The organism is Pseudidiomarina sp. CB1, assembly GCF_024752025.1.
Classification (GTDB): domain Bacteria; phylum Pseudomonadota; class Gammaproteobacteria; order Enterobacterales; family Alteromonadaceae; genus Pseudidiomarina.
In genome coordinates this window covers 344,432-575,117 of the sequence record NZ_JANTPU010000001.1, presented here as the reverse complement: position 1 = coordinate 575,117, position 230,686 = coordinate 344,432, and the positions used below count along the sequence as shown (strand labels likewise).

At 48.9% G+C, this 230,686-nt stretch carries 218 protein-coding genes and 7 tRNA genes (2 of these 225 cut by a window edge); 85 read left to right on the top strand and 140 right to left on the bottom strand.

The window, feature by feature from the left end; translation table 11 throughout:
• The 3 genes in view from NV375_RS02710 to rlmKL are tightly spaced (each overlapping or abutting the next) and all read right to left on the bottom strand, a layout consistent with a single transcriptional unit that may run on beyond the window.
• Window positions 1-748, bottom strand: partial view of an ABC transporter ATP-binding protein gene (locus NV375_RS02710; protein ID WP_258806858.1) — the start only. Its footprint begins 1,184 nt before the window's first position; the window shows 748 of its 1,932 coding nt (coding positions 1-748); the start codon lies at window positions 746-748; its stop codon lies beyond the left edge, outside the window.
• Window positions 745-981, bottom strand: a complete 237-nt coding sequence (locus NV375_RS02705; RefSeq protein ID WP_258806857.1) for a glutaredoxin family protein — start codon at window positions 979-981, stop codon at window positions 745-747. The genes NV375_RS02710 and NV375_RS02705 overlap by 4 nt, the downstream gene beginning before the upstream one ends.
• Window positions 974-3,106, bottom strand: coding sequence for a bifunctional 23S rRNA (guanine(2069)-N(7))-methyltransferase RlmK/23S rRNA (guanine(2445)-N(2))-methyltransferase RlmL (rlmKL, locus tag NV375_RS02700; protein ID WP_258806856.1), 2,133 nt, complete (start codon window positions 3,104-3,106; stop codon window positions 974-976). The genes NV375_RS02705 and rlmKL overlap by 8 nt, the downstream gene beginning before the upstream one ends.
• Window positions 3,107-3,281: 175 nt before the next feature.
• Between rlmKL and NV375_RS02695 the strand changes: the two genes are divergently transcribed.
• Window positions 3,282-3,358 (top strand) — tRNA-Met (locus tag NV375_RS02695).
• Here the strand turns inward: NV375_RS02695 and NV375_RS02690 are convergent.
• The 16 genes from NV375_RS02690 to NV375_RS02615 all read right to left on the bottom strand — a co-directional run bounded on the left by NV375_RS02690 (window position 3,337) and on the right by NV375_RS02615 (window position 26,130).
• Window positions 3,337-5,067 (bottom strand): 5'-nucleotidase C-terminal domain-containing protein, encoded by a 1,731-nt coding sequence (locus tag NV375_RS02690; RefSeq protein ID WP_258806855.1) that lies wholly within the window; start codon window positions 5,065-5,067, stop codon window positions 3,337-3,339. The two genes, NV375_RS02695 and NV375_RS02690, sit on opposite strands and share 22 nt — an antisense overlap.
• Before the next feature lie 90 nt (window positions 5,068-5,157).
• Window positions 5,158-5,709, bottom strand: coding sequence for a cell division protein ZapC domain-containing protein (locus tag NV375_RS02685; protein ID WP_126770328.1), 552 nt, complete (start codon window positions 5,707-5,709; stop codon window positions 5,158-5,160).
• Window positions 5,710-5,788: 79 nt separating this feature from the next.
• Window positions 5,789-6,802 carry a quinone-dependent dihydroorotate dehydrogenase gene (gene pyrD / locus NV375_RS02680; RefSeq protein WP_258806854.1) on the bottom strand — a complete coding sequence of 338 codons (1,014 nt, stop codon included), beginning with the start codon at window positions 6,800-6,802 and terminating at the stop codon, window positions 5,789-5,791.
• Window positions 6,799-11,640, bottom strand: a complete 4,842-nt coding sequence (locus NV375_RS02675) for an NAD-glutamate dehydrogenase (protein ID WP_258806853.1) — start codon at window positions 11,638-11,640, stop codon at window positions 6,799-6,801. The genes pyrD and NV375_RS02675 overlap by 4 nt, the downstream gene beginning before the upstream one ends.
• A gap of 199 nt (window positions 11,641-11,839) precedes the next feature.
• A complete protein-coding gene (gene pepN / locus NV375_RS02670) occupies window positions 11,840-14,452 on the bottom strand; it encodes an aminopeptidase N (RefSeq protein ID WP_258807940.1) in 2,613 nt (870 codons plus the stop codon).
• Between the two features lie 32 nt (window positions 14,453-14,484).
• A complete protein-coding gene (gene nhaC, locus NV375_RS02665) occupies window positions 14,485-15,963 on the bottom strand; it encodes a Na+/H+ antiporter NhaC (RefSeq protein ID WP_258806852.1) in 1,479 nt (492 codons plus the stop codon).
• Window positions 15,964-16,010: 47 nt separating this feature from the next.
• Window positions 16,011-17,387: a sodium-dependent transporter gene (locus NV375_RS02660; protein ID WP_258806851.1), complete on the bottom strand. Its 1,377-nt coding sequence runs from the start codon at window positions 17,385-17,387 to the stop codon at window positions 16,011-16,013.
• 108 nt (window positions 17,388-17,495) lie between these two features.
• Complete coding sequence (gene prc, locus NV375_RS02655) at window positions 17,496-19,559, bottom strand: carboxy terminal-processing peptidase (protein WP_258806850.1); 2,064 nt, start codon at window positions 19,557-19,559, stop codon at window positions 17,496-17,498.
• A gap of 4 nt (window positions 19,560-19,563) precedes the next feature.
• Window positions 19,564-20,208, bottom strand: coding sequence for an RNA chaperone ProQ (gene proQ, locus NV375_RS02650; RefSeq protein WP_258807939.1), 645 nt, complete (start codon window positions 20,206-20,208; stop codon window positions 19,564-19,566).
• The gene (locus NV375_RS02645; protein ID WP_258806849.1) at window positions 20,201-20,491 is read right to left on the bottom strand and encodes a hypothetical protein; all 291 of its coding nucleotides are present in this window, start codon (window positions 20,489-20,491) and stop codon (window positions 20,201-20,203) included. The genes proQ and NV375_RS02645 overlap by 8 nt, the downstream gene beginning before the upstream one ends.
• Window positions 20,484-20,960, bottom strand: a complete 477-nt coding sequence (locus tag NV375_RS02640; RefSeq protein ID WP_258806848.1) for a GAF domain-containing protein — start codon at window positions 20,958-20,960, stop codon at window positions 20,484-20,486. Before NV375_RS02640 ends, NV375_RS02645 begins: the two co-directional genes overlap by 8 nt.
• A gap of 3 nt (window positions 20,961-20,963) precedes the next feature.
• Complete coding sequence (locus tag NV375_RS02635; RefSeq protein ID WP_258806847.1) at window positions 20,964-21,254, bottom strand: YeaC family protein; 291 nt, start codon at window positions 21,252-21,254, stop codon at window positions 20,964-20,966.
• The gene (locus NV375_RS02630; RefSeq protein WP_126770309.1) at window positions 21,254-21,580 is read right to left on the bottom strand and encodes a hypothetical protein; all 327 of its coding nucleotides are present in this window, start codon (window positions 21,578-21,580) and stop codon (window positions 21,254-21,256) included. Before NV375_RS02630 ends, NV375_RS02635 begins: the two co-directional genes overlap by 1 nt.
• Before the next feature lie 143 nt (window positions 21,581-21,723).
• Entirely contained in the window at window positions 21,724-23,409 is a 1,686-nt protein-coding gene (locus NV375_RS02625; protein WP_258806846.1) for a sodium:alanine symporter family protein, read from the bottom strand.
• Between the two features lie 69 nt (window positions 23,410-23,478).
• The gene (locus tag NV375_RS02620) at window positions 23,479-24,609 is read right to left on the bottom strand and encodes a M14-type cytosolic carboxypeptidase (RefSeq protein ID WP_258806845.1); all 1,131 of its coding nucleotides are present in this window, start codon (window positions 24,607-24,609) and stop codon (window positions 23,479-23,481) included.
• A gap of 75 nt (window positions 24,610-24,684) precedes the next feature.
• A complete protein-coding gene (locus NV375_RS02615) occupies window positions 24,685-26,130 on the bottom strand; it encodes a glyceraldehyde-3-phosphate dehydrogenase (protein WP_126770303.1) in 1,446 nt (481 codons plus the stop codon).
• Between the two features lie 184 nt (window positions 26,131-26,314).
• Here NV375_RS02615 and pyk point away from each other — a divergent pair, with 184 nt between their 5' ends.
• Window positions 26,315-27,751: a pyruvate kinase gene (pyk, locus tag NV375_RS02610; protein WP_258806844.1), complete on the top strand. Its 1,437-nt coding sequence runs from the start codon at window positions 26,315-26,317 to the stop codon at window positions 27,749-27,751.
• A 1-nt stretch (window position 27,752) separates the two neighbouring features.
• Here the strand turns inward: pyk and NV375_RS02605 are convergent, their stop codons facing one another.
• From NV375_RS02605 to NV375_RS02595, 3 genes are read right to left on the bottom strand one after another with little or no spacing between them, the layout of a single operon-like run.
• On the bottom strand, window positions 27,753-28,619 hold the full coding sequence (locus NV375_RS02605) for a DUF6279 family lipoprotein (protein ID WP_258806843.1): 867 nt from the start codon (window positions 28,617-28,619) through the stop codon (window positions 27,753-27,755).
• Between the two features lie 34 nt (window positions 28,620-28,653).
• Window positions 28,654-29,481, bottom strand: coding sequence for a LytTR family DNA-binding domain-containing protein (locus tag NV375_RS02600; protein WP_258806842.1), 828 nt, complete (start codon window positions 29,479-29,481; stop codon window positions 28,654-28,656).
• Entirely contained in the window at window positions 29,478-30,563 is a 1,086-nt protein-coding gene (locus tag NV375_RS02595; RefSeq protein ID WP_258806841.1) for a sensor histidine kinase, read from the bottom strand. The genes NV375_RS02600 and NV375_RS02595 overlap by 4 nt, the downstream gene beginning before the upstream one ends.
• Window positions 30,564-30,721: 158 nt before the next feature.
• On the opposite strand from NV375_RS02595, the gene NV375_RS02590 reads away from it, so the two are divergent.
• A complete protein-coding gene (locus NV375_RS02590) occupies window positions 30,722-32,494 on the top strand; it encodes a M61 family metallopeptidase (RefSeq protein ID WP_258806840.1) in 1,773 nt (590 codons plus the stop codon).
• Here the strand turns inward: NV375_RS02590 and NV375_RS02585 are convergent.
• Genes NV375_RS02585 through NV375_RS02575 form a run of 3 tightly spaced genes read right to left on the bottom strand, consistent with a single transcriptional unit; the run spans window position 32,491 to window position 34,888 of the window.
• Window positions 32,491-33,312 (bottom strand): M23 family metallopeptidase, encoded by an 822-nt coding sequence (locus NV375_RS02585; RefSeq protein ID WP_258806839.1) that lies wholly within the window; start codon window positions 33,310-33,312, stop codon window positions 32,491-32,493. The genes NV375_RS02590 and NV375_RS02585 overlap by 4 nt on opposite strands.
• Window positions 33,305-34,189: a 6-carboxytetrahydropterin synthase gene (locus tag NV375_RS02580; RefSeq protein WP_258806838.1), complete on the bottom strand. Its 885-nt coding sequence runs from the start codon at window positions 34,187-34,189 to the stop codon at window positions 33,305-33,307. The genes NV375_RS02585 and NV375_RS02580 overlap by 8 nt, the downstream gene beginning before the upstream one ends.
• 45 nt (window positions 34,190-34,234) lie before the next feature.
• Window positions 34,235-34,888, bottom strand: coding sequence for a LysE family translocator (locus NV375_RS02575; protein WP_258806837.1), 654 nt, complete (start codon window positions 34,886-34,888; stop codon window positions 34,235-34,237).
• Window positions 34,889-35,002: 114 nt separating this feature from the next.
• On the opposite strand from NV375_RS02575, the gene NV375_RS02570 reads away from it, so the two are divergent.
• Window positions 35,003-35,890, top strand: a complete 888-nt coding sequence (locus tag NV375_RS02570; protein ID WP_258806836.1) for a LysR family transcriptional regulator — start codon at window positions 35,003-35,005, stop codon at window positions 35,888-35,890.
• Here the strand turns inward: NV375_RS02570 and NV375_RS02565 are convergent.
• From NV375_RS02565 to NV375_RS02555, 3 genes are all read right to left on the bottom strand, one after another.
• Entirely contained in the window at window positions 35,885-37,381 is a 1,497-nt protein-coding gene (locus tag NV375_RS02565) for an FMN-binding glutamate synthase family protein (protein ID WP_258807938.1), read from the bottom strand. The two genes, NV375_RS02570 and NV375_RS02565, sit on opposite strands and share 6 nt — an antisense overlap.
• Window positions 37,382-37,461: 80 nt before the next feature.
• Window positions 37,462-38,052, bottom strand: coding sequence for a hypothetical protein (locus NV375_RS02560; protein WP_258240354.1), 591 nt, complete (start codon window positions 38,050-38,052; stop codon window positions 37,462-37,464).
• Window positions 38,053-38,097: 45 nt separating this feature from the next.
• The gene (locus NV375_RS02555) at window positions 38,098-38,394 is read right to left on the bottom strand and encodes a hypothetical protein (RefSeq protein ID WP_258240355.1); all 297 of its coding nucleotides are present in this window, start codon (window positions 38,392-38,394) and stop codon (window positions 38,098-38,100) included.
• A gap of 174 nt (window positions 38,395-38,568) precedes the next feature.
• On the opposite strand from NV375_RS02555, the gene NV375_RS02550 reads away from it, so the two are divergent.
• Window positions 38,569-39,963 carry an amidohydrolase family protein gene (locus NV375_RS02550; RefSeq protein ID WP_258806835.1) on the top strand — a complete coding sequence of 465 codons (1,395 nt, stop codon included), beginning with the start codon at window positions 38,569-38,571 and terminating at the stop codon, window positions 39,961-39,963.
• Window positions 39,964-39,988: 25 nt separating this feature from the next.
• Here the strand turns inward: NV375_RS02550 and NV375_RS02545 are convergent, their stop codons facing one another.
• The 9 genes from NV375_RS02545 to NV375_RS02505 form a co-directional block, all read right to left on the bottom strand.
• Complete coding sequence (locus tag NV375_RS02545; RefSeq protein WP_258806834.1) at window positions 39,989-40,705, bottom strand: YiiX/YebB-like N1pC/P60 family cysteine hydrolase; 717 nt, start codon at window positions 40,703-40,705, stop codon at window positions 39,989-39,991.
• An 82-nt stretch (window positions 40,706-40,787) separates the two neighbouring features.
• Window positions 40,788-40,874: transfer RNA gene (locus tag NV375_RS02540), tRNA-Leu, on the bottom strand.
• A 30-nt stretch (window positions 40,875-40,904) separates the two neighbouring features.
• Window positions 40,905-40,978: transfer RNA gene (locus NV375_RS02535), tRNA-Cys, on the bottom strand.
• A 9-nt stretch (window positions 40,979-40,987) separates the two neighbouring features.
• Window positions 40,988-41,063 (bottom strand) — tRNA-Gly (locus NV375_RS02530).
• Window positions 41,064-41,142: 79 nt separating this feature from the next.
• Window positions 41,143-41,691: a CDP-diacylglycerol--glycerol-3-phosphate 3-phosphatidyltransferase gene (gene pgsA, locus NV375_RS02525; protein WP_258806833.1), complete on the bottom strand. Its 549-nt coding sequence runs from the start codon at window positions 41,689-41,691 to the stop codon at window positions 41,143-41,145.
• 17 nt (window positions 41,692-41,708) lie between these two features.
• Entirely contained in the window at window positions 41,709-43,583 is a 1,875-nt protein-coding gene (uvrC, locus tag NV375_RS02520; protein WP_258806832.1) for an excinuclease ABC subunit UvrC, read from the bottom strand.
• The gene (locus NV375_RS02515) at window positions 43,549-44,241 is read right to left on the bottom strand and encodes a response regulator transcription factor (RefSeq protein WP_258806831.1); all 693 of its coding nucleotides are present in this window, start codon (window positions 44,239-44,241) and stop codon (window positions 43,549-43,551) included. The genes uvrC and NV375_RS02515 overlap by 35 nt, the downstream gene beginning before the upstream one ends.
• A gap of 202 nt (window positions 44,242-44,443) precedes the next feature.
• Window positions 44,444-45,235, bottom strand: a complete 792-nt coding sequence (locus NV375_RS02510) for a thioesterase family protein (protein WP_258806830.1) — start codon at window positions 45,233-45,235, stop codon at window positions 44,444-44,446.
• A gap of 131 nt (window positions 45,236-45,366) precedes the next feature.
• Window positions 45,367-45,458 (bottom strand) — tRNA-Ser (locus NV375_RS02505).
• Window positions 45,459-45,655: 197 nt separating this feature from the next.
• Here NV375_RS02505 and NV375_RS02500 point away from each other — a divergent pair.
• Genes NV375_RS02500 through NV375_RS02480 form a run of 5 tightly spaced genes read left to right on the top strand, consistent with a single transcriptional unit; the run spans window position 45,656 to window position 47,756 of the window.
• Window positions 45,656-46,330 carry a Bax inhibitor-1/YccA family protein gene (locus tag NV375_RS02500; RefSeq protein ID WP_258806829.1) on the top strand — a complete coding sequence of 225 codons (675 nt, stop codon included), beginning with the start codon at window positions 45,656-45,658 and terminating at the stop codon, window positions 46,328-46,330.
• 4 nt (window positions 46,331-46,334) lie between these two features.
• Window positions 46,335-46,682 (top strand): DsrE/DsrF/TusD sulfur relay family protein, encoded by a 348-nt coding sequence (locus NV375_RS02495; RefSeq protein WP_258806828.1) that lies wholly within the window; start codon window positions 46,335-46,337, stop codon window positions 46,680-46,682.
• Window positions 46,682-47,020: a hypothetical protein gene (locus tag NV375_RS02490; protein ID WP_258806827.1), complete on the top strand. Its 339-nt coding sequence runs from the start codon at window positions 46,682-46,684 to the stop codon at window positions 47,018-47,020. The genes NV375_RS02495 and NV375_RS02490 overlap by 1 nt, the downstream gene beginning before the upstream one ends.
• Window positions 47,021-47,065: 45 nt before the next feature.
• On the top strand, window positions 47,066-47,434 hold the full coding sequence (locus tag NV375_RS02485) for a hypothetical protein (protein WP_258806826.1): 369 nt from the start codon (window positions 47,066-47,068) through the stop codon (window positions 47,432-47,434).
• Complete coding sequence (locus NV375_RS02480; protein ID WP_258806825.1) at window positions 47,427-47,756, top strand: TusE/DsrC/DsvC family sulfur relay protein; 330 nt, start codon at window positions 47,427-47,429, stop codon at window positions 47,754-47,756. Before NV375_RS02485 ends, NV375_RS02480 begins: the two co-directional genes overlap by 8 nt.
• Before the next feature lie 3 nt (window positions 47,757-47,759).
• On the opposite strand, the gene serS is transcribed toward NV375_RS02480, so the two are convergent.
• From serS to NV375_RS02450, 6 genes are all read right to left on the bottom strand, one after another.
• A complete protein-coding gene (serS, locus tag NV375_RS02475) occupies window positions 47,760-49,055 on the bottom strand; it encodes a serine--tRNA ligase (RefSeq protein ID WP_258806824.1) in 1,296 nt (431 codons plus the stop codon).
• Window position 49,056: 1 nt separating this feature from the next.
• Entirely contained in the window at window positions 49,057-49,446 is a 390-nt protein-coding gene (crcB, locus tag NV375_RS02470) for a fluoride efflux transporter CrcB (RefSeq protein ID WP_405035612.1), read from the bottom strand.
• The gene (locus NV375_RS02465; protein ID WP_258806822.1) at window positions 49,436-50,773 is read right to left on the bottom strand and encodes a replication-associated recombination protein A; all 1,338 of its coding nucleotides are present in this window, start codon (window positions 50,771-50,773) and stop codon (window positions 49,436-49,438) included. The genes crcB and NV375_RS02465 overlap by 11 nt, the downstream gene beginning before the upstream one ends.
• A 9-nt stretch (window positions 50,774-50,782) precedes the next feature.
• Complete coding sequence (lolA, locus tag NV375_RS02460) at window positions 50,783-51,421, bottom strand: outer membrane lipoprotein chaperone LolA (protein ID WP_258806821.1); 639 nt, start codon at window positions 51,419-51,421, stop codon at window positions 50,783-50,785.
• Between the two features lie 22 nt (window positions 51,422-51,443).
• Complete coding sequence (locus NV375_RS02455; protein WP_258806820.1) at window positions 51,444-53,849, bottom strand: DNA translocase FtsK; 2,406 nt, start codon at window positions 53,847-53,849, stop codon at window positions 51,444-51,446.
• A 147-nt stretch (window positions 53,850-53,996) separates the two neighbouring features.
• Window positions 53,997-54,488, bottom strand: a complete 492-nt coding sequence (locus tag NV375_RS02450) for an Lrp/AsnC ligand binding domain-containing protein (RefSeq protein ID WP_126770244.1) — start codon at window positions 54,486-54,488, stop codon at window positions 53,997-53,999.
• A 144-nt stretch (window positions 54,489-54,632) separates the two neighbouring features.
• Here NV375_RS02450 and ald point away from each other — a divergent pair, with 144 nt between their 5' ends.
• The 4 genes from ald to infA all read left to right on the top strand — a co-directional run bounded on the left by ald (window position 54,633) and on the right by infA (window position 57,860).
• On the top strand, window positions 54,633-55,760 hold the full coding sequence (gene ald, locus NV375_RS02445) for an alanine dehydrogenase (protein ID WP_126770242.1): 1,128 nt from the start codon (window positions 54,633-54,635) through the stop codon (window positions 55,758-55,760).
• A 140-nt stretch (window positions 55,761-55,900) separates the two neighbouring features.
• Window positions 55,901-56,860 (top strand): thioredoxin-disulfide reductase, encoded by a 960-nt coding sequence (trxB, locus tag NV375_RS02440; RefSeq protein WP_126770240.1) that lies wholly within the window; start codon window positions 55,901-55,903, stop codon window positions 56,858-56,860.
• A complete protein-coding gene (aat, locus tag NV375_RS02435; RefSeq protein ID WP_258806819.1) occupies window positions 56,860-57,582 on the top strand; it encodes a leucyl/phenylalanyl-tRNA--protein transferase in 723 nt (240 codons plus the stop codon). Before trxB ends, aat begins: the two co-directional genes overlap by 1 nt.
• Window positions 57,583-57,641: 59 nt before the next feature.
• The gene (gene infA, locus NV375_RS02430; protein ID WP_054487875.1) at window positions 57,642-57,860 is read left to right on the top strand and encodes a translation initiation factor IF-1; all 219 of its coding nucleotides are present in this window, start codon (window positions 57,642-57,644) and stop codon (window positions 57,858-57,860) included.
• A 13-nt stretch (window positions 57,861-57,873) separates the two neighbouring features.
• On the opposite strand, the gene clpA is transcribed toward infA, so the two are convergent.
• Both clpA and clpS read right to left on the bottom strand, forming a co-directional pair.
• Window positions 57,874-60,147, bottom strand: a complete 2,274-nt coding sequence (clpA, locus tag NV375_RS02425) for an ATP-dependent Clp protease ATP-binding subunit ClpA (protein ID WP_258806818.1) — start codon at window positions 60,145-60,147, stop codon at window positions 57,874-57,876.
• Window positions 60,148-60,207: 60 nt separating this feature from the next.
• Entirely contained in the window at window positions 60,208-60,528 is a 321-nt protein-coding gene (clpS, locus tag NV375_RS02420) for an ATP-dependent Clp protease adapter ClpS (RefSeq protein ID WP_126832430.1), read from the bottom strand.
• Between the two features lie 237 nt (window positions 60,529-60,765).
• Here clpS and cspD point away from each other — a divergent pair, with 237 nt between their 5' ends.
• Window positions 60,766-60,975, top strand: a complete 210-nt coding sequence (gene cspD / locus NV375_RS02415; RefSeq protein ID WP_126770233.1) for a cold shock domain-containing protein CspD — start codon at window positions 60,766-60,768, stop codon at window positions 60,973-60,975.
• Window positions 60,976-61,059: 84 nt separating this feature from the next.
• On the opposite strand, the gene yejK is transcribed toward cspD, so the two are convergent.
• Entirely contained in the window at window positions 61,060-62,103 is a 1,044-nt protein-coding gene (gene yejK, locus NV375_RS02410) for a nucleoid-associated protein YejK (RefSeq protein WP_258806817.1), read from the bottom strand.
• Window positions 62,104-62,184: 81 nt separating this feature from the next.
• Between yejK and NV375_RS02405 the strand changes: the two genes are divergently transcribed.
• The 3 genes from NV375_RS02405 (at window position 62,185) to NV375_RS02395 (ending at window position 64,173) form a co-directional block, all read left to right on the top strand.
• Complete coding sequence (locus NV375_RS02405) at window positions 62,185-62,400, top strand: DUF1414 domain-containing protein (RefSeq protein ID WP_258806816.1); 216 nt, start codon at window positions 62,185-62,187, stop codon at window positions 62,398-62,400.
• A 17-nt stretch (window positions 62,401-62,417) separates the two neighbouring features.
• A complete protein-coding gene (locus tag NV375_RS02400) occupies window positions 62,418-64,022 on the top strand; it encodes a DUF3413 domain-containing protein (RefSeq protein WP_258806815.1) in 1,605 nt (534 codons plus the stop codon).
• Window positions 64,023-64,096: 74 nt separating this feature from the next.
• A tRNA-Pro gene (locus NV375_RS02395) sits at window positions 64,097-64,173 on the top strand.
• On the opposite strand, the gene NV375_RS02390 is transcribed toward NV375_RS02395, so the two are convergent.
• From NV375_RS02390 to NV375_RS02360, 7 genes are all read right to left on the bottom strand, one after another.
• Window positions 64,162-65,514, bottom strand: a complete 1,353-nt coding sequence (locus tag NV375_RS02390) for a GTPase/DUF3482 domain-containing protein (RefSeq protein WP_258806814.1) — start codon at window positions 65,512-65,514, stop codon at window positions 64,162-64,164. The genes NV375_RS02395 and NV375_RS02390 overlap by 12 nt on opposite strands.
• Entirely contained in the window at window positions 65,501-66,787 is a 1,287-nt protein-coding gene (locus NV375_RS02385; protein WP_258806813.1) for a DUF2868 domain-containing protein, read from the bottom strand. The genes NV375_RS02390 and NV375_RS02385 overlap by 14 nt, the downstream gene beginning before the upstream one ends.
• Window positions 66,788-66,876: 89 nt before the next feature.
• On the bottom strand, window positions 66,877-67,116 hold the full coding sequence (locus NV375_RS02380) for a hypothetical protein (RefSeq protein ID WP_126770221.1): 240 nt from the start codon (window positions 67,114-67,116) through the stop codon (window positions 66,877-66,879).
• Between the two features lie 138 nt (window positions 67,117-67,254).
• Window positions 67,255-67,596 (bottom strand): YbjQ family protein, encoded by a 342-nt coding sequence (locus NV375_RS02375; RefSeq protein ID WP_258806812.1) that lies wholly within the window; start codon window positions 67,594-67,596, stop codon window positions 67,255-67,257.
• Entirely contained in the window at window positions 67,593-68,024 is a 432-nt protein-coding gene (locus tag NV375_RS02370) for a zf-HC2 domain-containing protein (RefSeq protein ID WP_258806811.1), read from the bottom strand. Before NV375_RS02370 ends, NV375_RS02375 begins: the two co-directional genes overlap by 4 nt.
• A complete protein-coding gene (locus tag NV375_RS02365; protein WP_258806810.1) occupies window positions 68,024-68,542 on the bottom strand; it encodes an RNA polymerase sigma factor in 519 nt (172 codons plus the stop codon). The genes NV375_RS02370 and NV375_RS02365 overlap by 1 nt, the downstream gene beginning before the upstream one ends.
• A gap of 73 nt (window positions 68,543-68,615) precedes the next feature.
• Complete coding sequence (locus NV375_RS02360) at window positions 68,616-70,442, bottom strand: ABC transporter ATP-binding protein (protein ID WP_258806809.1); 1,827 nt, start codon at window positions 70,440-70,442, stop codon at window positions 68,616-68,618.
• Window positions 70,443-70,562: 120 nt separating this feature from the next.
• Here NV375_RS02360 and NV375_RS02355 point away from each other — a divergent pair, with 120 nt between their 5' ends.
• From NV375_RS02355 to NV375_RS02345, 3 genes are read left to right on the top strand one after another with little or no spacing between them, the layout of a single operon-like run.
• The gene (locus NV375_RS02355; RefSeq protein WP_258806808.1) at window positions 70,563-72,239 is read left to right on the top strand and encodes a carbon starvation protein A; all 1,677 of its coding nucleotides are present in this window, start codon (window positions 70,563-70,565) and stop codon (window positions 72,237-72,239) included.
• Window positions 72,220-72,492 carry a cory-CC-star protein gene (locus NV375_RS02350; RefSeq protein ID WP_258806807.1) on the top strand — a complete coding sequence of 91 codons (273 nt, stop codon included), beginning with the start codon at window positions 72,220-72,222 and terminating at the stop codon, window positions 72,490-72,492. The genes NV375_RS02355 and NV375_RS02350 overlap by 20 nt, the downstream gene beginning before the upstream one ends.
• On the top strand, window positions 72,492-73,520 hold the full coding sequence (locus tag NV375_RS02345) for an ArsA family ATPase (RefSeq protein ID WP_258806806.1): 1,029 nt from the start codon (window positions 72,492-72,494) through the stop codon (window positions 73,518-73,520). Before NV375_RS02350 ends, NV375_RS02345 begins: the two co-directional genes overlap by 1 nt.
• 9 nt (window positions 73,521-73,529) lie before the next feature.
• Here the strand turns inward: NV375_RS02345 and NV375_RS02340 are convergent, their stop codons facing one another.
• From NV375_RS02340 to NV375_RS02330, 3 genes are read right to left on the bottom strand one after another with little or no spacing between them, the layout of a single operon-like run.
• Window positions 73,530-74,132 (bottom strand): YqaA family protein, encoded by a 603-nt coding sequence (locus NV375_RS02340; RefSeq protein WP_258806805.1) that lies wholly within the window; start codon window positions 74,130-74,132, stop codon window positions 73,530-73,532.
• On the bottom strand, window positions 74,129-75,481 hold the full coding sequence (locus NV375_RS02335) for a M28 family metallopeptidase (RefSeq protein ID WP_258807937.1): 1,353 nt from the start codon (window positions 75,479-75,481) through the stop codon (window positions 74,129-74,131). Before NV375_RS02335 ends, NV375_RS02340 begins: the two co-directional genes overlap by 4 nt.
• A 23-nt stretch (window positions 75,482-75,504) precedes the next feature.
• Window positions 75,505-75,957 carry a hypothetical protein gene (locus NV375_RS02330; RefSeq protein WP_258806804.1) on the bottom strand — a complete coding sequence of 151 codons (453 nt, stop codon included), beginning with the start codon at window positions 75,955-75,957 and terminating at the stop codon, window positions 75,505-75,507.
• Window positions 75,958-76,080: 123 nt separating this feature from the next.
• Here NV375_RS02330 and NV375_RS02325 point away from each other — a divergent pair, with 123 nt between their 5' ends.
• From NV375_RS02325 to NV375_RS02315, 3 genes are read left to right on the top strand one after another with little or no spacing between them, the layout of a single operon-like run.
• Window positions 76,081-77,229, top strand: a complete 1,149-nt coding sequence (locus NV375_RS02325; RefSeq protein WP_258806803.1) for an efflux RND transporter periplasmic adaptor subunit — start codon at window positions 76,081-76,083, stop codon at window positions 77,227-77,229.
• A gap of 3 nt (window positions 77,230-77,232) precedes the next feature.
• Window positions 77,233-80,340: an efflux RND transporter permease subunit gene (locus NV375_RS02320; RefSeq protein ID WP_258806802.1), complete on the top strand. Its 3,108-nt coding sequence runs from the start codon at window positions 77,233-77,235 to the stop codon at window positions 80,338-80,340.
• A 17-nt stretch (window positions 80,341-80,357) separates the two neighbouring features.
• A complete protein-coding gene (locus NV375_RS02315; RefSeq protein WP_258806801.1) occupies window positions 80,358-80,921 on the top strand; it encodes a DUF2937 family protein in 564 nt (187 codons plus the stop codon).
• On the opposite strand, the gene NV375_RS02310 is transcribed toward NV375_RS02315, so the two are convergent.
• The 5 genes from NV375_RS02310 to NV375_RS02290 all read right to left on the bottom strand — a co-directional run bounded on the left by NV375_RS02310 (window position 80,896) and on the right by NV375_RS02290 (window position 85,254).
• On the bottom strand, window positions 80,896-81,246 hold the full coding sequence (locus NV375_RS02310) for a hypothetical protein (RefSeq protein ID WP_258806800.1): 351 nt from the start codon (window positions 81,244-81,246) through the stop codon (window positions 80,896-80,898). The two genes, NV375_RS02315 and NV375_RS02310, sit on opposite strands and share 26 nt — an antisense overlap.
• 49 nt (window positions 81,247-81,295) lie before the next feature.
• Window positions 81,296-81,853, bottom strand: a complete 558-nt coding sequence (locus NV375_RS02305; RefSeq protein ID WP_258806799.1) for a YgjV family protein — start codon at window positions 81,851-81,853, stop codon at window positions 81,296-81,298.
• Between the two features lie 91 nt (window positions 81,854-81,944).
• A complete protein-coding gene (locus tag NV375_RS02300) occupies window positions 81,945-83,609 on the bottom strand; it encodes a M28 family metallopeptidase (RefSeq protein ID WP_258806798.1) in 1,665 nt (554 codons plus the stop codon).
• Window positions 83,606-84,124, bottom strand: coding sequence for a DUF192 domain-containing protein (locus NV375_RS02295; RefSeq protein WP_258806797.1), 519 nt, complete (start codon window positions 84,122-84,124; stop codon window positions 83,606-83,608). The genes NV375_RS02300 and NV375_RS02295 overlap by 4 nt, the downstream gene beginning before the upstream one ends.
• Window positions 84,125-84,279: 155 nt before the next feature.
• On the bottom strand, window positions 84,280-85,254 hold the full coding sequence (locus NV375_RS02290; RefSeq protein ID WP_258806796.1) for a DUF4382 domain-containing protein: 975 nt from the start codon (window positions 85,252-85,254) through the stop codon (window positions 84,280-84,282).
• A 288-nt stretch (window positions 85,255-85,542) separates the two neighbouring features.
• On the opposite strand from NV375_RS02290, the gene yvcK reads away from it, so the two are divergent.
• Complete coding sequence (yvcK, locus tag NV375_RS02285; protein WP_126770185.1) at window positions 85,543-86,463, top strand: uridine diphosphate-N-acetylglucosamine-binding protein YvcK; 921 nt, start codon at window positions 85,543-85,545, stop codon at window positions 86,461-86,463.
• Window positions 86,464-86,477: 14 nt separating this feature from the next.
• Entirely contained in the window at window positions 86,478-89,162 is a 2,685-nt protein-coding gene (locus tag NV375_RS02280; protein ID WP_258806795.1) for a M14 family metallopeptidase, read from the top strand.
• Here NV375_RS02280 and dcd read toward each other — a convergent pair.
• Together dcd and apbC are read right to left on the bottom strand one after the other, a co-directional pair.
• Window positions 89,159-89,749 carry a dCTP deaminase gene (gene dcd, locus NV375_RS02275; protein WP_126770182.1) on the bottom strand — a complete coding sequence of 197 codons (591 nt, stop codon included), beginning with the start codon at window positions 89,747-89,749 and terminating at the stop codon, window positions 89,159-89,161. The genes NV375_RS02280 and dcd overlap by 4 nt on opposite strands.
• Window positions 89,740-90,948, bottom strand: coding sequence for an iron-sulfur cluster carrier protein ApbC (gene apbC, locus NV375_RS02270; RefSeq protein ID WP_258806794.1), 1,209 nt, complete (start codon window positions 90,946-90,948; stop codon window positions 89,740-89,742). Before apbC ends, dcd begins: the two co-directional genes overlap by 10 nt.
• Here apbC and metG point away from each other — a divergent pair.
• Genes metG through NV375_RS02250 form a run of 4 tightly spaced genes read left to right on the top strand, consistent with a single transcriptional unit; the run spans window position 90,917 to window position 95,428 of the window.
• Window positions 90,917-92,959 (top strand): methionine--tRNA ligase, encoded by a 2,043-nt coding sequence (metG, locus tag NV375_RS02265; RefSeq protein WP_258806793.1) that lies wholly within the window; start codon window positions 90,917-90,919, stop codon window positions 92,957-92,959. The genes apbC and metG overlap by 32 nt on opposite strands.
• Window positions 92,960-92,962: 3 nt before the next feature.
• Window positions 92,963-94,153 carry a class I SAM-dependent rRNA methyltransferase gene (locus NV375_RS02260; RefSeq protein ID WP_258806792.1) on the top strand — a complete coding sequence of 397 codons (1,191 nt, stop codon included), beginning with the start codon at window positions 92,963-92,965 and terminating at the stop codon, window positions 94,151-94,153.
• A 46-nt stretch (window positions 94,154-94,199) separates the two neighbouring features.
• Entirely contained in the window at window positions 94,200-94,574 is a 375-nt protein-coding gene (locus NV375_RS02255; protein ID WP_258806791.1) for a histidine triad nucleotide-binding protein, read from the top strand.
• Window positions 94,575-94,582: 8 nt separating this feature from the next.
• Window positions 94,583-95,428, top strand: coding sequence for a sterol desaturase family protein (locus NV375_RS02250; RefSeq protein ID WP_258806790.1), 846 nt, complete (start codon window positions 94,583-94,585; stop codon window positions 95,426-95,428).
• Here the strand turns inward: NV375_RS02250 and NV375_RS02245 are convergent.
• From NV375_RS02245 to NV375_RS02230, 4 genes are read right to left on the bottom strand one after another with little or no spacing between them, the layout of a single operon-like run.
• Window positions 95,370-95,987, bottom strand: coding sequence for a CDP-alcohol phosphatidyltransferase family protein (locus tag NV375_RS02245; RefSeq protein WP_258806789.1), 618 nt, complete (start codon window positions 95,985-95,987; stop codon window positions 95,370-95,372). The genes NV375_RS02250 and NV375_RS02245 overlap by 59 nt on opposite strands.
• Window positions 95,984-96,664: an ATP-binding cassette domain-containing protein gene (locus NV375_RS02240; RefSeq protein WP_258806788.1), complete on the bottom strand. Its 681-nt coding sequence runs from the start codon at window positions 96,662-96,664 to the stop codon at window positions 95,984-95,986. The genes NV375_RS02245 and NV375_RS02240 overlap by 4 nt, the downstream gene beginning before the upstream one ends.
• Window positions 96,665-96,666: 2 nt before the next feature.
• A complete protein-coding gene (locus NV375_RS02235) occupies window positions 96,667-98,304 on the bottom strand; it encodes an ABC transporter permease subunit (protein WP_258806787.1) in 1,638 nt (545 codons plus the stop codon).
• Entirely contained in the window at window positions 98,280-99,416 is a 1,137-nt protein-coding gene (locus NV375_RS02230) for an ABC transporter substrate-binding protein (protein WP_258806786.1), read from the bottom strand. The genes NV375_RS02235 and NV375_RS02230 overlap by 25 nt, the downstream gene beginning before the upstream one ends.
• A gap of 100 nt (window positions 99,417-99,516) precedes the next feature.
• On the opposite strand from NV375_RS02230, the gene NV375_RS02225 reads away from it, so the two are divergent.
• Both NV375_RS02225 and msrB read left to right on the top strand, forming a co-directional pair.
• Entirely contained in the window at window positions 99,517-100,248 is a 732-nt protein-coding gene (locus tag NV375_RS02225; RefSeq protein ID WP_258806785.1) for a DUF1499 domain-containing protein, read from the top strand.
• A 23-nt stretch (window positions 100,249-100,271) separates the two neighbouring features.
• Window positions 100,272-101,393, top strand: coding sequence for a peptide-methionine (R)-S-oxide reductase MsrB (gene msrB / locus NV375_RS02220; RefSeq protein ID WP_258806784.1), 1,122 nt, complete (start codon window positions 100,272-100,274; stop codon window positions 101,391-101,393).
• Here the strand turns inward: msrB and ggt are convergent.
• Window positions 101,390-103,159, bottom strand: a complete 1,770-nt coding sequence (gene ggt, locus NV375_RS02215) for a gamma-glutamyltransferase (RefSeq protein ID WP_258806783.1) — start codon at window positions 103,157-103,159, stop codon at window positions 101,390-101,392. The genes msrB and ggt overlap by 4 nt on opposite strands.
• 103 nt (window positions 103,160-103,262) lie before the next feature.
• Between ggt and NV375_RS02210 the strand changes: the two genes are divergently transcribed.
• Window positions 103,263-103,871 (top strand): rhomboid family intramembrane serine protease, encoded by a 609-nt coding sequence (locus tag NV375_RS02210; protein ID WP_258806782.1) that lies wholly within the window; start codon window positions 103,263-103,265, stop codon window positions 103,869-103,871.
• Here NV375_RS02210 and NV375_RS02205 read toward each other — a convergent pair.
• From NV375_RS02205 to gyrA, 11 genes are all read right to left on the bottom strand, one after another.
• Window positions 103,868-104,200, bottom strand: coding sequence for a helix-hairpin-helix domain-containing protein (locus NV375_RS02205; protein ID WP_258806781.1), 333 nt, complete (start codon window positions 104,198-104,200; stop codon window positions 103,868-103,870). The genes NV375_RS02210 and NV375_RS02205 overlap by 4 nt on opposite strands.
• Window positions 104,201-104,286: 86 nt before the next feature.
• Entirely contained in the window at window positions 104,287-104,997 is a 711-nt protein-coding gene (gene pyrF, locus NV375_RS02200) for an orotidine-5'-phosphate decarboxylase (protein WP_258806780.1), read from the bottom strand.
• Window positions 104,998-106,155 carry a lipopolysaccharide assembly protein LapB gene (lapB, locus tag NV375_RS02195; protein ID WP_258806779.1) on the bottom strand — a complete coding sequence of 386 codons (1,158 nt, stop codon included), beginning with the start codon at window positions 106,153-106,155 and terminating at the stop codon, window positions 104,998-105,000.
• Window positions 106,148-106,411 carry a LapA family protein gene (locus tag NV375_RS02190; protein ID WP_258806778.1) on the bottom strand — a complete coding sequence of 88 codons (264 nt, stop codon included), beginning with the start codon at window positions 106,409-106,411 and terminating at the stop codon, window positions 106,148-106,150. The genes lapB and NV375_RS02190 overlap by 8 nt, the downstream gene beginning before the upstream one ends.
• 100 nt (window positions 106,412-106,511) lie before the next feature.
• The gene (ihfB, locus tag NV375_RS02185; RefSeq protein WP_258806777.1) at window positions 106,512-106,796 is read right to left on the bottom strand and encodes an integration host factor subunit beta; all 285 of its coding nucleotides are present in this window, start codon (window positions 106,794-106,796) and stop codon (window positions 106,512-106,514) included.
• Window positions 106,797-106,841: 45 nt separating this feature from the next.
• Window positions 106,842-108,518, bottom strand: a complete 1,677-nt coding sequence (gene rpsA / locus NV375_RS02180; RefSeq protein WP_126770150.1) for a 30S ribosomal protein S1 — start codon at window positions 108,516-108,518, stop codon at window positions 106,842-106,844.
• 108 nt (window positions 108,519-108,626) lie between these two features.
• The gene (gene cmk, locus NV375_RS02175; RefSeq protein ID WP_258806776.1) at window positions 108,627-109,331 is read right to left on the bottom strand and encodes a (d)CMP kinase; all 705 of its coding nucleotides are present in this window, start codon (window positions 109,329-109,331) and stop codon (window positions 108,627-108,629) included.
• Between the two features lie 114 nt (window positions 109,332-109,445).
• Window positions 109,446-110,765, bottom strand: coding sequence for a 3-phosphoshikimate 1-carboxyvinyltransferase (gene aroA, locus NV375_RS02170; RefSeq protein WP_258806775.1), 1,320 nt, complete (start codon window positions 110,763-110,765; stop codon window positions 109,446-109,448).
• On the bottom strand, window positions 110,728-111,828 hold the full coding sequence (gene hisC, locus NV375_RS02165) for a histidinol-phosphate transaminase (protein WP_258806774.1): 1,101 nt from the start codon (window positions 111,826-111,828) through the stop codon (window positions 110,728-110,730). The genes aroA and hisC overlap by 38 nt, the downstream gene beginning before the upstream one ends.
• Window positions 111,829-111,874: 46 nt before the next feature.
• Window positions 111,875-112,960 carry a 3-phosphoserine/phosphohydroxythreonine transaminase gene (gene serC / locus NV375_RS02160; protein WP_258806773.1) on the bottom strand — a complete coding sequence of 362 codons (1,086 nt, stop codon included), beginning with the start codon at window positions 112,958-112,960 and terminating at the stop codon, window positions 111,875-111,877.
• Window positions 112,961-112,970: 10 nt separating this feature from the next.
• Window positions 112,971-115,604 (bottom strand): DNA topoisomerase (ATP-hydrolyzing) subunit A, encoded by a 2,634-nt coding sequence (gene gyrA, locus NV375_RS02155; protein ID WP_258806772.1) that lies wholly within the window; start codon window positions 115,602-115,604, stop codon window positions 112,971-112,973.
• Between the two features lie 168 nt (window positions 115,605-115,772).
• On the opposite strand from gyrA, the gene ubiG reads away from it, so the two are divergent.
• The 5 genes from ubiG (at window position 115,773) to NV375_RS02130 (ending at window position 121,012) form a co-directional block, all read left to right on the top strand.
• The gene (ubiG, locus tag NV375_RS02150; RefSeq protein WP_258806771.1) at window positions 115,773-116,489 is read left to right on the top strand and encodes a bifunctional 2-polyprenyl-6-hydroxyphenol methylase/3-demethylubiquinol 3-O-methyltransferase UbiG; all 717 of its coding nucleotides are present in this window, start codon (window positions 115,773-115,775) and stop codon (window positions 116,487-116,489) included.
• Window positions 116,490-116,879: 390 nt separating this feature from the next.
• Window positions 116,880-119,219, top strand: coding sequence for a class 1a ribonucleoside-diphosphate reductase subunit alpha (gene nrdA, locus NV375_RS02145; protein ID WP_258806770.1), 2,340 nt, complete (start codon window positions 116,880-116,882; stop codon window positions 119,217-119,219).
• 18 nt (window positions 119,220-119,237) lie between these two features.
• A complete protein-coding gene (nrdB, locus tag NV375_RS02140) occupies window positions 119,238-120,368 on the top strand; it encodes a class Ia ribonucleoside-diphosphate reductase subunit beta (protein ID WP_126770135.1) in 1,131 nt (376 codons plus the stop codon).
• Between the two features lie 5 nt (window positions 120,369-120,373).
• Window positions 120,374-120,634, top strand: coding sequence for a class I ribonucleotide reductase maintenance protein YfaE (yfaE, locus tag NV375_RS02135; RefSeq protein ID WP_126770133.1), 261 nt, complete (start codon window positions 120,374-120,376; stop codon window positions 120,632-120,634).
• A gap of 111 nt (window positions 120,635-120,745) precedes the next feature.
• Window positions 120,746-121,012: a GrxA family glutaredoxin gene (locus NV375_RS02130; RefSeq protein ID WP_258240406.1), complete on the top strand. Its 267-nt coding sequence runs from the start codon at window positions 120,746-120,748 to the stop codon at window positions 121,010-121,012.
• On the opposite strand, the gene hrpA is transcribed toward NV375_RS02130, so the two are convergent.
• The 3 genes from hrpA to NV375_RS02115 all read right to left on the bottom strand — a co-directional run bounded on the left by hrpA (window position 120,992) and on the right by NV375_RS02115 (window position 126,269).
• On the bottom strand, window positions 120,992-124,717 hold the full coding sequence (gene hrpA, locus NV375_RS02125) for an ATP-dependent RNA helicase HrpA (RefSeq protein ID WP_258806769.1): 3,726 nt from the start codon (window positions 124,715-124,717) through the stop codon (window positions 120,992-120,994). The two genes, NV375_RS02130 and hrpA, sit on opposite strands and share 21 nt — an antisense overlap.
• A 69-nt stretch (window positions 124,718-124,786) precedes the next feature.
• Window positions 124,787-125,209: a CBS domain-containing protein gene (locus NV375_RS02120; RefSeq protein WP_258806768.1), complete on the bottom strand. Its 423-nt coding sequence runs from the start codon at window positions 125,207-125,209 to the stop codon at window positions 124,787-124,789.
• A gap of 43 nt (window positions 125,210-125,252) precedes the next feature.
• Window positions 125,253-126,269 carry an isoaspartyl peptidase/L-asparaginase family protein gene (locus tag NV375_RS02115; RefSeq protein ID WP_258806767.1) on the bottom strand — a complete coding sequence of 339 codons (1,017 nt, stop codon included), beginning with the start codon at window positions 126,267-126,269 and terminating at the stop codon, window positions 125,253-125,255.
• A gap of 158 nt (window positions 126,270-126,427) precedes the next feature.
• Between NV375_RS02115 and sbcB the strand changes: the two genes are divergently transcribed.
• Both sbcB and NV375_RS02105 read left to right on the top strand, forming a co-directional pair.
• On the top strand, window positions 126,428-127,873 hold the full coding sequence (gene sbcB / locus NV375_RS02110; RefSeq protein ID WP_258806766.1) for an exodeoxyribonuclease I: 1,446 nt from the start codon (window positions 126,428-126,430) through the stop codon (window positions 127,871-127,873).
• Between the two features lie 2 nt (window positions 127,874-127,875).
• The gene (locus tag NV375_RS02105) at window positions 127,876-129,492 is read left to right on the top strand and encodes a GMC family oxidoreductase (protein WP_258806765.1); all 1,617 of its coding nucleotides are present in this window, start codon (window positions 127,876-127,878) and stop codon (window positions 129,490-129,492) included.
• A gap of 19 nt (window positions 129,493-129,511) precedes the next feature.
• Here NV375_RS02105 and NV375_RS02100 read toward each other — a convergent pair whose 3' ends face one another.
• Complete coding sequence (locus NV375_RS02100; RefSeq protein WP_258806764.1) at window positions 129,512-131,851, bottom strand: RND family transporter; 2,340 nt, start codon at window positions 131,849-131,851, stop codon at window positions 129,512-129,514.
• 7 nt (window positions 131,852-131,858) lie between these two features.
• Window positions 131,859-133,058 (bottom strand): YCF48-related protein, encoded by a 1,200-nt coding sequence (locus NV375_RS02095; protein WP_258806763.1) that lies wholly within the window; start codon window positions 133,056-133,058, stop codon window positions 131,859-131,861.
• A gap of 214 nt (window positions 133,059-133,272) precedes the next feature.
• Between NV375_RS02095 and NV375_RS02090 the strand changes: the two genes are divergently transcribed.
• Window positions 133,273-134,628 (top strand): DUF1329 domain-containing protein, encoded by a 1,356-nt coding sequence (locus NV375_RS02090; protein ID WP_258806762.1) that lies wholly within the window; start codon window positions 133,273-133,275, stop codon window positions 134,626-134,628.
• A 124-nt stretch (window positions 134,629-134,752) separates the two neighbouring features.
• Here NV375_RS02090 and NV375_RS02085 read toward each other — a convergent pair whose 3' ends face one another.
• Genes NV375_RS02085 through NV375_RS02070 form a run of 4 tightly spaced genes read right to left on the bottom strand, consistent with a single transcriptional unit; the run spans window position 134,753 to window position 138,093 of the window.
• Window positions 134,753-135,622 (bottom strand): NAD(P)-dependent oxidoreductase, encoded by an 870-nt coding sequence (locus tag NV375_RS02085; protein ID WP_258806761.1) that lies wholly within the window; start codon window positions 135,620-135,622, stop codon window positions 134,753-134,755.
• Window positions 135,619-136,509 carry a diacylglycerol kinase family protein gene (locus tag NV375_RS02080; RefSeq protein ID WP_258806760.1) on the bottom strand — a complete coding sequence of 297 codons (891 nt, stop codon included), beginning with the start codon at window positions 136,507-136,509 and terminating at the stop codon, window positions 135,619-135,621. The genes NV375_RS02085 and NV375_RS02080 overlap by 4 nt, the downstream gene beginning before the upstream one ends.
• A complete protein-coding gene (locus NV375_RS02075) occupies window positions 136,496-137,278 on the bottom strand; it encodes a methyltransferase domain-containing protein (RefSeq protein ID WP_258806759.1) in 783 nt (260 codons plus the stop codon). The genes NV375_RS02080 and NV375_RS02075 overlap by 14 nt, the downstream gene beginning before the upstream one ends.
• A 32-nt stretch (window positions 137,279-137,310) precedes the next feature.
• The gene (locus tag NV375_RS02070) at window positions 137,311-138,093 is read right to left on the bottom strand and encodes a Nif3-like dinuclear metal center hexameric protein (protein ID WP_258806758.1); all 783 of its coding nucleotides are present in this window, start codon (window positions 138,091-138,093) and stop codon (window positions 137,311-137,313) included.
• 90 nt (window positions 138,094-138,183) lie between these two features.
• On the opposite strand from NV375_RS02070, the gene NV375_RS02065 reads away from it, so the two are divergent.
• A complete protein-coding gene (locus NV375_RS02065) occupies window positions 138,184-138,576 on the top strand; it encodes a hypothetical protein (protein WP_126770106.1) in 393 nt (130 codons plus the stop codon).
• A 49-nt stretch (window positions 138,577-138,625) separates the two neighbouring features.
• On the opposite strand, the gene NV375_RS02060 is transcribed toward NV375_RS02065, so the two are convergent.
• From NV375_RS02060 to NV375_RS02015, 10 genes are read right to left on the bottom strand one after another with little or no spacing between them, the layout of a single operon-like run.
• Entirely contained in the window at window positions 138,626-139,153 is a 528-nt protein-coding gene (locus NV375_RS02060) for a DUF3833 domain-containing protein (RefSeq protein WP_258806757.1), read from the bottom strand.
• Window positions 139,150-139,692 (bottom strand): chalcone isomerase family protein, encoded by a 543-nt coding sequence (locus NV375_RS02055; RefSeq protein WP_258806756.1) that lies wholly within the window; start codon window positions 139,690-139,692, stop codon window positions 139,150-139,152. The genes NV375_RS02060 and NV375_RS02055 overlap by 4 nt, the downstream gene beginning before the upstream one ends.
• Entirely contained in the window at window positions 139,673-140,215 is a 543-nt protein-coding gene (locus NV375_RS02050; RefSeq protein WP_258806755.1) for a DUF2878 domain-containing protein, read from the bottom strand. Before NV375_RS02050 ends, NV375_RS02055 begins: the two co-directional genes overlap by 20 nt.
• Window positions 140,206-141,441 carry a cyclopropane-fatty-acyl-phospholipid synthase family protein gene (locus NV375_RS02045; RefSeq protein WP_258806754.1) on the bottom strand — a complete coding sequence of 412 codons (1,236 nt, stop codon included), beginning with the start codon at window positions 141,439-141,441 and terminating at the stop codon, window positions 140,206-140,208. Before NV375_RS02045 ends, NV375_RS02050 begins: the two co-directional genes overlap by 10 nt.
• Window positions 141,442-141,489: 48 nt before the next feature.
• A complete protein-coding gene (locus NV375_RS02040; protein WP_309491678.1) occupies window positions 141,490-142,242 on the bottom strand; it encodes a DUF1365 domain-containing protein in 753 nt (250 codons plus the stop codon).
• Entirely contained in the window at window positions 142,235-143,527 is a 1,293-nt protein-coding gene (locus NV375_RS02035; RefSeq protein ID WP_258806753.1) for an NAD(P)/FAD-dependent oxidoreductase, read from the bottom strand. The genes NV375_RS02040 and NV375_RS02035 overlap by 8 nt, the downstream gene beginning before the upstream one ends.
• Window positions 143,528-143,561: 34 nt before the next feature.
• On the bottom strand, window positions 143,562-144,278 hold the full coding sequence (locus NV375_RS02030) for an SDR family NAD(P)-dependent oxidoreductase (RefSeq protein ID WP_258806752.1): 717 nt from the start codon (window positions 144,276-144,278) through the stop codon (window positions 143,562-143,564).
• The gene (locus tag NV375_RS02025) at window positions 144,275-144,778 is read right to left on the bottom strand and encodes a nuclear transport factor 2 family protein (RefSeq protein WP_258806751.1); all 504 of its coding nucleotides are present in this window, start codon (window positions 144,776-144,778) and stop codon (window positions 144,275-144,277) included. The genes NV375_RS02030 and NV375_RS02025 overlap by 4 nt, the downstream gene beginning before the upstream one ends.
• Before the next feature lie 60 nt (window positions 144,779-144,838).
• Window positions 144,839-146,242 carry a deoxyribodipyrimidine photo-lyase gene (gene phrB / locus NV375_RS02020; RefSeq protein WP_258806750.1) on the bottom strand — a complete coding sequence of 468 codons (1,404 nt, stop codon included), beginning with the start codon at window positions 146,240-146,242 and terminating at the stop codon, window positions 144,839-144,841.
• Entirely contained in the window at window positions 146,243-147,181 is a 939-nt protein-coding gene (locus NV375_RS02015; RefSeq protein ID WP_258806749.1) for a DUF523 and DUF1722 domain-containing protein, read from the bottom strand.
• Between the two features lie 147 nt (window positions 147,182-147,328).
• On the opposite strand from NV375_RS02015, the gene NV375_RS02010 reads away from it, so the two are divergent.
• The 3 genes from NV375_RS02010 (at window position 147,329) to NV375_RS02000 (ending at window position 149,301) form a co-directional block, all read left to right on the top strand.
• The gene (locus NV375_RS02010) at window positions 147,329-147,940 is read left to right on the top strand and encodes an LON peptidase substrate-binding domain-containing protein (RefSeq protein ID WP_258806748.1); all 612 of its coding nucleotides are present in this window, start codon (window positions 147,329-147,331) and stop codon (window positions 147,938-147,940) included.
• Window positions 147,941-148,034: 94 nt separating this feature from the next.
• Window positions 148,035-148,616 (top strand): sigma-70 family RNA polymerase sigma factor, encoded by a 582-nt coding sequence (locus NV375_RS02005; RefSeq protein ID WP_405035611.1) that lies wholly within the window; start codon window positions 148,035-148,037, stop codon window positions 148,614-148,616.
• Window positions 148,609-149,301 (top strand): ChrR family anti-sigma-E factor, encoded by a 693-nt coding sequence (locus NV375_RS02000; RefSeq protein ID WP_258806746.1) that lies wholly within the window; start codon window positions 148,609-148,611, stop codon window positions 149,299-149,301. The genes NV375_RS02005 and NV375_RS02000 overlap by 8 nt, the downstream gene beginning before the upstream one ends.
• A 55-nt stretch (window positions 149,302-149,356) precedes the next feature.
• Here the strand turns inward: NV375_RS02000 and NV375_RS01995 are convergent, their stop codons facing one another.
• From NV375_RS01995 to thrS, 7 genes are all read right to left on the bottom strand, one after another.
• The gene (locus NV375_RS01995) at window positions 149,357-149,650 is read right to left on the bottom strand and encodes an integration host factor subunit alpha (protein ID WP_258806745.1); all 294 of its coding nucleotides are present in this window, start codon (window positions 149,648-149,650) and stop codon (window positions 149,357-149,359) included.
• Window positions 149,651-149,653: 3 nt separating this feature from the next.
• Window positions 149,654-152,041 (bottom strand): phenylalanine--tRNA ligase subunit beta, encoded by a 2,388-nt coding sequence (gene pheT, locus NV375_RS01990; RefSeq protein ID WP_258806744.1) that lies wholly within the window; start codon window positions 152,039-152,041, stop codon window positions 149,654-149,656.
• A 13-nt stretch (window positions 152,042-152,054) separates the two neighbouring features.
• Entirely contained in the window at window positions 152,055-153,035 is a 981-nt protein-coding gene (gene pheS / locus NV375_RS01985) for a phenylalanine--tRNA ligase subunit alpha (RefSeq protein WP_258806743.1), read from the bottom strand.
• Window positions 153,036-153,135: 100 nt separating this feature from the next.
• On the bottom strand, window positions 153,136-153,489 hold the full coding sequence (rplT, locus tag NV375_RS01980; protein WP_126770078.1) for a 50S ribosomal protein L20: 354 nt from the start codon (window positions 153,487-153,489) through the stop codon (window positions 153,136-153,138).
• A gap of 16 nt (window positions 153,490-153,505) precedes the next feature.
• Window positions 153,506-153,703, bottom strand: a complete 198-nt coding sequence (gene rpmI, locus NV375_RS01975) for a 50S ribosomal protein L35 (protein ID WP_026862320.1) — start codon at window positions 153,701-153,703, stop codon at window positions 153,506-153,508.
• Between the two features lie 76 nt (window positions 153,704-153,779).
• On the bottom strand, window positions 153,780-154,322 hold the full coding sequence (infC, locus tag NV375_RS01970) for a translation initiation factor IF-3 (protein ID WP_126770076.1): 543 nt from the start codon (window positions 154,320-154,322) through the stop codon (window positions 153,780-153,782).
• A gap of 19 nt (window positions 154,323-154,341) precedes the next feature.
• Entirely contained in the window at window positions 154,342-156,258 is a 1,917-nt protein-coding gene (gene thrS / locus NV375_RS01965; protein ID WP_258240424.1) for a threonine--tRNA ligase, read from the bottom strand.
• 139 nt (window positions 156,259-156,397) lie between these two features.
• Between thrS and NV375_RS01960 the strand changes: the two genes are divergently transcribed.
• Together NV375_RS01960 and NV375_RS01955 are read left to right on the top strand one after the other, a co-directional pair.
• Window positions 156,398-157,288, top strand: a complete 891-nt coding sequence (locus NV375_RS01960) for a DMT family transporter (RefSeq protein WP_258806742.1) — start codon at window positions 156,398-156,400, stop codon at window positions 157,286-157,288.
• A 94-nt stretch (window positions 157,289-157,382) separates the two neighbouring features.
• Window positions 157,383-157,577 carry a CPXCG motif-containing cysteine-rich protein gene (locus tag NV375_RS01955; RefSeq protein ID WP_126770070.1) on the top strand — a complete coding sequence of 65 codons (195 nt, stop codon included), beginning with the start codon at window positions 157,383-157,385 and terminating at the stop codon, window positions 157,575-157,577.
• Window positions 157,578-157,655: 78 nt separating this feature from the next.
• Here NV375_RS01955 and NV375_RS01950 read toward each other — a convergent pair whose 3' ends face one another.
• Complete coding sequence (locus tag NV375_RS01950; RefSeq protein WP_258807935.1) at window positions 157,656-158,267, bottom strand: riboflavin synthase subunit alpha; 612 nt, start codon at window positions 158,265-158,267, stop codon at window positions 157,656-157,658.
• Window positions 158,268-158,295: 28 nt separating this feature from the next.
• On the opposite strand from NV375_RS01950, the gene NV375_RS01945 reads away from it, so the two are divergent.
• The 4 genes from NV375_RS01945 (at window position 158,296) to NV375_RS01930 (ending at window position 161,847) form a co-directional block, all read left to right on the top strand.
• Window positions 158,296-159,330, top strand: a complete 1,035-nt coding sequence (locus NV375_RS01945) for a DUF3080 domain-containing protein (protein WP_258806741.1) — start codon at window positions 158,296-158,298, stop codon at window positions 159,328-159,330.
• Window positions 159,331-159,416: 86 nt separating this feature from the next.
• On the top strand, window positions 159,417-159,803 hold the full coding sequence (locus NV375_RS01940; RefSeq protein WP_258806740.1) for a DUF6746 family protein: 387 nt from the start codon (window positions 159,417-159,419) through the stop codon (window positions 159,801-159,803).
• Window positions 159,804-159,811: 8 nt separating this feature from the next.
• The gene (locus NV375_RS01935; RefSeq protein WP_126770063.1) at window positions 159,812-160,648 is read left to right on the top strand and encodes a MoxR family ATPase; all 837 of its coding nucleotides are present in this window, start codon (window positions 159,812-159,814) and stop codon (window positions 160,646-160,648) included.
• On the top strand, window positions 160,648-161,847 hold the full coding sequence (locus tag NV375_RS01930) for a VWA domain-containing protein (RefSeq protein WP_258806739.1): 1,200 nt from the start codon (window positions 160,648-160,650) through the stop codon (window positions 161,845-161,847). The genes NV375_RS01935 and NV375_RS01930 overlap by 1 nt, the downstream gene beginning before the upstream one ends.
• Here the strand turns inward: NV375_RS01930 and NV375_RS01925 are convergent.
• Together NV375_RS01925 and NV375_RS01920 are read right to left on the bottom strand one after the other, a co-directional pair.
• Window positions 161,801-162,244, bottom strand: a complete 444-nt coding sequence (locus tag NV375_RS01925) for an Rrf2 family transcriptional regulator (RefSeq protein WP_258806738.1) — start codon at window positions 162,242-162,244, stop codon at window positions 161,801-161,803. The two genes, NV375_RS01930 and NV375_RS01925, sit on opposite strands and share 47 nt — an antisense overlap.
• 262 nt (window positions 162,245-162,506) lie before the next feature.
• Window positions 162,507-163,088, bottom strand: coding sequence for a hypothetical protein (locus tag NV375_RS01920; RefSeq protein ID WP_258806737.1), 582 nt, complete (start codon window positions 163,086-163,088; stop codon window positions 162,507-162,509).
• A 170-nt stretch (window positions 163,089-163,258) separates the two neighbouring features.
• Here NV375_RS01920 and NV375_RS01915 point away from each other — a divergent pair.
• Both NV375_RS01915 and NV375_RS01910 read left to right on the top strand, forming a co-directional pair.
• Window positions 163,259-163,335, top strand: a tRNA-Val gene (locus tag NV375_RS01915).
• A 209-nt stretch (window positions 163,336-163,544) separates the two neighbouring features.
• Window positions 163,545-165,482: an acyl-CoA thioester hydrolase/BAAT C-terminal domain-containing protein gene (locus NV375_RS01910; protein WP_258806736.1), complete on the top strand. Its 1,938-nt coding sequence runs from the start codon at window positions 163,545-163,547 to the stop codon at window positions 165,480-165,482.
• Here NV375_RS01910 and NV375_RS01905 read toward each other — a convergent pair.
• Window positions 165,479-166,225 (bottom strand): hypothetical protein, encoded by a 747-nt coding sequence (locus tag NV375_RS01905; RefSeq protein WP_258806735.1) that lies wholly within the window; start codon window positions 166,223-166,225, stop codon window positions 165,479-165,481. The genes NV375_RS01910 and NV375_RS01905 overlap by 4 nt on opposite strands.
• Window positions 166,226-166,516: 291 nt before the next feature.
• On the opposite strand from NV375_RS01905, the gene NV375_RS01900 reads away from it, so the two are divergent.
• Window positions 166,517-166,726 (top strand): cold-shock protein, encoded by a 210-nt coding sequence (locus tag NV375_RS01900; protein ID WP_126770045.1) that lies wholly within the window; start codon window positions 166,517-166,519, stop codon window positions 166,724-166,726.
• A 61-nt stretch (window positions 166,727-166,787) separates the two neighbouring features.
• Here NV375_RS01900 and NV375_RS01895 read toward each other — a convergent pair whose 3' ends face one another.
• From NV375_RS01895 to zwf, 5 genes are read right to left on the bottom strand one after another with little or no spacing between them, the layout of a single operon-like run.
• The gene (locus NV375_RS01895; protein WP_258806734.1) at window positions 166,788-167,435 is read right to left on the bottom strand and encodes a bifunctional 4-hydroxy-2-oxoglutarate aldolase/2-dehydro-3-deoxy-phosphogluconate aldolase; all 648 of its coding nucleotides are present in this window, start codon (window positions 167,433-167,435) and stop codon (window positions 166,788-166,790) included.
• 8 nt (window positions 167,436-167,443) lie between these two features.
• Complete coding sequence (gene glk, locus NV375_RS01890; protein WP_126770041.1) at window positions 167,444-168,439, bottom strand: glucokinase; 996 nt, start codon at window positions 168,437-168,439, stop codon at window positions 167,444-167,446.
• Window positions 168,440-168,456: 17 nt separating this feature from the next.
• A complete protein-coding gene (gene edd / locus NV375_RS01885; RefSeq protein WP_258806733.1) occupies window positions 168,457-170,274 on the bottom strand; it encodes a phosphogluconate dehydratase in 1,818 nt (605 codons plus the stop codon).
• Window positions 170,275-170,277: 3 nt separating this feature from the next.
• Window positions 170,278-170,970 (bottom strand): 6-phosphogluconolactonase, encoded by a 693-nt coding sequence (gene pgl, locus NV375_RS01880; protein WP_258806732.1) that lies wholly within the window; start codon window positions 170,968-170,970, stop codon window positions 170,278-170,280.
• A gap of 53 nt (window positions 170,971-171,023) precedes the next feature.
• Window positions 171,024-172,499, bottom strand: a complete 1,476-nt coding sequence (zwf, locus tag NV375_RS01875) for a glucose-6-phosphate dehydrogenase (RefSeq protein ID WP_258806731.1) — start codon at window positions 172,497-172,499, stop codon at window positions 171,024-171,026.
• Window positions 172,500-172,624: 125 nt separating this feature from the next.
• Here zwf and hexR point away from each other — a divergent pair, with 125 nt between their 5' ends.
• The 4 genes from hexR to NV375_RS01855 all read left to right on the top strand — a co-directional run bounded on the left by hexR (window position 172,625) and on the right by NV375_RS01855 (window position 180,341).
• Window positions 172,625-173,485: a transcriptional regulator HexR gene (gene hexR, locus NV375_RS01870; RefSeq protein ID WP_258806730.1), complete on the top strand. Its 861-nt coding sequence runs from the start codon at window positions 172,625-172,627 to the stop codon at window positions 173,483-173,485.
• 2 nt (window positions 173,486-173,487) lie between these two features.
• A complete protein-coding gene (gene gap, locus NV375_RS01865) occupies window positions 173,488-174,549 on the top strand; it encodes a type I glyceraldehyde-3-phosphate dehydrogenase (protein WP_258806729.1) in 1,062 nt (353 codons plus the stop codon).
• Window positions 174,550-174,696: 147 nt separating this feature from the next.
• Window positions 174,697-177,333: a glycoside hydrolase family 16 protein gene (locus NV375_RS01860; RefSeq protein ID WP_258806728.1), complete on the top strand. Its 2,637-nt coding sequence runs from the start codon at window positions 174,697-174,699 to the stop codon at window positions 177,331-177,333.
• Window positions 177,334-177,365: 32 nt separating this feature from the next.
• The gene (locus NV375_RS01855) at window positions 177,366-180,341 is read left to right on the top strand and encodes a TonB-dependent receptor (protein ID WP_405035453.1); all 2,976 of its coding nucleotides are present in this window, start codon (window positions 177,366-177,368) and stop codon (window positions 180,339-180,341) included.
• Window positions 180,342-180,439: 98 nt separating this feature from the next.
• Here NV375_RS01855 and NV375_RS01850 read toward each other — a convergent pair whose 3' ends face one another.
• Entirely contained in the window at window positions 180,440-182,941 is a 2,502-nt protein-coding gene (locus NV375_RS01850) for an exo 1,3/1,4-beta-D-glucan glucohydrolase (protein WP_258806726.1), read from the bottom strand.
• Window positions 182,941-184,173: a sugar MFS transporter gene (locus NV375_RS01845; protein ID WP_258806725.1), complete on the bottom strand. Its 1,233-nt coding sequence runs from the start codon at window positions 184,171-184,173 to the stop codon at window positions 182,941-182,943. Before NV375_RS01845 ends, NV375_RS01850 begins: the two co-directional genes overlap by 1 nt.
• Window positions 184,174-184,273: 100 nt before the next feature.
• Here NV375_RS01845 and NV375_RS01840 point away from each other — a divergent pair, with 100 nt between their 5' ends.
• The 3 genes from NV375_RS01840 to NV375_RS01830 are packed head-to-tail and all read left to right on the top strand — an operon-like array spanning window position 184,274 to window position 187,962.
• Complete coding sequence (locus NV375_RS01840; RefSeq protein WP_258806724.1) at window positions 184,274-185,635, top strand: GH1 family beta-glucosidase; 1,362 nt, start codon at window positions 184,274-184,276, stop codon at window positions 185,633-185,635.
• A complete protein-coding gene (locus tag NV375_RS01835; protein WP_258806723.1) occupies window positions 185,632-186,957 on the top strand; it encodes a glycoside-pentoside-hexuronide (GPH):cation symporter in 1,326 nt (441 codons plus the stop codon). Before NV375_RS01840 ends, NV375_RS01835 begins: the two co-directional genes overlap by 4 nt.
• A gap of 15 nt (window positions 186,958-186,972) precedes the next feature.
• Entirely contained in the window at window positions 186,973-187,962 is a 990-nt protein-coding gene (locus NV375_RS01830; protein WP_258806722.1) for a LacI family DNA-binding transcriptional regulator, read from the top strand.
• An 89-nt stretch (window positions 187,963-188,051) separates the two neighbouring features.
• Here NV375_RS01830 and NV375_RS01825 read toward each other — a convergent pair whose 3' ends face one another.
• The 3 genes from NV375_RS01825 to NV375_RS01815 all read right to left on the bottom strand — a co-directional run bounded on the left by NV375_RS01825 (window position 188,052) and on the right by NV375_RS01815 (window position 191,036).
• On the bottom strand, window positions 188,052-188,417 hold the full coding sequence (locus NV375_RS01825) for a BON domain-containing protein (RefSeq protein ID WP_258806721.1): 366 nt from the start codon (window positions 188,415-188,417) through the stop codon (window positions 188,052-188,054).
• A 124-nt stretch (window positions 188,418-188,541) separates the two neighbouring features.
• On the bottom strand, window positions 188,542-189,903 hold the full coding sequence (locus NV375_RS01820; protein WP_258806720.1) for a serine hydrolase: 1,362 nt from the start codon (window positions 189,901-189,903) through the stop codon (window positions 188,542-188,544).
• Between the two features lie 131 nt (window positions 189,904-190,034).
• Window positions 190,035-191,036, bottom strand: coding sequence for an AraC family transcriptional regulator (locus NV375_RS01815; protein WP_258806719.1), 1,002 nt, complete (start codon window positions 191,034-191,036; stop codon window positions 190,035-190,037).
• A 119-nt stretch (window positions 191,037-191,155) separates the two neighbouring features.
• On the opposite strand from NV375_RS01815, the gene NV375_RS01810 reads away from it, so the two are divergent.
• The 4 genes from NV375_RS01810 to NV375_RS01795 are packed head-to-tail and all read left to right on the top strand — an operon-like array spanning window position 191,156 to window position 195,083.
• Window positions 191,156-192,451 (top strand): NAD(P)/FAD-dependent oxidoreductase, encoded by a 1,296-nt coding sequence (locus NV375_RS01810; RefSeq protein ID WP_258806718.1) that lies wholly within the window; start codon window positions 191,156-191,158, stop codon window positions 192,449-192,451.
• Window positions 192,452-193,345, top strand: a complete 894-nt coding sequence (locus tag NV375_RS01805; RefSeq protein ID WP_258806717.1) for a bile acid:sodium symporter family protein — start codon at window positions 192,452-192,454, stop codon at window positions 193,343-193,345.
• A complete protein-coding gene (locus NV375_RS01800) occupies window positions 193,342-194,298 on the top strand; it encodes an SDR family oxidoreductase (protein ID WP_258806716.1) in 957 nt (318 codons plus the stop codon). The genes NV375_RS01805 and NV375_RS01800 overlap by 4 nt, the downstream gene beginning before the upstream one ends.
• Complete coding sequence (locus tag NV375_RS01795) at window positions 194,295-195,083, top strand: SDR family oxidoreductase (RefSeq protein WP_258806715.1); 789 nt, start codon at window positions 194,295-194,297, stop codon at window positions 195,081-195,083. The genes NV375_RS01800 and NV375_RS01795 overlap by 4 nt, the downstream gene beginning before the upstream one ends.
• Here the strand turns inward: NV375_RS01795 and NV375_RS01790 are convergent.
• Both NV375_RS01790 and NV375_RS01785 read right to left on the bottom strand, forming a co-directional pair.
• A complete protein-coding gene (locus NV375_RS01790; RefSeq protein WP_258806714.1) occupies window positions 195,074-195,337 on the bottom strand; it encodes a Txe/YoeB family addiction module toxin in 264 nt (87 codons plus the stop codon). The two genes, NV375_RS01795 and NV375_RS01790, sit on opposite strands and share 10 nt — an antisense overlap.
• Window positions 195,334-195,576: a type II toxin-antitoxin system Phd/YefM family antitoxin gene (locus NV375_RS01785; protein ID WP_258806713.1), complete on the bottom strand. Its 243-nt coding sequence runs from the start codon at window positions 195,574-195,576 to the stop codon at window positions 195,334-195,336. Before NV375_RS01785 ends, NV375_RS01790 begins: the two co-directional genes overlap by 4 nt.
• A 182-nt stretch (window positions 195,577-195,758) precedes the next feature.
• Here NV375_RS01785 and NV375_RS01780 point away from each other — a divergent pair, with 182 nt between their 5' ends.
• Both NV375_RS01780 and NV375_RS01775 read left to right on the top strand, forming a co-directional pair.
• On the top strand, window positions 195,759-196,640 hold the full coding sequence (locus NV375_RS01780) for a lipopolysaccharide assembly protein LapB (RefSeq protein ID WP_258806712.1): 882 nt from the start codon (window positions 195,759-195,761) through the stop codon (window positions 196,638-196,640).
• A gap of 162 nt (window positions 196,641-196,802) precedes the next feature.
• Window positions 196,803-197,999, top strand: coding sequence for an alginate export family protein (locus NV375_RS01775; RefSeq protein ID WP_258806711.1), 1,197 nt, complete (start codon window positions 196,803-196,805; stop codon window positions 197,997-197,999).
• Window positions 198,000-198,008: 9 nt separating this feature from the next.
• Here the strand turns inward: NV375_RS01775 and NV375_RS01770 are convergent, their stop codons facing one another.
• From NV375_RS01770 to NV375_RS01755, 4 genes are all read right to left on the bottom strand, one after another.
• Complete coding sequence (locus tag NV375_RS01770) at window positions 198,009-198,314, bottom strand: Rho termination factor N-terminal domain-containing protein (RefSeq protein ID WP_258806710.1); 306 nt, start codon at window positions 198,312-198,314, stop codon at window positions 198,009-198,011.
• 34 nt (window positions 198,315-198,348) lie between these two features.
• Window positions 198,349-198,576, bottom strand: a complete 228-nt coding sequence (locus NV375_RS01765) for a hypothetical protein (RefSeq protein ID WP_258806709.1) — start codon at window positions 198,574-198,576, stop codon at window positions 198,349-198,351.
• A gap of 103 nt (window positions 198,577-198,679) precedes the next feature.
• Entirely contained in the window at window positions 198,680-198,979 is a 300-nt protein-coding gene (locus NV375_RS01760; protein ID WP_258806708.1) for an addiction module antidote protein, read from the bottom strand.
• On the bottom strand, window positions 198,976-199,275 hold the full coding sequence (locus tag NV375_RS01755) for a type II toxin-antitoxin system RelE/ParE family toxin (RefSeq protein WP_258806707.1): 300 nt from the start codon (window positions 199,273-199,275) through the stop codon (window positions 198,976-198,978). The genes NV375_RS01760 and NV375_RS01755 overlap by 4 nt, the downstream gene beginning before the upstream one ends.
• A 197-nt stretch (window positions 199,276-199,472) precedes the next feature.
• Between NV375_RS01755 and NV375_RS01750 the strand changes: the two genes are divergently transcribed.
• The 5 genes from NV375_RS01750 to NV375_RS01730 all read left to right on the top strand — a co-directional run bounded on the left by NV375_RS01750 (window position 199,473) and on the right by NV375_RS01730 (window position 205,182).
• Window positions 199,473-200,342 (top strand): WYL domain-containing protein, encoded by an 870-nt coding sequence (locus NV375_RS01750; protein ID WP_258806706.1) that lies wholly within the window; start codon window positions 199,473-199,475, stop codon window positions 200,340-200,342.
• A gap of 135 nt (window positions 200,343-200,477) precedes the next feature.
• Window positions 200,478-201,503: a hypothetical protein gene (locus NV375_RS01745; RefSeq protein WP_258806705.1), complete on the top strand. Its 1,026-nt coding sequence runs from the start codon at window positions 200,478-200,480 to the stop codon at window positions 201,501-201,503.
• Between the two features lie 3 nt (window positions 201,504-201,506).
• Window positions 201,507-202,115: a hypothetical protein gene (locus NV375_RS01740; protein ID WP_258806704.1), complete on the top strand. Its 609-nt coding sequence runs from the start codon at window positions 201,507-201,509 to the stop codon at window positions 202,113-202,115.
• Window positions 202,116-202,225: 110 nt separating this feature from the next.
• A complete protein-coding gene (locus NV375_RS01735) occupies window positions 202,226-203,545 on the top strand; it encodes a hypothetical protein (RefSeq protein ID WP_258806703.1) in 1,320 nt (439 codons plus the stop codon).
• Window positions 203,546-203,853: 308 nt separating this feature from the next.
• Window positions 203,854-205,182, top strand: a complete 1,329-nt coding sequence (locus NV375_RS01730; RefSeq protein ID WP_258806702.1) for a DEAD/DEAH box helicase — start codon at window positions 203,854-203,856, stop codon at window positions 205,180-205,182.
• Between the two features lie 7 nt (window positions 205,183-205,189).
• On the opposite strand, the gene NV375_RS01725 is transcribed toward NV375_RS01730, so the two are convergent.
• Entirely contained in the window at window positions 205,190-205,900 is a 711-nt protein-coding gene (locus NV375_RS01725; RefSeq protein WP_258806701.1) for a GPP34 family phosphoprotein, read from the bottom strand.
• A 262-nt stretch (window positions 205,901-206,162) separates the two neighbouring features.
• On the opposite strand from NV375_RS01725, the gene NV375_RS01720 reads away from it, so the two are divergent.
• Both NV375_RS01720 and NV375_RS01715 read left to right on the top strand, forming a co-directional pair.
• Window positions 206,163-206,411, top strand: a complete 249-nt coding sequence (locus NV375_RS01720) for a type II toxin-antitoxin system Phd/YefM family antitoxin (protein ID WP_258806700.1) — start codon at window positions 206,163-206,165, stop codon at window positions 206,409-206,411.
• Window positions 206,401-206,691, top strand: a complete 291-nt coding sequence (locus tag NV375_RS01715) for a type II toxin-antitoxin system RelE/ParE family toxin (protein WP_258806699.1) — start codon at window positions 206,401-206,403, stop codon at window positions 206,689-206,691. The genes NV375_RS01720 and NV375_RS01715 overlap by 11 nt, the downstream gene beginning before the upstream one ends.
• Here NV375_RS01715 and NV375_RS01710 read toward each other — a convergent pair.
• Window positions 206,681-207,244, bottom strand: a complete 564-nt coding sequence (locus tag NV375_RS01710; protein ID WP_258806698.1) for a DUF924 family protein — start codon at window positions 207,242-207,244, stop codon at window positions 206,681-206,683. The two genes, NV375_RS01715 and NV375_RS01710, sit on opposite strands and share 11 nt — an antisense overlap.
• 114 nt (window positions 207,245-207,358) lie before the next feature.
• Window positions 207,359-207,703, bottom strand: a complete 345-nt coding sequence (locus tag NV375_RS01705) for a BON domain-containing protein (protein WP_258806697.1) — start codon at window positions 207,701-207,703, stop codon at window positions 207,359-207,361.
• A 160-nt stretch (window positions 207,704-207,863) separates the two neighbouring features.
• Here NV375_RS01705 and NV375_RS01700 point away from each other — a divergent pair, with 160 nt between their 5' ends.
• From NV375_RS01700 to NV375_RS01690, 3 genes are all read left to right on the top strand, one after another.
• The gene (locus NV375_RS01700) at window positions 207,864-208,301 is read left to right on the top strand and encodes a phage tail protein (protein WP_258806696.1); all 438 of its coding nucleotides are present in this window, start codon (window positions 207,864-207,866) and stop codon (window positions 208,299-208,301) included.
• A gap of 69 nt (window positions 208,302-208,370) precedes the next feature.
• Window positions 208,371-208,661 carry a type II toxin-antitoxin system RelB/DinJ family antitoxin gene (locus NV375_RS01695; RefSeq protein ID WP_258806695.1) on the top strand — a complete coding sequence of 97 codons (291 nt, stop codon included), beginning with the start codon at window positions 208,371-208,373 and terminating at the stop codon, window positions 208,659-208,661.
• Window position 208,662: 1 nt separating this feature from the next.
• A complete protein-coding gene (locus NV375_RS01690) occupies window positions 208,663-208,947 on the top strand; it encodes a type II toxin-antitoxin system RelE/ParE family toxin (RefSeq protein ID WP_258806694.1) in 285 nt (94 codons plus the stop codon).
• A 34-nt stretch (window positions 208,948-208,981) separates the two neighbouring features.
• On the opposite strand, the gene NV375_RS01685 is transcribed toward NV375_RS01690, so the two are convergent.
• Window positions 208,982-210,379, bottom strand: coding sequence for a M14 family zinc carboxypeptidase (locus NV375_RS01685; RefSeq protein ID WP_258806693.1), 1,398 nt, complete (start codon window positions 210,377-210,379; stop codon window positions 208,982-208,984).
• A gap of 133 nt (window positions 210,380-210,512) precedes the next feature.
• Here NV375_RS01685 and NV375_RS01680 point away from each other — a divergent pair, with 133 nt between their 5' ends.
• Window positions 210,513-211,574 carry an LD-carboxypeptidase gene (locus tag NV375_RS01680; RefSeq protein ID WP_258806692.1) on the top strand — a complete coding sequence of 354 codons (1,062 nt, stop codon included), beginning with the start codon at window positions 210,513-210,515 and terminating at the stop codon, window positions 211,572-211,574.
• Here the strand turns inward: NV375_RS01680 and NV375_RS01675 are convergent.
• The 3 genes from NV375_RS01675 to NV375_RS01665 are packed head-to-tail and all read right to left on the bottom strand — an operon-like array spanning window position 211,571 to window position 216,049.
• Window positions 211,571-212,197, bottom strand: coding sequence for an L-threonylcarbamoyladenylate synthase (locus NV375_RS01675; protein ID WP_258806691.1), 627 nt, complete (start codon window positions 212,195-212,197; stop codon window positions 211,571-211,573). The two genes, NV375_RS01680 and NV375_RS01675, sit on opposite strands and share 4 nt — an antisense overlap.
• Window positions 212,181-214,607 (bottom strand): DUF2309 domain-containing protein, encoded by a 2,427-nt coding sequence (locus NV375_RS01670; RefSeq protein ID WP_258806690.1) that lies wholly within the window; start codon window positions 214,605-214,607, stop codon window positions 212,181-212,183. The genes NV375_RS01675 and NV375_RS01670 overlap by 17 nt, the downstream gene beginning before the upstream one ends.
• Window positions 214,604-216,049 carry an NADH-quinone oxidoreductase subunit L gene (locus tag NV375_RS01665; RefSeq protein ID WP_258806689.1) on the bottom strand — a complete coding sequence of 482 codons (1,446 nt, stop codon included), beginning with the start codon at window positions 216,047-216,049 and terminating at the stop codon, window positions 214,604-214,606. The genes NV375_RS01670 and NV375_RS01665 overlap by 4 nt, the downstream gene beginning before the upstream one ends.
• A 111-nt stretch (window positions 216,050-216,160) precedes the next feature.
• On the opposite strand from NV375_RS01665, the gene NV375_RS01660 reads away from it, so the two are divergent.
• Complete coding sequence (locus NV375_RS01660; protein ID WP_258240469.1) at window positions 216,161-217,087, top strand: LysR family transcriptional regulator; 927 nt, start codon at window positions 216,161-216,163, stop codon at window positions 217,085-217,087.
• Window positions 217,077-218,537, top strand: coding sequence for a YdiU family protein (locus tag NV375_RS01655; protein WP_258806688.1), 1,461 nt, complete (start codon window positions 217,077-217,079; stop codon window positions 218,535-218,537). Before NV375_RS01660 ends, NV375_RS01655 begins: the two co-directional genes overlap by 11 nt.
• A gap of 6 nt (window positions 218,538-218,543) precedes the next feature.
• Here NV375_RS01655 and NV375_RS01650 read toward each other — a convergent pair whose 3' ends face one another.
• A complete protein-coding gene (locus NV375_RS01650) occupies window positions 218,544-219,032 on the bottom strand; it encodes a TspO/MBR family protein (RefSeq protein ID WP_258806687.1) in 489 nt (162 codons plus the stop codon).
• Window positions 219,033-219,186: 154 nt separating this feature from the next.
• Between NV375_RS01650 and NV375_RS01645 the strand changes: the two genes are divergently transcribed.
• Window positions 219,187-220,443, top strand: coding sequence for a DUF418 domain-containing protein (locus NV375_RS01645; protein WP_258806686.1), 1,257 nt, complete (start codon window positions 219,187-219,189; stop codon window positions 220,441-220,443).
• Window positions 220,444-220,511: 68 nt separating this feature from the next.
• The gene (locus NV375_RS01640) at window positions 220,512-220,751 is read left to right on the top strand and encodes a CopG family transcriptional regulator (protein ID WP_258806685.1); all 240 of its coding nucleotides are present in this window, start codon (window positions 220,512-220,514) and stop codon (window positions 220,749-220,751) included.
• Window positions 220,752-220,857: 106 nt separating this feature from the next.
• On the opposite strand, the gene NV375_RS01635 is transcribed toward NV375_RS01640, so the two are convergent.
• From NV375_RS01635 to NV375_RS01605, 7 genes are all read right to left on the bottom strand, one after another.
• Window positions 220,858-221,259 carry a YchJ family protein gene (locus NV375_RS01635; RefSeq protein WP_258806684.1) on the bottom strand — a complete coding sequence of 134 codons (402 nt, stop codon included), beginning with the start codon at window positions 221,257-221,259 and terminating at the stop codon, window positions 220,858-220,860.
• Window positions 221,259-222,449 carry a 2-methylaconitate cis-trans isomerase PrpF gene (prpF, locus tag NV375_RS01630; RefSeq protein ID WP_258806683.1) on the bottom strand — a complete coding sequence of 397 codons (1,191 nt, stop codon included), beginning with the start codon at window positions 222,447-222,449 and terminating at the stop codon, window positions 221,259-221,261. The genes NV375_RS01635 and prpF overlap by 1 nt, the downstream gene beginning before the upstream one ends.
• 4 nt (window positions 222,450-222,453) lie before the next feature.
• On the bottom strand, window positions 222,454-225,054 hold the full coding sequence (gene acnD, locus NV375_RS01625; protein WP_258806682.1) for a Fe/S-dependent 2-methylisocitrate dehydratase AcnD: 2,601 nt from the start codon (window positions 225,052-225,054) through the stop codon (window positions 222,454-222,456).
• 11 nt (window positions 225,055-225,065) lie between these two features.
• The gene (gene prpC, locus NV375_RS01620) at window positions 225,066-226,190 is read right to left on the bottom strand and encodes a 2-methylcitrate synthase (protein WP_258240476.1); all 1,125 of its coding nucleotides are present in this window, start codon (window positions 226,188-226,190) and stop codon (window positions 225,066-225,068) included.
• A gap of 154 nt (window positions 226,191-226,344) precedes the next feature.
• Window positions 226,345-227,223: a methylisocitrate lyase gene (prpB, locus tag NV375_RS01615; RefSeq protein WP_258240477.1), complete on the bottom strand. Its 879-nt coding sequence runs from the start codon at window positions 227,221-227,223 to the stop codon at window positions 226,345-226,347.
• Window positions 227,220-227,921, bottom strand: coding sequence for a GntR family transcriptional regulator (locus tag NV375_RS01610; protein ID WP_258240478.1), 702 nt, complete (start codon window positions 227,919-227,921; stop codon window positions 227,220-227,222). The genes prpB and NV375_RS01610 overlap by 4 nt, the downstream gene beginning before the upstream one ends.
• Before the next feature lie 150 nt (window positions 227,922-228,071).
• Window positions 228,072-228,584, bottom strand: a complete 513-nt coding sequence (locus NV375_RS01605; RefSeq protein ID WP_258806681.1) for a fasciclin domain-containing protein — start codon at window positions 228,582-228,584, stop codon at window positions 228,072-228,074.
• 231 nt (window positions 228,585-228,815) lie between these two features.
• Here NV375_RS01605 and NV375_RS01600 point away from each other — a divergent pair, with 231 nt between their 5' ends.
• The 3 genes from NV375_RS01600 to NV375_RS01590 all read left to right on the top strand — a co-directional run.
• The gene (locus NV375_RS01600; RefSeq protein WP_258806680.1) at window positions 228,816-229,400 is read left to right on the top strand and encodes a YceI family protein; all 585 of its coding nucleotides are present in this window, start codon (window positions 228,816-228,818) and stop codon (window positions 229,398-229,400) included.
• Complete coding sequence (locus NV375_RS01595) at window positions 229,390-229,878, top strand: N-acetyltransferase (protein WP_258806679.1); 489 nt, start codon at window positions 229,390-229,392, stop codon at window positions 229,876-229,878. The genes NV375_RS01600 and NV375_RS01595 overlap by 11 nt, the downstream gene beginning before the upstream one ends.
• 70 nt (window positions 229,879-229,948) lie before the next feature.
• On the top strand, window positions 229,949-230,686 hold the 5' portion of the coding sequence (locus NV375_RS01590; RefSeq protein WP_258806678.1) for an EAL domain-containing protein. It continues 2,766 nt past the right edge of the window; the window shows 738 of its 3,504 coding nt (coding positions 1-738); it begins with the start codon at window positions 229,949-229,951; the stop codon falls past the right edge of the window.

Sequence of the window (230,686 nt, the reverse complement as noted above, 5' to 3'; positions counted from 1 at the left end):
GTAGCTCTTGTTTCTTCGCTAAATAAGCATCGTAATTACCCGGGAATGAACTTAGTTGTCCTCGATCAAGATCGATAATGCGTGTGGCGAGCCGACGAATAAACATACGGTCGTGGCTGATAAAGAGCACTGCCCCGCGAAAGTCGAGCAATACCGATTCTAACCATTGCACCATGTCAATATCTAAATGGTTGGTCGGTTCGTCGAGCAACAATAAGTCCGGCGCTACAACTAAAGCTCGCGCGAGCGCTACTCGCCGCAACCAACCACCAGAAAGCGCAGTCATCGACATGTTTTCGTCAAGTCCTAGCCGGGTCAACGTTTGTTCGATGCGTGTTTGTAATTGCCAGCCATTCGCTGCTTCAAGCTGAGTTTGCAATTGCGCGAGGGTGCGCATAAGTGATGCATCATCGGGATCTTGCGTGAGCTGTTGCGATACTTCGTGGTAACGCTTGAGCACCGCACCAACATCGGCCAGGGCTTCAGCAACATAGTCATAGACACTTTGTTCAGAATTCGCTGGCGGATCTTGTGGCAACCGCGCGACGACGGTATCACCTACTTTTTGAATCACCCCATCGTCAAGCTGTATGTCGCCAGCGATCGCCTTTAATAAGGTTGATTTACCCGCGCCGTTACGGCCGACAAGACATAAACGTTCGCCCTCCTCAATAACCAAATCAACGTGATCAAGAATAGGCTCGCGGCCGAATGCAAGTTGAGCTTGTTGGATACGTAATACGGTCATGCAGTAACAAATTCCATGAGTTGATCATTAAAAGGCCAGCGTAATTCTGCATCATCTTTTGCTCGGACTAACACCGGCACCAGCAGAGCGTATTCATCTTGCAGTTCTGGCTGTTGCGTAATATCAACCCAATGCAAGCGAATCGGCTGTTCGAGCGTTAACCCATGCAATTCTGCGATCGCCTTGTCACATAGTGGGCACTGGGGTTTCGTTAACAGGTAAAAATCACTCATGGTGGTGCGTCACCTTAAACAAGTGATGAATACCCTTATGGCGCGCAAAGTCCTGACTAATCGAACGTGAAGTCCAGTCTTCTGCTCGCAGAAAGGCATCTTGGAGCCCTTCCTGGTCGAGCTTGAACTTACGTTTGTTGTTCGAAAATAGAATCACCCCATCGTCTTTAAGCAGCCGAGCGGCAAGTTTCAATAACATGACATGGTCACGCTGGATATCGAGGACGTCCTGCATACGTTTCGAGTTCGAAAACGTTGGTGGATCAAGAAAAATCACATCGAAACGCTGCTGCGGTGGCTGGCGCTGTAACCACTGCAAGCAGTCCGCTTGAATAAACTGGTGTTGGCGCGCGGGTAATCCATTTAAACGAAAATTATCCTCGCCCCAGCTAAGGTAGGTTTTTGATAAGTCGACTGAAGTGACTTGTTGGGCTCCACCCAAAGCGGCTTGAACCGACGCCGTGCATGTATAGGCAAACAAGTTAAGGACATTCTTGCCGTCACTCAAACGGCCTAGCTCACGCCTTGCCCAGCGGTGATCTAAAAACAGCCCAGTATCGAGATAATCACTTAAATTGACCTCAAACTGTGCATTGTATTCATGCACCGTGGTAATGATATGGCGTAATTGCTGGCGTTGGTATTGTTGCTTGCCACTTTGTTTTTGTCGAACTTTAAGATGCATATTCGCCGCCGAAAACGGTAAAACTTCGGCTAAAGTGTCGAGTAAATACCAAAGACGCTCCTTGGCAACAGCTGGTGGGATATCTTTTGGTGCTGCGTACTCTTGTATTACCAAGTGTTCGTTATAGACATCAACCGCGGCATTATACTCAGGTAAGTCTGCGTCGTAGACACGCCAAGCGCTAAGTCCCTCTTTTGCCGCCCATTTCTCTAATTTTTGGTAGTTCTTTTTTAATCGGTTAGCAAGATCGCTAGATTGCTCTTGAGTAAACTCAAGTTGCTCTTTTTGCATATCATAGAGTGCCAAGATGACCTCTAAAGCGCCGTTATAGAGCTTATATTTTTTATGGCTCCGCAATTTTAGACGTTTAAGTAAGCTTTCATCGCCAGCGAGGATAGCGATTTGCCAACCGGCAAAATGTTGTCTTAACTGTTGTCCTAAACGACGGTAAAGTAGCAAGGTTTCAACTTCCTCACCAAGCCGCTCACCGTACGGCGGGTTACACAACATCACGCAATGACCAGCGGTTGAGCTAGGCGCTTGGGTTTTGGTCGCATCGCTGGCTTGCCAATGACAACGATCCGTAATTCCGAGTCGAGCGGCATTCTGATCGGCAACACCCAGCATGCGTGGGTCATTGTCCGAGCCATAAACTGTCAATTGTGACCGTTCACTCGCTTGCGCGAAACGCTGCTCGGCTTCATTCATTAATTGCTGCCAGAGTTGCGGTTGGAATTGTCGCCAACGCTGCAAGCCCCAACTCTGACGACGCAGTCCCGGCGCATGATCGAGCACAATCATTGCGGCTTCCAATAGTAACGTACCGGAACCACAGAACGGGTCCATAAGAACTTGCGTATCACTTGTCACCCCTGCCCGGAGCGCAATGGCTGCTGCAAGGGTTTCGCGTAACGGCGCGGCGCCCTGCTCCAACCGATAGCCACGACGATGTAAAGGCTCGCCGACTAAATCGAGGTACCAGGTGAGTCGATCTTTATGCAAATGGGCATGCACACGGAGGTCTGGGCTTTCACGATCGACACTTGGACGATCTAAACCTTGTTGGCGAAAGTGGTCGACAATACCGTCTTTGACTAACTGTGCGCCAAATTGGGTATGGCGTATTTGCTGGTTTTGTCCGGTAAAGCTAACGACAAAGCTTTGCTCAGCAGTAAAATGCTCGAGCCATAGTGTTTCACTAATGGCTTGTGTTACCGACTCCAATTGACCACCAACGTCACATTGTCCCAGCATCAACAGCACGCGACTGGCAAGACGACTCCATAAACAGACACGGTAGGCCCCTTCGCAATCGCTTTCGAAACGGCAGCCCGCGACCGTTTGTTGAACCTGTTCGAGGCCTAGCTGTTGCAGCTCATCAAAAAGGAGCGGTTCTAGCCCTTTGGCACAGGTGGCGAAATAGTGTGAAGTTGCAGTCATGTGTTCGACATATCCTTAGCTAAATGTGCCGCTATTATACGGCATGCAGAATCCAGTGTATTGCTGGAATTGTAGGAAAAAGCAGCAGTTAAACGGGATTTGCTGAAATAAGCAGCAGTTAACGCAATGCGTGCTTGCGTTCTACGAAAAGCTTGGTAACATGCGCAGCATCGGACGCGGGGTGGAGCAGTCTGGTAGCTCGTCGGGCTCATAACCCGAAGGTCGTAGGTTCAAATCCTGCCCCCGCAACCAATTACTTGCCAATGTAATTGCAGCTCTTCTGAATAAACGCCTTGCGGCAAACTTCCCAAATAGTTCAACAGTACATCTGAAAGCATATCTGCACCGCGAAGAATTGTGGCCTCACCGTCTAAGTGAGGGAAATCACCGCCACCATTTGCGCGATAATTGTTGGTAGCGACGTAAAACATATCGGTGCTGGATACTACTTTACCAGCATACCGAACATCTTTAATGCGCTGCCCCGGCTCGGCGGTGATATCAATATGGTAATCAAGACCTAACAAGGTATCGAAATTATAATGGGCAACCTCACTATTGAGGTAACGCCAGCAATCCGCTATCGGACTTGCCTCGCTCGCCGTCACGAAAGCCGTGGCGCTCTGCTCGAGCCAATCTTTAATTTGTGCACCATTTAACTTAACGATATCTAGCGTATTTGGATAGCGGTATAGATCACCTATGGCACCGCGAGTTAGTGGCCCAGCAGAAAGTTCTGTAGCGCGATCACTAGAACTAAAAGCAGCATCAAAGGGGGCTGCCGCACTTAATAGCGGAAGGTCTTCAACCGCACTTGCGGTGAGAAGTTGGCGGGCTTGCCAAAGCTGTGCACGTTGCACGAATTGAACCGCAGAACTTGGTTGCCAGCGAGCAGTTTTGTAGCTTAGTGGTTGTGTCGTGCTTCCGATGGGTTGTTTCATAAAGGTTAAGGTCGCTTCATGCGCGCTTTGTAGTCGCGCGGCAAGCCTCGAATCGACTTCGGTGGAGGGTTCGACCGCTCTTGCTTCGCTACGCGCAGTTGTAACTTGCCAGCCGGTCTCCTGCCCATAATTTAACTCAAGATCGATAATACCCAAGTGGCTGCCGTAGATACCGGGTTGTACAGTTGGCACCCCGCGTACTCGGCCATTCTCACTATCGACGCCAGATAACCGGTCATACACGGAAGTTCCCGGAAAAACTTCATGTTGATGGCCGAGTAATAGCGCATCGATTCCTTGCACCCCAGCAAGTAACCAGCCTGTCTGCTCGCTGTCATCAGGATTGTCGGTCGATTTTGGCATGCCAGTGTGTGCCGCAAGTATGACAACGTCGGCACCTTCTGCACGGGCCCGCTGAACGCGTTGTTCGGTCGCTGTAAGCATCGCCGCAACATTTACTTTCCCTTTTAAATGATGCTGGTCCCATTGCATGATTTGCGGTGGCATGACACCAATAACCGCAATAGTTAAAGGAATAGTCGGTCCTTCGCCCGGCTGAGGTATCGACCGCTGTATCCAAGCAGTCTTGACAAGTTTCTCACGCAAAGCCGCTGGCGCTGAGGGTAAAAGCTCTAGGTTACTAGCGACAATTGGAAAACGGCTATCACGATAGGTAGCGGCTAAGTAGTCGAGACCAAAATTAAACTCATGGTTGCCAAGATTTGCCACATCATACTGTAAATAATTTAAAACTTGGATGATCGGATGCGTCGCCTTAGTGACCGGAAATTCGGCAACAGCATAATCCGCAAATGCGGAACCCTGGATTAAATCGCCGTTCTCTATCAACAGGTTAAAAGGTTGTTCTTGGCGTGCCTGCGAAATCAGTGTCGCGGTTTTAACTAGGCCCTGTTCAGTGACCTCACTACTACGGTAGTAATCATAATTAAGCATCTGACCGTGAACATCACTGGTCGTCATGATACGTAGGGTTATTTGGTGGTGATTGGCTGTCGGCATGGTATGAACTACATTAGAAAAAGAAGCGTTAAGCACAAGAACACTAGCAAGCAAACGGTAGGAAAATGTCCGCAACATAAGAGCCTCGAATCAGGCGTGGCGTAAATGCTCGTCATCAAGGTTGAGTTGAAGATAATGACTAGGTTGCAGTCGATTGCGTAATACTTTAACTGAATCAAACTGTTGCATCTCTTTAACTTCAGACAGTGTCATCGAGCTACTTAGCAACATACATTCGGCAAACTCATCATCGATTGCTGTGATGGCAAATACCGCCGTTTCAATTCCTGAATTCAATTCGACCAATGCGCCCACCTCAAGTTCGTAATTGGGGGCCTTGGTGCAGCTTTGAAAGTACCAACTTTGGGGCATTTGAGGACGACCAAAGCGTTCAAGAATGGTGCGATTAAGCGCTGCTTGGGTCAGCATCATCGGGTCCCATAATTCGTAGGCGCTGAGTACGTCGTAGAATTCTTGAAAGCAGGTCGCATCTTCCATGGTAAAAGCTGCGTGTAGCGGATTCATTGGAATGAGGCGTGATTTTTTATAAGGACACTTGTGCACTAACCCGTGATCGAGTTCTACCGATAGCTGTTGCGTCTCAGGATCATAGATCCAGCGCCAATGCTGCGATGCGTGCACGAAAAGCCCCTTCTGTTAACGCTTATTGTGATTTTTATAATGCTTAACTGCGCCTTAACATAGCTAAGAACGCAGTTAATTACAAGTTATTCACGATATCAGCGATAAGTTTTGGCCCATGATAGATAAAGCCAGTGTACACCTGAACTAAACTTGCGCCGGCAGCTAGTTTCGCTCGTGCTGCAGCATACGAATCAATGCCGCCAACTGCGATAATTGGAACTTTATTCTGTAAAAATCCTGATAGCTCTCGGACAATTCGCGTGCTGTCCTCGAAGAGTACAGCGCCACTCAAGCCCCCTACCTCATCGGCATAAGGTAAGCCTTGCACCGCATTTCGGCTCAAAGTGGTATTCGTTGCGATGACGGCATCGATGTTATGTTTAACAAATGCTAGTGCCATTGCTTGGAGTTCTTCCGAACTTACATCTGGTGCGATTTTGACGGCTAAAGGCACATAACGTTCGTGCTTGGTGGTCAAAGCAGCTTGTTCTTTTTTCAGTGCTGAAAGTAAAGCATTTAACGCTTCGCCGTGCTGGAATGCGCGTAGCCCTGGGGTATTGGGTGACGAAATATTCACGGTTATGTAGCTCGCGTACGGATAGACTTTACGCATGCAGGTAATATAGTCGTTTGCGGCTTGGTCCTCAGGGGTATCCTTATTTTTACCAATATTGATGCCGAGTACACCTTTAAAGCGAGACTGTTTAACTTGCTCGGCGAGGTAGTCAACACCATGGTTATTGAAGCCCATACGATTAATAATGGCTTCTTTTTGCGGAATCCGAAATAACCGCGGCTTTGGGTTGCCAGGTTGCGGTCGTGGCGTGACCGTACCAACTTCAATGAAGCCAAAACCCATTTGCGCAAAGGCGTCAATACACTCTGCGTTCTTATCTAGACCTGCAGCCAGACCGACTGGATTTGGAAACTTGATCCCCATAACAGTGACGGGCTTTGCTGCAACTTTTTGCCGCCAAAATGCTGCTAAAGGCGTATGCGCATACTTATGCAGTATGCGCATCGAGTAATCGTGTGCTTGCTCCGCATCTAAGCGGAACAAGCACCAACGTGTTGCGCCGTAGAGACTCACACATTCACCGCTGTGCAGTTGTGGTTCAACAACATCAGTTCACGTAAGGCAACTGAGAACTTGGCAAACTCGTGGGTTTTGGTTGTGCGGAAATCAGACAACATATGCAACCAACGATCCACATAGGCACGATTTTCATCCAACCATGCTTGCAGCACATCGATACCATCAGTTTTCGGATCACCACCTTTGAGCATGCTCAATGTTAGCGACCGCTGTTGCCAATCAAGCTCTTCACGGAAGGCCGCGCGGGCTAAGGCTTGCCAATGATTATCGACAGGCTGTGAGTTGATTTGGTCAAGGAACCAATGCAACGATACCGCAGCGCCTAAGTGGAAATAGGCGTTGGCAACACTACCCACCTTACGCTTGGTTTCATGAACAATATCGGCAATATCCAATGCAGAGAACAGCGTCGACAGAATAGCAATTTGCTCAGCTAATTTGGCGGGGACGCCAGTGTTGGTCAACCGCTCAATTTCTTTTTCAATGCCGGTGCGCTCGTCTGCAACCAAGTAACTTAGAACATTCTTACGTAAGTCGTTAAACGCTCCCTGATAGAAGTCCAACTGCTCTTGAATGGTCGTGAGCTCTGGACGACGGTGACGCAGGAACCATCGTGTAGCACGACGCACAACGCGACGTAACTGGAACAGCATTTGATTTTGAATATCTGCTGGGATTTTGTTGTTGCCTGCCTCGATTTGTTCCATCAAACCACGTAAGTTAAAACATTCACGCGCAACAACATAAGCTGCAGCTACTTCTGCGGCAGTCGCACCGGTCGCGTCCATTTTACGGAAGACAAAGTTAGGCCCCATATCGTTAACGATATTGTTCGCCAAACGTGTCGCGATAATTTGAGCGCGCAGTGGGTGTGCCTGCATTGCTTCGGCGTACGGCTCTTGCAATGGTTTCGGGAAAGCATTGATCAACGAGCGCGCATGGAATGGGTCAGCCATGACCGCATCGTCTAGCAACTCTTCTTTCAATACCATCTTGCCGTAAGCGGTAATTACCGCTAACTCTGGGCGTGTGAAGCCCTTGCCATTGGCTTGGCGTTCCGCCAACTCGTCATCATCTGGCAGGAACTCAAGGGCGCGGTTAAGTTGCCCTTCACGTTCAAGGTGATGAATAAAACGCTGCAGTTCTTTCACTTGGTCCGCACCGCGTAATGCGGTAACGGAAATTGATTGCGATTGACGATGACAGTCCTTCAAGACAATTTGTGATACTTCATCGGTCATGTCGTATAACAATTGGTCGCGCTGCTTACGAGTTAACTCGCCTTGCGCAACCAAACCGTTGAGCAAGATTTTGATGTTAACTTCGTTATCCGAGCAGTCGACACCGCCAACGTTATCGATAGCATCGGTATTTATACGACCGCCGTTCCGAGCATATTCAATTCGACCAAGTTGGGTTAGGCCTAAGTTACCGCCCTCGCCCACAATCTTGGCACGTAACTCTTTACCATTCACGCGAAGCGCATCATTGGCACGGTCACCAACGTCACTATCGCTCTCTTTGGATGATTTCACATAGGTGCCGATACCACCGTTCCAGAGCAAATCAACCGGCAGCATCAAGATGGCGCGAATCATATCGGTTGGCGTCATCGATTTTTTCTGTGTGCCGAATAGCTTCTTCATTTCTGGCGTCAGTTCAATGGCCTTCGCACTCCGTGAGAAGATGCCGCCACCGCTAGAAATAAGCGAACTATCATAGTCTTCCCACGATGAACGTGGCAACTTAAATAAACGCTCGCGCTCGGCGTAGCTCTTCTTCGCATCAGGCTCAGGATCAAGGAATATGTGCATGTGGTTGAAGGCAGCGATCAAACGCGTGTGTTTCGATAACAACATACCGTTACCGAACACGTCACCAGCCATATCACCGATGCCCACAGCAGTAAATTCAGTATTTTGGCAGTCGATACCAATTTCACGGAAGTGGCGCTTTACCGACTCCCAAGCACCGCGTGCGGTAATCCCCATTTTCTTATGGTCATAACCAACTGAACCACCTGACGCAAAGGCATCGCCCAACCAGAAGTTATAATCTTGCGAAATACCATTGGCGATATCCGAGAATGTTGCAGTGCCCTTGTCCGCTGCTACCACCAGATAGGTGTCATCTTCGTCGTGACGAACGACGTCTACTGGCGGTACGACTTCACCGTCGACAATGTTGTCGGTAATATCCAGTAACGCGCGAATGAAGGTGCGGTAACACTCTTTGCCTTCTTCAAAGAAGGCTTCACGATCTTCCGGAAGCTGCTTGCAGAAAAAGCCCCCTTTCGCGCCGACAGGAACAATCACGGTGTTCTTCACTTGCTGCGCTTTAACCAAGCCTAACACTTCGGTACGGAAGTCTTCACGGCGGTCTGACCAACGCAAGCCACCACGAGCAACTTTACCACCGCGCAAATGCACACCTTCAACACGTGGCGAGTAAACGAAAATTTCGTACTTCGGCAGCGGTAGTGGCATTTCCGGAACTTTCTCAGGCATAAACTTCACTGAGATATATGGCTTTTCGTTACCTTGGGCGTCGTTTTGGAAGAAGTTGGTGCGTAAGGCTGCCAAAATCAGCTCGACATAACGACGAATAATGCGGTCGTCATCGAGATTTGCGACGTTATCAAGTTCACTGGTAATGCGTGTTTCCAGTGCTTCAATTTTTTTGCTACGACTTTTCGTGCCAGGCTCAAACTTGCTGTAGAAGAGTTTAACGATCAAAGTTGCAATGACTGGGTACTTGCTAAAGGTACTCTCAATATAACTTTGACTAAAGGTTGTACCAATCTGCCGCATGTACTTGGCAAACATGCGCAGAATAATGACTTGGCGGCCAGTCAATCCGGCGCTCAAGACGAGGCGGTTAAAGCCGTCATCTTCATAATGCCCAGACCACACTTTGGCAAACGCATCTTGGAATAAATCACGGCTGGCTTCGAGGTCTAAAGTCGCGTTGTTATGCAACATCTGGAAGTCGAGCACCCAGAATACTTCGCCATTTGTGGCCTTGATCTGGTACGGGCTCTCACCGATGATGCGTAAGCCAAAGTTTTCCAGCATCGGCAGTACGTCAGACAAATGAATCGGCTCATCTTTATGGAAGAGCTTGAGACGAATGCGCTTACTCTGCTCGTTCTCTTCACGTGAACGATAGAACAACATGCCAAGCTTGTGATCTTTATCGAGTGCTTCTAATTGCTGAATATCAGCTATGGCCACGGATGGCAGCACTTCTTCTTTATAGGCGCGAGGAAACGCATTCGCATACTTCTTGTTCAGCGCATTCGCCTTCGCTTCACCAAACGTGCTGCGTAAAATGCGCTCAAAATTGTCTTCCCAGGTGCGCGCGGCTTCAACTAAATTTTGTTCGAGTTCTTTCACGTCGATGTCCTGTACGTTCTCACCAATACGCACGGTATAGTGCGTGCGGGCAAGTGAGGATTCGGAAAAGTAAGTGGTAAATTCAACGTCGTACTTACTATTAAGGGTAGTAGCGAGGATGCTCTGGGTTTTTTGCCGTAATAACGTGTTATACCGCTCTTTCGGTACATACACCATGCACGATGCAAAGCGCCCAAAAATATCACGACGTACGAAAACCCGTGTCATATCGCGTTCTTGCATTTGCAGTACGCCAACCCCAACATCAAGCAAATCATCTTCGCTTGCTTGGACCACTTCATCACGTGGGTAGGTTTCAAGGATATTTAGCAAGGCCTTCGCGGCATGCGAGTTAGGTGCAAAGCCTGAGGCGTCCATGACACGCTTAACTTTTTCACCCACCAACGGAACATCTCGGGCACTATTGTTGTAAAAGCTACTTGAGTACAAGCCTATAAAGCGATCTTCACCAATAACTTTACCGTTCTTATCGAAACGCTTCACGCCAATGTAGTCACTGTAGGCTGGACGGTGCACACGCGACTTCGAATTCGTTTTGGTAACCAACAGCAAGGTATTGTCAAAGGTAAGATCACGAGCTACTTCGGGTAGCGATGAAACTAGCCTTTCTTTGTTGGTTGCCGATTTGCGCATAAGGCCAAGACTTGAGTCTGCTTGTTGGCGAATAACGTAGTCACCCTCTACTGCCTTCAGGTCGTAACGGCGGTAACCCATGAGTGTAAAGTTATCTTTTGCGAGCCATTTGAGGAAACGTTGTGCTTCTTTCAACTCTTTTGCGTCGCCTGGATAATTGATGTTACTCAACTCCTCGGCAACGTGCTCCATACGCTCACGCATGGCTTGCCAGTCGGAAACTGAATAGGTGACATCATCCATGACCGACGCTAATTCGCGTTTTAATTGTGCGATCGCATCTTTACTGGTTTGACGGTCAATTTCGATAAGGAATACGGTATCAACCTCGTTGTCACCACGCGTGCCTGGCTTTAATAGTTTAGCAATCCGCTGCTCGCTATCTCGCTCATGGCTCAGTGGCAGGTGAAGCAACAAATGCGAGTTAATCCCCATACGTGATAATGCCATCCGAATGGAATCGACCATAAATGGCATGTCACTTTGGATAATCTCGATAATGGTATGCGCTGACTCCCAACCATGACGCGCGACTTCAGGGTTATAAACCTTAATCAACGCTTTTTCGCCTGGGCGATAATCGTTGAAGCTGTGCCATAACCCCATTATGGCACCATACAAATCACTATCATTACGCTGCGCAAGTTCATCTGGCGCTACATTGCGGAACATACGGAGGGCAAAGTCTTGGATGATATCAGCGCGGTCGGTCGCTCGTTGCTGAATGAGCGCGGCCACTTTCTGCAGAATAACGGGGGTCTGGCTGTCGCCAACGGAGTTCATGCTAAGTATCCTTGTAACCTATTGAGGTAGAACAATACTGTGAACTGTCACAGATTTTTCCAATAGCCTTTATTGTCGGACATTTAGCCGCGCTATTCAATGATAATAAACAGGAAAAATCAGTGTTCAGACCACGGCTGACGTGGCCTGAACATGAATATGATAGCTTTATGCATGATTATTGGAACTTGTGACCTTGTTAGGCTAAAGCGTTGTTCACTTTTTCAGCAAGGTCACTTGCTAAATTATCCATTTGCTGTAGCTCTAACAAGCAGTTTTTAAGCATCTCTTGGCGCTTTTCATCATAACGTCGCCATTGTAAAAACGGCGTAATGAGTCGAGCTGCTACCTGCGGATTGAGCGTGTTCAATTGCTTAATTATGCGCAACACTAGTTGGTAGCCTTGCCCGTCGGCTCGGTGAAAACAAAGACTATTACGGCAAAAGGTTGCCACTAATGCGTATACCCGATTCGGGTTGCGTAAGCTAAACTTGTCGTGCTCGAGTAGCATAGCGACACGTTCAACGGTTTCCGGGTGCGGGGCACTTGCTTGCGCGGCAAACCACTTATCCATCACCAACGGGGTTGCTTGCCACTGTTGTTCAAATTGCCCAAGTGCTTGCTGATGATTCGGTAAGTCCAAATGAACTGCAAACTCTAAGGCTGCTTGTTGCAAGGTCATACTCTGCCCTTGCGTGGCTTGCTGCAATACTTTAGGAGCATAATCTTGCGGCTTGGCAACCGCTAAATAGTAAAGACTGCGATTCTGCATGGCTCGCACTGCCATCGCTTGCGCACTAAGATCCTTCTCATCAGCGGTAAGGTCATGATAAACCTCAGCAAAATCATCTGCCAGATGTTCTGCAAGGGCATCACGAAGTTGCTGTACCGCCTTGCCAATAGCTTCAAGAGGAGCATCTTCTTGAAAGTATTCAACCAGCTCTTCCGCACTTGGAGGGGTGAAAATAAGGGCTTTTAATGCGTTATCTAAAGCAGCGTGCAGTGCGTGCCGTAATGCTTCGATTAACGCCTGCGGAAGGTCTATCTGCCCTTGTTGACGAACGCCAGCTAATAACACGTGCAAATACATTTGTTGCGCCGCTTCCCAACGGGTCACTTCTTGTTCCGCGTGGGCGAGTAACGTGGTGTAAACGCTCAAATCGACATTTCTCTCGATTTTCACAGGCGCGCTAAAGTTTTCTAACCAGGCAATCACAGGTCGTTCATTGACGTCAGTCAATGTGAGCGTTTCAGATGCTTGGTGAATTACCCAGAGTTCACTCCCCGACTCATGTCGCTGTACCTTGTCATGTGCAACTGATAGACGTTTCCCATCGGCGTTGTAGAGACTAAATAGCAACGGGATAACAACCGGCTGTTTGTCGTTCTGCCCTGGCGTGCTGGGCGTGTGTTGTTGCACCGTTATGGTTAGGCTTTTTTGCGCAGCGTCGTAGTCTTCTGCAATCGTGAGTGTCGGTGTACCCGCTTGACTGTACCAACGGCGAAATTGCGCGAGGTCGGTGTCATTCGCAGTTTCAATCGCAGCAACAAAATCTTCGCAAGTAACGGCTTGGCCATCGTGACGCTCGCGATAGCACCGCATGCCCGCTTGAAAACCTTGTTCGCCGAGTATAGTGTGCAGCATACGAATAACTTCAGCACCTTTGTTGTATACCGTAACGGTGTAAAAGTTATTCATCTCGACAACTTTATCCGGCCGAATGGGATGCGCCATCGGGCTGGCGTCTTCATTAAATTGATGGCTTCGTATCACGCGAATGGCATCGATTCGATGCACGGCACGGGAACCAAGATCGGAACTAAACTCTTGGTCACGGAACACTGTAAGCCCCTCTTTTAGGCTTAGCTGAAACCAGTCACGGCAGGTGATGCGATTACCGGTCCAATTGTGAAAATACTCGTGACCGATAACTGACTCGACGTGAATAAAGTCCCAGTCAGTGGCCGTTGCTGTGTCTGCCAGAACATATTTGGAGTTAAATATGTTGAGTCCTTTATTTTCCATGGCGCCCATGTTGAAAAAATCAACTGCGACGATCATGTAGCGATCGAGGTCATAAGCGAGACCAAAGCGCTCTTCGTCCCATTGCATCGCTTTCTTTAAGGATTGCATGGCGTAGCCGGCGCGCGCCAAATTACCTTTATCAACGAAAAGCTCTAGTAATACTTCGCGGCCTTCCATAGTGGTGTAATGATCGTGTAAGCGATCAAAGTCTCCAGCTACCAGAGCGAACAAATACGCTGGTTTAGGATGCGGGTCATGCCAAGTGGCAAAATGTTCGCCATTGTCGAGTTTCCCTTCATGCTGCAGGTTCCCATTGCTTAATAAGTACGGATACTTTCCTGCTTCGGCACGCACGGTCGTGGTAAAAATAGCTAATACGTCGGGGCGATCAAGGTAGTAAGTAATGCGACGAAAGCCTTCAGCTTCACATTGGGTGCAAAAAGCGCCACCAGATTTGTACAGTCCTTCTAAGGCACTATTAGCACTTGGGTTGATTTCGGTTTCTATGGTGAGTTCAAAGTTATCTGGAGCGTCAGCAATGCGCAACTGTGTCGCTGTTAGCTCATAATCGGCGGTTGCAAGCTCGCGTTCGTCGATCGCTAGTCGACGTAACTGCAGTTGTTCGCCATCGAGCTCAAGCGGGCCTGCGCGTAATCGTCGTACGCGCATTACTGCGACGACACGAGTGGCGCTGTCATGCAGGTGAAAATCAAGATCTACGGTGTCAATAGTGAATGCCGGAGTGCGATAATCACTCCGGAGTTTTGCAGTTTTTTGGGTTGTCATATCGGCCATAAAGCCCCTACTTCTGTCTTACTTTAGTTCGTGTGCGCAGGCGCTGCTGCGGCGTGCTGATTGTCACGGCGGAGAATACGGATGCCGGTATAGCCGTAGAACATGGCAACAAGCGGTGTGAGCCAATTAAAGAAGGCAAAAGGCGCATACTCAAGTGGGCTTATAGCTAACGTTCCCATCATAAATGCCCCACAGGTATTCCACGGGATCAGCGCCGATGTCAGCGTACCGCTGTCTTCGAGAGTACGAGATAGGACTCGAGCATCGAGGTCGCGACGCTCGTACTCCTCGCGGAACATTCTTCCCGGAATAACAATGGCCATGTACTGATCAGCCGTTAACAAGTTGGCGCCGAAACAGGTAAACAAAGTCGCAGCTATCAAATTGCCGGTAGACTTAGCGAAGCCAAGTACCCCGGAAATGAGGCGTTGCAGTAAGCCAATCTTCTCAACCACAGCACCAAATGCCATCGCACTTAAAATGAGCCATACGGTATTGAGCATGCTGGACATTCCACCACCACTTAATAGTGAATCGAGTTCACTATTTCCGGTTTCAACAGTGATGCCATCTGTTAGTGCCAACCATACCATTTTCAGCGACGCGACTGCGGAGTCATCGCCGGCCAAACGTGAAATGACATCACCTTGGAAAAGAACGGCCCACAGACCGCCAAGCAAAGCACCAAAGAATACCGTTGGCAACGCTGGTTTACGCGTCGCTGCTAGAGCGAGTAAGACCACGAGAGGAACTAACATTTCCCAGCCAATGTTATAGGCGTTGGAGATCTCAAGTTGCATCCGCTCTAATTGCACGACACTGGCATTGATATCTGTATTCAAACCAAGAATAGCGAATAGCACGAGTGCGATAAGGTAGGCAGGTCCTGCAGTGTAGAACATATAGCGAATATGCGCGAAGAGCTCAGTTCCTGCGACTGCGGGTGCTAAGTTAGTGGTATCTGAAAGCGGTGACATTTTGTCACCAAAGTAAGCACCGGACACCACTGCACCAGCGGTAATGGCGGGTGACAAACCCATACCAGCAGCGACGCCCATTAAGGCGACACCAATGGTCGCTGCGGTGGTCCATGAACTGCCAATCGCCAAGGCGATAATGCCACAGATCAAAGCACTAGCAGCGTAAAACCAACTCGGATTAAGTAACTCTAAGCCATAGTAAATCATCGTAGGTACGGTACCTGAGAGTAGCCACGTACCGATTAATGAGCCTACTGCTAAAATGATCAGCAAAGCACCTAGGGCTACCGAAATACCCTCTTTTATGCCCTCTTCGAGGTCTTCCCAGCGGTAGTTATTAACAAAGCCGATAATAACGGCAACGCCACCAGCGACCCATAATGCTATTTGATTCGGTCCGTAAGACGAGTCTTCGCCAAATAAATAGACAGAACTGGCGAGTGCAATAATAAGCACTACTAAGGGCAACGCAGCCTGAAGAAGACTTGGCTCTTTAAAGGCTGAATAAGATTGGTTTCGCATAATTAGTTTCTCAAATTAGTTCAGCAGAAAATCAGTCGTCGCGTGGCTTAAAATACACCGATGAGCTGTAAGAAGATGATCACGATAACAACCGGCGCGAACCAACGCACCATCCAAAGCCATAGGCGAAAGATCATCGGATGTGTGTCGAGCTCATCTTGGCTGGCTGACCGCGTCATGACCCAGCCACTAAAAATCGCGAGCAATAATCCGCCCAACGGCAACAGTATCGAACCTGTTGCATAATCAATCACATCAAACCAGCTAGCTAAGGTTTTGCCGGGGACTCTCCAATCGAGTTGGGTCCACGCGGCTCCAGCAAAAGAGTAAATCGTGAGTTGCCCCAGTAACCAAAGGGTCAAGACGGCGGTGATGGTAGCACGCCACCTGCCCCAATCGAACTTTTCTTGTAAAAATGCCACGGCAGATTCGATCATCGCGATTGCGGAAGTAAACGCAGCTATGACGAGCATAACGAAGAACAAGGTACCTACAAAAACACCGCCCGGCATACCGCTAAAGGCAATTGGAAGTGTTTGGAAAATGAGTCCTGGACCTGCTTCGGGTGTCAGTTGGCTGCCAAATACAATTGGAAATATTGCGAAACCAGCTAATAGTGCGACCACTGTATCCGCCATGGCAACCCATAGCGTCGTTTGCACGACAGATGTTTCACGCGGTAAATAAGCACCGTACATAATGACAACACCCGAGGCTAAGCCTAAAGAGAAAAAGGCGTGTCCCAATGCGAGTAACACGCCATTGAGAGTGAGGTCAGCAAAGTTTGGGGCGAACATAAAACTGAGCGCAGCACCAAAATCTCCGATCATTGCCGCATAAATTGCGATAGCGACCAATAACGCGACCATAATGGGTAACATCCAACGAACCGTGCGTTCGAGCCCATCCTTTAAGCCCTTACCGACGACTAAGGTTACTCCGATCAAAATCACAGCGTGCCAAAACGTTAGTCTTGCAGGTGAACTTACTAACGAGCCAAACATGGACTTGATAGTGGCAACGTCTTGCCCAACGAAATGCCCACTTGCGGCCTCGTAAACATAGGCTGCAGCCCACCCTGCGATAACTGCATAAAAGCTCAAGACTAAAAAGCCGGTCGCCATGCCGACCCAACCGGTCAGCTGCCAAGTCGAGCTACGGCCAGATTCAAGTGCAACTTTTCGTGCGGCAATCCCCGGACTGTGTCTGCCACGGCGGCCGATGATAATCTCAGCCATCATGATTGGAATGCCAATTGCGGCAATGCACAGTAGGTAAACTAAAACGAAGGCTCCGCCACCGTTTTCGCCGGTTATATAAGGGAATTTCCAAATATTTCCGAGACCGACTGCGGCAGCTGTGGAGGCAAGAATGAAGGCCATCCGGCTTGACCAACGGCTGGCAATTGCTTTTTGAACTGTCATAACCAAGTGTTCCGTAGTGTTATTATTATTATTGCTTGGGCTTTTACTTCTTTATAGGATGCCACAAAAAAGCCGCCTCGGGCGGCTTTTTGGGCTAAGCAATGCATTTTATTGCATGGCTATCTTCATCGTATCAATGAGTTCGAAACTTAGTACCAAAGTTTCATTTAAGTACGGGTCTGGCTGTTCATAGGCCTCAGGTACATCTTCAAGTTTTTCAACCGGTTCGAAGCCAGCGCGTTGAAGACGCTCATTCATTCGTGCGAGGCGCTTTTCTTCATCGGCCTCTTGCTCAGCTTCGCGCTCTGCCAAAACTAAGCTGACCCAGGTCTTCTCTTTCTCACGCCGGTATTCAGCTGCATCTTCCATGACGTAATTAAACTCTGGATTAGCAGCAATATTCTGCTGGCTCAGTTGACGTAGCTCCTGCAGTTTCTCTTCAGCGAGCAAGTTTACCGCCTGATAGTCCGCAGTCTCGAGTTTGTCCCACGGGAGGGCGTTTTCAAGACTACTCTCACCGAACTCGTCAACATCTGTCACGGTCGGGAAAGTGATGTCTGGGGCCACGCCTTTAAGCTGCGTACTGCCGCCGTTAATGCGGTAGAATTTGGCGATGGTGTACTGCACGCTTCCTAATGGTTCATCGAAGAAGTCAAAGCGTCGCTGTAACCCTCGGTGCTGTTGCACGGTTCCTTTACCATAGGTGTTTTCACCAACAATCAACGCACGCTCGTAATCTTGCATTGCTGCCGCGAAAATCTCTGACGCCGAGGCGCTGTAACGATCGATCATCACTACCAACGGACCATTGTAATAGGTTGTGTCATCACGATCGCCATTGACTTCACGACGACCACTACCATCAGCGACTTGCACAACTGGACCAGAATCAATAAATAATCCCGTCAAACGAATCGCTTCTTGGAGACTACCACCACCGTTGGTGCGTAAGTCCATAATGATACCCTCAGCACCGGCCTCTTCGGACTCGGCAATGAGTTGTTTAACGTCTTCACTCACATTGTGATAGAAGCTTGGTACGGTAATAACGCCGAGCGAGCGCCCTTTATAAGGACCCTCCTCCATTGTTTTGATTTCGACTTTAGCTGCGCGATCTTCGAGTTTAACTTCGTCACGCACGATCTTGACCACTTTTGGGGTCGAGCTCGCTGATTGATCGGCCTTTAAAACCTGCAACTGTACCGTTGAACCTTTAGGGCCCTTGATGAGCTCGACGACTTCGTCAAGACGCCAACCGATAATATCGGTAAATTCGGCATCCTCATCAGCACCTTGAGCGACGCCAACAACACGGTCGTCAGGAGCGATATTGCCATTTTTATCGGCTGGTCCACCAGGGACTAAGCTTCTGATAACGGTATAATCGTAATCGGATTGCAGAACAGCGCCAATGCCCTCGAGTGAGAGATTCATATTCTGTTCGAAACGCTCAGAATTTGCCGGTGATAAATAGCTAGTATGCGCTTCAACACTACGTGCAAATGCATTCATCACAGTTTGAAAAACATCTTCACTATTGGTTTGCGTTAAGCGTTTTAAGGCGTTGTTGTAGCGCTTTTCAAGCGTGTCTACGACATCAGGCCATTCTTTGCCCGTCATGGTTAAATTAAGAGCGTCATACTTTACTCGTTGCCGCCATAACTCATTAAGCTCGTCTTTTGACGCAACCCACTCAGCGTCTTCGCGATCATAGTGGTAACGATCGCCGGCTACGCTAAAATCAAAAGGTTTTTCCGGATCAAGCAGGCTCAGGGCATACTCATAACGTTCATAATTGCGTTTGAGCGCCTTATCGAATAGCGCGTAGGCTGGGCTCAGTTTACCGGCGTGAATCATGTCGTCGAACAAGTGCTTATATTCGGCCGCTTGCTCAATATCCTCACGCAGAAAAATCATCTTATTGTAGTCGAGCATTTCCAAGTAGCGGTCAAGAATGCGCTCAGACAGTTCGTTGTCGAGTTCCATATTTTTGAAATGGTAGCGCGTAAAATAGGTGGTTACGCGTTGACTGACGACACTGTGTTGTTCTTCTTGCTTAAGTTCTGGCAGTTCATCGACATCGTGTGCAGGTGGAACTGCAACAGCGGCACCAGCTAAACCTAAGCTAAGGGTTACCGAAAGAGCTAATTTCTTGAGCGCTAATTGAGCCATAGGACTACTCCTGCTTTGCGACAAAGATGGCGTCTGTTGCAACTTTGACCGTTAAACCATTGTGAAGTTGCACCACTACATCATTCCGATCGCGTTCAATGATTTCACCTGCAACAGGCTGCTTACCGGCCTTCACTTGAACCTTTTGCCCAACTTTTAGATCGTCACCTTGCGCTGCCTGTAATTTTGGTTGTGGTGCCTGTTTGGGTTTACGTTTGGGAGCGTTTTTTGGTTTAGAGGTTAACTTTGGCTTCGACGTCTTGTCGCGTTTCGGTGCTGCGGCGCGTTGTTCGGCTTGCGCTTTTTTCTTACGTTCTGCGGCTGCAGCTTGAGATTCTGCAAGTGCCTCGGCGGCGTGGCTTTGGTGCTCTTCTTCAACCGCACCAACTTCGTTACCGTCTAAGTCTACACGTTGACCGCCCGCCTTCATCGCACGCAAATAACGCCATGAATTGGTGTAATGACGCAACGCCGTACGTAAACGCGTTTTGCTGACACTTTCGTCATCTTCTAAACGTTGCGCGAGCTCCTCGAAAATACCAATCTTAAGCGGCTTGGCGTCGCCGTCGAGTGAGAAACAGGCGGGAAATTTTGCCGCTAGGTAAGCTAAAACTTCTTTATTATTCGTTAACTTCTTTACTTCACTCATCATCATCGCTTTCCTGCTGACGTACGTCAGCTAATTGCTCCATTATGTACGCTTGCATTTCATCACTGTCGAGTCCCAAAAGATCGGGGTTCTCAATCCAATCAAACAAGGTGCGGCGTACTACTTCTTCTAAACTATCGAGGGTATCACTTTCTTCACTATAAGCGTGAATATAATGCAACATCTCGTTCATTTGATCGACGGCTTCGTCGGCATCATCTTCAAAAAAAGCCATGTCACTATGACTGACTAAATAAGCGTAAATGTCGAATTCACTATACATGGGTGAGCGACGACCAATTGAGTGTTTCAATAAAACGTCCAAGTTTGCTTAACCCGGCAGCGTCATCTTCACTGAATCGCCCTACACTGGGGCTATCGAGGTCGAAAACACCAACCACTTTTCCGTCTACGATTAGCGGTACGACAACTTCAGAATTCGATGCACTGTCACATGCAATGTGACCCGGGAATTCGTGTACATCTTCTACCCGCTGAGTTGTTTGCGTGCTCGCAGCAGCTCCACAAACACCTTTACCAAAGTCTATACGCAAACAAGCAACTTTGCCTTGAAACGGACCAAGTACAAGCTTATTCGGTTCACGAGTTAGGTAGAACCCAACCCAGTTTACATCTTCCAGTGCTTCATAAACGAGTGCGGACAAGTTGCTTAAATTGGCGATCAAGTCTTCTTCGCCGGCGGTAATAGCCTGCGCTTGCGCAAGCAACAATGAATAATCGGTACGACCCATAATCTAGGACTCATCACTATGCAGAGGAAAGGAAGCAATTGTTTGCTCGTTTGATGCTATCGATGCTTTCATTTCACGTTTGCTACGGGTGACTAATAAGCCGTCGGCACCAATACGAAAAGGTTCATCAGATGGGCAGAACTTTGCTTGATAAGCCATGACCAACTGAATCGTATTTTCTTTTTGTGCCGCAGTAAGTGCGACACCGTCTGGCCAACGGCCGGTTTCTACGGCTGCAACTAAACGTTCAAATGTCTCTGGGGTAATACTGGCAAGCAGATCTTCAAACTGCATCAACGTTCTCGCTTGTTCATTAGCAGACGGACACGATTAACTAAAAACCATAACAGACCTAAAAACAGTAAACTGTAGCTGATTTTTGCGTACCAAGATTCCTCAGGCGGTTGTTCTATAAAGATATAAGCAAAAGCCGCAATAGCGACCAATAATGCCAACATCGACTGGCTCAGAAGCTTCTCTTTGCGACGTTGTTGCGCGCGTTCCTTTTCACGATCAAGGTCTTCTTTACTACGTCCAGCAAGCACATAGTCACAATGTGAACACTGTTTAGCTTTGTCAGAAGTGCGTTTGTTACAGGAGGGGCAACGAATGAGTGCCATCAGATCCTCTCTTTTTTTACATCAGACTAAGCAATATAAGGGTTTCAGCGCTAAATTCAAGCGTTCGCCGTTAGCTACCGGTAAAAAAAAGAGCCCGCACATGGCGGGCTCCCTTACAAGGGTTAACAAGGCTGATGCTTGCGTTACTCTTGCTCTTTCTTTTTCGCTTGTTCAGCATCAAAATCTTGCCAGTACGCCTTTACGGTGTCTTTCATTTCGCGGCGTAACAAGAAGATGCCCAGCAAGTTGGGGAGTGTCATCAGCACGATGGCCACATAGGACAACGTCCAAACTAATGTGGTATCAGCAAACGAAGCGACGAAGAAGCCTGCAACATAGATGATGCGATATGGCATGACACCTTTTTGCCCGAATAGGTAAACCACTGCTCGGTCACCATAGTACGACCACGCAATTGCGGTTGAAAAGGCAAACAGCATCAAGCTAATTGGGACAATGTACTCCCCTGCACTTCCAAGGAAGCCATTACTAAATGCAATCGATGTTAAGGCTGCTGAATGCACCAAGCTCTCACCGACGATGACAATATCTTCTTTCATCAAACGGCCATCGTCGATTCGCAAGGTGCCCGTGTAAGGGTCTTCACCAGCAACGATAAAGCGAACATTCTCGGCCACTGAGCGCGCATGCAACATGGTATAACCATTAGATACGGCCTCACCATCTTGCACTTGGATAGTGCCGGTGAACTTCTCTATAGTGTTTTCATCGGTGTCGTTCAAATAGTGATACAACGCAGTGCGGTCAGCATCAAGCGTATCGTTGTAGTTACCAGCGACAATCTCTAAATCGGTACGCGAGAAAGTGTTCTCGTGTTTCTGATTCCAAACACCAGACGACAAGATGACAAGACCCGTCAGGGTACAGACAATAATCGTATCGATGAAGGGTTCTAAAATTGAAACGAGTCCCTCAGAAACGGGCTCATCTGCCCGTGCAGAAGCATGAGCGATTGGCGCCGAACCTTGACCTGCCTCGTTTGAAAACAAACCACGGTTAACACCACGGTTAAAGGCGTAAGCAAACGTCGCACCTAAGAAACCGCCCGTCGCGGCAGAACCCGTAAATGCATCAGTAAAGATTGCAGCGAACGATGGGCCAATTTGATCGAGATTATAAAAAATTACGCTCAGCGCACCAATCACATACAACACACCCATGATCGGCACAATTTTTGAAGTCACAGCCGCGATCCGCTTAATGCCACCGATAATGACCATCGCTAACAAAATGGCTAACACACCACCAGTGAGCATTGGGTCAAAACCAAAGCTCATTTCCATACTTTGAGCGATGTTATTGATTTGCGGCATATTACCGGTACCGAAAGAACTAATGATAGTGGCAATAGCAAAAATGACCGCCAACCATTTCATGTTCAGACGGCGGTCCATATAGTACATAGGGCCACCTGCCATGGTGCCGTCTTCAGTTTTGACGCGATATTTATGCGATAGTGTTACTTCTACAAACTTCGTTGTCATACCAAGGAATGCAGTCACCCACATCCAAAATAAGGCTGCTGGACCACCAAGGAAAATTGCTAAAGCAACACCACCGATGTTACCGGTTCCGACGGTACCCGATAACGCTGTCGAAAGTGCCTGGAAGTGACTGGTGTCACCTTGCGCACCTTTTTTATCGAATTTGCCAGTAACAACCTTCCACGCATGACCGAAAAAACGGATCTGTGGGAAGCCAAGGTATAAGGTAAAGAAAATACCTACACCAAGCAGAATATATGGAAAGTAGGCTGCTGAGCCAAGGTAGCTGTCGAGCAGCAATAGAAAATTATTAATCGCTTCCAAGGTGTCCCCCTTGCGAATTGTTATCGTTATTTATTGTGATTATGGTTATTTAAAACTAACTTGCGCGCATTAATCGCGCAAGTTATTTGCTACAGCGTAGACAGCGCTAAGGACGTCAGCACCTAATTGCGCACTACGGTTCGCCGACCAACCAAAATCTTCATCTGGTAGGTTCGCATTATCTTTAAACGGCATTTCTAAGGTAAATGCCAAACAATTGAAGCGCTCTGCCACTGCATTACTAGCTACTGTCAGGTTTGCGTCGCCGGGCTTATCGACGTCGTAACCGAATTCAGTTTGGAATTCAGGCGTGATCGCCAACAATGTCTGCTTAAACAGTTGCGCTAGCTTGTCGTGACGTTCGTTATAACATGGTACGCCTTCGCAGCCCGCTAAGAAATTATACGGCAGATTTTCGTCGCCATGGATATCAAGGTAAAGATCGACACCGCTTTCTTGCATGGCTTCCAGCACGTAATAAACTTCTGGGCTCTTTTCTAGGCTCGGTTCGGCCCATTCACGGTTAAGGTTGGTACCCACCGCATTGGTACGCAAATGGCCGCGAACGCTGCCGTCAGGATTCATATTAGGAACAACGTAGAAGACGTTGTGTTGTAAGAGTTTGCGTACAGCACCGTCTTCATCGTCAAGCAAGCGAGCGAGCATGCCTTCGATAAACCATTCAGCCATACTCTCGCCCGGATGTTGACGAGCGGTTACCCAGATTTTTTGTTTAGTATCATCAGGCTCGCCAATAACTAATAGGTTCATGTCTCGGCCATCCAAGGTTGGACCTAAAAAGACATGTTCAACCAAGCTTGATTGTTGCGCCCACTGAATGAGATCTTGATGACGTTCATACGAATACGGCACAAAGTATGCGAAGTAGATGCTTTCTTGCTCGAGCGTGTGCTCAATGGTTAAAGTTTTACCATCGAAACGGGTGGGCACCCGGAACCACGTCTCACGATCGTACGATGCTAATGCTGAGTACTCTTTCCAGCCGTCTGGATAAGCCGATTGGCCGGCATTAGTGATGTGCATGACGTGGTCTACCCCGACCTCGCCATAGAGCTTGAAGTGAAACCACTGATAGAAGTCCGATTGGTTGTCACGGCGAATTTGCAATTCAATGTTGCTTGCCTCTTCAGCTTTAATGACGTCAATGTTGCCGCTATCAAAATGAGCTGTAATGAACATTGTGTTTCCCTTTTGGATTAACTTTCAAATTGGCAAAACAAAAGCGCCGATTGGCGCTTTTGTTTTTGGATCATTTTATTTTGGCAGATTCATTAGCTGTTGACCTGCCATCTGTTCGGCAACACGAATCACCTGGCAGCTATAACCAAATTCGTTGTCGTACCAAACATAAAGTACTGCGCGGTCACCATCGACGATGGTAGCTTGTGAGTCCACTACGCCGGCGTAGCGTGAGCCGACGAGGTCGGTCGATACAATCTCGGTTGATGCAGTGAAATCGATTTGTGCCTGGAGATCTGAATGTAGGGCTTGATCACGCAAGAATGCATTAAGATCATCTTTGCTGGTCTCTTTGCCCAAGTTCAAGTTCATGATAGCCATCGAAACGTTAGGCGTTGGCACACGGATCGCATTTCCAGTCAACTTACCCGCGAGATCAGGTAACGCCTTCGCAACCGCTTTCGCAGCACCCGTTGAGGTAAGCACCATATTTAACGGTGCTGAACGACCACGACGCTCTGCTTTATGGTAATTATCAATGAGGTTTTGGTCATTGGTATACGAATGCACGGTTTCAACGTGGCCATTACGGATTGTGTAATGATCATGAATCGCCTTAAGCACTGGAGTGATAGCGTTAGTGGTGCAGCTCGCAGCACTGACGATTAAGTCTTCAGGTTGAATCATGTCATGATTCACACCGTAAACGATGTTCTTGATGTCACCTTTTGATGGCGCTGTCAGCAGTACTTTCTTGACGCCTTTTGACTTCAAATGCAAGCCAAGTCCTGCTTCATCTTTCCAAATCCCGGTATTGTCGATAACAATGGCATTGTCGATGCCGTATTGAGTGTAGTCGACTTGGTCTGGACCATCAGAGTAAATAACCTTGATGCTGGTGCCGTTGGCGCGAATTGCACAATTTTCGTGATCAACAGTAATTGAGCCATTAAATGGACCATGCACTGAATCACGGCGTAACAGGCTCGCACGTTTTTCAAGATCACCGTCGCGACCGCCACGTACCACGATAGCGCGTAAACGCATCTTATTGTTGCTGCCGTTACGTTCGATTAATAGCCGAGCAAGCAAACGTCCGATACGGCCGAAACCATACAGAACAACATCTTGTGCTGGGATTTCATCGGCTTTATCGACGATGTCAGCGAGTTCACTGTGCAAGTAGTCTTCGACTGAGGCGCCTTTGCCAGCGTCCTTATGCAGATAGTTAAAGGCAAGCTTACCGAGGTCAACTCGTGCCGGCGCCAAACGCATTTTGCTTAGCGCTTCAATGAATGGGAAGCTTTCGCGAAGACGAAGCTTGATACCTTCGTGACGACGAATCAAGCGATGCGCTTTGATGATGTTGATGGTGTCAACATTTAACAGAGAACGGCCATAGACCAAAATTTCAACGCCGTAGTTACGGTACAAACGTCCAATTAACGGTTGCATCATTTCGGCGTATTCCTGGCGCTCCTGCCAGCTTTGTAAGGTCAAATCCTGCTGTTGGTCACTCATGCGATTACCCTTGCGTTACGGTGAAAAGAAACGAAACAGAAAAAAGTGCGCGCTATTGTACTTAAAAGCGTCGGTAAGTGCCAGAAGCTCTGTATCCCTTTGCCGCTCATGCTATAATCCCGCGACAAGCTAAGCTAAGAACTTTAGCACTATCTACCCGACCGTCCGCAGCAAGGAGTATTACATGTTACGCCGTACTAAAATTGTTACCACACTTGGGCCCGCGACCGATGATCGCACCACCCTTGAGGCACTCATCAAAGCTGGTGCTAATGTGGTTCGTCTTAATTTTTCTCACGGCAGTGCAGCGGATCACAAGCAACGCGCGCAAACGGTGCGCGAAATTTGTCGCGAATTAGGCAATCATGTCGCCATTCTTGGTGACCTACAAGGCCCCAAAATTCGCATAGCAAAATTTACGCACGACGCGGTTACCCTTGATGAAGGTGATACGTTTGTCCTTGATGGCGACTTGCCTCGCGATGCTGGCACTGGGCAAGCGGTCGGAATTGACTATAAAGAACTGCCGCAAGACGTTGAACCGGGTGATATTTTGCTGCTGGACGATGGCCGTTTGCGGTTACAGGTCGACAAGGTCGAAGGTGCAAAAGTCATTACCACTGTTTTAGTTGGCGGTAAGCTTTCTAATAATAAAGGTATTAACCGTCTAGGTGGCGGATTGTCTGCTTCGGCACTAACGGAAAAAGATTTAGAAGACATTAAGCTAGCTGCGGAAATTGGCGTTGATTATTTAGCTGTTTCATTTCCTCGCTCGGGCGCTGACATGAACGAAGCGCGTCGTTTATTACGCGAAGCTAATGGGACTGGAATGCTGTGTGCGAAAATTGAGCGAGCCGAAGCCGTAGCGAATGACGCCGCATTAGATGACATTATACGAGCTTCTGAGGCAGTAATGGTCGCTCGTGGCGACTTAGGTGTTGAAATTGGTGATGCACAGCTCGTCGGTAAGCAAAAACGTATTATTGAACGTGCCCGACAATTAAATAAAGTGGTGATCACGGCAACTCAAATGATGGAGTCGATGATTGAAAACTCGATGCCGACGCGTGCTGAGGTGATGGATGTTGCCAATGCAGTACTTGATGGCACCGATGCGGTGATGTTGTCAGCAGAAACCGCCGCCGGTAAGCACCCGATCGCCACAGTAAAAGCGATGGCAGAAATTTGCCTTGGTGCCGAAGAACATCCGTCAGCGCGCTTAGATCGCAAAGATCTTGAAGAAACCTTTACTAATACTCAAGAAGCAACCGCCATCACCGCTATGTATGCGGCGACGCACCTCGCTGGTGTCAAAGCCATTATCGCTTTAACTGAGTCGGGTTCTACGGCCAAGTTAATGTCGCGCATCCATACTATATTGCCGATTTTCTCACTGTCTCGGCACACTGAAAGTCGCAACCGTTGCGCACTATATCGTGGTGTTTATCCGATCGCTTTTGATTCGACCCAAAGCAAGCCGGAAAATTTAGTGCAGGATGCCATCGCCGAGGTCAAAGCTCGCGGGCACATTGTGGCCGGCGATATTGTGGTGCTAACGCATGGCGACGTCATGGAGACCGTTGGTTCAACCAATACCTGCAAAATAATTGAAGTCAAATAATCTAATCGTCTACGGTTACCGCGTACTCGTTGATCAAGTCGGTTAACGTGTCGCGGTAATCTTGGAGCTGTGCCTGTAAATATTTTTCCTGCCGTTTATTTAAGCTTTGGTAGATGACTAAGACAACTGCCACTGCTAACTCTCTATTTTCTGCGATTTGCATTCGCAACTCGTCAGAACGCAGTTGCTCCGGCTGAGTAAAAAGTTCATACAACGCAACTGTAAAACTATTAGACTGCGGTTTCGCTAAAACTTGTTCAAAACGCTTCAACCACTGTTCTTGATAGTCTAACCACAGCGCATCACTATTGTCGCGCTCATGCAACCAACGACGCAACAGTCGGCGCTGTAGCGGTTTTACGCTCCCTAACCAATCATTCGCTCGATCTAACGCACGCGCATAACTGCGTTCAAAACGCTCACCAGGGGTCAACTCTTGCGCCTCCTCACGTTCTTTTTGTAAACGTTCACGCAAATTTTCAATGAGTTGGTTTCGCTGAGCGGCGTTAAGGCGCGGTAAAAACTCTTGCGCGTAAGGCGTGACTTGGTTACGCATACGTTGCCAAAGCTGAAATATTGTTTCGCTGTAATCGAATAAATGCTGAGTATCAATGCGACCACGATCGAGGTCGTCGAGTATGGTGTCGAGAAAATCGCGATAGCGCGGTAATTCAGAGCGCGCATGCCACATATGCAGTTCATCGATGGCAGTTTCTACATCGGTTTGCAGTTCGCCGGAAATGTCTACATAGTTGGCGAGTTGCCATTCAAGATAGGTATCGGCAAAGCGATAGCCAAACTGAGTTGAGCAACCCGTCAAGAATGCACCTATCGTGAGCACAATGATGATAATTTTCCATTTCGTCATGATCGTTTGTGCTCCTTCTCGGCAAGCGTTGCTCTCAGGTACTTAAAATAAGCTTTTTAATCCGTTCCTTGTAGCTGCGACTAACTTTTAGCTCTTTACCATTTTTTAAAACGATATGATATTCACCATTTTGGCGACTACAGAGTTTTTCAATTTGATCTAAATTAACAATCGCTGAACGATGAATCCGTTGAAAACGATTCGGATTAAGCTCTTCTTCAAGCTCTTTCATCGTCCGACGCAAAATATGTGTCTCATTGGCAGCGTGAATACACATGTAATCGCCCGCAGCATCCACCCATTCGATGGAATTGATCGCAACGCGGGTGATTTCACCACTTTCCTTAATTGCAATGTGCTCTGGGTAGCGTGATGCGCCGACATTTTCATTGTCAGCTAATTTTCGCAAGATCGCTTCGCAGTCTTCCCCAGTTGCGTCTGCTAATAAGTTCAACATACGCTCTTGTTGTGCATTTCGTTCACGTTGCGCAAGATTTTTTGTGACGCGTTCCAAAGCAAGGCTTAAACGTTCGTGATCGACGGGCTTGAGCAGATAGTCGATAGCGCGAACTTCGAAGGCCTTGATCGCATATTGGTCGTATGCAGTAACAAACACAACAATAGGTAATTCAATGCCTTTGGCTTTGACTTCGCGTAAAAGTTCAAAACCATTCATACCAGGCATTTGAATATCTAAAAAAATCAGATCGGGTCGGAGCGCAATGATCTTTTCGAGTGCTTGCCGTGCGCTTTGGCACTCGTCCAATAACTCGACCTGGGGAAAGTCCTGCAAGCGCACGATTAAACCGCGGCGTGCGAGTGACTCATCATCGACCACTAAAGTGCGGATTTTGCTTGTCATGAAACCTCAACCTGTTCGAAGGGGATGCGAATTTCGACACGCATGCCTGAAGGACCGTTAGAGGATAATGTAAATGAGTAGCTCTTTCCATACAAGGCTTGTAACCGATCGCGTGTGTTTGCTAAGCCTACGCCACCACTACGAATCAAGTCTTGTGTTGGTTTTGTTGTTCCAGGACCATTATCAGCGACAATGACAACTAACTCTTCGCCCTGACGCTCGGCGTATATGCTAATTTCTCCGCCTTCTTCCAATTTCGCGATGGCATATTTTATTGAGTTCTCGATGAGCGGTTGCAGAAATAAGCTTGGAACCAACGCCTGTTGGGCTTCATCACTTATCTCGATAGTGACGTTCAGACGTTCATCAAAACGTACCTTTTCGATATCGAGGTATAACATTAGGGCTTCAATCTCTCGCGCTAACGGGATCTTTTTAATGGGTTCGTTATCAAGCGAAAAGCGCAAGAATGAACTTAGTTTGCTCATCATTTTGTTCGCAAGATCGTTTTCTTTAATCAGAATAAGCGTGGAGATCGCATTTAAAGTGTTAAAAAGAAAGTGCGGATTAAGCTGATAACGAAGCATCTTCAACTGTGCTTGGTGCGCCATGGAAGTTGCCATTAACGCCTTCTGTTTCTCATCTTGCAGCATCTGATAATATTTGATGCCGAAATAGAGACCGCTCCAACTTAGCATAATGTAGAATTTTGCGAGGGTGTTCTTGAAATAAAACCAATTGTTTTCAGGACGAAAACCGAATTTATAGATTTCCCAGTAGGTGGCGTTGTCAATCACAGCCCAAATGCTGGCAGAAAAATAAGCCGATGCCAGTACAATTAAGATTAGTAGCCATGGCGGACTATCCCAAATTCGACGATAGAAATAACGCAACGGAACAGTCAATAGAAATCCGGCATAAGCGCCGAGAAGGATAATTAACACATAGATATCACGCATCTCGTGCATGAGTGAACCAATGTATTGCACCAATGCATAGCCAAACCAGCCGGCTGCCTGCAGCACCCAGAAAAAGCGGTTGCGATCATCCAATAAAGCTTTCCAACGTCCAACGACAGGCATTTATCACCCTATTTCATTTGCTTATTAGACCTGATTATACCCGTTCAACTTTTACCTGTCGGTTCATTTATCGCATGCAAAACGCTACATAGCGAAATCTGCCCATGCTACCATTCAAAGCCTGAGTAGTTGTCACTTTAATCCTTAAGGTCAAAACTATGCATTATCATATTTCTCCGCTTGATCCTCATGGTCACCAATTTTCGGTGCGTTTACGTATTGATGTCCACAACGATGACAGTATCGAACTGAAGCTTCCAGCGTGGATTCCAGGTAGTTATATGATTCGCGACTTTGCGCGCAATATTCTTGATTTGCATGCTGAGACCAATGGCAAAGCCCTCACTCTCCACGCGGTAGACAAACAAACGTGGCGAATTGACTGTGCCGAAGCAGAAGAACTTACCGTTCATTATCAGGTATATGCCTTCGATTTGTCGGTCCGTAGTGCCTATCTTGATCAGTTCTGGGGCTTTTTTAACAATAGCAGTTTATGCCTTGCTGTAGCTGGACGAACCGATGAAGCCGTCGAGTTGACTTTAGAATTGAGCGAGTCATGCAAGCATTGGCGCGTCGCCACCGGAATGCCGCGATTAAGCGGCGAGTATTACAGCGCTGGACGCTTTCGCGCTGAGACTTATGAAGAACTTATCGATTATCCATTTTTACTTGGTGACTTGGGGATCCATGAGTTTATCGCGGGTGGAATTAAACATGCATTCGTTACCGCCGGACGTAATTTCGCCGATGTAGAACGCATTTGTGGTGACTTAGCGCGAATTTGCGAACAGCAAATTTTACTATTCGAAAAGCAAGTCCCGTTTAAAGAATACTTGTTTTTAACGATGGTGGTTGGCAAAGGTTTTGGTGGTCTAGAGCATCGTAATTCAACGGCACTTATGTGCTCTCGTCGGGATCTGGTCAGCCCCGGTACAAGGCCAAACATAGACACTGACTACCGCACGTTTTTGAGTCTATGCAGTCACGAGTACTTTCACAGTTGGAACATAAAAACGCTTAAACCCAGAGACTTTATTCCGTATTCACTAGCTGCTGAGCAATACACGCGGCAGTTATGGTTTTATGAGGGAATTACCTCTTACTTTGATGATTTTGTGTTGCACGAGGCAGGCTTAATTGATGCACCGACGTATTTAGGTTTGGTTGGCGATACCCTAGCCCGAGTGCATCGCGGGGTTGGCGTAGATCGGCACACCGTAGGCGACTCAAGTTTGCAGGCGTGGAATCGTTTTTACAAACAGGATGAGAATGCCCCTAACGCAATCGTGAGTTACTACGCCAAAGGTGCATTAATTGCGCTTTGTCTAGACTTGCTTATCCGTTCTGATAGCCGCGATACATTGTCGCTCAGCCAGTGCATGGCGAGTTTTTGGCGGTGTTATGGTGCCACGTTGCAAGGGACCACCGACACGACGTTTGCGGAGTTTATGCAGGACGAATACGGTATTCACCTACACGCTTTTATTGACCGAGCGGTAAATAGCACCGAGCCGCTTCCCGTTGCCGAGCTGCTTGAGCAATTTGGCATTGCCATTGAACGCAAGCCTGCACAGGATGACAACGGCTTTGGTGGTCGTTCAGCCCCCACTCCTTTGCCTGTTGCCTTAGGCGCCAAGTTCAAAGCCTCAATGCACGGCCTCGAGCTACAAGTCGTCTTTGCTGATGAAGCTGCTCAAGAAGCTGGTTTGAGTGCGCAAGACCGGGTTATCGCCATCGATAATTTGCAGGTTACCGATAGTAATATGCGAGAAATTTTTGAACGTTATCAACCCGGTGATGTTGTGATCGTGCATGCGTTTCGCCGCGATGAGTTAATTTCGGTAGAGCTTATTTGGCAAGCTCCTAAGCTTAACAACTATGTCTTGAAGGTTGTCGAGCCAACGCAGGCGAAACGCTGGCTGAAACTTTAAAACAGCGGCTTATCGAAATGCTTTAGCACGAGTGCTGGGTCAAGGCGCACATCGCCCCAGTTCACGCGCCAATCGAGGTGCGGCCCGGTGGCTCGGCCTGTCGCACCAATCGCACCAATTACGTCACCTTGTTGTACGCGTTGCCCGACGGCAACGTTAACGGCACTTAGATGAATATAGGTGGTGCTTACGCCAAAACCATGATTAACAATAATGGTGCCGCCGGAATAAAATAAATCAGGATCAGCAAACACGACTTCGCCGGGCCAAACCACTTTGACAGGTGTTCCCGTTGGGGCAGCGACATCGAGCCCAAAATGCGGGTTGCGAGGCTCGCCATTGAAGATACGTTGACTACCATACACCCCACTAATTCGCCCTTCTGCTGGGCTAATGACCGGCTCTAAAAAGTACAGGTCATCGGTTCGCGTCTGCCGTGCGCGCCACACAGCAGCGGCTTCCTTACGTGCACGTGCAACCTGTTCTGGATCTGGCGTGACCGTACGTTGAGGTACACCTTCAACCCGATCAATCTTGTACTCGCGCGGTTCTAATGCAATGACTTCTTTATGTACGCTGCCATCAGCAAGCTTAATCGTTAACGTTTGCGGGCCTTTGGCATCACGCTCAAAGCCAAAAACCACAACACCTTCGCTTGATACTTCGAGGCTTTTATCGTTTAGTTTGACCTCACTACCCGCTGCGGTTTTACCAACCAGCAAAGCTCCGGCGGTTTTGGCACCATGTAATTCGATAACTGACATCCCGTTAGCAGCACCAGATAACAACAATAGCGCCACACCAAGCAGTTTACGCATAGCCAATCGCTCCTTTACCAACGCCCTCATACGCCATTACTTTTACTCGGCCCTGAGCGTTTTCTTCGAGCGCTATGGTTTGAGCTAAGTAATCGGCAATACACTCAACGGTTGAATCGCTGGCGATGAGATCATTTTCGCCTTGCGGCACAGCTAATTCAAAGAGTCCCTGATCCGCTGTGTAGCGATAGGCTTGATGACTGCTATCGTTGACCTGCTTGCCAGCAGAAGACAGTTTAAGTTCTGCAACCGAGCACGTATCTTCTTGTGAGCCTAAATAAATATCTTGCCACCGCCGCGCCCAGCGTTCTTCAACCTGCGGCGCACGCGCGTTATCAATAAAAACTTGGAGTTGTGAGCGATGACCATGGGCAATGCGCTGGCAGTTACCATCATGCTTTTTTAGGCCATGCGTGTAGTGATAATAGGCACCAGCGATGTGTTCTTCGCGTAGGATAACCTCAAGACCCGCTACATTACCGGGCAATTCGCGTTTGATCACCGCCCGTAAATAAGCATTAACACTGGCCATGGAAACTTCTTCTGCGTCGATAAAGGCAAACGCATCCGCTGGGCAAAATAGATGAATGGAGCGTTCTTGCGGACGCAAGAAATCAACCCAATAGCTACTATCGTCGTCAGTATGAGTAACGCGTGTAAATGAGTGGTCCGCGGGCACAGCAAGCTTGTGGTCAACGGCATCATCGATAATGCGTTTGATCTGCTTTTTGACTTTACCGAAGTCCAGCACCATCGATTGTTCGTTGAGGCTGCCGTCTAGAATGATATCGACGATCCAACTTTCACCAACAATGCCCCGCTCGGCGCATAAATACGAAAAATCGATGACTGTAAGATCGTTTACAAATAACTGCATAGGTGTCTCTTTACCCACTTCTATTTAACGTTGCGGATCATAGCATTAATCCCCGCTCACGAGAACTTGAATTACCTGCCACCAGTCGTTGATAAGCTTTACGCAGAGCAACAATAAGATGGCGCCCATGAGGCGATCAAGCCAATGACCAAAACGCCAAATTCGCTCGTATATCGGACCTATGGTCAAGGCTGTGGCTAATAAGGTAAACCAAGCGGCGGTCGCAACAGCCATGTAGAGACCATAACTGGTTTTGATCCACGTTGGCGTAGTTGGGTCGATAATCGCGGTAAAGAGCGCCATAAAAAATAGGGTCGCTTTAACGTTGAGCCCGTTGGTAATGAAACCAACCCGAAACGCTTTAGCGCGGCTGAGGTCACCTGCCGCGGCGGCTGCCTCGGGTGCCTGACTTGCGGGTTTGGCTTGAATGGCTTGCCAACCTATCCAACCAAGGTACAACGCTCCCAGTAAAAGTAGCGAGGCATAAACCCATTGGTAGCGGTGAATAATCAAGGTGACGCCGAGTAATGAATACGCCACATGAATAAGTATCCCCGCACCAATGCCGAGGGCTACGTAGCGGCCGATGCGACGTCCATAAGCTAAGCTATAACGTGCGGTCACGGCAAAGTCAGGTCCCGGTGAGGCAACGGCTAGAAAGTGCAAAACCGCGATTTCGATAAATTCACGTAAATACATTGCTATTGGTTCTCGTTCGTCGTTAATCTATTCTTGTTTTCGCAAGCGAAGTTTCGCTTTCGGCAACCATGGTTGTGCTATTATTCAGCTGCGATTTAACAGTGAGGACTCATTGTGCTACTTAAAAACTATTCTTTAAACGCCCTGCGCGTCTTTGCGGTTGCGGCGAATGCAAGTTCCTTCAAGCATGCCGCCCAGCAGCTGGGATTATCCCAATCGGCTGTAACAAGGCACATTCAAACCCTTGAGGAACAGTTAGGCACACAGCTGTTTCATCGTGATAATCGCATCCATGCCCTCACCCCAACCGGAGAGCTGTTAGGCGAACAACTGCTTACGCTGTTTCAACAACTGGAGCAAAGTGTTGAGCGTGCGCGGGTTAGTGGCGATGAAGCCTTAACCACCTTGCGTATTTATGTTCCGAGTAATGTCCTGCGCTGGTGGCTAGCAAGCCGCCTTGCCGATTTTACCGCAATTTATCCGCATATTCGCCTGCAACTCGACACTTATGATGACACCGTTGCTGATCACCACCATGCAGCTATCGCGCTTGGTGTGCAACAGGGGGCGTTTGACTTGGCACTGGTGCATGGTCGCATCAAAGACCGCAATCTAAAGCAGCAAAACCTCTACAGCCCGCGTTATGCGCCTGTAAGTGCTGCTAGTGATATCACGACAAGCGGCAATTGGTGGGTTCAACCACAAAGCGAAGCGTGGCAAGCTTATCGCCGCGACTTTCCCGTTCAAGCACAGGCATTACCCGTACAGGCGGTGGCAAAACCTAGTATCGGCCTCGAGCTCGTTAGCAATGGCACAGGGTCGACACTGGTCGATACCCTTTACCTACAGCACCCCGCATTCCGCTCATTGCAGTGTAGCCAAGAACAAGCCGTCGACGGCAAGCATGATGTTTTCGTGGTGACGCGGCAAGCTGCACGTCACCCGGTCGCCGTGGTTGCCTTCAGTAAATGGTTGCAAAGCCGCGTACAACAATCGTTATGATTGGCGGGGAGCTTGCGGCGGATAACGCTCCGCCAGGCTCACACTGTCGCCGGTATGGGTCACTACTCGCGCATGCCGGCGGTTAAGTTGCCGCGGATCCGAAACACCACAGGAATGGGCAATAATATTCACACCGTATTCTAAATATTTATGGTAATTGGCGACGCGAACCGATTTATCTGCAGGGTCTAACCCTTTCTGTAAGTCCTTATTATGAGTGGTGACGCCTGTTGGACAGGTATTTTTGTTGCATTGCATGGCTTGAATACACCCCAGTGAAAACATAAAACCACGCGCAGAAACAATAAAGTCAGCGCCCATAGCAAGCGCCCAAGCAACATCAGCAGGCGATATCATCTTACCTGAAGCAATCACGCGAATTCGGTCTTTCAGCCCAGCAGCAATCAACTTATCGATTAAAATAGGCAAGCTTTCAGAGAGTTTTAAGCCAACGTAATCCATTAAGGGTTGCGGAGCTGAGCCGGTGCCACCATCGGCGCTGTCTAAAGTAATGAAATCCGGAGCAGCTTCTGGGCCACGGCGCAAGATGGTGTCAATCAGTTGATCAATCCAGCCTGGATCGCCCATGACGAACTTGATGCCGACGGGTTTATTGGTAATCGAACGAATTCGGTCAATAAAATCCAATAATTCATCATCGTTTTTGATTTCTGGGTGACGATTCGGGCTAATTGAATCTTGGCCTTCAGGGATACCGCGGATTTCAGCGATTTCTTTATTCACCTTAATTCCAGGCAATATGCCACCCTTACCAGGTTTTGCCCCTTGGCTAAGCTTTAGTTCAAACATTTTAATGAGCTTGTGTTCGCCTAACTCTTTTAAGCGCAATTCGTTCAAGCTGCCGTCTTTATTGCGTACACCATACTTTGCGGTACCAATCTGAAAGACCACATCGCATTCACCCTCAAGGTGGTAAGGACTCAAACCTCCCTCGCCGGTATTTAACCAGCAGCCAGCGAGCTTAGCGCCTTTCGACAGCGCTTTGACCGCAACCGGCGATAGCGCTCCGTAGCTCATTCCCGAGATATGGAAATACGAAACCGGCTTATACGGGTTCTCACAGTAGGGTCCAATTTCGACTTCTTCTGGTTGCGTTTTCTCTTCTGTTTGTCGAGGGTATGGTGCATTGGCAAAGATGATGGTGCCGTTCTTCGTTAAATCACGGGTCGAACCAAAGGCCAAGGTGCGGTCGGCATTTTTAGCTGCACGGTACACCCAACTGCGTTGGGCACGATTAAATGGCATTTCTTCGCGGTCCATCGCAAAAAAGTACTGTCGAAAAAACTCGCCGAGGTTCTCAAAAACATACCGAAATCTTCCAATGACAGGAAAGTTACGGCGAATGGTATGTTTCGTTTGGGTTTTATCGACGATGTACATCACGATAATGCTAACTAAACCCACGATCAGCAACAGCACAAATAAGCCAAGTAGCCATTGTGCGACTATTAGCAAGGTATCCCTGTTCATCCAAGCATTATCGACCATAGCACGCCCCTTAGAAATTTCAGCTGATTCTAATGTAGCGTGCCATGGTCATGGTCACAAGCCTAACTCTCCGTGATTTCCGGATGTTTCAGAGCGGTAAAGACCTCTGCAAAGGTCGTCGCGCGTGGATAGAGGCGTACGGATTCTCCGGTGCGTTCAAGAATACGTAAACTCGCAATAAAACCTATGAGCTGACCGTTGTCTTCCACTAACACGAATTCTTTACCTGCGGCCTGCATTGTTGCGGCTATATCTCCGATGCGCGCATGCTCTACCTGTTGCCTCTCGATAACTGGTAATTGGGTGATTGGCATCATCACGTGGCGTACCTCGATCTGGCTCCATGGTAGCTGCAAGGCACTACTTAACGCGCCAGTGTGGCGACTATGCAGTTCGCGCGCGAGGAGTAAACCCGTTAAGTTTCGTTGTGCATCCAAGATACAAACATAACGATTGCCAGTTTGATCAATACGTGCTTCCGCGTCGGGTAACCGCGTCGATTCGCTTAAAACCAAAGTTTGTTGTTGAAAGTGCTCCATGACAGCAGTTGCCGTATCATGCCAGCTGAGGCGCTGGAGCGGTTTTAAAGGGTTTTCGGGCAAACGCGCACCAGCTTGCGCACGATGCCAATCTAAAGCATGAAAAGTAGCCATTTGAAATTCTCACTTGTTTGGAAAATACCGGTAATTGATGATTTTCTAAGCGAGAAAAGGTGGTGCTCGAGCCTGCGGGGCAACATGGCGATCAAACGTTGATTGCTTGAGCTGCGCCAGAACCGGCGAGTCCGACACTGCTGGGGGGCGTAATCTTTGGGTTGGCAAGACATCGTGATCCGAGTCCTGTTGCTCTGTACTCTCAGTGCCGGATGCCTCGACCGGCAACATTTGACTAATTATCGTATCGGTCTGCTTAACCCACGCTGGTGCGCTGCTAGATTGGCATTCAGTACCACTCAAGCCGAACACTAACAATGTTACTAACAGACGAAATGACACGTTAGTTGTACCCTATCTTTGATAACTATCAACTACTATGGTGCGCAAGATGGAGCTTCTCAAGGTGATTAGCCGTGATTTTTTGCAGGTTGGGCGGAAATCGTGCTTCTTGCCTTGCATGCAAAAATCGACAGGCGTAGCTTGAAAGTTGCACAAAACAAGAAGGAAACGCCAATGAAAACGATAACAAAATTGTTCGTAACAAGTGCCCTCGCCTTAGGCGTTAGCCAAGCCGTTTACGCCGAGTCCATCGCCTTAGTGGGCGGCCGCTTAATTGATGGCACCGCCGAGCAGCCCATCGCTAATAGCGTGATCTTAATTAAAGATGGCGTTATTGAAAAAGTCGGCAGCGTAGGCGAACTTGCTGTCCCTAACGGCTACCGTGTTATTTCGACCGAGGGCCATGACGTACTGCCTGGACTCTGGGAGAACCATGCGCATATTCAATTAACCGGACACGCCAATTATCCGCATTGGCAGGCCGAATACGCCGATCGTTTTGTTGACGAGGTCATGCCTGCAGCGCTAGTACAATTACTCCTTTCTGGCGTCACTTCGGTCCGCGATCTAGGCGCCCCGCTCGGCGATACTGTTGCCATCAAAGAGGCCGTAGCTGCGGGCGAGATTCCAGGCCCGAACCTTTACACTTCAGGGCCGTTCTTACAGTGGGAAACCGACGAGTGGCAAAGCCATTACCGCTGGCCGATAAAGACGCCAGAACAAGCCGTCGAAAAAGTTAATGAGTTGGCGGATGCCGGCATGGAAATCGTTAAACTTATCGATCAAGACGACATGCCCCGTGAAGTTATGGAAACGATTGTATCGCAAGCCCACGAACGCGGACTAAAAGTCGTAGCCCATGCGCATAAGCCAGACGAAATTCGTTTAGGTGTTGAAGTCGGCGTCGATAACTTTGAACACACCGGCCTCACCACTGCTCCAGGCTATCCGGACGACGTGCTTGAGGCACTAAAAGAGCGTACAGCTACCGGTATTTTTGATGGTTTAGTATTCTGGACGCCAACCGTTGAGGGTTTGTACAACTATGAAACTACCGTACAAAACCACGAGCATTTCGATAATAGCTGCTGGCATCGCGGTCTCAAGGAAGACACCATCGCTGACATCAAGCAGTCTATCGAGAAGCCGGGACATTTGAGCTATTCACAACTGGTACCGTTGCGTAAACCAACGTTGAAAAACAAAATTGCGCAGCTAAAAGAAACGGGTGTGGTAATGCTGGTGGGCACCGATGTTGGTATTCCGATGAAGTTCCATTGCCAAACCACGTGGCGAGAAATGGCCACATGGGTCTATGAAATGGACTTTTCACCAATGGAAACCATCCGTGCTGCGACCTACTGGCCAGCGGTCATGATGGGCGTACAAGACCAATACGGCTCCGTTACTCCAGGCAAAGTCGCTGACATCATCGCGGTGAACGGTGACGTACTGAAGTACATCAATCTGCTACAAGACGTCGATTTTGTGATGCGTAAAGGTGTGGTGTACAAGCAAGATGGTCAAGTGAATGAGGAATTATTGCCTGAAAGTTTACGTATGGAATAGCCTTTAAATGAACCGGCGCGGACACCTACCCTGGATCCGCGCTTGGTTCGTGCCATTCCAATTGGTAAGGATCAAACGACGCTTTTAAATTAGGTTTGATGATTGCGAAATAAGGCGATATGTCAAAGTCGCCGGGTACATATTGGCTGTGATGGCGTTTGATCAATTTTTGCCGTAACCGTTCCGGCAATATCGGGTAGTGAATCGATTGAAAAGCTTGCGCAATTAACGACGAACAAATGGCTTTGGTAGGATCGCCGCTGCCAAAGGTTAGCAAGCTTCGCCGCCACTCGACGGGTACCGGCGGGGTTCGGATGAGATAGCGGGCCAAATCTAAAATATGCCCCGTATCATACTGATGACCGAGCTTGCTTTTTGCGTAGTCTATTGCCTTTGCCATATCTTCGGGGCGAATACCTATCGGTCGACAAATGCGAGTATGTGCGGTGCGATAAAAAGACAGTGGTACTAGTCTTACCCCCTCAATGACATCCGCTTCCAACAATAGTACTCCCTGGGCATCATTTTTTTCGACACATAAAGCAGCATGGGACCAAGTGGACTGCGTAAGGTATTTAATCGCGGTAGCAATACGACTGTTACCATCGATCAGCAATACATCACCGACTTGAACAGTTTCTTCAAGTACAGAAAATTCAGATGTAGGAGGATTGGGGGGCGCACTTCCAGGCTTTTGCAGATAACCAGCGACTTTTTTGCCTAACCAGGCTAGTAAACCCATCGTTTGATACCTTATTGCAAACCTACAGGTTTATAATAGCGACATCAGGGGTGTAAGTATATGGCTTGAAGTTAAGAAGGAATGGTGCCCGGGGCCGGACTTGAACCGGCACGCTGTTACCAGCGAGGGATTTTAAATCCCTTGTGTCTACCAATTTCACCACCCGGGCACATCATAGATGTAGTACCTGAGACTCCGATGGAGGCGGGACCCGGAGTCGAACCGAGATCCACGGATTTGCAATCCGCTGCATAGCCATTCTGCCATCCCGCCATCGGGATTTGGAGCGGGAAACGAGATTCGAACTCGCGACCCCAACCTTGGCAAGGTTGTGCTCTACCAGCTGAGCTATTCCCGCATCCAGTGCCGACGCATTCTACTGTCTATTTCGGCAAGGTCAACGATTTTTTGCCGCTAACCTGTTTGTTTGCTTATTTTTAATCCACTTGGCTTAAATCTGACCAAGCCGCGCGCAAATATTCCCACATCGACCACAACGTCAGCACAAATGCGACGTACAACAAAATGGTCGCGGTAACGATAACAAAGGTATTGGCTTCCCAAATGAGGCCACCAATCGCGACCATTTGCGCCGTGGTTTTTATTTTTCCCAAATTCGAAACTTGAACTTTTGCTTGCGAGCCGATTTGCGCCATCCATTCGCGTAAGGCTGAAACCACCAGCTCGCGGCTAACAATGGCCAAGGCTGGGACGCTAATCCACCAAGTTGCATAGGTTTCAACGACAACGATCAGTGAGGCTGCAACCATGACTTTATCGGCCACTGGGTCTAAAAACGCCCCGAACTTGGTGAATTGATTAAATCGTCGAGCAATGTAACCGTCTAAACCGTCGGTTATTGCCGCCAAGGCAAATACAAATGCGGCCCAAAAATGTGCGTCAGTGCCCGGTAAATAGTAAATGCCCAAAAACACCGGGATCAGTAAGATGCGAAAGCTGGTCAGCAGGTTGGGAATATTCCACATGCGACTGAGAGTTCCTTTTATTCGTCACGAAACGCGTGATAGATGGTTTCAGCTAATTCGTGGCTGACGCCAGGTACCGCTGCGAGTTGCTCAATACTAGCCTGTTTTACCTGTTGTAATCCACCTAGATTTTGCAATAAACGTTGTCGGCGCTTGGCACCAATACCCGGGATATCCTCTAGGCGTGAAGTGCGACGGACTTTCGCACGGCGCTGCCGGTGACCGGTAATAGCAAATCGGTGCGATTCATCACGAATGTGCTGCACCAAATGCAGTGCAGGCGCATCTGCCGCCAACGGAATAGTCGCATGGCTGCCAGCTAAGATAAGCGTCTCTAGGCCTGGTTTACGCGACTCCCCTTTCGCTACACCGACGAGTAAAGGCGCAGCTTTTGCAGATTCAGTCGGCCAGTCGGCAAAATAACTTTCCGCCTGACTTAACTGCCCTTTGCCGCCGTCAATAAACAAAATATCCGGCATCGGTGCCGCATCAACTTTACCGTGTTTGAGTGGATCAAAACGACGCTGTAGTGCTTGTGCCATCGCGGCATAATCATCACCCGGCGTAATACCTTTAATATTGTAACGTCGGTAGTCACTTTTTTTCGGACCTTGCTGGTCAAAGACCACGCACGAGGCCACAGTTTCCTGTCCCATCGTGTGGCTAATATCAAAGCATTCCATACGCGTGATAGGACGCCCAAAGTCGAGCTCTTGCTCCAAGGCGCGTACCCGCATCATCATGGTACTAGCTTGATTCGCCTTGCTGTCGAGCGCATTCATGGCATTCTTTTGTGCCAGTATCTGATACTGTTTACGTTCACCTCGGACGTTATGTGTCATGCGAATTTTCTGCGCCAAGGCCTGTTCAAGAGCTTTCAACTCCTGTTCCGGGTCAAGCACGTTGGCGGCATTTTGCTCGGGTAAGATAATCTCGCGTGGCAAGCGTCGTTCCACTTGATCATTCAAGTAAAACTGCAACAAGAATGCCAGCAGTACTTCAGCATCTTCCGTGTTCGCCGGAACCTTCGGAAAGTAACTACGACTGCCCTGCACTGCGCCATCGCGAACAAATAGTAAATGCACAGCAGCGATTCCACCTTGGCGTGCATAACCGATGACATCAAGTTCCTGTTGATTGCCGGTAACTGCATTGCGCTCTTGGACTTGGCGTAAGGCGCCGATTTGATCACGAAAACGCGCTGCTCGTTCAAAGTCTAACGCCGTACTCGCTTGTTCCATTCTGCCGACCAGTTGATCGATGACCTCTTGGTTTTTGCCCTCTAAAAAGCGTTTGGCAAGATCCACTTGCTCGTTATATTCATCATCGCTGCAATAGCCTTTTACGCAAGGTGCCAAGCAACGCTTGAGTTGGTATTGCAAGCAAGGTCGACTGCGCGCGCGGTAGTAAGAGTCTTCGCATTGGCGCACGGGAAAAAGCTTTTGTAATAGACGTAGACTATTGCGTACCGCTACACCATTTGGGAATGGCCCAAAATAACGCCCTTTTTCGCGGCGCGTACCACGGTGAAATGCTAAACGTGGATGTTGATGTTCGCTAACGAGAATATAAGGATAAGATTTATCATCACGCAGCAGAACGTTGTAGCGCGGTCGGTATTTCTTAATGAAATTATTCTCGAGGATCAGTGCTTCAGCTTCGGTATTAGTTACCGTGACTTCGATAGTGCAGATTTGTTTGACGAGCGTTTGCGTCTTCGGGCTGTCCACTTGGCTACGGAAATAGCTGCCCACACGTTTACGCAGATCCTTCGCTTTACCCACGTATATAATGTCGCCCGACGCATCATACATCCGGTACACACCGGGTTGATGCGTCAGACTTTGTAGAAATCGCTTAGCGTCGAACGCCTCCTTCACTTGCTTCGTCATCGTCTTGTACTGCTACCTCGTCATCAAGATCAACCAGTTTCATTTGCAACGCTAAATGCGTCAGCTCAACATCGCCACTTATCCCGAGTTTATCAAAAATTCGGTAACGAAAGGTATTCACTGTTTTACTACTTATATTAAGCAGCTGCCCAATTGCTGTGGAACGACGTCCTTGCGCTATCATTTGGGCGACTTGGATTTCGCGTTTACTTAATTTAGCGAGCAGCTCGCCCTGCCTTTGTCGCGCTGGGTTTTTCGCTAAATACTCGGCAACACTTGCGGCCACATACATACGCCCTTTACTCAGCATATGACAAGCATTCAAAAACTCTTCTTTTTGCGCACTTGCGAGTAAATACCCCTCAACACGTTCGAGATTACACTGAAAATCAAGTACATCTTGAAATCGTGCAGCCCAGAGTAGCATATGAACATCTGGATAGCGGCGCTGAATACGGCGCCAGACTTCAATGGTGCCGTCGCTACATAATTGGCTGCCAAGGATAACTGTGGCGAACGGAGCACGAGCGATTGCGTCGCGCAGTTGTTGTTGGTTGTTTACGGTTGCAACGACTGAAAATTTAGGCTCTTGGTTGATTAATGTTTCCATGCCTAACCCCACCAACTGTGAGGGTACAGCTACGATGAACTCTGTCATCTTCGCTTCCTTATGAAGACACCGAACAATTTCGGTTAGCGCACCAACCCCATGTCGGTGCGAGTCAAGATATGCCCGAGATACGTTTGGAGTGCAAGCAAAAATACAACAAAATTATCACGTTTATTTATTCTCTTACACGCTAAGCATCAAATAATAGCCACTCTCATCTTTTGAATTGATTTTTACTATCAAATGATAACTAAGCAAAAACAGTCACGGTTTGTCGGCTAATCGCTACGAGTTGTCCTTGCTTGTCCCAAACGTGCGCATGCGTATGTCCGTAGCCGTCAGCAGCATAATCAATTGTGGCGACGTAATGCCACCATTCATTTGTCAGTTGTTGCGGAAGCTGTGACGGAAACTCAATTGTCCAAGTGAGTGAGCTTGCAGGTGCTAACTCAGTGAGGTGCTGCAAGAGCGCTGGTGGCCACGCATCGACCAAGCCCAAAAAGGTGCCAATGGTCACTGGCTGGCTAAGTTCACTAAAACGCATGAACCCACCAAATTCACGACTTGTATTACCACTAAATGGTAGTCCTCCAACGGTAACGCTGTAATCAAATGCGCGGGCAAATTCGGGGAGTACTTTCGCCGGCGGAAATGGCGTACCAGCATCGGGCTCAACGCTCTTCGGCTCCGGCGTATCAGTGACTCGGATTTGTGAAACACGGGCTGCACCGTAGGTTAAAAGAGCAGCTAAAACAACTTCGTCATGCTGTACGATCTCAACTGCGATTTGCGTTACGTTTTTGCCCTTTCGTAATACACGCCGCGATAAGCTCGCTTGCCCCGCAAGTACCGGTGCAACAAATGAAACCGTCATTGCCCTGAGCTGTTGGTCGGGATCAGCCCCAGCATGACCATGTTGCCAAGCTATCGCTGCAGTAAGGCCGCCAAACAGCGCCCGACCTTGCCCCCACCCTGCTGGGAGCTCAATTGCTTGTTCCGCCGCCGATGTAATCCGTTGCAGCACCTGATCGAAAGCTTCCATAACATCCTCGGTAATTAAACTTGTTGTATTGTTTTTTCGTAAAAGAAGAGAAAGCAGTATAAACAGGTACGACCAGATGATAAAGCGCGAACAAAAAAGCCCGCTAGCGAACTAGCGGGCTTTCGGGAAATTGGCGGAGAGAGAGGGATTCGAACCCCCGGTGGGTGTGAACCCACGCCTGATTTCAAGTCAGGTGCATTCAACCGAACTCTGCCATCTCTCCGGTGTCTGTGGCTGTGTGCCTCAAGACGAAGCGAATGATAAAGAGCCTGAATCGGCTTGTAAAGCAAAAATTTGAATCATTTGGTTCGTTTGCTGTCATTTTATACAATTAGCAACAAAATTAGCTTGAAAGCATTGCTTGTTACCCCCACTTTTGGGATACACTGCGTGCAGTTAGTTAAATCAACGGAGAAGTCCATGAACAATCAAGTTCACGTATCGTCTACCCAGCGTAGCGAATCGGTTCTACAGACCAACAAAGTATTACGCAACACTTATATGTTGCTCGGATTAACGTTGGCCTTTAGTGCGTTTACCGCATTTTTGACAGCGAGCATGAATCTTCCACATCCAGGCATGATTATCACGCTTGTCGGTTTTTATGGACTATTGTTCTTGGTACATAAAACTGCAAATAGCGCTATGGGCTTACTTTCAGTGTTCGCCTTGACAGGTTTTATGGGCTACACCTTAGGCCCCCTACTCGGTATGATTAATGCAATCGGTCCACAAGGTGCTGAAATTATCATGACTGCACTGGGCGGAACCGCATTGATTTTCTTCGCCTTGTCAGCTTATGTACTGACTACAAAGAAAGATATGTCGTTCTTGGGCGGTATGATGGTTGCGGGATTCTTTGTCCTGATTGCTTTATTTATCGCTAATCTATTCTTAAATATGCCTGCTATCGGTTTGGCTTTGTCGGGCTTGTTTATTTTGTTCTCAGCAGGTGCAATTTTGATGCAGACCAGCGCCATTATTCATGGCGGTGAGCGTAACTACGTGCTCGCAACAGTTACGCTATACGTCTCAATCTACAATATTTTCGTCAGCTTGTTGAACCTGTTGACGGCCTTCGGCGGTGACGAATAAGCTTGTGACGGACATTGTTCTTTCGGTGCATAGTGCACCCGACGACTCTCGCAGCCTGTTAGCGTATCACTACGCGCAGGCTGCGCTTGCGTTAGGACATCGGATTCAGCAAGTGTTTTTCTACGAAGCTGGCGTATTGCATGGCCAGCACATCGATTCACAAGTCACGCCGGTGGCTGCCGAATGGTTAAAGCTCGCCAACCAGCATGATATTCCTTTGGTGCTCTGTGCTACCGTGGTTGAACAGGATTATCAATTGTCTGAGTCTGACTTGCACGATGGCTTTGCGCTAGGTGGCTTAACCGAATTCAGTATGGCTGCCGCAAAAGCTGAACGGGTGATGCAGTTCTAATGACGATCTACGTAATTCAAACGCAAGCGTCCGATGCGCCTGCTAGTTGGCATGGTCAAGCCATATACTTAGCGCTGGCCACACTTGAACTCAACCCACAGTTGGTACTGCTAGGTGACGGCTTGCAGCACCTTCAGCACGGCCACGATGCGCAGCATTCTGAACGCTCATTGCAAAAACGCTATGCCCTACTCGACTTGTACGAATGCCCTGCACCGCTCGTAGTAACTGAGAATGGCTCAGCAGCCAATACAGATTGGGTAATGGACGTTCAATCTGTCGATCACCAACAGCTTGCTCGTCGCCTCGCTTGCGCCGGTAAAGTTTTGCGTTTCTAATGCTTATCCGGCAAACGCACTACGGCAAAATAATGAAGGTAGCTCATGAACAGTAACGATACTTTGCTTAATGAAGACCTGCCAGCAGCACGAGCTCTTTATTACATACGTTCCTGGCCGCTCTCAGACGCCGACCAAGCTTGTTTGGTCAGTACCGCACAAGACCAAGATCTGACCGCTATTTTTACCGAGCAGGCGCTTAGGCAGCTGTTGCTAACACCTGACCTACTTGATGCATTTCCCTATCCGGCTTATGTGTTGCAGACTGAACTTGAGCTGCATGGCGATAGCGCTGCGGCGCTGCCCCCCTTTGTAATGCAGTTAAATGATGCAAGTTGGGTCACGATGACCCTAGACGCGCAGCCAGTGAGCTACGTCGGTTTAACAAACGCGAGTAAACCCAAGCATGTTTGAGTTTAATGGCCGTAGCTATGCTACTGACAAGCACGAATACCTTGCGAACTTCTCGGATTGGAGTCCAGAGCTTGCTGAGTATATTGCCAGCTTGGAAGGAATCACGTTAACGGAAGCTCACTGGGAAGTGGTGAACTTTGTAAGAGACTTTCATCAAGAGTTCGATACGAGTCCAGCTATGCGGGTTTTAGTCAAGGCCATTGGCCAACGACTTGGTCCGGATAAAGCCAATAGCCGTTATTTGTATCGGTTATTTCCGAAAGGCCCGGCGAAGCAAGCCACGCGCATTGCGGGCTTGCCAAAACCAGCGAAATGCATTTGAGCCTTAAGGCTGAATGACAGTTTTACCGCCCATGTAGGGCTGCAACACAGTTGGGATTTTTACTGAACCGTCAGCTTGTTGGTAGTTTTCGAGAATCGCAACCAACGCGCGCCCCACTGCTAAACCGGAACCATTCAAGGTATGCATCAATTCAGGCTTCTTCGCGCCTTTACGGCGGAAGCGCGCTTGCATACGGCGTGCTTGAAAATCGCCCATATTGGAACATGAACTGATCTCTCGATAGGTTTCTTGGGTCGGCAACCACACTTCAAGGTCATAGGTTTTGCATGCGCCAAAGCCCATGTCACCAGTACATAACAAAACTTTTCGGTACGGTAACTCAAGCAACTGCAGTACCCGTTCAGCATGTTCTGTTAAGCGCTCGAGAGTTGCCATTGACTCTTCAGGTTTGACCAACCAAACCAGCTCAACTTTGTCGAATTGATGTTGACGGATCAAGCCGCGGGTATCACGACCGTGTGAACCAGCTTCGCTGCGAAAGCATGGCGTATGTGCCGCATATTGCAGTGGTAATTGCTCTTCATCGGCAATTTCATCACGCCATAAATTGGTGAGTGGCACTTCGGCTGTTGGGATCAACGACAAAGGCACTTGCTTCTCAGTGGCTCCTTGTACGTGAAACAAATCTTCACCGAATTTAGGTAGCTGACCAGTGCCATAGAGTGTGTCATGATTCACCAAATAAGGCACATAGGCTTCGGTGTAACCATGTTCATTAACATGCAGGTTCAACATAAACTGCGCAAGCGCACGGTGCAGTTGGGCTATCGCCCCTTGCAGCACGACAAAACGAGCACCAGCTAACTTTGCACCTTTTTCGAAATCCATGCCGTGGGCAAGCTGTGCGGCAACGTCGACATGATCTTTCGCGGCAAAATCGAACGCATGTGGCGTACCCCAGCGACTTATTTCTTGGTTGTCTTCTTCATCAGCACCAAGCGGTACTTCTTCGGCTGGCAAGTTAGGTACACCCGAAATGATCTCATGCAGTTCATTTTGAATGTCGTTCAACTCATGTTTCGCTTGATCGAGCTCTTGTCCAAGACTATCCACCGCAGCCAATAACGGCTGAATGTCTTCGCCCTGCGCTTTGGCTTTACCTATCGCTTTCGCACTGGAATTTCGCTCGGCCTGCAACGATTCGGTACGGACCTGTAATGCTTTGCGACGTTGCTCAAGCTGTTCAAGCTTAGCTACATCAAGTTGATAACCGCGTGTTTCGGCAAGGCGAGCGGCTGTTTCAGCGAGTTCACTACGAAATAACTTAGCGTCTAACATGTTAATTCCACATCGATAAAAAATAAGTTTTGAGCCCCAGAGCGATAGCTACTGCAGCGACACAACAGATAAAGTTTAAGCTGGCATAGGAAAGAGCTTTAAGAAACTCACCATTCTGAAATAACAACACCGTCTCTAACGAAAACGTCGAAAACGTGGTGAAAGCACCAAGCACCCCAACCCCAAGGAATAACCAAGTGTTTTCATGCACTGCACCGTGTTGTTGGCCGAGAAACAGTAAAGCCAGCAAAAATGAGCCCACTATGTTAACGATTAGTGTGCCGAAAGGGAATGATTTACCGAAGATTCCTAAGGCTAAAACTGCCGTGCCATAGCGTGCCAGCGAGCCCAACGCACCACCCAAAGCCACCCAAAGTAAATTAGTCAATATCGTTACCTCGTTGCCAATTACTTTGTTGGTCTTGTTGTTTTAACCAATCAAGCTTCGCCTTCAACTGTTGTTCCAATCCGCGCTCGCTCGGTTCGTACAGAACAGTTGAGCCTAATTCCGACGGCAGGTAGCGCTCGCCTGCTACCACCGCATTGGGGTAATCGTGGGCGTAACGATAATCCTCACCAAAACCTTCTTGCTTGTGAACGTTGGTGGGTGCGTTGCGCAGATGATGTGGGACTTGAGCATCAGGATGCTCTGCCGCAAGCTTTTTCGCTGCCCCGAAAGCGCGATAAAGCGCATTGCTTTTCGGCGCTAAGGCACAATACACCAATGCTTGCGCAATGGCGCGCTCACCCTCGGCTGGACCGACGCGGTGAAAGGTATCCCACGCGTTGAGCGCGAGTTGCAATGCACGTGGGTCGGCATTGCCTATGTCTTCTGACGCGATCGCTAACAGACGGCGCGCCGCGATCAGTGGGTCGCCGCCACCGTGCAAGATTCGCGCATACCAGTACAAAGCGCCATCGGGCGAAGAACCCCGCACCGATTTATGCAGAGCGGATAGTAAGTCATAGTAAACGTCACCTTGCTTATCGAAACCGGCTTGTCGGCCACCTATGGCCTCGACCACCATTTCACGTCCAAGGGTCTCGCCATTGCCAACGGTGTCAGCGCTGATTTCGAGATAATTTAACGCTCTTCGGGCGTCACCACCAGCGGCGTGGACCAAGTAATCAAGCGCTGGCTGGGTGAGCGTTATCTGGCGGTCACCCAGCCCTCGTTCGTTGTCGGTTAGGGCCAACTGTAGCAGTTTCCTGATGGCGTTCTCATCAAGCGCTTTGAGCCGGTAAACGCGAGCTCGAGAAAGTAATGCACCATTGAGCTCAAACGCTGGGTTCTCAGTCGTTGCACCAATAAAAACCACAGTACCGTCTTCAATATGCGGCAAAAATGCATCTTGTTGGCTTTTATTAAAACGGTGAACTTCATCAACAAACAATAAGGTTCGTTGGCCTTGTTGCTGATTTTCTTTGGCTTTCGCAATTGCCGCGCGGATATCTTTAACGCCAGAGGTGACGGCGCTAACACGTTCGATGGCCGCGGCGCCTGATTGCGCAATGATCTCGGCCAACGTGGTTTTGCCAGTGCCTGGTGGGCCCCAAAGGATCATCGAGTGCAGTTGGCCACGTTCGATAGCATCACGCAGCGGTTTCCCTGCGCCGAGAAGTTGTTCCTGACCGACGTAATCGTTCAGCGTTAGCGGCCGCATGCGGGCCGCTAGAGGACGGAAATCGGGAGCAAAATCGAAACTTTGGTTAGCCACGCGCCGCTCTTACTGGGTTGATCGTTGGTCGTCAACCACGGCGTTTTCAGGGATCTGAAAACTAAAGGTGGTGTAAGGTAAGGCTACGTTGGTCTTTACATCGCGTAATCGAATTCGCGTGATTTGCCCTTGCCCATCATCAAGAATTAACTCATTGAGTTGCGCAGGTTGCTCTTCCTTGGCGACGAAGTTCACTTGGAGGCTTTGCTGTTCGGCGCTTTCGCTCGGCTGCAATTGAAAACTTAAGCCCTCATTACTCACTTCATAGTCAGCCCAAGCACTTGCTTCCGCATCCAACAGCAATAAAAAGGGGCTTTGGTTAGCTGCCTCACTCTGCGCACTAATCGTGACTTGTTCAACAAATGGGTCGTAGTAATACACCGCTTGTCCGTCGGCGACCAAAATAAGCTCATCCGGTGCATCACTATGCCAATAAAATTTATTCGGTCGTGCCAACGCCAGTGCACCCTTAAGCTCTTGCACTAATTCTCCGTTGGCATCCAACACATGTTGCTGAAACTCGGCTTGCAACGTACTAATCGGCGCCAACAATTCTTGCAATTCGCTTTTGGCATCAAGTGCCATCGCATTTGAACTGAAAGCAAAAACTGCAATGGTTGTAGCAATGAGGCTGCGTTGTAACGTCATACTTGACCCTTTTTTATCAATGTTAATCGCGGGGCGGTCGCGGAGCCAACACATCACGTTGGCCGTTGCTTGCCGCACTACTAACGACACCACTGTGTTCCATTTGTTCAACGATACGCGCAGCCCGATTGTAACCAATTCTGAATTTGCGTTGCACACTTGAAACTGAAACCCGCTGTGTTTCAGTCACAAAGGCGACGGCCTCGTCGTAAAGAGGGTCACTTTCAGCATCGTCATCTTCCAGACTTTCGCCCGGAAGTAGCGCATCCTCTGACGGGTCGCCGTTAAGTATTTCATCAAGATAGTTTGGCTTGCCGCGCTTCTTCCAATCCGCCACCACCGCATGTACTTCATGATCATCAACAAAAGCGCCATGCACCCGCGTCGGAACACCACTGCCTGGCGGTAAGTAGAGCATGTCACCCTGCCCCAACAACTGGTCTGCGCCCGGTTGATCAAGAATGGTGCGCGAATCGATCTTCGACTGTACTTGAAACGCAATACGGGTTGGAATATTGGCCTTGATCAAGCCGGTAATAACGTCAACTGACGGCCGTTGCGTTGCGAGTACAAGGTGAATACCAGCGGCGCGTGCTTTTTGCGCGATACGCGCAATGAGCTCTTCAACTTTCTTACCGACGATCATCATCATGTCGGCGAACTCATCAATAACCACTACGATGCTAGGTAAGGTTTCCAAATACGGCGGTAACTCATCCATTGAGTCGCCCGGTTTCCATAATGGGTCACGTAACGGTTCACCGCTATTGCGGGCGTCAGCAACTTTGGCGTTATAACCTTTCAAATTACGCACACCAAGGGCTGACATTAGTTTGTAACGACGCTCCATTTCGCCAACGCACCAACGTAGTGCATTAGCCGCATCTTTCATGTCGGTTACCACCTCGGTTAATAAGTGCGGGATCCCTTCATAGACCGAGAGCTCAAGCATTTTCGGGTCGATCATGATTAAACGCACTTCTTCCGGCGTGCTCTTATAGAGTAAGCTCAAAATCATGACGTTGACGCCAACGGATTTACCCGAGCCAGTCGTACCAGCAACCAGCAAGTGCGGCATCTTCGCCAAGTCGACAATCACCGGTTGGCCCGAGATGCCCTTACCTAAGACCATGGTGAGCGGTGACTGGCTTTGTTGAAAGGCGTCACAGGCAATTACATCGCTAAAGAAAACGGTTTCTCGGCTCTTATTCGGTAATTCGAGTCCGACATACGATTTGCCAGGAATCACCTCAACTACGCGCACGGATATCGCCGACAGCGAGCGCGCAATATCTTTATCGAGATTAGAAATTTTTGAGACTTTTACCCCAGGGGCTAAATCGAGCTCAAACCTGGTGATCACCGGGCCGGGTTGCACGTTTGCAACTTTCACTTCGACGCCAAAGTCTTGCAACACCGCTTCAACCGTTTGACTTATTTGGTCGAGCTCTGCGGGCGTGAGCGGGTTCCCTGTTTGTGCCGGCTTATCAAGTAACGCGATCGACGGTAGTGGATCTAACATTGGCTGGCGTGTTTCGGTTTCGTCATCATCATCCGCTAACGTCTTCATTGAACTGCCAGGGGTCTGTTTTGGCGCAGCATTAACCTCAACATCATCGTCTTTAATAGTGCTAGGTTCACCAAATAACCCTAAGTCGGGCTCTGGTTCGTCAGTGCTAATGCTCAAATCTAAATCGATATCAGGCTCTTGCCGGTCATGCCGTTCCGTTGCTGGTAACGATTTGAGTGTATTTGCCTTGCGCTGTCGCGGCGTTTTACCATCTTCTAAAGCGGTCGTGGTAACATCAGCTGACACCTTAGCTTCTTTATCACCTTGCCACTGGCTCATTTGTGTTCTGAGCTTGTTGAACAGCCATAAGGTGCCACGAATACTCCATTCGCCAAGCTTATCCGCCAGCCAAACCCATGAAATACCGGTGACAAGAGTAAGTCCAGTGCATAAAAATGTAAGCAACAATAAAGTCGTGCCGATCAGGTTGAAATACGGCAGCAACGAACTACTGATAACATCGCCAACAACACCACCAGCAGAAAAGGAATACAATGCAGCAAAATTAAGCGACGCGAGTGCTGACGCTCCGACCAACGTCAGTATGAGTCCGATCAGGCGCAAGCCAAGCGCAAGGTAATCAAGTTCCAATAACCGATGCGGTTGGCGGAACATGACGTAGCCTAAGCCCGCCAAGCCAAATGGAATGGCGTAGGCAACAAAACCAAAAGCGAATAACAGAGCGTCAGCAAACCACGCTCCAATTGCGCCGGCGGCATTTTCAATAGTGCCTTGGTACCCTGTTTGCGACCAGCTTGGGTCGGCTGGATTGAAGCTGACTAATGCCAAAAACAAGAAAATGGCAAACGCTCCGCAGAGGATGAGGCCTACTTCTAAAACGCGTTGAGCACCACTCATAGGCCACCCAGCGTTTGCATCATGTAAACACGTATCTTATGCATGTCGTTTCCCTGTTAGCGTCGTTCTTATTCTTATCGTGTTATTTGCATTGTTCCTAGTGTAGCGTGTCAGCGCGTTATGTTCAGCTGTTTTACGAGCCTTTTGCTAACCTTTTATAAGAACTTTATTATCGTTTTTGACTTCTTCCATGACGACATAGGTTCTTGATTCGTTCACCCCTGGCATCGTTAGCAAGGTTTCCCCTAGAAGCTTGCGGTACGAAGGCATGTCTGGCACGCGGGCCTTGATCAGAAAATCAAAATCGCCAGCAACCAAATGACACTCCAGAATCTCTGGTGTTTTACGCACCGCGTCACTAAATTCCGCAAAAGAGTCTGAAGAGGTTCGTGTTAGGGTAATTTCGACAAAAACCATAAGGTTAGCCCCAAGCTTACTCGGGTTGATCCGCGCATGGTAGCTCTCAATTACCCCTTCTTGTTCAAGCTTGCGTACGCGCTCGTTGCACGCTGACGCGCTAAGCCCTACGCGCTGGGCTAAAGCGACGTTAGATAAACGCCCGTCGTCTTGCAGCAGCTTTAATATTTTCCGGTCAATTCTGTCAATAGTGATTCGTACGGGTTCTTCGGCATTAAACATATTTTTTCACGCTTTATGTTTGTTTACACCGAATTATATACGGTATATAGCATTAAAAAAAGTACGAAACACGGAAGCGGTTTCGCCTATAATGCTCGCCGTAAATCCTTATGTGAAACCGCCAACCTTAACGGGAATGAAGTCATGCTAATTGGTGTACCTAAAGAAATTAAAAACCACGAGTATCGTATCGGTCTAACCCCTGCTGCAGTGCGTGAATATGTTGCACATGGCCACGACGTACTCGTTGAAAACAACGGTGGTGCAGCCATCGGTTTTACCAACGAAGATTACGAGCTTGCCGGTGCAACCATCGTTGATGATCCAGCTGAGATTTTTGCTAAAGCTGAAATGATCATCAAAGTGAAAGAGCCGCAGCCGAATGAATGCGTACAATTGCGTGAAGGCCAGATTCTCTACACCTATTTGCACCTTGCGCCAGATCCAACCCAAACCGATTTGTTGGGCAAAGCTGGCGTTACTGCTATTGCGTATGAAACAGTCACCGACCGTAATGGTGGACTACCACTGTTGGCGCCGATGAGCGAAGTTGCTGGCCGCATGTCAATTCAAGCAGGTGCGCACAATTTGGAAAAAGCCAATGGCGGTAGCGGCGTTCTATTGGGCGGCGTACCAGGTGTAGAACCAGGTAAAGTTTTGGTCATCGGCGGTGGTGTTGTTGGTACCCAAGCTGCCAAAATGGCTGTCGGCATGGGTGCGGACGTAACTATTTTGGATCGCTCACTGCCGCGTTTACGCCAACTAGATGACATTTTTGCGGGTCGTGTTAAAACCATTTACTCAACTGTAGATGCTGTTGATAAATTCTCGCGCGAAGCCGACCTTGTTGTCGGGGCAGTATTAATCCCGGGCGCAGCTGCGCCAAAGCTGTTAACGCGTGAACACTTGAAAAATATGAAACCAGGTTCAGTTGTGGTTGACGTTGCCATCGACCAAGGCGGTTGTTTCGAGACGTCAAAAGCAACGACGCACCAAGAACCGACTTATGTTGTTGACGACATCGTTCACTACTGTGTCGCCAACATGCCAGGTGGTGTTGCTCGCACCTCAACCATTGCCTTGAACAACGCCACCCTACCGTTCGGGTTAGCCTTGGCAAACCATGGTTTGAAAGCGATGGAAAACAACGAACACTTGCGCAACGGTTTGAACATGCACAAAGGTAAAATTACCTACAAAGCAGTGCATGACGACTTGGGCGAAAAGCTGGGCTTGGACTATCAAGATCCGCTTGAAGCTATTCGCAGCTAAGTTTACAGTTCACCCCGCTTTTGAGACCCGCACATTTGTTGCGGGTCTCTTGTTTGTGGTCGTTGTAATCCATACAATCAATCCCAATGTATTGATGCACACATCACAAATTTAATTGTTAAGAATGGAGTACAGGAACAATGGCTGAAGCCAAACATTGCCGTCTGTTGATTTTAGGTTCTGGTCCAGCAGGCTATACCGCAGCGGTCTACGCGGCGCGCGCTAATTTGAACCCAGTTCTAGTGACCGGCATGCAACAAGGCGGTCAGCTGACCACCACAACCGATGTTGAGAACTGGCCGGGTGACGCAGAAGGCCTTACCGGGCCTGACCTAATGGTGCGTATGCAGCAACATGCAGAGAAGTTTGATACTGAAATCGTATTCGACCACATTAACAAAGTGGACTTCAGTCAGCGCCCTTTCCGTTTGTTCGGCGACAGCCAAGAATTTACTGCTGATGCTGTGATTATCTCGACGGGCGCGTCGGCGAAGTACCTTGGTCTTGATTCCGAAGAAGCCTTTATGGGTAAAGGTGTATCAGCATGTGCGACCTGTGATGGCTTTTTCTATCGCAACCAAAAAGTTTGTGTGGTTGGTGGCGGTAACACAGCCGTTGAAGAAGCCTTGTACTTAGCTAATATCGCCAGCGAAGTTCATGTCATCCATCGCCGCGAGCAGTTCCGTGCGGAAAAAATCCTAGTTGATCGTTTAATGGATAAAGCTGAGAACGGCAACGTTACCTTACACCTGAATAAAACCCTTGATGAAGTTTTAGGTGATGACAGTGGTGTCACCGGCGTTCGCGTGAAAGACACTCAAGATGGCAGCTTGTCAGAGCTTGAGGTCATGGGGTGCTTTATCGCTATCGGCCACCAACCGAATACAGGCATTTTTGACGGTGAGCTCGAAATGCAAGACGGTTACATCATTGTCCAGTCGGGCTTGCAAGGCAATGCAACGGCAACCAGCGTACCTGGAGTGTTCGCTGCTGGCGATGTTATGGATCATACCTACCGTCAAGCGATCACCTCTGCAGGTACCGGTTGTATGGCTGCTCTTGACGCTGAACGTTACCTTGATGCTTTAACGAAGGCTTAATGGTTTACCGTCTCGCCGCGCAAGACACTAGCTTTCCACCGGCAGAACTTGCGCTGCGAGAACCTAATGGCTTGCTTGCCGTCGGCGGCGACCTGAGCGTCGCGCGCCTACTCAATGCCTATCGTAATGGTATTTTCCCGTGGTTTACCGATGATGACCCGCCGTTATGGTGGAGTCCTGACCCAAGAGCCCTCTTTACCCCCGCAAGTCTTCATGAAAGCCGATCGATGCGTCGTTTCCGTCGCCGTACGCCGCTGCGAGTTACCTTGAATCATGATTTCGCAGGCGTGATTCGGCGCTGCGCAGAAGTCCATGCGAGTCAAGAAGGCACCTGGATCACGGCGGCAATGCAAGATGCTTATTTGCAACTCCACGCGCTGGGATATGCGCACTCTGTCGAAGTATGGGACCAAACAACGCTTGTTGGTGGTATGTACGGGGTGGCTATCGATGGGATCTTTTGTGGCGAAAGCATGTTTCATTGCAGTGCTAACGCTTCAAAGTTAGCTTTTCTAAGCTTCGCAGAAAACTTTTTTACCGCTGGAGGTAAGTTACTCGATGCCCAAGTACCCAATGCACATTTAGTATCGCTTGGCCAGATTGAGATGCCACGCGCACAATTCTTATACTTGGTACGTCACTTTAGAGAAAACCAGCGAAGCGTTTCGCCAGATTTCTGGAAGCCTCGCGTGCTAAACCACAAATCGAGTGGTAATTTGTAGTAAAAACAGCTAGAATTCTGACCACTTTTTCCGAGCTTAGCAAAAAATCGAGGATATGAATGGCAAAAGAAGACAGTATTGAAATGCAGGGTACGGTTTTAGAAACCCTACCTAACACGATGTTCCGCGTTGAATTAGAAAACGGCCACGTGGTCACTGCGCACATCTCAGGAAAAATGCGTAAGCACTACATCCGTATTCTGACCGGTGACACTGTGACCGTGCAACTAACGCCTTACGATCTAACCAAAGGCCGCATTGTCTTCCGCGCGCGCTAAATCGCGCCTGCCCTTAGCCCGTAGTTGAACTACGGGCTTCGCGCTCTGCAATTTTTAGTGTCAGTGCATCAGCCTCGACGCTAACACTAACATCTCCACCATGCGTCAATTTGCCAAACAAAATCTCATTGGCGAGTGGTTTCTTCAAATGCTCCTGAATCACACGCGCCATGGGGCGTGCGCCCATCGCTTTGTCGTAGCCTTTCTCGGCCAACCAAGTACGTGCTGCAGCGTCGAGTTCTAAGGTCACCTGCTTACGATCCAGTTGCGCTTGCAGTTCGGTCACAAATTTATCAACCACCTGCGCAATAACTTCGGGACTCAAGTGATTAAACCAAACAGTGCCATCCAGACGATTACGGAACTCTGGACTGAAGGTTCGATTGATTTCTAACATTGCATCGGGAGCATGATCCTGTTGTTTAAAGCCAATCGACTGCCGCACCGTCTCTTGCACACCAGCATTGGTGGTCATCACCAGAATCACGTTACGGAAATCCGCTTTACGGCCATTATTGTCCGTTAAGGTACCGTGATCCATGACCTGTAATAAAATGTTGTAGATATCGCTATGCGCTTTTTCGATTTCATCCAGCAGCACCACGGCGTGGGGATGTTTGATCACACCTTCGGTTAACAGTCCACCTTGATCAAAGCCTACATAGCCTGGTGGTGCGCCAATTAAGCGGCTAACCGCATGGCGCTCCATGTATTCCGACATATCGAAGCGCAAGAACTCGATACCAAGAGCTTTGGCAAGTTGTTGGGTGATCTCGGTTTTACCAACACCCGTTGGACCGGCAAACAAAAACGAGCCAATAGGTTTATGCTCTGCACCAAGGCCTGATCGTGACAGGCGAATCGCTGCACTAAGTTGATCGATGGCTTGGTCTTGACCAAAAACCACAAGTTTCAAATTACGATCAAGCTGCTTAAGCAATTGCTGGTCCGAACGCGAAACACTTTGCTCAGGAATGCGGGCGATTTTCGCGATAATTTGCTCGATATCACCTACGTTAATCGTCTTTTTGCGCTTCGATGGTGCCACCAAACGTTGACTTGCACCTGCTTCATCGATGACGTCGATTGCCTTATCAGGTAAATGACGTTCATTGATATAGCGCGCAGAGAGTTCCGCCGCAGCACGAATAGCAGGTTGTGTATAGCGAATGCCGTGATGGGCTTCATAACGTTCTTTCAAACCCATAAGAATCTTCGTGGTGTCGTCCACCGAAGGTTCGCTAATATCAATCTTTTGAAAGCGACGTACCAAGGCACGATCTTTCTCGAAAATATTTTTAAATTCGCTGTAGGTTGTTGAGCCAATACATTTAAGCTCGCCACTACTTAGCAACGGTTTGAGTAAATTGGATGCGTCGAGAACGCCGCCACTCGCTGCACCGGCGCCGACAATCGTATGGATTTCGTCAATAAACAGTATCGCGTGGGTTTTCGCTTTGACCTCTTTCAGCAGCGCTTTGAAACGTTTTTCAAAGTCCCCCCGATATTTCGTGCCGGCGAGCAACCCACCCATATCGAGCGAGTAAATCGTCGCATCCGCCATAACTTCAGGCACGTCATTGTTGACGATGCGATAAGCGAGGCCTTCTGCAATCGCAGTTTTACCCACGCCGGCTTCACCAACCAATAGTGGGTTGTTTTTACGTCGGCGACAAAGCACCTGCACACAACGCTCCAACTCAAGGTCTCGACCAATCAACGGGTCGATTTTTCCTTCTTTTGCGCGGGCATTAAGATTAGTGCAGAAACGCTTCAGATAACTCTCTTGCTCTTCTGTTACGCCTTCTTGTTGCTCGGCCTCATCTTCGTCTTGACGAATGATGGGGTCATCCACCTTCGACAGTCCATGAGACAAGAAATGCACCACATCTAAACGAGTGATGTCGTGTTTATTCAATAAATAAACAGCATGTGACTCCTGTTCGCTAAAAATAGCGACTAAGACATTCGCTCCCGTCACTTCACTATTGCCTGACGACTGCACATGAAATACCGCACGTTGCAAAACGCGCTGGAAACCAAGTGTCGGTTGGGTTTCACTTTCTGCTGTTTCAACGTCAAAACTCGGCGTACTGCGATCAATGTACGCCAACAACTCTTGTTTGAGTCTGGTAAATTCGAGACCGCACGCACGCAAAGCTTTCGATGCTTCGGGATTGTCTAGGAGTGCTAGCAAAAGGTGCTCTACGGTCATTAGCTCATGACGACGATCACGCGCTATCCGAAAGGCATCGTTTAAGGTTATTTCTAGAGCTTTATTTAACATACGCACTCCTCATTTGGACCAGACCACGACAGCGCATTGGGTGGGCAACTCGACAACGAGTTAAGCCTTTTCCATTGAACATAACAGCGGGTGTTCATGTTCTCGCGCATACTGGTTCACTTGTACTACTTTAGTTTCGGCAATCTCTGCCGAATAGACCCCGCATACAGCGCGGCCTTTATAATGAATGGTCAACATGGTGTCGGTGGCGCGTTCTTGGTCCATCCGAAAGAACTTAATGAGTACCTCCACGACAAAATCCATGGGGGTATAATCATCATTATTCAAAATCACCTTATACATGGGCGGTGGCGCGAGCTTTTCCTTTTCGCTCTGCCGATCATGCACCGCTCCATGTTGCTGTTGGTCCATACTACTCATAACTATGCTTAACCTATTTATAGCTAGAAAACGAGAATTTCGCTCACTTTCCGATGAATTTTACGCATTAGGTGTAGGTAAAACCGTCGCACCGTTCATAAAATAAACAAATTTGGCTTGACACTGAACAGAACTCACCTAGAGTAAAACATGGCGTTAACAAATGGCTTTTTAAAGGCCCCGACGTCATTCTAACAATAATTAAATAGTAACTGCAGAATTAAAGGAAGTAGAAGTATGGCAACCGGTAAAGTGAAATGGTTCAACAACTCAAAAGGTTTTGGATTCATTGAAGCAGAAGACCGTGAAGGTGATATCTTCGCACATTATTCAACGATCGAAATGGAAGGTTACCGCACCCTTAAAGCAGGACAAGACGTCGAGTTTGAACTCGAAGAAGGTCCTAAAGGTCTTCACGCCACGAACATAATTCCTGTGCAGAAATAACCCGTGCAGAAATAAGCCTCTTTAAAACTAAAACGCCAGTTCAGTTATCTGAGCTGGCGTTTTTTATTTTCTGGATACCGCGTCTTAACTGTCAATACCGAAGTAACGACGCAATTGGTCCCTTAAGTTCGGCGGAGTTCCGTGCACGGTCAGCTTGTCACTGTGTGGATCGTACTCAACACGCGCGCCCAGTAAATCTTGGTCAAAGCCGATACTTAGACCGCCGCCCTGCCCTTGGAATTTCACCAGCTTCTTCAATGTCGAGCGATCGGTCGGAAACTCGTCAACTAAGGCTCGCTCAGCCTGACTTTGGTTAAAATCAGCAAAGCTGCGCTCTACCGGGACAGCTTCACGTAATTGTTCTGATAAATCTTTGACGCGTACAGGCTCGCCTTGTTGCCATTGATTGTCACAGATGTCGTACACTGACTTGCGCAGTTGTCGCGCTTGCTCGTTTTCGAGTTGTTCCTCTTGGGCATAACGGCTTACGCTCTCAATCAATTGTTGTGACTGCTTTTTCGCATTTAAGCCCTCGGCACACCCCAAAAAATCCAAAAAGAAGTCAGATACCTTGCGTCCAGCGCGGCCTTTAATAAATGAGATATAAGTGGTTGAATCAGGCTCATCGGCCCATTCGCTTAAATTAATCGTCGCGGCCAGCTGAACTTTGCTAATCGCTAACTGTGAGGATTTATCAACACTCAAATCGGGAGCGATGGTGACCCCTTCTTGACTGGGTAAAAAGGCAACTACTAAAAAGTCTTGGCCGCGTTCGCGGTAGCTCGCAACAAGCAAAAAACCAGCTTCCAGAATGCCGTAATGCTGTAGTTGTTGGTGTAAAAGCTTGGCACTTTCTTGCGAGAAATTAACGAACTCCTCTTGCCCCTTCTGCCAATGTTCGAGTAGCTCGGGGAAATTGCTCTCCACACTACGTTCATGTTCATCCTCAGGCCGCAAAAAACGCGCATAACCTTTACTTGGTTTGGCTTGGTAGACTTCTGTCAGTTCATCGAGCAAAAGCCCGACCTCATCATTGATCGCGAGTGTTGCCGGTGCGACACGCAACCCGATTTGTCCGTCATTGGTGTAAAATTGATGAATGATACTGTGCTGTACATCTGCTTGCATGGTGCTGCATTCCTTTCTTACTGCAAATGGTTGCGCCTGTGATAAGATTGCCGGCATTCTAACATGTAAGGAAAAAAATCGATGCCAATCGTGTCAAAATATGACGCCGCCCAGCAAGAAAAACTTCTCAATGATGTGCTGGAGACGCTGCACAAAGAAAACGTGCCAGTGGACCTTGCACTGATGACGCTTGGCAATGCCGTTACGCATATCTTGTCGCAACACTATGATCCACAGCGCGCTCAGCAAGTAGCTGAACAATTTGGTAAAGTCCTGCTACAATCGTTGCATAAATAAGATTTTTTAGGGCACGCATGAGACAACGCAAACAGCGCCGTGACAAAATTGCTCGACTGATCAGTTGGGGACACTGGTTCACCTTCTTCAATATCATTTTAGCGCTCGCCATTGGCACGCTCTATATTGAAGCCGCTGATACCCCGTCCACCTTGCTCGGTGGTTTTTACATGCTCATTAGTTGGCTCGGCCACTTTGCGTTCTTGCCGTTTATTACTTTCATTATTTTAATCTTTCCGTTTTGTTTGATCGTGCCCTTTTCGCGATTCCTCAAGGGCGTGGCTACCCTTGTCGCAGCATTTGGACTCATAGCATTGGTTGCGGATGCCTTGTTTTTCCGTCAATACGGCTACCACTTAAATACCTATTCCTTATCACAGTTGGCGTTAGATGCTGAAACCGCCTTTGCTGGCGCTAGCTTTGTCCTACTGCTAGGTATGTTACTTGTCTTTGTGGTCTTGCTGGTCTTCGAGTTAGCTTTAGCAAACATAGCTTGGAAGCGTTTGGAACGTTTACGCGAGAAGCATTGGGGAGCTGCGTTTAGCGCAGTGTTCGTGCTGTGCTTTTTGGCCAGCCACAGCATCCATATATGGGCTGATGCGGTGTTTTATACGCCGATCACCAAGCAAGACGATTTGTTTCCGCTGTCTTATCCAACCACAGCACAGACGCTAATGAGTAAGCATGGTTGGCTCGCCGAAGAGCGTTCGCAAGCAACCGATCGGTTACTTAAGGGAACAGCTCGAATTGACTTAAATTATCCACCACAGGAACTCATGTGTGCTCGCCAGGGTGTAACTCGAGATACCCTTGTCATGGTTTTTGACTCGCTAACGGTTAGTGAACAACAGCGCATACTGGAAGTTTTGCCACAGTTAGAGCGCTTCACATCACCTTTAGTCGGACAAACCAGTGTGTCTGGCGGGGTTTTCGAATTGTTCTACGGATTAGCTGATATTTACAGCGAGCCTATGGCAGCTAAGCAACAGGTTCCTGCTTTCTGGAACCAGTTCAAAGATTATCAAATTCGCATTGAGTTAAGCGGAGACCTGCAACAATTTGGGATAGATAGCTACTTGCGTCAACCAACCATTGAAAGCTATCGCGATACCCTAACCTATTCGCTACAGCCTGAATTAAATAACACGACCCTTGAACAGCTAGCAAAGGCGATAGTGGCTGGCCAGCAAGTGATTGTTACCGCTTTGACGAATAACACGAGCACGCAAACTCCGCGTGAAGTGTATAGCTTACAGAACGTCCGAGTACCGTTGTTTCACACAACAAACCTTCCCTTTGCGGCGCAAGATATCGCACTACTTACGGATATTACACCGACACTAACTCAGCGCTATATGGATTGTGCTGGTGGTGTCGAAGCATTCGCAACCGGTAAAAATTTATTCCGCCCACAGGAGCGTGAGTTCCCAGTGATGACGAGCTTTGCTCGTGATCTTGTGGTGTATGATGTTGACGCGACAACCGTTATAAGTACTGATGGCCGCGTGCGTAGCTTTGCCAACAAAACACTCGAGGAAATGCCGAACGTCGCCCCTGCTACGCCAGTGTTGGTCGACGGTATCAAGCATTTGCAACGCTTTAGCCAACAAAATGACGAATAAATAACCACTTGACGCCGTTCGTACCGACGATGGCTTGTTAAATCAAAAAAAAGCAGTAATATAACGGGCTCGGTCGGCGTGTAGCGCAGCTTGGTAGCGCACTGTCATGGGGTGTCAGGGGTCGCTGGTTCAAATCCAGTCACGCCGACCAATTCTCTTCTAGCTTTTCCGCAAGTTCTGTTACCACGCGCTGACGATCAATGTCCGGAGTATGGGCCAACATGGGGCCAAGGGACCGTTCTATAGTCTTGAACTGTTCTCGTGATACACGATGAGATTTCGCTATGGTAAGGGTCTCCGTAGCGGCATGACCACGCCGTACTAACTGTTGCAATAAATACAACTGACGACCGGTAAGCGTTGCGAGCGTGGCGTTATCAACGTGCAGTTCACGTTGCCCCCGCCAACGTTGTTTCAACTTCTCGCCTAAGTGACGCCAACTCTGATAAAGCCCACCAGCAGCCGCACCTAATGCTGTTGCGGCACCTAAACTCATGCCACCTACCATCAGGTCAATACCGGCACCCGTAGCGGCTCCAGCACCAATCCCAAAACCGGCATCTTTACCCCATGCTTTCAGTACTTCGGGCGCAAACAGGTCGTCTTGCCATGCACCAGATGCACTATCAAGCTGCTCAGCTATCGCATCTTCTGGTAAAAATGCGAAGCGATTCAAAATACTACGTACGGTATCCTGCTCACGCATACGAATGCGCCGTTGCAAACGTGCAATTGCCGTTTGCAACTCGTGCTCTGGGGCACTTTGCGGCACAACTTCTTGATAACTTGCAACATCTACCAATAATTCTGCAACCGCATGCAATGCGCCATGCAGGCGTTGTTCACGTTCCTTGCTGCGCCAGGCGATGAGTTTTTTCAATGCTCCCGCTGCTGAGGGCACGACGGTCGCCAAACTTTCCAGTAAATAGGCCTCACCACCCTCGGGCGGTGTCACTGTATCGAAAGCAACAACTGCATGGAGGCTTAGCTTTGCCAAAGCCTGCCGCCATGCTTCTTCCTGTTGCCCCGCCGCTGCAGTGTAATTAAGCACTGGAATCAGGGGCTTTCCGCAACGCGCCAATAAATGCAATTCATCTTGATATTTTGGCAATACAGGATCACGACAATCAATAACATAAAAAGCGGCATCAGACTGTAATAATTGGCGCAAAACTTTGGCTTCTTGTGCGAAGCGGTCGCCCGCCAAAGTGCTAGCGAGGAAGGCGCGAATCTGTGCTGGCCCGTCGTGGCGAAACTGTTCGACAAAGGCTTCAACTTCACTAAAAAGTTCCGATCCGGACTCTAGCCCAGGTGTATCATAGAAGGCCAAAAGCTGTTGCCCTTCTAACCATACACCTTGCTCGAGTACACTTCGCGTAGTGCTTGGTCGTTGATCGACCTCGCCGAATTGACGCGAATGCAATAGCGTACGTAATAGCGAGGTTTTGCCAGCATTCGTGTGTCCAACCACCGCAATCTTAAGCGACGACATAAGCAACTCCATAACGGTTTAGTTGTTGTTGCCACTGCGCTAAGTAAGTTGCTTGTGAACCACAGACAAGCACCACAGTCAGCTGTTGAGTCGTTTTGGCGAGCGCCGCTAAGTATTGGATACTACTTCGATCCGGCGTTAATTGAGCTGCAACTCTTACCTGTAGGTGCGCACTTGGGTTCGCGCTTAAACGTTGCAGCATCCGCTGTTTCTCTGCATAGGTTGCAACCAGCCCTAGCTGTTCGGCGTTTGTCGTGTACTCGGGTTCAGCCTCATAGTCTAACGTTAGCAAATAGCTACCACGGCCTTGGTCCGCATAACGAAACTGTATTGCAGTATCACTGTCGGTATCAGCATCGACAGTGTTCGTTTGTTGTCGCGATTGGCCCAATGCATTCACCACAGCGTTGTAACCCTCGGCTTGCAGATCAAGTTTCATTGCAATGGTGCGTCGGTAAAACAAGCCAACAGCGAGCAACGCAGCAAGCGCTCTTGGTAAAACACCGTAGGTCAGCAAGCAAAACGTTAGCCAACGCCCTGCTTGTGCAGCAATTGTGGTATTTGTCGCACTGTCAGTTATGGCTGGCACTTGTACAGAGAATAAAAACTGCGGCAAAATGTTAATGGCATGCGCAATCGACGCGACCTGCTCAGCATTCAGGATTGTCGTCGCCCATTGAAAGCTATAGTCGTTAAAACTTAGGTAGAGCAACAATGTTAGCCACGAAGATATTGCGATTAGCAGCCAAAAGCCATGTGTCGCGACCGCCATCAATGGTTGTAAAAGTCGCTGCTGCTGCACGTGCTCTAACCAACTCTGTTCAAGCGCACTTTCTCCACGTTTGCGTTGTAACAAAGTCAACAGTGAATAAGCCACACCAGTTATCCCGCTTGGTCTTGGTTTGCGCAGTGTAAAAGCTAACCAAAACAACAACATTAATAGGTTTGGTAAAAGTAAGATATTGATCGCGAAGAGTAATGATAGCGGCTGTGGTTGGCTCAGAATAGTTTGACTGACACCAATACCAATAACGACGGCAAGCACACCTAGCAGCAACGTCAACAGACGTCGCAAGTGCTGCCAATGCCTTAACTGATTCAGCAAGCCTTGACGTTCACTTAAGCCCACCGCACGTTCAATAAGTTGGTTTTGGGGCTCGTGTGCCCGGATTTCACTAAGCTTGAGTTGCTGTTGCTGTAACAACGGATCACGCACATCACGCAAACGCTGATGCTCAGCAAGCCAGAACTGTTCAAAACGACTTAAATCCAAGGGTAGCCTTCCCCGCCTGAAACAAAGTGATGCTGGAAGGCTTAAGATACTGGAGCGCTGAGTGAAGGTAAAGCGTCGTTAACGGCTACTTACAAACGAGAACGCGGTTGGCAGTTTGCAGTTTGCAGTGTTTCATCCACCGCTACATAAGTTCCTGCAGGACATTCCAAGGTAAGTAAGGTCGGGTCGCGCTTTTCGACAGCCTTGCGTTTAAGATCGCCAGCGACTTCACCTAGATCGATGTCTGGCATCAAATGTGCGCCAAAGCCATAGTAATACTGATAAAAGGCTGCAGCGAAAATAGCTAAAATCAGCAATTTACGCATCATGAGTACACTCCACGTTCTTTGCAGATGTAGCCGCACCACGCCCTTCGCGGTGCGATTACATCTGTTCAAGTATTAGCAGAGTAAGTAAAAATCGCAAACCTGTCCGTAAAGTTCACGTAAAGATACAGTGACTAATTGCTAGTTGCTTGAGTTATCAGCAGTTAATTTTACTGCAGTCCCATAAACTAAGAGCTCTGCGGCGCCATGAGCGAGCATAGATGTGGTGAAACGTACACTTACCACTGCATCTGCACCTAGCTCAAGAGCTTCTGTTTGCATGCGATCTAAGGCTTGCTCGCGACTCTCAGCCATAAGTTTGGTGTAATCACTAATTTCGCCGCCAACCAGATTCCGCAAGGCAGCAAGTATATCCCGCCCTACATGGCGTGCCCGTATAGTGTTACCGCGGACAATACCTAACTGCTCAGTAATTGCTTTCCCAGCAATCGTTTCGGTCGTAACAATTGGTATATGTTTCATAAGTTTACCTTCTTGTAAGGGTCAGACTTGGCCGCTTGCATGCGTTGCCGTAACACATTAATAAAGAGTAGAATAAGCCCCAGCGTTGTAGTTCCGATGGTTAACTTAACCCACCATGGAATACTGGTGTCTTGGCTAAACTCATAGATAGCGTAAATGACCAGTGGAATGAGGCCAAGCACTAATAATGACCAACCTATTGCATTCCAAAAACGCGTACTCGGTGATTCGTTCAACACGTCGTTTGTCTGTACACCAAGTTTCACGGCACCGCGTTGTTCGGCCAGTTCACGATACAAATTTGCGCAAGCTTCACACGAAGCTAAATGCAGATGCAGTTGCTGCCGCTGTTGCTGCGTGAGCTCATTATCAAGTGCGCCACTAATTAACGGCTCTATGATTTGACAAGGTTGTTCTTGCTGTGTCATCAACGCTCTCCAAGTTGTTGCAATGCCTGCCGCATTGCCATACGTGCCCGATGCAGGCGTGACATCACGGTGCCCTCTGGGATACCAACGATCGTAGCAATATCAGCATAGCTACAATCGTTGAACTCACGGAGAACAAGCAAATCACGCTGTTCTGGTGATAATCTCGCCAATGCTTCTTGCACTAAATTCTGCGCAACGAACGGCAGTGAGTCGTGCGTTTGCGTCGCAAGCTCGGTTAATACTGAATCGTCGGTGTGACGTTGCAATAGCCGTAACTCGTCGAGGCAACGATGGCGTACCACCTGCAAAAACCATGGTTTAGCTTTACTTTTGAGCGGAAAGTGTTGCGTTCGCAGCGCTTTTTCGAGCGCATCTTGAACCATATCCTTTCCTCGTTGCGGACACCGCATGAATTGCGTCGCTAATACCTGTGCACCGGCAACATAAGGCGCAATCATACGATAGCGTTGCTGCATCTTCGTGCGTGGTAGAGCATTCGATTCGGGTTGTGTCATAGGTTTCGCTCAGTAGCTGTGACCAGGTTTTCATGATCAAGACGGCGTAGCGTGTAGTTTTATTCCAACTTTTTTAATCCGCGATAAAACCGCCTGATTGACGCGCCCATAAACTGGCGTATAGTCCATTCTGCGCAAGTAACTCGGCATGAGTGCCTTGCTCGATAATTCGTCCTTCGTCCATCACGATTAAACGATCCATTGCGGCGATGGTCGACAAACGGTGGGCAATTGCAATAACGGTCTTACCCTCCATAAGCCGGTAGAGGTTTTCCTGAATCGCGGCTTCGACTTCGGAATCAAGGGCTGATGTCGCTTCGTCTAAAATTAACAAAGGGGCATCTTTCAACATCACCCGCGCTATCGCGATACGTTGCCGTTGGCCACCTGATAGTTTCACCCCGCGTTCGCCAACGTGAGCGTCGTAACCGCGGCGCCCGTGCGAATCCTCAAGGTCGGCAATAAAATCAGTTGCCTCCGCGCGCGCCGCTGCTTGCACAACTTCAGCGTCCGTAGCATCGGGACGGCCATAGGCAATATTTCCGCGCACGGAGCGGTGTAGCAGCGAAGTATCCTGAGTCACCATGCCAATGTGCTCGCGTAAACTGTCTTGCGTAACCTGCGCAATATTTTGTCCGTCGATCAAAATTTGCCCATCATTCACTTCGTAAAAGCGCAGCAATAAGTTGACCAAAGTTGACTTTCCAGCGCCCGAGCGTCCCACTAAGCCAATTTTTTCACCGGCTTTGATATGTAGGTTCAAATCCCGTAAAACGGGCTTGTCATCAGTGTAGTCAAAATTTACATGCACAAATTCAACTTCACCGCGAGGCACCTCAAGCGCTTTTGCCGAAGGTGCATCGGTAATGCGTTGTGGCACTGCTATTGTTTTGATGCCATCTTGCACCGTACCGAGGTTCTCAAACAAGGCCGATACTTCCCACATAATCCATTGGCTCATGCCCCACAATCGCAACACCAAGCTCAACGCTACGGCGATAGCACCGACACTTATCAATGCCCCGAGCCATAGCCATATCGCTAATGCCGCTACTGAAAACAGTAACAGTGAGTTAAGTAAATAGAGACAGGTATAGAGCTTGGTAACCAAGCGCATTTGTTGATGCACTGTACCAAGAAATTGTTCCATTCCTTCACGCGCAAAAGCACTTTCTCGTTGCGCATGAGAGAAGAGTTTCACCGTTTGAATATTGGTGTAGCTATCGACTACACGTCCAGTCATGACCGACCGCGCATCAGCTTGACGCGTCGCAACTTGCCCTAAACGTGGCACAAAGTAGCGCAATAACACGAGGTAACAACCCAGCCACACCAACAAAGGCATGGCCAAACGCCAGTCTGCGCTCGCGACAATCACCACCGTACCAATAAAATAAACACTGACGTAGTTCAGCACATCAAAGAGTTTGATGACGCTCTCACGTACAGCCAACGCAGTTTGCATAACTTTAGTAGCAATTCTTCCAGCAAACTCATCTTGATAGAACGTCAGCGACTGGCGCAGTAGGTAGTTATGCACCAACCAGCGTATCCGCATCGGATAGTTACCCAACAATGACTGGTACGTCACTAACGAATGCAAAACAACCAGCAGAGGCAAGCCCAACAACACGACAGCGGCCATACCAATCAACCACCACTTCTGCTCCGTAAAAAACGTTTCGCGTGACTGGACACTCAGCCAATCAACAATATTGCCAATAAAGCTGAACAACCATACCTCGGTGAGCGCGATCAACGTCATCAACACACCAGTGGCAAAGATATACGGCCACGCACCACGCGTGAAATAACGGCAAAAAGCAATCAGCGAATTGGGCGGTTGCTCACCGGTAATCGGCGGGAATGGATCTAAACGGTTTTCAAACCAACGAAACATAACTATCCTTGAGCTGATGAAACTAGACCTTTGTCGAATGTTGTACCGGCGCCGTTGAGCTTATGATCTGGCGCAATAAAAAGGACGTTTGTACCTCATCATAAACCAAAAAGGTGTCACATGAACGCTATTTTACTGATGTTACTCGGTTTAGGCGGTATGTTTCTCGGTTATGTCTTTTACTCCAAATTCGTAGCCGAAAAGATCTATAAGCTCGATCCGAATTTTCGCACTCCAGCCCATGAGTTTGAAGACGGCGTCGATTTTGTTCCCACCAATAAATACGTTCTTTGGGGACACCACTTTACGTCTGTTGCGGGCGCGGCACCCATTATTGGCCCAGCTATTGCGGTGATTTGGGGTTGGGTTCCGGCATTTTTGTGGGTGATTTTCGGTACTATCTTTTTCGCCGGAGTACATGACGCTGGAGCTATTTGGGCATCCAATCGTAACCGCGCACGCTCGATCGGTGCGTTAACTGGCGATGTGGTGGGTAAACGTTCGCAATCCTTATTTATGATCGTCATCTTCTTGGTCTTACTGATGGTCAATGCGGTCTTCGCTACGGCGATTTCTGGATTACTGATTAATTTTCCAAGCTCGGTTATTCCGGTTTGGGGCGCTATTTTTGTCGCACTCATTATTGGTCAATTTATTTTCCGCAAATGGCTCAACTTGGGTACGGTCTCTATTCTTGGTGTCATTGCCCTTTATGCTTTAATTGTCGCTGGCCCTGAAGCACCACTCGCACTGCCAGAGACGATAATGGGGTTATCAGATAATGCTACGTGGATTCTTATCCTCTTCTTGTACGCAGCGATTGCTTCATTGTTGCCGGTGTGGATGTTGTTGCAACCACGCGATTACATTAACGGCCTACAATTATTCATTGGCCTGATTCTTATTTACGGCGCCGTCCTGATTAGTGGACCTGAGTTGGTAGCGCCCGCGTTCAACTCAGACACTCCTGAAGGCACTCCGTCATTGATCCCGTTGTTGTTCGTTACCATTGCTTGTGGAGCCATTTCTGGCTTTCATGGTTTGGTCGCTTCGGGAACAACTTCGAAGCAACTCGATAAAGAAACAGATGCGCGTTTTGTTGGCTACTTCGGTGCAATTGGTGAGGGCTCGTTATCGTTGGCCACCATCATTGCGGTCACAGCAGGCTTTGCAACACTTGCCGATTGGCAAGCGGTCTATCATAGCTTTGGGCAAGGTGGGGTTACCGCGTTTGTCTCTGGCGGCGCACGTATTCTGCAAGAGGGCCTTGGCTTTAATGTCGGTATCGCGGAGACGTTGCTAACGGTAATGGCAGTTCTCTTCGCGGGAACCACCATGGATACCGGTTTACGCTTACAGCGTTATATCTTCCAAGAATGGGGGGCAATTTATAATATTCAGTGGATGGAAAAGGCCGCGCCGGCTACCCTACTCGCTGTCGGTTCATGCTTACTGCTTGCCTTTGGTGCAGGTGGTGCTGATGGTTCTGGTGGTCTAGCGATCTGGCCGCTATTTGGTACCACTAATCAACTATTGGCGGGCCTAACGCTGTTGGTTATCACAACGATGTTGGTGAAACTCAAACGGCCAATGTATGTAACCTTGTTGCCGTTAATATTCTTATTGGTCATGACTATCTTTGCCCTGATCATTCAGCTTAAAGGCTTCTATGAAGCGTCCGACTGGTTCTTATTCAGTCTTGATTTGTTGGTGCTGATCGCCGCAATCTGGATTGCTCTGGAGGCTGGTTCTACCTTAAATCGGTTACGTAAAGAAAATGCGAATTCAAGCCATTAAAGGTTGGCTGGCTCAGGCCAGCCAATTTGTCAACGAGTACTATAATGCGCCCTACCGCGCTGCGGTGGCGCGTGCAAAGCGTGAGCAAGAGGATTTGTTCATGCTCTACGTGTACTCAGAAATGATGGGAATTCCAAATCCAGCAAGTTATTACACGCTTGAGCTGCAGCCACTCTTATTGGAACAATTCCATGAGTGGCACTTGCGCATGGGAATGGAGCACTCGCCTTTTGACGAGTTTCGGTGCTGTTAATGACCAGTGACCTTTTGCACGCGCCACCAGCAGTCATTTTTGTCGGTGGCAAAGGTGGCGTCGGCAAAACCTCTATTGCTGCCTCTTTGGCACTCTACCACGCCAACCATGGTCGCAAGACGCTCGTGGTATCGACTGATCCTGCACACAGCTTAAGTGATGCGTTTGCGCAACCTGTGGGCGCAGAAATAGCCTCGATAACCGCCAATTTAGATGCTTTAGAAATTGATCCCGATCGTCAGGTAGAACAGCACATTGCTGATGTATTAGCAGGCATGAAAAGCCTTGTGAAACCAACGCTCTACCCACAAATTGAAAAGCAATTAAAGCTCACCGCACAGTCGCCCGGTACACAAGAAGCAGCGATCCTCGAGAGCATTGCGCAACTCATCGATGAGCGCGAGCAACGCGGCTATGACTTAATTATTTTTGACACTGCACCCACCGGCCACACGCTACGATTACTTACGTTACCTGAGGCAATGTCAGCATGGACCCAAGGAATGCTGCAAACTTCAGATAAAGCGCGACAGTTGCAAGGAGTGGTAGATCACTTATCATCATCTCGTCAACGCGCGCCGCAACATCCATTAGCAGAGCCTAAACAGCACGATGTATCTGAGCTTTCCGAACGTAATCAAGCTATTGCTGCACGCCTACGCCGCCGTCAGCAGCTTTTTCAACGCACCCGCGATAGCATTAAAGATCCGCAACAAACTGCCATTGCCCTCGTTTTGACCCCGGAAAAGCTGCCGATTCTGGAAACAGAACGCGCGGTGCGTCAATTAACAGAGCAAGGTTTACCGCTCGCAGGACTATGGATTAATCGCAACCTTCCCGAACACGTCGAAGGTGAATTTATGGCATTACGGCGGCAACAAGAAGAGCTCTATCGCGAGCAAATTAAAACAGTATTCGCAAAGATACCAGGCGCCTTTCTACCGTTGTTTGCGCGTGATTTGGATGGTATTTCAGGCTTGCAGCAACTAATTGAGGCCATCGCTGACAACCCGTTACAATCTTTGTGATGGCTAACATCACACAAAAATAACGATTAAATAAACTGCGATGCCCGCTACTAAAACGCTCCACCCGAGGCGTTTCTGCTGCTTTTGCCACCAAGCGAGAATTCGCTCGCCAAGCCAATTTACTAATACCGCCAAGCCATAGTAGCGAATGCCGCGGGCGATAAGTGCTGCAAACATAAACAATAAAAATGGATAGCCAGTGCTACCAGCGGTTAGCATCCCGACCTGGAATGGAATCGGCGTGATCCCAACCAGCAGTAACGTTACAAAGCCATCTGCATTAAATTCGGCTTTGAATTCATTAAAGGCATCTTGATAATTCATTGTTTCGAGCAACCATTGGCCTGCAGTATCGAATAAAAACAGCCCAATACCATAACCGATACTGGCGCCGACCAAACAGCCAGCAAGGGTCGCCGACGCAATCGCAAACCAGCGCTCTCGTTCGTGCAGTAGTAAAGGGATGAGCACTAATTCAAGGGGAATGGGAATGATCGTCGCTTCCAACATCGAAAGCACAAATATCATCCACAATACATGCTTCGATTCTAAAGTACGCTCAAGCCACTTGTTGGCTTGAGCGTTGTTACTTTTAGGTGGTTCCTGAATCATTCACCGAAGGCCCCAGCAGGTCCGGGGAACACGACGGGACTCTCAAAGCCGTCTTGGCTTACGCTAGCGACGCCAAAGAAATAATTATCGATAACGATGTTCTCGAGGGTGTACTCCGTCACCTTGCCAACATCACGACTGAACTCCCAATTAGGAGCATCCGTGTGACGCCAATAGATGCGATAACCAGCCACTAAATCAGCTTCGGCATTACTCGGTGCTTGCCATGACAATGTGGTGTTCGGGCTAACAGCACCTTTGATTTGCACGTCTGCCGGTGGACTTGGAGCCCACGCCATACTTGCCAACGAAACAGCGTTAAGTGCGGTAAGCTTAGCTGCATAATCGAAGTCAACCCCATCCAAGGTATCACCGTACTGGATACCGTTTTCCACGCGTAAGTCTTGGTGTTGGCGATGATAATTCTCGTTGGTTTCCATAATACGCACGCCTGGATAGCCTAAGTCATTGAATGGCCGGTGGTGTCCGCCACGACCGAAACGGTCAAGGCGATAAATGACCATGGTATCGAGGTTCGGGATATAACGATCGGCCATCCAATCGATATAACGCGCCACGTTACGGCTTGGCGAGTCGACTTCACCACCGGTAAAACGTCGACGGCGGGCATCGGACTCCGTTTCATTCATGCGGGTACCTTCGGCAAAAATACGTGCCGTGGTATTGTTCACGACACCATTGATACCTTCGATGTTGCCGATCATGTCGTTGTTCAACACGGCTTTGATACGCCAGCCATCCTTTTGTGCTTGCTCGGCCATAATTTTGCCGCCGAATAAGCCCTGCTCTTCGCCAGCCAATGCTGCGTAAACAATGCTGCCGGCAAATTCATATTGGCTAAGTACACGGGCAGCCTCGAGCGTGCCAGCCACACCCGAAGCATTGTCATTGGCGCCCGGAGCGTCGGAGGTTGCGTCCATCACATCAGAAACACGTGAATCGATATCGCCGGACATAATCACGTAGCGACTCGGGTCAACTGTGCCGCGCTGCACCGCAATAACGCTGACCACTTCAGTAGGTTTAGGAATACGCGTTTCCCCACTGATGACCTCGCTCTGGTAATAAACCTCCAAGCAACCACCACAAGCTTCTGAAATTCGATCAAACTCAGCTTTGATCCAACGTCTTGCTGCGCCAATGCCACGAGTATCAGACGCTGTTTCTGATAACGTGTGCCGCGTTCCAAAACTGACAAGTTTGGTGATGTCCTGTTCGATACGTTCAGGCGATACCGCCGCAGCGATCTCGTGAAGTTTTTCCTGCTCTTGGTAGCTAGGGTTTGCGGCAAAAACAGCACTACAAGCAACGGTGCTAAGTAATGCCATAGAGATACTTAACTTCATACTATCTACCCCTTTGTAGCCCTACAGTCGTCAGGGCTAAAGCGAAAATGAAAAATCTTTAATTCGTTTTGATCTAAATACTGGAATTCGATGAAGTCAGCGCGTTCTCGGTAGAAGGCTAAATTTTCATCATTGCAGTATGCATTGCGCAACTGTGGCTCGACTTGTTGTGCAATCTCAGCTTCATCGTGATTAAAGCGATCAACACTGACGAGGCTGTAGTAGAAACGCATACCATAATTTACCACTTCAGCGCGCTCAAAACGCGTTTGACGATCTAAAAGACGAGGTAAATCACGGTTTAGCTGACCCGATAGTTCAAGAAGCTCGGTATATTGCGCATTGCGCTCGCGAGATCCCTTCTCAGTCGAAGAGCCCTGCCACCACCAAATAGCGAGTAAACCGAGACAGAAAACGGCAATTCCAGCAATTAAACTCTTACGAAAGGTCGATGACATAAACTTTTACCAATATGTGAACGTAAACCCAATAAAAATGTGATCCGTACTTACAAACATTCATGTATGTATGTATAATTGAGCACCTAAACTACGCACCCTAAATGTATGAGGTAGATTTTAATGCGTCAACGTACCCTATCACCGATTGCGGCAACTGTCTTGGCTAGCGCCCTATTTGTCAGTGGCTGCAGCGATAGTAACGAAGGTGCTGCACAGCAACAGCAAGCACAACAACAGCAAACAGTGGGTGTCGTTACGATACAACCCGAAAATGTCGAGTTACAGGTGACTTTGCCTGGTCGTGCTACGGCGTTTCGTACTGCTGAGGTGCGACCGCAAGTTGGCGGTATTTTAGAACAGAAGTTTTTTACTGAAGGAAGTACCGTTGAAGCCGGACAATCACTCTACCAGATTGATGCATCGACTTATCAAGCGGACTTAAGCGCTGCCGATGCTGCTGTTGCTCAAGCTGAAGCGACGCTGGCTGCAAGTCGTGCCCGATTCAATCGTTTGCAGGATCTTTTGCAACAAAAAGCGGTTAGCCAACAAGAATATGATGAAGCAGAAGCATCCTATCTACAGGCGAAAGCTGCGCTTAAAGTAGCACTCGCTGAGCAAGAGCGTGCCCAGCTGAATCTTGAATATACTAAGGTAAAGGCGCCAATTAGTGGAAGAATCGGTCGCTCGCTCCTGACCGAGGGAGCGCTTGTAAGTGTTGGTCAAACGCAAGCTTTGACAACAATTCATCAACTCGATCCAATTTATGTCGATATTCAACAAGGCAGCGAAGCCTACTTACAATTACAGCAGTCGATTGCCTCGGGCCGCATCACTATGGCGGCGGACAATCAACCGCGTGTGCGTTTATTTGCTAACGGTAGCGACGAAGTCTTGGCTGAAGGTAAATTGTTGTTTAACGAGGTGACTGTCGATCCAACCACGAGCGCAATTACCTTGCGTGCACAATTTGCCAATCCAGAACGCCGTATTTTACCTGGCATGTACGTGACGGCCGAAGTTGCCTCAGGTTCCTTGCAGGATGCCCTTTTAGTACCGCAAACCGGAGTTTCACGCGATCCTCGGGGCCGTGCCATCGCTATGGTCGTCAATCAAGAGAGTAAAGTTGAACAGCGTTACCTAGAGCTAGACGGCACCAGTGGCGATGCGTGGATTGTCCGTAGCGGTCTCGCCGCTGGTGACCAAGTGATTGTTGAGGGGCTGCAGAAAATTCAGCCTGGAGCGCCAGTGAAAACGGAAGAAGTGAAGTAACTTATGGCCAAGTTTTTTATTGATCGCCCAATTTTTGCATGGGTAATAGCCATTATTATTATGCTCGGTGGCGGGCTAGCGGTGACGCAGCTACCGGTCGAACAATACCCAGAAATTGCGCCACCGTCGGTGCAAATCAACGCCACTTACCCTGGGGCAACAGCAGAAACACTGGAAGAAAGTGTCACTCAGGTGATTGAACAAAACCTGAATGGTATTGATAACTTAATGTACTTTTCGTCAACCAGTGATTCGGCAGGTAATGCCAGTATCACGCTGACATTTGCGGCGGGAACCGACCCCGACATTGCCCAAGTGCAAGTACAAAATAAGTTGCAATTAGTGGTGCCATTGTTGCCGCAGGCTGTGCAGGACCAGGGTTTAGTGGTGGCCAAGGCCAATAACTCGTTTCTGATGGTTCTGGCCCTGATTTCGAATAATCCTGAAATTAATCAAATCGACCTTGGTGATTACATCGCAAGTAACGTGCAAGACCCTATTGCACGAACACCTGGTGTTGGCAACGTGCGACTATTTGGTGCCCCTTACGCCATGCGTATCTGGCTCGATCCGCAAAAACTTACCCGCTATAACCTGACGACGACTGACGTTGTTTTGGCGCTGCGCGAGCAAAATAATCAAGTAGCAGCGGGACAATTGGGCGGTACGCCAGCAGTTGAAGGTCAGCGCTTAACCTCTTCGATTATTGCGCAAACAAGGCTCGAAACGGTTGACCAATTCAAGAACATCCTGCTGAAAGTCAATAACGACGGCTCGGCAGTTAAAGTTGGTGACGTTGCCGAAGTCGAGCTCGGTGGTGAGAATTATTCCACGATTGCCCGTTATAATCGCCAAGCTGCCTCTGGTCTTGCCGTAAACCTAGCGACCGGAGCTAATGCGCTCGATACTGCAGCAGCGGTAAAAGAGCGCGTCGCTGAACTTGAGCAATTCTTTCCGCCGGGTGTGGAACTGGTGATTCCTTATGACACCACGCCATTTGTCGAAACTTCAATTACCGAAGTCGTAAAGATTCTCTTTGAAGCCTTTGTATTAGTTTTCTTACTGATGTTACTGTTCCTGCAAAACTTGCGGGCAACGCTGATCCCAACACTCGCTATTCCCGTGGTGGTGCTCGGCACCTTTGGCATCATGTCTGCCTTTGGTTTCAGTATTAATACGCTTACCATGTTCGGTTTAGTGCTCGCCATCGGCCTGTTGGTGGATGACGCCATTGTCGTTGTCGAGAACGTTGAACGTTTGATGCATGACGAAGGCTTGTCACCACGCAAAGCAACGATAAAATCGATGGGTCAAATCACCGGCGCATTGGTCGCCATCGGCTTGGTGATGGCAGCAGTATTTGTGCCGATGGCCTTCTTTGGGGGCTCAACGGGCGCAGTTTATCGACAGTTCTCGATTACCATCATTTCGGCGATGAGTCTATCGGTGATGGTAGCGATCATCTTCAGCCCTGCCCTTTGTGCAACGCTGCTTAAGCCTATTGATGACGAGAAAAAGAACAAAGGCATCATGGGTAGCTTTAATCGCGGCTTAAACCGCGTCACTGCCAAGTACACTAATGGTGTTGGTAGTATCATTAAGCGCAGTGCGCGTTTTATCGTGTTGTACATGATTCTTCTCGCGGTATTGGCATTTATGTTCTTACGCATGCCGAGCTCGTTCATCCCGAATGAAGACCGTGGCGTATTCCTTACACAAATGCAGCTGCCTGCTGGGGCAACCCAAGATCAGTCGATGCAGACGATGAAGAAAATCGAGAATTACTTTCTTGATGAAGCCCCAGGTATTCGCTCGGTGTTTTCGGTGGTCGGTTTTAGTTTTAGTGGACAGGGTCAGAACGCAGGTCTAGCGTTCGTGCGCATGACAGACTGGTCCGAACGTACCACGCCCGAACTACAGATCGAAGCTATTATTGGCCAAGCTATGGGTTACTTTAGCCAGATTCGCGAAGCCATGATCTTCTCGTTTAACCTGCCTTCGATCCCTTCTTTGGGTAATGCCAGTGGCTTTAATCTTTATATTCAGGACCGTGGTGGTTTAGGTCACGAAGGCCTACTGCAAGCTCGGAATCAACTGTTGGGTATGGCAGCACAAAACCCTGACGTGGTTGGTGTCCGACCCAATGGTTTAGAAGATACGTCACAGTTCAAAATCAATGTCGACTTTCAAAAAGCCAAAGCTTTAGGACTGTCAATTGAACAGATTAATGCCACCTTAGCCAATGGCTTTGGTTCAACCTATGTGAATGACTTCATTGACCGGGGGCGCGTGAAAAAGGTTTATGTTCAAGGTGTCGCCGAGAGTCGAATGACGCCAGAGGACCTCAACCAATGGTACGTGCGCAATGACCAAGGTGAAATGGTACCGTTTTCAGCCTTTGCGACGTCGAGTTGGACGTTTGGTCCACAGCGGTTAGAACGCTACAACGGCGTACCCGCCATGAATATTCAGGGCGAGGCTGCTCCCGGCAAGTCATCAGGTGATGCAATGATGGCGATGGAAGCGATGATTAATGAACTTCCTGACGGTGTCGGCTATGAATGGAGCGGCATTTCCCTCGAAGAAAAGATTTCAGGAAACCAAGCCCCGTTGCTTTATGCGCTGTCGCTGTTGATTGTGTTCTTATGTTTGTCAGCACTCTATGAAAGTTGGTCGATTCCATTCTCGGTCATGTTAGTCGTTCCACTAGGTGTGCTTGGTGCTGTGATTGCGGCAACCATGCGCGGTTTAGAAAACGACGTGTACTTTCAAGTCGGCCTGTTAACGACCGTTGGTGTTTCGGCGCGAAATGCGATTCTTATTGTTGAGTTTGCCAAGGACTTGCAAGCCCAAGGCAAAGAGTTATTAACCGCAACGCTTGAAGCTGTGCGTTTGCGCTTGCGCCCGATTCTTATGACCTCCTTAGCGTTCACCTTCGGGGTATTGCCATTAGCTTTATCAACGGGCGCTGGAGCGGTTAGCCGGCAAGCGATTGGTACCGGGGTTATCGGCGGTATGATCGGCGGCACAATTTTGGCGATTTTCTTTGTGCCGTTGTTATTCTATATCGTACGTCGCACCTTCCCACCTAAGGTACGCGAAGAAGACTAGGCTGATAAGCCATCATCATGCTAAGGTTATCTCAAGCCATTGAGGTAACCTTAGTCATGATTTATCGCTATTTTATTCTCATCATTGCCGCTGCGGCGCTCCTACTGGGTATACAAGCACCTAATCTGCTCAACCAATATCAACAACGTCTTGCTGCGCAATACGCTGAGGCGATGGTCTATTATGAAGATTATCAAGCTCTTGCCGATCGTTACTACGATGGTGATTTGGAGCGTTTAATCGATGCACACCGAGCAAGCTCCGAAGCTGCTTTTCGGGAAGAAGCAGCAATTATTGAGAAGTTAGTCACGCGCGTCGCCCTCTTCGAACAACAAACGCGTCTTCACCAGCAAAGTTACCCTGCCCAACTTTGGGCATTGATTTGGCAACACAATGAAGAGTTACTTGACGGCACAATCAAGGAATACAGCTTCAACGTGCCATTAAACCAGCGGGCGTTAGCCACTGGAGCATTATTTGCGCTGGCGATTGCGGTTCTTACCGATGTGCTATGGGCGGCGCTTAAAAGATTGTTTTCACGCCGCCGTATTACAACTAACGTGAGTGGTCGTCGTCTTTAACCGTATACTCGCCGTCAATAACTGAGCTATCATTTTGGTCGCGACGCTGCTGGCGTTGCTGTTGATAGCGTTGTTGTGCATCGCGTTGTGCTTGTTGGGCAGCTTTTTTGAATTGCCACATCTGCTTCAATTCGCGACGTTTTCGCCACATCACCGGTAACAGTAAAATCCAACCAACCAATAAAAACAGCAGGCCGAGCCCAAGCGCCAAGATCAAGAAAAAACCAAACACCAACCAACTGAAGATAACGACCAGCGGATTGGCACCAGGTTGCGGTTTCATTTTTTCTTGCCATTGACGAATGTATATAAGCATAGTTTTCACGTCTTCTACTTCGGAACTTACTAGTTACTATTGTGGCGGCAAGGACAAATTACAAGCGTTGTAGCCGTCTATCCTGTAACAATTTAAGAATAATGCTTGAAAGATTTACGATGTTAAACACAGTTCCCGATACGCTCCCCACAATGATGGCGTAGGCTAAACCAAGTAATTCTGCCAAAATGAACCAGCGGCGAATCAAATCAGGATCGTTTAACTTTATCGAGCCAACCGTGAAGATGATCGACGACGCATACGCAATCCAAATCGACCAGTGACTCGGTTGTTCCGAAAACTCGATTTGAAAGCCGTCGGCAAAATGTAATGCGGTGATCGGAAATTGCCATTCCACAATAAGAAAGAAAATATGCAGAGCGACAAAACTCCACAGCACGATAGGCCCCTGCCAGCGCAGCGCAATAAAATTTCTTAATACGGCTATGCCCGTGACGATTCCCCCAGCGATGGCATCGAGCATGAAGAAGTGAATCGACAAAGCTGCCAACGCTATGGCTGACACCACCCGATAGCGATCCGCCGTCGGCTGCCGGTAAGCAATAAAATTCGTAATTAAGGCAATAACACCAAATAGTTCAGCTGTGTAACTCAACACCGTTTGTCCTTCTCAGGTTTTCCGTAACCATAAAAAACGGCGGCAACTGGTTAAAGTCGCCGCCGTTGCTTAACCAATACCGTATAGTTTACTGGCGTTCGCTGGCAGTTTCATCCCGAATTGCACGGAATTCATTGCCCGCATACCAATTCGGCCACGCCTCAGAATTAGCTAACTCATTGCCAATCCAATAGTAGAGCCAAAGGTCCTGCTGAACACCACGCAAATCCCACTCTGGGTCATATTCATCAGCGGGTTTATGGTAAGCGACCTGAACGTACTCGGCGCGTTTTTCTTTACCATAGGCTTCACCGTGTTCAACGTGATCGTTACCGCCCTTGGCATACAGCATAGGTACGCCTTTTTTCGCCAAGTTAAAGTGATCTGAACGATAAAAAGAACCAGCTTCAGGGGTTGGCTCTGGAGCGACGTAGCGATCCTGTTGTTCAACATACTTCGCTAGGTATTCTTCTAATTCAGAGTTTCCGTGGCCAACGACAACCATGTCACGCATAGGTCCATACACATTCAGCACATCCATATTCACGCCGGCAACTGCTTTACCAAGTGGTAACATCGGGTTGTTGGCGTACCACTGAGAACCCAGTAGGCCACGCTCTTCAGCTGTAACTAGGATAAAGACAACTGACCGCTCCGGTTGTGGCTGGCTGGCAAAAAATTCAGCGATAGCCATAACACCCGCTGTACCCGTTGCATTGTCCTGAGCACCGTTATAAATCTGGTCATCGCTTGCAATCGGGTTCATTCCCATGTGATCCCAATGCGCCATATAAATCACATGTTCTTCAGGCTTAGTTTTGCCTTCAATGTAACCGATCAAATTAGGCGAATTAAGATACTCAAAATCAGTTTGCACGCTTACCGACATCGCTGTTTCTAACGCTACTGGCGAAAAATCTGCTTGCTGAGCGCGCTCGCGCATCTCGGCATAAGACGAGCCTACCCGTGCAAACAACTTATCTGCGGCCTCAGTCGTGATCCAACCTTCAATTTCAGTGCGGTCCATGTTTTTGTTTTCCCGCGCCAAATCAAAGCGCACTGGAGAACCGCCAGCGATCACGCCCCAGCCATACCCCGCAGGACCGGTCTCATGAATAACGATAATACCTGCAGCGCCCTGTCGAGACGCCTCTTCAAACTTGTAGGTCCAGCGGCCGTAATAAGTCATCGCCTTGCCGTTAAAGACTTCAGGATCACCGGAATCATAACCTGGGTCATTGACCAAAACGAGAACGGTTTTGCCTTCAACGTCGAGCCCTTCGTAATCATTCCAACCGTATTCCGGAGCGACAATCCCATAGCCAGCAAAGACCATTTCGCTATCAGTAAGTGCAACCTCTTCTTGCACTCGAGGTGACCAAGCCATCATGTCTTGCTTGTAGGCAAACTCACCCAGATCATTATTTGAGAACGACATATTAGACACGCTATACGGTGTCATTTTGACCAAAGGAACTTGTTGCTGGTAGTTGTTTTCTTCTTGGTTATAGGGCTTAAGGCCCCAACTACGAAACTTTTCTTCGACTAAAGCCACAGTCAGCTCTTCGCCTTTACTCGCTGGTGCACGACCTTCAAACTCATCTGAGCTTAAGGTTGCTAAGTAATCGCGGTAATTTTCGTTGAAACTATAAGGATCAACGTCCACTTGTGGTGACGTGGTTGTTTCAGGCTCACTGGCTGGGCTACATGCCACAATAAGCAGGCTTGCGGCCAGTACCGAAAGCTTTTTCATCGGTTGCTCTCCTGTTGTTTACATTGTTGTAGTTGGGTTCCGACGGTGATGTCATATTCATTGAAATACCCCGCATTCATCTCTAACGCCGACCAATAATTAGCATTAGGTCGATAGGATGGACAGTTGCGAGAGTTCTTGCTGGTACAAGGTTGCATCGTGAAGGTCTTCACAACACGTAGATTTTGATCAAGATAGGCGATGTCCAATGGAATTTTCGTGTTGTGCATCCAGAATCCTGAGTAGCCAGGACGTTCACTGTCGTACACAAACCACATGCCTTGATGTTCAGCTAGTTGTTCGCGATGCATAAGTCCGCGAGCTCTTTTCGCAAAAGTATCTGCGATTTCGACTTGCATTACCGGTTGCGCGCGATCAGCGACGCAGAGCTGAGTACTTTCATAGCTACACTGTTGTTCGGCGCCGGTACCGCATTCTTCTTGCGCGCTAGCGACATGACTAAAGGTAACCAAACACACTGCGATAAGATTAAGCAGAACTTTCTTCTCTTGCATACTGCATCACTTAAGTTCGAGAAAAGATGGGCTAAGTATGGCCCGATTAGCATCGAAAAAAAAGCCATAGCCGCAGAAAACCAAAAAAGCCCCTTGCGGGGCTTTAAATTGGAGAACAAAGTGATAAACATGCACTAACTAAAGTGTCAGCGCGTTTATCCAGAGATGTCTACAGTCGTCACCGCACCATCTCCATCAACGCTAACATTTACAGATCCATTAAATGTTAGGTCATCGTCTGCCTCAGGATCGTCATCCGTTTGGCAGCTCCACGCAGCGGAGTAATCACCTGCCGCTACGTAACCGACAGAAAAGGTGTAGGCAGAAACACCATCAAAGTACACCGCTGCAACGGCATACGGTTGATGGGTCTCTGCCCCACCCACATCTGCCAGGGAGGCAATCTCTAAGTCACTTCCCTCATAGAGATACACCACAGCCACTGGCTCAGACACGTCGCTTGGTGCGACTGTGCAAGAATTAGTGATTAACAGTTCTTCAGCAAGCGTCCCTTCAATATGTCCAATAGAGAGGTTATTGACGAGCCGCACGCCTCTAGGCTTGAGGAAGTATCCTTCAATACCGACTGGGTCAACCATCGCCTGACGCAAGTCAAACTCGACGGTGTAAGCAGCATTGCCATTAATGTCGAGTGTCAAACTATCGAACTTAAGCTCGTTAGAGGGAACCTGCAAAGGCAACTGTTGATCGCCTACTTGTACATAGGAACCTTCGGCCATCACTAAACGAAGTTGGCCATAAGTGCCTGGCTCTACTTCAATGCCTTCAATCAAGCTTGCTGAGTCGGAACCGGTATAGCTCAGTAGATCCACACCGTAGGTATTTGGAATCGTGTCGCCGTTCTCATCCTTACAGACATCATTGCTTTCAACGGTGTTATCGGTATCACCGATGGTAAAAGTCTGAGTTCCTTGACCATTTCCCACAAGTTCAACGGCATTGAAACATGCAACTACGGCATCAGCGTTATCTACCGGAGCGTCACTTACACCAAGCGAAAAACGCGCCATTTGGGCTTCGTCGCTGCTATCTGAAGAGCCGCCACAAGCTGTTAAGGCTAAAGCAACACCGGTAACAATTAAACTACGAGATAAACATTTATTAAACATCGTTCTATACCTCATGTAATATGTGATGAATGTTATACGAACCTATTCCGTAAATGAAATGGTAAAAACACCCTTTACACGCCATTTACAGTGCAAACGATTTCTACCGTCGTTTCGTAAGCAAATTTTAGTCCCTTATAAGGAATAGTTTAGGTGTTTTGCAAAGAACTAACAAAAAGCGCCCGCTTTAAATTAAAGGCTGAGGGTCAGAATAATTGCGTAAATGAACTCTGCGACATAAAGTAGCAAGCACACAACAAACGCACTCAACCATTCAGGGAACCGCGCATGCACTCCAGCGAGAAAAAAGACGCATCTACCGACTTAGAGCGTTTGACAAAAGTCACAGCCATCGGCGGAGGTCATGGCTTGGGGCGCGTTCTTGCGAGTCTACGATTTCTAGAGCGACGTCTGGTTGGTATCGTCGCGACCACTGACAATGGTGGCGCGAGTGGTTTGCTACGCCGTTCACAAAAGACCATAGCTTGGGGGGATATCCGCAACTGCTTGTCGCAACTGGTTGATCAGCCTCTTGCCGCCGATGTTCTTAACTACAGGTTTACCGATGACCCGCAGCTCGAAGGACACAACTTTGGCAACTTACTCCTCCACACATTAAATCAAATAAGTGCTCGTCCGCTTGATGGCATTCAGTTATTAAGCCGATTGTTAAACGTCAACACCCGATTGCTTCCGATGTCCGAAACACCCGTTGACCTTGTGGCGGACACGCACGAAGGACTCGAATGCTTCGGCGAATTACTGGTTGACCAACTGCACCATATGCCAAGCCATTTGCGTTTATCTAACCGCGTATCTGCGACGCCAGAGGCGCTACGACATTTACGCCGTAGTGAACTTATTATTATTGGACCAGGAAGTTTCCTCACCTCAATCATGCCACCGTTACTCGTCGATGGTATCGTGGAGGCTATCGAAACCAGCCCTGCCCCAGTGATTTTTATTGATAATCTGTTACCCGAGCACAGCCCTGCAGGTGAACTTTGTTTGAGCGAACGACTAAAATGGTTTGAGCGCGCTCTCGGTCGTCAAATTATTGATCTCGTTATCACTAACCATGCAGACTCGGCACTCAGTTTGCCACACATAAATAGTATCCAAGCGGATAGCACTGCGCCGCAGCGGCATGACCAGGTGAGCTTGCAGCAAGCACTAAATCGCGCATTAAAAATACTAACAACAGCATAAAGAAGGTTCTTATCATGAAGTTAAAGCATCTCTCTGCCGCACTTCTTCTGTGTCTGGCAGCACCCTTGGCGCAGTCCGATCCACTCCCTGCAGATAGTGAAACGAGCAGTCTCGGTTTAGCGGTCAATTATCAAAATTCACCCGTCAACTTAACCGAAGTTTTGGGTTATCCCATTGGCAGTAAAATATCGAGCCCAGCAGCCATTTACGAGGCGTTTCAAGCACTTGAATCCGCACATCCACAACAAGTCGAGATTGTTCATTACGGTCAAACGTGGGAAGGCCGCCCGCTGTACTATGTCGCGATTAGTAATGCTGAAAACACTAATAATCTAACTGAGTTTCGCGACGGCATGCGAGCTTTAGCCAACCCGCAAGAGACCAGTGCAAATGAAGCCGAAAAGCTCATTGCCGAGTTGCCGAGTAGTATTTGGCTTTCTTATGGTGTGCATGGTAATGAAATTTCGTCACCAGAGGCCGCGCTGCTAACTGCTTGGCATTTGTTGGCAGCGGCAGATACAGCGACGCAACAGTGGCTCGACAATACCATCGTATTTATCGACCCAGTTCAAAACCCTGACGGTCGGGCGCGTTTCGTTAGTCGTTACTACATGACTGCAGGCATGGAGCATAGCAGTGACCGAATTTCAGCTGAACACAACGAACCATGGCCAAGTGGCCGTAGCAACCATTACTTATTCGATCTTAACCGCGACTGGCTGGCTTTAACGCAGCCTGAAGTAGCTGGGCAAGTCGACGCATTACTCGACACCTATCCCCTTATTTTTGTCGACTTGCACGAAATGGGCGGCGACCAAAGCTATTATTTCACCCCTGAAGCGCGGCCATACAATCCATTAATCGCCAAGAGCCAACGCGAATCGCTGTGGCGTATTGGCGAGAACAATGGCCGCTGGTTCGACGAACATGGCTACGATTACTTCACCCGAGAAATTTTTGATGCCTTTTACCCCGGTTATGGCGCCAGTTGGCCACTCTATCACGGCACTTTAGCAATGACCTACGAAATGGCATCAGCTCGTGGCCATAAATTCCGCACCAAAGATGGCACTATTCTGACCTACGGTGACGGTGTGCAACGGCACTTTGTCGCCTCGTTAGCGACCATTGAAACCGCGAGCCGTGAACGTAAACGCTTACTGGAGAATTTCTGGAACTATCGACAGCAGGCAATTGCTGACGGTAAGGCGAGCGACGAGCGTTTTATTTACATTGATGCCAAACGTGATCGTGCCGGTGTTCATCGACTCGCCGGCTTGCTTACGCAGCATGGCGTAAATGTTCAACAAAGTAACCAAGCGTTTAGCGCCTGTGGCAGTGATTTTGCCGCGGGCAGCTTAGTCATCGACAGTGCGCAGCCGGCGCATTATATGATTCGTACGCTGCTGGATGAACAAGTAAATATGGCGCAAGACTTTCTTGACGAACAAGAGCGGCTACGAGCTAATAATTTACCCGACCAAATCTACGACGTCACCGCTTGGTCTTTACCGTTAATGTTCAATTTGCCACAACAACGCTGTCAGCGCGCTCCGCGTACCGACTTGCAAGTCGCCAGCAGCGCCACTCTCGTACCGGGAGAGTTAACAAATGCCGATGCGAAAGTTGGCTTTTTAGCAACATGGGGTGATATGAATGGCGCCCGCTTGCTGGCTGCAGCCTTGCGCGAAGGCCTGAGCGTTAAGCAGAGTGACCTCGCTTTTACGCTTAAATCTGGTGAACGTTACCCTGCAGGTTCGTTAATCTTTACGCGTGCAGACAACGACTCTAGCCTGGTCGAGCAACTGACAGAACTTGCTGCAGAAACTGGCGCGACAATTAGCGGTGTCGACTCAAGTTGGATTGTTGACGGACCTAACTTTGGTTCCAATAACGTTCAGCAAGTGCACGCTCCGCGTATCGCCATGGCATGGGATGAGCCATTTAGTAGCTTAAACGCAGGCCATACACGCTTTGTGATTGAACGTCAGTTGGGCTATCCAGTCACTGCGATTCGCGCCGCGCAATTGCGTCGTGCCGACCTCAGCCAGTACCAAGTGCTGTTACTACCAGCGAGTTATGGCAACATCGCCGACGCATTGGGCGAAGATGGTGCCAACAATCTGAAAGGCTGGGTTGAGCGTGGTGGAGTGCTTATCACAATGGGCACAAGTTCAGCTTGGGCAGTGCAGAACGACTTACTAGCGAGTGCGCTTGAAAGTGCGAACAAGGACGCGCAAGTTGAAGTTCACAAAGAAGCGCGCGTCGATGGTTTACTATTAGAGTCTACTGAACATTTGCACGACTACATCAATGGTGCAACAACCGACCCTTACTGGACTTCTGGTGTTATTACCAAGCTCAACGTTGACCAAGAGCACTGGCTTACGGCCGGGGTTCCAAAAAACGTGAACAGCATCACGGTGGGAAATCAGATTTTTCGTCCTTTAACGATCAATAAAGGTCGCAACCTGCTTACCTATGCGTCAGCTGATGAGGTATTGGCGAGTGGTTACCTTTGGGCAGAAAACAAGCAGCAATTGGCGCATAAACCGTATCTTATGTGGCAGCCACGTGGACGTGGAATGGTAATCAGTTTCACCCAAGAGCCTACGTATCGTGCGTACCTCGACGGATTAACGATCACCCTAGCCAACGCAATCTTTGCCGGGGCATCGCACGCACGACCGCTTCGTTAATCCTTATCGTCGGCGCTAATGCGTGAAGCAACAGCGCCACGTTGATCTTTGTATTTCGCATCCTTACGTTTACTGTAAGGGTGCGCACAAGGCTCATCAAGCAACTCAAAGCTCAGTGCACCTATCTTCATATGCGGTCGCAATGCCAAAGGTAGCTTACCGCTATTAAAGAATTCCAAAACAATTTGTCCTGACCAACCTGGATCGATACGATGTGCCGTTACATGCACCATCAATCCCAGCCGCGCCAGAGACGAACGCCCGTCGAGCCAACCCACCATATCTGCTGGCAAGGTCACACTCTCATGCGTTACCGCCAAGGCGAATTCACCTGGGTGGATAAAAAACGCCTGTTCCGGCTGTAACACGATAGGGTCACTCATGATTTGGTGAATCGCACTTTCAATCGCTTCGCGCGGACCGCTGATATCGATGTAGGGTGCGGCGTGGTCTTCCAACACGCGAAACTCATTGCCCAGATGGATGTCGACAGTGACCCCACTGATATCTTCTGCTTTGGGCCGTGGTTCGATGGCAATTCTTTGTGCATCTAAGTAGCTGACAATTTGCCGATCCGTTAGGCGCATTTTGTTTTCTCCTGCAAATAAAGCTGACCCGCTATAGCCGCAGCCATAGCTCTAATAGGTTGATTTAATTCATGTTCAGGCTCAGACACTAGTAACGGTGCGCCGTTATCCAAAGCCTCGCGCACTGCACTCGCCAGAGGTAAGCGCGCTAGCAGCGGAACGTCGTAGCTCTGTGCAACACGTTGGCCACCATCGCGACCGAAAATAGCTTCTTCGAAACCACAGTTTGGACAATGGTAGTAGCTCATGTTTTCGACCAAACCGGTTAATGGAATACCCATCTTACGAAACATCGCAATGCCCTTTTCGGCATCCGCCAAAGCAACATTTTGCGGAGTGGTAACAACTACGGCACCGGTTATCGGCATTTTTTGTGCGAGAGTTAGCTGGATATCACCGGTGCCGGGCGGCATATCAACAACCAAGTAATCGAGCCGTGGCCACTGACTGTCGCGAAACAGTTGTTGTAACGCGGCACTAGCCATAGGTCCCCGCCAGATAGCAGCTTCTTTGGCGTCCGCCAAATACCCCATTGAACTTACGTGAACACCATGGCGTAGATGAGGAATAAGTTTGTTCTGCGGTGACATCGCTTGCTTTTCATCAGCACCGCCCAGCATCGTTGGCAACGAAGGGCCGTAAACATCAGCGTCCAGCATACCAACAACCGCACCGGTTTCCGCCAATGCTAACGCTAACTGTACCGCTACTGATGATTTTCCTACGCCACCCTTGCCGGATGAAACGACTATGACGTTTCCGTATACCAACGGCAGGTCAGGTTGTGAGTTTTGCAGTTTTTCAATTGTACATCGCACACTAACCGTGTACCCAGAAAAACAATCTTCGTTGGCGAGATCTTGCAGCAACCGTTCATGCGCAGCAAAAGGCAAATTCAAGATGATTCGGTCACCTTCTTTCAGCCACCAATCATCAGGTACCGGCTGTTGCCAGCTGGGCAGACGAAATGCTCGCAGTCTGGCACGCTGTTCGTCGGTAAAGTGCGCATCAGCAGGCGCAGGTTTTTGCGACTCTGATTTCTTCCAGAACATAACTTCTCCAAACACGCGTTTATGCCGCATGATACGGTGACTGTTGGTGGATTGCCAGCACTGTTTCAGGTACACTTTTACAACTTTCAAATGGGTAGTTAGACGGACGAATTCGATGACAACAACACCGCGTAAGATTTTGGTCACCAATGCGCTTCCTTATGCCAACGGGCCAATTCATATTGGTCATATGCTTGGTTATATCCAAGCCGATATTTGGGTACGTTTTCAAAAGATGCGAGGCCATGAGTGCCACTACATGTGTGCCGATGATGCGCATGGTACGCCGATCATGTTGAAAGCTCAGCAATTGGGGATTGAGCCAGAACAAATGATCGCCGATATGAATCGCGCGCATCAGGCCGACTTTAGCGATTTTAATGTCGCTTTCGACCACTACTACTCAACCCATAGTCCCGAGAACCAAGAACTTGCGGAGCTTATTTACACACGTTTACGCGACGCTGGTCACATCAAAACCAAAACCATTTCGCAGTTGTATGATCCAACTAAAGAAATGTTTTTACCTGACCGTTTCGTGAAAGGCGAATGCCCAAAATGTGGTGCAGCGGACCAGTACGGTGATAATTGCGATGTTTGCGGTGCCACATACGCACCGACCGAACTTAAGAATCCTACTTCAGCCGTCTCTGGTGCGACGCCTGAGCTGCGTGAATCAGAGCATTATTTCTTTGACTTGCCTGCCTTCGAAGACATGCTAAAGGCTTGGACTCGCTCCGGCTCACTGCAAGAAGAAATGGCAAACAAACTTAACGAATGGTTTGAAGCTGGCCTGCAGCGTTGGGACATTAGTCGCGACGCCCCCTACTTTGGTTTCGAAATCCCTGATGCCCCGGGCAAATATTTTTATGTCTGGCTGGATGCACCTATCGGTTACATGAGTAGTTTCAAGAACTATTGCGCGACGACTGGCAACGCGGATTTTGACAGCTACTGGCAACCAGAAAGCGATGCTGAGGTTTACCATTTTATCGGTAAAGATATTATTTATTTCCATAGTCTGTTCTGGCCAGCAATGCTTAAAGGGGCGAATTTCCGCCAACCTACTAATGTTTGGGCACACGGTTTCATCACCGTTAACGGCACCAAGATGTCGAAGTCAAAAGGCACGTTCATTATGGCGCGTACCTATTTGGAGCATCTTGACCCAGATTATTTACGCTATTACTTTGCCGCTAAACTGACGAGCAGAATTGATGACCTTGACCTCAATCTGACTGACTTTGCACAGCGGGTAAACAGCGATCTAGTGGGTAAGGTGGTCAACATTGCTAGCCGTTGCGCGGGCTTTATTCAGAAGAAGTTCGACGGTAAGTTAAAAGCCGACTTAACCGAAACAAAGCTACTCGAAGAATTTCAGGCAGCTGGTGACAGCATAGCTGAAGCCTTTGAAAAGCGTGAGTTTTCCCGTGCGATGCGCGATATTATGGCGCTTGCGGATAAAGCCAACTTTTACATTGCCGAAGAAGAGCCATGGCAGTTAATCAAAGACCCAGCCAACGCTGAACGCGTTCATGAAATTTGCTCCATTGGCATAAACTTGTTCCGCTTGCTGATGATTTATTTAACGCCCGTGGTTCCAGAGCTGGCGCAGCGAGTACAAGCTTTCTTGAATGAAGACTTCAACTGGGACAGCCATCGCTCGGTATTGAAAGAACACGCCATAGCGCCTTTCAAGGCCCTCTTGCAACGTATTGATATGGATAACGTAACTAAAATGATTGATGCCTCTAAAGAAGCTAATGCCGCCAATCAGCCGGCAGCAGCAAGCAGCACTGCAAATGACGAGCTGAGCAAAGACCCTATCGCCGCAGAAATTAATTTTGATGATTTTGCCAAGGTCGATCTTCGTGTCGCACGCATTGCGAACGCCGAACACGTAGAAGGTGCCGACAAACTACTGAAATTGACGCTCGATCTTGGCGGTGAAACGCGCCAAGTATTCGCCGGCATAAAATCAGCCTACGACCCTGAGAGTTTGATCGGGCAACATACGGTGATGGTCGCCAACCTTGCACCACGTAAAATGCGCTTTGGTATGTCCGAAGGTATGGTGCTTGCGGCAGGTCCTGGCGGCAAGGATATCTTTATTTTGAATCCGCACGATGGCGCTCAGCCAGGCATGCGAGTAAGTTAAACGATGGTCGCCACGGTACATTTAAAGCCACAAAAATGTAAGTCACTACGCCGCCTGCATCCATGGGTGTTTAGTGGTGCGATTGAAAAAGTTAAAGGCACGCCACAACGTGGTGAAACCGTAAGCATTCACAGTGCTGAGGGCGACTGGCTTGGTTATGGCGCCTGGTCTCCCCAATCGCAAATACGGGTACGCGTGTGGAGTTTTCAACAACAAGAGAGTATTGATGCAGAATTTTTCTTGCGGCGTATTACTGCGGCCAAGCAATTACGTGACGGGCTGACCATTACCAGCAACGCCTATCGTGTCGTTGCCGCTGAAGCGGATGAGCTTCCCGGCATTACCATCGACAAATACGATAACTGGCTCGTCTGCCAACTCCTTAGTGCCGGTGCAGAGCTTTGGCGCGACAGCATTGTCGAAGCCCTGCGCACTGTCTTTCCTGAATGTAATATTTACGAACGTTCGGATGTCGACGTGCGCAGTAAAGAAGGCCTTGAACAACGCACTGGCGTGCTCTTTGCTCACGCCAAAGCAAAGGCTGACGATCTCATTTGGATCAATGAAAACGGTTTAGAGCTTGGTATTGATATTGTGCAAGGACACAAGACCGGTTACTACCTTGATCAGCGTGACAGTCGCTTAGCCGTACAAAAATATAGCCATAATAAACGGGTGCTAAACGCATTTAGTTACAGTGGTGGTTTTGGTTTATTTGCCGCTCAGGCCGGCGCGAGCGAAGTGGTTAATCTTGATGTTTCCGCCAGTGCGTTAGCGCAAGCCACCGCTAATCACCAACGTAATCAACTTGACCTTGCGACTTTAAGTAACCTACAGCAAGACGTATTTCAAGCGCTAAGAGATTTTCATCACCGTGGTGAACGTTTTGATACTATCGTGTTGGACCCGCCTAAATTTGTCGACAGCAAGGCCAACTTAAACAGTGCCTGTCGCGGCTATAAAGACATCAATAGAATGGCCTGTAAACTACTCAATCCGGGCGGTACTTTAATGACTTTTTCGTGCTCTGGGTTATTGAGTAATGAGCTCTTCCAGAAAGTAGTCGCCGATGCTGCATTAGACGCCAAACGCCCATTGCATATTATTGAACGACTGTTCCAAGGTGCTGATCACCCAGTTCGCACTAATTTTCCTGAATCGCTCTACTTGAAAGGGCTAGTACTCAGAGGCTGAGTTGATTAGTATGAGCTTAATTAAGCTCTGTCAAATGAGGTAAGTTATGAGTAACACAACGATTTTTGACAAGATCATCAGTCGCGAAATCGATGCTGAGATCGTCTACGAAGACGATATCGCGCTCGCCTTCAAGGATATTAACCCACAAGCCCCTGTGCACCTGCTGATCATTCCGAAAAAACCAATTGCGACCATTAACGATATTGCTGAAGACGATCGTGAGTTGGTTGGCCATTTATTTGTCGTGGCGCGCAAAATCGCTCGGCAACATGGTTTTGCCAAAGACGGCTATCGCGTGGTGATGAACTGCAACGAAGACGGTGGCCAATCGGTTTATCATATTCACCTGCACCTTTTGGCTGGGCAAACGCTAGGTTGGCCGCCCTACGCCAATAGCGCCCCGAAACAAGTGGGTTAGTTTGGCGCATGGCAAGTGAGCTTGGGTGGCGGCTGGGTTGTTTTGTTGGCGTTCTAGCGCTGATGTTGCTTTGGGAGTATTGGCAACCTAAACGTTCAGCTACCCTACCCGCACGCAAGCGCTGGCCTGCAAACTTGGGTATCGTAGCGATGAATACACTGACGTTGCGCTTGCTCATCCCTGCTGGTGCTATTGGCGCTGCAGTTTGGTCGCAGGAATCCTCATTTGGCTTGTTACAACAGGCTTCCCTGCCGGTTTGGCTCATCACTGTGCTCGGCTTTCTTATTTTAGATTGCGCTATTTACTGGCAACATCGGCTATTTCATCGAATTCCGCTTCTTTGGCGCGTTCATCGCATGCATCATGCTGATACAGACTTCGACACCACCACTGGCTTGCGCTTTCACCCTGTCGAAATACTACTTAGTATGTTGATTAAAATAGGCGTCGTCGTGACCTTCGGCATTGCGCCTATGACCGTGTTGGTCTTTGAGATTATTTTAAACGCGACATCACTCTTTAATCACGGTAATGTTGCTTTACCACGGCGTTTAGAGCGTCCAGTGCGCGCACTTATTGTCACGCAAGAAATGCACCGTATACATCATAGTCAAATCCCTCGTGAAACCGACAGCAATTTTAGTTTTAACCTGTCTATCTGGGATCGTTTATTTGGCACTTACAATGCCGTACCAGCAAAAGGCTCAGACGGTATTGAAATTGGCTTAAAGGAATACCCGGCGGGCCAAGATAGCACTAAGCTTAGTTATCTCTTGGCGATGCCTTTTCGCCAACCTAAGCGTCGATCCGCCGCAACGTCTGATAGCCAAGATAACAACGCGTCAAAGCAGTAAAACCACACAAAGCGGCAAAGATGCTGGCGGTATAAACAAACTGGCTAGGCCATAAACAAAACACACAAAAAGCCACAATGGTTTCAAACCCTTCTGTTAACCCACCCATGTAATGAAGCGATTTATTCGGGTAATTTGGATTATCAATGCCATGCTTTCCTGCGAGCACAGCGAAGGCCAGAAACGTGGATCCGGTCCCCATAAAGCTCAGCATTAAAAACCCCGCGGCCACACCATTAACACTCGGCGCAGCGAGCAAAAAGCCCAACGGAATTGCCATATAAAAAATAAAATCACAAACACTATCGAGGTAACCTCCCGCATCTGTACGTCGTGTTAAGCGCGCCATCGCACCATCAAGACCGTCGCTTAAGCGATTCAACAGGATACAGAGTAAAGCCAGCTCATAATATGCGTAGGCCAATGCTGGCAAAGCTCCCAATCCAATAACAAACCCAAAGAGCGTCATTTGATCGGCATTGAATCCCATTTTAACTAGGGGCTTGGCAGCTTTATTCAAGATCGGCTGCAAGTGGCGATAAAGTACAGCGTCAATCATACCAACTCCTCATCTACTTGTGACTGTGGCCACATAAGCTGCTGTTGAGCATCAACGAGGTCGTTTTGCTCATGACTAACAATGATCGCGGCTATACCTTGGCTTCGCAAAAAGTCGTAGGTCCATTCACATACCTGTTGGCGACGAGCTTGGTCTAAGCCATTAAAGGGCTCATCTAATAAAATTAATTGCGGTTTGGCTAGCGCAGCTCGAAGTAACGCAATGCGCGCTCTTTCTCCGCCACTGAGCTGATAAGGCTTACGACTTTCATAATTCGTTAAGCCAATTCTGTTCAATTGCTCCTTGATCAGTGCTTTTTGCGCCCGCAACGACATTTTTTGCTGAGCCAGGGCAAAGGCTAAGTTTTCTGCCACAGAATAGTGCGGAAACAACGCCTGTTCTTGCATGACAAGGCCAATGCTCCGTTGCTCTATCGGCAATGAATTCAATACTTTTCCAGCAATTGTAATTGTGCCTGAAATTGTTACATAGGGTTGTGGTACGCCAAGGAGCCAGCGCAACCAAGTTGATTTACCACAGCCACTGGGCCCCATAACGCCCAGCGTTTCACCTTGTTCAAGGCTAATTTCAGGAAGGCGAATGAACTGTCCCTGTTGCCAGCGCAAAACACAACTACTAATGAGAACCCGAGTTTTCGTCGATGAAGCTTGATTCATGTTCACCTGCTCTTTTTGTCGCGCGAAAAGTGAAGCCGTCTAATGCTGCTACCTAAAACGATGATAGCTAGTAAAGCTAACAGCCAAAGCAACATGGCAGCCACTGCCGGAGCTTGCCATTCAGCACCAGAGCTGAGCACTACCAATTCGGTCGTCAAGGTACTCACGTACCCCTGCCCCATTAACAGTGTCGGTACATACTGAGCAATACTCACCAAGAAGCTAACGAGGAATGCATACGCTAACGCACCATTGAGTTGCGGGCGTTTGAAATACCACCAACTGCGCCAGTAACTAAAACCTAAGCTGCGGCCAACCGTGAGATGATCTTGGGTTTCGGCTCGCTCAGCCGGTGCGTAGCTTAGGTAAGCAAAGGCAAAAGAAAACCAACAGTGAGCGTATACGGTCACCCACCACGCACCTGTTTCGCTGCGAATTACATAGCTCACACTATCAGCGTGCAACCAAGCGAGCACTAAAGCCGTTTGCGGTAATAAGAGTGCGGCAATGAAAACGAGGTCCGGAATTTCGCGGCTCTGCGCACGCTGCCATTCCCTTATCCATACCAGTACCAAGGTAACCAAGGTTGCCGTTAACAAAGCGATACCTAAAGTTTCGAACAGCTGCGGGGCTAAACCTACAACCGCGGCAATCCCCCCTTGCAAGGACCACTCCGACGGCAGTAAAGCTGGGTAAAACCAACCTTCAGCAAAGCTCATTGCAAAAAGTGTTAGGCCGCTTGCCATACTCACGATAAACATTAGCCACCGCAATACACCTACACCACCGAGTATGGCTTGTGCTCTGCGGCGTGTTTGTAGAGAACGGTGGCGACGTAACTGACGGCCACATACCTTTCGCACGAGCGTTTCTTGCACATACACCCACGCAACCATGACCACAGTTAATGCGATGAGTAGCCAAAACCCTTGGGCCGCTAGATTGACGGTTGTCGCGTCAAACTGCTGCTGCCAACTCACCAGTAGCGGACCAAGCAGCGGCGGGTTCATCGGTCCGGCAACGCTTGCAATATCCACTACACCGACGCTATAAACTGCGACCGCAATAATCAGTAAGCGCATTGACTTTAACCACGCAGGAAGTACCACAAACCACCAACTATGCCAGCTTGAAGCGCCAAGACTACGGGCCTGTAAAAGCCAGTTTTCAAAAGGTAGTTGCAGTAGCTGTTGCCGACCTAAAACGACTAAAAATGGTGTTTCTTTACTAATGAGCAACAAGGTCAACGTTGGCAAAGACTGATGTTCGAACCATGACCAAGAACCCGGTAACAAGCGATCAATCCAACCAAAGGGCGTAAATAGCCATAAGAATGCAACTGCAAAAGCAAGGTGAGGAGCGGTAAAGGTTAACGCCCATAAACGACTTGGCCGACGTTGTTCAGCATAAATAATCAAACTTGCTAGCAGTGTGCTTACCGTTGTAGCGGTGAAACCAACCGTGAGACTTTGTCCTATCACGCTAGACAATCCCGGATAATCCCAAACCTCAGCAGTCAACCACGGAACTAGCCCATTTATGCCGCTCAGTCCTACCACCCAAGGAAGAAACAGAAACAGTCCCACCAATATCGCCACGCCATAGCCGCTAAATCTCACCGTTGATACCTCGCTAGCCATTGCTGCTCCAAAACTGCGTTCCAAGAAACATGCGGTTCTGGGTGGCTTGCTACCAAAGGATCAGGGGACTCTAAGTCGCGTTGCGGTAAACGAATAACGCTCGGATCCGCCCACCCTTGAGGATCCGCTTTACGCGCTTGAGCGCGAGGACTCAGCAGGAAATTGATAACCTCAAGCGCACCGTGTTGACGTCGACTCGCACGAGGGACCGCAAGATAATGAAAATTGGTTAATGCACGTGCGCCAATACTCAGGCTTCGCGCATCCGGAGCAAGCTTGCGCTGTAATTGCAGTGCCCGAACCTCGTTGGGGTTAAAGGTGACAGTATTATCTACTACACCTTGATTAAAAAGTTGCCGCTGACGACCTGCTGAGATCGGAAATTCCGTACCTTGATGCCACAAATAAGGATGTAAGCGGTCAAGATAGTCCCACAATGGCCTAAGCACTTCATCAATAATTGCCGGTTCAGCGGGTTGAGTGAGGATTGCGGGGTTATCAGTAAGTTGAAACGCTAGAGCTTTCAACCAACTGGTACCATGAAATGACGGCGGCTTCGGGTAGCTGAAGCGCCCCGGGGAGCCTTTCGCCAACTCAAGTAACGCCTGTGGTGTAACGACGGTTTGCTCGGGCGCTACGTGCTTTGTGTGCATAATCAATTGCAACTGCGCTATTCCCCAAGGGAGTTCGAAGCCTTCGACCGCAGTACCAAAATCAACGTGCCAATCTAAATCACTGCGAATCAGTCGGCTATTAGGGACCTTGGCTTCGAGTCCGCCGACTAAACGGTTCGCATTTTTGAGTGCTGCAAAATTCTCGCCATTAATCCAGAGTAAATCAACAGCATCTGACTCCCCTGCCGAATTTGCCAAGACTAAGGCCACGGCCTCGCTAATATCAGCTACTTTGACATGGTGTAAATTGATCCTGTTAGATTCTGCCAACTCTCGGCTCGCCCACTGAATATAAGCGTTAACTTCGGCTGAACCGGCCCATGCATAGAAACGCACGGTGGTCGGCTGAACCTCATCCTGTGCTGCAGGCGTCACCGATTCCTGCGCCGACGCATTGAGGTTCATTAGTGCAGCAAAAACGGCGCATAATAGTGCCACGAATGGCTTTCTTCGATTCACCTGATTAGGTCTTCCTTTGCTTCTGATCTAGAGTATAGTCTTGAGCGTAAGCCTAAAATTATCATTACTGGAGCATGTTATGATTCGTAAACTAGGTTCACTGTTAGTTATCGTCGGCGTTCTATCCGGCTTTTTATTGTTGATTTCTGGGCCACTGTACCGTTTGCAATGGGTCGAGTTAGGAGTCGCCTTCACTTTATTACGCTGGGCGGCCTATATTGGTGTCGCCGCAACAGTACTCATTATCATCTATCTTATCTGGCAGCGACCACGAGGCCTTCCGTTAGCTGGTCTCACCGTTGCCGCGATTATCGGTTTTATAAGTTTTTACTTACCTTACCAGCAATTGCAGACTGCACGTTCAGTACCTCCAATTCACGATATCTCAACCGATTTGGAGAATCCACCAGTGTTTGTTGCGATTGCGCCGTTGCGCGCCGAGGCGCCTAACCCGGTTGACTACGCAGGCGAAGAAACCGCAGATCAACAGCGCCAAGCTTACCCGAATATACAACCTTTAACGCTTGAAAATGACTACGACCGTACCTTTCAAGCCGCTTTAACCGTTGTCAACGACCTTGGCTGGCAACTGGTCGCCAGTGACCTTGCCGAAGGCCGCATTGAAGCGACAGACACAACTTTTTGGTTTGGCTTCAAAGATGACGTCGTCATCCGTCTCGAAAGACAAGCTGATCAAGTTCGCGTTGATGTACGTAGTAAATCAAGAGTCGGTCGCAGTGACGTCGGTAAAAATGCTGATCGCATCGCTACATTTATGCGAGAGCTAAGGAGTCAGCTCGCGGCAAATTAACAGAATTCCTGGGTGGAGGTAGTATGGGAAGCAAATCTTTTAGTGCGGTGTTTCTGGGGCTTACTAGTTTAGCCTTGTTTCTTGTGTCTCCACCCGTAGTCGCTGAAGAGCGCGTCGCAACTTTTGCCGGCGGCTGTTTTTGGTGTGTTGAAAAAGCTTTCGAAGAAGTGCCTGGCGTACGCGAAGCTGTCTCTGGTTACGCTGGCGGCGAAGAAGTTGCGCCGACATATGAACAGGTAGCTAGCGGTCAAACTGGCCACACCGAAGCCGTACAAGTCTTTTATGACCCAGCGGTGGTCTCCTATACTGGCCTCATCCAAGCGTTCTGGCGAATGATGGACCCAACAGACTTGGAGGGTCAATTTGTCGACCGCGGCAAGCAATATCGCCCTGCTATTTTTTATCATAATGAGCAACAGCAACGAATTGCTCGACGCGAACGTTTGCAGCTTGAGGCAATGCGTCTCTACGAAGACCCCGTCGTTATCCCTATCGAGCCGTTGAAAACCTTTTATGAAGCGGAAGCCTATCATCAAGATTATTATCGTAAAAACCCTGTTCGGTACTGGGTTTATACGAATAACTCGGGGCGCTTTCAGTTCACCGAGAAAGTTTGGGGTGAGGCTTACGAGATCGACTACACAAGCTTTAAAAACGAACCTGAAGCGCCGTCTAAAAAGAGGTCTAGCATGAATTTTGATAACTTTTCAAAACCTAACGACGCCACCTTGAAAGAGCAACTCACGCCATTACAATTTGCAGTTTCGCAACAAGGTAAGACCGAACGAGCCTTCGATAACACTTATTGGGATGAGCAGCGTGACGGGATCTACGTGGATATTGTGAGTGGTGAACCGTTGTTCTCATCAGCTGACAAATTCGAATCAGGCACCGGATGGCCAAGTTTTACCAAGCCCATCGATGAAGATTTTATCGTCACCAAAAAAGATCGTTCGTGGTTTATGACGCGCATCGAAGTACGCAGTCGTTACGCTGACTCCCATTTAGGGCACGTGTTCGAGGATGGCCCCGCTCCTACGGGCTTACGTTACTGTATGAACTCAGCAGCCATGCGCTTCATCCCACTTGAAGACATGGCCACTGAGGGCTATGCGGATTATATTCCAGACGTAAAACGTGATTAATCTTTGGCACCCAAAGCAACACCTTCACGGCGTGGGTCGGCACCACCAAGCAGGCGTCCGTTCGGTAAAATAGTGATGCCGTGGAGGCCACTATTGAGGTCGGTAACGCGCGCCTCATGCCCTTTGCTGTTTAGCTTTCGTTGCAAATCGGCCATCGGTGTGCCTTTCTCTAACGCCGTATAATTATTAAGATTGGTAACATGTGGCAAGTCTATTGCCGCTTGCATATCAAGCTGCCAATCAAGTAAACCAACTAAGGTTTGTGCGACATAATTAATAATTCGCGCACCACCTGGTGAGCCTACGACATGGATAAGATCATCACCCTCTGCATCGAATACCATTGTCGGTGACATCGAGCTACGAGGACGTTTACTCCCCTGCACTCGATTCGCAATCAATTGACCGTTAACGCTGGGGCGCAGCGAGAAGTCAGTCAATTGGTTGTTTAACAAGAAACCACTAGCCATGACTGCCGAGCCAAATCCCATTTCAATACTCGTTGTCATTGATACCGCGTTACCTTGCTTATCGACAATCGAAATGTGACTTGTGTTGGGAAATTCCGGTGACATATCGTCAGCTAACGCTAACGCTTTAAATTCTCCCGGTACGGCTTTACGCAAATCTCGGTTACCAATTCGCCGTGCTCGTTCAGCAAGATAGCTTTTTTGTAGCATGTGACTCTTGGGTACTTCAACAAAGTCACTATCGGCAATATAGCGGTTGCGATCGGCAAATGCTAAACGTGACGCTTGGGTAAAATGATGTGCAAAATCTACGCTATCGGGTTGCCAGTTTGCCACTGGAAAGTTTTCTAAAATCCCCAAGATTTGCAGGACTGTTAAACCACCGGAACTTGGTGGACCCATCCCGCAGACCGTATAGACGCGGTAACCATTGCAAACTGGCTCACGCACAATCGCTTCGTAATTTGCCAAGTCCGTTAAGGTTAGCAACCCTGGTGATACTTCACTCGAGTTGACTGCCGCAACAATTTTTTCCGCAATTGGCCCGCGATAGAACGCATCGGTACCTTGTTCAGCAACTAATTGCAAAGCCCACGCAAGTTCCGGATTCTGTTTTACGGTTCCGGCACGTAAGGGCTCACCGTCAGGATAAAAATACGCGGCCGCTGAAGCCATCTTTGGTAAGCCCGGATTCAGTTCCATTGCCAACAAACGCTCAAGACGTGGTGAAACCGTAAAGCCCTCTTCCGCGGCTTTAATCGTACTACTGAAAAGACTCGACCACGCGGTCTTCCCCCAGCGTTGATGCGCTAATTCGAGCCCCTTCAACACACCTGGAGTACCTACTGAGCGCCCGCCAATCACCGCATTCCAAAAATCTTCAGGGGGTTCACCCTGCGCATTCAAGAATAAGTCTGGACCTGCACTAGCTGGGGCTTTTTCCCTAGCATCAATGGTATAGAGTTGCTTCGTTTGATTATCCCAATACAGGATAAATGCGCCACCGCCGATACCTGACGACTGCGGCTCCGTTAGCGTTAGCATTGCTTGAACCGCAATCGCAGCATCAATTGCGCTCCCGCCTTGAGCCAATATTTCACGCCCGGCGGCGGCAGCTTGCGGCGTCGCTGCGGCAACCATAAAGTCAGTACTCAATACCGCTTCTTTTGCGATAACACCTGTTGCGGCTTCGGGTTCACGCTTATCACGCTGGGCTTGTTCCTGACTTAGATCATTACAAGCACTAAGCGCAAATGCTGAGGTGAACAGCAAGACCGCTAACATCTTAGGTTTCATAATCCTTCCTTTGCGGTTGATAACAGTTTACAGGGGGAAAGCACGCTTCTATCATAAAGGGCTTAAACTCTTATCACAATGTCGAAAGGTACAACTACGACCTATGTCTGATCGCATTCAAGTAATTATTTGTAGCCTACTGCTTGTGGTCACATCGGCTTGGGCGTACTACTTTCAATTTGAATACCCGTCGTTACTCGCAGAATTCGATTTTGCTGCGCAGCGAGTCTGGCAGGAACCTTGGCGTTTACTAACCGCACACTTTTTACATCTTACTGAATTACATTGGTTGCTCAATGCCTTAGCATTCTTCTTTATTACAGTACTATTTGCACGCTACTTTACTGTTCGCACATTCCTTAATGCACTGATTATTATAGCTATTGGCAGTTCTCTAACGCTAACCATCACTGGTTTTGAGGATCATTTCGTCGGGTTATCTATTGTTAATCATGGCCTACTTACCATCGGCTTGTTACTCGAGTTACACGCGTCACAATCGAGCAACCAGCGCAAACTTATGTTCGCAGCATTAGTTATCTTGGTCACAAAATGGTTCGCCGAATTCATTGGCTTTTGGCAAAGTTTTTTGGCAGCTGGGCAAGTTCAGCAAATTTGGCTGCTACATGGCCTTGGTATCCTTTTGGGCATCCTTGCCTGGTGGCTACACAACCGACGTCTTGCTAAACTTGCCCGACTGGGCAGTGACTAAAGCTCGATCCGCTCTTTATTAAGTTCGATCAAGCGTGGGCCGATCCCCTTCACCTGCATGAGCTGGTTTGCATCGGTAAACCCGCCAAGCTGTTCTCTTAGGGCTATAATCGCTTCCGCACGGCGCTGACCAACGCCAGTTAACGACATTGCCAGCTCCGCTGCTGAGGCAATATTAATATTGACCTTAACTAGCTGTTGTTGCACAGCTTGCATCGGTTGGGTAGGTTTTACGGTGGTAAGTAAAGGCGTCGCCGCGGCACTTGTTGCGCTTACGGCAACAAGCACTATAGCGGTAAAAAATGCGGTAAAAAACGTTTTCCGTAACATAACTAAGCTCCTGGTAAATGATTGCATAAAACTAACTGCACAACGCAGTACCAGAAGCTTAGTGGAGCGCCTATTCAGATGCGAATCTAGCGAGCGGATTCCGCTGTCAGAGAAGTCAGTATTTGTTTGAGTGCCATTGCCGGATCCGTAGCTTGGGTGATAGGTCTGCCAATCACCAAATACTGAATACCTTGAGCCGCGGCTTCCGTCGGTGTCATCACCCGCCGTTGATCCCCCTGCTCACTGCCCTTTGGCCGAATCCCCGGTGTTACGAGCACAAAATCATGTCCACACGTTGCTTGCAGCATTGCAGCTTCCTGCGCAGAACAAACAACGCCATCAAGACCATTTGCTTTCGCGAGCAAAGCTAAACGCTTAACATGGTCCGCAACGGTTGCGGTTACGCCAACGCTCTTTAAGTCGTCTTCTGTCATACTTGTTAACACGGTGACTGCAATCAACAACGGTGGCTGCGTTACCTTCGCCAGCGCTTCTCGCGCCGCTTCAAGCATGCGCTCGCCGCCAGATGCATGGACATTTACCATATAAACACCGAGTTCGGCAGCCGCTTGTACTGCCTTCGCAACAGTGTTGGGGATATCGTGAAATTTGAGGTCTAAAAACACTTTAAAACCGCGCCCAACAAGCTCACGAACGAAGTCAGGTCCTGCAACAGTAAAGAGTTCTTTGCCTACTTTAAGGCCACATTCTTCAGGGTTAAGTTGGTTCACGAGCGGCCATGCATCATCAGCTGTTGGATAATCTAGCGCCACGAAAATAAACGGCTGAGCGGTCATTTAATCTCCATCTAATCCAGTAATAGGTTTAATTTCCCCCCAAACTCTGCATGAGGGGCAATGCCAGTACAAAGTGCTACCAGCAAATCCACAATGCCGACAGCGATACTTCGGTCGCTGCTGAAGTTGATGCTGCACGAGTCGCTGTAGCATCTGTAAACTGTCACGCGCACGCCCTACGTCGGCGGCACGGATGTGAAAGTCCATCAATTGGTGGAAGCCTTTCATGGTCGGGTTGCGCAGCAAGGCCGACTGCATAAACTGTTCCGCCTCTTCAATCGAACTGGTTCTAGCAATAGCCTCAGACAGTAACATCGCGGCAGTTGTCGAATTCGCTTCACTTACACACTTATGTAAGAACTGAATAAAGCCCGCTTCGTCATTCTGGCTTTCAAAACAAGCTTGTAAAATAGGTAACGCTTCAGAAATAAATGCTGGATCAGCGTCCAAGATACCCGTTAAAATCTTTTGTGCTTTACTGTGCGCGCCCTGCTCGTACCACATCCGCCCCAAGGCTAATGCGGCACGCACATTGTCAGGTTCATGTTTTCGAGCCTTTTGATAATACTTTTCGCTATATTCTGGGTCATCTTGAAGGCTCGCTAGCTCGCAATAAAGCTGCGCAACGAGCGGTTCGGCACTAGCATCATGGCGCGCAAGCTTTAGCGCGACTTTGATGGCTTTATCCCACTCGTGCGTCGATTCGTACAGTTCTAACAAGTAACGTTGACAAGGTTCAGCAAACTCCTTGTCGTTTTGCATCGCCACAAGCATTTCTTCAGCGCGATCAAAAATACCCGCAGCAAGATAATCTAAACCTAGCTCAAACATAGCTAAGCGTCGCTGGCGTTCACTAATTGTCGGCCGTGAGGTTAGGTTTTGATGGATTTTGATAGCACGATCGACTTCACCACGGCGGCGGAATAGCTTCCCCAATGTCCAGTGAGTCTCAAGTGTATCGGTATCGACATCAAGTAACTGAATGAACAAGTCAACCGCTTTATCGGGTTGATCCGACAAGAGTAAATTAAGACCGGTTACATACTGCCTAGAGAACTCTTCTTGCTCGCGCCGGTCTTCATTACGAACGCTGTTGCGCCCCATAAACCACCCATAGGCGGCTGCAACCGGCAAAAGCAAGAACAACAACTCAAGCATTCGAGCTCTCGCGCTGAGTTATTTGTTTGCGGAGTTTACGGTTTTCAGTGCGCAAAGCCACTTGTTTTGTGGCCATGGCTGCCAAGCCGAGTAGAAAGCCCAAACCGATAAACAACCCAGTTAAAACGGAAACCGGCAAGCTCGTCTCACCAATAATGAAATTAAACGTAATAGCTTGTTTGTTGAGCGCACCGAAGGCGACAGCTAACAAAAACAAAATAAGTAAGGGAAGACCAATGAATATAAATCGCAGCATTACAAGTCCTAGTGCTTAGTGTGAGCGCAACTCATAAAAAAACGGCATGCCTAACTATAGCATGCCGTTTTGCTGAACTCGACGCGAAATTAACGTCCGTCTAACTGATGTTATCTACGCGTTCACGTAGCTCTTTGCCGGGCTTAAAATGTGGCACGTACTTGCCATCAAGCTCAACTTTTTCACCAGTCTTCGGGTTACGACCTGTACGCGGCGCTCGGTAATGCAGTGAAAAACTACCAAAACCTCGGATCTCAATCCGATCCCCACCAGCAAGCTGTTGGGCCATTTGTTCGATAAGCTCTTTCACCGCATCTTCTACCTGACGCGGAGAAAGCTCTGGATACAATGCCGTTAACTGTTGAATCAGTTCCGATTTTGTCATCTTAAGCTCCTCTGTTATGCGTCAATGCCGAGCACTTTAGCTTTCTTAGTCGTCGCTTTTCGCTGCTTTGAAAGCTTCAGCCATTGCGTTAGTGAAGTCGCCTTCGTCTTGTTGCTTGTTCACTGACTCAAGAGCTTCTTTCTCTTCAGCTTCGTCTTTCGCTTTGATAGACAAGCTCAAAGTGCGATTCTTACGATCAACGCCCATGAAGCGTGCTTCAACTTCGTCACCAACTTTCAACTCAGTTGTTGCATCTTCAACGCGATCACGTGAGATATCAGCTACGCGGACGTAACCTTCAACGCTTTCGGCTAATTCAACTTTAGCGCCCTTGGCATCAACTTCGATGACCTTACCAGTAACAATAGCACCTTTTTTGTTGGCCGCCAGATAATTGTTGAACGGATCTTCTTCTAATTGCTTGATACCTAGAGAGATACGCTCACGCTCTGCGTCAACTTGTAAGACTACTGCTGTCACTTCGTCGCCTTTCTTGAACTCACGCACAGCTTCTTCAGCTGCAGTGTTCCAACTTAGATCTGACAAGTGAACAAGGCCGTCGATGCCGCCGTCAAGACCGATGAAGATACCGAAGTCAGTGATTGACTTGATCTTACCGCTGACTTTCTCGCCTTTGTTGAAGTTCTTCGCGAACTCTTCCCAAGGATTAGGCTTACATTGTTTCAGGCCAAGTGAAATACGGCGACGTTCTTCGTCGATTTCAAGAACCATAACTTCAACAACGTCATCCAAATTAACAACTTTAGATGGGTGAACGTTCTTGTTGGTCCAGTCCATTTCAGATACGTGTACCAAACCTTCAACGCCTTCTTCGATTTCTACGAAGCAGCCGTAGTCAGTTAAGTTGGTTACACGACCTTGCAGACGGTGACCTTCTGGGTAGCGTGCAGCGATATCTGACCATGGATCTTCGCCCAATTGCTTCAGGCCAAGTGATACGCGCGTGCGCTCACGGTCAAACTTAAGTACTTTAACGTTGATTTCGTCACCAACATTAACCACTTCGCTCGGGTGCTTAACGCGTTTCCAAGCCATATCAGTGATGTGCAACAAGCCATCGACGCCGCCCAAATCAACGAACGCACCGTAGTCAGTAAGGTTCTTAACGATACCCTTAACTTCTTGGCCTTCTTGCAAGCTTTCAAGCAACTCTTCGCGCTCGGCACTGTTTTCAGTTTCGATAACAGCACGACGTGAAACAACAACGTTGTTGCGCTTCTGGTCAAGCTTGATCACTTTGAATTCTAAATCTTTGTTTTCTAGGTGCGCAGTTTCGCGAACTGGACGAACGTCTACCAATGAACCTGGCAAGAACGCACGTACACCACCTAAATCAACTGTGAAACCACCCTTCACTTTACCGCTAATGATACCGGTAACAGTTTCTTGGTCTTCGTAGGCTTTTTCCAGCTGCAACCATGCTTCGTGACGCTTCGCTTTCTCGCGTGACAAAATAGTTTCGCCGAAACCGTCTTCTACAGCATCTAACGCAACGTCAACTTGATCGCCGATGTTGATTTCAACTTCGCCGTCAGCGTTACGGAATTGCTCGACTGGGATAGCACTTTCAGATTTCAGGCCTGCGTCAACCAATACAACGTCACGGTTGATAGCAACGACAGTACCTTTAACGATTGAACCTGGGCGGGTTTCTACCTCTTTGAGGCTTTCTTCAAACAGTTGTGCAAAATTTTCGGTCATATGAGTTAACTTACTTCAGTTAAGTACATCCATCAAACAATCCGGTGAGATGGGGTTGTTAAAATCAATCTGTTGGCTTCCGTGCTACAGACCCCTAAGTTGGCAAGGTTATGAGCTTGCCTTCTCAGTATTTCTTAGCTTGCCATGGGCAAAGCGTAAGATTTGATCCACCACTTCATCGATGCTCAAATCTGTTGAATCTACATAAAGCGCATCATCGGCCGCTTTCATCGGCGCTACCGAACGATTCGCATCGCGTTCATCACGTTCTCTGATTTCGGCGATTAATTGGTCGATTTTAGCAGTAAAACCTTTCTCGAGCAATTGTTTGTAGCGGCGTTGGGCGCGTTCTTCGGCACTGGCGGTAAGAAAAACTTTTGCGGCAGCACTTGGAAACACAACTGTGCCCATATCTCTGCCATCTGCAATCAGCCCTGGCAGTTCCTTAAAGGCCCTCTGACGGCGCAATAAAGCTTCACGGACGCGCGGTAATGCCGCGATTTTCGAGGCCATATTACCAACCGCTTCAGTACGAATAGCCATCGTCACATCTTCGCCTTCGAGAATGATATGGGTGAGCGCTTCATCGCTCTCTACTTCAAATTTCACATCTAGATTACTGGCGAGTGCAACAAGGCTTTCTTCATCTTCCGGGGCAAAGTCATGGTGCAAAGCGGCAAGCGCTAGGACTCGGTAGATAGCTCCGCTATCCAGCAAGTGCCAGCCAAGGTTCTCCGCTAAAATGCGGCTGACTGTACCCTTACCAGCCCCACCGGGACCATCAATGGTAATCACGGGAATCGAATCGGTCATAGCATCCTCTAGCAACTAAAAGCGCCGCAATTATACGGATTTGCCAGAAAATTGCATCTCAATTAGATGAAGCTTTACAGAATAGTTAATGACAGTTTGCGGAAACGTCTCATTTCAACTGCATAAACGTTCAAATTCTGCGAAGTAGTTGGGATACGTTTTAGCGCAACAGGAAGGGTCTTCAATAGTCACGCCCGAGGTACTAAAGCCTAGCAACGAAAAACACATTGCCATGCGGTGATCATCGTAAGTAGCGATTTGGGCATGACGTAACGCTGTTGGCGGTTGAATACGGATGAAATCTGCGCCCTCTTCGACCTGCGCTCCACACTTGCGTAGCTCGGTCGCCATCGCATGCAGTCGATCGGTTTCTTTAATACGCCAATTCGCAATATTGCGAATACAAGTTTCGCCTTCCGCAAACAACGCAAGCGTGGCAAACGTCATCGCGGCATCTGGGATCGCGTTCAAGTCCGCATCGAACCCTCGTAAACGCCCCCCGGAGACCACAGCAGATTCGTCATGCAGCTCGATGTTGCCACCCATTTCACGTAAATAGTCGACGAAAGCGATGTCACCTTGAATGCTTTTACGGCCAATCCCCTGAATCGTCAAAGGCCCGCCACCAAGTACGCCCGCAGCTAACCAATAACTTGCTGCACTGGCATCGCCTTCGATCCAATAGTGTTCAGGTGATTGGTAGCGTTGGCCACCGGCAATCACAAAACGCTGTCGTTCGGGCCGATGAATTTTGATGCCAAAACTTTTCAGCATCGCCAGCGTTAGCTCTATGTAAGGCCAAGACACAACCGTGCCAACCAACTCTAACTCACTATCTTGCGTAAGCAGCGGAAGCGCCATCAATAACGCTGAAATGTATTGGCTTGAAGCACTACCATTGACCTGCAATCGGCCGCCGTGCATTTTGCGGTGAATTGCCAATGGCGGATAGCCTTGCTTTTGCAGAAACCTAATATCGGCTCCACCTTGTAATAGTGCTTGGGTAAGATCTGCTATGGGGCGTTCTTGCATTCGAGCATCGCCGGTCAACACGATGGGTCGCGTTGCCGTCGCTGCTAATACGGCGGTCAACGGCCTCATAGCGGTGCCAGCATTACCCAAATAGAGCTGCTGCGGCGTACTTGGCCAATCTCCAGCACAACCGTGCACACGCAAAGTGGTTGCCGTTACTTCTTCAATGACGACCCCAAGTGCGCGCAGGGCTTCAAGCATTCGTTCAGTATCATCACTACGCAACATGTGGCTTAGCTCGGTAACTCGCCCTTGCTCGCACAGTGCAGCCATCAGCAACGCACGATTGGCAATACTCTTGGAGCCAGGCAGGTCGACGATGCCTGAGCAGCTGTTAAGACCCTTTAATTGCAGCGTTTCCACGTTAAAGCAGTTGCTCCATAGCGCGAATAAAAGCTTCATTCTCTTCCGGTAAACCGATGCTCACGCGCAAGTGATGCGGTAACTCATAGCCAGCAACAGGTCGAACAATGACCCCCGCACGGAGCAACTGCTGGTAGAGCTCAGCAGCATTTGAGCCTACTTCGATGGTCAAGAAGTTACCGTGGGATGGAATATACGATAAGTTATGCTTCTCACAAAAAGCGACTAATTGCTCCATACCAGCGGCATTCACTGCCACTGACTGTTGCAAATAATCCTCATCATCAAGCGCTACTTCAGCGGCACGCAGGCTCAAACTGTTCATATTAAATGGCTGGCGGGCACGATTCATTAGATCGGCCACTTCGGGATGCGAAACCATATAGCCTGCTCGTAGGCCAGCGAGGCCATAAGCTTTAGAAAACGTGCGACTGACGAGTAAATTTGGATACTGCTTAAGCCACTCAAATGACGGTGCCCGTTCAGCCTCAGGAACGTACTCATAATAAGCTTCGTCTAGAACAACCAGAACGTTATTTGGCACTTTCGCTAGAAAGCTTGCAAGAGCGTCGGCAGTTAAGAAGGTTCCAGTTGGGTTATTCGGGTTCGCAATGAAAATCATGCGCGTTTTTTCGTTAACGGCGGCGAGCATAGCATCTAAGTCATGCCCATAGTTTGAGGCCGGAACAGCAACGCCCTTAGCACCAATAGCTTGAGTGACCAACGGATAGACAACAAACGAATGCTGGGAAAAAATAACTTCATGGCTATCATTCACAAAGGTTCGAGCAACCAGCTCTAAACAATCATTTGAGCCATTCCCCAAGGTGATTTGGTTTGCCGAAATGCCAAACTTCTTCGCTAATTTAGCTTTTAGGTAAAAGCCGTTGGCATCTGGGTATCGCGCCAACCCCGAAAGCGTTTCTTGCAAGGCCGCACGAACTTTGGAACTTAAACCGAGCGGGTTTTCGTTCGACGCAAGCTTCACAATGTCGCTGATACCGAGCTCTCGCTCTAGTTCTTCAATCGGTTTACCTGCTTGATAAGGCTGCAGATTTCGTACGCCAACATTGGCAAGTTGTTTCGCATCAAAAGTGTTCATAGCGTTGTTCTTGTTTAAGTTCTGTATCAATGATTAAAAGTCGCGGTTACGTGTGTTTCTGCTCAAAATCTCGCATAAAACTGACTAAAGCTTCAACGCCTTCGAGCGGCATTGCATTGTATATGCTTGCACGCATACCACCTACCCAGCGGTGTCCTTTCAATCCAACCAAGCCTTCACTTTCAGCCAGCCGCAGGAACTCGCCATCGAGTTGCGCGTCGGCGAGCAAAAATGGAACGTTCATTTTCGAACGAAAATCGGGGTGAATGGGGTTCGAGTAGAATGCTGAGTTATCTATATAATCGTAGAGCAACTTGGCTTTGCGGTTATTGCGCTCAGCCATCGCGGTCACACCGCCTAACTCTTTTATCCACTCAAACACAAGTCCCGAAAGATACCATGCCCAAGTGTTTGGCGTGTTGTACATCGAGCGCTCTTTAGCTTGTACGGTATAATCCATGATCGTCGACGTGGTGCCCTGCGCTCGACCAAGCAAGTCATCGCGAACAATGGCGATCGAGAAGCCCGACGGTCCAATATTTTTTTGTGCACCAGCATAAATCACACCAAATTTCTTGACTGCCAACGGCTCCGATAAAATAGCCGATGACATGTCCACGACAAGTGGCGCCGAAACCTCAGGGATCGTGTGCAGTGCTAAACCACCAATCGTCTCATTCGGGCAATAATGCACATAAGCTGCGTCATCACTAAGTTGCCATTCAGATTGGGGCGGGTAAGCTAAGCCCTGCTCCGTTTCGATAGCACTTCCAATAATGTTTACCTTCGCAACGTATTTACGAGCCTCACGAATGGCGAAATCCGACCAAATACCACCGTTAAGATAATCGACAGTATCATTCGGGCCGGCTAGGTTCTGCGCAACCGCGGTAAATTGCCCACGACCACCACCATGCATAAACAAGACCTGATAATTATCGGGAATTTCCATTAAATCACGTAAGTCTTGTTCTGCTTTATATGCCATCTGCATAAACGCTGGATCGCGATGACTTACCTCCATGACGGAGACCCCTGAGCCCCGCCAACTGGTAAGTTCTTCCTTAGCTTTTTGCAATACTGTTTTTGGCAGCATCGCGGGTCCAGCAGAGAAATTAAACGGGGCTGACATAACGCTTTTCTTACTCCTCAGAGTTCTTTTCGTCTTGGGTGTCGTCGACATCAGAAGCATCGGCAACGTCGCCATCAAGAGCTTCTCCGTCGAGGACTTCATCTTCGTCGATGTCATCAATGCGTTGCATACCGACTACTTTTTCGTCACCACCAGTACGTATCAAGCGCACGCCTTGGGTGTTACGGCCAACAATTGAAACCTCATTGACACGGGTACGTACCAAGGTTCCTTTGTTGCTGATGAGCATGATTTGGTTGGTATCGACGACTTCCATCGCGCCTACCACAGCTCCGTTCCGTTCGCTTACTTTAATAGAAACGACACCTTTGGTGGCGCGGCTCTTCGCTGGGTAATCTGTAATTGGCGTACGTTTACCGTAGCCATTTTCAGTGACCGTAAGAATGGTTGGTACTTCATCTTCAATCTGCCGTGGCACGATAAGTGAAACGACGCGTTGGCCTTCTTCTAAACGAATACCACGAACACCTGTTGCGGTACGCCCCATAGAACGTACCTGATCTTCACTGAAACGCACCACTTTACCGGCGTCTGAGAACAACATCACTTCGTCGCCTGCAGAGGTCATATTCACGCCGATGAGCTCGTCACCGTCGTTTAGATTCAGGGCGATGATGCCACCAGTGCGAGGACGTGAATAATCAACCATTGGGGTTTTCTTCACCGTACCATTACGGGTTGCCATAAGGATAAACTTATCTTCAGGATAATCGCGAGTCGGCAGAATCGCTGTGATGCGTTCATCTGCTTCAAGCGGCAGCAGGTTTACAATTGGCCGGCCGCGCGAAGTACGCGTTGCTAACGGTAACTGGTAAACCTTCATCCAATAAATACGGCCACGGGTCGAGAAGCACAAAATCGTGTCGTGGGTATTGGCCACCCATAAGCGCTCGATAAAGTCTTCATCTTTCATTTTAGTCGCAGACTTACCTTTACCGCCGCGCCGCTGCGCTTCATATTCAGTTAACGGTTGGTACTTCACGTAACCATGGTGTGACAAGGTCACCACAACATCTTCTTCGTTAATCAAATCTTCCATCGAGATATCATGTGCAGCCGCGGTAATTTCTGTACGACGAGCATCGCCGTATTCGGCTTTGATCTTCTCGAGTTCTTCACGGATGACTTCCATCAAACGCTCAGAACTATTCAAGATATGCAGCAATTCTTCGATTTGTTGTAATAGACCTTTATATTCATCAAGGATCTTCTCGTGCTCAAGGCCGGTGAGCTTGTGTAAGCGCAAATCAAGAATCGCTTGTGCTTGTTCTTCAGTGAGGAAGTATTGACCGTCACGAATACCAAATTGTGGATCGAGATGATCCGGACGTGCTGCGTCAACGCCAGCTCGTTCCAACATGTTTGCCACATCGCCCAAGATCCATGAGCGACCAATCAATCCAGCTTTTGCTTCTGCCGCAGTTTGCGAGCGACGAATCAACTCAATCACTTCGTCAATATTAGCGAGCGCAATGGCAAGGCCTTCAAGAATGTGCGCACGTTCACGGGCTTTTCTTAATTCGTAAACTGAACGGCGAGTCACCACTTCACGACGGTGCAGAATAAAGCAATCCAACATGTCACGCAGGTTAAACAAACGTGGCTGGTTTTTATCGAGCGCAACCATGTTGATACCAAACACCACTTGCATTTGGGTATTGGCATACAGGTGATTCAGAATAACTTCACCGACTTCACCACGTTTGAGTTCAATCACAATACGCATGCCGTCTTTGTCAGACTCATCGCGTAAACCGCTGATGCCCTCTAAGCGCTTTTCCTTGACCAGTTCAGCGATTTTCTCGATAAGCTTCGCTTTATTTACCTGATATGGGATTTCATTAACGATGATCGCTTCGCGGCCATTGGCGTCTGTTTCAATTTCAGCTTTGGCTCGCAGGTGAATGCGGCCGCGACCGGTTTTGTATGCTTCGACAATGCCAGCACGACCGGAAATGGTTGCCGCCGTCGGGAAGTCAGGCCCCGGGATGTATTCCATCAGCTCATCAACAGTGATGTCGTTGTTATCAATCATGGCCAAGCAGCCATCGATAACTTCACTCAAGTTGTGTGGTGGAATATTGGTAGCCATACCGACCGCAATACCTGAAGAACCGTTCACCAAAAGGTTTGGCACACGCGTAGGTAGTACGTCTGGAATTTGTTCTGTGCCATCGTAGTTAGGCACAAAGTCAACGGTTTCCTTGTCAAGATCGGAGAGTAATTCGCCGGCAATTTTCGCCATCCGAATTTCCGTATAACGCATAGCAGCAGCAGAGTCACCATCTACCGAACCGAAGTTACCTTGGCCATCAACCAACATGTAACGCAAGGAAAACGGTTGCGCCATACGAACAATAGTGTCGTAAACGGCACTATCACCATGCGGGTGATATTTACCAATAACGTCACCAACGATACGGGCAGACTTTTTATAAGGTTTATTGTAGTCATTGCGTAACTCATTCATCGCGAACAAGACGCGGCGGTGCACAGGTTTCAAACCATCACGCACATCTGGCAAGGCCCGGCCGACGATGACACTCATGGCATAGTCGAGGTAAGAACTTTTAAGTTCATCTTCAATATTGACCGGAACGACTTCTCTGGCGAGATCACTCATAGTTATATCCCTAAACGATCTGTCTTTCTTATAATTGTCTTAGGCGCATCATTGTACCCTTAGCGCTGCGCCCTCGCATCCTTTTTTCCGACGCATTTTGAGTTGTGCTTTTTTTGCGTCGCTAGCTTGAGTACACTGTACCGAGTTTTTTCACGAAGCAGAAGTACTATGGCGCAATCCGATAACGTTGATTTGAAAGAAATTGAAAAATTCAGTGCTCTCGCCTCACGCTGGTGGGACCCTGAAGGCGAATTTAAGCCGCTACACCTTATCAATCCTTTACGTGTTGATTTTATCCAACAGCATTGTGACGGCGTGTTCGGCAAGCGAGTACTTGATATCGGCTGCGGTGGTGGTTTGGTGACTGAAGCTTTAGCGCGGGCCGGTGCAGAGGTCACTGGCATTGATCTTGCCGAACAATCACTTCAGGTGGCACGATTACATGCCCTTGAGAGTCAGTTAACAATTGATTATCAGTGTATAGCTGCTGAACAATTCGCCGCACAACATGCTGGCAGCTTCGATGTCGTTACCTGCCTTGAAATGCTCGAACATGTTCCTAACCCCGAAAGCATAGTTCACGCCGCAGCCAAGTCAGTTAAACCTGGCGGGACACTCGTGTTTTCGACGCTTAATCGAAACTTCAAGTCATGGTTGCTCGGTATTGTGGCCGCTGAACATATTTTACGTTGGGTTCCCAAAGGCACGCATGAACATGCCAAATTTATTCAGCCCGCCGAATTGCTGCGCATGACGGATGCGGTGGGTGCAAAAGCACTAGCCATTACTGGGATGCATTATCTGCCATGGCGCGGCTTTTATTTGGACGCCAGCAACGTTGACGTAAATTACATTGTCGCACTTCGCATGCCGGTTACGGACTAAGTGCACAAGGCATCAGTAAAACACCATATTTAGACTTCGGCTACAGATGAACCACCATATCTTGTGTAGCCGTTGAATCCACTAGCTTAGAGCTTTGTTCTATTAGCATTATATTTGTAAGAGCAAAAAGTTATTTATAAAAGTTTTTAAGGTCTTGCTTTTGGTGAAAGTCTTGAGACACAAGACCTTGCGATAATTACACAGAAAAAAGCGGCGTTTCACCACCCAGATTTAACAAAATCTCGCTTGATCCCCTTACGATAAGTGCTAGCATACATAGCATCTATCCAACCCAAGATATTGTGTATTTTTCACACGGAATGCCTATTCCATACCCATATCTTGTGGTGCCAACAAAGAAACATAACGATAAATTGGTGGGTGCGCCGCATGAATCAAGAACTTTTTGTTACCAAACGCAGTGGTGAACGTGAACCGCTTGACCTCGATAAAATCCATCGTGTGATTAGTTGGGCTGCTGAAGGCCTCGACAATGTCTCGGTTTCAGAAGTTGAAATTAAGTCTCGTATTCAGTTTTACGATGGCATCAAAACTGAAGATATTCATGAGACCATCATCAAGGCCGCCGCTGACCTTATCTCTGAAGATGCACCGGATTACCAGTATTTAGCTGCTCGCTTAGCCATTTTCCATCTGCGCAAGCTGGCTTACGGCGAATTCGAACCACCGCACCTTTATGAACACGTCAAAGAGATGGTTGCTAGTGGGCGCTATGATAAACATTTACTCGACGATTACACTGCTGAAGAATTCGAGCAAATGAACGGTTTTATCGACCACTCGCGTGACCTCAACTTCTCGTACGCGGCGGTAAAACAGCTTGAAGGTAAATATTTAGTACAAAACCGTGTCACTGGCGAGATCTTTGAAAGCGCGCAGTTTTTATATGTGCTCGTCGCAGCGTGCCTCTTCGCTAATTACCCGCGCGACACGCGACTCGATTACGTTAAGCGTTTCTATGACGCCACATCGCTGTTCAAAATATCATTGCCGACCCCCATCATGTCTGGAGTGCGTACCCCAACACGGCAATTCAGCTCGTGCGTGCTTATTGAAGCGGGCGACAGTTTAGACTCAATAAACGCAACAGCTAGCGCAATCGTGAAGTATGTTTCGCAACGTGCAGGCATCGGTATCAATGCCGGACGCATCCGCGCTTTAGGTAGCCCTATTCGGGGTGGTGAGGCGTTCCATACTGGTTGTATTCCGTTCTACAAGTACTTCCAAACAGCGGTTAAGAGCTGCTCCCAAGGCGGCGTTCGTGGCGGTGCAGCCACCCTCTTCTACCCGCTTTGGCATTTAGAAGTCGAAAGCTTGTTGGTACTGAAAAACAACCGCGGTGTTGAAGAAAACCGTGTGCGCCACCTCGATTACGGCGTGCAGTTTAACCGCCTGATGTATCAACGTTTGGTTAAAGACGATTACATCACATTATTTAGTCCGTCGGATTGTCCAGGTCTGTACGACGCTTTCTTTGCCGATCAAAGCGAATTTGAACGTTTGTACTTGCAATATGAAAACGATGAGTCGATTCGTAAAAAACGTATTAAAGCGATCGAGCTCTTCAGCTTGTTTATGCAAGAACGTGCAAGTACTGGGCGTATCTATTTACAGAATGTTGACCACTGCAACACCCACAGCCCGTTTGACCCTAAAGTAGCGCCAATTCGACAAAGTAACCTGTGTTTGGAGATCGCACTACCCACCAAACCACTTGCCCATGTTAATGACGAAGAAGGCGAAATCGCCTTGTGTACGCTATCAGCTTTTAACCTTGGTGCGATCAATTCACTCGGTGATTTGGAAGAAATGGCTGAACTCGCAGTTCGGGCGCTCGATAGTCTACTTGACTACCAAGAGTACCCAGTCCCAGCAGCACGCAATGCCACGATGGGCCGTCGTACGCTAGGTATTGGGGTCATCAATTTCGCCTATTATCTGGCAAAACATGGCGTTCGCTACTCAGACGGCTCAGCCAACGGACTTGTGCACCAAACGTTCGAGGCGATTCAGTACTACTTAATGAAAGCTTCAATGAACTTAGCGAAGGAACTCGGAGCTTGTCCTAAGTTTAATGAAACGACCTATGCGCAAGGCATTATGCCGATCGACACCTATAAAAAAGATCTTGATGCGGTGTGTAACGAACCTTATCAGCTCGATTGGGATCAGTTACGTGAAGACGTTAAAAAGTACGGTATGCGCAACTCTACCCTGTCAGCATTAATGCCGTCAGAAACTTCATCGCAAATTTCGAATGCAACCAACGGCATTGAACCACCGCGTGGGCATATCAGTATTAAAGCATCGAAAGACGGCGTGACCAAACAAGTCGTACCGGATTACGAAAACCTTAAAGATGCTTATGAATTGCTCTGGACCATTCCGAACAATAAAGGCTATTTAGAGCTTGTCGGAATCATGCAGAAATTCGTTGACCAAACAATATCTGCAAATACCAATTACGATCCGAGCAAGTTTGAAGGCGGCAAGGTTTCGATGAAGCAATTGCTACAAGATTTGCTCTATGCCTACAAACTTGGGGTAAAAACGCTGTATTACCACAACACTCGTGATGGCGCATCTGACAACCAAGTCGACTTACGCGATAAGGTCGATGCTAAACAGCGTGAAGAAGAGAACCAACAAGCGACCGTGGCCGTCACTGAAGAAGATGACGATTGTGCCGGCGGCGCATGTAAAATCTAACAATAAGGCGCTAACAGCATGAGTTATTCAACGTTTAATAAAAATCAGATCAACCCGTTACAGGAGCCGATGTTCTTCGGAAACTCGGTCAATGTGGCGCGCTATGATCAACAAAAACACAGTGTTTTTGAAAAGCTCATCGAAAAACAAATCAGCTTTTTCTGGCGACCTGAAGAAGTCGATGTGAGCCGTGACCGCGTCGACTTTCAGGGACTTACCGATAGCGAAAAGCATATTTTTATCTCGAATCTAAAGTATCAAACGCTATTGGATTCGGTACAAGGCCGTAGCCCGAACATCGCTCTTCTGCCCATCGTTTCAATTCCAGAGCTCGAAACTTGGATTGAAACCTGGTCATTTTTTGAAACGATCCACTCACGATCGTACACACACATTTTACGTAATTTGTTTACCGATCCGAGCCAAGTCTTCGAAGACATTGTCATTAACGAAGAGATTCAGAAACGTGCAAATGATATCTCTAAATATTACGACGACCTCATTTTCTATACGCAGTTGTGGCAAACCCACGGTGAAGGTGAAGTTGAAGTCAATGGCGAAGTTCACAACGTGACGATGCGCGAACTTAAGAAGAAATTGTTCTTGTGCATCAACTCAGTTAACGCTCTGGAAGCTATTCGTTTTTATGTGAGTTTTGCGTGCACCTTTGCGTTTGCAGAGCGCGACCTTATGGAAGGAAACTCAAAAATAATTCGCCTCATCGCGCGCGATGAAAACTTACACCTTGTCTCAACCCAAAATATCCTCAATCTTTGGCAGTATGGCAAAGACGACCCTGAAATGAAGGAAATCGCTGAGGAATTACGCGAAGAGGCTTTGGCTATTTTCATGAAGGCTGTCGAACAAGAAAAAGAATGGGCTCACTATTTGTTCCGCCATGGCTCAATGATAGGTCTAAACGAGGACATTCTTTGTCAGTACGTCGAATACATTGCCAACATGCGAATGGAAGCTATCGGCTTTGATGCCCCGTTCAAACAACGTAGTAACCCTTTACCATGGATGAACAAGTATTTGGTTTCTGATAACGTTCAGGTTGCTCCACAAGAAGCCGAAATAACCTCTTACCTCGTGGGTCAGATCGATAGTTCAGTCAGTGCTTCTGACCTAGGAGACTTTGAGCTGTAACGCTAATGAGCAAAACTTTCAAAGTTCGCGTCAACGGTCAGCACGAGCTGACCGTTGATCCATCAGCAGGCTCTCTTTTGGAAGCTATGGAAGCCGCCGGTATCGAAACACGTTTTCATTGTCGCGATGGGTTCTGTGGCGCATGTCGAACTAAAGTAAATAGTGGTGACATTGAATATATTAATGAGCCCCTTGCGATCGTACGCCCAGGCGACTGCTTAGCCTGTTGTTGCATTCCTGCTTCCGATTTAGACATAGATCACTAATCGACTAAAACGATTGGTTCGATAGATACAGATCATTAGCGCCGAACGCCAATTTAAGGCAAAATAGCGCACATATTACGCTATACACTTGATTGAAATGTGGGAGTTCCAATGTTTACAGTTATTTTTGGCCGCCCTGGCTGTCCTTTCTGTGTTCGTGCAAAACAGATTGCCGAAAAACTCACCGAAGATCGTGATGATTTTGAGTTCCGCTACATCGACATGCATGACGAAGGCATCACTAAAGCGGATTTAGAGAAAACCGTAGGGGCGCCTGTGCAAACCGTGCCGCAAATCTTTATCGATGAGCAGCACATTGGCGGTTGTACAGAATTTGAAGCTTTCGCACGTGAAAACTTAGGGCTTTACGCTGCTTAAAGCTTGCTGAACCCGCTTTTCTGAAATCGGATAGCGGGTTCCCAATTGCTGCGCAAAAAAGCTTACCCGCAACTCCTCTAGCATCCAACGGATCTCTTTTAGTTCTTCACTTAGCGGCAAGCTTTTAGGCCACTTGCCAAGCAGTTCATTATAACCCTGCTCTAGTTTTTCCAGCGTTAAGGTATGTAATCGATCGCGATTTGGATCCACGGGAAGCTTTTCTAGTCGACGTTCAATAGCTTTCAGATACCGTTCAATATCCGGTAAGCGTTGCGCTCCAGCCGCACTCACAAACCCCGGATACACCAGCTGTTCAAGTTGTGCCTTGATATCGCCATGTGCTTGGATTTGATCTAACGGCACTGAACCTTTAAGTTGCTTGCGAATCTTCTGTGATAGCAACAGACATGGCTCGACTTGTTCGGCAATTGCGGTTACGCGTTCATTCAGCTCACCACGCGCTTGCTCAACCAAACGACGAAAGCCCCGCTCATCACGTATCTCATTAGCGCTAAGAAGCTCGTCGAGAGCCGCTTGAATGCAATCTTCTATCAACGCATCAACTTTCCCCCACGGGTTATAGTACATGGCTAACTTGGCTCTATTTGACAAATTCTGTTGCAGATAGCGCATGGGCGAAGGGAGCTGCAGTTGTAACAGTTTACGCAATGCCTGGTGATGGGCTGCCGCCGCTTGTTCCGGTTTATCGAATAAGGTTTCACGTACGCCTTCGTCAACAACTTCAAGCGCTGGGTAGGCTTTCACTGCATAGCCGCGCTGCTGACGCTCCCTGACGGTAGGTAAAGCGCCGAACGTCCAATCTGTCGCTACTTGCGCCTCTGGCTGTTCTGCTACCGCTTGACGCAGCGCATGCTGCACGCGCCCTTGCAATTGTTGTTGCAATGCCACAAGGTCACGACCGTCGGCAACTGGTTTTCCCTTTTCGTCCTCGATAACGAAACGCATACGTAAATAATCAGGAATTTGGCTCGAATCCCATGCATCCTCAGGTATCGTTACTCCCGACATCCGACGCAGTTTGGCGCTTAGCGCAACAAGCAAAGGCCGTTCAAACACTTCTTTTGCGCCGGTGTCCTGTAAAAATGCTTGCGCATAATTGGGAGCCGGAACGAAATGTCGACGTAAAGGTTTCGCTAACGATTTAATCCATGCAACCACTAACGATTCGCGCAATGCTGGAACAAGCCAATCAAAGCCTTCTGGATTAATTTGGTTCACCAACGTAAGCGGTATGTGCACCGCAACACCGTCTTGTGGATCATTGGGTTCAAAGTGGTAACTTAGCGGTAAGCTAAAGTCGCCTTGCTGCCATGTATCCGGGTAATCCAACTCGGTTATGTGATCAGCACTTTGCGTCATCAAGTCATCGCGCTCGAAGTACAGCAGCCGCGGCTGGTCTTTTACTGTTTTATGCCACCAACCAGCAAGTAATTGCTCATTATAGATACCAGCTGGAATGTGCGAATCATAAGCTTGGAACAACGCCTCATCATCGATCAAAATATCCCGCCGCCGTGATTTATCCTCAAGCTCACGAATTTCCTCAATCAGCTGCTGGTTGTGCTGCACAAACGGTAATTGTCGGCGTAATTGTGCGTTCACCAGCGCCTCACGGATGAAGATTTCGCGCGCTTCAATGGGGTTGACCGGGCCATACTGAACGCGACGACGCGGAACAATAATCAGACCATAGAGCGTGACTTGCTCCTCGGCTATCACCGAGCCGGATTTCTTGGCAAAGTGAGGTTCAAAGTAGTTACGTTTGACCAAATGTTGCGCCGCTGGCTCTACCCACTCGGGCTCAATACGCGCATTAACGCGAGCAAACAGACGACTGGTTTCGACCAACTCAGCAGCCATCAACCACTTCGGTGGCTTTTTAAATAAACCAGAGCCAGGAAATACAAAAAACTTGCGGTTGCGAGCACCTAAAAACTCGTGCCCTTCTTGTTTATTACCAAGGTGGGATAACAACCCCGTCAAGAGTGCGCGATGTATTGCTTCATAACTCGCCGCTTCCTCATTAATGCTAAACCCTAAACCGCGCACAGTTTGGCGAATTTGACTGTAAACATCTTGCCATTCACGAACCCGTAGAAAGTGAATAAATTCTGTTTTTAATTGCTTACGAAATTGCGATTTTGACAATTCGCGTTGTCTTTCACGTAGGTAATCCCAAAGCTTTAAGTAGCTCATAAAGTCGGAGTCTTTATCGTGAAAGCGTTGACGCAGCTCGTCAGCCTTTTGTTTCGCCGTTTGGGGCCGTTCACGAGGATCTTGAATACTCAGTGCCGCAGTCACCACCATCACTTCACGAATGCAACCAAACTCACGAGCCGCAAGCACCATCCGTCCCAACCGCGGGTCAATCGGTAATTGAGCCAATTGGCGACCTAATGCCGTTAATTGCGGCCCTTGGGAAACACCGCGCTTGTTCCGTCGACCACCGCTTTTGAGCGCATGCAGTTCTTGCAGTAAGTTCATACCGTCTTTGACAAAACGCTCATCAGGCCGGTCAATAAATGGGAATTTACGAATGTCACCCAATCGCGCAGAGGTCATTTGCAAAATAACCGCTGCCAAGTTTGTTCGTAAAATTTCGGGTTCGGTATATTCTGGCCGTTGTAAAAAATCGTCCTCACTGTACAGACGAATACAGATCCCCGGAGCCACTCGGCCGCAACGGCCCATACGTTGGTTGGCGCTAGCTTGCGAGATCTTCTCAATCGGCAAGCGTTGTACTTTGGTACGATAACTGTAACGGCTTATACGTGCCGTACCGGGATCGATGACATAGCGAATTCCCGGCACCGTCAATGAGGTTTCCGCGACATTGGTCGCGATGACGATTCGTCGCATGCTATGGCTCTGAAAAACACGGTTTTGTTCGGCCGATGAGAGGCGCGCAAAAAGCGGCACAAGTTCTGTGTTGGGCAAATCCAGTTCAGCCAAAGCTTCGGCAAAATCACGGATCTCACGTTCGCCGGAAGCAAACACCAAAATATCACCACTGCTCTCGCGATAGAGTTCAAGTGCGGCATCGCAAACGCCTTGCACAACGTCACCACTGTCATCGTCGCCCTCGAGGGGGCGATAACGTAGTTCAACAGGATACGTTCTACCACTGACGGATATGATCGGTGCATTACCAAAATGTTTGGCAAAACGCTCGGTTTCGATGGTTGCCGAAGTGATAATTAGCTTAAGATCTGGACGTTGCGGCAACAGCTTGGACACAACTCCCAACAGAAAATCGATATTGAGGCTACGCTCATGTGCTTCATCAATGATCAACGCATCGTATTGCTTTAGTAAACGGTCATTTTGCAACTCCGCAAGCAACATACCGTCGGTTACCAACTTTATTGCTGTTGTCGCTGCGGTTTGGTCTTGAAAACGAACTTTATAGCCAACCGTCTCGCCCAACGGCGTTTGTAATTCGTCGGCTATACGTTGCGCCACACTGCGTGCGGCTAATCGCCGCGGCTGGGTGTGACCGATCAGCGTACCCTCTTCCGCACGTCCATAGCCCATTTCTAATAACATTTTGGGGAGCTGTGTGGTTTTCCCAGATCCGGTCTCGCCGGCAATAATCACCACTTGGTGATCACGAATGGCTTGCTGAATTTCTGCTTTTGCTTGTACGACCGGTAAATCGCTAGGAAAAGGTATGCTTGCGTGCACGCGTGACCCTGACTTGTTGAAGAAGTTACTACTCAGAAGTGCCTAGTTTACCAGCGTGTGCGCCGCTTGTTAACGGCGCCGGTAGGAATCTTGAAAGTATTGGTCGATCGCTCCTAAAACATCCGTGCGGGTGATCACGCCAACCAATTGTTTGGTGGCGTCATCAAGCACTGGATACACCTTAGGTTTCTTCGCATCCATACGTTGGGCAATATCAGTTATTGAATCGTCAGCGAAAACACTGAGGACTTCGCCGCAGTACATACAGTCACCAACATTCGCTGAAATTTCTTTGTGATAGGTATCACGCAACATGGCCGCAAGACAATCTTGCTCGGACAAAAAACCAATGACTTTACGTTTAGCGTCAACCACTGGTCCGCCACGCTGGTGCGACTGCAACAGTCGCTCCACCGCTACCTCAATAGGTAAATCCTCGGTAAACACCACCGGCCGACGACGCATAAAATCTTCGACTTTCATGGAATGCATAATACCTACCTCAAGATCTTGAGAAACCTAAGGATAAGTATAGTCAATCTTTGTAAATCGCAACGTTAATATCGCCATTGCCGATGCGACTCGCACGATACATACCCTCAGTGTTAAATGGCATATGAACATTACCCTCAGCATCAACAATGATAACCCCGCCGGTGCCACCTGCCGGTAGCAGTACATCGTGAATAACAGTATCGCCCGCTTTTTCGATCGACTGGTCCAAATACTTTACGCGACTACAAATATCAGCAGCGACGTGGTAACGAATGAAAAACTCGCCATGGCCGGTTGCCGACACGGCACAACTGGCGTTATCGGCCCATGTTCCGGCGCCAATAATAGGTGAGTCACCAATCCGACCATAACGCTTTGCCGTCATGCCGCCGGTTGACGTTGCCGCTGCCACATTGCCATGTTGATCAAGCGCAACCGCACCGACGGTTCCCATCTTATATTTGTCGTCCAATGCCAAATAGGCTTGTTTATTCGCTACACCGAGCTTCTCGCGCGCTCGTTCGAGTTGCTCATAACGACGTTCGGTATTGAAATAACTATTATCGACTTGTTCTAAGCCCTGTTCTTGTGCGAACTGCTCGGCGCCTTCGCCGCTCAGCATCACATGAACAGAATTTTCCATCACAGCGCGGGCTAGAGCGATTGGGCTTTTTACGGTTTTGACACCGGCTACAGCACCCGCTTCTAACGTTGCACCGTTCATGATTGAAGCATCTAATTCATGCTCACCCTCGAAGGTATACACTGCCCCACGTCCAGAGTTGAACAATGGCGATTCTTCCATAATTTGTATGGCCGCAACAACTGCGTCCATACTCGTGCCACCGTCGGCCAAAATCGCATGACCAGCATTCAATGCTTCCGTGAGCTTTGCTTGATATGCGGCTTCTTGCTCGGCGCTAAGATCAGCTCGCGTAATGGTGCCCGCACCACCGTGAATAGCGATAGAGAATGGCGCATCTTCAGTCGCCAAGGCCGCCGTGCTCATGCCAGCAGTTAACACGAGGGATTGCAACAACACAGATAAAGTTCTCATTCTTTTTGTCCTAATTAGGTCTAACAATGTCTTTACTATCCTGCCACGCTTAACCGCAGCCCGCCAGCTTTGCCATGGACACTAAGCGCAGTAATTGCGGCAATGAGCGCATTCAGGTAGTCTGCTTACAAACCATTTAATGCCGTAATCATCCTGATATGACACAAGAAACTTTCTACTGGCACGACTACGAAACATGGGGCGCCAATCCTCAAGTGGATCGCCCTGCACAATTTGCCGGGCTGCGTACTAATCTGGACCTTGAGCCCAGTGGTCGGCCTTTGACAATCTACAGTCAACCTACTCCTGACTTTTTGCCGCACCCACAAGCAGTGTTGATCACTGGCATTACGCCGCAACATCCACTTACCCAAGGCATGAACGAGACCACCTTCGCGGGCAAGATTGCGGCGGAGTTTAGTACGCCAAACACCACCATTATCGGCTATAACTCGGTAAGTTTTGATGATGAAGTGACGCGGCACCTGTTCTACCGCAATTTTATCGATCCTTACGCCCACACTTGGCAAAACAATAACTCGCGCTGGGATCTGATTGACGTGGTCCGCGCCTGCTATGCCTTGCGCCCCGATGGCATTGAATGGCCAACCAACGAAGCGGGGCAGATCAGCATGCGCCTTGAACATTTAACCAAAGCCAATGGCATCGACCATGGTCAAGCTCACGATGCCATGGCCGACGTTTACGCCACCATCGCTATCGCTAGACTACTTAAAAAAGCACAATCAAAACTCTTTGATTACGCCTTCACTATTCGGCGTAAACAAGCGCTAAAACCCCTCATTGATCTGGTAAACTTCACGCCACTGGCGCATGTTGCCGGCTTTTACGGTACTGATAACGGTTGCCTATCGCTGATTATGCCACTGGGTTATCAAGAGGATAACCCTAACGCCATCGTCTATTGGAATTTACGAGAAGACCCGCGAGAATTAGCCGATTTAAACCTCGAACAATTGCAAGAGCGGCGTTTTGCCAAACGGGAGCAACGCCATGCTGAGGGCTGGGGCGTATATGGCGCGCAACAGTTGATGCTCAATCGCTGTCCATTCTTGGCGCCGCAAAAGGTTTTAACCGACGCTGTGCAACAGCGGTGGCAGCTACCCATGGCGGAAATGCATGAACGCGCAAATTGGTTAGCCTCGCAACCGGAACTACGCGAACGTTTAATCCAAAGCGTACGTTATCAGAGTGACAGCCAAAACGACGACTCGGTAGCTAAAGACCCCGAGTTACAGCTCTATAGTGGCGCCTTCTTTAGCGATCAAGATCGCTCAACCATGGCAATAATTCGCGATACCGCACCAGAGCAACTTGCAGCGCTGCAGCTTAACTTCAGCGACGACCGTCTGCCCGAGATGTTATTCCGCTACCGAGCGCGAAATTATCCAGCTACTTTGACAGATCAAGAATTGCAACGCTGGCGGACATTCTGTCAGCAGCGCTTGCATGAACCGTTACCAAAAGCATTGTCAGCTGAAGCATTCTTATTCGAGCTCGAACAATGTGCCGAAGCGACCAGCAACGACCAACGTAAACAGGCTTTGCTGAAAGATCTCTATCGTTACGTTCAGAGTTTATAAACATGACGAGCACCACTTTTGACTTCGTTATTGTTGGCGGCGGCAGCGCAGGTTGCGTCCTCGCTGAGCGCTTGTCGCGCTGTGGTGCTTATCAAGTTGCCCTTTTAGAAGCCGGAGGCAGTGGCAAGTCGCCTTTTGTCACCATGCCAGGTGGTGTTGCTGCCATGATGCATAACAAACGCTTAAACTGGATGCTCCGTAGCGAGGACCAGCATCTGCGGGGCGGCAAGGGACTTTACACCCCGCGTGGCAAAGGTCTTGGCGGCAGTAGTGCTATTAATGCCATGATTTATACCCGTGGAGCACCTAGCGACTATGAGTACTGGGCCAGTGTGAGTAGTGCCGACTGGGCTTGGCCCCAAATTCTTGAACGCTTTAAGCGGCTTGAACAGAATGAACGCGGCGCTGATGCTTTTCATGGTGACCAAGGGCCGCTACATGTGAGCGATGTTGAACCCTTTTATGAGGTATCAAAGCGCTTTATCGACGCAGCGGTGCAAGCTGGTATTCCCCACAACCGTGACTTCAATGGCGCAGATTTATATGGCGTTGGCGCTTTTCAATTTACCATTTATAAAGGTGAGCGATTTGGTACGCGGCGCGCGTTTTTAGAACCTGCTCTCGAACGGCCGAATTTAACCGTATTTACCAATGCTCAAGTCGAACGCGTCACCTTCAAAGGACAACGCACTGATGGCGTGCTCATCCGCAAAGGCAATCAGCACGAACACTTAAAGGCAGAACGTGAAGTTATCCTAAGTGCGGGCGCTTTCCATTCTCCGCAGCTCCTTATGTTATCCGGCATTGGCTGCCCAGAAGAATTGCGCCGCCACGGTCTTGTAGCGGTGGTTGAACGGCCGGCCGTTGGCGCCAACTTGCAAGAGCATGTCGATGTGCTCGTACATTATCGCAATGCCCAAAAGGACAGTTTGAGCTTGGGCCCGATCGGCTTAAGTAAGCTTGCTGGACAAACCTTAAAATATTGGCGCACGCGCGATGGTGCCCTCGCCCACCCACCTGCCGAAGTCGGTGGTTTTATCCGTAGTCGTGACAACGTAGACACGCCTGATTTGCAACTGCATCTGGTGCCGACCCGCTTCGATGATAGTGGCTATGACCTGACCGCCGCATTTCGTCACGGTTTTGCCTGCCATGTCTGCGTGTTAAGACCCGAAGCGCGTGGGCGGCTCTATTTGCACAGCAAAGATGTGCGTACGGCGCCGGGCTTTACCTATGATTTCTTACACAATCAAGAAGACCGTCGTGCACTGCTCTCGGGCGTACAGCAAATCCGCGAGATCATGGACCAGCCAGCAATGGCTGCGCATAACGGTGGTGAGGTACTCCCCGGGAAAACCACTAGCGAAGAAGAATTGCTTGAGCGGATCTATCGGCACTGCGGCTTGATCTACCACCCGACTTCAACCTGTCGTATGGGCAATGATAAGGATGCAGTCGTCGATGCGAAATTACGCGTACGTGGAGTGGAAGGTTTACGTGTTATTGATGCGTCGATTATGCCAAGCGTAATTAGTGGCAATACCAACGCACCAACAATGGTTATCGCAGATGTCGGTGCCGACTTTATCCTAGCTGATGCAGCTAAGGTCGGCACCTAGTCATTAGGTCGTGTATACCTTAATGAATACGCTTGCCAAAGCGCGCAAATAGACGCGCTAGAGCTGGGATTAAGATCAGCGCTCCCAACATATTCCACAAGAACATGAAGGTCAGCAAAATCCCCATATCGGCTTGGAATTTAATCGGCGAGAAAATCCATGTCGCCACACCAATTGCCAGCGTAAGACCGGTGAAGCCAACAGCTTTACCGGTGCTATCGAGAGCGTACTTATAGCATTCGTTCAAATGCATACCGCGCTCGAGTCCTTCTTTGATCTTCGCGTAAATATAGATACCATAATCCACACCGATACCGACGCCCAGTGCAATCACAGGTAAGGTCGCGACTTTAACACCAATACCAAGCGTCGCCATTAAGCCCTGACTCATGATCGTAGTTAAGGCTAGTGGCAACACAATACATGCCACCGTACGCAAACTACGGAAGGTGATGAACACTAACACGATGACTACGCCATAAACCCACAGCAGCATTTTGTACTGCGCAGTCTCGATGACCGAGTTTGTGGCAGCTTCAATCCCGGAATTACCCGCTGCCATCAGCAGCTCAAGGCCTTCTTGCTGGTACTCAGCATTAAAGGTATCTACTGCATTAACAACTGTTTTGAGCGTTTCGGCTTTGTGATCATTCAAATAAATAATGATCGGCGCCATTGAACAATCAGGGTTGATCAAACCTGGCGGTGTACGGCCCGTATTCGCATTGAGTACGTATTGATTGCGATTCAAGCTGAACCACTTCAAGTTACCCTCATTCAAAGCATAACCGCCCATTTTGGCGACATAAACCACAGACTTCACATCTTGCACGCCTGGCGTATTTTCCATATGCCAGCTAAAGCGGTCCATAACCTCTAAATTATCGTAAGCAATACACTGTGAGGGCTCAGTAGCTGCCATGACAACAAAGATGTCAGTGCTCGAGCTGTAGTTGTCGACAATGAACTGATTATCAAGGTTATAACGGCTATCCGGCCGCAGCTCTGGCGCCCCAGCGTCAAGGTCACCGATTTTCATATTTTGCCCTTGAATTAAACCCCATGAGAGTCCAACCAAGGCAACGACCAGTGCACTGTACGCCCACTTTGGCTCAGAAAACCGTTCAAAGAAGGTCAGAATCGGATGGCTTTCATGACGAACCTTTTCGCTGTAGGCACGACCTCGTTCTGAAATACCACCGTACGACATGATGATCGGTAACAGCCCAAGATTGGTCAGCACCACCACAGCCACACCAATACTTGCGGCAATGGCAAGTTCCTGAATAACGGCGATATCAATAACCATCAAGGTGGTGAAGCCAATCGCATCAGACACTAGTGCGGTTAAACCTGCGATGTAGAGCGCACGAAATGCCAGACGTGCTGCCTTGGTACGATCATGTCCATCGACGCGGTTGGCGCTCATCGCATTGATGATCTGCACGCCATGACTTACGCCAATGGCAAATACTAAGAATGGCACTAACATCGAGTACGGGTTAATGCCGCTACCGATAAGTTTGATAATACCTAGCTGCCAAATGACCGCGATAATTGAACAGCCGAGTACCGTGAAAGAACTCCGCCAACAGCGACTGTAGGCAAATAACATCACCAGCGTAATAACTAAAGCAAGCAAGAAAAATAAGCCGACTTGCATAGCGCCTTCGATCAAGTCACCAATAATTTTCGCAAAACCGGTGATATGAATTTTTACCTTATCGGTTTGATATTTATCGCGGATTTTTTCTTCGAGTTGCTCAGAAAAGGTTTGGTAATCGAGTGCTTCCCCGGTATCAGGGTTAACTTCATTCAACGGTACGTAAATCAGTGCCGATTTGAAGTTATTAGCGACCAAGTTGCCTACTTCGCCCGACCGTAAAACATTAGTGCGCAACTGTTCGAGCGACTGTTCCGAAGCATCCCAGTTATCAGGAATGACTGGACCGCCGACAAAACCTTCTTCCGTGACTTCACTCCAGCGAACGTTTGGCGTCCAAATACTCTTTAACCCAGCTCGGTCAACGCCTGGGATAAAGAACACTTCGTCCGTGATCTCCTGTAATGTCTTCTGGAATTCCGGAGTAAAAATCGTGCCTTCAGTCGTCTCTACCGCAATCCGTACCACATTACCTAAACTGGCAAGATCATCACGATAGTCAAAGTAGTTTTGAATAAATGGATGGTTGGTCGGAATCATCTTTGTCAGACTGGCTTCAGGACGTACCTGACTTGCGTGCCAACCGAGAAATAGCGTCAACAGCGCGAATAGCACTAACCACATTGGACGGAAATTAAAAATCACGCGCTCAAGAAACACGCTTTTGTCTTTTAATTGTGTTTGTTGTTCAGACATTGCGAGATTACTCCTTCTCAGCTAGCGCACTGCTCGGCATGGTTAAAATACCGCGCTGGCCGACCAAAGTAAGACTTCCATCGGCGTTAATAACTAAATCGGTCAATGCAGCGCCACTATCATGTGTGCGCTCAACCAAATCACCCGCTTCGCTCAAGTATGCCACGACACCGGCATTACCCACGAAATACAAGCCGCCATCCGGTGCATCGATGGCATTATTAATGTTTACAGGATCTTCGAGCGAGAGTTGTGTGAAGCTATCGCCCTGATCTTCGCTAACAAAAATATTGCCGCGCAAGCCATAGATCCAGAGTCGTTCTTGTTGGTCAATATGAACTCCAAAGAAGGAACCATAATAAGGTGAGTCCAAGGTCTCCCAGCTTTGACCACGATCGAGACTGCGATACAACAAACCTGATTCACCTACCATGTAAACCGCATCACCATGGGCTTGAATAGCATTTAAGTGAAAACCATCGAGGTTGTCGACCAAATGGTCGATGATCTGCCAAGTGGCGCCGCCGTCCGTACTGTGGAGGAACGCGCCGTATGCACCAGCGACAAAAATTTCTTGCGCAGATAACGCCAGAACGTCAAGAAACGGCTTCGTCGGCCCTTCTTCTAACGCAATTTGCGCAGAGTCATATTTAAACAAAGCATCATCTAAGGCGAACTCAAGATCATCGCGTTCCACTGGATCCATTTCCGTGGCACTATCAAGCCGCGCTTCGAGCTCGGCTACACGTTGTTCATAATGCTTAACTTGTAGGTCAATGTATTCAAAGCCATCGAGTTGCCGTTGCCACGTAACGCCACCATCGGTGGTTTGCAGAATGACACCATGGTGCCCAACTGCCCAACCCAACTTCGCATTGGCAAAATCGATACTGGTTAAGAACACACTGCTCGGCACTTCTGCTTGCTGCCATTCTTCACTCGCCGATGCGCGCGTGACAATGACTCCGTAATCACCCACCGCAACTTGTCTATCGCTGGTCGCAGTAATCTCGGTTAACACAGCTTGTGTTGCTTCGTCCGCAGTCATTGCAGGTGCGTAAATGACATCGTAGTCACCCACTGTCGTATTCTGCTCAACAGCTTGTTGCGGCTCTGCTTGCGAGGCTACAGCTACGTTGGCACTCGCACTGAAGCCAGCGCTGAAGCTCAAAGCGATCGCAGCGGCACAGACCTTAGCTCTTGTCATGGAACCCTCTTGCTTTTTCTGTGTCTTAGAATTGTTATGTTTACTGTTGCAAATTTTTCGTAAGCCGTACATGCTATGGATAAATTAAGACAGGTCAAACCAGCTGATACCTTACCGTGAGATGCGTATAAACGCTAGTGTTAGCTGGGCATTTAATTTTTCTATTTTTTAATGTAGCTTTAGCTAGGTACATAGAACAAACAAGGAAAAAACCATGAATAAAATGATGCTGAAGGCTGGAGTATTTGCGCTATCGGTAATTTCAGCCAGCGTTATGGCCAAGGTCACGCCAGAAGAAGCGGCGCGCTTAGGCAATGATTTAACCCCAGTAGGTGCCGAAATGGCGGGTAACGCTGATGGCTCTATCCCTGCTTGGACTGGCGGCTACAGTGTAAAGGCTGACGGCGAGATCCCATCACGCCCAGCAGACCCTTATGCCGATGATGAAATTTTATTCACCATCACCAGCGCTAATCTTGACGATCATAAAGATATGCTTTCGGCAGGTCAGGTAGCGATGTTCGAGAAGTACCCTGATTACAAAATGAACATCTATCCTACCCATCGTAGTGCTGCGTATCCCCAGGAAGTTTATGACGTTATCAAAGAAAACGCGACCAACGCAGAAATGGTTGCCGGCGGTAACGGTCTAGAAAACTTCAAGATGCACGTCCCCTTCCCAATCCCTGAAAATGGTTTGGAAATCATCTGGAATCACATCACCCGTTATCGTGGCGGTGCAGTACAACGTTTAGTTAATCAATTCCCCGTACTGGAAGATGGCAACTTTGTTCCAGTTCTATTGCGCGAATCGTTAGTTTTCCCTGAGTACATGGAAAGCGGGCGTGAAGCAGCTGACGACAATATCTTGTTCTACTTCTTGCAAGAAGTATTAGCCCCTGCTCGTCAAACCGGTACAGTGCTATTGGTTCACGAAACCATTAACCAGGTAAAAGAAGGCCGTCGTGCATGGCTCTATAATGCCGGTCAACGTCGCGTGCGTCGTGCACCTAACGTATCTTACGACGGTCCGGGTACAGCATCAGATGGCCTTCGTACCTCTGACGGTCTCGACATGTTCAACGGTGCTCCTAACAAGTACAATTGGGAACTGGTTGGCAAGCGCGAAATGTACATTCCATACAACAATTACAAGTTGATGGATACTAGCCTTAGCTATGATGACATTATCAACGCTGGTCACATGGACCAAGATCTTGTTCGTTACGAGAAACACCGTGTTTGGGAAGTGAAAGCAACCCTGAAAGACGGTGAGCGTCACATTTATCAAACGCGTCATATGTTTATCGACGAAGATACTTGGACTGCAAGTGTTATCGATCATTACGACAACCGTGGCGAACTTTGGCGTGTAGCTGAAGCTTACAATACTCAGTTCTACTATCACGATACCCCGTGGATGGCTGCTGAAGCGCTGTACGACTTGAACTCTGGTCGCTACGTGTTACTAGGCTTAGCAAACGAAGAATCAGAGTACATGAACTTTGATATCGAGCCAGAACGCAGTGATTTCAGTACTTCTGCGTTACGTCGGATGGGTATCCGTTAAAAAAGCGTTGTTTGCTATTTGCTGTTTGTTGTTTGATAAAACAAAAAACAGAATACGAAAGCGAAACTAAAAAAAGCCCCTGTTTTTGGGGCTTTTTTGTGGGCGCTCGTTACCAGATGCAGATCTAGGTGTGTTTTTCAAGTCGGGCTAGGAGGCTGGAGGTGTCCCAGCGGCTGCCACCCATTTGTTGGACTTCAGCGTAGAACTGATCAACCAACGCGGTTAATGGCATGCTCAAGCCATTACGATCAGCCTCCTCTAGCGCGATTTTCAAGTCTTTACGCATCCAATCAACGGCAAACCCGTGCTCGTAGTGGCCCTGCCACATGGTTTGATAGCGGTTCTGCATCTGCCACGAGCCCGCAGCCCCTTGACTGATCGCACGAATTAGAGTGTCAGCATCAAGGCCAACTTTACGTGCCAGCTGTAAGCCTTCGGCTAAACCTTGAACGACGCCAGCGATACAGATCTGGTTCACCATTTTGGCTAACTGCCCATGGCCCGCCGGGCCCATGTACTCACGGGTTTTGCAATAGCATTTTAAGGCAGCTTGAGCGTCATCAAAGGCATCGCGATCACCGCCAATCATAGCGGTAAGCGCGCCATTTTCAGCACCCTGCTGACCGCCTGACACCGGCGCGTCGAGAAAGTAAGCCACGCGATGATGCACTTCGTCGGAGAGTTCTCGAGCAAGCTCGGCTGAAGCTGTTGTATGGTCAATAACAATAGTGTTCTCGGCAATACTCGCCAATAGGCCATCATCACCATAAAACACACTGCGGACATCTTCGTCATTGCCCACACATACCATCACCACATCTGCGCCAGTGGCAGCTTCGCGCGGGGTCTCTGCGTAGTCACCGCCGTAGTCTTTAACCCACTGCTGTGCTTTCGCTGTGGTGCGATTATAAACGGTAGTTGCGAACCCGTTGCGTTGCAGGTGACCGGCCATAGGGTAGCCCATGACACCAAGTCCGATAAATGCACATTTCATTGCGTTCTCCCTTGGGTATAAACATTCAATGCGTTGCTCATCACTGCCGCTGTTGCAGGGCCTTGCAGCTCAATGGCATCGCCGTCCAGCTCAATGATGTTATTTGCATCGGCTAAGGTAAAGGTAGCAGTTTCATGACAACCTAACAGCGTACTTTTGTCGGGCTGTTTGCGCAGAATCCAAAAAAGCGCACTTAGTTGCCGCCAACGCGATAGGCGTGGTACTTGCAGAACGCCGAGAACCTGAGTTTCTAATTCGGCTGTCGGATACACAATGATGCCACCGCCAATCGCCCGATTGACCGCGGCAACCTGAAATTCCCACGCACGGCCCTGTTCATCTCTTATAAGACAGCGCCCACTTGGGCGCACAAACAAATACCGGACCAGCGCCCATAGATAGGAATAGCGCTTTAACCAACGTTTGCTCCACGTACTCTGCAGCTCGCGTAACGCAACACTTATGCCGGCTCCAGCATGATTGATAAAAATATGCTGGTCAATACACCCGACAGAGCGTTGCCTTAGCACAGGTTCACCCTGTAGACGCCAACGCCAATTGACAATACCAAGCGCTGTCGCGAAATCATTCCCCGTCCCTGCTGGTACAACACTTAACCGAACAGCTGTGTTGACGCAGGCATGCGCAGCTATATTCACGCTGCCATCACCGCCAATCACTACTAACTCGCCGATGTCATCCGTTTCGAGACGACGTACCCACTGTTTTAATCGACCAATGTCGTACTCACGCTCTGGGCTACTCTCGACCAGAGTAACCGCATTGCCAGCTAAATGACTGCTAAAAAATTCACGATAGACCGCCGCCTTCTGGCGGTTCAGCGCAACTAAGGACTTTACATAAATAAGTACCTTAGTCGTCTGCATGGGTGATTTGCCAGTGTTGATAGCGGCCCAATGACGCAAACGGTTGCTGTTGATTGTATTGCAACTCCAGCCTTAGCAACTGCTCAAAGTGCTGTTTACCCTGTTCAGGCTCTCGTAAGTAATCATGGAAACAACGAACTCCAGTACGTTGGAGTACCATCAGCTTGTGTTCTTTTAGCCAAAGGTCCATCGCTGCGGGCGCTATCGGCTGCTGTGGACTCATACGCACGCGCTTTTTGACCTGCAAGTCGGCTTCTACATAATCAAAATTGCCGAATACCATGTTCGCCATTAGCTTGGCGTCACGATTATAAAACATCAGCGATAGCTTGCCGTGGGGTTTCAAAAAGCGCTTTAATAGTGGCAACGCATCTGCTGGTTCTGCTAACCATTCGAGTACGGCATGGCATAATACGACGTCAAACTGTTCCCCTTGCAACAGCTCTGGAAGCTTTTGTAAGCTCGCACAATGATAACTGTAATAGCTACTTAACCCTTCGTGTTGATGCCGCTTCTGAGCCGCTAAAACCATATCGTCCGCAATGTCAGTATGGGTCACATGATGTCCATGCCGCGCAAAGTTTTGCGAAAACTGTCCTATACCCGCGCCAATATCTAATACCCGCAGGGGGGTTGACTGCTGATATAAAGGCGCAAGGTCACGGGCTAACACGGCTAAACGAATCTGCCCTTTAGCCGTAGCATAAATATTTTTCGCAAACTTGTCCGTAAGCCCGGCGAAACTTTGATCCTTTGTGTGTTTACTCACAAAACTTCTCTGCAATTAGGACGGCACAACGCTTAAGCTGGGCTATCTATGTCAATAAAACGATGAGCAAAGCCAAATTGCTCAGCCAAATGTTCGCCCAACGCTTGGATACCATAACGCTCCGTAGCATGATGTCCTGCTGCATAAAAAGCAATTCCCTGCTCGCGGGCGCTATGAATGGTTTGCTCTGAAACCTCTCCGGTAATAAAAGCATCACAGCCTGCTTGTGCCGCTGCATCGATAAACCCTTGACCACCACCAGTGCACCAAGCGATTCGACGTATGGCTTGGTCGTTATGCTCAGCGCAAAATAATGGACGTCCTAGCCGTTGTTCCAATTGCTCGGCAAGGCTTACTGCGCTCTCGTCGTGCGACAGCTCCGCATACATGACCACGCCCTCCGGCTCAACAGTTGTTAACGGTGAAGGATCGGGCCAATCCATAAGTCGCGCCAACTGGGCGTTATTTCCCAAACGCGGATGGACATCCAGCGGTAAATGATACGCAAATAAATTAATATCATTGCGTAACAAGAGTTGTAGACGCCGCTTCTTCATCCCCAGTATTTCTGCTGGTTCACCTTTCCAAAAATAGCCGTGGTGCACCAAAATGGCATCCGCATCCTCGGCGACGGCGTGCTCGATTAATGCTTGGCAGGCTGTCACTCCAGTGATGATCTTTTGTATGCTATCGCGCCCCTCGACCTGTAAGCCGTTCGGGCAATAGTCTTTGACGCGATCAATCGCCAAAAAATTGTTTAAGTAACTCTGTAATTCTGCTCGTTTCACGTCCTTGGCTCCTCTTTTGTTACGCATTTTCGCCGAAAATAAGACAAAATTAGACATAGTGCGCAAAAAACGGTATAAAAATGGAGAACTTTTACTCAATATGCAAAGGGTTTTTCCATGAGCAAACTTGATAAAGACCAAGTGGTCGCCGATTTTACCGCAGCCTACGAAAAGGCACACGGTAAAAAACCTACTATCGAGGCTAAAAGTGGCTGGTATAGTGTAGATGGTGGCAAAAATATGCGCTTGGCACAACTTGCTGAAGAAGCAGAAGCTTTGGCCGGCGGTAAGAGTGCGCCAGCACCTAAAGCTGACAAGCCTGCAGCTAAAAAAGCAACCAAAGCACCAGCGAAAAAAGCCACTAGCAAAAAACCTGCGGCCAAAAAGCCTGCTGAAAAGAAAGCTGGAGTTAAAACTAAGAGTTCAGGCAATGGTTTAACTGCTCGTGAACTCTGGCGCCAAAAACTTGAAGAAGGCTCAAGTCTTTCGCGCTTACCGCGTGGTTACTAGAAAGGGTTAAGCTAGGTAAAAAAAAGCAGCTCTTAGAGCTGCTTTTTTATTACTTTTTACCAATATAAAGTGTGATTTCACCAACATTGAAACCATACTTGTACATTTGGGTACGATTGATCATGTTGTCTTCGTCGACGAGGTAAAGCCAGTCATCCAGTTTTACCGCAAAAGGTTCACCGTCGAGTTCAATGTTGAGAACATACGTCCAGTTTAAAGTATTCCCTGCCACCTTGCCTTCGGCGACCCCTTCGACGTCACTAGCGCGACCTTCGTAACGGTCTGGAGCAGTTTTCGTCAGATACCAAATACGTTTTTGCGTACTGCCGTCGGCATAGTAAAAGGTTTCATCAAGTACCCCTTCGTTACCTTCCCAACTCCCAACAAGTTCGACACGAAAGCGCTGTATGACTTCACCACTGTAATCCTGCACGATGCCATAAGCTTCAAGCTCACCGTTGAAAAACGCTTCAAGTTTAAGGTGTGGCTCTACATTCTTATAGGTATCTAACGAGGTTGAACAACCGACAACGGCTAGCGCCATTAGACTGATAAAGAGAAGGTGTAAACGTTTCATTGCGTCGCTCCAATCAATTCATTGCGTTCTTCTTTGAAACGCGAGTTAGGACTTAGCCAAATCGCCAAGAAATCCTCGGTGAATTGCGCCGACTCGACGGAACCAAGTACCCCTTCAGCATTATAGAAGGTGCTGTGCCCCTGCTCGTTCTCGACCAACATCAGGCAGTCGCCCTCGCTTACATCGGGCCACATCTTATTCAATTTGTCGAGCCATTGTGTGTGCTCATTCGAGACAGTCACCTCAAGACGCTGCCACTCTTCTTTTGTGGTATCGACAAGGTCTTTCGCTTTGATATCACGTAAATAACTGAGGCGTAATGCCCGCCGTTGATAGTCATCATAATTGCCACTGTCGGTGAGCAATTGTGCGTCATAAACATCCCAAAACCACACGCTTAATCGTGTTTTACCTACTGGCTTTAAGTCTTTGGCTGATTCTGGCTCACACGCAAACGCCATGGTTGGTGCAATAACACAACAGAGGGCCGCAGCGGTCACTAGACGCTTGATACGTTTTCTACTGTGCTGTTTTCGCATGATGTACCTCACTTGACTTCATTAACCAGGCAAACACGACCATGTACGCGCCCCATAGCACTGCGTACGCAAGCCACATTATCCACTCGCTCACCAATAATTCAGCGGCCCCGAGACGGCTTCCTACAGCGTAGGTTACGGGGCCAGAAGCAATGCCTATCAGCGCAGCTATAGTATAGCGCCCCGCCAACCAATCTAGGGTAGTGGTCACCATGGCGGCGAAGCCACACCATAAAGCTAGTAGCCATAGAGGTAACCAGCCGCCAGTAAAGTCCAATATACCCAATGCCACCACGCTGGCCTCGAGCAACAGGCCAAGCACCAACAGTTTGCTATACAGTAGCCAATTAAAGCCTGGTCGAGTGCTGCTCAAATAAATCTGTACCGCCACTATCGGCACAGCCAGCCAAAGCCAGTCATTTCGCCCAGCTACGGTGCTAAACCAAACGAGATCAAACCATAATAACCCCGCAACACGGCGCAGATTATCCTTGGCTAGCCAGCGCTTGAACATCAGCGGCATGCCGGTTTAGTGGCGACCAGCTGTACTGCCGACACACTGCGTTCTAGAAAACCGCCTTCGCAGTAACTTAAATAGAAATTCCAGAGTCGACCAAAGCGCTCATCATAGCCGCGCTCCTTCAATTGCGGATGAGCTTGGTTGAATTTTTCACGCCAGTCATGCAACGTCCGCGCATAATCAAAACCGATGTCGTCCACATAGCGCACCACCATATCCGTGTGCTTAGTAAACATTTCAGTAATCATCGTCAACGACGGCAAAAAGCCACCTGGGAAGACATGCTGTTGAATAAAGTCTACAGAGCGGGCATAACTCTTCATACGCTGATCAGCAATGGTAATCGCTTGCAAAGCGAACTTACCATTAGGTTTGAGAAGTCGGCTGCAGGTCTTAAAATAGGTGGCCATAAACTGCCGACCCACCGCTTCAATCATCTCAACGGACACCAATTTATCGTACTGCCCTTCTAGGTCACGATAATCTTGCATAAGCACCGTTACCTTGTCCGTCAGACCAGCTGCTTCAACCTGTGCTTTCGCATGACGGAATTGCTCACTCGAAATCGTCGTTGTCGTCACTCGGCACCCGTAATGCTTCGCAGCAAATAGCGCTAAGCCGCCCCACCCTGTACCAATCTCAAGTAAATGATCCTTTTCGTTGAGCTCAAGGCTGTCACACAGGCGTTTGAGTTTATTTTGTTGCGCTGCGCCAAGGTCAGCTTCAGCATGCGGATAAACCGCACTAGAATATTGCATTGCGGGATCTAGAAACGCTTCATACAAATCGTTACCCAAATCATAATGGGCGGAAATATTTTCTTTCGCTTGCTGCTTACTGTTACGGCGACGCCAGTGCTGAAACTTCTGCCACGGCATCAATAGCCAACTAAAACGTGCTTCGAAGGCATCCAACGCCGGCAGGTTCCGAGCAAACAGCTGAATCACCTTGGTCAAATCGGGGGTTTCCCATGACTGGTCGATAAAGGTTTCGCCCGAGGCGATGCTGCCACCAAATAATAGACGGCGATAAAAACTAGGTTTTAAAACATTTATTTCAGCTTTCAGGTCACTTTGTTCGCGACCAAAATGGCCAATAACTTCGCCCTGTTCACGCAAAGTTACATAACCGTCTTGCAGTTCTTTTAACAGTCGAAGCACTGCGCGGCGTGCCCACTTGTCAGCGGTACTTGCCTGCGGCATCGTCATCAGTGCAGATTCTGTATTCATGGTTTCCCCATTGGCTCCAAATACGCATTCAATTTTTTATAATAAGCCTTACGAATGATCGTAAATCGGCGTTTTCTTTAACCATAACCGCAGGGCTTGCCAGTAAATAGCTAAGACCGTAGTTAAAGTGTTCATCGGATACCTATACAATACGTGACGAATAGCTTTACGGTTCAATTCTTGTCGTTGCAGTTTCATGGTTGCAGTAAAGTGCCGTTCCCCTTTGATCGCAGCAAGATGAATGGCACTTTTGTGGCCTTCCGAGTTTTGTGGGGCCTTAATTTGCCATTGGTAACGCATAGCAAGGGGGTTAAATGGCGAAACATGAAACGCCTTGTCATGCTCTAGGGGTTGGCTTAAATCCAACAAATAATAGTGCCGTTCATTCCACGGCGTATTGCTGACCTCAGCTAGCATATGGGTATAGTTCCCAGCGTCGCCCTGTTCCAAGAAGTAACAATTAATTGGGCTAAAGTAGAGTCCAAACGTTCGCAAGTTCCCTAAGAAGTAGACCCGACCTTGCAGTTTGTCACCGGCAAGTTCGCTCATTTTGGTAAGCACAGCTGAGGCTAAATCGCCTTCAGTACCGCGCAAATAGTCTTGCCGCCGAAACCACAAGGGTGCAAATCTTCGCGTTGAAAACAGCAAGCTTTGTTGCTGCAACTGCGGCAACTCATCCAATGCAAGCCACCACTGTGCCGTCGGATAGTCAAAGGCGTGTTGCGTCGGTCGCAGCCGACGGTGATAAACACGCCCTTTCAGAATTGCGCTACGCAGCGAATTCATTTTACTATCACTCACTATGCAACTCACTGTTCCATGCAATGCCGAGCCGTTGTGTTACATCTAGCGCACTACGGACACCATCCTCATGAAAACCGTTGTACCAATAAGCCCCGCAGAAGTGGGTATGCTGTTGCCCACAAATTTCAGCACGTCGCTGACGCGCTACCATCGACTCAACGCTGTAGACCGGGTGAGCATAATTAAAGCGGCGTAAGATCCGCTCCGGTTGAATCGCATCCGTATTATTCAAAGTTACGCAAAACGTTTCAGGCGCTTCAATACCTTGCAGAATATTCATGTTATACGTCACAGAACTAGGCCGTTTGCGCGCATCCTCGCCATGATGCAATAAGTAGTTCCAGCTGGCCCAAGCACGCTTTTCGCGCGGCAATAAGCGTATATCGGTATGCAATACCACTTCATTGTCTTGGTACGGTATCCCGCCTAATATAGCCTTTTCAGCGTCGGAGGGTTGCGCCAATAAGGCAAGCGCTTCATCACTGTGACAAGCAAGAATGACCTCATCAAAATCTTCCAAGTTGCCATTGGCGAACTCCAATGTCACTTGACCTTGACGATCGGGGTGTTGACGATGCACTGCTTTAATATGTGCACTTAAATGAATATGTGGCTTAAGGTGCCCAATGAGCGGCTCAATATAGGCCGATGAGCCACCATGAATGGTTGCCCATTGGGGGCGATCTGCAACATTTAACAAGCCATGGTTTTCGAAGAAGCGCAAAAAGAAATCAAGAGGAAAGTCAGCAGCATCGTCAATACTTGCCGACCAAATGGCCGCAACCATTGGCAACAAATAGTAATCAGCCACTTGTTGTGGCAATTCTTGCGCTGCCAAAAACTGGCCCAGGGTTTGATGCTGATTTTCTGAGAGGTTCTGATGCGCCTCTTTTGCCCGCTTATTGAACTTTAAAATACCATTCAAAAGCTTATAAAATGACGGTTTAAACAGGTTTTTTCGCTGTGCAAATAGCGTACTCAACGAGTGACCATTGTATTCCAATCCTGAAAGCGGATCGCGCACACTGAAACTCATTTCGGTGTCACGCCAAGTCACACCAATCTTGCGCATCAGCGCGCGAAAGTGCGGGTAAGTTCGGTCGTTAAAAACGATAAAACCAGTATCTACCGCATAGTCCTGCCCTTGTACTTCTACCGATACGGTGTGGGTGTGCCCACCTATATAATCGTTGCGCTCGTACAACTCAACCTGATGTTCATCGCTCAACAGGTGTGCACATGTCATCCCTGCAATACCGCTACCAATTACTGCTATCTTCATTGCACGTCCTTTACCAAGGGCCTATCTAGGCGGATTACGTCATACGGCGCGAAAGCGCCACTTGCCAACTTTGGGGTAAACGCGAAGCCAGTTTAAGAAACCAACCGAACATCCGCGGGAAAGTGATATCAATTTTGTTTTTCTCAATGCCCTTGCGGATCGCCTGCGAAGCGAAACCAACGCTCACTTGCATCGGCATTTCAAAATCGTTTTGCGCAGTCATAGGTGTTTCAACGAAGCCAGGCGATACATGTAAAACCTTGATCCCGCGCTTCGCTAAGTCAACCTGTAAACTCCGGGTTATATAGTGAATCGCCGCTTTGGAGCCGCCATAAGCTTCGGCGCGCGTGAACGGCAACAATCTTGCTGTGCTGCCCACGATAACCAATTTCGCACCGGCTTTAAGATTAGGTAATAGCGCTTCCACACAACGCATCGTGCCAACGACGTTGACCTCAAATACACGGGCGAATAAGTCAGCGTCGAAGTTATCAATATCGAGATACTCGCAAACGCCAGCTGCCAGGATAACGATGTCGAGATCGGTAAAACTTCGCAATGCTTGGACGGTTTCATCGGCCTTGGAAATATCGAGTTGTTGCCCAGCAATATGGGTACTATCACTATTCCGCAGCTCGTCGAGCGCCTGTTGATTGCGTCCGCATGCCACTACATGGTGGCCTGCAGCGGCATAGTCGAGGGTCAATTGCTTGCCGATGCCTGAGGTTGCTCCGGTGATAAGTATATTCATGCTGGCACCATTCGTGCTTTAACTTTACCAATGATATAACCCAGTAAAGTTACATGCTCATAAATCATCGCCCCCATGTCGTAATAGTCACGCTGCATAATGATCTTGTCGTTTTTAAACTCCATATGGCTAACGCCAGGCACCACAATTTCTTGCCCATTTGCAAGTTTTGGGTGCATTAACCGCATCTGCCAATTCACAAAAAGATGATCATCGTTCTGCGCATAATCGGTAAAAGCAAAATGACATTCTTCGACGTTTTCCATGGTGTGCTTAAAGTAGTGCTGTAAATCCTTTAAGCCGTGGACTTGATGAATGGGATCGATGAAGGTGACCTCTTCATGATAAAGATCGCCCAGCTTATCGATATTGACATCACTGAACTCATCGTAGTAGTTGAGCAGACGTTTTATGATTTCAGGCTGGTCTTCTTGCGCCTTAAGTTCTTCAGTGCGGTCTTTAGGCTGTTGGTTTTCACTATTGCTATCTTGTTTCGACATAAGCTTTCACCTCCGTTTAGCCCTCTGCATTCAGCTTATCATCCAGTATAGTCGTAAAAGCTAAAGCGCTTTGAATTTCCTTAGAAAAGTTTCCCGCGCTTGCGCATGATCAACAATCGGTTGAGGATAGTCGACTTGGGCTGCACGAGCCCACTGAGCTGGCGCGTGAATTTCTTTCACCGGGCAATTAGCTAATTCCTTGACATAGCTACGAATATAGCTGCCATCAGGATCAACTTTTTTACTCTGCGACGTTGGATTAAAAACGCGAAAATACGGCACCGCATCCGTCCCTGTCGATGCACTCCATTGCCAGCCGCCATTGTTGGCCGGAAAGCTTCCGTCGATGAGATTTTGCATGAAAAATTGCTCACCACGACGCCAATCGATATGCAGATCTTTCACCAGAAAGTTCGCTACAATCATACGTACACGGTTATGCATCCAGCCCTCTTGTTGCAATTGTCGCATGCCCGCATCGACAATCGGGTAACCGGTTCTGCCCTCACACCATGCGCTAAAATGGTCCTCGTTTTGACTCCACTCGAAGCTATCTGTGTGAGCCTGAAACGCTTTGCCATAACTTAAACGTGGCACGGCATCCATCAAATGCTGATAGAATTCACGCCAAGCCAACTCGCTCAACCAAGTTGCGGCACCATCGGGCAACCCATCAGGAAACTCTGGCGCATGCTGCTGTAACAAGCGCGCTGCCGTCACTGGCGAAAGCACCCCAAGTTCCCAATAGGGTGACAATTTCGAGGTACCATGAACGGCTGGTAAATCACGATCTTGGCCATAGTCAGCCACACGCTCTACAACAAAATTTTGCAGCAACTGATAAGCGGCTTTCTCGCCAACGACGTAAGCGCCACTATCCCGCTCAGGGTAATCAAAACGTTCCGGAAAACTCGGTGCGGCCACGCGTGTCCGTTCAGGTTTGGTATAAGGCTGCGGAAGCCCAGTACGACGCAGATGAGCCAACCACGATTTATAATAAGGCGTAAACTTTTTATAGTAGTCGCCAGCTTGGGTGCGCAGAATCGGTGGTACTAACACCATGCCATGAAACGTACTCACGGCAATACCTTGTTCGTCGAGCCAGCTTTGCGTCGCGCGGTCACGCCGCTGTTCATGTAGGGGATACTCGCGATTGAAACTTACACTCGAAATCTCGTGTTCAGCACAAAAATCCCGCACCACTCGAGGTACAGTTTGCCAGTCACGACAGCCCTTCAGGTGAAGTTCAATGCCCCACTCTGCGGCCTCCTGCTGGAGGGTTTGCAAATGACGGCGTAATAAATCGACCTTAATCGGGGCCCAGTCATGCCGCCGCCACTGCTCTTCACTATACAAATAAAGCCCATAAACCTTATTTTGCGGCCCAGCTTTTTGTAGTGCATTTACCACCGCGGGATTATCGCGTAGCCGCAGGTCATTACGAAACCATATTAACTGTGTCATTTAGAGTCCATATCGCAGTTTTAGGTCCTTTGGATAAGGGCTTAAATAGCGCTGCCCGGCTAAATAATCATTTGGAAACTCACGAAGGTAATGGCGTAGCAACGTCAATGGCACCAACAAAGGTTCTATTCCTTGCCGGTAAGCAAGAATGGCTTCAGTTAATTCTGCACGCTGGTCGTCACTCAGCACTGATTTGAAGTAACCTTGGATATGCTGCAATACGTTTGTGTGATTCGCCCGCGTTGCTGGTTCCGCTAACGCCTGCATGACTTGTTCTATGTAGCTCTTAAGAAACTCAGCCGTCATTTCCTGCTGTTGCGCAACGTGGCGACCTAACTCCCGATAAACGTGTTGGTTGTGCGCCAACAGTAAAAGTTTCAGGCTGGTATGAAACCCTAGTAAATCGGCTTTACTTGGTGACTGCGCAAGCCCCTGCCAAGCTGCATAAACAAAGACGCGCATGACAAAGTTTTCACGCAACATAGGATCATTTAAGCGCCCATCCTCTTCTAACGGTAGTGCCGGATAGCGCTGTTGCAACTGTGCGGCAAAAATTCCCATTCCCTCTTTACGAGCGTGGCCATTCTCGGGGTTATACAACTTGACTCTTTCCATCCCGCAGCTGGGTGATTTCGCACACAGCACATAACCACTAATTTGCGTCAGGTGCCCTTTCGAACGATCGGCGAAATCGATTAAACGTTGAGTTACATCCTCGCCTGTTTTCGGCACAATCGCGCGCACACCCTGCTCGCGACTTTCTAGCCTAATCGTTGGTCGTGGTACAGGCATTCCAATACCGACTTCTGGACATAGCTTTACGAATTCAACATGACGCCCCAATTCATCGGTGCAAAACGCAGAACGTTTGTGGCCACCATCAAAGCGAACTTCATCCCCTAGTAAACAAGCACTGATCCCAACTTTTATGGTTTGCATAGTTACTCTCAAACATCAATTAAACCACCTTGCAGAACAGTACGCTGCAAGTAAAAAAAAGTTCATTTAGAAAGATCTCAATAATGAGTCTTTACGTAACCACAGAATAACAAGTGAAACAAGCGATGTTTCGATGAGGCAGTCCCTATGAATCGTGCACTTAACAACATTCCGCTGTTCCCGCTTTCAGGGCATGTTCTGCCAGGTGGCGTTATGCGTTTACGAATCTTTGAACCACGCTATTTACGCATGGTCCGCGAAGTTTGTGCGCAAGGCGACGATGGCCGTATTGGCATGTGTATGTTTAACGACAAAGGTTCCGTCGAACATAATACGCACATACACCCCGTCGCCACACTTACGCGTGTTATTGACTTTGAACATCGTGATGACGGACTGCTGGGTATCACTGTAGAAGGCATCGAGCCCTGCGAGATCACGTCAATTAACGTTGATTCTGATGGTTTACGGCGCGGCGCTATCGAATTACTAAAACCTTGGCAAGAGACCCCATTGCCGAGTAACTACAGTCACTTAGCTGAACGTTTATGTCAGGTCTATGGGGAATACCCAGAGCTCGGAGAATGCCCAAAAGACGATCGTTTAGCCCGTGCGGATTGGGTTTGTCAACGTTGGTTAGAGTTACTTCCAGTGAATGCTGAAGTTAAGCAAGAGCTACTTAGAGAGCCATGCTGTTCACGTACACTTGACTACCTAGATGGACTCATTCACGAAAGTGAAGGCAAAAGTGATCCGTAGTTATACAACTGACGTAAACGAAAGTAACTTGAGGAAATAGCGGACAGGTATTACTATGCAGACAGCGACTGAAACACAACTAAAACGGAAACTTATGTCCTCTGCGCAGCCTGATGATCCCGACCATGCTGCGGCTTTACTCGCCCTTGTAGCAACAGAGCAATCTCGCCAAGCTTTCAGTGAATTGTTTAGTTACTTCGCACCGCGGTTAAAAGCCTATGCCACACGTCAGTTCGGTAACGAACAAACGGCAATGGATCTGGTTCAAGAAACAATGACCAACGTTTGGAATAAAGCACATTTATTCAAACCAGACCGCGGTTCAGCGTCAACGTGGATTTTTACAATCGCTCGTAACATACGCTTTGACTTCCTGAGAAAAAACAAGCATCGCCAGCATGACTTAAGCGCCGACGAGCTATGGCCTGTTCTAGCTGAGCAAAATGACAGTTTAGATGACGATTACGCTCTGGATGACGATCTTTTGATGCAACAGCTCGCAACGTACTGTGAACTTTTGCCGAAAGCGCAACGTACCGTAATAGAACTAATTTACGTGGAAGGGAAATCACAGCAAGAAGTCGCAGACGCACTCGGTATTCCGCTAGGTACCGTTAAGTCACGCACGCGACTAGCGTTACAGAAATTAAGAGAGTTGATACATAGCGATGATTAAATTTCACCCTAACGAAGAACATTTATTTCATTACGTCACTGGCGACTTGAGCCCAGCGTTGCTAATGATGGTAGGCACTCATGTTGACATGTGCCCACGCTGCCAAGAGCAGGTGCGCGACATCGAAGCCATGGTAGCCACCAAGCTTTTTGGGCAAACCCAAGTGCCGCAAGATTTTAGCGCGGCGAATGATAGTTTTGACAATGATGCAATGTTGCAACAAATCATGGCGCAGACGCCGACGCACAAAGCGTCGGATAGTGCACATAATGCCCTCGTCGACGAACTCGTGCTCGAGGGGAAACGCTTCAAATTGCCTGCGACACTAGCGCGCAGCCACCATCGTATTGGTGAGTGGCACAAGCTTATTGGACACATGTGGCGTGCCCCAGTACAAATCGGTGGTGACGACGTACTGACCTTTATTTACATGGATAAAGGTACCAAGGTTCCCGAACACACCCACAAGGGCCGTGAAGCCACATTGGTCGTTAACGGCGTATTTAATGATGAAACTGCGGAATACCGTGACGGCGATTTCGTATTTTTGGACGGTTCAGTTAAGCATACGCCCGAAACACGTGACGAGGACTGTCTCACATTAGCGGCGTTAGATGCCCCTATGCACTTTACTTCAGGGTTAAGTCGTTTATTAAATCCGTTTAGTAGTCTGTTTTTTAAGTAACATCACTCTCGTAACATCGCGTATTAAAAAGCCGCTCGATTGAGCGGCTTTTTAATTATTTGGGTTTGGCGTTACTGACCCTTTGTTTCAATTTTTGTCCCGGTCGGAACGTCACTACCCGTCGGGCCGAAATAGGAATATCCTCTCCCGTTTTCGGATTACGACCAGGACGTTCATTTTTTGTCCGCAACTCAAAATTGCCAAAGCCTGAGAGCTTAACTTCCTCGCCCTGCTCTAGCGTGCGGCGAATTTCTTCAAAGAAGTTCTCAACAAGATCTTTAGCATCACGTTTATTGATACCAAATTTAACAAACAAATGTTCAGCCATATCTGCTTTGGTCAGCGCCATAGCTTACTCCCTAAGGGTTGCCCCAAATTCGTTGGTCAGCATATCAACCACTGCTTTTACTGCAGTATTGATTTCTTGGTCTTCTAACGTACGCTCGGGATGCTGTAAGGTTAACGACAACGCTAAGCTACGATAGCCGTCAGCAACACCAGAACCTTCGTAAACGTCAAATAAGTTTAGGCCAACTAAATGATTTACGCCAATATTTTCAATAGCCTTGAGCACTTCACCCGCTGCCAGTTGGGTTGGCACTACAATGGCTAAGTCGCGACGAATAGATGGGTACTTCGACACAGCTTGCGCTTGCGGTAATGTGCGTTGCTGAATAGCTGCTAACTCGAGTTCAAAAACGTAAGTCCGACCATTGAGACCAAGTTTTTTCTCAAATTGTGGGTGTACTGCACCTACATAACCCACACATTTACCATTTTTGAAAATAGCAGCCGCTTGGCCCGGATGCAGTGCGGGATGAGAGTCCGCCACAAAGGTATAGGCTTCAGCTTCGCCGGTCAGCGTGAGCAAGGCCTCAACATCACCCTTTACATCAAAAAAGTCGACTGCCCGCTCACCCTCTTGCCAATGCTCAGCATAGGCTTTACCAGCGCGGACACCGGCAATCATTGCTTCTTGGCGTACGCCATTCTCACCATCATCACTAGGAACAAAACGCAGCCCCGTCTCACAGAACGCTAAGCTTTGCTGTTGACGTTTTTGGTTATGTGCAACCGCACCCAGCAATCCCGGCCACAGGCTTACGCGCATCGATGACATTTCAACACTGATTGGAAACGGTAAGGTCAAAGCTGCGGTTTCGTCAAACAACAAGGCCTGGTGTTTTGGATCAACAAAGCTATAAGTAATGGCTTCTTGATAGCCGCGGTCAACTAACAAGCGCTTCAGTTTGTTGGTGCTGACGCAAGCTTCCTTGCGCGGCACCATACGCAATTGAGCAGCTGGTGCGGCGGCCTGAATACGGTGATAGCCATAAATCCGTGCAACTTCTTCAATCAGGTCTTCTTCGATACTAATGTCGAATCGGAATGTAGGTACAGAAACCTGCCATGCAGAATCGGCAAACGTCACTGTAAAGCCTAAGCGCTCAAGAATCTCGGTGACTTCGCCGGCGTCGAGTTCAATACCTAAAACTTTATTGAGACGCTGTTGCCGTAGCGTTACTTGCTGTGGTTGTGGAATAAAACGCTCGTCTTTGGCTTCGACAATCGGACCGGCCTCACCACCACAAATGTCAATAATCAACTGTGTTGCACGTTCCATTGCCGTGCGCTGGAGTTCTGGGTCAACACCGCGTTCATAGCGGTGTGACGCGTCAGTATGCAAGCCAAAACGGCGTGCACGCCCAGCGATAGCATCCGGCGCAAAAAACGCACTCTCTAAGAAGATCGAGTTACTTTCTTCGGTGACGCCACTACCTTCGCCACCAAAGATACCCGCCATAGCAAGTGGTTTTTCTTCATCGGCGATCACCAACACGTCGTCTTGCAAGGTGACTTCATTGCCGTCTAAAAGCGTGAGCTTCTCATCTGCCTTCGCCATACGCACATGAACAGCGCCGCTTAACTTCTCATTATCAAACGCATGCATTGGGTGACCGAGCTCGAGCAACACATAATTCGTCACATCGACCACAGGATCAATACTGCGAATGCCGCTACGACGTAACCGTTCAGTTAACCAAAGTGGCGATGTTGCTTGCACATTCACTTTACGGACAATACGTCCCAAGTAGCGCGGGCAAGCTTCAGGAGCGTCGAGCACGATCTCACGTTGTTCCTGACTCCCTACCGCAACGGCTTTGATATCGGGTTCATTAACCTCGAGTCGATTCAACACACCTACTTCACGGGCAATACCACGGACACCAAGACAATCAGCACGGTTTGGCGTTAAGTCGACGTCAATAGTAACATCGTTTAGCTCAAGATAATCACGGTAATCCATGCCCACTGGCGCATCTTGAGGCAATTCAAGGATGCCATCGTGGTCGTCGTTTAAGCCCAGCTCTGAACTTGAACACAGCATGCCGTGCGACGGCTGACCGCGTAGCTTTGCTTTTTTGATTTTGAAGTCGCCTGGTAACACGGCACCAATCGTCGCCACGGCAACTTTGAGGCCTTGACGGCAGTTAGGCGCACCACAAACGATGGTCGCGGGTTCATCTTCACCAATATTGACTTCGGTAACTTGTAACTTGTCTGCGTCTGGATGTTGCCAGCACTTGGTGACTTCACCCACGACTACTTTGCTGAAGGCTTCAGCAACAGGGGTGACATCGTCAACTTCAAGACCAGCCATGCTCAATTGCTCGGCCAGAGCGACTTGATCAAGTGCGGGGTTTACCCAACTACGTAACCACTTTTCACTAAATTTCATCACTGCACCCGAACTAATTAAACTGTTTCAAAAAACGCACGTCGTTTTCAAAAAACGCACGCAAATCGTTAACGCCATAACGCAACATGGTCAGACGCTCAACGCCCATACCAAAGGCAAATCCGGTATATTTTTCGCTATCGATACCCACTGCTTGCAATACCTTTGGATGTACCATACCGCAACCCAATACTTCCAACCATTGCCCGTCTTTACGACGCACATCAACCTCTGCAGACGGTTCGGTAAATGGGAAGTAAGATGGGCGGAAACGCACTTCGAGTGATTCCTCAAAGAAGTTCACCAAAAAGTCTTCCAAAATACCTTTCAGCTGGGTAAAGCTTACATCCGTATCGACCATTAAGCCTTCAACTTGATGGAACATTGGTGTATGGGTTTGATCGTAGTCATTACGGTAGACGCGCCCTGGCGAAATAATACGCAATGGCGGTTGCTCTTTTTCCATGGTGCGGATTTGTACGCCCGAGGTTTGCGTACGCAACATGGTTTTCGGCGTAAAGTAGAATGTATCGTGGTCAGCACGCGCTGGATGATTCGCAGGAATATTTAACGCGTCAAAGTTATGGAAATCGTCCTCAACTTCTGGACCTTCTTCAACACGGAAGCCTAAATCACCGAAGAACTGCTCAATGCGCTGAATCGTTTGCGTCACTGCGTGAAAACCGCCAACCGCCGCGCGACGACCAGGCAACGTCACGTCGATACGCTCTGCCGCTAGCTTTTCGGCAAGCTGAGCCTGTTTTAGCTCTTCGTTGCGCGCATTAATCGCCTGCTGAACTTCTTGCTTGGCTTGGTTGATCGCTTGACCCGCTGCTGGGCGTTGTTCCGCCGACAATTTACCTAAACTTTTCAGCTGTTCGGTCAATAATCCTTTTTTGCCCATGTACTCAACCCGCACAGCATCAAGCTCTTGCGGACTAGTAGCGGCAGCGATGGCAGCTTCGGCCTTCGCAACAATGTCATTTAACTCCATGACCTTCCTCGGTGATGTGTTCTTTTGAAAGCGCTTATAATAGCGAAAAACCATAAAAAAAGGGAGCAGTGACGCTCCCTTTTTCAACTTTATTCATGGCTTATAGAGAGCTTTTTGCTTTCTCTACTAGCGCAGCAAAACCATTTTGGTCGTGAACTGCGATGTCTGCCAGAATTTTACGATCGATTTCAACAGATGCTTTTTTCAAACCGTTGATAAAGCGGCTGTATGACAAACCGTTTTGACGAGCCGCAGCGTTGATACGCACAATCCACAATTGGCGGAATTGACGTTTCTTCTGACGGCGGTCACGGTATGCATATTGACCTGCTTTGATAACTGCTTGCTTCGCTACGCGATAAACACGTGAACGAGCACCATAATAACCTTTCGCCTGCTTCAGGACTTTCTTGTGACGCGCTCGCGCGATCACACCACGTTTTACTCGTGCCATTTGCTATCTCCTTTCCTTACGCGAACGGTAACATACGCTGAACTAAGCCAACATCGGCTTCGTGCACCATGCTTTTAGCACGCAGGTGACGCTTCCGCTTTGAGCTCTTTTTGGTCAGGATGTGACGCAAATGAGACTGTTTACATTTAAAGCCGCCTGAAGCGGTTTTTTTGAAGCGCTTAGATGCGCCCTTTTTCGATTTCATTTTCGGCATGAAAACTACTCCGCATTGTTAACTACAAGTGTAACAGGGTGAGGTTGGCCAATGCCTACCTACTTGTGGACCACAGTTACTTCTTAGCAGGGGCCAGAACCATAATCATCTGGCGACCCTCAGCCCGTCTCGGGAACGACTCAAGAGTTGATATCTCTTGCAAATCGTCTTTGATACGATTCAACAATTCGATACCGAGTTCTTGGTGCGCCATTTCACGGCCACGGAAACGAACGGTGACTTTAGTTTTGTCACCTCCCTCGAGGAAGCGAGTCAGGTTGCGTAGTTTTACCTGATAATCGCCCTCATCAGTACCAGGACGGAATTTAACTTCCTTGACCTGAATCTGTTTCTGGTTTTTCTTTTGCTCTTTCGCGTTCTTAGCTTTTTCGTAGAGGAACTTGCCATAATCCATCAGACGACATACTGGTGGCTCCGCATTAGGGCTAATTTCCACCAGATCAACACCGGCCTCTTCGGCCTTCTCAAGAGCTTCTTGAATACTTACGACACCAATCTGTTCACCTTCAACGCCGATCAAGCGCACTTCATTAACGCGAATTTCGTCGTTGATACGATTTTTGTCAGCAGCTTTCTGAGTTCTTTTTCCGCCTTTAATGGGTCATTCCTCCAATCGATTAACTAATTTTGCGACTACGTACTTCGTCTTGCAGCTCTGCAATAAATTGCTCCAGGCCTTTTACGCCTTGGTCTTCACCGCGACGGGTACGTACCGCAACCGCTTGGTTCTCGACTTCTTTATCGCCGACAACCAACATATAAGGAACACGTTTTAATGTGTGTTCGCGAATTTTAAAGCCTATTTTCTCATTTCTCAAGTCGGCTGTCGCCCTAAATCCGAGTTTATTCAACTCTTTTACGGTATTTTTGACGTAATCAGCTTGATTATCAGTGATATTCATCACCACAATCTGTGTTGGGGCAAGCCAAACTGGGAAATAACCAGCATATTCTTCAATAAGAATACCCATAAAACGTTCAAGTGAGCCCAAAATCGCGCGGTGAATCATCACCGGCGTGTGGCGTTCGTTGTCTTCGCCAACATAAGTTGCGCCCAAACGACCTGGCAAGGCGAAATCGAGCTGTACGGTACCGCACTGCCATGCACGACCTAAACAGTCATGCAGCGTGAATTCAATTTTCGGACCGTAAAATGCGCCCTCACCTGGCAAATATTCAAACTCGATCCCGTTGTTCTTCAACGCTTCAGCCAAAGCTTGTTCAGCGTGGTCCCACGTCGCATCATCACCTAGACGTTTTTCTGGACGGGTTGAAAGTTTCACGACAATGTCTTCGAAACCAAAGGTTTTATAGGTTTCATAAACCATTTTAATACAGCCGCTCACTTCTTCTTGCACCTGTTCAGGCGTACAGAAGATGTGTGCATCATCTTGTGTAAAGCCACGTACACGCATCAAGCCGTGTAAGGCACCCGACGGTTCATTGCGGTGACAGCAGCCAAACTCAGCCATGCGCAGAGGCAAATCACGGTACGATTTCAAACCCTGATTAAAGATTTGCACGTGCCCGGGGCAGTTCATCGGCTTAATCGCATACTCGCGATTTTCTGATGCAGTGGTAAACATCAGTTCTGAGAATTTTTCCCAGTGACCTGATTTTTCCCACAGCACGCGGTCCATCATGAATGGGCCTTTCACCTCTTGGTAGTTATATTCACGCAGCTTCTCGCGCACATAGGTCTCAAGTTCTTGGAACACGGTCCAGCCGTTGTGATGCCAGAACACCATACCCGGCGCTTCTTCTTGCCAGTGGAAGAGATCTTGTGACTTACCAATTTTACGATGATCACGCTTTTCAGCTTCTTCAAGACGCTGTAAATAAGCTTTTAGTTGTTTCTTGTCTGACCATGCAGTGCCGTAAATACGCTGCAACATCTTATTGTCAGAGTTACCACGCCAGTACGCACCCGCCACTTTCATAATTTTGAAATGTTGGCAGAACTTCATGTTCGGTACGTGCGGACCACGACACATGTCAGTGTATTCTTCGTGATGATAAAGCGCAGGACGATCGTCTTGGCTAATGTTTTCATCAAGAATTTCAATTTTGTACGGTTCGTGGCGTTCAACAAAAGTCTCGCGAGCTTCTTGCCAGCTCACTTTCTTTTTCACCACTTCGTATTCAGTCTTTGCCAGTTCTTTCATGCGCTTCTCGAGCGCATCAAGATCGTCTTGGGTTAGGGCTTTATCTAGGTCAACGTCGTAATAGAAACCATTATCAATGACCGGGCCTATCGCCATTTTCACTTGCGGGAACAGTTGTTTTAACGCATGGCCTAACAGGTGCGCGCACGAGTGGCGAATAATCTCAACGCCTTCCTCGTCTTTCGGGGTAATAATGTGGACTGTCGCGTCTTCGGTAATCTGGTCACAGGCATCGGCCAGTTCACCATTGATTTTGCCGGCCACGGTCGCTTTGGCGAGGCCAGGACCGATATCTTGAGCTACTTCGAGAATAGAGACAGGTTTATCGAAAGCGCGTTGACTTCCATCAGGCAGCGTTACTACAGGCATTCTTTTGTTCCTTTAACAGTGGTGGCACCTACCAAGTGTCACTTGTGATTCAACGAGAAGCGGCCACTATACCGCATGGCTGCAGCGCACGCAATGCAACGCTTGGACTTGTTTTGTTGGGCGGGTATGATAGCGCGCTATGGAATCAATTCTTGGCCCATTGGCCGCCCTTTTTGCCGCACTCTTTTGGGCCCTTGCTACCCTGCTGTACAGTCAGGCGGGAAGCTATTTGTCAGCTAGCCAATTGAACCTAGTCAAAGGCTTTGTAGCAGTCCCCCTCCTGTTTATCGTGGGTCTTATCACGCAGCAATTGGTGCAGTTTGATGGCAGTGCGGCGGCATGGTTGCTCTTAGCCAGCGGAGTCATCGGCATCACTATTGGCGACACGCTCTACTTCACCGCGCTGCGCCGTATTGGCCCTTGGTATACCATGCTGTTCGAATACTTAGCCCCACCCTTTGCGGCCGGTATAGCATGGCTGTGGTTACAGAAGGCGATGACCGCACGCGAATTGCTAGCGGCACTGGTGGTGCTAGTCGGCATCATCGTTATTACCACCGAGCGTAACTCGCAACGCCCCCAGGCGCACTTGAACGTTTCAGGTATGACCGCGGCAACGGGAGCGGCGTTGTGCCAAGCTTTGGGCCTTGTGATGGCATTTGAGGCCTTAGCGAGCTTCAATGTGAATCCGCTGCAAGCGGCCTTTGTACGTCTCGCCGCTGGCACGGCTGCACTCACCATTGCACTGATTTTATTAAAACCCAAAATGTTTCTACAAACCAAAGCTGCACTGCGCCATACGTCACTGCCTTGGTTGCTGGTTGCCATTTTTATGGGCACCTTTCTAGCGATTTGGTTGCAACAAACCGCTATTGCCTACCTTCACCCCGGACTCGCGCAAACGCTGCTCGCTACCGCTCCACTTTGGCTCATCCCAATTCAATGGTGGCGGGGCGAGCCGCCCACGTTGCGCAGTATTACCGGAGCAGTTATCGCCGCAGTCGGTATCGCTTTGCTATTTTGGCGCTGAACTCTTTACACAACGCTTAGCTTCTTTACGTGGCGGGAATAACTTCTTTGCACCATAATCAGTTTAGGTTGAATGCAAAAGCGAGAGGCTCGCTATGAATGTTGAAAAACTTCACGACGCCGCAGTGCGCTGCCCTCATTGCGGTCATCAAATCCATGTGAGCATCGATGTCTCGCAAGGTGATCAAGACTATCAAGACGAATGTCCGGCCTGCGGCAGTGATGTGCATTTAGATGTTCACGTCGATGACGCGCAAGACAAAATCATCGTAAAAGTGTTAGAAGAATAAGAGCGTTGTTTGCTATTCGCTGTTTGCACGCTCGCTTTCGCGAGCTCTTTGTTTAAACAAACAACGAACAGCAAACAGCTAAGAACGCTGTTGTTCTAGGTAGCGGTTGACGGTATCGACGATAGTGATGGTTTGCTGATCAAACTCTAAGTTTACCTTGTCGCCCGGCGTTAATTCAGCAAGATTGGTTAAGCGTAACGTTTCAGGAATTAAATGTAGCGAAAACTGGCAATCATGCACTTGGCCTATTGTTAAACTGGCCCCGTTGACACTTATAAAGCCTTTAGCAAACACATAAGGTTTAAACTCTGCTGGAAACGCAATCCACATGGCGACGTTATCGGCAGTTTCAGTAACAGTTTCAAGTGTCCCGGTGGCATGGATATGGCCTGAGACATGATGGCCACCGATTTCATCACCGACCTTCAATGAGCGCTCAAGATTGACCCTGCTACCTACCTCTAACTGCCCGAAATTCGTCAGCTTTAGGGTTTCGTCGATCACGTCAAATCGCACGGTATCTGTGGTAAATTGAACCACTGTTAAACAACAACCGTTAATAGCAATACTGGCACCAATTTCTAGATTTGTAAGGAACTGCGGTGCAACTTTTAGGGTCAACTGGCGGAATTGTTCACGTTGATCAATCGCAATAACTTCAGCTTGGGTTTGTACGATACCGGTAAACATGATGCGTGACTGGCTCCAACGACAAAGAATGGGCACTATTGTACGGTCTCTGCGCGGGCTTTGCTACGTCTTCGTGGCGTTCTTACTGAGCGCGTGCAGTGAAATACCGCCGGCGTTATCTGCGCTTGATGATTATCAGAGCCGTGTCGCCAACACCTTGGAACTTGAGCCTATCGTTTACCACCCCAAAAGCTGCCCTAAATTACCAGATACCCGCGATCTTCGCGTTCAGGTTCCACGTGTTAGCGTTTCGCTCCTTGACTCATGGCGCCTTGACCAATGTGCGGCGGGGCAACTCATTGCGCAGCGCAACAGTGCTTTAGGAAAGCTTGAAGAGGGTATCAGTCGCTACTTTACCGATCTTCAACTCACGCAAGCGATGCAGATCTGCGTCACGGCACTTGAGCAGGCAGGTGAAGCGCAACTAGCTAAGCGCCTAGCAAGTGCCTTACAAGAAAAGCAGCACACGCTAGCAGCTAGCAAACAACTCGCGATTGCCACCGATGACGCCTTGCGTCACAGTTTACGTTTCGCTCCAACCACCCTAGCAGCGCCCGATGATGCTGCGTTTGCCAATGCTCTAGCGTCCCTTGACCATGTGTTAGCAGTATTACAAGAACCTGCGCAGCAACCGACACAGGTCTCACGTGGACAACTCGAAGTTGCGCTCGAACAGCTGCATCAATCAGACTACCTGCCCCGCTTGTGGCGTTCCTTGCATGCCTTAGATGCCTACATACAACAGCTATCGCCCCTAACCGAAGATCTAGTGCGTCTGGCTGGCTGCAGTAGCAAGGGACGACCGCAACGCGCAGAGGTATTGCATACGGTCTTCCTCAAATTCTTTATCGCGAACGTGCAACCTGAGCTCGCTGGTTATACCCGCCAAGGTTATCTTGTGAACGAGCGACTTGAAGAACTCGCGGCGGTGAGTGAGCAGGCAGCTCTAAAAGATTATCTTCAGCAGCTGATGCAACTAACCGAGCGCCTGAATGAACGCAGCAAACATCATGTCGAGCCATGGCAACGGTTCTTTGCAGCCTGTGACTTTACTCCCGGCTAATTACCTCTATTGGTGTATCGACTTTCTTGCGGTATTATTGATAATAATTCTCATTAAGGACCCTATTTAATCAAGAGGACGTAGTTATGAAACTTAAGTTGACTGTACTTGCACTCACCACAGTTATCGGATTACATGCGCCTGCATTGCAAGCAGACGAAGAACAACGCTACGAGCACTTCAAAGGCCAACCTGCCAAAAACCTAGATCAAGCCTTGTTCAACCTAGCGAACTTTAATGCCAAGCTTGAACAGATCATGGCAAAAGGTGAGTTGACAGCGAATGATATGGCGACCATTCACCAGTTGAGTTATACCCTTGAAAATGCGTTGCAGCGCCTCGATGAAGAGGTAGACACCATGCAGGAAGTGCTGGAAGAAGTGCACCTTGCTTCAGAAAGCATGGATTTTGAAACGGTACAAAAACAAGGTAAGGTTTACCTCGAATCGACCGGTAAAATCGTTAAAAAATAAGGACACTTATGCGCTTTAGCAGTACCTCGAGTTACATCGTCGCGGACGAACTAGCACTGGCAGTCAACGCTGCTGTAACCCTTGAAAAGCCCCTTTTATTAAAAGGTGAGCCTGGTACTGGTAAAACAAGACTTGCGGAAGAACTCGCCGCAAGTCTTGGCGTACCCTTACTACGTTGGCAGATCAAATCGACCACCAAAGCACAGCAAGGTTTGTATGAGTATGATGCCGTTTCGCGTTTGCGCGATAGTCAATTGGGCAGCGACAAAGTACACGATATTGCCAATTACATTAAACCCGGTAAGCTCTGGCAGGCCTTCACAGCGCCCGAACGTCCAGTTTTGTTGATCGATGAAATTGATAAAGCTGACATTGAGTTTCCAAATGACCTACTCCATGAGCTCGATCAGATGGAGTTTCATGTTTACGAAACCGGTGAGCAAGTTACCGCTAAGCACCGTCCGATCGTAGTGATCACCTCGAACAACGAAAAAGAGTTACCAGATGCGTTCTTGCGCCGTTGCTTCTTTCACTACATTAACTTCCCTGACGCTGAAACGTTGGCGCAAATTGTTCGCGTGCATCATCCCGATATTCAGCGCGAACTACTGCAAACAGCACTCGAAGTTTTCTTTGACGTGCGCAAGCTACCTAATCTAAAGAAAAAGCCTTCAACTTCAGAGCTCATTGACTGGTTGAAGCTACTTTTGGTTGAAGATATTGGTGTGCGTGATTTAAAAGCGAGCAACGGACTGATGCCGATGTTTGGTGCCCTACTAAAAAATGAGCAAGACGTGCAGCTTGTTGAAAAACTAGCGTTTATGACCCGCCGTCGAGAAAGCTAATGCTCATTGAGTTTTTCTGTACACTGCGCAAGCACGGTCTGAAAACCAGTATTACCGAGCTTATGGATTTGCTTTCGGCGCTTGAGAAGCAAGTGGTATTTGCCGACGTTGAAGCGTTTTACTACCTTGCTCGGTTAACCTTAGTTAAAGACGAAAGCCAATTTGACCGCTTTGACCGCGCCTTTGCCGAGTACTTTGAAGGTGTCGAACAAGTCGACCTTAGTAGTGCCATTCCAGAAGACTGGTTACGCCGCTCGCTGCAGCGTCAACTCACCGACGACGACAAAGCTAAGCTGCAAAGTATGGGTGGCCTAGACGAGCTCCTAAAAGCCTTTCAAGAACGCATGAAGGAACAACAGGAACGTCATGCCGGCGGCAATAAATGGATTGGTACCGGCGGCACTTCGCCTTTTGGTGCCTATGGATACAACCCCGAAGGCATTCGTATTGGCCAAGACGGTTCGAATGCCCGCCGAGCGGTCAAAGTGTGGGACAAGCGCGAGTTTCGTGATCTCGACACCGACGGCGAGCTGAACAATCGCACCATGCAACTCGCTTTGCGAAAGCTGCGCAAATTCGCCCGCACCGGAAGTGCAGAAGAGCTCGATCTAGATGAAACGATTCGAGCGACCTCACAAAAGGCTGGCTTGCTTGACTTAAAATGGCGCCCAGAACGCCATAATGCAGTTAAAGTTTTACTGTTATTTGATGTCGGTGGCTCGATGGATGACTTCATCTATGAATGCCAGCAACTTTTTGCCGCGGCGCGCAGTGAGTTTAAGCACCTTGAGTTTTATTACTTCCACAACTGTGTTTATGAGGACGTGTGGCAATCCAACGAGCGCCGTTTTAGCGAAAAAACCTCAACACGTGAACTGATTAATAAATACGGCCGTGACTACAAACTGATTTTTGTCGGCGATGCGACCATGGGGCCTTACGAAATAGCTTACCCGGGCGGGAGTGTTGAACATTGGAACGAAGAACCAGGACAGCTTTGGATGCGCCGCTTGCTTAACCATTTTGACAACGCGGTATGGCTTAATCCGCAGCCATTGGAGCACTGGAAATGGCATCACTCAATCGACATGATGCACGAGCTTATGGGTGCTCGCATGTACCCCATGACCCTCGATGGCATTAGTGAAGCGATTACGACGCTGTTGAAAAAATCTGTTGCAACTGCCCCCGTTTCTTAAGTAAATCCGCTAGGGTAAATTCGCGCAAATAGTCGTAAAACAGTTCCTTACCGCGCGCTACAATGCCCTTCAATTCACACGCCGGTAGCGCCACACAGTATGGGTTATGGCACTCAATCCATGGTTCATCACCTTCAAGTTGGCGTATCACATAGTCTAAGCGAATCTCATTGGGAGCTTTGGCTAAGAAAAAGCCACCGTTCTTACCACGACGCGTTTCAATAAGCTGCAATCGACCCAAATGATGCACAACCTTGTTGACGTGGTTGCTCGACAAACTAAAGGTCTCGCAGATATCTTTGATGGTGGTTAAACGCTCGTGTGCTTCCGCGCCGTCTTTGGCACCAAGGTACATCAAAATTCGTAAACCATAATCGGTGTATTTTTTTAATTGCATAACGCCCGTCTACCCTTGCGAAAGTTTACATCTTTAAACTTGATCTTCATCAAAGATACATGAATAATGCATATTATAAAACATGCATTGGAGATGTAGGTTATGAGTGCACACACTTTACTACGTAGCGCAAACACCGCCATGGTGGTTTTTCTAGCCCTTTTTTGTATTGTCGCTTATCTCGCTTGGGGCATGGAAGCACAACTTCCATTAATGTTGATCGCGGTCTTACATTTTTTGCAGATACTCTTGGCCGGATTGTTTAAAGTTTCGTATGTAGTTCGCTTGATTGCACAGAATCAGCTCGGCCAAGCGCTACGCTAGTGACTAAAACATCGGCTTCAGCAAGACGTTGCAATAACTTCAGACGACGCCGCAGCGGCCACCAATCGTAGAGAAAAATTTCAAGTGGCCGCCACATTGCGACCCACCCGGCAATAATCAGCCCATGCGCGATCAAACTAGGCAAAGTTTCTGCTGCGAAACGTTGCTCTAAAAACTCGCTTAAAATATGACAAGCGACGAGAAATGTAAGACCGACTACGAGACTCATACGACCATTGCGGAACAAGCGATGGAGCTTGTGTTGTTGTACGGCAACACGTGCTGAATAGTAGTTGCGCACCGCATCCTGTGCCCTACTCTGCGCTCTCGCTAAATCTCTCGGCTCCGAAAGCTGCAGCAAGATCTTAAACGTTCCCTCACGCGGTAATTCATCCGCCCAACCCTCAATAAAGTCATCCGCAGCTGGATCAAGGTCACGTCCAACAAATGGCGTAGGATCTAAAGAATTAAAAAGCTGTTCAATGCGTTCTAGTTTAATTTGAATGACATGCTGCTGCATCGCTAGGCTCATACAAGTAGGCATGGTAAACAGATTACACCGTCAACTGCTGAAATGTTAGACAAACAGCCTACGCAACCGCTATTTTTCGCAAAAATGGCTTGCACGTAAACCGCAGAATGAATAATATAGCGGCCGTTCACGCAACGTGAACAGGCATTTCAAAATGTACGACCGTAGCTCAGTTGGTTAGAGCGCTACCTTGACATGGTAGAGGTCGGTGGTTCGAATCCACTCGGTCGTACCAATTCGTTAGAATTCCCAATACCGCTAGAAAACAAAGAAGTCTGCGCTGACCGACAGCCCAAGCTGGCTCGATGATCTTTGCCCCTGCTAACTCGGTTTCAAGCAAGCTTTCGCGCTCGTTGAAATATTTGTTTGCATTCAGCGACTTGTAACGGCACTAATTAATCTCTTTAATGACCAAAGTAAGCCAAACACTAAAAGAACAAAATTATGCGTCGTATTGTAACGGTCATCGCTCTTCTACTAAGCTTCACCGCCATTAGTGGTTGTGGCGAAAAAGGCTATCCGAGCCATTTATTAGTGAAAAAAATCACAACCGATGAAATTCAAGCCCTGCTCGTAGCCCCTAAAACCAATGAACCATCATCGACAGTCATCGTTTTAGGAGGTTCTGATGGTGGCTATCAAAGTGCAGCAGCCACCGCTGAGCAGCTCGCCGAAAATGGTATTGCGGCGCTCGCTTTGGCTTATTTTAGCGTTGACGGCTTACCTACCACGCTAAACAAAATACCACTTGAGTACTTCACCCATGCCGTAAATTTTATTGACCAACACCCGCAGCTCACCCGTAATCAATGCGGACAAATCGGTGTTGTGGGAAGCTCTCGCGGCGCGGAACTAGCATTGTTGCTAGGTGCACATAATTCTAATTTCGCACCCATTGCCGCACTTTCACCTAGTTCGCACGTGTGGGGAGGTGCTGGAAATACTAGCGCAGCTTGGACGTTGAAAGGCGAGCCAATGAGTTATGTACCTCGACACTCTAACCCAAACTATGACGTAACTAAGTTTGTCGGTGTCGACTACTTCCGCAAGGATCTTCAACACGCAGATGCAGACGCTGCACGCATCCCCGTGACGGCGATCGCGGGCCAAGTTCTGTTGCTGGCGGGCACTGATGATCAGTTATGGCCCTCCGCCGAAATGGCAAAAACACTAGAACAGCAATTCGCTAAAGCCCAGCAACCGAGCAAGGTACAGGCCTTGTACTTTAAAGACGCAGGTCACGTCATTGCGCCGGGTGCACCTAACACCATAACCGAGGTAACAGCACCAAGTGGCACAACCATTGCGCTTGGCGGCAATCCAACAGCAAATCAATCCGCCCAAGATGCATCACTCAAGGCAATGGTCGAGCTCTTCAAAGCCCCAGTGTGCCGGAGCAGACCAGAAGAAAGCAAGTTCGACCAAGCGAAACTCGACGAATTACGTGAGACCGTAAAGCAAGCGGGTAGCTCCTCCATGGTGCTAATGGAGAATGGCAAAATTGCCTTTGAGTTCGGCAATATTCACAGAAAACACACCATGCACTCAATTCGCAAAGCGATGCTGAACTCATTGTATGGCATCTATGTTGAGCGCGGTGTTATCGATTTAGATAAAACCCTTGCCGAGCTTGAAATTGACGACATTCATGGCTTAACGGACACCGAAAAATCGGCGACCGTACGTCACCTTTTAAAATCGAGAAGCGGTGTTTATCATCCTTCGGCAGCAACCAATGCAGCAATGCTAGCGGCCATGCCTGAACGCCACAGCAAAAAACCCGACGAGCATTACGTCTACAACAATTGGGACTTCAACACCGCCGGCGCTATTTTCGAAAAGCTCACCGGTGAGAACATCTATGAAGCGTTCGCTCGCGAGATCGCTAAGCCTCTTGGCATGTTGGATTACCAAGGCAACTACACCACCATCAGTGAAGACACCAATATTTCGAAGCTCAAGGTTGACGGTTTTTATTATTACGAGCCCGAAAAATCCAAGTACCCTGCCTACCACATGCGCATGAGCGCCTATGATATGGCACTCTACGGCCAGCTATACGCAAACAGTGGCGATTGGCATGGTCAGCAACTTATCAGCGCTGACTGGATTGAAAAAAGCACAACGTCGTATTCGGTAACGAATTCCTACATGGACTTTGGCTACGGTATGCTTTGGAACGTCATCAACCCCAACGAGGAACGTGCGACAAAGTCGTTCTATCACACGGGTGTCGGCATCCACATGCTCGGCGTCTACCCTGCCTCAGACCTAGTATTTGTGCATCGTGTGGCCACCGAATCCGATTACAACTTTGATCAACAGAATCTGTATCGCATCATTGGTGGCATTTGGAGCGCGCGGCAAGAGCCGCCACTCTAGTAAAGTGGCGTCCACCATGAGCCTATGCTTTTTTCCATCTGAGCAGCTCCCATCAGCCATGTTTCACTATTCCAGATCCAAACAGAGAATGCTTTCACCACAACAATAAACAAGGTGCCATAAAGGGTTGCCGGATGTAACTTACCCAGCGTTCTTAAATCAAACAAAAAAAGTGGTGTGAGAGCTAACAGGTGATAGAGATGTAAAGGCCAAATAGGCCCGCTTGCGCCGTTCATCCCCGGCAACCAGGTCATCCTAAAGAAAGCCGCATCGAGTATTAAAAATGACACAAAAATAATGAGTCGTTTGTGTGCTTGCCTCGAAAAACGTACCGCTATCATCGCCGCTAAATAAAACACTAGAATTTGAATAATCGAAGTGATGGTAAGACCAAATAAACGATAAATAATCGGCTTTACTTCAGCTGGCACGTCTAAAAATAAAGAATTGGTTGAGAGCCCTAGTCCGGTCACTATAACAATAGTTATCAGCACAAAGCCGGCACCGGCGAGACCGTAATGCCAAGTTAACTTGCCTTTTAAAATTAGCAACGCTTGCAGAATTACCAATGTCAGCCAACCCATCATAGATAATGCGTGGACATGGAGTATCCATGGTAGATTGGTCAAGCCCTCTTCGAGCCCACGTAGAAAGCTGGCGAAAAATCCAAGAACTGCGAGCGCAAGAAAAAAGAACGAAATTAAAATAAAAAAATACGAATGTTTCGAATTGGTTCCCACCATAGCGATCTCCCTGTTTTTGTTATTCCGACTAAAACTAGAAAAAGTTTTCAGAAAACGCAAACTCAACTGTGCAACCACTGATTGAAAATAAATCACGATATAGTTTGACTTCGCTAGGAATGAGCGTATTGTGGGCGGCGTTGGATAAGAATTTGAAAGATAAACCTCCTTTACGACGCTTTATTAGTAGTAAGTCCTCGTCCTGTAGTTTTAAATCTCCATTTTTTACCCGCATGATCGCGTCAAGGTCATGAACCTTTGCGCACAACAAATCTATATAGGATGACTATTATGTCTAATACAGTAACTGGCGTTGTTAAATGGTTTAACGAAGCAAAAGGTTTTGGTTTCATCGAGCAGCAAGGTGGCGCGGACGTATTCGCTCACTTTAGCGCTATCTCAGGCAACGGTTTCAAAACCTTAGCTGAAGGCCAAAGCGTATCGTTCTCAATCACTCAAGGCCCTAAAGGTCCACAAGCTGAGAACATCGTAGCGATTTAATCGCCAACGAAAATTTTAAGAAAGAGCGAACCTAGGTTCGCTCTTTTTTTATGTCTTGAATTTACTTCTTGGCCTTGGCGACAGCTGTTGCTGCGGCTTCTTCTACAGCTTGCCAATTTTTCGCGTCAATCGCGGGTTTCGGCAAAATCCATGAGCCACCAACACAATGAACATTCGGTAACGCCAAATAATCATGGTAATTGCCTTGATGAATACCACCCGTTGGACAAAAAGTAATTTCTGGGAACGGCCCCGCTATCGACTTCAGCATCGCACAGCCTCCTGCAGCTTCAGCGGGAAAAAACTTCAAATGTGTATAACCAAATTCTTTCGCGGTCATCAATTCCGAAATCGTTGCTACACCGGGGATCAGTGGCACGTTGCCGCGCGCTCCAGCCTTGAGCAAATTAGTGGTAATGCCGGGGCTGATGGCAAATTGTGCACCTGCAGCTTTGACTTGTGCCAACTCTTCCGGCGTCGTTACGGTTCCTGCGCCAACAACAGCACGCGGTAACTTTTCTCGTAAACGCTCGATCGCAGCTAACGCTATCGGTGTCCGCAAGGTTACTTCAAGAATGGGGATGCCCGCGGCCAACAATGCTTCAGCCATAGGTACCGCATCTTCCAGACGTTCGATGACCATAACGGGTACTACAGGACTAAGTTTAAATAAGTCCGCTGGGGCCAACTGCCAATGGGGAAAACTCATAGCTACCTCTATTTAGACTGTTGCAACGATTGTTTAAGGTACTGCCCCACGCCGCGCAAGCCCGCATGCTCAGCAGTGATCACAAAACACGGGATGGCTTCGGCAACTTGGCAAAAACGTCCTTTATGTTCAAAACGTGCACGAAAATTTGATGTCGCCATAAGTTGCATCAACTTTGGTACCACGCCGCCGGCAATATAAACGCCGCCATAGGTATTCAGGTTTAACGCCAAGTTGCCAGCAAAACTACCTAAGCTCGCAAAAAATTGATTTACGGTTTCAAGCGCCAAAGTATCGATGCCACTTAGCGCTCGCTGACCAATTTTCGCCGCACTCAAAGGCACCACGTTGCGTCCATGATAATCCGCTAGCGCTAAATACAAAGTTTCCAACCCCGGTCCCGATAACACTCGCTCGGCCGAAACCCGCCCGACCCGATTATGGATAAAACGATGAATCGCCCATTCTTTCTCATTGGTAGGTGCCCAATCAACGTGACCACCCTCGCCCGGTAGCGGCATTACGCTCCCATCGGGCATCGTAATTAAATGGCCGACACCAAGCCCAGTGCCCGCACCAAGCACCGCTTTTGGCGCTTTGGGCGTTATTTTACCGCCGCCAATTTGCTTAAGTTCGTGTGGTTGTAAAGTCACGATACTCATGGCTGCCGCAGCAAAGTCATTCAACACTTTAAAGGTTTTCAAACCCATCGATTTACGTACGCCGCGAATTGAGAACTGCCAATGATGATTTGTCATGTTAATTTCATCGGAATCCACCGGGCAGGCAATCGCAATGGCGACATGTTCTAAAGGCACATCTTGCTCACGACTGTATGCAGTCATAACGTCGGTTAACGTCGGGTAATCCGCACAAGCAAATACCTGCACTCGATCGAGTTCAAAGGTCGTCAAGTTGATTCGGCAAAAACGTGCATTGGTCCCCCCAATGTCCGCCACCACGGCACAGGTATCAGTTGGTAGGGTCTCAGTTTCATTTACCATGTTGCTTCTTCTTGTTTTTATTGGTCTGAAAACAGTACACAAGCGCCCTCTTCGGCACCACTATAGTTCGCGCGGAACACCCCGAAAAGTTCACGTCCCATACCTTGGTGGCTATCACTAAGATCAAGCGTCGCTTGCGGACGTTGTGCCAACTCGTCACTCTCCACCAACACATCTAAGGTGCCGTTTAGCGCATCAAGACGCACCAGATCGCCGTCTTGAATCTTACCAATTACGCCGCCATCGACAGCCTCCGGTGTTACGTGAATGGCCGCTGGCACCTTACCAGATGCGCCTGACATGCGACCGTCAGTAACCAATGCAACTTTATAACCGCGTTTTTGGAGAACCCCAAGCGGCGGAGTCAATTTATGTAATTCGGGCATGCCAATCGCCTGTGGCCCTTGAAAACGCACCACGACCACACAATCGCGATTCAATTCGCCAGCCTTAAAGCGTTGTTCCAGCTCGTGTTGACTCGACATCACCACCGCCGGTGCGGTAATCATTTCCGTCCCTTCCGGAATCGCTGACGTCTTCATTACCGCGCGGCCAAGGTTCCCCGCCAAAACGGCAAGCCCACCATGGCTGCTAAACGGTGCATCGGCACCGCGTAAAACATCCGTATCGTGTGATTCCGTTGGTCCATCACGCCATACTACTTTGCCATTTTCGAGTTCTGGTTTTTGCGTGTACCGACGTAAGCCTGGGCCTGCGACCGTTTTTACATCTTCATGCAGGAGACCTGCATCGAGTAACGTGCGCACTAAAAAGGCCATCCCGCCAGCGCGTTGAAAATGGTTAATATCGGCATCGCCATTTGGATAAATACGTGTTACCAAAGGTGTTACGCTGGAAATTTCGGCAAAATCGTCCCAGTCAATCCGATAACCTGCTGCCCGTGCTATCGCAATCAAGTGCATGGTGTGATTCGTTGAGCCACCGGTGGCTAACAAACCAACGAGGCCATTCACAATACTCTTGGCGGTCACAATTTCACTGATCGGAGTGTAATCTGCACCCAAATCAGTAATCCGCGTTACTTGCTGGCCCGCAACGCGCGTCAAGGCCTCACGAAGTTCACTCCCCGGATTCACAAAGGACGAACCAGGCAACTGTAAGCCCATGATTTCGACCACCAATTGATTTGAATTAGCGGTGCCATAAAAGGTGCAGGTACCTGGGCTATGATAAGACGCTGCTTCGGCCTCTAATAAATCGTCCTTGCTAACTTTTCCTTCCGCATAAAGTTCTCGTACACGGGCTTTTTCTTTATTGGTGATTCCTGACGGCATCGGCCCTGCAGGAACAAACACGAAGGGTAAGTGGCCAAACCGCAGGGCTGCGATCAATAAGCCGGGAACGATCTTGTCGCAAATGCCAAGCATTAAACCGCCGTCAAACATGTTATGTGACAAGCTTACCGCGGTGGCCATGGCGATCACGTCACGACTAATAAGACTAAGTTCCATGCCTGGTTGGCCCTGCGTTACACCGTCACACATAGCGGGAACGCCACCGGCGACTTGTGCAACACTACCTACTTCACGAATTGCGGCTTTAAGCTTATCCGGATAATCATGGTACGGCTGATGTGCTGAAAGCATGTCGTTATAGGCAGTTACGATGCCGATATTCGCTTTCGTTAAACTCCGCAGTTCACCTTTATCTTCTTTACCACAAGCGGCAAAACCATGTGCCAGATTGCCACATGACAACGCCCCGCGATGGGGACCTTTGCTGCGCGCTGCAGCCATATGCTCAAGATAGCGCTGACGATCTGCTGCACTGCGTTCTTCGATCCGTTGGGTAACGCGCTCAATAACGGGATGCATAATTTACTCCTCTGGCACTGCCAGCATAACCTCAACCGGAACTTGCTGTTGCTGCAAAAAACGACTTACTGGAAAATCAGCTTCAGGCTGCATCGCCTGCTCAAGGACAGCTGCCTTGTTCGTTCCGGAAAGATGAAAATAAATGTGACGACTGTCGAGCAAACGCGCCAAACTTAAAGACATACGTTGATGCGGTGCTGTTGTAGGGGTTACCGCAGCCACCGAATCAGCAGTCGAAAGCGCATGCGCAAGTTCCGCACTGCAGGGAAACAGCGAAGCTGTGTGACCGTCTTCGCCCATACCTAAAATCACCACGTCAAAGCGTGGTAAGTCCGCCAACCGTTGATTGACCGCGGTAACGGCTTGGTGTGCATCGCTCGCATCGGTCAATAAACTAATAAAGTTAGCCGCCGCTGCTTGGTGTTGTAAGAGATGTTGGCGTACTAAACGCTCGTTACTTTGTGCATCAGTTGCCGGTAACCACCGTTCATCGGCCAACACAATCGTTATTTGCGGCCATGGCAGCACTTGTTTACTCAGTCGCTCAAACAACGGTACCGGCGTTCGACCGCCAGATACTACTAGATAAGCGTGCCCGCGCTCGGCTACTGCATGCTCAAGTTCACGACAAAGCTGCCGTGAGAACTGATCAATTAAGTCACTATCATGGTGAAATTTCTTTACTGCAACAGTCATGGTTTATCTCATTTACTACGTTGTATTTTGTTGCCGCTGATGCGCTGCTTCAATTACGCGTCGTCGTCCCACTCACGGCCATCTTGCGCGAGTAAGGTTACTGAGGCGACCGGCCCCCATGTTCCAGCTTGATAACTCTTCGGCAATTCACCTAAATGCGCCCATGCATCGCGAATGCCGTCGATCCAACGCCAGGCGTGTTCTACCTCTTCGCGCGACACGAACAAGTATTGGTTGCCTTGAATAGCCTCAAGTAACAGGCGTTCATAGGCATCAGCAATACGCTTGTTCTCAAAGGTCTCATAAAAACTTAGATCCAACGTCGTCGGCTTAAGTTGCATTTGCTTACCAAGCCCAGGGACCTTATTCATCATTTGAATTTCAACACCCTCATCGGGTTGCAAGCGAATAATCAAACGGTTTGGCGGAAGCTGGCTTAGGCTCTCATGAAAAATGTTGTGCGGCTGCCGCTTAAAGGTAATAACGACTTCGGTGCGCTTCTCGGGCATACGTTTGCCCGTGCGTAAGTAAAACGGTACCCCCGACCAACGCCAGTTATCGATGCGAGCTTTGAGCGCCACGAAGGTTTCGGTGGAGCTTTGTGGACGCGCGCCCTCTTCTTCAAGGTAACCGGGCACTTTGCTGTCGCCCACAAACCCTGCTGTGTATTGCCCGCGCACGGTATCATCTTGCACGTTTTCTGGCGTCACCGGACGTAGCGAACGGAGAACTTTTAGCTTTTCTTCGCGAATATTTTCGGTATCTAAGCGCGTTGGGGGTTCCATCGCAATCAATGACAGCACTTGCAATAAATGGTTTTGTACCATATCGCGCAATTGTCCAGCATCATCATAATAACTCCAACGCCCTTCAACACCCACCTGTTCTGCAGCGGTGATCTGAATGTGGTCAATCGTGTTGTGGTTCCACTGATCCGAAAAAATCGAATTGGCAAAGCGCAGCGCTAATAAATTCAGTACCGTTTCTTTACCAAGGTAGTGATCAATTCGGTAAACCTGAGATTCGTCAAAGTATTCGCCGACTTGCTTATTGATCGCGCACGAGGATGGTAAGTCTTCACCTAAAGGTTTCTCGAGCACCACCCGTGCGGGTTGCTGAGTTAGACCGATACTACTTAAGCCGTCGCAAATGGTAGAAAACAACTGCGGCGGCGTTGCCAGGTAACTAATCGGTGTACGCCCTTCGGTAACTTGCACTACGTCGGCGATGGCCTGATACGCATCGATATTTTGCAAGTCCACATGGCAGTAGTTTAGTTTTGCCGCAAAGCGTTCCCAAACCGCATCATCCACAGCTTCTTTGGTCATAAACTTTTGCAAGCTCGCGTGGACTTGTTGGCGATAAGCATCATCATCCATGGCATCACGCGCCACACCCACCACTCGCGCTTTTGCGTGCAATAAGCCCGATTTTTCTAACTGGTAAAGCGCTGGCAACAACTTGCGACGGGCAAGATCACCTAAGGTTCCGAATAGAATCAAATCGCAACAAGCTGCGGATGTGGTCATTGGCTACCTCTTTAATGGGTCGTTTATTTTGTAATTTTCCAACAATTTGACGAAGATGCTAGCAATCTATTGCTATAAAATCCAATAAAATGTAATTTAATTACAAAATGGACTAGGATTAAGCTATGAATCTTCTCGAACAGTTGCAGCACAGCTTACTTGAACTTAGTAAGTCTGAACGTAAGGTCGCCCAAGTTATCCTGGCCGACCCGCAGTCGGCTATTCACCAAAGCATAGCAAGTTTGGCAGAACAAGCAGACGTTAGCGAACCCACAGTCAATCGATTTTGCCGTACCATGGGGGCTAAAGGTTACCCTGATTTTAAGCTGCTACTTGCGCAAAGCTTGGTCAAGGGTACGCCCTACGTCAATCGCCATGTGGAACAAAATGACACCCTCGCCGACTATACCGCCAAGATTTTTGAATCCACCATGGCGGCGCTTAACGTCACGCGTAATCACGTTGACAACGAAGGCTTACAGCAGGCGATTGACGCACTTAACCAGGCCCAGAAGATTGCCTTTTTCGGCTTAGGTGCGTCGGCTTCCGTAGCCCACGATGCCCACAACAAATTTCTTCGCTTCGAAACGCCCGTGCAGTTCTCCGACGACGTATTGATGCAACGGATGGCGGCGATCAACGCCAAGGCTGGCGATGTACTGATCTTTATTAGTCACACTGGTCGCACCAAGGCGCTGTGCGAAGTTGCTGCACTAGCGAAAGCGAGCGACGCCACCGTTATCGGCTTAACCGCCGCCGATAGTCCATTAGCACGAGAAAGCAACATCGTGCTTTCAACTCAGGTTCCTGAAGACACCGACGTTTACATGCCAATGGCTTCTCGCATCGCACAATTGGTCATCATTGATGTACTCGTAACCGGTTTTACCCTCGACAAGGGTCCTGCATTCCGCGACAAGCTGCGTCGCATTAAGGCCAGCTTACGTGATTCGCGTTACCAGAAAACGATAAAAGATAAGGAGTAATTATGACTATTCGCATGGCCATTAATGGATTCGGGCGTATCGGTAAGAATATTGTACGCGCATGGCTTGAACGTAAGCTCGACGGCCAAATCCAAATCGTTGCGATCAACGACTTAGGAGACCCTAACGTACACGCGCACCTGCTGAAATTTGACTCTGTTCACGGCCCACTGGGTTATGAAGTCACCAGCAATGACGACGCTTTGCGGATTGGGGGGCATGAAATAAAGATGCTTAGCGAACGCGACCCAAGCCAATTGCCGTGGCAACAACTTGGTATTGACGTGGTCTTCGAGTGTACCGGCTTGTTTACAGCGCGCGACAAAGCGGCATTACATTTGCAAGCTGGCGCGCGGAAAGTGTTAGTTTCGGCACCAGCGAAAGGCGCAGATGCCACCATCGTATTTGGCGTCAACGAGCACTTATTAAATGATAGCCATGACGTGATTTCGAACGCTTCATGCACAACAAACTGCTTAGCTCCTGTGGCAAAACCTCTGCATGACGCCCTCGGTATTGAAAACGGGCTTATGACCACTGTGCATGCCTATACCAATGATCAAAACCTCAACGATGCTTACCACAGCGACCCACAGCGGGCTCGTGCAGCTGCACTGTCGATGATCCCTTCAAAGACTGGCGCCGCAGCCGCTGTAGGCCTTGTTATTCCTGAACTACAGGGAAAAGTTGATGGGCTTGCGGTACGCGTACCAACACCTAATGTTTCACTGGTTGATTTATCCTTTATCGCACAGCGCGACACCAGCGTTGAAGAGGTCAACCAGATCATTCGCGAAGCTGCACAGGGTAACTTAGGCAAAGTACTGGGCATCAACACCTTGCCATTAGTTTCCACAGACTTTAATCACAATCCAAGCTCTGCCGTCTTTGACGCAAGTCAAACGCGTGTGAGTGGCCGTTTGGTTAAAGTGATGGCTTGGTACGACAACGAGTGGGGCTTTAGCCAACGCATGTTAGACACTACCCTCACCTGGCTAGGCCAAGCACAGCAATCATCTCCGAGCAACTCTGACGAATACTCCGCAGTACTCATTAACAATTAAATAAGGAAATTTATGCTTTCGTGATTGACGCAAAAAACTTCTTGTTCTATGTTATGAAAGCGCTTTCATAGAGCAGCTTAAAAAAGCATCAAAAGCTAATAATTATAAAAAGCAGTACAACATGAGTAATCAACCAGGAACTCAGTTATGTCTAACAGAACTCTAACCAAGAGCCCCATTGCGGCGCTCTTTTTGACCTTCGGCCTTGTCGGCTGTGGCGGTGGTGATGTCAAAACGACTTCAGATTTTGACGCCGTCGACACAACGGCTCCGGTAGATGATTGGCAACTTGTCTGGAGCGATGAATTCTCTGGCTCAAGTATCGACACCAATAAATGGAACTTTGAAGTGAACTGCGCGGGCGGCGGCAATCAAGAGCAACAGTGTTACACCGACAGCTCAGACAATGCCTTCGTTTCCGATGATACCCTTAAGATTGTTGCCCTCCCCGCTGAAGAAGGTGCAGAAAAACCCTACACCTCGGCACGGTTAAACAGCAAATATAAAGGTGACTTCACCTACGGCCGTATCGAAGTGCGTGCGAAAATGCCTTTCGGACAAGGTTCTTGGCCTGCGGTTTGGATGTTCCCGACCGATGAAGTTTATGGTGGATGGCCGAAGTCAGGCGAGATTGACATTGTTGAAGCGGTTAACCTGAAAGCTGCTGACGCTGACGGCAACCCTGAAGCTCACGTTTACGGTACGTTGCACTATGGCCGCGACGCGCCACAAAATTCTTCATCAGGTAAAGCTTATGCGCTACCTGACGGTGCCAACCCAGCTGACGACTTCCATACCTACACCATCGAATGGCAGGAAGGAGAAATCCGTTGGTACGTTGACGGCTATCTGTATCAAACACAGATGGAGTCAAAAGTTCGTTACAACAGTAAAGGCGAGGCAGTTGGTTTAAGTCATCGCGGCTGGTTCGCTGAATTCTATGATCAAGCGACCGGTGAACTCGAAACGGTCTACAACGAAGCGCCGTTTGACCAACGCTTCCATCTGATCATGAACCTTGCGGTCGGTGGTACTTGGCCAGAAAACGTGAACGAGCTTGGTGTAGACCCCGAAGCGTTTGCGAACGGACAAACCTTTGAAATTGACTACGTCCGTGTTTATGAATGTGCCGCTAACCCAGACACTGGCCGTGGTTGTGAAACGATTCGCGCCGGTTACAAAGACGAAGAAACACTGGTTGAAGGCGAGGCGCCTATCCCCTCACCACCATCGAGCGGTGTTGCAGAAAACCTTACTATTTTCGCTGGCACGCCTAATCCGAACTGGCCTGCATGGGATTGCTGTGGTGGTTCAACTCCAGAAATCGTAGATGATGCCGAAAAAGGTCCATCCTATCGTTTCACGGTTGGTGCAACGCCTACGGTTAACGGCTTTGTTTCACGTTCAGCATTTATCACCGACCCAAATGGCCAACCTTCGCCGTTTGACGCCTCGCCAATTATTGAAAATGGCTCGATTTCTTTTGACTTGAAAGTTGTATCGCAACCTGCTGCGGCAACAACCTGGTTGTTCAAAGTTGAAAGTAACGAAGGCTCGACTGCGGTTGAACTACCGATTAGCTCGAGTGAAGAAGGCGTAGCTCCGGTCGCCGGCGAATGGCAAACCGTTACTTACCCGTTGCAAGCACTGGCAGACGCTGGTCTTGACGTGTCGGCCATTGACGTCATTATGGTGTTCCCTGCATGGGGCACCGGTGAAGGCGCTGAATACTTGCTCAATAACGTTGAAATTGCTGCACCAGAAGGCCCATCACCAGAGCTAGTTCTGTTCGGTGATGCCGAAAACCCTGATTGGCCTTTGTGGGACTGCTGTGGCGGTACTACTCCTGAAGTCGTGACGGATGAAGAACGTGGCCCCGTTGCGGAGTTCTCAATCGGCGCAACCCCAACGGTTATGGGCTTTAAACCAGCCGACGGCAGTGGCATTCAGTTTGACGCCAGCGACATTTTGATCGAAGGCGTGGTGCAATTCGACATGAAAGTCGTCAACCCACCGGCCAGCCAAGACGCGGTTTGGAAGTTCAAAATCGAAAGTGACGGCGCGTCTACCGCGGTTGAAATAGATCTTGCCACTGGCAATGCCGGTAACTCACCTACTACAGGTGAATGGCAGACCTATACTTTTGGCCTGCAAGACCTCGCTGACCTAGGTCTCGACGTTTCGGCGATTGACGTCATCATGATTTTCCCAGCTTGGGGAACGGGCGATGGCGCGGTCTACCGTGTCGACGAAGCGCGCATCTATAACCCAAGCGCTGGTAACGACGGTTTGACCGTTTTTGAAAATAACATCGCGAGCGGCTGGTCACTTTGGGACTGCTGTGCTGGCACCGAGCCTAGCATCGTATCTGCTGATGCGCCGTACGGTTCTGTTGCTCAATTTGAAATCCCAGGTTGGCCTGAGACGGTACTTGGTTTCTTAGCTGACGAAGGCGTAAGTTACGATGCCTCGCCACTCGTTGCGAATGGTGCGATTAGTTTTGATATGCGTATTGTTTCGCAGCCTTCCGCTGGCCCAACCGATTGGTTCTTTAAAGTTGAATCTACCGGTGCAGCTACTGCCGTCGAACTGCCACTGGCGTCAGGTAACTACGATACCGCACCCGTTGCTGGTGAGTGGGCGCGTTACAACTTCCCGTTGCAAGAGCTGTTTGACGCCGGTCTCGATATCAGTGACATCAACGTTATTATGGTCTTCCCTGCTTGGGGGACTGGCCAAGGCGTGGTGTACCAAATCGACAACGTGCAGATTGCTAACTTTTAACGCGTACAGCGCAAAAACGGACGATGAATACAATGAAAAAAACAACGTTTATGAAAAGCCCTGTCGCGGCAGCTGTGTCAGTAGTTCTCACCGCCGGTTTGATGACACCGCTCTATGCGCAAGAGGCTGATGCGAATCAGAACGAACAAGAGCAAGCGCAGCAAGAGAATGTCGAAGTTTTAGAAGTACGCGGTATCCGCGGTAGTCTTGCTCGCTCTACCGATTTTAAACGCAATAGCGATGGCGTCGTCGACGCCATTTCTGCGGAAGAAATTGGTAAGTTCCCAGACACTAACCTTGCGGAGTCTTTACAACGTATTACCGGTGTTTCGGTCAGTCGCGTGAACGGCGAAGGTAGCCAAATTACCGTACGTGGTTTTGGCCCTGATTTTAACTTGGTGACCCTTAACGGGCGCCAAATGCCTGGCACTGGTTATACCCGCTCGTACAACTTAGAAAACCTTTCATCGGTAGGTGTTCGCTCGCTTGAAGTTTATAAAACTGCCCGCGCGGCGACCCCTAGTGGCGGTTTAGGTGCGACGGTCAACATCGTGACCCGTCGTCCATTGGCAAGCCCAGGCCAAAACTTTACGGTTATGGGAAAAGGCATTCACGATAGTTCGGTCGAAACTGGTGACGACGTAACACCTGAAATCGCCGCGATTTACAGTGATACTTTTGCTGACGACCGCGTCGGTGTTGCTTTCACGGTTTCTCAATCGCGCCGTGATTTTCGTGTGCAGCAAGCCAATATTCAAGGCTGGCAGGCCAACGTAGGTCTACCCGACGATCTTGACCCAAGTAAAGTCATCGACCCACGCCCAATCGACGAAGAAGGTAACCGCGTTGGTAACCACTTTTTCCCGAAAGACATGAACTATGGCTTTGCTGATCTAGCAACAGAGCGTACGAACGGACAATTGACCCTGCAATTCGCTCCGGTGGACGATCTGGTGATTACCACCGATTACACCGCCAGCCGTGCCCTCACCGGCCGTGAAGCCTTTGGTTGGGGGATTTGGAACGAATTCGGCGGCAACATTAATGCCTACGAACTCGACGAAAACGGTACTGCGGTATACGCCGATATCGCTGGTAACGATGCTTCGTTTACGGCTGAAAAAGGCACCACCGAAGTTAAAGCCAAGTCGATTGGCCTGAATATCACCTATGATGTGAATGACGACTTGCGGCTCTGGTTTGACGCCCACGATTCGAGCAACTCGACCGACGACGGTGCTGACCCTGGCAGCGGCATGTTTGGTCAAGTGATCTTGGGCTCAGACCAGCTGCGTTCGAAGATCTACGACTTCCGTACCGGCGACATTCCACAAATGTTGGTCAACTGGAACAACGGTACGAATGTTCTTGCGCCGAGCGAAATCGACTCGAACTTCAGCCAATTCTTCCGTCGCGAAGGTGAATCGAACGTCAAGCAATACCAGCTGAAAGGTGATTGGTACAATTACAATACCTTTGATGTGCCGTTAGTTAAGATTACTGCTGGTTTGTCGCGCACCGATCAGGATCTATCGGGTTATACCGCATGGAGTGGTTTGCGTGGTGGACCTGGCTTTAATCCATCGTTCACACAGATTTTCCCTGATGGCATGTTTACCCTCAACCGCACTGGCGATTTCCTAGACCAGTTTGCTGGTGGTGGTAACAACTTGCTGACCAACTATTACTACACTTTTGACTACGACGAAGCTGTCGCACGTCAAGCAGCGTATCTGACCGAAGAGTTGATGGGTAGTGACGCCTATATGCCGAACCCGTTCTTCGACGGAATCGACAGCAACAATTCACTGCGCGAAGTGACCGATGCAATCTTCATCCAGTCGGATTGGGAGTTTGAAATCGGCCGCTACCCTGCCGAGTTAAACTTCGGTTTACGTTATGAGCAAACGGACGTTACCAGCAACGTGGCACAACGTGTTGAGCGTCAAGTGAACTGGGTAAGTGCATCTGAATGGATCATGCAGTATGAACCCACGGATCAGGTGAACTTCCTCACCTTAACCGGTGAACATGATGTGCTGCTACCGATGCTCGACCTTAAAGTCGAATTTACGGATGAGCTTGTCGGCCGTTTCTCAACCGGCAAAACCATCGCTCGGGCACCACTTGGTGCATTAGCAGGCGGTCGCTCGTTAAGTGGTAGCCCGAAACCGGGTTCACGTTCAGGTTCAACAGGTAACCCTAACCTACTTCCGTACGAATCGACCAATATCGATTTAGCCCTTGAGTACTATTACGCTCCAGGTAGCTATGCGTCAGTAGGTTACTTCCGTAAGGAAGTCGACAACTTTGTTCAGAACACAATTACCGAGATCACTGTTGATGGACTTCGTGACATCTTCGAAGGACCGCGTTATCAACAAGCAGTCGCGTCTCTAGAAGGTCGCGGTGAACAAGCCACCAGTACAGCCATTTTTGACGAGATGATTGCACTTGGCTTCGGTAATGGTGAAGGCGTGATTGAGCCAGCTGCGGACGATCCGTTGATTGTTTGGCAGGTGAGCCAGCCGTCAAATACCGATAGTAAAACTGTCGATGGTTTTGAGGTTGCAGTACAGCACCTATTCGGTGAGTCAGGCTTTGGCTTTGGCGTGAATGCCACTGTTGTTGACGGTGACGTGAAATTTGACGTTGATAGCTTAACTCAGCAAGCACCACTGACAGGTTTAAGTGACTCAGCCAACCTACAGGCCTTCTACGAAGACCACGGTTGGTCAGTGAAACTCACCTATGCGTGGCGTGATAGTTACCTCATTGGTGTTGGCCAGGCCCAAGGCTCAGCCGATGCGCCACCACAATTCGCCAAATCTTATGGCCAGTGGGACATGAGCATTAACTATGACGTTACCGATAAATTTACGGTCTTTTTGGAAGGTATTAACCTGACGAACGAGACCGAAGAAGGGTACGGGCGCTACGAAGAACAGTTCCTCTTCGCACGCCAGTACGGTCCCCGTTATGTGTTTGGAGCGCGTTACAGCTTCTAACCACAACGGTGAGCAAACGAAACGAAACGGAAAAGGAACTACGAAAAAGCCCGCTTTATGCGGGCTTTTTTTATTGCGAGCAAAGTAAAAAAGAAGCGCTAGAGACAGAGCGCTTCGTTGTCAGTGGTGGGGACAAGTCGAATGTCGTTGAAGCTTACCGACCATTCGTTTGCCGTACTTAAACCAAAAATACCGCTGGCTTTCGCTAAGTCAAAGCCCTGCTCTTGCAAACACTTAACACTGAATTCAAGCGTCTGCCATTCACCCTGTGGCAATGCTTGCAGCGTCTCGCTAAGTGCAGCTGACACACCACATTGTTCGCCACAATAAAGCTTCAGAGCGACATCATTCGGCACCTGCGCATCAACTCGCAAGCTCACCTGTAAGGCACTATTTGCGGCGTCATAAGCACGTAGATCGCGTGGAAATGGCGTAACAAGATTAAAAGCTGCTAGCGCATCACCACTGAACATGAACTGCCGTGCGTCTTCTTGCACTTGGTCATCAAAGGTTTCACTACGAATAGCGCCGAGTTCTTGAATACTGCTTTCCACAGCGGCACGTTGTTCGCCACTGCGGAGTTCAAGCAACCAAGGTGACTTTACCGCGCGCTCAAACACTACAAGAGGGTCAACTTCGCCTTCACTCGCCAACTGCTCATTCAAAGCGGACGAGAGAATCGCTTCATCACCGTAACTCAGGCCTGCGCCTACGGGTAACAGTGCTGAGCTATCCTGAGGATCGGCTGGCCATGCAAACGGCAAACGACCGGTAACGTCATGTTGCACGGTGCCGTCAACATTGCGCAGCACTACATCTGCAATACCTTGCCCTTCACTACCTGGCAACCACACTGCCATAAATGCGTCAGAAGCATTGAGCTCTGGATTCACCCACATTGGCCGCCCAGAAATAAATAAGGTCACGACCGGAACACCTTGTTCTTTCAGCTTATGCAATAGCGCTAAGTCAGTCGCGTTACCACGCTGATAATCAAGGTTATCAAGGTCACCATTACCTTCAGCATACGGCTGCTCGCCGAAGACGACGACGGCGACATCTGGTTTAGTGGTAAATTCGCCACTTTCACTGAGAATAGCTTCGCCGCCAGCGGCAGCTACTTGCTCGGCAAGACCTTGATAGATCGAGGTCCCGCCGGGGAAATCTTCATTAGTATTACCGGTACCTTGCCAACTAATCGTCCAGCCACCCGATTGCTGACCAATGTTATCAGCACCTGAGCCCGCGACCAAAATACGCTGGCTAGGATCAAGCGGTAGTAACTGCCCGTCATTTTTCAACAACACCAGCGACTGGCGAACAGCTTCACGCGCTACCGCACGATGATCGTCAGCACCAATTAAATCCATACGTCCTGCTAACGGACGCTCGGCTGGGCTAGGTTTATCAAATAAACCAGCACGCATCTTCACCCGTAATATACGACGCACCGCATCATCCACACGGCTTTGCGCAATCACACCGTCACGAACTTGTTGAATCAAGTTCTCATATAAGGGCTTCCACGCATCGGTTGGTACCATATAAACATCAAGACCAGCATTAGCGGCCTGTGGACAATCGTGGTTGGTACAGCCAGGAATTTGGCCATGACCATTCCAGTCGCCGACTACGAAGCCATCAAAACCCATTTTGCCTTTTAATACGTCGGTTAACAGGTATTCATGACCATGGATTTTTTCATCATTCCAGCTATTAAAGCTTGCCATCACGGTTTGTGCACCGGCATTTAAGCCGCCTACATAGCCTTGCGCATGCACGTCAAACAAAGTTTGTTCATCAACCTCGGTATTACCTTGATCGATGCCTGCAGTGGTACCACCGTCACCCACAAAGTGTTTCACCGTGCTGATCACATGCTGGTCGTCGAGAAAGTTCTCGCCAACTTTACCTTGTAAACCAGTGACAATCGCCGCGGCATAATCACGCACTATGGCTGGATCTTCGGAGTAACTTTCATAGGTACGCCCCCACCGCAAGTCCTGGGCGGCAGCGACCGTTGGTGCAAACACCCAGTCAATACCTGTCGCCATCACTTCACGCGCTGTAACATGGGCAATTTGTTCAATGAGCGCAGGATTATTCGCAGCCCCTAAGCCAATATTGTGTGGGAAAATCGTGGCGCCAATAACGTTATTATGACCGTGCACCGCATCGGTACCCCACATTGTAGGAATACTCGAGCCATCCAGACTGTCATCAACCGAAGCCTGATACATCGCGTCGGCCAAATCTATCCAGTCTTGCGGCGTCGCGTATTTGTCGTTATTTGGGAAAGCGCCGCCACCATTTAAGTACGAACCAAAACCGTAGCGCCGCATGTCCTCAACGGTGATATCCCGAATTTCCGGCTGGATCATTTGCGCGATTTTCTGCTCCAACGTCATTTGCTCGAGCATTTCAGTGATACGCGCTTCAGTTGTTTGGTCTAAAACAACCGGCGACTCAATTTTCGGCCAAATTGCATTAGCGTCCGCCGTTGCGTCGTTAGGCGCTTCGATTGTTTGTTCAGCGCAGCCACCTAAAGCTAAAACGATGGCTGCTGCAAGTAACTTCTTTGGGAATGGACCCTGTGCCATTATGCTGCCTCCTGTGCCACTTTAAGCGCTCGTGGCTGGTAGCCGCGCATGCCATAGTAAGCGATGTACACGTAGCACAATAGCGGAATGATGAAGGACATTTGTACGCCCACTTGGTCGGCCAAAAAACCTTGTGCTAATGGCACCACTGCACCACCAACAATCGCTAAACACAGAATGCCTGAGCCTTGACCACGACTTTGCCCAAGATCCTGCAGCGCCAAACTGAAAATAGTTGGGAACATGATTGAGTTACATAGCCCGACAAAAAGCAACGACCACATTGCTAAGGTGCCAGAGCTCGTCATTGTGGTTGCCACTAACAGCACAGCCGCTACTGCATTAAATGCTAACACGCGGTTGCCGCTGAGTTTTTGCATGATCGCCGCACCTAAGAAGCGTCCAACCATAGCGCCACCGAAGTACCAAGAAATATAATGCGAAGCTTTCGAGGTACTCATGTCGCCGATCTCTGGCATTGCAATGTACATGGCCAAGAAGCTACCGATACCTACTTCTGCGCCGACATAAACAAAAATACCTAACGCACCCAGAACCAAATGTTTTTGTTTCCAAGCTGAGCCTTCTTTCGGTAATGCGATTGCTGGGTCAACTTTGCCCATGTCAGGTAGTTTGAGGCGCAAGAAGATAACAGCCATCAACACTAATGCACCAGCCAAAATAAAGTAAGGCAAGCTAACCGTGTCTTTAGAGACACCGGTAACTTCCGGATCAGCCACCCCGCCAAAAATCAGCCACGCACCAAAAAATGGTGCAACAGTGGTACCAAGGGAATTAAAAGCTTGCGTCATTGTTAACCGGCTTGAGGCGGTTTTCTCGCTACCAAGCACCGTCACATAAGGATTCGCCGCTACTTGCAAAATGGTTACCCCGGAAGCTAACACGAACAAGGCAAGTAAGAATAAACCATACACTTCGGCTTGCGCGGCAGGATAGAACAGTACACAACCCGCACCGGCAATCATTAATCCGGTAACAATGCCCGACTTGTAGCCGATCTTACCAATCAGGTACCCTGCCGGAACAGAAACAATAAAGTAAGCGCCGAAGAAACAGAACTGTATCAACATCGACTGCGCGTAGTTCAAATCAAACAGTAAGCGTAAATAAGGAATAAGAATGTCATTCAAGCAGGTAATAAAGCCCCACATGAAAAAAAGTGTGGTCAGCGCAGTCAACGCAAACCTGTAATTCGTGTTCTGTTGGGTCATAATCGCCTCAATCGTTATAATTTTTTGACCTTAGGCCGAATTATGGCCTATGATGAAAGCGCTTTCATTTATAGCATAATTGGACGGTTTCGCAATCCTTATGAAAAAAATAAGCCTACCACAGCATTCAAAAATGCTTACCTCAGACTTCGTCTTCGGCGTAGCTACTTCGTCATTCCAAATTGAGGGCGCAGCTAATGATCGCGAGCCGAGCATTTGGGATACCTTTTGCGCCGAACCAGGTCGCATAAAAGATGCGTCAAATGGCCTAGTCGCCTGTGAACATGTGAAACATTGGCGAGACGACGTCGAATTGATTGCGAGCCTTGGCGTTGACGCCTACCGCTTCTCAGTGGCTTGGGGCCGCGTGATAAATGCCGATGGTAGTGTGAACCACACCGGTTTACAGTTTTATATCGACTTAGTGGATACTCTGAACAGTAAAGGTATTGCGCCGCACGTGACACTTTATCACTGGGACCTTCCGCAATATCTGCAAGATCAGGGCGGCTGGTTAAATCGCGAAACTGCCCAGCGCTTTGCTGACTACGCAGAAGTTATGGCCAAAGCTTTGGGTAATAAAGTGGCGAGCTATGCCACTTTGAATGAACCGTTTTGTAGTGCGTATTTGAGTTATGAAGCTGGTATTCATGCACCAGGCGTGAAAAACCGTCAACAAGGACGCCAAGCGGCACATTATTTATTACTCGCTCATGGCCTTGCCCTTCCCCGGCTGCGCAAATACGCGCCACAAGCAGAACATGGCATCGTGCTTAATTTCAGTCCCTGTTTCGCGGCAACCGATTCTCCTGAGGACATTGCGGCCGCCAAACTCGCTCACAACTATCACAACTTGTGGTATCTACAGCCATTGCTAACGGGTAGTTATCCTGACTTGCGTCATGCTTTGCAAGCAGAGGACATGCCGTCGATTTCCGCTGGTGATATGGACTTTATATCGCAACCAATTGATTTTCTTGGCGTCAATTACTACACCCGCACAGTTTTCCGAGAGAAAAATGGCTGGTTCTCAGATGTGCCGCCCACCACTCCACCGTTGACCACCATGGGCTGGGAAATCTACCCACAAGGCCTTACTGAAGTGCTGATCGACTTAAAGCGAAGTTTCGCGAACTTCCCACCGATTTATATTACTGAAAACGGCGCAGCTTTTGCTGATAAATTAGTCAACAATGCAGTACACGATGAAGCCAGAATCGATTACTATCAGCAACATCTACTTGCGGTTCACAACTGTATTGAAGCAGGACTCGATATGCGCGGCTACTTTGCTTGGAGCTTACTCGATAACTTTGAATGGGCGGAAGGCTATACGCAACGCTTCGGTATCGTCTATGTCGACTACGCCACGCAACAGCGCATACTTAAAGACAGCGCTAAAGCACTGCAAAGCTTCTGGCGTCATCGCGCGGCGCAACTGCAAACGGTAGGCGCAGTATGATTTCTCGTCGTGAAAAAGTAGCTTACGGGCTGGGTGACACCGCAAGTAACCTGATTTTTCAAACGGTAATGTTATTCCTCGCTTTTTTCTATACTGATATCTTTGGCATTTCGGCTGGCACGGTCGGCACCATGTTTTTGGTCGTGCGCCTGATCGATGCGATCACCGACCCGCTTATGGGGTTACTCGCTGACAAAACAAATACGCGCTGGGGGCAATTTCGCCCCTACTTGTTATGGCTCGTTATTCCTTTCGCAGTCTGCAGCATCTTAGCATTTACTACGCCGGATCTCGGCGCTACCGGCAAAGTAGTGTACGCTTATGCGACCTATACGCTGCTGATGCTTGCCTACACGGCGATCAACATCCCCTACTCGGCCCTTGGCGGTGTGTTGACCAAAGATCCTGACGAGCGCGTCTCAGTGCAATCCTATCGATTTGTCTTTGGCATGTTAGGCGGCCTCATTGTCACGTTACTCACCCTCCCTTTGGTCGATTGGTTTGGGCAAGGTAACAAGGCGCAAGGTTATCAGTTAACGATTGCAGCCATGAGCGTACTAGGCGTATTGTTGTTTCTCCTCTGCTTTGCTGGCACCAAGGAACGCGTCCACCCGCCACACGATCAACAGCTTAATTTCGGCTCAGGGCTTAAAACACTTTGGCAAAATGATGCATTACGAACACTGGCAATTGTCGCCGTCTTATTGCTGATTGGTATTGCGATTAAAAACACGCTTGCCATTTATTACGTCAAATATTATCTGATGCGCGAAGATTTGATTACCACGTTTGTGTCGATTGGCATGGTAGGCAATATTTTAGGTTGTGCGCTGGCCAACCCTTTAACGCGACGTATTGATAAAGTACAAGCCTATAAAGCCCTGCAAATTATCGCTGCGATACTGTCAGCAGCAGCCTTCTTTGTGCCCGCTTCACAGTTAACTTTAGCTATTGTGCTTTATTTTTTCTGGAGTTTTTTCCTACAAATGGCGACCCCGATGCTGTGGGCTAAAATTGCCGACGTGGTCGATTTTGGACAGCGAGAGTCAGGGTTACGAGCGAACGGCTTGGTCTACGCTTCGGTGGTATTCTTTATTAAAATAGGCATCGCGCTTGGTGGGGCTATTGCCGGCTGGTGGTTGGCTATTTACAACTACCAAGCTGGACAAGCGCAAACCGAACATACCCAATTGGGTATTCTGATCGCCTTCACTTGGTTACCTGCCATAGCATCGCTGCTTGTTGCTTGGGTCATGCGCGGGTACACTTTGAACCGTGCGCGTGTGCAACAAATTGCCCGCGAATTAGAACAAAGTGCATAACGAGAATAACAAAGCATGGCAACCATTTATGAAGTCTCAAAATTAGCAGGCGTATCGTTAGCCACCGTCTCACGAGTGATTAACAACACGGCGCCGGTGCGCGCTTCAACAAAAGAAAAAGTCGAAGCGGCCATGCGAGAGTTAGGCTACCGGCCAAATTCGGTTGCCCAATCATTGGCGAGTAATCGTTCCAACAGTATCGGCATCTTGGTATCCGAGCTAGGTGGTCCGTTTTATGGCGAATTATTGAGTCGCATCGAAAGCGAATTCCGTGCCGTTGGTAAACACGTTATTGTCGCCGCTGGACATAGTGACGCCGAACTCGAACGCGAAAGTATTGAGTTTCTTCGCAGTCGTAATTGCGATGCGTTAATTTTACATGTCGAGTCGGTAAGCGACGATTATCTGCGCGGACTAGCCGACAGTGGCACGCCTTTTGTCGTGATTAACCGCCACGTCGCAGCCGTCGCTGACCGTTGCATCACCCTCGATAACGAACTGGGTGGTTATCTTGCCACCCACCACTTATTGGAACGCGGACATCGCCGTATTGCCTACGTTTCAGGCCCGATGTGGAAACACGACGCGAGTGAACGTTACAAAGGTCACTTGCGTGCATTAAAAGAATTTTCCGTAGCTGAAGATAAAAGCTTATTTTTCGAAGGTGACTTCCAAGAAACTGGGGGCGTTCGCGCGCTACACCACTTCCTTGATGCAAAAGCCAAATTCACGGCGTTGGTTTGTGCTAACGACGAGATGGCATCTGGTGCGATTACCGTCGCCCACGAAGTCGGCCTTGAAGTACCTGCAGAGTTAGCGGTGGTCGGCTTCGATAACGTCAATTTTTCACATTACACGTATCCGAAGCTAACCACCGTCGATTATCCCATTGAGGCGATCGGTCAAATGGCTGCGCGTTGGGTGCTCAAACACGTGTACCAACAGCCTGTACCTGAGTTAAAGGCTGTGTTTCAGCCGCAATTGATTCCGCGCGACTCGGCATAGCACTAAAAAAGCCCCGCACTGCATGCGGGGCTAAACGTCGTGCCGGGGGGCACTCACTGTGCGACCTTGCGGTGCGCGGGGTGACTAAATTAAGAAGCGTCTGACTTCTTTACTTTAATGTCATTTTTGACATCTTTGACACCATCAATTCCACGAACAATTTTTTCTGCCGTATCAATGTCTTCTTCTTGCTCAACAAAGCCACTTAATTGTACGACGCCGTCCTGAGTTTCAACATTGATTTCAAGCACATTCAAGGCATCACTTGCCAAGATTGTTGCTTTTACTTTGGTTGTGAGCGCAGCGTCGCTCACGTACTCACCAGTTTCTTCCATGGCTTGCTCAGCTTTATTCTGCTGATCTTGAATCGCGTCAAGATTCATCGCAAATACCGCAGGACCGAATGTCAAAGCAAAAACTGACGAAATAACGGTAGCTAAACGTAAGTTTTTCATGGGAACACCTCCAGTTGGTGACAAATTAAAATTTACCTACGCTTTCACTATAGCGAGCAAATTTTCGCCTTGGAGGTGCTTTTCCACGCTTTTACAAGCTTAAGTTTTTGTAAAGTAAGCACGTCTAATTGTCTATCTTTTGCCCTCGTAATTCATTACCGTTGATTTGAATCACCATTTGGTTACCACGAAACAGCACTGTAAGCTCATCGGTGTAGGTTAAACCAATCACATCAGCGCCTTTAGCAGCCATAAGCTCATCGTTTAAGAACAGTTTGTTCTCGAAGGCTTGCAGCGTCATCGTTTCACCATCCATACCGATGTGCATTTTCAGCTGTTCAGGGTCGAATTGATAGCGACCCAACTGTTGCGTAAAGTCTTGCGGCTTAGCCAGTTGATTTGCGTCGGGAGGCGTAACCGCCTGTCCTTTCAACGTCAGATAGATATCTGCCAACATATTTAAAATCGGTGTATTACCCCAGTTGGAGGTGATGGCGATAAAATCTTTGCTCTCAGGCGCACGGATCATCACGCTTTTAGTGCCGTAGCCACTGCCGGCAGCAAAATAAAGTGTTTCATCACCAAATTTCTTAATACTCCATGCATAGCCCTCAGCGTCCGTTTCGCCACTTTGAATGTGTGGCGTAAACAATAACGCCGTAGTTTCGGCGCTGAGTAACTGATTGGACTCAATCGCACGAATGTATTGATACAGGTCACTTGGCGTCGAGTAAAGACCACCGCCAGCATTACCTCCGTAATGTTTGCTACGTTGCGCAAACTCAAGCCCAGTGCTACTCATGCGATAAGGTGTTGCTTGCCGATCAACGACATTACGCCCTTGATAATAGCCGGTATTGTTGAGCTGCATCGGTTGTAACACGCGCTGTGTAATAAAAGCCCCATAATCTTTCCCAGTGACCTGCTCTAGCAGCGCTCCCAACACGATAAGTCCTGAATTCGAGTAACCGTATTGACTGCCCGGTTTGAACAACAACGTTTGTTGATCCACCAATCCCATCACTTGCTGTTTTAGCGTTAGTTCGTCATGCGGCCGCACTCCCGATTCGCGCGGCAAGCCTGAACTGTGAGTCAGTAAATGGTGTATCGTTACCGTCTCTTTCCAGTCTGCAGTTAAATAAGGTAGGTACGTCCCAATCGATTTTTGTAGATCGAGTTTGCCGTCCTCAACCAGCAGCAGAATACCGAAGGCCGTAAAGGTTTTAGAAATCGAATTGATTGAGTTACGCGTGGTGGGCGTATTATCAATAGCAAAACTACGATTCGCTAAACCGTAACTCTCCTCATACAACGGTTGATCGCCCTGCACCACTTTGACCGTGCCAGTAAAACCATAGGTCTGATGGTAGGCTTCGACTAAAGCATCAATATCTGTTGCAGAATTAGTTTGCGCTAATGCAAACGACGGAAAAGAAAGCAGCGTGAGAGCAGCCAACGTGAGCAATGGGGTAACGAAAGATTTCATAAGCAGTTCCTAATACCTAACTTTATCTTTGTGCAAAAGGTTATTCTCTTTGTATAAAGATAGCAAGCTAAATTAAGCTCTCACGAAGGTCTTGCTAACGCAAAAATGTAAGAAAATGCGATCTGCTAACGTTATAGTTCAAGCAGGTGGCGATACTCCGAAAAGCTCATGCCGGTCCAACGCCGGAATGCTTTAGCGAAAGCTTGTTCGTCACTGTAGCCGAGAAAGTCGGCGAGGCTCGATTGCGTCGTTTGCGGTTGGCCTACTTGCTGTAAGGCGAGCTGCTTTTTCACTTGCTGTGAAAGTGCATTATAGCTGGTATGTGCGGCTGCTAGATGACGTGCCAACGTACGTTCACTAACCGCAAGACTGGTGGCAAGTTGGGTTCGGCTCAACCATGGCTGGCGTTGTAGTAACGCCTCAACACGCTCGGTCAGCGATTGCGGCTGTAGTTGCGCGAGTTGTTGCTTAGCTAATTCGAGCATTTGTTTTTGTAATGCAGGATTGACTTGCTGCTGACGAAACGACCAATCGTCTTCACTATAGGTAATCGTATTGTGCGCTTGTGCAAAACTTATCTCAGCACTCCCAAAGGCCTGTTGGTAAAGTGTCATAGCGGTCTGTCGCGGATGTTTGAAATGCACCTGTACCGGCGTGATGGACTTCCCCGCCACCCACTGTGCGCCACGCGCTATACTGGCAAAAATTGCCTCAATACGCAGCGCTACGGCGACATTAAAGTGGTCGTCGTAACCTACTTGCCACCCCTGTGCCGATTTGGCCTTGCGAAAAATGCCACCTTCGCCAATCAACGATGAGTAGTTGACCAGACTTTCTACTGCTGTACTGAGTGAGGGTGAGCTCAACAACAAAAAGCCAATGGTATCGAAATGTTGCGGCTGCAGTGCCATTCCGATCTGCAGGCCTAACTCGGGGCGTTCTAGTTTTTCTAAGCTTTGCCAAAGTTCGTCTTGTAAAGCCAACGGCAAGCGTTGTTGGCCCTGTTGCTGAGCCAACTGCTGACGCAGCTCATCAGGCAACGTAACGCCGAGTTGCGCAAGCTGTTGCACGATTGCATGAGTGAAGCTTTGCGTAACACTCGCTTTAGTGAGGGGACGTTTAACGTGGTTCATGACGCTTAAGATACCCGTTGTGGCCTAAATTAACCAGTTAATTGTCCGTTTAAAGCGTGGCTTGATTCTGATCAATTGTTATTATCTTGCTATCTGATCTGCAGCAAGGAAGACATCACATGAATCCATGCGTCGTTATTGGCGCCGGCCCCATGGGCTTGTGCACGGTACGTCGGTTGCTTGAACAAAACCTTGAGGTCATAGGCCTTGAGGCCCACAGTGACGTGGGCGGCTTATGGGACATCGACAGCCCCACCAGTACCATGTACGACTCGGCGCACCTGATTTCATCCAAGCGCATGACCGAATTCAAAGACTTTCCGATGGCAGACCACGTTGCGCCCTACCCAAAACATGATCAGATGGGCCAATACTTTCGCGATTATGCTAAGCACTTTGAGCTGAAAAAGCATTACCGCTTTAACAGTTGGGTGGAAACCGTTGAACCCACTGAGGATCAGCAATGGCGTGTGGTGTACCGCTCGGGTGAGAACACCCACGAGATTATGGCCAGCAACGTGCTACTCGCCAATGGCACGCTACACCACCCTAATCGCATTGACTTCAAAGGTGAGTTCAATGGCCAAATGCTTCATAGTAGTGATTACCGCAGTGCTGATTTATTCGCTGGCAAACGCGTACTGATTATCGGCTGTGGCAATAGCGGCTGCGATATTGCGGTAGATGCGGTACACCGCGCCAAAAGTGTCGCTATGTCGGTACGCCGAGGCTATTACTTTTTACCTAAATTCGTCGCTGGCCGACCCATCGATACGCTAGGCGGTAAAGTCAAACTGCCGTTACGACTGAAGCAAAAAGTAGACGGCCTGCTCGTGCGCTTACTGTCGGGGAAACCCAGCAGCTTCGGCTTGCCCGACCCCTATTACCAAATGTACGAATCCCATCCGGTGATTAACTCGCTGTTTTTACACCACATTGGCCATGGTGACATTAACGTACGCCCAGATATAAAGCAGCTTACCGCCACTGGCGTGGAATACGTTGACGGTACCCATGAGGAGTACGACCTAATAATGCAGGCCACTGGTTACAAGTTGCATTACCCGTTTATTGATCGCGACCACTTAAACTGGCAAGGCCATGCCCCACAGCTTTACCTGAATGTTTTTAACCCACGCCACGACAATCTTTTTGTCATGGGCATGGTGGAAGCCTCAGGCCTAGGATGGCAAGGTCGTGACGACCAAGCGCAATTAGTCGCCGAAGTCATTCGCTTGCAACGTGACAACCCTGAGGCGTTTTCGAGCTTCCAAGACAAAGTGCGAGCGCAGGCTACGCAGCGCATTGACGGCGGTATGAGTTATCTGCAAGTCGAACGAATGGCGTACTACGTGCACAAAGACACCTACCTGAAAGCACTAAGCGATGAAATGCGCGCACTTAAGGCCTCATAGATGTCAGCTACGTCATTACTCATCCTCAATACCGTTCTGGCAATGATGATGTTCGGCATTGCGCTGAGTTTAATGCCTGCCGACTTTAAACGCGTGGTGCAAGAGCCTAAAGGTCCACTGGCAGGCTTACTGGCACAGTTTTTATTGCTGCCGTTGATAACCTTTGCGGCAATATCTGTAGTACCTATGCCAGCAGAAATTGCCCTCGGCTTACTGTTAGTCAGCTGCTGCCCTGGTGGCAGCTTTTCAAACATCATGACCCACTTAGCCAACGGTAACGCAGCTATGTCCGTAAGCATGACAGGTATCGCCAGCCTTTTAGCATCGTTACTGACCCCCTTCAATTTCATGTTTTATGCCAGCCTGAACCCGCATACCGATGCGTTATTGAAGTCCATCGACGTTTCGACGTGGGACATGCTTACCATTGTGTTTTTCGTATTGGCGGTGCCGTTGCTACTGGGCTTATGGTGTGCGCGGCAGTTTCCTGATTTTGCGCGCCGTAGTGAAGGGTTCTTTCGTATCGCCTCACTATTGGCACTTTTCGGCTTTGTTGGTATCGCCTTAGTGCTGAATTGGGAGCGCTTTGTCGCCGGTGCCAGCATCTTCTTGTTAGCCGTAATCGTGCATAACGCCATCGCCATGGGTATCGGTTGGGGTTCAGCTCGATCGTTGGGCTTGGCGGCCCCCGAACGCCGCGCTGTGACGTTGGAAGTTGGCTTACAAAATTCCGCTCTTGGGCTAGGTATTATCTTCACGTACTTTTCTGCGCAAACTGAAATGGCGATCATCGCTGCCGCTTGGGGGATCTGGCATCTCATTTCAGGACTCAGCCTGACGCTGTTTTGGCAATGGCGGGATCGCCGGTTGGCTCTAGCAGGAGATCGCGCATGAGTTCAAACATGAAGGTGCTGATTACCGGCAGCGAAGGTTACCTTGGCCAGGCTTTGGTGCGTAAACTTGTCAGCTCTTGTACCGTCGTTGGTGTCGATCTTCGACGTCATTCTGCGCCAGTCGATGGCTACACCTTTGTTGAAATGGATATACGTGCAACAGAGCTACGCGAACTCATGCTACGCGAGGAGATCTCGCACGTCGTGCACCTTGCTAGTGTGATGCAGGCCAGTCCAAACCGCGAACGCGACTACGATATTGACGTTAATGGCACACGTAACGTTTTGCGGGCCTGTACCGACGCAGGGGTTAGCCACCTCACCGTAACCAGTAGCGGCGCAGCGTATGGCTATCATGCCGACAACCCCGCTTGGCTGCGCGAAGACGACGCGCTCCGCGGCAATGCGACCTTTGCCTACAGTCACCACAAACGTTTGGTTGAGGAGTTGCTTGCCGACTACCGTGTGCAGCACACGGAGTTAGAGCAACTCGTGTTGCGTCCGGGCACCGTTTTAGGACGTACGACCAACAACCAGATCACCGACTTGTTTAAACGCAAACGCTTGCTTGCCATTAAAGGTTCGCCCTCGCCTTTTGTGTTTATTTGGGACCAAGACGTTATTGAGATTATTTACCAAGGCGTACTTGCCGCAAAGGTCGGTGTGTACAACCTTGCAGGCGACGGCGCACTCACTATCAACGACATCGCCACTAAGCTGAACAAGCCTCTGCTCGTGCTGCCAGCGTGGCTACTCGGCGGCGCCTTGCGTATTGGACACGCATTCGGTTTGACGCAATACAGCGCTGAACAACTCGATTTTCTGCGTTACCGCCCAGTGTTGGACAACAGCGCTTTGAAAAATGAATTCGGCTATACGCCTATGAAAACCAGCCATGAGGTGTTTGACTACTTTATTGAGCACAACCTCAATGCCACGGAGCGCTCAGCATGACGGTTCAATCGCCTGTGGCACTCATCACCGGCGCTGCATCTGGACTCGGCCTTGAACTCGCCCGCGCCTTGCAGCACACGTATCAACTCGTTTTGTTGGATGTTAATGCTGACGGACTGCGCGATTGTGCCGAAGAATTTCCTAACGCCCGCTGCTATCAAGTGGATTTGACTGACGTTGGTGCGGTGGCACAATTGACCGCCCAGCTACGTAATGAACTTGCCCGTCTCGACCTACTGATCAACAACGCTGGTATCACCCACCGTTCGCTCTCGCGGGTTACCTCTCGCGAAGTCTTGCAAAAGGTCATGGCCGTTGACTATTTTGCCCCAGTGCAGTTGACTCAGGACCTGCTACCGCTATTAGAAGCCGATGGCGGCGGATGCATTGTGACCATTGGTTCTATGGCGGGTTGGATGCCAGTGATTGAACGTGCCGGCTACTGTGCCGCAAAATCCGCTCTGCATCAATACTTTGAGGTGCTGCGCGCTGAATTAGCCTGCACTTCGTCGTCTATTCGCATCTTGCAGGTGTACCCTAGTTTTCTGGATACCCCCATTGAAAACCATGCCTTGGATGGCAGCGGCGGCATCGCAAAACACCCACGCTCCATGGTTGGCAGAATGCGCTCAAGTACGTGGATGGCGCAGCGCATAGTGAAAGCTATCAACAATGGCCGCGAACGCCTTTTTCCAGATAGGTTCACCTACTTTGCAAGCTTGCTGTACCGCATTGCCCCAAAGCTTTACCTACAGTTGATGCAACGCAAGTTCTCTCAGTCATAATGGGACCAAAGTCGCAATACCTTCACCAGCTGTAACTCTGGTAGCACCTGATACACCAAACGGTGTTGAATATTGATACGCCGCGAATAGGCGTCCGACAAATCCCCTATAAGTTTTTCAAAGGGTGGAGGACGGCGAAAAGGATCGTCTGCAATTAATTCGAGTAGTTGTTTTGCGTTTTCCTTGAGGCCACTTGATGCTAGCTTTTTCGCATCACGTTGCGCTTGTTTTGTATAACATAACGTCCATGTCACCAGTCGAGCTCCTTGTCACATTGATCAGTTGCCGTCGCTATTCCTTCCACGATAGATTCGCGCATCCCTGGAATGGAGAGTAAGTAAAGTGTTTCTTGAATTGCCGTCCAATCTTCCTCAGCAACTAACACCGCATTGTTGCGCTTGCCACTGATCACGACTGGCTCATGGGACTCGGCAGTTTCATCAATTAAGCGATACAGATTACTACGGGCTTCAGTGGCCGTGATGGTTGTCATAGGGGCTCCTTAACAGCTGCCGAGACGATGAAATGAGTTTACTCCACTCTTGGCGTACGTCAATACGTACGAGAGAAGATTAATCTTATAGAAATCGACTTAATTCCGCTTGGGTTTGCGCTTTACTAGATCTTAACCTATGGTTTTCGCTGATGTTTATTTGGTGAAAGGAGAAACGCATCTTGGAAGCCACACGTCTACTCGCAACCATTAAATTCAGCATCTATGCAATTTTAATACTCGCCGTGCTACAGCCGAATGTAGCGATTAGCTCTGAAGAAGCAAAGCAGGCAAAACTTAAAGAAACCTTTGTACATGTCTTGGAGTTCGAAGAAAACGGCGAGCCTGAAAAAATTATCGCGCTTCTACAACCGCTGGCGGAAGACTATCCAAATGATGCTTACATTCCGTTTTGGCTCTTTGACAGTTACACCGCTTTAGGGCACTTTGCGCAAACGGAGCAGTGGTTAGCTAAAGCTATTGAACGCACCGAAAAACTTGATGACTCGATGTGGGCGCTTTTTTACCTTTTGTCAGGGAACGCAGAAGCGTTGTACGCAGTACTAGAAGATTACCGCTCGCGCGAAACGGACGATTCTGCTGGTGTTTATACACAACTCGGTATAACTGCCTCAGCGTCTGGCAAGTATGAAGCAGCGAAGTACTTTTTCGATAAAAGCAAAGCGCTTACCGATGAACCGTTTCTCAATCTCCACTATGCACATGCTCTGCGCGAGCTGGGCCATAAACAACAAGCTGCGATGATTATCCAACAACGTGAAAAAGAAATGCGCAAGCTGCTAGCAGAAAAAGCAGAAGATCAGCACGCAAATTTCGTGATGGCGGAACTGAGTGCGCTTGCTGGGGATGGAGAGTCAGCAGCCGCATATCTACACAAAGCCATTGGCGTGCGTCAACCCTACTTCGTTTACTGGAGTATCAGTGACGCTAGCCTCGGTGATCGCTTATGGGAGCAAGTCCGTCAGCATTCAGATATACAGGCCTTTTTAAGCAAAAAACACCAGCAAATGCTTAGTTCAAGGGCAAGCCTTAACATTGAGTAGCTCATCCCCCTATTGGTTTTGCTGTTTGTCACCCAATAGGGGTAGACTCAATACGCACATCGGTACCGCATCATCTTATTCTTGGTAGTTGCATGATATTTAATGGTTTTCTTGTTTTTGACTCCTAAAATGGGTGGGAGTCAATCAAGCAGGAAAACCGTTATGAAAACACCTATTGCTATTGTCATCGCCGCTATTTTCTCCGGAGCATTACTCCCTAGCTTTATCAGCCAAGCGAATGAACTGTCGGCCCTTCAGTCAGCGCTCACCGATGGTAACACTGACATTCTACTCCGCTACCGCTACGAACGCGTCGAGCAAGACAGTTTTGACAAAGACGCCAATGCTTCTACCCTACTCACCCGCTTAAGCTACAAGAGCGCTGACTATCAGGGTTTCTTTACACAACTTGAGTTTGACCATGTAACGGCAATAGGTAACGACAACTACAACAGTACCGTGAATGGCAAAACGCAGTACCCTGTGGTTGCCGACCCAACCGGTTCTGACTTCAACCAAGCTTACTTAGGTTATCGCAGTGGCAACTTGCTGGTAACGGCGGGACGCCAGCGCATTAATCACAACGACCAACGCTTTGTCGGCGGTGTGGGTTGGCGGCAAAACGAGCAGACCTACGATGGCTATCGCCTGCAGTATGAGCTGAGCCCAGCATGGAAGATCGATTACAGCTACGTGCATAATGTGAATCGCATCTTTGGCAATGACAGTCCGAATAGCGACCTTGACGGTAACCTTCACCTGTTCAACAGCAACTATGCGCTGGCCAAATCACAGCAGTTGAGCGGCTTCGTTTACGAGCTCGACTTTGACACCGCGCATGCGCTCGCAACCCGTACCTACGGTGTTAACTATGACGGTAAGGTCGGCGCTGTTAAAATTCACGCAGCCTACGCTTATCAAACCGAAACAGGCGACAATCCAGCTAACTTTAGCGCTGACTACTTCAACCTCGACCTGAGCACACAACTGGCTGGCGTTAATTTTGGTGTGGGTTACGAATCACTGGGAAGCGACAACGGCGTCGGCTTTAGCACGCCACTGGCAACCTTACATAAATTCCAAGGTTTTACCGATAAGTTCCTCGGTACCCCTGCAGAAGGGCTGAATGACGTTTACCTCAAAGCTTCAGGTGCGGTTGGCAAGTTAGGATTAAGCGCCAGTTGGCATGACTTCACATCAGACGTCGATGACATCGATTACGGCAATGAATTCAACATTACCGCCAAATACCCGCTCGCTGATAAAGTTGGCTTGCTAGTGAAGTACGCCAACTACAACGCCGATAGCCTGTCGGACGACACCAACAAGCTATGGGGTATGCTGACGTTTAAGTTTTAAGAAGTGGTTTTAAGAGTTGGCTTTTCGAATCGCAGCGATCAGCTCGTCTTTGCTCATGTCGCTGCGGTTCTCAATATCGAGCTCTTTGGCACGGTTATACAGCTCTTGCTTGGTGCGGTCTTCCAGCCGTGAGTGAGGGTTCCCCGTGCCTTGGCTGGTCTTGTTGGGCGTGATGCCCTCTTCGCGGCGCTGCTTATTAACAGTGCGCGCCGCAATTTCTTCCGCTTGCTCTTCGCTCTTTCCCTCATCGAGCAGGCTTTGCTTAATGTGCTGATACTGACGTTCGTCCTTCTCGCGCCATGCGTCTGGCATCATTAACTCCTAGATTTTGCGGATGTGGTAGCAATGGTTAGTCGTCGCAATTTAACTTCTTACGCGCGGCTAGAATATCGTCTAGTAGGCTGTCGTCTGGCCCAGGCATGTTCTCTGCCGTTGCCGTTTGCAGCTCTTCTGCGTCATACTTCCACTGCGCCAGAACCTTGCATTTGTCTGCGTCTGACAAATTACTATCATCTAACACTTCTTGCGGCTTGTTATAGACCTCAGCCGGGTCTTGTAGGATGTCTTCGAGCTTCATAATGCCTCCTCTATCGAATGCTTTACATGCATTGTAGATGGTCGGTGAGTTCGTTTTCCCTATGCTTTAAGCCTAGCTGATATAGTGTGATTTTCCAGTGTGCTTACTCAGCATTAACCGTCTTTAACTCTAATGATAATCCTAATGCCGTAGCGACCTTAGCGACGGTTGCAAATGTCGGGTTTCCCTGCTCGGAAAACGCTTTATAGAGACCTTCGCGACTAATTCCCGTGTCACGAGCTAGTTGACTCATGTTTTTTGCGCGAGCGATCACGCCGAGCGCATGTACTATAAATTCTGGATCACCCTTAGCTTCGTCCAAGCAGGCATCGAGATAGGCTTGAATAGCCTCATCGCTATCAAGATATTCAGATGAGTCCCAGCGGGTGAGTTTTAGTGTCATGATAATTTCTCAAGTTGTTTGGCTAGGTTCTTTGCTAGCCTGATATCCTTTCGCTGTGTTGACTTATCGCCACCTGCCAAAAGGATAACCAGGGTTTCTCCATATCGCTTGAAATAAATGCGGTAGCCAGGCCCATAGAAAATCCGTATCTCTCGAATGCCTTGGCCTACCGGTTTGACATCACTGAGTGAGCCAACTTCAAGCCTGTCTATTTTTGCTTGTATAAGAGCTCTTCCTTGGCGATCTTTTAAAGCAGCAAACCATTTATCAAAAACCTGTGTCTTTAGAATATCCATATTCCCTGCCAACTATAGTTAACAACTCTGGTTGTGTCAACTGTGGTTAACACAATGCTTCAGAGGCGACAAGATAAGGCTAAGTCGCACGTCACAACATGGCAAACGTATTATTTTGTAGGTTTAAAGCGCTCTCTTTACATCCGCGCCAAAATAAACCACACTCGATTAGTCACTAGCTAATAAAAATAGAAACAATGTTCGATACACTCTCGTACGCACAGAAACAACGCCTCGCCTACATCGATTTTTGCTTGCTATTTCGAGGCTCGGTGCACCGTAACGATCTGGTACAACGCTTTCAGGTTGGCTTATCTGCGGGGTCACGCGATTTCACGTTATATAAAGAGTTAGCGCCGCAGAATTTAACCTACAGCACCAAAGAAAAGCGCTACTTTCAGACCGAACAGTTCGTGCCGCTATTCGAACATGACGCCCAGCGCACCTTGGTGAAACTCGCCAACGATATTTCTGACGGTTTCGACGCCATTGGCGACGTGCACTTTCCAGTCGAGGCGCCGTCAACTCTAAACGTACCCAATATCTTTATTGTCGCGCGTATCGTACAAGCCATGCTGAACGGCAAAGCCATAAGCGTCAGCTACACTTCGCTGAGCAACGGCAACGTGACACGTGAACTCGTGCCCCACGCCATTGTCGACAACGGCCTGCGCTGGCACGTGCGCGCCTTCGACCGCAAATCCGAAAGCTTCCGAGACTTTGTTCTCACCCGCGTACGCGCGGTCAACTTTGTGGACACAGCGCCCGCTCCGCACGAAGAAGCCGAAGCCGACCACGAATGGCAACGCATGATCCCACTGCAACTCACACCGCATCCACATAACATCGAGTACCCCAAAGCCATCGAAATGGACTACGGCATGCGCAACAGCCTGCTCACCGTCGAAGTCCGCGCCGCCATGGCCGGCTACCTGCTGCGCCGCTGGAACGTCGACTGCACTGCCGACGCCGCACTGCGCGGCCCCGAGTACCAGCTATGGCTACAGAACCGGGCTACGTTGATGGATGTGGGGAACTTGGCGATTGCGCCGGGGTACGGGCGTTAGTTGAAGAGAATTGAATGTCCGCTTTGAGCGAAGAGCAGACATTGGACTTTCTGATCATACAAGGTAATCTAGATCTCAAGGAAGCTGGCCTTGCAAGGTCGGTATAATACTTTGTAAGTTGAATAAGGAAATATCATGCCATACCAAAAAAAACTAGAGTTCGGTAATTACACTCTCAGGTTTGGCGATCAAAAAGTTCTTCTTGACCTTTTTGAAGAAGTTGTGATGCCGTCCTTCCACGAAATGCGCTATGTAAGGCACCTCAAAGATAAAGGTGACTATTTTTTCCTAGACACAAAACTCGTCGTTCTGGATGACTCTCCTGAAATACCAGTGCTGGGTATAGCGGGAAGAATTGTAAAGAATACTAAACTAAAACGAGAGCAGATTTACCGGCCTGAAGGCGGAATCATTGAAGACCGCCGTGAATTAGAAACAGCACCTAGCTCTACTTTTTTACTGATCCTAAATAATCATCGCCTTATTCTATGCAAAGAAGTGCCGGGGGCCCCTACCGTTCAGAATTTTCAAAGCACCAGTCAATATTGTTTAAAAAAACACCATAAAGAATTTATCGAAAAGATTTACGAAGAAGAGAAAAGTAAAAGAAAGGAGAATCCAGAGCTTGATCGTGTTACCAAAAAGTCGCTATATGCAGAATATCCAGCACCAGCTCTGAGAATAACTCCTCTGTCTGATAAAGAGTCTTTGAGAGCATTCGTTAATCGCCTTGAGCATATAGATAAAGTGACAATCAAGTTGCTTCCAACGAATAAAGAAGAGATTGACAATGACGATTTTTGGTCCGATTTTGGACGTCGTCGTGATGAAATGAATAGTAAAAATGCAAAAGTCGAATTTGCGAATGCGCAAGAGGGTCTCGAAAAAAATGAGGTTTATGATCAAGCGAGTTCCGCCTCAAACCGAGGTAATTCAGAGATTAAGTTTAAAGGCTACGATGCTCAAGGCGATACTATTCGGGGGAGTAATGAAGACTTCAATCTTACAGTTGAGCTTGACGAGCTTCCCAAGAACGCAGAAAGAGCGGCCCGTGAAAAATACAACCAATTTACTCATTTGGCGAGATCTAACGTGATCTCAGTTCCAGAAGTGGCTGCTGCGGTTATAGATAAAATCAAAGATATATTAGGAAGGCTCTAATCGATGCACTCCTTTGATGACTCCGATTTGACAAGCGAAAAATCGCTATGGGATGTATATAAATTGTCGAGGAGAATATTACCTAGCAAGTTTCAGGTGATTTTCGTGCTCGGCAGTTTTTTAGCATTGGTTTCTAATTCATTCTTTCTTGCAAGTGATCAGGATATAATCTTGGCTGACCTCAGAAAATGGTCGGAAATGGGGTTTAGCTTCTCTATTACAATACTGGGTTTTTTAATTGCGGGTTTTACTATATTCGCAACGCTATCAAAGCCCAAAATGATGCTGGCGATGATGGAACATACGAATAAAGAAACCGGCTTACCGACTTTAAAGTACAACTTTTTTGCTTTCATGAAGGTTTTTATTGCATACATTACCTTCCTTGTTCTCTATGCGCTAATTATGCTTTTTGGTCAATCCGACGGCTTTATTGCGAATTTTATTGAGTACCTACCTAATGCGGACTGTGTAAAGTCAACAATGATAAATATTGTGTACGCTATCGTAGGAAGTAGCTTCATTTATTTATTGCTTCTTTTAAAGTCATTTGTCTTTAATATTTATGCAATCGTTATGAATATGCTTCGGTGGGAGTACCACCAAGATTAAGCATTTAAAAAGATGGTCAACGGGACGCCAACTACGCTCCGTAGCGTTCATTACCACTACCGTTTTGCATTCAGGAGAAATGTAGTGGCAAACTAAATTTGGTGACTGCAGTGGTTAGGAACAATACAACTTTCATTGGTAGTGCCCCCACTTGGGCAAATGCGTGTGTAGGCGAAAATGGCTTCCCTGGGTACTGGGATTACGCCAAGGGGTTTTCCCAAGCAGCAACTATTCTGATTGATTTAGTTCTTAGTGAACGGGGGTTAGAGCACTCGGTTGACGAGATGGTTTATCCGGTTTGTTTCAATATGAGGCATTCACTAGAACTTCGCTTGAAAGGCGCAATTTCAGAACTTATCCTTATCGAAAAAGCCAGGTGTCGTAACCTCCAATTCGACTTAGCTGGTTCACACGATATAGGAAATATTTGGAGTTTCTTCGCTGAAAAGGCCCAAGCTGCCGACGATCGCTACGACCCGATAATCAGAAGGCTTGATACAAAAATCACGGACTTCGCTGAAGTGGATGCCACCGGACAAACATTTCGGTACCCACTTGATAATGAGAGTCAAAAGCATCTCGTGGATGTCGCGGTCATCAACTTTGTAGTATTGAAGCGCAGTTTCGGGGAGCTAGAAGCAGCCTTGGATGACTTACATCGCTTAAATAAATACCTTTGCGATGAATATCGATGTGGGTCTTTTACAAAACGACTGTCGCGAAAGAATCTGTTCGAAATGGCATCCTTTCTTCCCCCTCGAGCAACGTGGGCGGCAGATTCATTTAGTACAACTAAGGAATTTCTCAAGAAACATTTCAATATTGGTAGCAAAGAACTCTCTGAGAGCATTAAGCTCATCGAATCGCATTTTGAACTCGCGCCGGCAATTGGGATTACGATTCCTTTACTCGGAGTTGAAGAGGCCTATATTGAAGAATTTTTCAGCTATTGGTTTAAGCACCACGACCTACCATCTGATAAAGCCCTAATCGAAGCTGAAGCTAGCGAGTGGGGTTCCGGCGAAATGTTTGAAGCTATTCTGAAAGCCGACAAAACACGTGCTGAGGTTTGGGAGGCCGTTAAGTCCAATCTCACTCCAGAAAAACTGGCTGGTTTGTCAGCTCTGTTCTATTTTGCGCGCGGTCTATACTTTTCGGAATGCTATTGTCGGATTTATGAGCTTGATCTTGAGGAAGCCAAGAGTTCGTTCGCAAGCTCAGAAGACTCTGTATGGCCACAGTACTTCCATATTTTCGATAAGACAAATGCGTTATACAACATCTTGCGTTCTCTCTATTTCCTGCAAAAAGATAAACTCGCAGAAAGGCTTGTTGTTGCGTATGGGCTCGATGAAAAATTTTCCTGGTTGGATGAAGCTAGGCAACGCACTCTATTTCGTAAGCCGGAGTACTGTGGATACGTGACATAGCAAGCGGCTGTTGTCGTCCCTCCGGGGCTGGGACAGCCTTTCCGCTGCTTCGCAGCTACAAGGCCGCCCCAAAGTCGGGCGCTAACGTCCGCTGTTGGCACAAAGCAGGCTCACATGAACGAACTATCTGTTACCTAAATGGGCACGTCCGCCCGCCTTCTCCCTGCACATCAGCGCTAAGTGTCAATCGGGAATGCAATCCGTCAAATCAACCGCGAGAAAACCGATAGCTAATTAATTTCACTGCACCCGCGTCCACTCTGCGGTACAATACGCGTCCTTACCCTAATTAAGTTGCACATTTATACATGACATTTTCTGAACTCCAGCTTTGCCCCGAAATTCTGAATGCCCTCACCCGCCAAGGTTATACCGAGCCAACTCCGATTCAAGCGCAGGCGATTCCGCCGGTGCTCGAAGGTCGTGACGTAATGGCGGCGGCGCAAACAGGAACGGGGAAAACTGCGGGCTTTACGCTACCGATTTTAGAAAAGTTGAAAGACGGCGAGCGCGCGAAAGCAAATACCGCTCGGGTGTTAATTTTGACGCCAACCCGCGAGCTTGCTGCACAGGTTGGTGAGAGTGTTGCGACCTATGGTGCTGGGCTAAATCTGAACTATGCAGTGGTGTTTGGCGGAGTAAAGATTAATCCGCAAATGATGAAGCTCCGCAAAGGCGTCGACATACTGGTTGCGACGCCAGGTCGTTTGCTCGATTTGTATCAGCAGAATGCGGTGAAGTTTTCGAAGCTTGAAGTGTTGGTGCTTGACGAAGCCGACCGTATGCTCGACATGGGCTTTATCCACGACATTAAGAAAATCATTAAGTTGTTGCCGGCGAAGCGCCAAACCCTGATGTTCTCAGCAACTTTCTCGAAAGATATACGTGCGCTAGCGAAAACGTTGGTGAACAATCCGGTAGAAGTCTCGGTTGCACCGCCAAACTCGACGGCGGAGCGCATTGAACAAACCATGTACACGGCGACCAAGAACGAGAAGCCGCGCATGTTGATGCAGTTGTTACGCGATCTGAGTTTGCCACAAGTGATCGTATTTTCGCGTACTAAGCACGGCGCGAATAAACTTGTGCGTCAGCTCAACGCTGATGGCTTTCTTGCTGCAGCCATTCACGGTAACAAGAGCCAAGGCGCACGTACGAAGGCTCTCGCCGAGTTCAAATCAGGTGAAGTGAATGTGCTCGTTGCGACCGACATTGCTGCGCGTGGTCTCGACATCGACAAACTGCCGTACGTGATCAACTTTGACTTACCACAAGTCGCTGAAGACTACGTCCACCGCATTGGCCGTACGGGCCGTGCAGGACAAATGGGTCATGCCGTTTCATTGGTCATGGACGAAGAATACAAAACCTTAAAAGCCATCGAAAAGCTTATCGGTCAACCGATTGAGCGCAAGCTGTTACAGGGCTTTAGCAACGTGGAACTAACGGGTAAAACACCGCCTCCTCCGCGCGGTGGCCAACAACGCCAGCCACGCAAACCGCGCCAAGATGGCAACGGTAGTGGTGCCGGCAACGGTAATCGCAGCGGCAAGCCACGCAACCGCAGCAGATCACAAGGCCGCGGCGGCAAAACGAGTAATGGCGGAAATCGCGGTAACAGCGGCAATAGCCGCTAACACGGAATCAGCAGCTTGTTGTGGTCGTGGTGCAGCTGGTCGTTGAGGCCGTCACGGCGGCCATCATCGCAGGCATCATCACGGCGACCATGACAGCCGCTTGTACGCCTTCGATGACATCGGCGGTGATTTCACCCAGTTCTTCGCCTTTCGAGATCTGCTCGATGCGCTCTTTGTGCTGCTTAAGCTCGTCTTTACTAAAGACTTGATTCAATAGATGGGCGCTCTTCGCCAGTGCGACCATTAACGCAATCTTGGGATGAATTTCAAGCGGTTTATCCAGCACTAAGCGGCGCATCTCACGCTTCAAGTGTGTTTCCGGTTCAGGATTCACTTCTGGGTATATCTTCTGCGTAAAAATCCACAGCACTTTCTTTTCGTCGGCTTTGATAATGCCGTCGGCGACCAGTTGTTCTGCAATTTTATGCTTCAGATTTTTGATCTGACCTAATGCCATCACCCAATTTTTCAGGGTGTCGGGCTTTTTCTTGCCAGTTATTTTCTGCAGCGCTTCGTCCATGATCGGGTCCCCCGTCGGCGAGTCATCAAGCACGTCAACTTTGTCTTTGTTGTCAGGATTTACTTTGATGCGCTGGGAAAGCAACAGCTCCGATAAAATAGCCGCCGCTGCGGTGTATTCGATGTAGTACCCTTCGGTGGTGCCTTTCTCGTCGTTCAAGGCCAACAACACCAGTCCTTCGTACAGCTTAATATCCATCGTGAACCCTATCCTCTCAGTCATTCATGATAAACCTAACTCTAGCTTATTGAGCGGCAATTGGTGAGTTGAAAACGTAACAGGGTGTTAGTCAATTGAGCAAAATCCCACAACAAATTACGCGTGCTGCCAGTAGTTCTACAAAGCATGATTAGCGTACAATTTTCAAGTTCACCAACCGTAGAGCCCGCGTATGCCAGATTTACAAAACCCATTAAGCGTCCTATTATTAGGTCTCGAATTGACCAAGAGGACACCCACTATGGCACATGCAATCCATGCCGATATTGCAGCGAGTATTTCTGAACTTAAGGTGAATCCGATGAAAGTGGTGGCCAGTGGTGATGGCATGCCAGTGGCTATTCTTAATCGTAATGAGCCGGCATTTTATTGTATTCCAGCGGCAACCTATGAGGCGCTTCTTGAGCTTATCGACGAGCATGAGCTGCTAAAGATTGTCGAAGAACGCATGCATGAGCCTGCTGTGGCCGTAAGTCTTGATGACCTATAAACTCGCCTTTAAAACTTCAGCGCAACGCGAATGGAATAAACTTACGCCAGCGCTAAAAGCGCAGTTCAAACAAAAGCTCCGCCAACGTTTAGACCAACCTCATGTTGCAAGTGCGGCGTTGCGCGGTGGCCGCAATCTATACAAAATAAAATTAAAAACACTAGGTTATCGTCTGGTCTATGAGGTCAGCGAGTCATCAATCACTGTCATTGTGATTGCCGTTGGCAAACGAGAGAAAAACAAAATTTATCGTCTTGCCATCGAGCGCACTAAAAATTAGAGCCGGGTTGACTTAAAAATTCCAGCTCGACGGGCGTTGAGGCGCGGCCGAGCACAGCATTTCGATGCGGGTAGCGACCAAAACGCTCGATGATTTCGCGGTGTTTGATTTCAAATTCATAGTTGGTTTCGAGGCCGGGCTGATTAAACAAGCGCATCGCCTCGTCATGCACTACCAGTGACTCGCTATGCATATAGGGCATATACAAAAACGCCCGTTGTGAGGCGTTCATCGCGGCGTCAACGCCCAAAGCTACCGCTTCTTGCGCCAAGGCCAACGCCATCGGATCTTGCGCAAACGCACGCGCATCGTTGCGATAGACGTTTCGTGAAAATTGGTCAAGGACCAAGATTTCCGCTAATCGTCCAAGCCCACCGGTGCCTTTACCCGCAGCATCAGCTTCACGCCACTGCCAGCATTCCCCTGCCGCGCAAGCCGTCAATAACGAGCTAAAACGCGACATGATCTGCCGATCTAGCGCATCGCTTTTGGCAAACCAGTCAGCTGGTGTAAGTTCGTTAAACCAGAATTCAAGAACGTCATTTGGCTGCATCAGGAGCTCCTGTACTATCGAAGCTCTTAGCATAGCTCTAGTCGCGACAATAAAAAACCCCGAGGGCAAGCGCGGCCACACGGGGTAACGGGAGATTGTGAATGTGCTAAAGGTTTAAGCTTCAGACTTCACTGTCAGTTCATTGCGAACACTTTTCACGCCATCAACATTACGCACGATGCGCTCGATAGCGCTAATATCGGCTTGGCTTTCAACTTCACCACTCAGTGTTACTTCGCCGTCTGTGGTAGCAACATTGATTTGCATGCCGCTAGCTTGAGACATCAAAGCGCTCTTAACATTGGCGGTAATCGCTGAATCGCTGATGTGGTCACCAGCTTTTTCCATACCCTGCTGTTGTGCAGTTTCTGGGTCTTGCAGCGTAGTGGCCATGGCCACGGTACCGAACGTTAATGCCATTACTGAAGCGACTGATGTAAGTACATTTGATAGTTTCATGGTAGTTCCTCCTAGTTGATCCCAATTGCTTGGTGCAATTTCACTATAGCCACGTGAGCTTCAACTTGAAGTGCCTTTGCAGGCCTTTTGCTCTTTCAAGATTTGGTTAATTTATGAGCATGGGTTATACCTATGGGTACCCTATCGAGGAGATGACCCCATGAAAGTTTCAACTTTAACACTCGCGCTGCTGCTCGCTTTACCTGCGGTAGCCTATGCGCAGGATCAAGACAAAACTGAACAGAAGGAATTAACGGAAGCGGCAGCTAAAGGTCAGGCCACGGCTGAGGCCGCACGTGCTGGCAAGTTTAAAGCTGGCAAAGCACTTGCGGACACGGTCAAGGCAAAAGCCGACGATCCTGATTTCCGCGACGAGGACTCGGACGACGATGGTTTAAGCGACGCGACTGAAAGTGCACATGAAGCGACTCACACTGTACAGCAAAAGGAAGGCGTCGATGCCACCAAGCGCAAACGCCCCGGCCGCGTCAAATACGCCGATATTACGCTGAAGAAAGGCTCCGCCGAAGCTGATGACGGATCCGAAAACGCTGAAAAGCCGAAAAAAGCTGACAAGAAAAAAGGCGATAACAACTAGCAAACCACGGCTCCTGTGCTAACATTTGTGTGTACATATTAAACGAGCAAATGCTACGCAGGAGCAGTTATGGAGACTCGGATTCAATTCCGCATCGATGAAGAGACCAAGCGTCTAGCGCAAGAAATGGCTGAGAGTCAAGGGATGACGCTAAGTGAGGCTTGTCGTCGGCATACAGAGTTGTTGGCAGAACAACAGCGTTTAAAAAGCTCTCATGACGAGTGGTTAGCCGAAGAAGTTCAGAGAGCATACGCAAAACTCGAGCGCGGTGAAGCCGAATTTATCGGCGCTGACACTGCCAACGAGCGCATGCAAAAATTTAAACAAGGGTTAGCACGACAAGCGGGTAAGGATACCTAACATGATCTACTGGGAAACGGATGCCCTAAATGATCGCTTTGAATTCTATCGCTTCATTCACGCGGAGAACCCAATCGCCGCAGAACGCGCGGATAAATATTTAAACGAAGCGATTCACCGCCTCGAAGATTTCCCAGAGCTAGGCGTGCAGCGCCCTCCTTTACCCGGTCGCTTGCTTGTTATCCCAACGCTATCTCTTTTGGTTTTTTACACCGCCGACGTAACACCACAAGCCACAACAATTTACGTACTACGGGTGCTGCACGATAAACAGCACCCGCTCTAAACAAACAGCAAACAGCGAATAGCAAACATCGTTCTTACTGCAATTGAATGACCACTCCCGCCAGCACGGCGAGCGCTACCTCACCTTGCTTACTGAGCAAGAAGGTGGCGTTTTGCCGTTGTTGGGGGCGTGAGCCAGGGATCGATTGCGGGTTGATCACTACCGGCAAATGGGTACGCACGTTAAGCATCGCTTCATCACCACTAAAGTGCGTGTAGCCTTGCTTGAGCAATTCTAAATATTCGTGGTGCGACAACGCTAACGCCTCGCCTGTGGCAGGCAATTCGTAGGCCTTACCGGCTTGGTAGACGTACTCATTGGTGTTATAGCGGTCAAACGCCGGGAATACCGATAAGTCGCCGACTTCGCGAATGTAGCCATTCTGGCGGGCATCGCTGCTGCGATTGATGCCGATATCGATACGGTATTCGTGGCCACTATCACGCACCAACACTTGCTCCAAAATCACATCTTTGAAACTGTTTGAGTTATTCATTGGGATGCTGTTGTAGGGCTCCAACGTTTGTTCGGCATAGTCACCACTAGCGATGCTGTCGATGGCTTCGATCAACATCGCCACATTCACTGCTCGTGCTTTTTGACGATTTGGATCTTTAGGGAAGGCTCCCGACTCAATGAGGATGGTACTAATGCCCATAGCCGCAAAATTGTCCCCAAATGCGCGCGGCGCAAAAGTATCGTTGTAACGCCCCATATGACCAGGAATCATGCGATCTCCGACGGTTTTCAGTTCACCGATCAGTTGCATTGCGCGACGACGTTGTGCGTTGATGTCTTTAGCGTGGTTAAACGCCGGCGCAAGTAAGGATATCGTCGCCGGTTTACCGGTGTTGCCGACTTCGTAGTACCGACTTTGGTCATGCAAGTTAAAACCAAAATCTGGCTGCAATAAGCGCCCTTGTTCCATCAATATACGGCCTTCCGGCGTCTGTTGCGCTCGTGCATCACGGTTCACGTCAATGCCCTGTACATTGTAGCGTTGTGCGAGCTCCGCACCGTCAGGGTTGACCATTGGCATCATGTGCAGAGTGATTTTATCGGCCCAATGCTTACGCCATGTTGCGTCGTTTTCAATCTTCTGCATCAAATCAAAGAGCGCCGGGGTTGCCGTCGACTCATCGCCATGCATCTGCGACCACATAAAGACCACGGTATCGCCGCTACCAACACTGAATCGATAAAGAGGTCTGCCCTCATAGGACTGCCCCACCTGTTCGCTCTGAATCACCTCGCTACGCTGGACACGGCGGATGAGCGGCTCGATATCACTTAAGCGAATTTGCTGCTTGTCGAGGCCAGGTAACAACTCAACGCCGTAGTAATGGTCTTCGTGCGCCTGCGCTGCTAGGCTCAGTGTGATGATGGCACTGCTCGCGATGCTTACCACAAGGCTTTGAAAGCTTTTTTTCATTTTTTATTGCACTCTAGGGTTCAATTACTAATAAATTATTACTAGGATTGAGCGTAACGGTTACGTCGAATCGACGTCAACTGACAGTCGTTGAACAGGCACAAAACTAAGACCAACAAAAGGTGACCTTGTCATGGATCGCAGATCGTTTATGAAAACGCTGGCCGCAGGTGCGGTCGCAACCTCTGTTTTATCGCCGAGTGCGCTTGCTAATGCGCCTTTATTTCAACAAGGCAGTGGCCTTGGTGCTGGGCGTCTACCCAAACGCCTAAAAAAAGGTGATACCGTGCGCATGGTTGCGCCCGCCAGTGCAGTATTAGATCGCCATCACGTGCTGATTGCCAAAGAATCATTTGAGGCCTTGGGCTTTAAAGTACAGCTTGGCGAACATGTGTTTGGTCGTCACGGGTATTTGTCGGGCACCGATCAACAGCGTGCTGACGACGTTAACACCGCATTTGCCGATGACAGTGTCGACGCGGTGATCGCAGTACGCGGCGGCTGGGGCTGTAATCGCATTCTGCCCCTGCTTGACTACGACATGATTCGCGCTAACAACAAGGTTTTGCTTGGTTACAGTGACATCACGTCGCTCATGAATGCGCTTTATGTGAAAACTGGCATGGTATCGTTTCACGGCCCCAATGGTTTTTCGTATTGGGCCGACTTTCAGGCACAGCAGTTCCGCGACGTGATTATGGATGGCAAGTCCACCACCATGCGTAATTACAAAGAGAAAGAAGAAACCTTAACCATGATGAGCAACCGCACCACCACAGTGAATAGCGGCAAAGCTCAGGGTACTCTGGTAGGCGGTAACCTTACCGTACTTACCAGCTTATGTGGCACGCCTTACTTCCCCGATTTAAAGGGCAAGATCTTGATGCTCGAAGATGTTGGCGAGAATATCTATCGCATTGATCGCTTCTTGTCACAGTTGCAATTGGCTGGCCATTTAGACGGCGTCGCCGGTATTGTCTTCGGCCACTGTACCGAGTGCGACCCAGGCGGCGGCTTTGGTAGCTTTACCTTGCATGAGGTGTTTGAACACTACTTCAAGCCATTAGGTGTGCCCACCTACACTGGCGCCCAGTTTGGCCACATTCGCGACAACCATATTTTACCGGTTGGCCATGTAGTCGAACTCGACGCCGATGCGGCAACGCTGAAACTTCTCGGTTCAGCGGTCGCTTAGGCTACTTGCAAATCCGTGCCGAGCAGCGCAGCTAAGGCCGCTGTCGGCACGCTCCCCTCACGCGTTACCAGTGGCTGCTCGCCGCGTAGATCGAGAATCGTTGACTTCGCATTAGCGCTGCACGCGCCGCTATCTAACACACCGTCAATCTTGCCATCCAACAGCTTATGAGCGTCCTCAGCAGTATAGTAGTCATCACCAATAGCTGGGGCAATGATGCCTAAGTTAAAGTTGCTTAAGAGCTCGCGTAACTGCTCCTGCGCTGGTACGCGCAGCGCGATACTATGCCCGCCACCGGTCACGAGCGGTGATACATGAGGATGGCGGTGCAACAACAAGGTTAACGCCCCTGGCCAGTGCTCCTCGACCAGCTTTTCTGCCACTGCCGGAATATCAACCGCCCAGTCCTTAAGCTGTCGCGGATGGCCAAGATGCACAATAGACGGCTCGCCCATCGGGCGTTCGAGGACTGCATAGGCGCTCTTGACCGCTTCCACGTTGCTAGCATCAGCAGCGACGCCGTAAGCGATATCCGTTGGTAATGCCACGATGCCGCCAAGCTCAAGAATGCGACCGATATGACGCAATTCCTTCGGGTTTTCTGCATTAAATCGCAAGGTCATGTTGCGTCTCCTGTAGTTTTGAAATTGCCTGCCAACCTTCGGCATTACGCTGTTGCAGTTCGCCTGTCGTAGGTTCCCACTGCCATAAATACAGCCATTGATTCTCAATGAGTTCCCGCACTACCGGCTGCTCACCGATCACCTTGTCAATCGCAGCCGTAGACGCTGCGATCACGACCGTCAGGCGCAACGGTTGGTGGTACCAGTCTTTACCGTCGTGTAGGGATTGCTGCGCTAAACCTATACGCAAGTCACCGCCATTGCCCTCAAATACGCCAACGCCGTCGGCCACCACGTTATGCAGTAACTTGTTGCCACTACCGAAGGTTTGTGGCGCGGTCATCGAGCCGTAATACTGCATATTGATCCAATGGGCGACCACCATCGGAGCGGTCATCAGTTGAGTCAACACAGCCTGCTCTGGGTCACGGTCAGCGTGATAGGTGTGTAAAAACGCGCGGGCGTCAAAGTTACCCTTGGCGGTCGCTTCTCCTGGCGCAAAGATAATTGCGGCATTGCGCGCTAAGCCCCACTCTGGGCGCACTTCTGCCCAGTTTGCCGCACGTTGCTGCAGCGCCTTCGCAGCTTTTGGGCGATCAGCCAACCTGTTTCGCTGTTCGTGTTGCGCAACACTGCTAGCCTCAGCGAGCCATTGCTTGAGTTGGTCATGATTGACGTGAGTGTCACCGTCAGTAGTGAGTAAGCGTAATTGCTGCTGCGTGGTGTCGTGCAGTGCTGGGATAAACTGCGTTTGTTGCGGGATCTCGATGCGATGCTCTGCAGCCAAGATTTGCCGCACCTCAGGGTCATTAAATAATTGCACCAACACGCGCGCATTCACTTCACCAGATTGCCCGCCACACGCGCCACAATCGAGACTAGCGGCATGAGGATTATTGGTCACACAGGCTGTATGGCCAACAATAAGCACCTGTGGCGCAAACTTTTCAGTCAACCCCATGCCAGTCAACGCATTGGCGGCAAGCCCCGCCAGCTCGGCAAGAGAGGCTTGCTGTTGCCCTTGTTTTGTTATCAGCCAGTCGGTGTTGCGGATGACCTCGCTGCCAATACGAGCTTGGGGTTTGGGCCATACGCTGCGCTCAAGCAATTTCCAGATTTTCGCCAGCCCACTCATTTCGACCCAACCATAAGCGCCGGCGGGGCTTTCAAGCGAACGGTGCCAACTGCCTGCACGCCAACTGTGGGTGCGTTGCGCAATCGCGGCCTTATCTTGCGCTTGCGCAACTCGGAATTGCGGCGCTAACAGGCCCGGTAGCTGCGGCTTTGCGAGGGTTTCGCTAACTTGATATTCGACAGGCAAACCAAAGAAGCCAGCAAAACCAAAGGTTTCGATACCTTCATGCTGCGCCTCTAACGCTCGGCGCATGGGCTCTGAGCGCACGTCAATGCAAAATACCGCCTGCAATGAGGGCTGCCCTACAACTTCGGGGTTTCTCTCAGGGGGCTGCAAGCAGGACAGTTGCTGGGCTAATTCTTGTTGGTAACTGAGCTCCAACGCGCGCTGCCACACCCACAGCAACGTTTGTGCTTGCGCAGTTTGCTGGCGACGCTGTGGCAGCGCTTGATACGCGGCAACAAACCGCTGCTGCTGTTCGCTGTCGCTCAAGCGCCAACACACCAACTCCCACGCCACACGAATGGCTAACAACTGGTCTAACTCGTCATAGACATTTTCGCTGTTTTCTAGCTCTCGCGCCCAGCGCCGCTGCGCAAACACGCTCGCCCAACCATAAATATCGTGCAGTGCGACTTGCAACCACGCTTCTAAATGATCGCGTTCAGATAAGGGAAGTCCTTGCTTTACTTGTTGCCAAAGCTCGGCGCTACTACGCGGTAACTTCGCCAGCTCGGCTTCGACGCGGCGCTCGCCAACCAGTAATTCGATGCCGCGGTCGTGACGAACAATATCCAGCCAAGCTAAATACAAGGCATCAGCACTGTCGGCACCATTGAATTGCTCTGGGTAATTGACCCACAAGGCACAGAATTGACTCAACTGGTGCACAATCTCGGTACGCCAAGGCAAGGTTCGCGTACGTTCTTGTCCGCTGTTCATCACCTGCGCTACGCTTGGCAGCGCAGAGCTGTCGTCGGCAAGACGACGTAGATCTTGCACTAAGCCTTGCACTGAGCGATCAACGCCTTGCTCTTGTGCTGCTTGCTGCAAATGCTCAGGCTGAATTTCCTGTAACCAACGCTGTTGGTAGTAAGCTGCGGGCATTAATAAACGCACGTTTTTGCGCGTCTGCTCGCGCTCGGCCACCTCACGAATCGGTGCACCGCGCTCTTGCCACCACGGATTAACCGCAATGCTGCGCGGCAGCGGCCACACTGGCGCCACACGCTTGCAAACGGCCTTGCCCAGTTGTTGTAAATCGATAGCACTCATGCCTGATCTCCTTCTTTTGCCACAGTGCTTGGGCTTGATGACGGTAAACGTAACGGCCACACCCGCAAGCTAAAGCGCGTAGCCCATTCATCTAGGTACAAACCGGCGTTTAAAGCGATAAACAAGCGATGTCCGAGGGCGCGACGCGGGCGATACAATAACCACAAGTACACCGCTGCAATGCCGAGCAAAACCGCACACACCCATAGGTCAATACCGAGCAGGTACTGTCCTGATTGTGGCGTTGGCAAGAGCCATTTAAACAGCCAAGCACCGGCCACGTATAAACCCAACCAAAACGCAGCGATAGCAGCTGTTCGCAGACTATGACGGCGGCCAAAGTAATCAACTTCACTCGCTAGCCATAATGCCAGCGCCATGCCCACGGCGAGCCAGGGGGCAAAGTACAACTGCGTGGTAACCAGCCAAGCCGCCAACACCACCAACGCAAAGGCCAAGACGGTACCGCGCAGCAAGGCGCTTACCCGCGGCAAGGTTAACTGGGCAAACTGTTGCCGCTCGCCCTGCTCGACCACGCTACCGGCTGACAGGAACGAATACGCCTTGTAGCAGGAGTGCGCCAGCAGATGCAGCGCTGCCAACGCATAAAAACCAAGGCTAATTTCCACTAACATGAGCGCCATCTGCGCTACGGTCGACCATGCTAAACGCACTTTCACACTAATCCGCGTCATGGTTACCGACGCTGCCACGAGCATGCTTAACCCGGCAACAATCGCGAGTAACCAGCGCGCCCCTTCTGCGGGCGTTAACATCGGCGCAAATTGCAGCAATAGATAACCGCCCAAATTGATTATCCCAGCATGCAACAGCGCTGATACTGGTGTCGGCGCTTCCACCACCTGCAACAACCAGCCATGTACAGGCAACTGCGCGCATTTCATCGCGGCCACGGTGACTAACAACAATGCCAACCAGTTGCTCACGTTATGTTCGGTAATTTGCGACAATTCGCTAATCGCTTGGATGTCATAGACGACGTAAAGACTCAGCAAGGTCGCGCCAAGAAGGGTTTCAGCGATACGGGCAAAGATAAACTTCTTGTGCGCGGCGAGCAGCGCACGTGGCCGCTCGGGATAGAACACCAGTAGACGGTGCAGGGTCAAACTAACGGCGACCCAACCCAACCAGAACAGTAAAAAATGGTCGGCAATAGCGGTTAGCAGAATGGCCGCAATGGTACTTACCAGGCGCCGCCAGAACTTACCGCTATCTTGCTCATCGCGGAATTGTACGGCCGCATAGCGCGTTACCACAAAACCAATAAAGCAAATCATGGCAGCAAAACCGGCACTCAACGGCGTGAGTGCGATCCCCCACCCTTGCAGCGGCGCTATAAGATCCGTCGCCACGGCAATACAGCTCGCCAAAAACAATAGCATTAGCGTAACCAGCATGATTTGCGTTCCACGCCACGGCATAAAACCTCCACCCCAAGACAAAATTCACATGCGGCTATTCTGCAAGCACTGGAAGCATTATAAAAATACATATATTATTAAATTACGTTCACTTTTATAGAATGAATGACTATGAACCGACTCAATTACCATCATCTGTACTATTTCTGGCGCGTGGCCAAGCAAGGCAATTTAACGGCGACCGCGGAAAAGCTGGCGATTTCGCAGTCGGCATTGTCAGCACAAATTAACCAGCTGGAACACAACATAGGTCAGCCGTTGTTCGCCCGCGAAGGTCGTACCTTGGTGTTAACAGAGTTGGGACATACGGTATTGAACTACGCCGAGGATATTTTCCAGCGCGGCGAAGAGCTGCAACAATTACTGAAGCGCGGTGTAATTACCCTGCCATCGTTACGGATAGGCATGCTCTCGAGTATGTCGCGTAACTTTATCGAGAGTTTTATGGAACCCTTGCTCAAGGACAAAACCGACGCCAGCTTTCGGTTGCTCGCGCGCCCTCAACCTGAGTTATTAGATTTACTGGCCCAGCACCAAATCGACGTAGTACTCACCAATCGTGAGGTATCGTTAAGTGATGACATTGCTTGGCAATCGCAATTACTGTCGCGACAAGCCGTAAGTGTCATCGCTCCAGCGTCGCGCTGCGACCTACCTGAGTACATCGATCCAGCTTACAAACACCAGCGCTGGGTAGTACCCGGCAGTGCTTCCCCCTTGCGGGCGGCATTCGAAAGTTTTTGTACTCAGCACCAACTTGAACCGGAGATTGTTGCGGAAGTGGATGATATGGCCATGTTGCGGTTATTAGCGCGTGACAGCGGTGCTTTGGCAGCCATGCCCGCCGTTGTTGTGCGTGATGAGTTACAAAGTGGTGTGTTGAGCAAGCGCTTTGACGTACCTAACGCCTTTGAGAACTTTTATGCAGTCACACTCAAACGTAAGTTCCAGCATCCGTTGTTGTCAGAACTGTTACAATCGCCCATGATCGATGCCATTCAACAAGCGACCGCGGAGCAACAAAGCGATGCCCACTAAGTCCATGCAGAGCGAACATAGCTACACCCGGCTTGACCCACGCTTGAGTGCAAGCTGCGAACCTACACCCGTCATGCAACCACAGTGGTTGGCGGTAAATACAGAATTAGCGGAGTATCTTGGTATCCCCGAGGACTTGTTCGGTAATGCACATGGCCTGCGTATTTTCGCTGGCAACGAAGTGCCGGACTGGGCGCAACCCGCAGCGTTGGGCTATGCCGGACATCAGTTTGCCAACTATGTACCGCAACTCGGCGATGGTCGTGCAGTGTTACTAGCTGAAGTCATTGCCGCCGACGACAAACGCTTTGATCTGCAACTAAAAGGCTCTGGTCGCACACCCTTCTCGCGTGGTGGCGATGGCCGTTCGCCGCTTGGCCCCGTGTTACGTGAATACGTCGTAAGCGAAGCCATGCACCGCCTTGGCGTTCCAACCACGCGTGCCTTAGCAGCAGTAGCTACAGGTGAACTGGTACAACGGGAACAAGCAGAGCCTGGCGCAATACTCACCCGCGTGGCCAGCAGTCATCTGCGCGTCGGTACCGCCCAGTATGTGCTCGCCTTTAAAGATCGTGAGTTACTGCAAAGCTTCGCTGACTACGTTATCCAGCGCCATTATCCCGCTTGCGCCGCTGCCGAGCAGCCGTACCTAAGGTTGTTGCAAGCGGTGATCGACCGCCAAGCCCAACTTATCGCGAAATGGATGAGTTTAGGTTTTATCCACGGTGTGATGAACACCGACAACATGTCCTTGTCAGGCGAAACTATCGACTACGGCCCCTGTGCCTTCATGGAAGCCTATGACCCAGCAACGGTATTCAGTTCCATCGATCGACGTGGGCGTTACATGTATCAAAATCAACCGCCCATCGCCATGTGGAATCTCGCACGTTTCGCCGAAACACTATTACCGCTGTTGCACGCTGAGGGCGAAGCTAGTGAACCTGCTATTAAAGCAGCAACCGAAGCGGTAGAAGGCTTTGAGGCGCGCTATCAGCACTATTACTGGCAAGAAATGACGCGCAAACTAGGTCTCACAGCGGAAAGCCCGGGCGCCCAACTCTTAGTGCAGGATTTTCTTGATTTACTTGCGCAGTACAAGATCGACTTCACCCTTGCGTTTCGCTACCTAAGTGATGAAGAACCGACACGCTTGGCGCAGCTCTTCGCTAACGAAGCACATTGGCGGCCATGGTACGAGCGCTGGCAAGCTGCGTGGCCACATGGGTTCAAGCCTAAGCAACTACAACAAGTCAACCCAGCCTATATCCCGCGCAATCACCGTATTCAAGAATTGATTGATGAGGCCATTAAGGAAGGTTCTTTAGCTAAGTTTAATCGCCTCAATCAAGTGCTGCGCGAACCCTTCATTGAACGTGAAGAAAACCAAGATTTGATGGCTCCAGCAACGGCGAGTGAACAGGTCACCCGCACCTTTTGCGGCACCTAGCGGTGGCTAGAGCGTGCCAGGGTTAAGCTGCCAAATGCTAAAGTTTAGAAACGCGGCAAACGTCACCCATGCTAAATAAGGCAGTAACAAGATAGCTGCTGCTTTATTGAGCCGCCAATACAACACAATGGTGGCCACGATCGCGCCCCACAATAGAATGATTTCAACAAAGCTGATCGCACCCAAGTACCAAGCAAAAAACAACCAGCTCCACAGCATATTCAGCGCCAACTGTATAAAGTTCACTTGTAACGCGCGTTTAGCTTGATCTTTAAAACCAAACTCGCGCCAAATTAACCATGCAGAAATCGCCATCATGGTATACAAAGCCGTCCAAACCGGCCCAAATAACCATGCCGATGGCGCCCAACTTGGCAGCATTAATTCACGATAAAACACGGGGGCATTAGCTGAGCCCCAACCACCTATTGCCGCCACCACAAATGACAGCGCTAACCACGCCAACAATCCACCAATTTGTTTCATAACAGGCATAAGTTGTTCCTTGTTATCATTATTGCTCTGCGAATCTTCTTTTTAGTCTAGCTAATCGCCCTTAAATTACGAGTTTTCAGTCAATTAAGTTCAGGTTGTCAATTACCCAAAAGCGTCTAAGCTTATTTCCGTAAAAACAACAAGAGAATACCCCATGACTGCCCTTACTAGCCCTATTACTCAACGCGAACGCATTCAAATGCTTGATGTGATTCGTGGTTTTGCCCTGCTCGGCATCCTGTTGATGAATATCGAGTACTTTCAACGGCCGATGACCGCTATGTTATTCGGCTTGGACCAATCGCTTGAGGGAATCGATAAAGGCGTCGGCTGGACGGTATTTACCTTTGTGCAAGGTAAGTTCTACACCATGTTTTCGCTGTTGTTCGGTATTGGCTTTGTGATTTTCTGTGACCGCGCCAAGGAAAAACAGCACCCGCGCCCTCGCCTCTTATTTCTGCGACGCGCATCCGTTCTGGCGCTATTCGGTTGGCTGCATATCTACTTTTTCTGGGGTGGTGATATCTTACTCACCTATGCCATTTGTGCACTTTTCTTGGTGCTTTTTATCAACAAACCAGCACAGAGCTTATGGAAGTGGGGGATCGGTATTTATTTGCTCCCTATTATCGTGGTTTGGCTTGCAGCCGTCGGCCTTCACTTTGCCTTACAAGATCCTGCGACAGCAAATGAAGTTCTCACCGATATGCGGCAAAGCCAAGCTGCGATCAAAGACTTCGTTGTACAAGCGAACACGATCTACGCCGAAGGAAGCTGGCAACAAATTATCGACATCCGCAGCGAGGAATTAAGTAAAATGTACGGCACAGGAGGTATGTTCTTCTTTTTGCCGACCTTGCTGGGTATATTCTTGATCGGCGCAAGCTTTGCCCGCAGTGGCGTGTTCACTTCATTCGATAAACACCCCACAGCTTACAAACACCTACTCCGTTGGGGCCTACTGCTGGGCTTACCAGCAGCGTTGTACACGGGGTTCTATAACACCAACCCGAACATGCTATTACCTAACCTTGACTCGGCATTTGGTTTTACCATTGCGGCAGTCGCCAGTCTTGGCTTGTGTTTCGCTTACATGAGTATTATCGCCCTCGCTTTACGCGGTGCGCAACGCGCCAAACGTGAACATTGGCTGCGCCATCTCGCCCCCGCTGGCCGCATGGCACTCACGAACTACTTGATGCATTCGATTGTCTTTACCACCTTGTTTTATGGCTACGGTTTCGCGATGTATGGTGAAATCAGTCGCAGCATGGCGACAGCCTTAGCAATTGGCTTATGGCTGCTGCAATTGCCTATGAGCAAGTGGTGGCTCAACCGCTTCCGCTTCGGCCCGTGTGAGTGGCTCTGGCGCACGCTCACCTATGGCCAGCGCCAACCTTTTAGACGTTAACCCATCGTGCCTAATTCACGGGTGCGGTGTAAATTTACACCACACCTAAATGATTGAGGGGTTTAAAAATGACGCGTCAAAGTATCACTCTTACTGAGCAAAACGACCTTTGGTTACGTAAACACGTTGAATTGACTGGCGAATATGCCAGTAAAAGCGAATTGATTAATGACCTCATCCGACGTGCGCGTCGAGTTGAGATGGTAAATGAAAAGTTAGCGACAGCCGAACTTAGTGGTTTTACTTCGCAATCAGAAGACGACATTTTGCGTGAATTTAAGCGCGATCTCGCGAAAAAAACTAGTTAGATACGATGGCTCTTTATCAACTCGCTAATGCCGCAAAAGAAGATTTACGCCGTATTTATGAATACAGCGTCATCCATTATGGCGAGCAAGCAGCCGAACGATGGCTTTAATTTAGGCTTTCAATTGGCTTGAGGTAATACCAGCGGCCACCTTCGCGCACGAACTCAGACAACTCTTCGTGCTCGCCTACTTCGCCATCAAACTGAAAGTAGGCGCAAAAGTGGACGCTGCCCTCGTCACCGCTTTGTTCGGCATTGTAGATATCCAGTTGCAGCCACTTGGGGCTATCACTGAAATCTAACTCGCTCGGACGCGTGCTGGGGTGCCACGTATCAAGTAGGTAGTCGAACATGCCAAGTGCGAACGCACTGTACCGCGAACGCATAAGCTGCTCCACATTTTTCGGCACAGCGGCATTCTCACCCGCGAAAAGCGGGTGAAAACGACCACAACACTTGCGGTACAAGCCATTGCCACAGGGGCATTTTTTTGGTGCTTTAAAGGCCATTAGAAGCAACCACCTGGCACCCTTACCCAACCTTCCATTAAGACCCGCGCGCTGCGGCTCATAATTGCTTTGGTGACGGTCCATTCGCCATTAACTTGCTGGGCTTCAGAACCGACTTGCAAGGTGCCCGACGGATGGCCAAAACGAATCGAGGTACGATCGCCGCCACCGGCAGCTAAGTTCACCAAGGTGCCAGGGACAGCAGCAGCTGCAGCAATCGCCACCGCAGCTGTACCCATCATGGCATGGTGAAGCTTACTCATGGACATAGCGCGCACTAATACATCAATGTCCGTTGCATGAATCTGCTTTCCGCTCGATGCTAAATAGTCCTGAGGCGGCGCCACAAAAGCTATTTTCGGCGTATGCTGGCGATTCGCAGCCTCAGCCACATCGTCAATCAAGCCCATTTTCACTGCACCATGGGCACGCAAGCTTTCGAACATTTGCAGTGCTTGCGGATCTTCGTTGATCGCACCCTGTAACTCTGTACCTTTGTAACCAATGGCATCGGCCTTCACGAAAATGGTCGGAATACCTGCGTTGATAAAGGTCGCTTCGAGTTCACCCAAACCCGGCACCGTAAAGCTATCAACCACATTACCAGTAGGGAACATAGCGCCCTCACCGGCAGCAGGGTCCATAAACTCAACCTGCACCTCGGCAGCTGGGAAAGTCACACCGTCCAGCTCAAAGTCACCGGTTTCTTGCACTTCGCCATTGGTCATTGGCACACGGGCAACAATAGTTTTCTCAATGTTGGCTTGCCAAATACGCACAGTACAAATACCGTTTTCGGGTACTTGAGCCGGATCAATCAAACCATTACTGATGGCGAACGAGCCTACGGCAGCGGTTAAATTCCCGCAGTTACCGCTCCAATCGATAAATGGTTTATCTATCGAGACCTGACCGAACAAGTAATCAACGTCATGATCTGGGCGCTCTGAACGCGACAAAATCACCGTTTTACTAGTGCTTGACGTTGCGCCGCCCATCCCGTCGGTGTGCTTACCGTAAGGATCAGGGCTACCGATCACGCGCAACAACAGCTGGTCGCGTGCAGCACCAGGCTGTTGCGCCTCGGCAGGTAAATCATCGAGACGAAAAAACACCCCTTTCGAAGTCCCGCCACGCATATAGGTGGCGGGAATTTTGATTTGCGGGGCAAAAGCCTTTACAGAACTCATAGGTTTAGCTCGCTTCTGCTTCAAGAAAGTCCTGTGCGAAACGTTGCAGGACACCGCCGGCCGAGTAAATCGACACTTCTTCAAAGGTATCGAGACGACACTTCACTGGTACTTCTAGGCTTTCGCCGTTGGCGCGGTGAATGATCAAAGTCATGGTCGCACCTGGGGCGATGTCACCCTTCACATCGTAGGTTTCGGTACCGTCAAGGTTAAGTGTTTTGCGCGTAGTGCCAGCGGCAAACTCCAGCGGCAATACCCCCATACCAATCAGGTTGGTGCGGTGAATACGCTCAAAGCCTTCAGCGACAATGCACTCAACGCCAGCAAGGCGTACACCTTTCGCGGCCCAGTCACGTGATGAGCCTTGACCGTAGTCAGCACCGGCAACAATAATCAACGGCTGCTTACGTTCCATGTAGGTTTCAATAGCTTCCCACATGCGCATCACTTTGCCTTCGGGCTCGACGCGCGCCAGTGAACCTTGAATCACTTCACCGTTCTCGTCCCGCACCATTTCGTTAAACAGTTTTGGGTTGGCAAAGGTAGCCCTCTGCGCGGTCAAGTGATCACCGCGGTGAGTCGCATAAGAGTTGAAGTCTTCTTCTGGTACGCCCATCTTAGTTAAGTACTCACCCGCAGCACTGTCGGCCAAGATCGCATTGGACGGCGACAAATGGTCGGTGGTGATGTTGTCACCCAGCACCGCTAATGGACGCAAGCCCTTGAGCTTGTTCTCAGAGGCCATCTGACCTTCCCAATACGGTGGACGGCGGATATAAGTACTCATTGGCCGCCAGTCATACAACGGATTGTTCTGTTCGCCGTAATCCACTGACAAGCTGAACATCGGGTCGTAAACCTTGCGAAACTGCTCTGGTTTCACCGCAGCCTTCACAATCGCATCGATCTCTTCGTCGCTTGGCCAGATGTCTTTCAAGGTAATTGGATTTCCTTGCTCATCAAAGCCAAGTGGGTCTTTCTCGATATCAAAGCGAATCGTACCGGCAATTGCATAGGCCACAACCAAAGGCGGTGACGCTAAGAACGCTTGCTTGGCATATGGGTGAATACGCCCGTCAAAGTTACGGTTGCCGGAAAGTACCGCTGTTGAATACAAATCGCGGTCAATAATTTCTTGCTGGATCTTCGGATCCAAAGCTCCGCTCATACCGTTACAGGTCGTACATGCGAACGCAACTACCCCAAAGCCAAGCTCTTCCAGTTCCGGCAATAGGTTGGCTTCTTCTAGGTACATTTTCACGGTTTTTGAACCCGGCGCCAGCGAGCTTTTCACCCACGGTTTGCGGGTTAAGCCCAGTTTATTGGCATTGCGAGCAATCAAACCCGCCGCAATCATGTTGCGTGGATTCGAAGTGTTCGTACAGCTCGTGATCGCCGCAATAATACAAGCACCGTCTGGCATCAAACCGTCTTCCGGTGCATCCATATGCTGCGCTACACCACGCTGCGCTAATTCGTTAGCGGGCAGCAACGCATGCGGGTTCGACGGTCCCGCTAAGTTACGCTCAACCTTGCTCAAGTCAAACGTCAGCACGCGCTCGTATTCCGCGGTTTTCAGGCTATCGCTCCACAAACCGGTTTCCTTGGCGAACTTCTCGACCAACTTCACCTGCTCGTCGTCACGGCCCGTCAGCTTCAAGTAATCGATGGTTTGGTCATCGATGTAGAACATCGCGGCCGTTGCACCATACTCTGGCGTCATATTCGAAATGGTTGCACGGTCACCCACGGTAAGCGCGTCAGCACCTTCACCGTAGAACTCCAAGTAAGCGCCGACCACACGTTCTTTACGCAAGAACTCAGTCAATGCCAACACTAAGTCGGTACCCGTGATACCTGGACGCAGTCTTCCTTTAAGCTCAACACCGACGATGTCGGGCAAGCGCATGTAAGAGGCACGACCTAGCATCACGCTTTCGGCTTCGAGACCACCTACGCCAACCGAGATAACGCCTAAGGCATCAACCATTGGGGTATGGCTATCAGTCCCTACGCAGGTATCGGCAAATGCCACGCCGTCACGCACTTGCACCACCGGCGACATTTTCTCCAGGTTAATTTGGTGCATGATGCCGTTCCCAGGAGGAATCACATCGACGTTTTTAAAGGCCGTTTTGGTCCAATTAATAAAGTGGAAACGGTCATCGTTGCGACGGTCTTCGATGGCGCGGTTCTTTTCAAACGCGTCCTTTTCAAAACCCGCATGTTCAACTGCCAATGAATGGTCAACGATCAACTGTGTTGGCACCACGGGATTTACTTTCGCTGGGTCACCGCCTTTTTCGGCGATCGCATCACGCAAGCCAGCCAAGTCAACTAACGCTGTCTGGCCAAGTATGTCATGACACACGACACGCGCTGGGAACCAAGGAAAGTCGATATCACGTTTGCGATATATCAGCTGACTGAGTGCGTCAGTGAGCTCAGCTGGCTCACAACGACGCACCAAATTCTCGGCAAAAATCCGCGAACTGTAGGGCAGTTTGTCGTAGGCACCTGGCTCGATGTCGTTGACCGCTTTACGCGTGTCATAGTACATCAGCGAGGTACCGGGCAGCTGCGCGCGGTAGCTCTCATTAAACATGCAACGGCTCCTTAGCGTTCGTTCAGTGTTGGTACTGGACGTGGCTCTGGACCAATATAGTCAGCACTCGGACGAATAATACGGTTATTGGCACGTTGCTCTTTCACGTGTGCAGTCCAACCGGTAACGCGTGACATCACGAAAATTGGCGTGAACAGCTTGGTTGGAATGCCCATGAAGTGATAGGCCGAAGCGTGGAAAAAGTCGGCATTTGGGAACAACTTCTTCTCGCGCCACATGACTTCTTCACAACGTACAGAGACGTCGTACAAACGGGTATCGCCATTTTCTTTGGCGAGTTTTTCTGACCACGCTTTGATGATGTCGTTACGCGGATCAAACTCACGGTAAACCGCGTGACCGAAGCCCATGATTTTCTCTTTGCGCTCAAGCATGCCCATCAGGGTTTGCTCAGCGTCATCTGCGTCTTTCATGTCTTCAATGAGTTCCATGGCCGCTTCGTTGGCACCACCATGCAATGGACCACGTAGAGAACCGATTGCGCCAGTCACACACGAGAAAATGTCCGACAACGTCGACGCACAAACACGCGCCGTGAACGTTGAAGCGTTAAACTCATGCTCTGCATAAAGAATCAGTGACGTATTCATCACGTCCGCGTGCAATTGAGTAGGCTTTTCGCCGTGTAATAACTCCAAGAAGTGCGCACCAATAGAGTCAGCATCAGTCACAGTTTCAATACGTTTACCGTTGTGACTGAAGTGGTACCAGTACAACAAGATGCTTGGGAAGGCCGCCAACAACCGCTCAATCTTATCGTCGGCTTGGCTAAAGTCGTCTTCTGGCTCAATGTTACCCAAGAAAGAACAACCGGTACGCATTACATCCATCGGGTGTGCATCGGCAGGAATACGCTCGAGCACGTCTTTCAACGCTTGTGGTAAACCACGTAACTTCGCCAAACGACCTTTGTAGGCTGCCAAGTCATCAGCTTTCGGTAACTCGCCATGCGCTAACAAATAAGCGACTTCTTCAAAGCTAACTTTTTCGGCCAACTCTTTGATGTCATAACCGTAGTAAGTTAAGCCCGAGCCGCTTTTCCCAACGGTACATAGTTTGGTTTCACCAGCTACTTGTCCGCGCAAACCTGCGCCACTTAATTTCTTATCAACCATAATTAACTCCTTAAAAATCGTTTTTCGTTTTTCGTACGTTCGCTACGCTCACTGTTCGTCTGCTCGCTGCGCTCGCTGTTCGATCTTCTCCGAACAGTGCGTAGCACGGACGAACAGCGCAGCGAACGAATAGCGAAGCGGACGAACCACGGTTTTATTTTTTAAATAACTGATCGAGTTTTTGCTCGAATGCGTGATAATTCAAGAAATCGTACAACTCCGCTCGCGTTTGCATGTCATCAACGACCGCTTTTTGGTCGCCATTAGCGAGAATGCTTTCATAAACATTCAATGCTGCTTTGTTCATGGCGCGGAACGCACTTAATGGATACAGCACCATTTCAACACCGACTTCGGCAAGCTCTTGTTTATTGAATAAAGGCGTGGCGCCAAATTCCGTAATGTTAGCAAGAACTGGAACATTCAGCGCATTGCTGAATGCTTGATACTGTTCAAGCGTGTGTACAGCTTCGGCAAAAATGGCATCAGCACCAGCGTCTACGCAGGCCTGAGCACGTTCAATTGCGGCTTCTAAGCCTTCTTGTTGTAATGCGTCGGTACGCGCCATAATTAAGAACTGGTCGTCAATACGCGCGTCAACCGCGGCTTTTACCCGATCTACCATTTCGGCTTGGGTAACAATTTCTTTGTTTGGCCGATGGCCACAGCGCTTTTGGGCAACTTGGTCTTCAATGTGGAAGCCTGCAGCGCCCGCACGCGTCATTTCTTTCACAGTGCGCGCAATATTAAAGGCACCGCCCCAACCCGTATCGGCATCGACCAACAAAGGTAAGTCACTCGCCCCAGTAATACGACGAATATCTTCACATACATCGTTTAACGACGTCATGCCAAGATCGGGCAAGCCGAATGAAGCATTGGCAACGCCAGCGCCTGATAAGTAAAGCGCTTTGTGCCCTACTTTTTCAGCCATCATTGCCGTATAGGCGTTAATGGTGCCGACAATTTGCAGTGGACTTTCATCTTTGATTGCTTGGCGCAGTTTAGCGCCTGCACTTGGTATCTGGCTCATGCGGGTTCCTTTTTGGCTGGTTGCAATTCGTTTAACTGTTTTTCAATATTGCGGCGCGAAGCCGCAATGTGCCGACGCATCAATAAATCGGCAAGTTCGCCATCGCGGTTAGCGATGGCGTTTAAAATAGCTTTGTGCTCATCGAAGGCACGCGATACACGTGGCCCATTCATGCCCATTTGCACGCGGTACATGCGCACTAAGTAATACAACTCATCACAAAGCATATTAATCAGGTAGGGATTTTTACTGCCTAAAATGACACGGTAATGAAAGTCGAGATCACCCGCTTCTTGATAGTAGCTCTCACCCTCGCGGACCCGCTGAGTAGTTAGGTGCTGATCGAGTAATCCGGCGAGCTCGTCAATTTCAGTCTCGGGCATTTGCTCAGCAGCTAAGCGACAGGCCAAACCTTCAAGTTCTTCACGAATTTGGTAGAGCGAAATGAGACCTTGGGGAGTTAGCGTTACCACGCGCGCGCCGGCATTCGGAATACGCTCAATCAGATGACACCTTTCGAGTCGTGCTAGCGCCTCGCGCAGTGGCGCACGACTAACGTCAAAACGGCGAGCAAGCTCAGGCTCACTAATTTTACTGCCTGCGGGAATCGTACCCTCGACGATGGCACGTTGTATTTCATACAGCACGCGGTCTGATGCAGTGATCGCTTGGCGTAGTAAACTAGGATGCTCAGTCATACAGATATGTCGACAGTTTCCAAATGAGAAGCGCATTTTAATGGGTTTATGAGCTAATTTCAATGACCAAGAGCAATGGATTGTCGACAAACCATAAAAAAGCCCCGCAAAGCGGGGCCTACAACTTACCTACTTAGGGAGAACAACAGGTTACCGCATTGACGGCGGCAAGATCACCGCATCAATGACATGAATGACGCCGTTGCTTGCCATGATGTCAGCTTTGACAACACTAGCGCCGCCAACTTGAACACCATCAGTTGCGTCAATGGCAACTTCTTCACCTTGCACGGTCGCGGTTGATAATTTTTTACCCGCGATGGCTGAACTAGGAACTTTGTCACCCAATACATGATAGGTGAGCACAGCAACCAGCTGGTCTTTATTTTCCGGCTTCAGCAAGCTATCCAAAGTACCCTCCGGTAGCGCTGCAAAAGCATCGTTGGTCGGTGCGAACACAGTGAAAGGACCGTCACCTTTCAAGGTATCAACTAAGCCCGCCGCTTTAACGGCTGTCACTAAAGTTGAGAACTGGCCATCGCTAGCAGCGATGTCGACGATGTCCTGTTTCTTGCCATGATTATGAGCAACCGCTGTGGTTGATACTGCTGCTACTAATAAAGCACCGGCAAGCCATTTAATTGATGAAGCTACGTTTAACATTATGGAACTCCTTGCTGTGAAAGAAACGAAAAGCGTTGTTTGCTATTCGTTGTTTGCTATTCGCTATTTGAAAATTCTTGGCGTCGTGGAGTTGTACGGAGATGGACTCGGAAAAGGATTAATTTTTATACGATATTTTTTTGTAAAGGTGGTGACACCCCACAAATACAAGTGATCAATCAATGGGATATGCTAGTATTACCTACTACATTAATTGCTAACGGAGGTTTTATGTTGAAGTCACTCCTAACAACTGCTGCGGCGGCGACGCTGCTGAGTACGTCGGCTTTTGCTGCGGACTGGACACTTGATAGCGAACGCTCGACCCTACATTTCGTTTCTGTCAAAAATGACACTATTGCCGAAATTCACCGCTTTACCAAACTGTCCGGCGAAATGAATGACGGTGAGTTGCAAGTGACAATACCGGTGGCAAGCATCGACACGGCGATACCGATTCGCAATGAGCGCATGTTAGAGCATTTATTCAATGCCGATGAATACGCCTCGGTCACAGCAACAGCGACAATTCCGACCGAGATCTATGACATTGAAACAGCCACCGGCACCTTACCTGTAGTTGTTCCAATGAAAGTATTTATTGCTGGTGAAGCTTTTGAAGTAGATGCAGCGTTACAGGTAACCAAATTAGATGCTGACCATGTTGTTGCGACGACATCTCAACCGGTGCTGATTAATGCCGGCGAGTTTAAGTTAGTTGCAGGCATTAACAAGCTGCAAGAAATTGCTGGCTTACAGGCCATTGACCACGTTATTCCAGTAACATTCACGGTGCAGTTCCACCGTGACAACTAAGCCCTCAGCGTCATCATCTTTGAGCGCGGCGACACCAGATGATGTTGCCGCGCTGTGCCATTTAGAAGTCAGTTATTACCCTCACGATGGCTACCCTGCCCCGCTTTTTTATCAAGCCATTCATCAGTGGCCCGATTTACTGCAAGTGATTAAGGTCAAATCAGCCCACCAAACGTCCCTTGCAGGCTATTGCCTAGGCGCACCGGGACAAAATCCCCAACAGCTGTGGTTAATGTCATTACTTGTGGATCAAAGCTACCGCGGCATGGGTTTAGGTAAACAACTTCTCCAGCACTGGTTAAACCGTGTCGAGCAACTCGGCTTTTCACAGTTATGGTTAAGTGTCTCTCCTGCCAATACAGCAGCAGTAAAGCTCTATGAACAGCAAGGCTTTGTCGTGCACACGACGGAAACAGATTATTTAGGTGCCGGTGAGGATCGCTACCTGATGCTACGTAATGTAAAGAGTAAGCATTGACCTCAGCTATGAATTAGCTCATATTGCAGTTAGGTTTATCATGCAGTTCTCAAAAAAATAACAAAAAAACATGATCTATCGTCGTAGTCTTGCGTTAACGCTAGTGAACGTCACATTATTTGTCACGATCAGCGCCACTTTTATGTTTGGCTTGTTAGGCCTTTTGCTCAACAGTTATGCCAACCCAGCGAGTGCTTTTGAGCGTGTGATCTCGAGTACCTCTGGCGTCGTTGCCATTGCGGTAGCGTTTTCGCTATTTGGCCTCGCTGCAAAAAAACGCAAGATTCAAGTTGCCTTTGCTATCGTCGTCATTCTTGCCGCATTGCATAGCTTGGTGGTGAACCTTTCACTGACCTCCATTTTCTATCTTGAATTTTTGCACGCCATCGATGCCTATTTCTATCCCCCCGTTGCGCTCACGTTCTTGTTACTTGGCGTCACCTTACTACTGAGCCCAAGACAAAAAATCCAGCGTCGCTGGATGCGGGCCTTCGCGGTCTTTTTGATTTTGTTAGCCAGCGCAGCAATCGGCCTGCACTTTTTTGAAGACGGCTTTGCTTTTCTCGGGCCACATCCGCCGGTTACCAGCCTAGCTGCGCTGAGTATGTTTTTAATTGGCGTGTCACTTCTACTGGCAAGCAATCACCGTATATTGTTATTTGATCTTAATCGCAATCCAGCAGCGTGGGTGACGTTTGTCTTCGTTATGACGATTTGCTCCATTTGGTTTTATCTCAGTTACGCGCAGATCAAAGAAATTCGCGCCGAAGCCATTGACACCGTGCAAAAAGTCGCCAAGGTGCGCCAG

Excerpts from the sequence above, each read along its gene's own strand:
- NV375_RS02705 (WP_258806857.1), bottom strand. The coding sequence starts at position 981 with ATGAGTGATTTTTACCTGTTAACGAAACCCCAGTGCCCACTATGTGAC.
- rlmKL (WP_258806856.1), bottom strand. The coding sequence starts at position 3,106 with ATGACTGCAACTTCACACTATTTCGCCACCTGTGCCAAAGGGCTAGAA.
- NV375_RS02690 (WP_258806855.1), bottom strand. The coding sequence starts at position 5,067 with ATGCCGACAGCCAATCACCACCAAATAACCCTACGTATCATGACGACC.
- NV375_RS02675 (WP_258806853.1), bottom strand. The coding sequence starts at position 11,640 with ATGAACTCCGTTGGCGACAGCCAGACCCCCGTTATTCTGCAGAAAGTG.
- pepN (WP_258807940.1), bottom strand. The coding sequence starts at position 14,452 with ATGACAACCCAAAAAACTGCAAAACTCCGGAGTGATTATCGCACTCCG.
- nhaC (WP_258806852.1), bottom strand. The coding sequence starts at position 15,963 with ATGCGAAACCAATCTTATTCAGCCTTTAAAGAGCCAAGTCTTCTTCAG.
- NV375_RS02660 (WP_258806851.1), bottom strand. The coding sequence starts at position 17,387 with ATGACAGTTCAAAAAGCAATTGCCAGCCGTTGGTCAAGCCGGATGGCC.
- prc (WP_258806850.1), bottom strand. The coding sequence starts at position 19,559 with ATGGCTCAATTAGCGCTCAAGAAATTAGCTCTTTCGGTAACCCTTAGC.
- proQ (WP_258807939.1), bottom strand. The coding sequence starts at position 20,208 with ATGAGTGAAGTAAAGAAGTTAACGAATAATAAAGAAGTTTTAGCTTAC.
- NV375_RS02645 (WP_258806849.1), bottom strand. The coding sequence starts at position 20,491 with ATGTATAGTGAATTCGACATTTACGCTTATTTAGTCAGTCATAGTGAC.
- NV375_RS02640 (WP_258806848.1), bottom strand. The coding sequence starts at position 20,960 with ATGGGTCGTACCGATTATTCATTGTTGCTTGCGCAAGCGCAGGCTATT.
- NV375_RS02635 (WP_258806847.1), bottom strand. The coding sequence starts at position 21,254 with ATGCAGTTTGAAGATCTGCTTGCCAGTATTACCCCAGAGACATTTGAA.
- NV375_RS02630 (WP_126770309.1), bottom strand. The coding sequence starts at position 21,580 with ATGGCACTCATTCGTTGCCCCTCCTGTAACAAACGCACTTCTGACAAA.
- NV375_RS02620 (WP_258806845.1), bottom strand. The coding sequence starts at position 24,609 with ATGTTCATTACAGCTCATTTTGATAGCGGCAACATTGACGTCATTAAA.
- NV375_RS02615 (WP_126770303.1), bottom strand. The coding sequence starts at position 26,130 with ATGAGTGACCAACAGCAGGATTTGACCTTACAAAGCTGGCAGGAGCGC.
- pyk (WP_258806844.1), top strand. The coding sequence starts at position 26,315 with ATGTTACGCCGTACTAAAATTGTTACCACACTTGGGCCCGCGACCGAT.
- NV375_RS02605 (WP_258806843.1), bottom strand. The coding sequence starts at position 28,619 with ATGACGAAATGGAAAATTATCATCATTGTGCTCACGATAGGTGCATTC.
- NV375_RS02600 (WP_258806842.1), bottom strand. The coding sequence starts at position 29,481 with ATGACAAGCAAAATCCGCACTTTAGTGGTCGATGATGAGTCACTCGCA.
- NV375_RS02595 (WP_258806841.1), bottom strand. The coding sequence starts at position 30,563 with ATGCCTGTCGTTGGACGTTGGAAAGCTTTATTGGATGATCGCAACCGC.
- NV375_RS02590 (WP_258806840.1), top strand. The coding sequence starts at position 30,722 with ATGCATTATCATATTTCTCCGCTTGATCCTCATGGTCACCAATTTTCG.
- NV375_RS02585 (WP_258806839.1), bottom strand. The coding sequence starts at position 33,312 with ATGCGTAAACTGCTTGGTGTGGCGCTATTGTTGTTATCTGGTGCTGCT.
- NV375_RS02580 (WP_258806838.1), bottom strand. The coding sequence starts at position 34,189 with ATGCAGTTATTTGTAAACGATCTTACAGTCATCGATTTTTCGTATTTA.
- NV375_RS02575 (WP_258806837.1), bottom strand. The coding sequence starts at position 34,888 with ATGTATTTACGTGAATTTATCGAAATCGCGGTTTTGCACTTTCTAGCC.
- NV375_RS02565 (WP_258807938.1), bottom strand. The coding sequence starts at position 37,381 with ATGAACAGGGATACCTTGCTAATAGTCGCACAATGGCTACTTGGCTTA.
- NV375_RS02560 (WP_258240354.1), bottom strand. The coding sequence starts at position 38,052 with ATGGCTACTTTTCATGCTTTAGATTGGCATCGTGCGCAAGCTGGTGCG.
- NV375_RS02550 (WP_258806835.1), top strand. The coding sequence starts at position 38,569 with ATGAAAACGATAACAAAATTGTTCGTAACAAGTGCCCTCGCCTTAGGC.
- NV375_RS02545 (WP_258806834.1), bottom strand. The coding sequence starts at position 40,705 with ATGGGTTTACTAGCCTGGTTAGGCAAAAAAGTCGCTGGTTATCTGCAA.
- pgsA (WP_258806833.1), bottom strand. The coding sequence starts at position 41,691 with ATGTGGAATATTCCCAACCTGCTGACCAGCTTTCGCATCTTACTGATC.
- uvrC (WP_258806832.1), bottom strand. The coding sequence starts at position 43,583 with ATGACGAAGCAAGTGAAGGAGGCGTTCGACGCTAAGCGATTTCTACAA.
- NV375_RS02515 (WP_258806831.1), bottom strand. The coding sequence starts at position 44,241 with ATGACAGAGTTCATCGTAGCTGTACCCTCACAGTTGGTGGGGTTAGGC.
- NV375_RS02510 (WP_258806830.1), bottom strand. The coding sequence starts at position 45,235 with ATGGAAGCTTTCGATCAGGTGCTGCAACGGATTACATCGGCGGCGGAA.
- NV375_RS02500 (WP_258806829.1), top strand. The coding sequence starts at position 45,656 with ATGAACAATCAAGTTCACGTATCGTCTACCCAGCGTAGCGAATCGGTT.
- NV375_RS02490 (WP_258806827.1), top strand. The coding sequence starts at position 46,682 with ATGACGATCTACGTAATTCAAACGCAAGCGTCCGATGCGCCTGCTAGT.
- NV375_RS02485 (WP_258806826.1), top strand. The coding sequence starts at position 47,066 with ATGAACAGTAACGATACTTTGCTTAATGAAGACCTGCCAGCAGCACGA.
- NV375_RS02480 (WP_258806825.1), top strand. The coding sequence starts at position 47,427 with ATGTTTGAGTTTAATGGCCGTAGCTATGCTACTGACAAGCACGAATAC.
- serS (WP_258806824.1), bottom strand. The coding sequence starts at position 49,055 with ATGTTAGACGCTAAGTTATTTCGTAGTGAACTCGCTGAAACAGCCGCT.
- lolA (WP_258806821.1), bottom strand. The coding sequence starts at position 51,421 with ATGACGTTACAACGCAGCCTCATTGCTACAACCATTGCAGTTTTTGCT.
- NV375_RS02455 (WP_258806820.1), bottom strand. The coding sequence starts at position 53,849 with ATGAGTGGTGCTCAACGCGTTTTAGAAGTAGGCCTCATCCTCTGCGGA.
- NV375_RS02450 (WP_126770244.1), bottom strand. The coding sequence starts at position 54,488 with ATGTTTAATGCCGAAGAACCCGTACGAATCACTATTGACAGAATTGAC.
- ald (WP_126770242.1), top strand. The coding sequence starts at position 54,633 with ATGCTAATTGGTGTACCTAAAGAAATTAAAAACCACGAGTATCGTATC.
- trxB (WP_126770240.1), top strand. The coding sequence starts at position 55,901 with ATGGCTGAAGCCAAACATTGCCGTCTGTTGATTTTAGGTTCTGGTCCA.
- aat (WP_258806819.1), top strand. The coding sequence starts at position 56,860 with ATGGTTTACCGTCTCGCCGCGCAAGACACTAGCTTTCCACCGGCAGAA.
- infA (WP_054487875.1), top strand. The coding sequence starts at position 57,642 with ATGGCAAAAGAAGACAGTATTGAAATGCAGGGTACGGTTTTAGAAACC.
- clpA (WP_258806818.1), bottom strand. The coding sequence starts at position 60,147 with ATGTTAAATAAAGCTCTAGAAATAACCTTAAACGATGCCTTTCGGATA.
- clpS (WP_126832430.1), bottom strand. The coding sequence starts at position 60,528 with ATGAGTAGTATGGACCAACAGCAACATGGAGCGGTGCATGATCGGCAG.
- cspD (WP_126770233.1), top strand. The coding sequence starts at position 60,766 with ATGGCAACCGGTAAAGTGAAATGGTTCAACAACTCAAAAGGTTTTGGA.
- yejK (WP_258806817.1), bottom strand. The coding sequence starts at position 62,103 with ATGCAAGCAGATGTACAGCACAGTATCATTCATCAATTTTACACCAAT.
- NV375_RS02405 (WP_258806816.1), top strand. The coding sequence starts at position 62,185 with ATGCCAATCGTGTCAAAATATGACGCCGCCCAGCAAGAAAAACTTCTC.
- NV375_RS02400 (WP_258806815.1), top strand. The coding sequence starts at position 62,418 with ATGAGACAACGCAAACAGCGCCGTGACAAAATTGCTCGACTGATCAGT.
- NV375_RS02390 (WP_258806814.1), bottom strand. The coding sequence starts at position 65,514 with ATGTCGTCGCTTAAGATTGCGGTGGTTGGACACACGAATGCTGGCAAA.
- NV375_RS02380 (WP_126770221.1), bottom strand. The coding sequence starts at position 67,116 with ATGATGCGTAAATTGCTGATTTTAGCTATTTTCGCTGCAGCCTTTTAT.
- NV375_RS02375 (WP_258806812.1), bottom strand. The coding sequence starts at position 67,596 with ATGAAACATATACCAATTGTTACGACCGAAACGATTGCTGGGAAAGCA.
- NV375_RS02370 (WP_258806811.1), bottom strand. The coding sequence starts at position 68,024 with ATGACACAGCAAGAACAACCTTGTCAAATCATAGAGCCGTTAATTAGT.
- NV375_RS02365 (WP_258806810.1), bottom strand. The coding sequence starts at position 68,542 with ATGACACAACCCGAATCGAATGCTCTACCACGCACGAAGATGCAGCAA.
- NV375_RS02360 (WP_258806809.1), bottom strand. The coding sequence starts at position 70,442 with ATGTTTCGTTGGTTTGAAAACCGTTTAGATCCATTCCCGCCGATTACC.
- NV375_RS02355 (WP_258806808.1), top strand. The coding sequence starts at position 70,563 with ATGAACGCTATTTTACTGATGTTACTCGGTTTAGGCGGTATGTTTCTC.
- NV375_RS02350 (WP_258806807.1), top strand. The coding sequence starts at position 72,220 with ATGCGAATTCAAGCCATTAAAGGTTGGCTGGCTCAGGCCAGCCAATTT.
- NV375_RS02345 (WP_258806806.1), top strand. The coding sequence starts at position 72,492 with ATGACCAGTGACCTTTTGCACGCGCCACCAGCAGTCATTTTTGTCGGT.
- NV375_RS02340 (WP_258806805.1), bottom strand. The coding sequence starts at position 74,132 with ATGATTCAGGAACCACCTAAAAGTAACAACGCTCAAGCCAACAAGTGG.
- NV375_RS02335 (WP_258807937.1), bottom strand. The coding sequence starts at position 75,481 with ATGGCATTACTTAGCACCGTTGCTTGTAGTGCTGTTTTTGCCGCAAAC.
- NV375_RS02330 (WP_258806804.1), bottom strand. The coding sequence starts at position 75,957 with ATGTCATCGACCTTTCGTAAGAGTTTAATTGCTGGAATTGCCGTTTTC.
- NV375_RS02325 (WP_258806803.1), top strand. The coding sequence starts at position 76,081 with ATGCGTCAACGTACCCTATCACCGATTGCGGCAACTGTCTTGGCTAGC.
- NV375_RS02320 (WP_258806802.1), top strand. The coding sequence starts at position 77,233 with ATGGCCAAGTTTTTTATTGATCGCCCAATTTTTGCATGGGTAATAGCC.
- NV375_RS02315 (WP_258806801.1), top strand. The coding sequence starts at position 80,358 with ATGCTAAGGTTATCTCAAGCCATTGAGGTAACCTTAGTCATGATTTAT.
- NV375_RS02300 (WP_258806798.1), bottom strand. The coding sequence starts at position 83,609 with ATGAAAAAGCTTTCGGTACTGGCCGCAAGCCTGCTTATTGTGGCATGT.
- NV375_RS02295 (WP_258806797.1), bottom strand. The coding sequence starts at position 84,124 with ATGCAAGAGAAGAAAGTTCTGCTTAATCTTATCGCAGTGTGTTTGGTT.
- NV375_RS02290 (WP_258806796.1), bottom strand. The coding sequence starts at position 85,254 with ATGTTTAATAAATGTTTATCTCGTAGTTTAATTGTTACCGGTGTTGCT.
- yvcK (WP_126770185.1), top strand. The coding sequence starts at position 85,543 with ATGCACTCCAGCGAGAAAAAAGACGCATCTACCGACTTAGAGCGTTTG.
- NV375_RS02280 (WP_258806795.1), top strand. The coding sequence starts at position 86,478 with ATGAAGTTAAAGCATCTCTCTGCCGCACTTCTTCTGTGTCTGGCAGCA.
- dcd (WP_126770182.1), bottom strand. The coding sequence starts at position 89,749 with ATGCGCCTAACGGATCGGCAAATTGTCAGCTACTTAGATGCACAAAGA.
- metG (WP_258806793.1), top strand. The coding sequence starts at position 90,917 with ATGACAACAACACCGCGTAAGATTTTGGTCACCAATGCGCTTCCTTAT.
- NV375_RS02260 (WP_258806792.1), top strand. The coding sequence starts at position 92,963 with ATGGTCGCCACGGTACATTTAAAGCCACAAAAATGTAAGTCACTACGC.
- NV375_RS02255 (WP_258806791.1), top strand. The coding sequence starts at position 94,200 with ATGAGTAACACAACGATTTTTGACAAGATCATCAGTCGCGAAATCGAT.
- NV375_RS02250 (WP_258806790.1), top strand. The coding sequence starts at position 94,583 with ATGGCAAGTGAGCTTGGGTGGCGGCTGGGTTGTTTTGTTGGCGTTCTA.
- NV375_RS02245 (WP_258806789.1), bottom strand. The coding sequence starts at position 95,987 with ATGATTGACGCTGTACTTTATCGCCACTTGCAGCCGATCTTGAATAAA.
- NV375_RS02240 (WP_258806788.1), bottom strand. The coding sequence starts at position 96,664 with ATGAATCAAGCTTCATCGACGAAAACTCGGGTTCTCATTAGTAGTTGT.
- NV375_RS02235 (WP_258806787.1), bottom strand. The coding sequence starts at position 98,304 with ATGGCTAGCGAGGTATCAACGGTGAGATTTAGCGGCTATGGCGTGGCG.
- NV375_RS02225 (WP_258806785.1), top strand. The coding sequence starts at position 99,517 with ATGATTCGTAAACTAGGTTCACTGTTAGTTATCGTCGGCGTTCTATCC.
- msrB (WP_258806784.1), top strand. The coding sequence starts at position 100,272 with ATGGGAAGCAAATCTTTTAGTGCGGTGTTTCTGGGGCTTACTAGTTTA.
- ggt (WP_258806783.1), bottom strand. The coding sequence starts at position 103,159 with ATGAAACCTAAGATGTTAGCGGTCTTGCTGTTCACCTCAGCATTTGCG.
- NV375_RS02210 (WP_258806782.1), top strand. The coding sequence starts at position 103,263 with ATGTCTGATCGCATTCAAGTAATTATTTGTAGCCTACTGCTTGTGGTC.
- NV375_RS02205 (WP_258806781.1), bottom strand. The coding sequence starts at position 104,200 with ATGTTACGGAAAACGTTTTTTACCGCATTTTTTACCGCTATAGTGCTT.
- pyrF (WP_258806780.1), bottom strand. The coding sequence starts at position 104,997 with ATGACCGCTCAGCCGTTTATTTTCGTGGCGCTAGATTATCCAACAGCT.
- lapB (WP_258806779.1), bottom strand. The coding sequence starts at position 106,155 with ATGCTTGAGTTGTTGTTCTTGCTTTTGCCGGTTGCAGCCGCCTATGGG.
- NV375_RS02190 (WP_258806778.1), bottom strand. The coding sequence starts at position 106,411 with ATGCTGCGATTTATATTCATTGGTCTTCCCTTACTTATTTTGTTTTTG.
- ihfB (WP_258806777.1), bottom strand. The coding sequence starts at position 106,796 with ATGACAAAATCGGAACTGATTCAACAGTTAACGGCATTGTATCCAGAG.
- rpsA (WP_126770150.1), bottom strand. The coding sequence starts at position 108,518 with ATGACCGAAAATTTTGCACAACTGTTTGAAGAAAGCCTCAAAGAGGTA.
- cmk (WP_258806776.1), bottom strand. The coding sequence starts at position 109,331 with ATGACCGATTCGATTCCCGTGATTACCATTGATGGTCCCGGTGGGGCT.
- aroA (WP_258806775.1), bottom strand. The coding sequence starts at position 110,765 with ATGAAGCTTTTATTCGCGCTATGGAGCAACTGCTTTAACGTGGAAACG.
- hisC (WP_258806774.1), bottom strand. The coding sequence starts at position 111,828 with ATGAACACTTTTGATGCGAAACAACTTGCCAATGTTGGCGTACGAAAT.
- serC (WP_258806773.1), bottom strand. The coding sequence starts at position 112,960 with ATGTCAGCCCCGTTTAATTTCTCTGCTGGACCCGCGATGCTGCCAAAA.
- gyrA (WP_258806772.1), bottom strand. The coding sequence starts at position 115,604 with ATGAGTGATCTCGCCAGAGAAGTCGTTCCGGTCAATATTGAAGATGAA.
- ubiG (WP_258806771.1), top strand. The coding sequence starts at position 115,773 with ATGGCGCAATCCGATAACGTTGATTTGAAAGAAATTGAAAAATTCAGT.
- nrdA (WP_258806770.1), top strand. The coding sequence starts at position 116,880 with ATGAATCAAGAACTTTTTGTTACCAAACGCAGTGGTGAACGTGAACCG.
- nrdB (WP_126770135.1), top strand. The coding sequence starts at position 119,238 with ATGAGTTATTCAACGTTTAATAAAAATCAGATCAACCCGTTACAGGAG.
- yfaE (WP_126770133.1), top strand. The coding sequence starts at position 120,374 with ATGAGCAAAACTTTCAAAGTTCGCGTCAACGGTCAGCACGAGCTGACC.
- NV375_RS02130 (WP_258240406.1), top strand. The coding sequence starts at position 120,746 with ATGTTTACAGTTATTTTTGGCCGCCCTGGCTGTCCTTTCTGTGTTCGT.
- NV375_RS02120 (WP_258806768.1), bottom strand. The coding sequence starts at position 125,209 with ATGCATTCCATGAAAGTCGAAGATTTTATGCGTCGTCGGCCGGTGGTG.
- NV375_RS02115 (WP_258806767.1), bottom strand. The coding sequence starts at position 126,269 with ATGAGAACTTTATCTGTGTTGTTGCAATCCCTCGTGTTAACTGCTGGC.
- sbcB (WP_258806766.1), top strand. The coding sequence starts at position 126,428 with ATGACACAAGAAACTTTCTACTGGCACGACTACGAAACATGGGGCGCC.
- NV375_RS02105 (WP_258806765.1), top strand. The coding sequence starts at position 127,876 with ATGACGAGCACCACTTTTGACTTCGTTATTGTTGGCGGCGGCAGCGCA.
- NV375_RS02100 (WP_258806764.1), bottom strand. The coding sequence starts at position 131,851 with ATGTCTGAACAACAAACACAATTAAAAGACAAAAGCGTGTTTCTTGAG.
- NV375_RS02095 (WP_258806763.1), bottom strand. The coding sequence starts at position 133,058 with ATGACAAGAGCTAAGGTCTGTGCCGCTGCGATCGCTTTGAGCTTCAGC.
- NV375_RS02090 (WP_258806762.1), top strand. The coding sequence starts at position 133,273 with ATGAATAAAATGATGCTGAAGGCTGGAGTATTTGCGCTATCGGTAATT.
- NV375_RS02085 (WP_258806761.1), bottom strand. The coding sequence starts at position 135,622 with ATGAAATGTGCATTTATCGGACTTGGTGTCATGGGCTACCCTATGGCC.
- NV375_RS02080 (WP_258806760.1), bottom strand. The coding sequence starts at position 136,509 with ATGCAGACGACTAAGGTACTTATTTATGTAAAGTCCTTAGTTGCGCTG.
- NV375_RS02070 (WP_258806758.1), bottom strand. The coding sequence starts at position 138,093 with ATGCGTAACAAAAGAGGAGCCAAGGACGTGAAACGAGCAGAATTACAG.
- NV375_RS02065 (WP_126770106.1), top strand. The coding sequence starts at position 138,184 with ATGAGCAAACTTGATAAAGACCAAGTGGTCGCCGATTTTACCGCAGCC.
- NV375_RS02060 (WP_258806757.1), bottom strand. The coding sequence starts at position 139,153 with ATGAAACGTTTACACCTTCTCTTTATCAGTCTAATGGCGCTAGCCGTT.
- NV375_RS02055 (WP_258806756.1), bottom strand. The coding sequence starts at position 139,692 with ATGCGAAAACAGCACAGTAGAAAACGTATCAAGCGTCTAGTGACCGCT.
- NV375_RS02050 (WP_258806755.1), bottom strand. The coding sequence starts at position 140,215 with ATGCCGCTGATGTTCAAGCGCTGGCTAGCCAAGGATAATCTGCGCCGT.
- NV375_RS02045 (WP_258806754.1), bottom strand. The coding sequence starts at position 141,441 with ATGAATACAGAATCTGCACTGATGACGATGCCGCAGGCAAGTACCGCT.
- NV375_RS02035 (WP_258806753.1), bottom strand. The coding sequence starts at position 143,527 with ATGAAGATAGCAGTAATTGGTAGCGGTATTGCAGGGATGACATGTGCA.
- NV375_RS02030 (WP_258806752.1), bottom strand. The coding sequence starts at position 144,278 with ATGAATATACTTATCACCGGAGCAACCTCAGGCATCGGCAAGCAATTG.
- NV375_RS02025 (WP_258806751.1), bottom strand. The coding sequence starts at position 144,778 with ATGTCGAAACAAGATAGCAATAGTGAAAACCAACAGCCTAAAGACCGC.
- phrB (WP_258806750.1), bottom strand. The coding sequence starts at position 146,242 with ATGACACAGTTAATATGGTTTCGTAATGACCTGCGGCTACGCGATAAT.
- NV375_RS02015 (WP_258806749.1), bottom strand. The coding sequence starts at position 147,181 with ATGCAAACCATAAAAGTTGGGATCAGTGCTTGTTTACTAGGGGATGAA.
- NV375_RS02010 (WP_258806748.1), top strand. The coding sequence starts at position 147,329 with ATGAATCGTGCACTTAACAACATTCCGCTGTTCCCGCTTTCAGGGCAT.
- NV375_RS02005 (WP_405035611.1), top strand. The coding sequence starts at position 148,035 with ATGTCCTCTGCGCAGCCTGATGATCCCGACCATGCTGCGGCTTTACTC.
- NV375_RS02000 (WP_258806746.1), top strand. The coding sequence starts at position 148,609 with ATGATTAAATTTCACCCTAACGAAGAACATTTATTTCATTACGTCACT.
- NV375_RS01995 (WP_258806745.1), bottom strand. The coding sequence starts at position 149,650 with ATGGCGCTGACCAAAGCAGATATGGCTGAACATTTGTTTGTTAAATTT.
- pheT (WP_258806744.1), bottom strand. The coding sequence starts at position 152,041 with ATGAAATTTAGTGAAAAGTGGTTACGTAGTTGGGTAAACCCCGCACTT.
- pheS (WP_258806743.1), bottom strand. The coding sequence starts at position 153,035 with ATGGAGTTAAATGACATTGTTGCGAAGGCCGAAGCTGCCATCGCTGCC.
- rplT (WP_126770078.1), bottom strand. The coding sequence starts at position 153,489 with ATGGCACGAGTAAAACGTGGTGTGATCGCGCGAGCGCGTCACAAGAAA.
- rpmI (WP_026862320.1), bottom strand. The coding sequence starts at position 153,703 with ATGCCGAAAATGAAATCGAAAAAGGGCGCATCTAAGCGCTTCAAAAAA.
- thrS (WP_258240424.1), bottom strand. The coding sequence starts at position 156,258 with ATGCCTGTAGTAACGCTGCCTGATGGAAGTCAACGCGCTTTCGATAAA.
- NV375_RS01960 (WP_258806742.1), top strand. The coding sequence starts at position 156,398 with ATGGAATCAATTCTTGGCCCATTGGCCGCCCTTTTTGCCGCACTCTTT.
- NV375_RS01955 (WP_126770070.1), top strand. The coding sequence starts at position 157,383 with ATGAATGTTGAAAAACTTCACGACGCCGCAGTGCGCTGCCCTCATTGC.
- NV375_RS01950 (WP_258807935.1), bottom strand. The coding sequence starts at position 158,267 with ATGTTTACCGGTATCGTACAAACCCAAGCTGAAGTTATTGCGATTGAT.
- NV375_RS01945 (WP_258806741.1), top strand. The coding sequence starts at position 158,296 with ATGGGCACTATTGTACGGTCTCTGCGCGGGCTTTGCTACGTCTTCGTG.
- NV375_RS01940 (WP_258806740.1), top strand. The coding sequence starts at position 159,417 with ATGAAACTTAAGTTGACTGTACTTGCACTCACCACAGTTATCGGATTA.
- NV375_RS01935 (WP_126770063.1), top strand. The coding sequence starts at position 159,812 with ATGCGCTTTAGCAGTACCTCGAGTTACATCGTCGCGGACGAACTAGCA.
- NV375_RS01930 (WP_258806739.1), top strand. The coding sequence starts at position 160,648 with ATGCTCATTGAGTTTTTCTGTACACTGCGCAAGCACGGTCTGAAAACC.
- NV375_RS01925 (WP_258806738.1), bottom strand. The coding sequence starts at position 162,244 with ATGCAATTAAAAAAATACACCGATTATGGTTTACGAATTTTGATGTAC.
- NV375_RS01920 (WP_258806737.1), bottom strand. The coding sequence starts at position 163,088 with ATGCAGCAGCATGTCATTCAAATTAAACTAGAACGCATTGAACAGCTT.
- NV375_RS01910 (WP_258806736.1), top strand. The coding sequence starts at position 163,545 with ATGCGTCGTATTGTAACGGTCATCGCTCTTCTACTAAGCTTCACCGCC.
- NV375_RS01905 (WP_258806735.1), bottom strand. The coding sequence starts at position 166,225 with ATGGTGGGAACCAATTCGAAACATTCGTATTTTTTTATTTTAATTTCG.
- NV375_RS01900 (WP_126770045.1), top strand. The coding sequence starts at position 166,517 with ATGTCTAATACAGTAACTGGCGTTGTTAAATGGTTTAACGAAGCAAAA.
- NV375_RS01895 (WP_258806734.1), bottom strand. The coding sequence starts at position 167,435 with ATGAGTTTTCCCCATTGGCAGTTGGCCCCAGCGGACTTATTTAAACTT.
- glk (WP_126770041.1), bottom strand. The coding sequence starts at position 168,439 with ATGGTAAATGAAACTGAGACCCTACCAACTGATACCTGTGCCGTGGTG.
- edd (WP_258806733.1), bottom strand. The coding sequence starts at position 170,274 with ATGCATCCCGTTATTGAGCGCGTTACCCAACGGATCGAAGAACGCAGT.
- pgl (WP_258806732.1), bottom strand. The coding sequence starts at position 170,970 with ATGACTGTTGCAGTAAAGAAATTTCACCATGATAGTGACTTAATTGAT.
- zwf (WP_258806731.1), bottom strand. The coding sequence starts at position 172,499 with ATGACCACATCCGCAGCTTGTTGCGATTTGATTCTATTCGGAACCTTA.
- hexR (WP_258806730.1), top strand. The coding sequence starts at position 172,625 with ATGAATCTTCTCGAACAGTTGCAGCACAGCTTACTTGAACTTAGTAAG.
- gap (WP_258806729.1), top strand. The coding sequence starts at position 173,488 with ATGACTATTCGCATGGCCATTAATGGATTCGGGCGTATCGGTAAGAAT.
- NV375_RS01860 (WP_258806728.1), top strand. The coding sequence starts at position 174,697 with ATGTCTAACAGAACTCTAACCAAGAGCCCCATTGCGGCGCTCTTTTTG.
- NV375_RS01855 (WP_405035453.1), top strand. The coding sequence starts at position 177,366 with ATGAAAAAAACAACGTTTATGAAAAGCCCTGTCGCGGCAGCTGTGTCA.
- NV375_RS01850 (WP_258806726.1), bottom strand. The coding sequence starts at position 182,941 with ATGGCACAGGGTCCATTCCCAAAGAAGTTACTTGCAGCAGCCATCGTT.
- NV375_RS01845 (WP_258806725.1), bottom strand. The coding sequence starts at position 184,173 with ATGACCCAACAGAACACGAATTACAGGTTTGCGTTGACTGCGCTGACC.
- NV375_RS01840 (WP_258806724.1), top strand. The coding sequence starts at position 184,274 with ATGAAAAAAATAAGCCTACCACAGCATTCAAAAATGCTTACCTCAGAC.
- NV375_RS01835 (WP_258806723.1), top strand. The coding sequence starts at position 185,632 with ATGATTTCTCGTCGTGAAAAAGTAGCTTACGGGCTGGGTGACACCGCA.
- NV375_RS01830 (WP_258806722.1), top strand. The coding sequence starts at position 186,973 with ATGGCAACCATTTATGAAGTCTCAAAATTAGCAGGCGTATCGTTAGCC.
- NV375_RS01825 (WP_258806721.1), bottom strand. The coding sequence starts at position 188,417 with ATGAAAAACTTACGTTTAGCTACCGTTATTTCGTCAGTTTTTGCTTTG.
- NV375_RS01820 (WP_258806720.1), bottom strand. The coding sequence starts at position 189,903 with ATGAAATCTTTCGTTACCCCATTGCTCACGTTGGCTGCTCTCACGCTG.
- NV375_RS01815 (WP_258806719.1), bottom strand. The coding sequence starts at position 191,036 with ATGAACCACGTTAAACGTCCCCTCACTAAAGCGAGTGTTACGCAAAGC.
- NV375_RS01810 (WP_258806718.1), top strand. The coding sequence starts at position 191,156 with ATGAATCCATGCGTCGTTATTGGCGCCGGCCCCATGGGCTTGTGCACG.
- NV375_RS01805 (WP_258806717.1), top strand. The coding sequence starts at position 192,452 with ATGTCAGCTACGTCATTACTCATCCTCAATACCGTTCTGGCAATGATG.
- NV375_RS01800 (WP_258806716.1), top strand. The coding sequence starts at position 193,342 with ATGAGTTCAAACATGAAGGTGCTGATTACCGGCAGCGAAGGTTACCTT.
- NV375_RS01795 (WP_258806715.1), top strand. The coding sequence starts at position 194,295 with ATGACGGTTCAATCGCCTGTGGCACTCATCACCGGCGCTGCATCTGGA.
- NV375_RS01785 (WP_258806713.1), bottom strand. The coding sequence starts at position 195,576 with ATGACAACCATCACGGCCACTGAAGCCCGTAGTAATCTGTATCGCTTA.
- NV375_RS01775 (WP_258806711.1), top strand. The coding sequence starts at position 196,803 with ATGAAAACACCTATTGCTATTGTCATCGCCGCTATTTTCTCCGGAGCA.
- NV375_RS01770 (WP_258806710.1), bottom strand. The coding sequence starts at position 198,314 with ATGATGCCAGACGCATGGCGCGAGAAGGACGAACGTCAGTATCAGCAC.
- NV375_RS01765 (WP_258806709.1), bottom strand. The coding sequence starts at position 198,576 with ATGAAGCTCGAAGACATCCTACAAGACCCGGCTGAGGTCTATAACAAG.
- NV375_RS01760 (WP_258806708.1), bottom strand. The coding sequence starts at position 198,979 with ATGACACTAAAACTCACCCGCTGGGACTCATCTGAATATCTTGATAGC.
- NV375_RS01755 (WP_258806707.1), bottom strand. The coding sequence starts at position 199,275 with ATGGATATTCTAAAGACACAGGTTTTTGATAAATGGTTTGCTGCTTTA.
- NV375_RS01750 (WP_258806706.1), top strand. The coding sequence starts at position 199,473 with ATGTTCGATACACTCTCGTACGCACAGAAACAACGCCTCGCCTACATC.
- NV375_RS01745 (WP_258806705.1), top strand. The coding sequence starts at position 200,478 with ATGCCATACCAAAAAAAACTAGAGTTCGGTAATTACACTCTCAGGTTT.
- NV375_RS01740 (WP_258806704.1), top strand. The coding sequence starts at position 201,507 with ATGCACTCCTTTGATGACTCCGATTTGACAAGCGAAAAATCGCTATGG.
- NV375_RS01730 (WP_258806702.1), top strand. The coding sequence starts at position 203,854 with ATGACATTTTCTGAACTCCAGCTTTGCCCCGAAATTCTGAATGCCCTC.
- NV375_RS01725 (WP_258806701.1), bottom strand. The coding sequence starts at position 205,900 with ATGGATATTAAGCTGTACGAAGGACTGGTGTTGTTGGCCTTGAACGAC.
- NV375_RS01720 (WP_258806700.1), top strand. The coding sequence starts at position 206,163 with ATGGCACATGCAATCCATGCCGATATTGCAGCGAGTATTTCTGAACTT.
- NV375_RS01715 (WP_258806699.1), top strand. The coding sequence starts at position 206,401 with ATGACCTATAAACTCGCCTTTAAAACTTCAGCGCAACGCGAATGGAAT.
- NV375_RS01710 (WP_258806698.1), bottom strand. The coding sequence starts at position 207,244 with ATGCAGCCAAATGACGTTCTTGAATTCTGGTTTAACGAACTTACACCA.
- NV375_RS01705 (WP_258806697.1), bottom strand. The coding sequence starts at position 207,703 with ATGAAACTATCAAATGTACTTACATCAGTCGCTTCAGTAATGGCATTA.
- NV375_RS01700 (WP_258806696.1), top strand. The coding sequence starts at position 207,864 with ATGAAAGTTTCAACTTTAACACTCGCGCTGCTGCTCGCTTTACCTGCG.
- NV375_RS01695 (WP_258806695.1), top strand. The coding sequence starts at position 208,371 with ATGGAGACTCGGATTCAATTCCGCATCGATGAAGAGACCAAGCGTCTA.
- NV375_RS01690 (WP_258806694.1), top strand. The coding sequence starts at position 208,663 with ATGATCTACTGGGAAACGGATGCCCTAAATGATCGCTTTGAATTCTAT.
- NV375_RS01685 (WP_258806693.1), bottom strand. The coding sequence starts at position 210,379 with ATGAAAAAAAGCTTTCAAAGCCTTGTGGTAAGCATCGCGAGCAGTGCC.
- NV375_RS01680 (WP_258806692.1), top strand. The coding sequence starts at position 210,513 with ATGGATCGCAGATCGTTTATGAAAACGCTGGCCGCAGGTGCGGTCGCA.
- NV375_RS01675 (WP_258806691.1), bottom strand. The coding sequence starts at position 212,197 with ATGACCTTGCGATTTAATGCAGAAAACCCGAAGGAATTGCGTCATATC.
- NV375_RS01670 (WP_258806690.1), bottom strand. The coding sequence starts at position 214,607 with ATGAGTGCTATCGATTTACAACAACTGGGCAAGGCCGTTTGCAAGCGT.
- NV375_RS01665 (WP_258806689.1), bottom strand. The coding sequence starts at position 216,049 with ATGCCGTGGCGTGGAACGCAAATCATGCTGGTTACGCTAATGCTATTG.
- NV375_RS01660 (WP_258240469.1), top strand. The coding sequence starts at position 216,161 with ATGAACCGACTCAATTACCATCATCTGTACTATTTCTGGCGCGTGGCC.
- NV375_RS01655 (WP_258806688.1), top strand. The coding sequence starts at position 217,077 with ATGCCCACTAAGTCCATGCAGAGCGAACATAGCTACACCCGGCTTGAC.
- NV375_RS01650 (WP_258806687.1), bottom strand. The coding sequence starts at position 219,032 with ATGCCTGTTATGAAACAAATTGGTGGATTGTTGGCGTGGTTAGCGCTG.
- NV375_RS01645 (WP_258806686.1), top strand. The coding sequence starts at position 219,187 with ATGACTGCCCTTACTAGCCCTATTACTCAACGCGAACGCATTCAAATG.
- NV375_RS01640 (WP_258806685.1), top strand. The coding sequence starts at position 220,512 with ATGACGCGTCAAAGTATCACTCTTACTGAGCAAAACGACCTTTGGTTA.
- NV375_RS01635 (WP_258806684.1), bottom strand. The coding sequence starts at position 221,259 with ATGGCCTTTAAAGCACCAAAAAAATGCCCCTGTGGCAATGGCTTGTAC.
- prpF (WP_258806683.1), bottom strand. The coding sequence starts at position 222,449 with ATGAGTTCTGTAAAGGCTTTTGCCCCGCAAATCAAAATTCCCGCCACC.
- acnD (WP_258806682.1), bottom strand. The coding sequence starts at position 225,054 with ATGTTTAATGAGAGCTACCGCGCGCAGCTGCCCGGTACCTCGCTGATG.
- prpC (WP_258240476.1), bottom strand. The coding sequence starts at position 226,190 with ATGGTTGATAAGAAATTAAGTGGCGCAGGTTTGCGCGGACAAGTAGCT.
- prpB (WP_258240477.1), bottom strand. The coding sequence starts at position 227,223 with ATGAGCCAGATACCAAGTGCAGGCGCTAAACTGCGCCAAGCAATCAAA.
- NV375_RS01610 (WP_258240478.1), bottom strand. The coding sequence starts at position 227,921 with ATGACTGAGCATCCTAGTTTACTACGCCAAGCGATCACTGCATCAGAC.
- NV375_RS01605 (WP_258806681.1), bottom strand. The coding sequence starts at position 228,584 with ATGTTAAACGTAGCTTCATCAATTAAATGGCTTGCCGGTGCTTTATTA.
- NV375_RS01600 (WP_258806680.1), top strand. The coding sequence starts at position 228,816 with ATGTTGAAGTCACTCCTAACAACTGCTGCGGCGGCGACGCTGCTGAGT.